The sequence below is a fragment of the Mesorhizobium sp. M1342 genome (assembly GCF_040317955.1).
GTDB lineage: Bacteria > Pseudomonadota > Alphaproteobacteria > Rhizobiales > Rhizobiaceae > Mesorhizobium.
Genome location: NZ_JAMYLI010000007.1, coordinates 1 through 230686, shown reverse-complemented (window position 1 = coordinate 230686; position 230686 = coordinate 1). Strand labels below are relative to the sequence as shown.

The 230686-nt window shown below is 63.1% G+C and carries 205 protein-coding genes and 3 pseudogenes (1 of these 208 cut by a window edge); 109 read left to right on the top strand and 99 right to left on the bottom strand.

Annotated elements, in window-relative coordinates:
* A protein-coding gene (tssL, locus tag NKH06_RS09790) for a type VI secretion system protein TssL, long form (protein WP_023809161.1) crosses the window boundary here: on the bottom strand, window positions 1–1049 show its 5' portion. The gene continues 451 nt to the left of window position 1, outside the view; only the first 1049 of its 1500 coding nucleotides appear in the window; it begins with the start codon at window positions 1047–1049; its stop codon lies off the left edge, out of view.
* 303 nt (window positions 1050–1352) lie between these two features.
* Window positions 1353–2399: a type VI secretion system-associated FHA domain protein TagH gene (tagH, locus tag NKH06_RS09785; protein WP_352440782.1), complete on the bottom strand. Its 1047-nt coding sequence runs from the start codon at window positions 2397–2399 to the stop codon at window positions 1353–1355.
* 240 nt (window positions 2400–2639) lie between these two features.
* Here tagH (NKH06_RS09785) and NKH06_RS09780 point away from each other — a divergent pair, with 240 nt between their 5' ends.
* The 3 genes from NKH06_RS09780 to NKH06_RS09770 are packed head-to-tail and all read left to right on the top strand — an operon-like array spanning window position 2640 to window position 6574.
* Window positions 2640–4967 (top strand): type VI secretion system Vgr family protein, encoded by a 2328-nt coding sequence (locus NKH06_RS09780; protein ID WP_023809159.1) that lies wholly within the window; start codon window positions 2640–2642, stop codon window positions 4965–4967.
* 10 nt (window positions 4968–4977) lie between these two features.
* Window positions 4978–5400: a DUF6484 domain-containing protein gene (locus tag NKH06_RS09775; RefSeq protein ID WP_378978123.1), complete on the top strand. Its 423-nt coding sequence runs from the start codon at window positions 4978–4980 to the stop codon at window positions 5398–5400.
* Window positions 5401–5410: 10 nt separating this feature from the next.
* On the top strand, window positions 5411–6574 hold the full coding sequence (locus tag NKH06_RS09770; RefSeq protein WP_352892862.1) for a hypothetical protein: 1164 nt from the start codon (window positions 5411–5413) through the stop codon (window positions 6572–6574).
* Between the two features lies 1 nt (window position 6575).
* Here NKH06_RS09770 and NKH06_RS09765 read toward each other — a convergent pair whose 3' ends face one another.
* From NKH06_RS09765 to tssA, 18 genes are read right to left on the bottom strand one after another with little or no spacing between them, the layout of a single operon-like run.
* Window positions 6576–7619, bottom strand: coding sequence for a hypothetical protein (locus NKH06_RS09765; protein ID WP_023809156.1), 1044 nt, complete (start codon window positions 7617–7619; stop codon window positions 6576–6578).
* Entirely contained in the window at window positions 7616–8701 is a 1086-nt protein-coding gene (locus NKH06_RS09760; RefSeq protein WP_050592625.1) for a DUF2169 family type VI secretion system accessory protein, read from the bottom strand. Before NKH06_RS09760 ends, NKH06_RS09765 begins: the two co-directional genes overlap by 4 nt.
* 3 nt (window positions 8702–8704) lie before the next feature.
* Window positions 8705–9184, bottom strand: coding sequence for a hypothetical protein (locus tag NKH06_RS09755; RefSeq protein WP_023809154.1), 480 nt, complete (start codon window positions 9182–9184; stop codon window positions 8705–8707).
* A gap of 3 nt (window positions 9185–9187) precedes the next feature.
* Complete coding sequence (locus NKH06_RS09750; RefSeq protein ID WP_023809153.1) at window positions 9188–9613, bottom strand: hypothetical protein; 426 nt, start codon at window positions 9611–9613, stop codon at window positions 9188–9190.
* A gap of 9 nt (window positions 9614–9622) precedes the next feature.
* Window positions 9623–10468, bottom strand: coding sequence for a DUF4150 domain-containing protein (locus NKH06_RS09745; RefSeq protein WP_352892859.1), 846 nt, complete (start codon window positions 10466–10468; stop codon window positions 9623–9625).
* A 19-nt stretch (window positions 10469–10487) separates the two neighbouring features.
* Window positions 10488–11036 carry a type VI secretion system-associated protein TagF gene (tagF, locus tag NKH06_RS09740; RefSeq protein WP_023809151.1) on the bottom strand — a complete coding sequence of 183 codons (549 nt, stop codon included), beginning with the start codon at window positions 11034–11036 and terminating at the stop codon, window positions 10488–10490.
* Window positions 11018–14554, bottom strand: a complete 3537-nt coding sequence (gene tssM, locus NKH06_RS09735; RefSeq protein ID WP_352440780.1) for a type VI secretion system membrane subunit TssM — start codon at window positions 14552–14554, stop codon at window positions 11018–11020. The genes tagF and tssM overlap by 19 nt, the downstream gene beginning before the upstream one ends.
* Before the next feature lies 1 nt (window position 14555).
* Window positions 14556–15878: a type IVB secretion system protein IcmH/DotU gene (gene icmH / locus NKH06_RS09730; protein WP_023809149.1), complete on the bottom strand. Its 1323-nt coding sequence runs from the start codon at window positions 15876–15878 to the stop codon at window positions 14556–14558.
* A 4-nt stretch (window positions 15879–15882) separates the two neighbouring features.
* Window positions 15883–17217, bottom strand: coding sequence for a type VI secretion system baseplate subunit TssK (gene tssK / locus NKH06_RS09725; RefSeq protein ID WP_023809148.1), 1335 nt, complete (start codon window positions 17215–17217; stop codon window positions 15883–15885).
* Window positions 17218–17256: 39 nt separating this feature from the next.
* Window positions 17257–17709, bottom strand: a complete 453-nt coding sequence (gene tssJ / locus NKH06_RS09720; RefSeq protein ID WP_023809147.1) for a type VI secretion system lipoprotein TssJ — start codon at window positions 17707–17709, stop codon at window positions 17257–17259.
* Between the two features lie 3 nt (window positions 17710–17712).
* Window positions 17713–19185, bottom strand: coding sequence for a type VI secretion system-associated FHA domain protein TagH (tagH, locus tag NKH06_RS09715; RefSeq protein ID WP_023809146.1), 1473 nt, complete (start codon window positions 19183–19185; stop codon window positions 17713–17715).
* Window positions 19182–20249 carry a type VI secretion system baseplate subunit TssG gene (tssG, locus tag NKH06_RS09710; RefSeq protein ID WP_023809145.1) on the bottom strand — a complete coding sequence of 356 codons (1068 nt, stop codon included), beginning with the start codon at window positions 20247–20249 and terminating at the stop codon, window positions 19182–19184. Before tssG ends, tagH (NKH06_RS09715) begins: the two co-directional genes overlap by 4 nt.
* Window positions 20213–22087 (bottom strand): type VI secretion system baseplate subunit TssF, encoded by a 1875-nt coding sequence (gene tssF, locus NKH06_RS09705; protein WP_023809144.1) that lies wholly within the window; start codon window positions 22085–22087, stop codon window positions 20213–20215. The genes tssG and tssF overlap by 37 nt, the downstream gene beginning before the upstream one ends.
* A gap of 1 nt (window position 22088) precedes the next feature.
* Window positions 22089–22844 carry a type VI secretion system baseplate subunit TssE gene (tssE, locus tag NKH06_RS09700; protein ID WP_023809143.1) on the bottom strand — a complete coding sequence of 252 codons (756 nt, stop codon included), beginning with the start codon at window positions 22842–22844 and terminating at the stop codon, window positions 22089–22091.
* Window positions 22831–23292 carry an Hcp family type VI secretion system effector gene (locus NKH06_RS09695; RefSeq protein WP_027035516.1) on the bottom strand — a complete coding sequence of 154 codons (462 nt, stop codon included), beginning with the start codon at window positions 23290–23292 and terminating at the stop codon, window positions 22831–22833. The genes tssE and NKH06_RS09695 overlap by 14 nt, the downstream gene beginning before the upstream one ends.
* A gap of 47 nt (window positions 23293–23339) precedes the next feature.
* On the bottom strand, window positions 23340–24845 hold the full coding sequence (gene tssC, locus NKH06_RS09690; RefSeq protein ID WP_023809141.1) for a type VI secretion system contractile sheath large subunit: 1506 nt from the start codon (window positions 24843–24845) through the stop codon (window positions 23340–23342).
* 3 nt (window positions 24846–24848) lie between these two features.
* Window positions 24849–25388, bottom strand: coding sequence for a type VI secretion system contractile sheath small subunit (tssB, locus tag NKH06_RS09685; RefSeq protein WP_352440778.1), 540 nt, complete (start codon window positions 25386–25388; stop codon window positions 24849–24851).
* A gap of 6 nt (window positions 25389–25394) precedes the next feature.
* A complete protein-coding gene (gene tssA, locus NKH06_RS09680; protein ID WP_352440777.1) occupies window positions 25395–26567 on the bottom strand; it encodes a type VI secretion system protein TssA in 1173 nt (390 codons plus the stop codon).
* Window positions 26568–26879: 312 nt separating this feature from the next.
* Here tssA and tssH point away from each other — a divergent pair, with 312 nt between their 5' ends.
* Window positions 26880–29660 (top strand): type VI secretion system ATPase TssH, encoded by a 2781-nt coding sequence (tssH, locus tag NKH06_RS09675; protein WP_352440776.1) that lies wholly within the window; start codon window positions 26880–26882, stop codon window positions 29658–29660.
* 731 nt (window positions 29661–30391) lie between these two features.
* Here tssH and NKH06_RS09670 read toward each other — a convergent pair.
* Window positions 30392–30607 (bottom strand): annotated as a pseudogene (locus tag NKH06_RS09670) (L-2-hydroxyglutarate oxidase); the annotation flags it as partial.
* Window positions 30608–30925: 318 nt separating this feature from the next.
* On the opposite strand from NKH06_RS09670, the gene NKH06_RS09665 reads away from it, so the two are divergent.
* Window positions 30926–32272 (top strand): NAD(P)/FAD-dependent oxidoreductase, encoded by a 1347-nt coding sequence (locus NKH06_RS09665; RefSeq protein WP_352752469.1) that lies wholly within the window; start codon window positions 30926–30928, stop codon window positions 32270–32272.
* 57 nt (window positions 32273–32329) lie between these two features.
* Here NKH06_RS09665 and NKH06_RS09660 read toward each other — a convergent pair whose 3' ends face one another.
* The 6 genes from NKH06_RS09660 to NKH06_RS09635 all read right to left on the bottom strand — a co-directional run bounded on the left by NKH06_RS09660 (window position 32330) and on the right by NKH06_RS09635 (window position 38750).
* Window positions 32330–33598 carry a D-tagatose-bisphosphate aldolase, class II, non-catalytic subunit gene (locus tag NKH06_RS09660; RefSeq protein ID WP_023809135.1) on the bottom strand — a complete coding sequence of 423 codons (1269 nt, stop codon included), beginning with the start codon at window positions 33596–33598 and terminating at the stop codon, window positions 32330–32332.
* Window positions 33598–34584 carry a tagatose kinase gene (locus tag NKH06_RS09655; RefSeq protein WP_128302642.1) on the bottom strand — a complete coding sequence of 329 codons (987 nt, stop codon included), beginning with the start codon at window positions 34582–34584 and terminating at the stop codon, window positions 33598–33600. The genes NKH06_RS09660 and NKH06_RS09655 overlap by 1 nt, the downstream gene beginning before the upstream one ends.
* A 155-nt stretch (window positions 34585–34739) precedes the next feature.
* Window positions 34740–35369 carry an HAD family hydrolase gene (locus tag NKH06_RS09650; RefSeq protein WP_128302641.1) on the bottom strand — a complete coding sequence of 210 codons (630 nt, stop codon included), beginning with the start codon at window positions 35367–35369 and terminating at the stop codon, window positions 34740–34742.
* On the bottom strand, window positions 35369–36889 hold the full coding sequence (locus NKH06_RS09645) for an FGGY-family carbohydrate kinase (protein WP_352774192.1): 1521 nt from the start codon (window positions 36887–36889) through the stop codon (window positions 35369–35371). Before NKH06_RS09645 ends, NKH06_RS09650 begins: the two co-directional genes overlap by 1 nt.
* 160 nt (window positions 36890–37049) lie before the next feature.
* A complete protein-coding gene (locus NKH06_RS09640; RefSeq protein WP_023809131.1) occupies window positions 37050–37850 on the bottom strand; it encodes a BtpA/SgcQ family protein in 801 nt (266 codons plus the stop codon).
* A gap of 39 nt (window positions 37851–37889) precedes the next feature.
* Complete coding sequence (locus NKH06_RS09635) at window positions 37890–38750, bottom strand: DeoR/GlpR family DNA-binding transcription regulator (RefSeq protein WP_352609946.1); 861 nt, start codon at window positions 38748–38750, stop codon at window positions 37890–37892.
* 165 nt (window positions 38751–38915) lie between these two features.
* On the opposite strand from NKH06_RS09635, the gene NKH06_RS09630 reads away from it, so the two are divergent.
* The 6 genes from NKH06_RS09630 to NKH06_RS09605 all read left to right on the top strand — a co-directional run bounded on the left by NKH06_RS09630 (window position 38916) and on the right by NKH06_RS09605 (window position 44900).
* Window positions 38916–39716, top strand: coding sequence for an SDR family NAD(P)-dependent oxidoreductase (locus tag NKH06_RS09630; protein ID WP_352892880.1), 801 nt, complete (start codon window positions 38916–38918; stop codon window positions 39714–39716).
* A gap of 176 nt (window positions 39717–39892) precedes the next feature.
* The gene (locus NKH06_RS09625) at window positions 39893–41068 is read left to right on the top strand and encodes an ABC transporter ATP-binding protein (RefSeq protein ID WP_352892851.1); all 1176 of its coding nucleotides are present in this window, start codon (window positions 39893–39895) and stop codon (window positions 41066–41068) included.
* On the top strand, window positions 41065–41889 hold the full coding sequence (locus NKH06_RS09620) for a carbohydrate ABC transporter permease (protein ID WP_081734746.1): 825 nt from the start codon (window positions 41065–41067) through the stop codon (window positions 41887–41889). Before NKH06_RS09625 ends, NKH06_RS09620 begins: the two co-directional genes overlap by 4 nt.
* A 95-nt stretch (window positions 41890–41984) precedes the next feature.
* A complete protein-coding gene (locus tag NKH06_RS09615) occupies window positions 41985–43280 on the top strand; it encodes an extracellular solute-binding protein (RefSeq protein ID WP_081734745.1) in 1296 nt (431 codons plus the stop codon).
* A 112-nt stretch (window positions 43281–43392) separates the two neighbouring features.
* Window positions 43393–44307, top strand: a complete 915-nt coding sequence (locus NKH06_RS09610; RefSeq protein WP_127395315.1) for a carbohydrate ABC transporter permease — start codon at window positions 43393–43395, stop codon at window positions 44305–44307.
* 59 nt (window positions 44308–44366) lie between these two features.
* Entirely contained in the window at window positions 44367–44900 is a 534-nt protein-coding gene (locus tag NKH06_RS09605) for a hypothetical protein (protein ID WP_352892850.1), read from the top strand.
* A gap of 44 nt (window positions 44901–44944) precedes the next feature.
* On the opposite strand, the gene NKH06_RS09600 is transcribed toward NKH06_RS09605, so the two are convergent.
* The 10 genes from NKH06_RS09600 to NKH06_RS09555 form a co-directional block, all read right to left on the bottom strand.
* Window positions 44945–45514: a hypothetical protein gene (locus tag NKH06_RS09600; protein WP_352892848.1), complete on the bottom strand. Its 570-nt coding sequence runs from the start codon at window positions 45512–45514 to the stop codon at window positions 44945–44947.
* Between the two features lie 20 nt (window positions 45515–45534).
* A complete protein-coding gene (locus NKH06_RS09595; protein WP_352892847.1) occupies window positions 45535–46125 on the bottom strand; it encodes a L,D-transpeptidase in 591 nt (196 codons plus the stop codon).
* Window positions 46109–47272 (bottom strand): CpaE/TadZ family protein, encoded by a 1164-nt coding sequence (locus NKH06_RS09590; protein ID WP_352892844.1) that lies wholly within the window; start codon window positions 47270–47272, stop codon window positions 46109–46111. The genes NKH06_RS09595 and NKH06_RS09590 overlap by 17 nt, the downstream gene beginning before the upstream one ends.
* Window positions 47269–47868 carry a TadE family protein gene (locus NKH06_RS09585; RefSeq protein WP_352892842.1) on the bottom strand — a complete coding sequence of 200 codons (600 nt, stop codon included), beginning with the start codon at window positions 47866–47868 and terminating at the stop codon, window positions 47269–47271. Before NKH06_RS09585 ends, NKH06_RS09590 begins: the two co-directional genes overlap by 4 nt.
* A gap of 46 nt (window positions 47869–47914) precedes the next feature.
* Window positions 47915–48487: a TadE/TadG family type IV pilus assembly protein gene (locus NKH06_RS09580; RefSeq protein ID WP_352892841.1), complete on the bottom strand. Its 573-nt coding sequence runs from the start codon at window positions 48485–48487 to the stop codon at window positions 47915–47917.
* Window positions 48447–49919, bottom strand: coding sequence for a pilus assembly protein TadG-related protein (locus tag NKH06_RS09575; RefSeq protein ID WP_352892839.1), 1473 nt, complete (start codon window positions 49917–49919; stop codon window positions 48447–48449). The genes NKH06_RS09580 and NKH06_RS09575 overlap by 41 nt, the downstream gene beginning before the upstream one ends.
* A 71-nt stretch (window positions 49920–49990) precedes the next feature.
* Window positions 49991–50263, bottom strand: coding sequence for a hypothetical protein (locus tag NKH06_RS09570; protein ID WP_352892837.1), 273 nt, complete (start codon window positions 50261–50263; stop codon window positions 49991–49993).
* 4 nt (window positions 50264–50267) lie between these two features.
* Complete coding sequence (locus NKH06_RS09565) at window positions 50268–51713, bottom strand: type II and III secretion system protein family protein (protein WP_352892836.1); 1446 nt, start codon at window positions 51711–51713, stop codon at window positions 50268–50270.
* Window positions 51714–51768: 55 nt separating this feature from the next.
* Window positions 51769–52803 carry a Flp pilus assembly protein CpaB gene (gene cpaB / locus NKH06_RS09560; RefSeq protein ID WP_352892835.1) on the bottom strand — a complete coding sequence of 345 codons (1035 nt, stop codon included), beginning with the start codon at window positions 52801–52803 and terminating at the stop codon, window positions 51769–51771.
* An 88-nt stretch (window positions 52804–52891) separates the two neighbouring features.
* Window positions 52892–53101: a Flp family type IVb pilin gene (locus tag NKH06_RS09555; RefSeq protein WP_352892834.1), complete on the bottom strand. Its 210-nt coding sequence runs from the start codon at window positions 53099–53101 to the stop codon at window positions 52892–52894.
* A gap of 530 nt (window positions 53102–53631) precedes the next feature.
* Between NKH06_RS09555 and NKH06_RS09550 the strand changes: the two genes are divergently transcribed.
* Genes NKH06_RS09550 through NKH06_RS09530 form a run of 5 tightly spaced genes read left to right on the top strand, consistent with a single transcriptional unit; the run spans window position 53632 to window position 58099 of the window.
* Window positions 53632–55020, top strand: a complete 1389-nt coding sequence (locus tag NKH06_RS09550; protein ID WP_352892832.1) for a TadA family conjugal transfer-associated ATPase — start codon at window positions 53632–53634, stop codon at window positions 55018–55020.
* Window positions 55020–55991, top strand: coding sequence for a type II secretion system F family protein (locus tag NKH06_RS09545; RefSeq protein ID WP_352892829.1), 972 nt, complete (start codon window positions 55020–55022; stop codon window positions 55989–55991). The genes NKH06_RS09550 and NKH06_RS09545 overlap by 1 nt, the downstream gene beginning before the upstream one ends.
* Before the next feature lie 18 nt (window positions 55992–56009).
* Window positions 56010–56963: a type II secretion system F family protein gene (locus NKH06_RS09540; RefSeq protein WP_352892878.1), complete on the top strand. Its 954-nt coding sequence runs from the start codon at window positions 56010–56012 to the stop codon at window positions 56961–56963.
* Between the two features lie 52 nt (window positions 56964–57015).
* Window positions 57016–57558, top strand: a complete 543-nt coding sequence (locus NKH06_RS09535; RefSeq protein WP_352892828.1) for a tetratricopeptide repeat protein — start codon at window positions 57016–57018, stop codon at window positions 57556–57558.
* Window position 57559: 1 nt separating this feature from the next.
* Window positions 57560–58099, top strand: a complete 540-nt coding sequence (locus NKH06_RS09530) for a prepilin peptidase (RefSeq protein WP_352892826.1) — start codon at window positions 57560–57562, stop codon at window positions 58097–58099.
* Window positions 58100–58277: 178 nt separating this feature from the next.
* Here the strand turns inward: NKH06_RS09530 and NKH06_RS09525 are convergent, their stop codons facing one another.
* The 6 genes from NKH06_RS09525 to NKH06_RS09500 form a co-directional block, all read right to left on the bottom strand.
* On the bottom strand, window positions 58278–59213 hold the full coding sequence (locus NKH06_RS09525) for a nucleoside hydrolase (RefSeq protein ID WP_013530291.1): 936 nt from the start codon (window positions 59211–59213) through the stop codon (window positions 58278–58280).
* An 8-nt stretch (window positions 59214–59221) separates the two neighbouring features.
* Window positions 59222–60235, bottom strand: coding sequence for a nucleoside hydrolase (locus NKH06_RS09520; protein ID WP_127292944.1), 1014 nt, complete (start codon window positions 60233–60235; stop codon window positions 59222–59224).
* Window positions 60236–60246: 11 nt separating this feature from the next.
* Complete coding sequence (locus tag NKH06_RS09515; RefSeq protein WP_352892824.1) at window positions 60247–61233, bottom strand: ABC transporter permease; 987 nt, start codon at window positions 61231–61233, stop codon at window positions 60247–60249.
* Complete coding sequence (locus NKH06_RS09510) at window positions 61221–62261, bottom strand: ABC transporter permease (protein ID WP_023809105.1); 1041 nt, start codon at window positions 62259–62261, stop codon at window positions 61221–61223. The genes NKH06_RS09515 and NKH06_RS09510 overlap by 13 nt, the downstream gene beginning before the upstream one ends.
* A complete protein-coding gene (locus tag NKH06_RS09505) occupies window positions 62258–63787 on the bottom strand; it encodes an ABC transporter ATP-binding protein (protein WP_502914441.1) in 1530 nt (509 codons plus the stop codon). Before NKH06_RS09505 ends, NKH06_RS09510 begins: the two co-directional genes overlap by 4 nt.
* A 136-nt stretch (window positions 63788–63923) precedes the next feature.
* Window positions 63924–64928 (bottom strand): BMP family lipoprotein, encoded by a 1005-nt coding sequence (locus NKH06_RS09500; RefSeq protein WP_013530296.1) that lies wholly within the window; start codon window positions 64926–64928, stop codon window positions 63924–63926.
* Between the two features lie 254 nt (window positions 64929–65182).
* Here NKH06_RS09500 and NKH06_RS09495 point away from each other — a divergent pair, with 254 nt between their 5' ends.
* Complete coding sequence (locus NKH06_RS09495; protein WP_352892819.1) at window positions 65183–65767, top strand: amino acid synthesis family protein; 585 nt, start codon at window positions 65183–65185, stop codon at window positions 65765–65767.
* Entirely contained in the window at window positions 65764–66348 is a 585-nt protein-coding gene (locus NKH06_RS09490; protein ID WP_352774173.1) for an amino acid synthesis family protein, read from the top strand. Before NKH06_RS09495 ends, NKH06_RS09490 begins: the two co-directional genes overlap by 4 nt.
* Before the next feature lie 3 nt (window positions 66349–66351).
* On the opposite strand, the gene NKH06_RS09485 is transcribed toward NKH06_RS09490, so the two are convergent.
* The 3 genes from NKH06_RS09485 to NKH06_RS09475 are packed head-to-tail and all read right to left on the bottom strand — an operon-like array spanning window position 66352 to window position 68835.
* Entirely contained in the window at window positions 66352–67545 is a 1194-nt protein-coding gene (locus NKH06_RS09485; protein ID WP_023809101.1) for an amidohydrolase family protein, read from the bottom strand.
* Window positions 67546–67589: 44 nt separating this feature from the next.
* Window positions 67590–68141, bottom strand: coding sequence for a MarR family winged helix-turn-helix transcriptional regulator (locus NKH06_RS09480; RefSeq protein WP_023809100.1), 552 nt, complete (start codon window positions 68139–68141; stop codon window positions 67590–67592).
* Between the two features lie 49 nt (window positions 68142–68190).
* Window positions 68191–68835: a cysteine hydrolase family protein gene (locus NKH06_RS09475; RefSeq protein ID WP_128302615.1), complete on the bottom strand. Its 645-nt coding sequence runs from the start codon at window positions 68833–68835 to the stop codon at window positions 68191–68193.
* A 232-nt stretch (window positions 68836–69067) separates the two neighbouring features.
* Between NKH06_RS09475 and NKH06_RS09470 the strand changes: the two genes are divergently transcribed.
* Together NKH06_RS09470 and NKH06_RS09465 are read left to right on the top strand one after the other, a co-directional pair.
* On the top strand, window positions 69068–69922 hold the full coding sequence (locus NKH06_RS09470; protein WP_023809098.1) for an NAD-dependent epimerase/dehydratase family protein: 855 nt from the start codon (window positions 69068–69070) through the stop codon (window positions 69920–69922).
* Entirely contained in the window at window positions 69919–70725 is an 807-nt protein-coding gene (locus NKH06_RS09465; RefSeq protein WP_023809097.1) for an SDR family NAD(P)-dependent oxidoreductase, read from the top strand. Before NKH06_RS09470 ends, NKH06_RS09465 begins: the two co-directional genes overlap by 4 nt.
* Here NKH06_RS09465 and NKH06_RS09460 read toward each other — a convergent pair.
* From NKH06_RS09460 to NKH06_RS09435, 6 genes are all read right to left on the bottom strand, one after another.
* Window positions 70722–71792 carry a Gfo/Idh/MocA family oxidoreductase gene (locus NKH06_RS09460; protein ID WP_352440742.1) on the bottom strand — a complete coding sequence of 357 codons (1071 nt, stop codon included), beginning with the start codon at window positions 71790–71792 and terminating at the stop codon, window positions 70722–70724. The genes NKH06_RS09465 and NKH06_RS09460 overlap by 4 nt on opposite strands.
* 1 nt (window position 71793) lies before the next feature.
* Window positions 71794–72702: a carbohydrate ABC transporter permease gene (locus tag NKH06_RS09455; protein ID WP_352440741.1), complete on the bottom strand. Its 909-nt coding sequence runs from the start codon at window positions 72700–72702 to the stop codon at window positions 71794–71796.
* Window positions 72702–73637 carry a carbohydrate ABC transporter permease gene (locus tag NKH06_RS09450; RefSeq protein ID WP_352440740.1) on the bottom strand — a complete coding sequence of 312 codons (936 nt, stop codon included), beginning with the start codon at window positions 73635–73637 and terminating at the stop codon, window positions 72702–72704. The genes NKH06_RS09455 and NKH06_RS09450 overlap by 1 nt, the downstream gene beginning before the upstream one ends.
* Window positions 73634–74572: a sugar phosphate isomerase/epimerase family protein gene (locus NKH06_RS09445; protein ID WP_352440739.1), complete on the bottom strand. Its 939-nt coding sequence runs from the start codon at window positions 74570–74572 to the stop codon at window positions 73634–73636. Before NKH06_RS09445 ends, NKH06_RS09450 begins: the two co-directional genes overlap by 4 nt.
* A gap of 110 nt (window positions 74573–74682) precedes the next feature.
* Window positions 74683–76035, bottom strand: coding sequence for an ABC transporter substrate-binding protein (locus tag NKH06_RS09440; protein WP_352440738.1), 1353 nt, complete (start codon window positions 76033–76035; stop codon window positions 74683–74685).
* A gap of 260 nt (window positions 76036–76295) precedes the next feature.
* Entirely contained in the window at window positions 76296–77081 is a 786-nt protein-coding gene (locus NKH06_RS09435) for an SDR family NAD(P)-dependent oxidoreductase (RefSeq protein WP_128302613.1), read from the bottom strand.
* Between the two features lie 98 nt (window positions 77082–77179).
* On the opposite strand from NKH06_RS09435, the gene uxuA reads away from it, so the two are divergent.
* From uxuA to curA, 27 genes and pseudogenes are all read left to right on the top strand, one after another.
* Complete coding sequence (gene uxuA / locus NKH06_RS09430; RefSeq protein WP_128302612.1) at window positions 77180–78364, top strand: mannonate dehydratase; 1185 nt, start codon at window positions 77180–77182, stop codon at window positions 78362–78364.
* Between the two features lie 341 nt (window positions 78365–78705).
* A complete protein-coding gene (locus NKH06_RS09425) occupies window positions 78706–80115 on the top strand; it encodes an LLM class flavin-dependent oxidoreductase (RefSeq protein ID WP_128302611.1) in 1410 nt (469 codons plus the stop codon).
* Window positions 80112–81350 (top strand): acyl-CoA dehydrogenase family protein, encoded by a 1239-nt coding sequence (locus NKH06_RS09420; RefSeq protein WP_352440736.1) that lies wholly within the window; start codon window positions 80112–80114, stop codon window positions 81348–81350. Before NKH06_RS09425 ends, NKH06_RS09420 begins: the two co-directional genes overlap by 4 nt.
* Window positions 81351–81358: 8 nt before the next feature.
* Window positions 81359–82783 (top strand): LLM class flavin-dependent oxidoreductase, encoded by a 1425-nt coding sequence (locus tag NKH06_RS09415; RefSeq protein WP_352440735.1) that lies wholly within the window; start codon window positions 81359–81361, stop codon window positions 82781–82783.
* A complete protein-coding gene (locus tag NKH06_RS09410; RefSeq protein ID WP_352892815.1) occupies window positions 82780–83925 on the top strand; it encodes an LLM class flavin-dependent oxidoreductase in 1146 nt (381 codons plus the stop codon). Before NKH06_RS09415 ends, NKH06_RS09410 begins: the two co-directional genes overlap by 4 nt.
* Window positions 83926–83975: 50 nt before the next feature.
* Window positions 83976–85238, top strand: a complete 1263-nt coding sequence (locus tag NKH06_RS09405) for an acyl-CoA dehydrogenase family protein (RefSeq protein ID WP_206637988.1) — start codon at window positions 83976–83978, stop codon at window positions 85236–85238.
* Window positions 85235–86452: a GNAT family N-acetyltransferase gene (locus NKH06_RS09400; protein ID WP_352440733.1), complete on the top strand. Its 1218-nt coding sequence runs from the start codon at window positions 85235–85237 to the stop codon at window positions 86450–86452. The genes NKH06_RS09405 and NKH06_RS09400 overlap by 4 nt, the downstream gene beginning before the upstream one ends.
* Window positions 86453–86575: 123 nt before the next feature.
* Entirely contained in the window at window positions 86576–88333 is a 1758-nt protein-coding gene (locus tag NKH06_RS09395; RefSeq protein ID WP_352440732.1) for an ABC transporter substrate-binding protein, read from the top strand.
* 29 nt (window positions 88334–88362) lie between these two features.
* Window positions 88363–90009 (top strand): dipeptide ABC transporter ATP-binding protein, encoded by a 1647-nt coding sequence (locus NKH06_RS09390; protein WP_352440731.1) that lies wholly within the window; start codon window positions 88363–88365, stop codon window positions 90007–90009.
* Complete coding sequence (locus NKH06_RS09385; protein WP_352440730.1) at window positions 90002–90967, top strand: ABC transporter permease; 966 nt, start codon at window positions 90002–90004, stop codon at window positions 90965–90967. The genes NKH06_RS09390 and NKH06_RS09385 overlap by 8 nt, the downstream gene beginning before the upstream one ends.
* 4 nt (window positions 90968–90971) lie before the next feature.
* Entirely contained in the window at window positions 90972–91964 is a 993-nt protein-coding gene (locus NKH06_RS09380; protein WP_023809084.1) for an ABC transporter permease, read from the top strand.
* A 238-nt stretch (window positions 91965–92202) separates the two neighbouring features.
* A complete protein-coding gene (locus NKH06_RS09375; protein ID WP_352440729.1) occupies window positions 92203–93780 on the top strand; it encodes an ABC transporter substrate-binding protein in 1578 nt (525 codons plus the stop codon).
* Between the two features lie 18 nt (window positions 93781–93798).
* Window positions 93799–94776, top strand: coding sequence for an ABC transporter permease (locus tag NKH06_RS09370; protein ID WP_023809082.1), 978 nt, complete (start codon window positions 93799–93801; stop codon window positions 94774–94776).
* Between the two features lie 4 nt (window positions 94777–94780).
* Window positions 94781–95623, top strand: coding sequence for an ABC transporter permease (locus NKH06_RS09365; protein WP_023809081.1), 843 nt, complete (start codon window positions 94781–94783; stop codon window positions 95621–95623).
* Window positions 95620–97254: a dipeptide ABC transporter ATP-binding protein gene (locus NKH06_RS09360; RefSeq protein WP_352440728.1), complete on the top strand. Its 1635-nt coding sequence runs from the start codon at window positions 95620–95622 to the stop codon at window positions 97252–97254. Before NKH06_RS09365 ends, NKH06_RS09360 begins: the two co-directional genes overlap by 4 nt.
* 175 nt (window positions 97255–97429) lie before the next feature.
* Window positions 97430–98482 (top strand): isopenicillin N synthase family dioxygenase, encoded by a 1053-nt coding sequence (locus NKH06_RS09355; protein ID WP_023809079.1) that lies wholly within the window; start codon window positions 97430–97432, stop codon window positions 98480–98482.
* 29 nt (window positions 98483–98511) lie between these two features.
* Window positions 98512–99837 carry an O-acetylhomoserine aminocarboxypropyltransferase/cysteine synthase family protein gene (locus tag NKH06_RS09350; protein WP_023809078.1) on the top strand — a complete coding sequence of 442 codons (1326 nt, stop codon included), beginning with the start codon at window positions 98512–98514 and terminating at the stop codon, window positions 99835–99837.
* A gap of 60 nt (window positions 99838–99897) precedes the next feature.
* Window positions 99898–100932 carry an ABC transporter substrate-binding protein gene (locus tag NKH06_RS09345; RefSeq protein WP_023809077.1) on the top strand — a complete coding sequence of 345 codons (1035 nt, stop codon included), beginning with the start codon at window positions 99898–99900 and terminating at the stop codon, window positions 100930–100932.
* Window positions 100933–100943: 11 nt separating this feature from the next.
* The gene (locus NKH06_RS09340) at window positions 100944–101945 is read left to right on the top strand and encodes an ABC transporter permease (RefSeq protein ID WP_128302599.1); all 1002 of its coding nucleotides are present in this window, start codon (window positions 100944–100946) and stop codon (window positions 101943–101945) included.
* Window positions 101939–102730 (top strand): ABC transporter ATP-binding protein, encoded by a 792-nt coding sequence (locus NKH06_RS09335; RefSeq protein WP_023809075.1) that lies wholly within the window; start codon window positions 101939–101941, stop codon window positions 102728–102730. Before NKH06_RS09340 ends, NKH06_RS09335 begins: the two co-directional genes overlap by 7 nt.
* The gene (locus NKH06_RS09330; protein WP_023809074.1) at window positions 102727–103065 is read left to right on the top strand and encodes a hypothetical protein; all 339 of its coding nucleotides are present in this window, start codon (window positions 102727–102729) and stop codon (window positions 103063–103065) included. The genes NKH06_RS09335 and NKH06_RS09330 overlap by 4 nt, the downstream gene beginning before the upstream one ends.
* A 2-nt stretch (window positions 103066–103067) precedes the next feature.
* Window positions 103068–104087 carry an isopenicillin N synthase family dioxygenase gene (locus NKH06_RS09325; protein WP_128302598.1) on the top strand — a complete coding sequence of 340 codons (1020 nt, stop codon included), beginning with the start codon at window positions 103068–103070 and terminating at the stop codon, window positions 104085–104087.
* A gap of 445 nt (window positions 104088–104532) precedes the next feature.
* Complete coding sequence (locus tag NKH06_RS09320; RefSeq protein ID WP_127293017.1) at window positions 104533–105555, top strand: amino acid ABC transporter substrate-binding protein; 1023 nt, start codon at window positions 104533–104535, stop codon at window positions 105553–105555.
* Window positions 105556–105613: 58 nt separating this feature from the next.
* The gene (locus NKH06_RS09315; RefSeq protein WP_352440726.1) at window positions 105614–106762 is read left to right on the top strand and encodes an amino acid ABC transporter permease; all 1149 of its coding nucleotides are present in this window, start codon (window positions 105614–105616) and stop codon (window positions 106760–106762) included.
* Window positions 106759–107841 (top strand): amino acid ABC transporter permease, encoded by a 1083-nt coding sequence (locus tag NKH06_RS09310; protein WP_032908639.1) that lies wholly within the window; start codon window positions 106759–106761, stop codon window positions 107839–107841. Before NKH06_RS09315 ends, NKH06_RS09310 begins: the two co-directional genes overlap by 4 nt.
* Window positions 107842–108007: 166 nt before the next feature.
* A pseudogene (locus NKH06_RS09305) lies at window positions 108008–109329 on the top strand (LLM class flavin-dependent oxidoreductase).
* Window positions 109330–109353: 24 nt separating this feature from the next.
* The gene (gene curA / locus NKH06_RS09300; protein ID WP_352440724.1) at window positions 109354–110373 is read left to right on the top strand and encodes an NADPH-dependent curcumin/dihydrocurcumin reductase; all 1020 of its coding nucleotides are present in this window, start codon (window positions 109354–109356) and stop codon (window positions 110371–110373) included.
* Window positions 110374–110542: 169 nt separating this feature from the next.
* On the opposite strand, the gene NKH06_RS09295 is transcribed toward curA, so the two are convergent.
* Genes NKH06_RS09295 through NKH06_RS09275 form a run of 5 tightly spaced genes read right to left on the bottom strand, consistent with a single transcriptional unit; the run spans window position 110543 to window position 115524 of the window.
* A complete protein-coding gene (locus tag NKH06_RS09295; protein ID WP_352440723.1) occupies window positions 110543–111859 on the bottom strand; it encodes an aspartate aminotransferase family protein in 1317 nt (438 codons plus the stop codon).
* Window positions 111856–112623: an N-formylglutamate amidohydrolase gene (locus NKH06_RS09290; RefSeq protein ID WP_352440722.1), complete on the bottom strand. Its 768-nt coding sequence runs from the start codon at window positions 112621–112623 to the stop codon at window positions 111856–111858. The genes NKH06_RS09295 and NKH06_RS09290 overlap by 4 nt, the downstream gene beginning before the upstream one ends.
* A complete protein-coding gene (locus NKH06_RS09285; protein WP_352440721.1) occupies window positions 112623–113945 on the bottom strand; it encodes a type I glutamate--ammonia ligase in 1323 nt (440 codons plus the stop codon). The genes NKH06_RS09290 and NKH06_RS09285 overlap by 1 nt, the downstream gene beginning before the upstream one ends.
* Window positions 113942–114589, bottom strand: a complete 648-nt coding sequence (locus NKH06_RS09280; protein ID WP_023809063.1) for a cysteine hydrolase family protein — start codon at window positions 114587–114589, stop codon at window positions 113942–113944. The genes NKH06_RS09285 and NKH06_RS09280 overlap by 4 nt, the downstream gene beginning before the upstream one ends.
* Complete coding sequence (locus NKH06_RS09275) at window positions 114586–115524, bottom strand: MurR/RpiR family transcriptional regulator (protein ID WP_023809062.1); 939 nt, start codon at window positions 115522–115524, stop codon at window positions 114586–114588. Before NKH06_RS09275 ends, NKH06_RS09280 begins: the two co-directional genes overlap by 4 nt.
* Window positions 115525–115669: 145 nt before the next feature.
* On the opposite strand from NKH06_RS09275, the gene NKH06_RS09270 reads away from it, so the two are divergent.
* From NKH06_RS09270 to ocd, 7 genes are read left to right on the top strand one after another with little or no spacing between them, the layout of a single operon-like run.
* Complete coding sequence (locus NKH06_RS09270; RefSeq protein ID WP_023809061.1) at window positions 115670–116836, top strand: NAD(P)/FAD-dependent oxidoreductase; 1167 nt, start codon at window positions 115670–115672, stop codon at window positions 116834–116836.
* Between the two features lie 14 nt (window positions 116837–116850).
* Window positions 116851–118692 carry a branched-chain amino acid ABC transporter ATP-binding protein/permease gene (locus NKH06_RS09265; RefSeq protein ID WP_245486042.1) on the top strand — a complete coding sequence of 614 codons (1842 nt, stop codon included), beginning with the start codon at window positions 116851–116853 and terminating at the stop codon, window positions 118690–118692.
* Between the two features lie 44 nt (window positions 118693–118736).
* Complete coding sequence (locus NKH06_RS09260) at window positions 118737–119903, top strand: ABC transporter substrate-binding protein (RefSeq protein WP_023809059.1); 1167 nt, start codon at window positions 118737–118739, stop codon at window positions 119901–119903.
* A 4-nt stretch (window positions 119904–119907) separates the two neighbouring features.
* Window positions 119908–120612 (top strand): ABC transporter ATP-binding protein, encoded by a 705-nt coding sequence (locus NKH06_RS09255; RefSeq protein WP_023809058.1) that lies wholly within the window; start codon window positions 119908–119910, stop codon window positions 120610–120612.
* Between the two features lie 5 nt (window positions 120613–120617).
* Window positions 120618–121499, top strand: coding sequence for a branched-chain amino acid ABC transporter permease (locus NKH06_RS09250; RefSeq protein WP_027035600.1), 882 nt, complete (start codon window positions 120618–120620; stop codon window positions 121497–121499).
* 4 nt (window positions 121500–121503) lie between these two features.
* Window positions 121504–122133 carry an FMN-binding negative transcriptional regulator gene (locus tag NKH06_RS09245; protein WP_352866080.1) on the top strand — a complete coding sequence of 210 codons (630 nt, stop codon included), beginning with the start codon at window positions 121504–121506 and terminating at the stop codon, window positions 122131–122133.
* Between the two features lie 29 nt (window positions 122134–122162).
* Complete coding sequence (ocd, locus tag NKH06_RS09240) at window positions 122163–123209, top strand: ornithine cyclodeaminase (RefSeq protein WP_352795664.1); 1047 nt, start codon at window positions 122163–122165, stop codon at window positions 123207–123209.
* A gap of 12 nt (window positions 123210–123221) precedes the next feature.
* Here the strand turns inward: ocd and NKH06_RS09235 are convergent, their stop codons facing one another.
* The 4 genes from NKH06_RS09235 to NKH06_RS09220 form a co-directional block, all read right to left on the bottom strand.
* Window positions 123222–124325 (bottom strand): alcohol dehydrogenase family protein, encoded by a 1104-nt coding sequence (locus tag NKH06_RS09235; RefSeq protein ID WP_023809054.1) that lies wholly within the window; start codon window positions 124323–124325, stop codon window positions 123222–123224.
* Window positions 124326–124333: 8 nt separating this feature from the next.
* Complete coding sequence (locus NKH06_RS09230) at window positions 124334–125713, bottom strand: aspartate aminotransferase family protein (RefSeq protein ID WP_023809053.1); 1380 nt, start codon at window positions 125711–125713, stop codon at window positions 124334–124336.
* Window positions 125714–125751: 38 nt separating this feature from the next.
* Window positions 125752–127245, bottom strand: a complete 1494-nt coding sequence (locus NKH06_RS09225) for an NAD-dependent succinate-semialdehyde dehydrogenase (protein ID WP_352892806.1) — start codon at window positions 127243–127245, stop codon at window positions 125752–125754.
* A gap of 129 nt (window positions 127246–127374) precedes the next feature.
* On the bottom strand, window positions 127375–127866 hold the full coding sequence (locus NKH06_RS09220; RefSeq protein ID WP_023809051.1) for an Lrp/AsnC family transcriptional regulator: 492 nt from the start codon (window positions 127864–127866) through the stop codon (window positions 127375–127377).
* A gap of 81 nt (window positions 127867–127947) precedes the next feature.
* On the opposite strand from NKH06_RS09220, the gene ehuR reads away from it, so the two are divergent.
* The 11 genes from ehuR to NKH06_RS09165 all read left to right on the top strand — a co-directional run bounded on the left by ehuR (window position 127948) and on the right by NKH06_RS09165 (window position 138952).
* Window positions 127948–129333, top strand: a complete 1386-nt coding sequence (gene ehuR, locus NKH06_RS09215) for a MocR-like ectoine utilization transcription factor EhuR (RefSeq protein ID WP_023809050.1) — start codon at window positions 127948–127950, stop codon at window positions 129331–129333.
* Between the two features lie 125 nt (window positions 129334–129458).
* Window positions 129459–130244 (top strand): ectoine/hydroxyectoine ABC transporter ATP-binding protein EhuA, encoded by a 786-nt coding sequence (gene ehuA / locus NKH06_RS09210; RefSeq protein ID WP_023809049.1) that lies wholly within the window; start codon window positions 129459–129461, stop codon window positions 130242–130244.
* Between the two features lie 87 nt (window positions 130245–130331).
* A complete protein-coding gene (gene ehuB / locus NKH06_RS09205) occupies window positions 130332–131183 on the top strand; it encodes an ectoine/hydroxyectoine ABC transporter substrate-binding protein EhuB (protein ID WP_023809048.1) in 852 nt (283 codons plus the stop codon).
* Window positions 131184–131355: 172 nt separating this feature from the next.
* Window positions 131356–132015, top strand: coding sequence for an ectoine/hydroxyectoine ABC transporter permease subunit EhuC (gene ehuC / locus NKH06_RS09200; RefSeq protein WP_023809047.1), 660 nt, complete (start codon window positions 131356–131358; stop codon window positions 132013–132015).
* Window positions 132016–132049: 34 nt separating this feature from the next.
* Window positions 132050–132709: an ectoine/hydroxyectoine ABC transporter permease subunit EhuD gene (gene ehuD, locus NKH06_RS09195; protein WP_352440712.1), complete on the top strand. Its 660-nt coding sequence runs from the start codon at window positions 132050–132052 to the stop codon at window positions 132707–132709.
* Between the two features lie 3 nt (window positions 132710–132712).
* On the top strand, window positions 132713–133489 hold the full coding sequence (gene eutA, locus NKH06_RS09190; protein WP_352440711.1) for an ectoine utilization protein EutA: 777 nt from the start codon (window positions 132713–132715) through the stop codon (window positions 133487–133489).
* Window positions 133490–133675: 186 nt separating this feature from the next.
* Window positions 133676–134668 (top strand): hydroxyectoine utilization dehydratase EutB, encoded by a 993-nt coding sequence (eutB, locus tag NKH06_RS09185; protein WP_352440710.1) that lies wholly within the window; start codon window positions 133676–133678, stop codon window positions 134666–134668.
* Window positions 134669–134900: 232 nt separating this feature from the next.
* Window positions 134901–135893: an ectoine utilization protein EutC gene (gene eutC, locus NKH06_RS09180; protein ID WP_352440709.1), complete on the top strand. Its 993-nt coding sequence runs from the start codon at window positions 134901–134903 to the stop codon at window positions 135891–135893.
* 151 nt (window positions 135894–136044) lie between these two features.
* Complete coding sequence (doeA, locus tag NKH06_RS09175; RefSeq protein ID WP_023809042.1) at window positions 136045–137223, top strand: ectoine hydrolase DoeA; 1179 nt, start codon at window positions 136045–136047, stop codon at window positions 137221–137223.
* A 5-nt stretch (window positions 137224–137228) separates the two neighbouring features.
* Window positions 137229–138227 carry a N(2)-acetyl-L-2,4-diaminobutanoate deacetylase DoeB gene (doeB, locus tag NKH06_RS09170; protein WP_023809041.1) on the top strand — a complete coding sequence of 333 codons (999 nt, stop codon included), beginning with the start codon at window positions 137229–137231 and terminating at the stop codon, window positions 138225–138227.
* A 404-nt stretch (window positions 138228–138631) separates the two neighbouring features.
* Window positions 138632–138952, top strand: a complete 321-nt coding sequence (locus NKH06_RS09165; protein WP_245273059.1) for a hypothetical protein — start codon at window positions 138632–138634, stop codon at window positions 138950–138952.
* A 53-nt stretch (window positions 138953–139005) separates the two neighbouring features.
* Here NKH06_RS09165 and NKH06_RS09160 read toward each other — a convergent pair whose 3' ends face one another.
* The 3 genes from NKH06_RS09160 to NKH06_RS09150 form a co-directional block, all read right to left on the bottom strand.
* Window positions 139006–140124, bottom strand: coding sequence for a DmpA family aminopeptidase (locus NKH06_RS09160; protein WP_352440708.1), 1119 nt, complete (start codon window positions 140122–140124; stop codon window positions 139006–139008).
* Between the two features lie 4 nt (window positions 140125–140128).
* On the bottom strand, window positions 140129–141760 hold the full coding sequence (gene xseA, locus NKH06_RS09155; RefSeq protein WP_352440707.1) for an exodeoxyribonuclease VII large subunit: 1632 nt from the start codon (window positions 141758–141760) through the stop codon (window positions 140129–140131).
* Window positions 141761–141843: 83 nt separating this feature from the next.
* Window positions 141844–142800: a LysR substrate-binding domain-containing protein gene (locus NKH06_RS09150; protein ID WP_027035580.1), complete on the bottom strand. Its 957-nt coding sequence runs from the start codon at window positions 142798–142800 to the stop codon at window positions 141844–141846.
* 178 nt (window positions 142801–142978) lie between these two features.
* Between NKH06_RS09150 and NKH06_RS09145 the strand changes: the two genes are divergently transcribed.
* The gene (locus tag NKH06_RS09145) at window positions 142979–143269 is read left to right on the top strand and encodes a DUF1127 domain-containing protein (protein ID WP_127254768.1); all 291 of its coding nucleotides are present in this window, start codon (window positions 142979–142981) and stop codon (window positions 143267–143269) included.
* Between the two features lie 157 nt (window positions 143270–143426).
* Here the strand turns inward: NKH06_RS09145 and NKH06_RS09140 are convergent, their stop codons facing one another.
* The 4 genes from NKH06_RS09140 to NKH06_RS09125 form a co-directional block, all read right to left on the bottom strand.
* Complete coding sequence (locus NKH06_RS09140) at window positions 143427–144476, bottom strand: DUF937 domain-containing protein (RefSeq protein ID WP_352892803.1); 1050 nt, start codon at window positions 144474–144476, stop codon at window positions 143427–143429.
* Window positions 144477–144576: 100 nt separating this feature from the next.
* Window positions 144577–145950 carry a glutamate--cysteine ligase gene (locus NKH06_RS09135; protein ID WP_352892802.1) on the bottom strand — a complete coding sequence of 458 codons (1374 nt, stop codon included), beginning with the start codon at window positions 145948–145950 and terminating at the stop codon, window positions 144577–144579.
* Window positions 145951–146194: 244 nt separating this feature from the next.
* Window positions 146195–146929: a 16S rRNA (uracil(1498)-N(3))-methyltransferase gene (locus tag NKH06_RS09130; RefSeq protein WP_352440704.1), complete on the bottom strand. Its 735-nt coding sequence runs from the start codon at window positions 146927–146929 to the stop codon at window positions 146195–146197.
* Window positions 146930–146960: 31 nt separating this feature from the next.
* Window positions 146961–147608 carry a hypothetical protein gene (locus tag NKH06_RS09125; RefSeq protein WP_352610037.1) on the bottom strand — a complete coding sequence of 216 codons (648 nt, stop codon included), beginning with the start codon at window positions 147606–147608 and terminating at the stop codon, window positions 146961–146963.
* 88 nt (window positions 147609–147696) lie between these two features.
* On the opposite strand from NKH06_RS09125, the gene NKH06_RS09120 reads away from it, so the two are divergent.
* Together NKH06_RS09120 and NKH06_RS09115 are read left to right on the top strand one after the other, a co-directional pair.
* Complete coding sequence (locus tag NKH06_RS09120; RefSeq protein WP_127292765.1) at window positions 147697–148395, top strand: type 1 glutamine amidotransferase; 699 nt, start codon at window positions 147697–147699, stop codon at window positions 148393–148395.
* A 292-nt stretch (window positions 148396–148687) separates the two neighbouring features.
* Complete coding sequence (locus NKH06_RS09115) at window positions 148688–148819, top strand: hypothetical protein (RefSeq protein ID WP_013893872.1); 132 nt, start codon at window positions 148688–148690, stop codon at window positions 148817–148819.
* Between the two features lie 39 nt (window positions 148820–148858).
* Here the strand turns inward: NKH06_RS09115 and NKH06_RS09110 are convergent, their stop codons facing one another.
* The 3 genes from NKH06_RS09110 to NKH06_RS09100 are packed head-to-tail and all read right to left on the bottom strand — an operon-like array spanning window position 148859 to window position 151626.
* A complete protein-coding gene (locus tag NKH06_RS09110) occupies window positions 148859–149632 on the bottom strand; it encodes a metallophosphoesterase family protein (RefSeq protein ID WP_352774889.1) in 774 nt (257 codons plus the stop codon).
* Window positions 149633–149667: 35 nt separating this feature from the next.
* Window positions 149668–150804 (bottom strand): alpha-hydroxy acid oxidase, encoded by a 1137-nt coding sequence (locus NKH06_RS09105; RefSeq protein WP_352774887.1) that lies wholly within the window; start codon window positions 150802–150804, stop codon window positions 149668–149670.
* Between the two features lie 18 nt (window positions 150805–150822).
* Window positions 150823–151626 carry a FadR/GntR family transcriptional regulator gene (locus NKH06_RS09100; RefSeq protein WP_352774911.1) on the bottom strand — a complete coding sequence of 268 codons (804 nt, stop codon included), beginning with the start codon at window positions 151624–151626 and terminating at the stop codon, window positions 150823–150825.
* A gap of 203 nt (window positions 151627–151829) precedes the next feature.
* Here NKH06_RS09100 and NKH06_RS09095 point away from each other — a divergent pair, with 203 nt between their 5' ends.
* The 4 genes from NKH06_RS09095 (at window position 151830) to glcF (ending at window position 157704) form a co-directional block, all read left to right on the top strand.
* Window positions 151830–153152 (top strand): DUF3422 family protein, encoded by a 1323-nt coding sequence (locus NKH06_RS09095; RefSeq protein WP_352553600.1) that lies wholly within the window; start codon window positions 151830–151832, stop codon window positions 153150–153152.
* A 278-nt stretch (window positions 153153–153430) separates the two neighbouring features.
* Window positions 153431–154927: an FAD-linked oxidase C-terminal domain-containing protein gene (locus tag NKH06_RS09090; protein WP_352892800.1), complete on the top strand. Its 1497-nt coding sequence runs from the start codon at window positions 153431–153433 to the stop codon at window positions 154925–154927.
* 235 nt (window positions 154928–155162) lie between these two features.
* Complete coding sequence (locus NKH06_RS09085) at window positions 155163–156368, top strand: FAD-binding protein (RefSeq protein WP_352722352.1); 1206 nt, start codon at window positions 155163–155165, stop codon at window positions 156366–156368.
* A 10-nt stretch (window positions 156369–156378) separates the two neighbouring features.
* The gene (gene glcF / locus NKH06_RS09080; RefSeq protein ID WP_023809025.1) at window positions 156379–157704 is read left to right on the top strand and encodes a glycolate oxidase subunit GlcF; all 1326 of its coding nucleotides are present in this window, start codon (window positions 156379–156381) and stop codon (window positions 157702–157704) included.
* Window positions 157705–157880: 176 nt separating this feature from the next.
* Here glcF and NKH06_RS09075 read toward each other — a convergent pair whose 3' ends face one another.
* A complete protein-coding gene (locus NKH06_RS09075) occupies window positions 157881–158801 on the bottom strand; it encodes a bifunctional 5,10-methylenetetrahydrofolate dehydrogenase/5,10-methenyltetrahydrofolate cyclohydrolase (RefSeq protein WP_023809024.1) in 921 nt (306 codons plus the stop codon).
* Between the two features lie 259 nt (window positions 158802–159060).
* Entirely contained in the window at window positions 159061–159798 is a 738-nt protein-coding gene (locus NKH06_RS09070) for a L,D-transpeptidase (protein WP_023809023.1), read from the bottom strand.
* 215 nt (window positions 159799–160013) lie between these two features.
* On the opposite strand from NKH06_RS09070, the gene NKH06_RS09065 reads away from it, so the two are divergent.
* The gene (locus NKH06_RS09065; protein ID WP_352892797.1) at window positions 160014–160652 is read left to right on the top strand and encodes a DNA-3-methyladenine glycosylase I; all 639 of its coding nucleotides are present in this window, start codon (window positions 160014–160016) and stop codon (window positions 160650–160652) included.
* 29 nt (window positions 160653–160681) lie between these two features.
* On the opposite strand, the gene NKH06_RS09060 is transcribed toward NKH06_RS09065, so the two are convergent.
* Complete coding sequence (locus NKH06_RS09060) at window positions 160682–160936, bottom strand: hypothetical protein (protein WP_023809021.1); 255 nt, start codon at window positions 160934–160936, stop codon at window positions 160682–160684.
* A gap of 227 nt (window positions 160937–161163) precedes the next feature.
* Between NKH06_RS09060 and hisS the strand changes: the two genes are divergently transcribed.
* The 5 genes from hisS to NKH06_RS09035 all read left to right on the top strand — a co-directional run bounded on the left by hisS (window position 161164) and on the right by NKH06_RS09035 (window position 167945).
* On the top strand, window positions 161164–162669 hold the full coding sequence (gene hisS, locus NKH06_RS09055) for a histidine--tRNA ligase (RefSeq protein ID WP_352892796.1): 1506 nt from the start codon (window positions 161164–161166) through the stop codon (window positions 162667–162669).
* Window positions 162670–162847: 178 nt separating this feature from the next.
* The gene (locus NKH06_RS09050; protein WP_352628380.1) at window positions 162848–163969 is read left to right on the top strand and encodes an ATP phosphoribosyltransferase regulatory subunit; all 1122 of its coding nucleotides are present in this window, start codon (window positions 162848–162850) and stop codon (window positions 163967–163969) included.
* The gene (hisG, locus tag NKH06_RS09045; RefSeq protein ID WP_352892794.1) at window positions 163966–164664 is read left to right on the top strand and encodes an ATP phosphoribosyltransferase; all 699 of its coding nucleotides are present in this window, start codon (window positions 163966–163968) and stop codon (window positions 164662–164664) included. The genes NKH06_RS09050 and hisG overlap by 4 nt, the downstream gene beginning before the upstream one ends.
* A 335-nt stretch (window positions 164665–164999) precedes the next feature.
* The gene (locus NKH06_RS09040; protein WP_352892793.1) at window positions 165000–166772 is read left to right on the top strand and encodes an AMP-binding protein; all 1773 of its coding nucleotides are present in this window, start codon (window positions 165000–165002) and stop codon (window positions 166770–166772) included.
* Window positions 166773–166841: 69 nt separating this feature from the next.
* Window positions 166842–167945 carry a calcium:cation antiporter gene (locus NKH06_RS09035; RefSeq protein WP_352892791.1) on the top strand — a complete coding sequence of 368 codons (1104 nt, stop codon included), beginning with the start codon at window positions 166842–166844 and terminating at the stop codon, window positions 167943–167945.
* 393 nt (window positions 167946–168338) lie between these two features.
* Here the strand turns inward: NKH06_RS09035 and NKH06_RS09030 are convergent, their stop codons facing one another.
* Window positions 168339–169391 carry a sensor histidine kinase gene (locus tag NKH06_RS09030; protein WP_352892789.1) on the bottom strand — a complete coding sequence of 351 codons (1053 nt, stop codon included), beginning with the start codon at window positions 169389–169391 and terminating at the stop codon, window positions 168339–168341.
* A complete protein-coding gene (locus NKH06_RS09025) occupies window positions 169388–170827 on the bottom strand; it encodes a DUF7125 family protein (RefSeq protein WP_023809013.1) in 1440 nt (479 codons plus the stop codon). Before NKH06_RS09025 ends, NKH06_RS09030 begins: the two co-directional genes overlap by 4 nt.
* 297 nt (window positions 170828–171124) lie before the next feature.
* Between NKH06_RS09025 and NKH06_RS09020 the strand changes: the two genes are divergently transcribed.
* A complete protein-coding gene (locus tag NKH06_RS09020) occupies window positions 171125–173041 on the top strand; it encodes a hybrid sensor histidine kinase/response regulator (RefSeq protein WP_352892788.1) in 1917 nt (638 codons plus the stop codon).
* 336 nt (window positions 173042–173377) lie between these two features.
* Here NKH06_RS09020 and NKH06_RS09015 read toward each other — a convergent pair whose 3' ends face one another.
* Window positions 173378–174055, bottom strand: coding sequence for an MIP family channel protein (locus NKH06_RS09015; RefSeq protein ID WP_023809011.1), 678 nt, complete (start codon window positions 174053–174055; stop codon window positions 173378–173380).
* A gap of 182 nt (window positions 174056–174237) precedes the next feature.
* Between NKH06_RS09015 and NKH06_RS09010 the strand changes: the two genes are divergently transcribed.
* The 4 genes from NKH06_RS09010 (at window position 174238) to guaA (ending at window position 178538) form a co-directional block, all read left to right on the top strand.
* A complete protein-coding gene (locus NKH06_RS09010; RefSeq protein WP_023809010.1) occupies window positions 174238–175527 on the top strand; it encodes an RsmB/NOP family class I SAM-dependent RNA methyltransferase in 1290 nt (429 codons plus the stop codon).
* Between the two features lie 124 nt (window positions 175528–175651).
* Window positions 175652–176110 (top strand): PaaI family thioesterase, encoded by a 459-nt coding sequence (locus NKH06_RS09005; protein WP_013530371.1) that lies wholly within the window; start codon window positions 175652–175654, stop codon window positions 176108–176110.
* Between the two features lie 141 nt (window positions 176111–176251).
* Window positions 176252–176920 carry a 5'-methylthioadenosine/S-adenosylhomocysteine nucleosidase gene (locus NKH06_RS09000; RefSeq protein ID WP_352892786.1) on the top strand — a complete coding sequence of 223 codons (669 nt, stop codon included), beginning with the start codon at window positions 176252–176254 and terminating at the stop codon, window positions 176918–176920.
* A 55-nt stretch (window positions 176921–176975) separates the two neighbouring features.
* Window positions 176976–178538 carry a glutamine-hydrolyzing GMP synthase gene (gene guaA, locus NKH06_RS08995; RefSeq protein ID WP_023809008.1) on the top strand — a complete coding sequence of 521 codons (1563 nt, stop codon included), beginning with the start codon at window positions 176976–176978 and terminating at the stop codon, window positions 178536–178538.
* A gap of 185 nt (window positions 178539–178723) precedes the next feature.
* Here guaA and NKH06_RS08990 read toward each other — a convergent pair whose 3' ends face one another.
* From NKH06_RS08990 to NKH06_RS08955, 8 genes are all read right to left on the bottom strand, one after another.
* The gene (locus NKH06_RS08990) at window positions 178724–179824 is read right to left on the bottom strand and encodes a histone deacetylase-like amidohydrolase (RefSeq protein WP_128302563.1); all 1101 of its coding nucleotides are present in this window, start codon (window positions 179822–179824) and stop codon (window positions 178724–178726) included.
* A gap of 10 nt (window positions 179825–179834) precedes the next feature.
* Entirely contained in the window at window positions 179835–181418 is a 1584-nt protein-coding gene (locus NKH06_RS08985) for a GMC family oxidoreductase (RefSeq protein WP_352722993.1), read from the bottom strand.
* Window positions 181419–181428: 10 nt separating this feature from the next.
* On the bottom strand, window positions 181429–182505 hold the full coding sequence (locus NKH06_RS08980; RefSeq protein ID WP_023809006.1) for a branched-chain amino acid ABC transporter permease: 1077 nt from the start codon (window positions 182503–182505) through the stop codon (window positions 181429–181431).
* Window positions 182506–182531: 26 nt separating this feature from the next.
* Complete coding sequence (locus NKH06_RS08975; RefSeq protein WP_023809005.1) at window positions 182532–183419, bottom strand: branched-chain amino acid ABC transporter permease; 888 nt, start codon at window positions 183417–183419, stop codon at window positions 182532–182534.
* Between the two features lie 4 nt (window positions 183420–183423).
* On the bottom strand, window positions 183424–184152 hold the full coding sequence (locus NKH06_RS08970; RefSeq protein ID WP_023809004.1) for an ABC transporter ATP-binding protein: 729 nt from the start codon (window positions 184150–184152) through the stop codon (window positions 183424–183426).
* Window positions 184149–184973 (bottom strand): ABC transporter ATP-binding protein, encoded by an 825-nt coding sequence (locus tag NKH06_RS08965; RefSeq protein WP_031212363.1) that lies wholly within the window; start codon window positions 184971–184973, stop codon window positions 184149–184151. Before NKH06_RS08965 ends, NKH06_RS08970 begins: the two co-directional genes overlap by 4 nt.
* A gap of 70 nt (window positions 184974–185043) precedes the next feature.
* Complete coding sequence (locus NKH06_RS08960; RefSeq protein ID WP_031212361.1) at window positions 185044–186342, bottom strand: ABC transporter substrate-binding protein; 1299 nt, start codon at window positions 186340–186342, stop codon at window positions 185044–185046.
* A 53-nt stretch (window positions 186343–186395) separates the two neighbouring features.
* Window positions 186396–187829, bottom strand: coding sequence for an amidase (locus NKH06_RS08955; protein WP_352866128.1), 1434 nt, complete (start codon window positions 187827–187829; stop codon window positions 186396–186398).
* A gap of 131 nt (window positions 187830–187960) precedes the next feature.
* Between NKH06_RS08955 and NKH06_RS08950 the strand changes: the two are divergent.
* From NKH06_RS08950 to NKH06_RS08865, 18 genes and pseudogenes are all read left to right on the top strand, one after another.
* Window positions 187961–188095, top strand: a pseudogene (locus NKH06_RS08950) (LysR family transcriptional regulator); the annotation flags it as partial.
* 298 nt (window positions 188096–188393) lie between these two features.
* Entirely contained in the window at window positions 188394–188927 is a 534-nt protein-coding gene (locus tag NKH06_RS08945; protein WP_352892784.1) for a LysR substrate-binding domain-containing protein, read from the top strand.
* 419 nt (window positions 188928–189346) lie between these two features.
* Complete coding sequence (locus NKH06_RS08940; protein WP_352892782.1) at window positions 189347–190321, top strand: cytochrome c oxidase subunit II; 975 nt, start codon at window positions 189347–189349, stop codon at window positions 190319–190321.
* Window positions 190318–192846 (top strand): cytochrome c oxidase subunit I, encoded by a 2529-nt coding sequence (gene ctaD, locus NKH06_RS08935; protein WP_352866133.1) that lies wholly within the window; start codon window positions 190318–190320, stop codon window positions 192844–192846. Before NKH06_RS08940 ends, ctaD begins: the two co-directional genes overlap by 4 nt.
* Before the next feature lie 7 nt (window positions 192847–192853).
* The gene (locus NKH06_RS08930; protein ID WP_352866136.1) at window positions 192854–193228 is read left to right on the top strand and encodes a hypothetical protein; all 375 of its coding nucleotides are present in this window, start codon (window positions 192854–192856) and stop codon (window positions 193226–193228) included.
* Entirely contained in the window at window positions 193225–193845 is a 621-nt protein-coding gene (locus NKH06_RS08925; protein WP_245486037.1) for a cytochrome c oxidase assembly protein, read from the top strand. The genes NKH06_RS08930 and NKH06_RS08925 overlap by 4 nt, the downstream gene beginning before the upstream one ends.
* A 41-nt stretch (window positions 193846–193886) precedes the next feature.
* On the top strand, window positions 193887–194927 hold the full coding sequence (locus NKH06_RS08920; protein ID WP_352866139.1) for a c-type cytochrome: 1041 nt from the start codon (window positions 193887–193889) through the stop codon (window positions 194925–194927).
* 38 nt (window positions 194928–194965) lie between these two features.
* Entirely contained in the window at window positions 194966–196300 is a 1335-nt protein-coding gene (locus tag NKH06_RS08915) for a PQQ-dependent sugar dehydrogenase (RefSeq protein WP_352866142.1), read from the top strand.
* Between the two features lie 99 nt (window positions 196301–196399).
* A complete protein-coding gene (locus NKH06_RS08910; RefSeq protein ID WP_352866145.1) occupies window positions 196400–196585 on the top strand; it encodes a hydroxymethylglutaryl-coenzyme A reductase family protein in 186 nt (61 codons plus the stop codon).
* Window positions 196586–196819: 234 nt separating this feature from the next.
* Complete coding sequence (locus NKH06_RS08905) at window positions 196820–197800, top strand: AraC-like ligand-binding domain-containing protein (RefSeq protein ID WP_023808993.1); 981 nt, start codon at window positions 196820–196822, stop codon at window positions 197798–197800.
* Between the two features lie 104 nt (window positions 197801–197904).
* A complete protein-coding gene (locus NKH06_RS08900) occupies window positions 197905–199932 on the top strand; it encodes a hydantoinase/oxoprolinase family protein (protein ID WP_352610064.1) in 2028 nt (675 codons plus the stop codon).
* Between the two features lie 3 nt (window positions 199933–199935).
* Window positions 199936–201903: a hydantoinase B/oxoprolinase family protein gene (locus NKH06_RS08895; RefSeq protein WP_352610065.1), complete on the top strand. Its 1968-nt coding sequence runs from the start codon at window positions 199936–199938 to the stop codon at window positions 201901–201903.
* A 136-nt stretch (window positions 201904–202039) separates the two neighbouring features.
* On the top strand, window positions 202040–202891 hold the full coding sequence (locus NKH06_RS08890) for an FAD binding domain-containing protein (protein ID WP_352794549.1): 852 nt from the start codon (window positions 202040–202042) through the stop codon (window positions 202889–202891).
* A complete protein-coding gene (locus NKH06_RS08885) occupies window positions 202888–203385 on the top strand; it encodes a (2Fe-2S)-binding protein (RefSeq protein WP_352610068.1) in 498 nt (165 codons plus the stop codon). Before NKH06_RS08890 ends, NKH06_RS08885 begins: the two co-directional genes overlap by 4 nt.
* On the top strand, window positions 203378–205726 hold the full coding sequence (locus tag NKH06_RS08880) for a xanthine dehydrogenase family protein molybdopterin-binding subunit (protein ID WP_352892779.1): 2349 nt from the start codon (window positions 203378–203380) through the stop codon (window positions 205724–205726). Before NKH06_RS08885 ends, NKH06_RS08880 begins: the two co-directional genes overlap by 8 nt.
* 12 nt (window positions 205727–205738) lie before the next feature.
* Entirely contained in the window at window positions 205739–206470 is a 732-nt protein-coding gene (locus tag NKH06_RS08875) for a LamB/YcsF family protein (RefSeq protein WP_352892778.1), read from the top strand.
* A 94-nt stretch (window positions 206471–206564) separates the two neighbouring features.
* Window positions 206565–207947, top strand: a complete 1383-nt coding sequence (locus tag NKH06_RS08870; RefSeq protein WP_352892776.1) for an aspartate aminotransferase family protein — start codon at window positions 206565–206567, stop codon at window positions 207945–207947.
* Complete coding sequence (locus NKH06_RS08865) at window positions 207944–208612, top strand: nuclear transport factor 2 family protein (RefSeq protein WP_352892775.1); 669 nt, start codon at window positions 207944–207946, stop codon at window positions 208610–208612. Before NKH06_RS08870 ends, NKH06_RS08865 begins: the two co-directional genes overlap by 4 nt.
* Before the next feature lie 155 nt (window positions 208613–208767).
* Here NKH06_RS08865 and NKH06_RS08860 read toward each other — a convergent pair whose 3' ends face one another.
* The 10 genes from NKH06_RS08860 to NKH06_RS08815 form a co-directional block, all read right to left on the bottom strand.
* Window positions 208768–209961 carry an ABC transporter substrate-binding protein gene (locus tag NKH06_RS08860; RefSeq protein WP_352892774.1) on the bottom strand — a complete coding sequence of 398 codons (1194 nt, stop codon included), beginning with the start codon at window positions 209959–209961 and terminating at the stop codon, window positions 208768–208770.
* A 43-nt stretch (window positions 209962–210004) separates the two neighbouring features.
* Window positions 210005–211096 carry a branched-chain amino acid ABC transporter permease gene (locus NKH06_RS08855; protein ID WP_352892772.1) on the bottom strand — a complete coding sequence of 364 codons (1092 nt, stop codon included), beginning with the start codon at window positions 211094–211096 and terminating at the stop codon, window positions 210005–210007.
* Between the two features lie 4 nt (window positions 211097–211100).
* On the bottom strand, window positions 211101–212006 hold the full coding sequence (locus NKH06_RS08850; protein ID WP_128302549.1) for a branched-chain amino acid ABC transporter permease: 906 nt from the start codon (window positions 212004–212006) through the stop codon (window positions 211101–211103).
* A gap of 1 nt (window position 212007) precedes the next feature.
* The gene (locus NKH06_RS08845) at window positions 212008–212742 is read right to left on the bottom strand and encodes an ABC transporter ATP-binding protein (RefSeq protein ID WP_023808981.1); all 735 of its coding nucleotides are present in this window, start codon (window positions 212740–212742) and stop codon (window positions 212008–212010) included.
* Entirely contained in the window at window positions 212739–213491 is a 753-nt protein-coding gene (locus NKH06_RS08840) for an ABC transporter ATP-binding protein (RefSeq protein ID WP_023808980.1), read from the bottom strand. Before NKH06_RS08840 ends, NKH06_RS08845 begins: the two co-directional genes overlap by 4 nt.
* Window positions 213492–213739: 248 nt before the next feature.
* Window positions 213740–214711, bottom strand: a complete 972-nt coding sequence (locus NKH06_RS08835; RefSeq protein ID WP_023808979.1) for a 5-oxoprolinase subunit C family protein — start codon at window positions 214709–214711, stop codon at window positions 213740–213742.
* Complete coding sequence (locus NKH06_RS08830) at window positions 214701–215576, bottom strand: 5-oxoprolinase subunit B family protein (protein WP_128302548.1); 876 nt, start codon at window positions 215574–215576, stop codon at window positions 214701–214703. Before NKH06_RS08830 ends, NKH06_RS08835 begins: the two co-directional genes overlap by 11 nt.
* 9 nt (window positions 215577–215585) lie before the next feature.
* Window positions 215586–216950, bottom strand: a complete 1365-nt coding sequence (locus NKH06_RS08825) for an acetyl-CoA carboxylase biotin carboxylase subunit (RefSeq protein ID WP_352892769.1) — start codon at window positions 216948–216950, stop codon at window positions 215586–215588.
* Window positions 216950–217183, bottom strand: a complete 234-nt coding sequence (locus NKH06_RS08820; RefSeq protein ID WP_013533152.1) for an acetyl-CoA carboxylase — start codon at window positions 217181–217183, stop codon at window positions 216950–216952. The genes NKH06_RS08825 and NKH06_RS08820 overlap by 1 nt, the downstream gene beginning before the upstream one ends.
* A 66-nt stretch (window positions 217184–217249) precedes the next feature.
* The gene (locus NKH06_RS08815) at window positions 217250–217972 is read right to left on the bottom strand and encodes a LamB/YcsF family protein (protein ID WP_352808341.1); all 723 of its coding nucleotides are present in this window, start codon (window positions 217970–217972) and stop codon (window positions 217250–217252) included.
* A 135-nt stretch (window positions 217973–218107) separates the two neighbouring features.
* Here NKH06_RS08815 and NKH06_RS08810 point away from each other — a divergent pair, with 135 nt between their 5' ends.
* Entirely contained in the window at window positions 218108–219013 is a 906-nt protein-coding gene (locus NKH06_RS08810) for a LysR family transcriptional regulator (protein ID WP_127294331.1), read from the top strand.
* Here the strand turns inward: NKH06_RS08810 and NKH06_RS08805 are convergent.
* On the bottom strand, window positions 219010–219144 hold the full coding sequence (locus NKH06_RS08805) for a hypothetical protein (protein WP_352892768.1): 135 nt from the start codon (window positions 219142–219144) through the stop codon (window positions 219010–219012). The two genes, NKH06_RS08810 and NKH06_RS08805, sit on opposite strands and share 4 nt — an antisense overlap.
* Before the next feature lie 320 nt (window positions 219145–219464).
* Here NKH06_RS08805 and NKH06_RS08800 point away from each other — a divergent pair, with 320 nt between their 5' ends.
* A complete protein-coding gene (locus tag NKH06_RS08800) occupies window positions 219465–220961 on the top strand; it encodes an aldehyde dehydrogenase family protein (RefSeq protein WP_352892765.1) in 1497 nt (498 codons plus the stop codon).
* Window positions 220962–221364: 403 nt separating this feature from the next.
* On the opposite strand, the gene NKH06_RS08795 is transcribed toward NKH06_RS08800, so the two are convergent.
* The 3 genes from NKH06_RS08795 to NKH06_RS08785 are packed head-to-tail and all read right to left on the bottom strand — an operon-like array spanning window position 221365 to window position 224924.
* A complete protein-coding gene (locus NKH06_RS08795; RefSeq protein ID WP_352676104.1) occupies window positions 221365–222189 on the bottom strand; it encodes an alpha/beta hydrolase in 825 nt (274 codons plus the stop codon).
* A 10-nt stretch (window positions 222190–222199) separates the two neighbouring features.
* Window positions 222200–223681 carry an NAD-dependent succinate-semialdehyde dehydrogenase gene (locus NKH06_RS08790; protein WP_352892763.1) on the bottom strand — a complete coding sequence of 494 codons (1482 nt, stop codon included), beginning with the start codon at window positions 223679–223681 and terminating at the stop codon, window positions 222200–222202.
* Window positions 223682–223697: 16 nt separating this feature from the next.
* Window positions 223698–224924: an iron-containing alcohol dehydrogenase gene (locus NKH06_RS08785; protein ID WP_352553534.1), complete on the bottom strand. Its 1227-nt coding sequence runs from the start codon at window positions 224922–224924 to the stop codon at window positions 223698–223700.
* 177 nt (window positions 224925–225101) lie between these two features.
* Between NKH06_RS08785 and NKH06_RS08780 the strand changes: the two genes are divergently transcribed.
* From NKH06_RS08780 to NKH06_RS08755, 6 genes are all read left to right on the top strand, one after another.
* Window positions 225102–225803 carry a GntR family transcriptional regulator gene (locus NKH06_RS08780; RefSeq protein WP_352553532.1) on the top strand — a complete coding sequence of 234 codons (702 nt, stop codon included), beginning with the start codon at window positions 225102–225104 and terminating at the stop codon, window positions 225801–225803.
* 11 nt (window positions 225804–225814) lie between these two features.
* Entirely contained in the window at window positions 225815–227407 is a 1593-nt protein-coding gene (locus NKH06_RS08775; protein WP_352676080.1) for a sugar ABC transporter ATP-binding protein, read from the top strand.
* Window positions 227404–228393 carry an ABC transporter permease gene (locus tag NKH06_RS08770; RefSeq protein WP_352774907.1) on the top strand — a complete coding sequence of 330 codons (990 nt, stop codon included), beginning with the start codon at window positions 227404–227406 and terminating at the stop codon, window positions 228391–228393. The genes NKH06_RS08775 and NKH06_RS08770 overlap by 4 nt, the downstream gene beginning before the upstream one ends.
* Before the next feature lie 54 nt (window positions 228394–228447).
* Window positions 228448–229398 (top strand): substrate-binding domain-containing protein, encoded by a 951-nt coding sequence (locus tag NKH06_RS08765; protein ID WP_023808960.1) that lies wholly within the window; start codon window positions 228448–228450, stop codon window positions 229396–229398.
* 72 nt (window positions 229399–229470) lie between these two features.
* Entirely contained in the window at window positions 229471–230064 is a 594-nt protein-coding gene (locus NKH06_RS08760) for a DJ-1/PfpI family protein (RefSeq protein WP_013533129.1), read from the top strand.
* A gap of 113 nt (window positions 230065–230177) precedes the next feature.
* Entirely contained in the window at window positions 230178–230384 is a 207-nt protein-coding gene (locus NKH06_RS08755; RefSeq protein WP_352676084.1) for a hypothetical protein, read from the top strand.
* Window positions 230385–230686: the final 302 nt, after the last annotated feature.

Here is a 230686-nt window from a genome sequence, read left to right as displayed (position 1 = left end):
GTGGCGACGGGTGGGACGATTTTCGCCGGCTCCGCCAACGGCGCCACGCTGGCCCGTTCGATGGTAATCGGCGTCGATGGGTTGAGCGCCAGCAATTCACCGGCGGCAGCGTCGCCTTCGTTGGTGATGAAGACCCGCAGTGCGAAGAACGCAGCAGTCAGCAGCGCCGACACGGCTGCCGCGACGACCCAGAGCGGCAGGCGTGTCGACGGCTGCGTCATGGTCGACGCCAAGCCCTGCCAGTGGGGCGAGATGTCCGCGTCCGCGCGTGCCCTGAAATAGCGAAGCGTTTCGTAGACGTCGCGCCGAACGCGTTCGAGATTGCTGTCTTCGCGCGTCAGGCCCCGGTACTGGCCCTCGAACCCCAGCGACAGGCAGACATGCATCAGTTCGAGCAGATCGTAGTGTGCCTCGGGACTGGCCAGGACCTTGTTCAGCGCTTCGAAGAAGCCTGTGCCGCTGGGCTCGACGTGAAAGAACTGCGACAGCATGCTGTGCTGCGCCCAAGTATCTTTCTGTGGCCAAGGCAGGTTGCCGACGAGATCGTCGGCGGTTTCGCAGAGGATGAATTTCGCAATCCGCGCATCCTCTTCGGCAACACCTGATTTCTCGACTGTCCTGTCGAACCTATCGATCGCCTCAGTGACATGTTCGGCCAACGGCTCGGCTTGTCTCTCGACGGGGATAAGCCTGAACTGGCCGAACAGCATCAGCAATGGTGCGGCCGCGGCAAGGATCGGGTTTGCCGCGGAATATCTGACACTGTCCGTGACATTGAGCAGGGTCTCCTGCCGTAGAGCTGCCTCGGAAGCGCCGCTTCCTGCCGAAGCGGAAGGGGCTCCTTGATAAATCACTGTCCCGGATGCCCAGCCCGGCGGTGTATGCCGGCCGATGCCGGGATCGAATACGGTCGAATCCTTGATCTGCGAGGTTTGCCCGTCATCCGCGACGGGCACTTGAGGGACCGGCGCCGGTTTTCGCTCACGCCGTGGAGGGGCGCGAATGACGGTCTTGCCAGCCGGGCCGAAAGGATCGTCCTTCGAACTCATGGACGATCGTCCGTGCAGGCGGTGTGCCCGCGACTGGGTGAGACAGGCGCAAAACGGTTTCTCGTCAGGTGAAGGAAACGCAACCCCTGCCGACCCTGACAGTGTCCGGAGGAAGGTAGGCTATATCTTACTATCCCGCCGAAAGATGACATTTGCCGCAGACCCCCAGGTCGATCAGCCTTAGCCGCTTAGCGAATTGTCGTATGCGATCGTAATCTCACAAACTCTCGATTGGAACCGGATGCCGCGCACCAAAGAGGTTTTCTTCGTCGACTTCAGCCTCGCATCCCCCTTTGGGCCTGTCTATTTCTGCTTGTCGGCCTTGGCATAGGCCTCGCTGAAATAGGCCAGGAATATGTCCAGCATGCCGTTCTCGTGGGCTTCCTCCATGGTTCGCCAGGTCGCGACAAAAGCGTCCCAGGCCTGGCTTTTCTTAGACGAGAACGATGTCGGGGGGAGTTTCTTTCCGATCGCCTCGGGCGACAGATCGTCGAGCAGCCGCGACAGCGCAGCTTGCATGGCGGCATAGGTGGCGAATTCGTGCGTCTTGAGATCGCGGAATGCATCTTTGATGCTGCGCCTGGCATCCAGATAGCCGGCCCTGCGGCGGGCGAACATGATTTCGAGGATGTCGTCGGTTCCCGGGCCGAACTTCAGGGGGTTGTTGTCGGCGGCGCTGATCATCGTCCGTTGTGTGCTCTTGGCCAGTATTTTCGCGGCCGTGCGCGCTTTCAAAAGCATGGTCAGTTCCTCGACCACAGTCCGCAGGACCGTGCCGATTTCGGCGGCAACTTCATGCGGATCGCGCGATTGAAGCAATTCCGGCGAGATGCCGGCCGCGATCGCGATTTCCCGCAGCACTTCGTCTCTGGTCGAGGGGAGAGGCGGTTGCGACGAGAACGCCGGAGCCGGAACCCGCTGCCCGGAATGTTGCTCCGAAGGAGTGAAGAACGGCTCGGCGGCGAATTCGAGCGGCCGGCCTGTCGCGGCCGGCATTTCTCGTTGTGTCGAACTGATATGGCCTGTCGTGGCGGGCTCGTCGTCGATCGATACGAAGATGACATGGCGGCCGATCAGCACCCGGTCGCCATGGCTCAGCCGATGCGGGCCGGTCATGCGCTGGCTCGATCCGTTGATGTAGGTTCCGTTGCGCGAGACATCGTGCAGCCAGAAAGCGCCTGCCTCGTAGCGAACCTCGCAATGCCGGCCGGAGATGAACTTGTCGGGGTCCGGCAAGGTCCAATCACAAGCCTCGCGTCCGATTTCGAAGCCGCGATCACGCGCCGCGTAACTGGTCGAGATGCCCACAGGCAAGGCGTCGACATTGTTGATTTGCAGACTGATATACATCGAGGATCGCCGTCGAACGCTGATCGATACTCCACATTCTAGCAGTTTGCACATCCAGCAGGACAGCGGCGTTTCGAGCCAATGCATCGGCAGGGTAAGGTTTTTCCGCTGTGCATCTCTTTGGTCGGCCGGACAACATGTGGTAGGCTCAACATAGCCTGGTGCGGCGGGCCAAAAAGTTCCTGGATGCGGGAACTTCAAACCCACTGCCGGCGGCCGCGTCCAGGAGGGGCACGACCCATGCCGAACGAACGTGCCACGGTTGTGCAAACACCGGTTGGCGCCGAGCTGTTGACCTTCACGCATCTTGTCGGTCGCGATGAGATCAGCCGTTGTTTGGCCTATACGGTAGGGTTCGTCAGCCCCAGCCCCGATATCGATCCGCTGAAGATGCTGGGGGGTGTCGTTTCGGTGGAAGGCGAATCCGATCCGAAACGTTGGTTCAGCGGTCTTGTGTCCGAGTTTCGCCTGACCCGCATAGAAGACCGGCTGGCCTACTACGAAGCGGTCGTCAGGCCGTGGCTCTGGTTCCTCGGCAACACCACCGATTGCCGTATTTTCCAGAACAAGAGCGTCGTCGACATCGTCAAGGACGTCTTCAAGAAATACAGCACGGCGGAGTTCGATCTGCGTCTGCAGGGTTCCTACCCTCCGCGCGAATACTGCGTACAATATGACGAGACCGATCTGGATTTCGTCCAGCGGCTGCTCGAGCATGAAGGCATCCTGTATTTTTTCGAGCATGACGAGGGCAAACACACGCTTGTCCTGACCGATGCGATGAGCAAGCTGAAGCCGGCGCCGGGCTACGAGAAAGTACCTTATCATTTTGAAGGGCAGGGCTCCCGGCGCGATGTCGAATACATCACCGAATGGATACCGGGCAGTTCGGTGCGTCCGGGCGCCTATGCCCACACCGACTATGATTTCAAGAAGCCGGGCGCCGACCTTATGGCCAAGTCGGCCCAGCCGTTCAGTCACAAGCTGGCCGCCGGCGAAAACTACCGCCAGCCCGGCGCGCATCTCGAAGTCGGCCGGGGCGACAACCTGGCCGCGATCCGACGCGAGGAGATCCAGGCCGTCCACCAGCGTATCGCCGCGGTCGGCACCGTGCGCGGCCTGTTTTCGGGCTGTACGTTCAAGCTCGATGGCTTTCCGCGCGAGGACCAGAACCAGGAGTATCTGGTGGTCAGCGCCGAATACAGGCTGTTCGATCCGGGATACAGAAGCCATGCCGACGTCGACAGCGAGAACTTCAAGGTGATCCTGGGCGTGGCGCCGACCGCCTTGCCCTATCGTCCGCCACGGATCACGCCCCGACCGATCATGCGTGGGCCGCAGACGGCGACCGTGGTCGGTCCGTCAGGCCAGGAAATATTCACCGACAAATACGCCAGGGTGAAGGTGCAGTTCCACTGGGATCGCCTGGGCAAGAAGGACGAGAACAGCTCCTGTTTCGTGCGGGTCTCACAGACCTGGGCCGGCAGCGGCTGGGGCTTCATCCAGATACCGCGCATCGGCCAGGAGGTGATCGTCGACTTTATCGAAGGCGACCCTGACCTGCCGATCATCACCGGCCGGGTCTACAATGCCTCGCAGATGCCGCCCTACGGGCTGCCGGCGAGTGCCACGCAATCCGGCTGGAAGTCGGACTCCTCGCTCGGCGGCGGCGGCTACAACGAGCTGATGTTCGAGGACAAGGCCGGCTCCGAACTGGTCAATTTCCAGGCGCAGAAGGACCACAACCTTCTGATCAAGCATGACCGTACCAAGCTGGTGCAGCACGATCAGTCGGACCGCATCGACCACGACGCCAAGCATTCCGTCGGCCACAACCTCGACGAGGACGTCGGCAACAACAAGACAGTCAAGGTCGGCGTCGACCAGACAACCGACATCGGCAAGAACGATACCGAGACGGTGGGCGTCAACCGCTCGCTTACGGTTGGCTCGAACGAGACGATCGGCATCGGCGCGAACTCGACGGAGACGATCGGGTCCAATCACACGCAGACCGTCGGGTTGATCCAGACGATCACCGTGGGCGCGGCGCGAGTGGATTCAGTGGGCGCAGCGGAAACCCGAAGCGTTGGCGCCGTCCAGACGAATCAGATCGGCGCATCGCGCTCGATGACAGTGGGGGCCGGACAGACTCACACCATCGGAGCGGCGGACAATTGGACAATCGCGGCCGCGCAGAGCGTGAAAATCGGCGCGGACCAGAGTTTCGCCATCGGCGGCGCGCAGTCGTCGCAAATCGGCAAAGGCAGGTCGGCAAAAATCGGCGCTGACGACGCAACCGATGTCGGAGGCGGGCACGCGCTCAAGGTCGGCAAGGGCAGCGGAATCCAGATTGCGGACGACAGCTCGATCAAGGTCGGCAAGAACCTGGTGATCGAGGCGGGTGACTCGATCACACTCAAATGCGGCTCGGCGTCGATCACGATGAAAAAGGACGGCACCATTGTTGCCGACGGCAAGGACATAACGCTCAAGGGCAGCGGCAAGATTACCGTCAAGGCCGACGGCGACGTGATCGTCAAGGGAAGCACCATCAACAACAACTGAGGGCGTCATCATGGAAGTGCTGGATCGTATCGACGGCGTCGTGATCGGCCTGCTGATCGGTTTCGAGGGCGGGGCACCGCTTGTTGTCTTCGTTGGCAATCCGCGCGAGACGGCGATTGCGGCGCGCAGCCTGACTGAACTGGACATTTCGGCGATCGGTTCAGAACTGGCCCTTCTGTTCGAGGAGGGTGATCCAACGCGGCCGTTGGTCGTTGGACGCATCGTCGATCCGGCGCACAAGAACAGGGAGCTGAAAGTCGCTCGCGAAGGCGACCGTGTCGTCATCACCGGAGACGAGCGCATAGAACTGCGCTGCGGCCTGGCGTCGATCATTCTGGAAAAGAATGGCCGCGTGACCATTCGCGGCAGCCAGTTGACGAGCCAGGCCAGCGGGACCAACCGTATTCGCGGTGGGGCCGTGCATCTCAATTGAGGCGTTGCCTATGCACCGCGTCGCGACCATCGCCGCCATCGTGGATCAGCATGCCGAGGACGCGGCTTTCCTGTGGCTGCGCCGTCGTCGGGAGATCGACGGTCCAATCCTCGACGAAACCGATATCGGTCGCATAGACCAGCGTCTCGAAGCCAATCTTGAAGGGCTCATGGCAGCCGGCAAGGCCGGTTGGGAAGCTGCTCAAGCGCGCTTTGCTGACTACGCCGAACCAGGCGAACTTTTCGTGCTCGGCACTCTGGCAATGCGTTGGAGCGATGCCAAACTGGTAACCTCCGCAATCGACGCCGGCGTAAGCGTGGGTGAAGCCGGCTTTTCAAGCTTGTCCGCTGCGATCGCGCGCACGCCGCGCTATAACCTGCGTCCCTTCGTGGCGCAATGGCTGGACACAAGCGATGCGCGACTACGCTGCCTTGGGCTGTCTGCGCTCTGGCATCACCGCGTCGATCCGGGACCGCGCCTGCATGATCTGGCCAGCCATTCCGACGCGAACGTCCGCCGGCGCGCCGTTCGGCTCGCCGGTGGGCTCGGGCGGCGCGACCTGCTTCCGGCAGTCCTGGCTGGCCTTGATGGCGAGACGGCGAGAGAACGTCTTGCGGCCGCCTTCGCCGCTTGCCTGCTTGGTGAGGCGCGGTCCGCGCACCCAGTGATCGACAAGATCGTGCTGACGGAGACGGACCAAGCGGAGGCGGCGATCGAGATACGCCTGCTGACAACGCCGCCCAAGGCCGCGAAAGGTTGGTTGCAGACGCGCCTCGGCCAGCCCCTGCTACGCGTGGCGGCAACGGCGTCGATCGGCCTGTTTGGCGATCCGTCGGTGATGCCCTGGCTGATCGAGAAGATGCGCGAACCGGAACTTGTCTTTGCCGCCGGGCTGGCGATGCGCGATCTGTTCGAGGTGGATTTCAACGACACCGACCTGTTCACGATAGACCCGGCCGATTTGGGGAAGGCGTTTGAATCTCTGAACCACAGCCCGTTGCCTGTCGCCGATCGCGTTGCTGCTTGGTGGGACGAGGGACGGGGCGGGCGCGGTCGCACGCCTTTCCATTCGATGCGCCGGTTGCGGCTCGACGCGTTGCGCGCGGCCATCGCGGCAACCGATACGCCGCTGACCGATTGGCGCAGGACGCGCCGGTTCCCGGCCTGGATGTAATCTATCGGCGGTTCGCCCGCGCCACGACGGCGGCGGCGCGCAATCCGTTCTCGGATGCGACTTCGCACATGGCAATCGATCCCGGCGCATAATTCTGGACAAGACTGTCGGCGGCCAGCATCAGCGCCAGCGCGCCGCTGGCCGCGCCGGTGTCGCCGACCGTCATCGCCGGATAGGCCGTCGCCATCAGGGTGCGGTGCGTGCGATAGAAGCGCGGTCGGGCAATCAGCATCTCCCAGCCATGATAGCGCTCGCCATTGCCGTTCGAGACGACGAAGTCGATGTCGGGTTCCGATGGTCCCGATCCCGAAACGGCGTCGCGCAGCGCGCCGAGCATGGCGCGGCCCTGGCTGTAGCGCTCGGAAAGGATGCTGTCCGTCTCCTGGGCCATGCCGATGCCATGGATAGCGGCCACGACAGGCTCGCGGCCAGGTTCCCGCAGCAGCCGCACGAAGACGGCCGCCTCGCCAGGAACCAGTCCTTGGGCGTTGTCCGCGCCCTGTAAACGTCCGGTCCGGCTGAGCCGGCCGAGGTCGGTGTGGTTGACGAGGCTGTCGACGCCACCGAGCAGCACTTGTGCGGCGCCTTGATCCTCCATCAGTGCAAGCGCCCGTTCTATCAGTCCCACACTTGCCGCCGCGCCGCCGTCGATGACGCACGAGGCGTGGTGGAATCTCAGGCCTGTTGCGTCGACAACCGCGGCCAGGAAATCGCGCGCCGGAATATCAACGAAAGCCGGATGGTTGCGAAAGCTCTCCGGCGTCGTGATGAGCAGCGCGGTGGCCGCCGCGACCCCCGGCTCGCCCGCGCCGAGCGCTTCGTTGATAGCGCGGGCGGCCATGTTGACCAGCCATTCGCCTTCGTTGCGGCGCAGATGCCGGTGAGTGGGTATGCGCGCGACTACCTGTGGCACTCCGAACGGTTCGGCGAGCGTGATTTCCTCGAAGGCCGAAAGGCTCGCCCGAATGGCTGCGATCGTTTGCCGCGCGTTCAGCCCGGCGGGCGTGACGGCGCCGCCGCCGGCGACGTAGAGCGGCCGCTTCATGGCTGCCACACGGCGCGGTCGACTGTGCCGTCGCCGCCACGCGGGCTGAGATAGCTCTTGCGCTTGCGCCGGGCCACGAGAAAGGCGGGCGTGACATGGCCGAAGACGATTTCCCGCAGCGCCGGCGTGTTCCGTTTTGTCACGTGTGAAAAGCGCGCTTTCAGTGTGACGCGCCACAGATCCGGCTCGACAATCACCGTGTCCGCGGCAAACGGACGTTCCTCGACCCGGTCGTCATAGATCAGCCGCACAGGCGCAACGATGCGCGGCAGGCGGAAGTCCCAGCGGCCGTTCGGTGTCATGCCGATGATCGTGACAGTCTCACCGCCATGGATTGCCGGCAGGTGCTGGTCCGCCGGGGCGCACAGATTGTAGCGCGGATCGAAATCCCCGGGAGGCAGTGGCCACTGCGTGTCGATCCAGGCTTGGTCGTAGGTGCCCGCGAGCGGCAGTCTCGGCATCCAACCCCGCCCGAGCGGGCCGAAGCTGGCCGGTCTGGGCCGATCGGAGGGACTGAGATAAGGTTCGGCGGGGTAGGTGACATTCGGGGCTTGTGTTCGCACTGCCGGATCGGCGGACGAGGCATGGTGATAGCCGACGCCGACCGGGTTGCGTCGGTCAAGCCGGCCATCTGGCAGCGTCCCACCATAGGCGCGCTCGTAAACGATCGGCATGGTTCGGAACAGGGCCGGCGCACTGTAGCCGCCGGCATCGTAGATGCGGTCTCCGACAACGTTGAGCACCTTTTGCAAGCCACCGACGCGGAAACCGACCTGCATCTCCGCCACCGGACGGCGGTTCGGCGCGTGCGCCGAACCGTTGACAAGGATTTCGGCGGCCGGCTTATGCGGCGCAATATCGGCTTCGTAGCGATTGGAGGAATTGGCTGGATCGCCGAACGGGATATCCCAGAGCGCGACCGGCATCTGGTCTTCGCAGACGTCCAGTGCCGGTGCGCCGTCGAGCGCATCGAAGCTTGCCGAGAACATGACGACCAGGACTTCCTGGCCGTCGGCGTCGAGTTGCACATGTGTTGCGGTGGCGAACGGCGTGCGATTCTCGATCCCGACCGCGAACGCCATCGCTCAGCACCAATTGCCGTGTTCGTCGAGGCCGATCGGCCAGTAGGGCATCGCGGTCAGCAGCGTCGCATAGTCGTCATGGCCGCCCTGGATCAGCCACTCGAGAAGTAACACTTCGGGAGGCACCGCACTCGACGCGGAACGCCGGTTTTCCTTGTCGCACGCGAGCCAGTACTTGCGCACGAGCCAGACCACCCTCGGGTGGCCGGCGGGGCCGGCAAGCCCCTTGGCCTCGATCGTTCGGAGGATTGCCTCGCCCATCGGCAGGCCGGTCTCCATGCGCTCCTCGACACTCGCGTTCCATGTCTCGGACGCGACAGCGAACACGTCCACGAAATCGAGCAGATAGGCGGCGAACAGGCTGCGATGTCCAGCCGAGCCGGTCCCCGGCGCCGTCCCTTCCGCGCGGCCTCGGACGTCACCGGGCGCGCGCAGCAGCCGGTAGGTCCCGTTCTGGATGTTGTGGTTGACGAGCAGTGCCATCGCTCAGGACTCCTCGAATTCCGGATCTTCCCCGATGGGAATGAAGTCGAACGGCCTCATGAAGTCCGCCAGCTCGGGCTCGGTGTCGCCCAGCCAGGAGAGGAGCAACGTCACGGGTGGGACCGGCCCGTCCCCCTCGCTCCCTTCGGACAACTGCTTGGCCTCGGAGCCCCACATCTCGCTCCTCCCGGGCTCCGGCCCGCCGCCCGAAAGCAAGTCGTTCAGTCGCGTCGTTTCGAAGTAGTACTTCCGAAACAGGGCAATGACCCGAGGGTGACTCGCTGGTCCCGCCGGCCAGCGGGCGTCGACAAGCTCCCTGTTGACTTCCTGCGCACGAAGGTCATGCCACCATTCCAGCAATGGTGGCACGACGATCTTCAACTCGTCTGTCCAACGATCATAGATGTCTTGATACGTTATCGAGATCATTTCATATCTCTATATGCCCAGGCCGCCAATGTGCTTGTTCATCGCATCGTAAAGCTCGCGGCGATCCAGTGCGCGCATATCCTGGGACTGCTCCATGCTGTGAGCATGACAATGCGGCTGGCACGGAAGGTCGCGCATCCGCTGGGCGAAGCTGCCCGGATCGTGGCACGCTCCCATCTCCCACGCGGTCTTCTGCGGCGGCTGGTGATCGGCGATCATCGTGACCTTGCCGTCAGTCTGCCTTTTGATTTTCTTGTCAATGTCCTTCAGCGCCTTGTCCTTGCCTGGGCCTGAAGCCCGACGAAGGATGTTGGCGCGGTCCTTCTTGCACTGCCAGCAGGTCTGCCCCTGCACGGAAGCGCGCTGGGTCTCGGTCGTGGGGGTATAGTCCTCCGAGTACTTGTAGTCGCGCGGGCAGTCTTCCTTCATCGCGTCCTTGCCCAGCACCACCGAGAAGTCGACCATGGCGGACACGTCGACCGTGTTCGGCAGCGGGCTCGCGGTATTCTGCTCCATCGGATCGCCGTGGCGGCAGACTCCCTTGCCCTCGACCTTGACCGTGAACGACCAGAGCTTGAACGAGCCCTTACCCTTGATGCGATGGGTGACCACGCCGGCGCCAAGTCCAGGCGTGGCCGCTTCGTTGCCCGTACTCAGCGCCACTTCGGAAGAGTTCTCCAGCGCCGTCGGTGTTCCCTGCACCTTGACGCTCTTGCTGCCTTTGATGAGATCGCTGGCCGAAAGCATGTTGACATATGGAACCGGCACCGGTCCCGCTGGCGGCGGCGGCGGGCTGAGGCAGACGTCGCCCGGCGCGACGCCCTTGCCGCCGCTTGCCTGGTGGAAGAAGCCCATCTTTTCGGCGTAGACCGTGTTACCCATGGCTCAGGACCCCGCCGTCTCCGGCGATGCCGCGCATCGCGGGCAGGGCATTTTGAGCAAGGTCGTGGATGTCGGCGAAGCCGAACTCCCTGACCTCCCAGTCGTCGCTCCAGAATGCGATCTTGTCGGTCGCGGCGGCGGCGCCCGGAGGTGGCAAAATCTGAAGGCTTTCGGCCAGCCGGGTCTGCGCCCAGTAGTTGTCGACGCAGTTCTGAAGAAGCGAGGCCACTGCATCGTACCACGGGTCGCCCGGCTCCGGCGGGGCCCCAAGCCGGACGATGGCGAACGGATAACGGCGGCCGACGCGATCCTCGCTCATGCGCCAGACGCCGGCACAGGGCTGGTCGCCGAAAATGCCGCCCTTGACGATGAAGCGCCAGACACGCGAATCCAATTCCCCCTCGTCTGGCCTCTCGCGCAGTTCCATCGACATCCACCGGTCCCAGCGGTCGATGAACGCTCGCGGCAAGTTCGCGGCGACAAAATCTCCGGTCGCCGGAATCTTGCCGAAGAAGCCGGTGCTCATATCTGCGGCGGACATGAGAATTTCTTGAACATTTGCAGGTTGTAAGGGTTTTCGACGCTGGCGGCCTTGAGCTCGAAATCGGCGTACATGCCTTTCGTGCCCAGCCGCAGGCTGTAGACATCGGACAGCGAGGTTCCAGTGAATCGGCCGCTGCGCAGCATCCTCAGCCACGCCCAGCTGCCGGTCTCGTTGAGCATGATTTCGGGCGAACCATCGATGGGCTGGAAGGCGAGCGAGATGACCCCGGTGCCGTCCTTGCCGGGCCAGGTCATCGGTTGCGGCCGCGTCGCGTTGTTGAAGTAGACGAGGGTCTGGCCATCGAGATTGAGCGTTACGCGCGTGACGTTCGGAGACAGGTCCTTGGGTTCCAGCGTGAAGCTCATCACCGGTCCTGTACCGCCGGGAAAGAGATCGTCGCGTATCCGCCTGGCCTGCTCGAAAGCCGCCAGCGCCGAAGGGTCGAGGCCGAAATCGGCACGCCATTTCCACGGCTGGCTGGCGGTGTCGACATAGCTGATCAAATGGTCGTTGGTGAACGCGTCGATCAGGCCCGCCGGTCCGAACAGGCGGGCGAAGTCGCGGACATTGACGTCCACCGCGCTTTCGGGACTGAACGGATAGCGGTCGTTGAGCGCCGCCTGGCAGAAGGGCAGGATGTCGGCGCGCCAGATGGCGTTGAGCTCCGAGGTGACCGCCTTTTGCGTCAACCCGCTGGTGTCGCCGGCGACACCGCCGAGCCAGTCGTCGACCGGGTCGGGCAGGATTTGCGCTTGCCTTGCGACCGCCCCCGTCAGTTCGGCGAGGCCGCCTTGCTTCTTGATGGCATCCTGGGGATCGGGATTGGCCGTGACCGTCTGCAAAACGTTGGACAGCGCCGTCAAAGCCACCACCGCGGCGTCGAGTGCTGGCGGCTGGCCGTCGACCTCGGCAATAGCACCTTTGAGCGGCTTGAAGTGTTCGGCCACCAGGTTGCCGGTAAGATCCACCTCGTCAGCTGAGCCCGCGCGTGGAAGCAGCTTTGCCCCCGTTTTGACGATCTTGCCGAGCTTGCCGAGTTTGCCGAGCAGTTTCGAGCCGCCCTTGGCCGCCGCCTTGTCGTCGGCCGGCGCTTCATCGGACCGGGTAAGCTCGGTCTCCTGAACGACCGCCGTGAGCAGGCGTTTCAGCGCTGAATCGGCGCTGGAAAGATCCTTCAGATTCTCACTGGCGACATTGAGGTCGCTCAACGGCGCCAGCCTCATATCGCGCAGGAAGCTGTCCCACTGTGCGATATAGTCGTCGTAGTAGAGCTTCAGGATGTCCTCGGACAGCGCCGACACGGACGTTTCGGAGTTCTCGGAGCAGCCCCCGGCGAAGACCGCCCGATCCAGCGCCGCTTGTGCTGCCACATCCTCGATCCGGTCGAGAACGGCGTCATGGAAGCCTGCATAGGTGAATGCTCCCGAAATGCCGACGCGAAGCGTCTTGCCGGAGCGACGCGCAAAAACCTTGGCGCCGTTGGGACCGGCGAAATTCGCCGGAATCCATTCTTTGAGCCCGGCCACTACCGGATCGGCCAGCAATTGCTTGTAGGCACGCGCCGGCAATGAAATCGTGCATACCGTTTTCAGCGCTTCGGCAACCAGCGCCTGGTCGGGCTCGATATAGCTTTCGTCGACCGTCATCCGGCGGATGGCCGCAAGCTGATGCTCTTCGGCATCGGCGGTTGGAAATGGTGCTGCGGCCGCGAATTCGGGAAGGCTGTTGACCCACCAGTTCTGGGTGTAGTCGGGATCCATCTGCGACAGACCCGTCATCATACGATAGGTCTTGAGAGCGCCGAGCATGAAATCCGGATCGCGGATCTGCCGCCACATGGTGGCCTCGAGAAGGGCCACCATGTGCGGCTCAAGCACGTTGCGCAAGGCGTGATCGTAGGTGTCGGTCTGAGCCCGCACCAGTTCCGCCGAGGCCGATGGCCCTAGCAGATCCTGGACAGCGGCCGGCGGTGCTGTCCGGGCATTTGAGACCGCGTCCATTGCCTCGAGCGCGCCGTCGATGGCAGGCTGCTGCACCGATGCCGGGTTTGCGGCAGCCGAGGTCAACGGCGTCTGCAGCGCTTCGAACTGGCTTGCCTGGGCCGAGATCGCATTGCGGTTGTCGTAGTAGGACCAGGCAAACACCGCACTGGCCAGCAAGCCCGCTGTGGCACAGGCAGCCGCCGCGCCCCGCCAGATCCAGGCGCGGCGGCGTTGCGCCAGCGGGTCGAACGTACCCAGGCCTGCTTCCTTGAAGATGACTTCGGTGAGCAGGTTCTTCAGGAAGAAGCTGCGTTTCTCGACCCTTGGTGCGGGCAGGACCCGCCGTGGCGGAAGACCGAAAGACGACGACAGCGCCGCGGTCAGTCGGTCGATAGGCGCCCCTTCCTGAGTCGCCGACGTCAGGTAGAGGCCGCGCAGCCATGCAGCCTCTTCATACCGGCTTTCGCCGAACATCGCCTCGACCAGCACCTGGATCGGTTCGGACAGGCTTGCGAGTTGGGCAGGAAACCGGAAGATCTCTGCACGGGCGGCGAGTTTTTCCTCATCCTCCAGGCGCGGCACCAGCCGCCGCTCCAGCTCCGTCGCCAGCGTCGAAATTTCGCGTTCGATGGTCTTGGCATCCACGCGCGCATCCAGCGCGAAGGTCGTTCCCCACACCTGCTCGCGCGAGGCGGTGGACAGACCGCCGAAGAAGGCTTCGAAACCCTTGATCAGATCGGCCTTGGTCAGCATCAGATAGACCGGAAGGCGGATTTCGAGCCGGTCGTTGAGCTCGGCCAACCGGCGGCGGATCTTGCGGCCGTGCGCCTTGATGGCTTCGTCGCCCTCCGAAAGCACGTCGATCGAAAGCGCCACGATGACGCCGTTGAGCGCGCGGCGGCCGCGATGCTTCTTCAAAAGGTCGAGGAAGCCCAGCCATTCCGCCGCGTCCACATCGGGCTGGCTCTCCTGCTGCACATAGCGGCCGGCGGTATCGATCAGAACCGCGTTTTCGGAAAAGAACCAGTCGCAGTTGCGGGTGCCGCCGACCCCTTGCAGGTCGTCGGTGAGGTCGATCGGAAAATTCAGTCCGGACTGCCGCAGAGCCGTGGTCTTGCCGGTGGCCGGCGGCCCGACGATCACATACCACGGCATGTCGCGCAGAAACTTGCGGCCGCCCAGCTTGCGGCGCTTCAGTTCGGCCATCACCTCGGCGAACTTGGCACCCACGGCAGCGACGTTCTCTTCGCCGGGGCTCAGCGGCTTTTCCACCGCGGGCGCGGCAATGTCGGCGACGAACAGGCGGTTGGCGCGGATCGCCCGGCGCTGGGCGACGATCAGCCAGATCAGCCAGAAGATGACCAGCAGCGCGATGATGACGATGCGCACATTTTCAGAGGCGAACGGTTCGTAGGCACCGACCCTGACGATCGGACCGAACACCCAGATGACCAGGGAAAGCAGCGTGATGCCGATCAGCGTCCACAGCCAGCGCGATGTCAGAACCGCCCAGAGGAAGCGCAGGATGAACATCTCACAGCCTCTTTTCGACAAGCACCTCGGCGCGGCGGTTCAAGGCTCGCCCCTGGCGCGTGCTGTCGCTGGCCACTGGATCGGTGGCCGCGCGGCCCTCGGAATGGACGCGGTCCCGTGGCACTCCGTTCTGGACCAGCATGTCGGCAATCGTCTGGGCGCGAGCCTCGGACAGCCGCTGGTTGGTCGACAGCGGATTGGTCTTTTGCAGAGGAACGCCGTCCGTATGACCGATCACCGTGATGTTTCCGATCAGCTCCTGATTGGCGAGGATCACCTTGGCGATCGAACCGATCAGAGGCTCGAAGCCTTCGGTCAGTTGTGGCCGCGACGACTGGAACAGTTCGGGGTTGGAGGCCTGGATGATCAGCTTGGCCAGCGAGACGCTCTCGGTGCCGCTGAGGGCGGATCTGAGGTCGGCCGGTGCACCGGCCTGAAATTCCGGCAACAGCGCAAAATCCACTTTCTCCGGCGGCGGGGCCTCGACCTTGGGCGACGTACGGCTGATGTCGCCGCGTGCAGGCGGCGGCAAGGTGCGCACAAGTGCGGAAAGCTCGACCGCCTGGCTGCTCAGTCCCATCGAGAGCCCGATATGGATCGCTGTGGAAACAACCGCCGCACCGAGCGCCATGACCCAGATCGGAACGATGAAGCGCTGCGGCTCGTCGGATGCGATCACGCCCTTCCAGTTTGGCGACAGTGGCGCGCCTTCAGCGTCGGCATCGCGCAGGAAGCGTGCCGCCGCCACGCGAACGGCATTGAGCGAACGGTCGCCTGATCGCCCAGGCACGCGATATTTGCCGCGGAAACCGAGCGCCATGCAATCATACTGCAGTTCCAGCAATTCGCGATCGCGGTTGGGATGGCGTTCCAGTTCGTCGAGACGCGTGAAGAACTGCGTGCCGGCATCGACATCGCCACGCAGCATGACCACAAGCGGCTGCCGAGGCCAGGCGCTGGCCCCACCCCAGGGCGTGTTCAGAGCCAGATCATCGAGCAACGCCGCCACGATCCAGGCTGCCTGGTCGGCCCTCTCCATCGAGGATCCCGTCGACATTGCCATGTCGCGTGCCCGAACCAGTTCTTCGAGCAATCGGGTGCGCAACGTTTCCGGATTCTCCGGCGGCAGCGCACTCTCGAGCTCGGGAGCGAACTCGAGCAAGGGTGCGAATGCGTTGACAAGCGCGTTCGGGTGGGTCCGAGACCGCTTTACCACCGCCCCCGGCAACAGCGGCGCCATCGGTCGCGGCATCGGCGCGCCGGTCAGTCGTATGCGGGTGCGTTCGCGATCATCCGACAGTCCGAACGGATCATCGCGGCTCATGATCTCACCTGTTCACCGAATAGCAGTCCACCTGCGGCTCGCTTGGCAACACGCCCGAAACGCCGATGACAAAGCCGGGAGCATCGAGCAGCGAGGCCCAATGCTCGCTTTTCTGGTCCAGCTCGAGGCACAGCCGATCGCCATCGTAGGGGATCTCGCGCGGCTGGGAATGAAGCGGTTTCAGCGGAATGCCGGGCAATCGCGATTTCCACAGGCCCTCGAACTGGTCGGCCGAGCCGACAGTCGCCTGATTGACGAATATCTTGCGCAGCGCGTCCTCCGACAGCTCCGAACCGACCCGGATGACGATCCGGCTGGCCACCAGCAGCTTCGGGTTGTCGATGCGGATTTTCCAGACATTGGTCGAATGCCGCATGACAGGCAGCGCACGCGATTTAGGCTCGATGTAACGCAGGCTGAGGATGAGCGAGCGCAGCGCATCCGCCAGCGCCGAATAGGCGGGGCCTGGCGCCATGTGATCGTAAGCGGGTAATTCGCCCAGGCGCCGCGCGCTCGATCCGTAGGTCGCCATCGAACCAGCGAGCCCGGCAAGTTCCAGGTAAAGCTCGGCCGGATGGAAGACATCCTGCGCCAGCATGTGGGCGAGCCGCGGACGCGCCGCATTGGCGAGATTGAGCATCAGCAGATCTTCGACGCTGCGCCCAGGCCCGCCCATGACCATCTTGCCATGCGCCTCGGCGATCTGCTCGAGGCCTGTGACAACTTCCAGAAGCAATTGCCGATACCAGGCCACCGCGCCGGTAATCAGTGTCGGCGGCAGGAAGGTCTCGTCCAGAGAGACGCCACCATCGGCTCGAACCCCCTTGAGGTCGGCTATCGGCAAGGCTGTGTAGCCACCGACCGACTTGCCGGGTGCAAGCAGCAGCGCCTGCGGACGGGCGATCTCGATTTCTTCAGGATCTGAACCGCCCTGGACGGCGTCACGCACCGAAACGACCCGCCCGTGATAGCGTGCTCCCGAGGCGGCTGCGTGTGCCGGATCGAAGCCGACACCTCCCGGAGGCTCCAGAGGCAAGGCCACCAGCACCGGCCCGGCGCTCGTGTCCGGGGTGACCGGCAATGGTCGCGGCGCGTCCATCATGTCTGGAATGGAGAAAGGTGTTCCGTCCGGAAAGATGCCCCGTGCGGACAGGATCGAGATCTGGCCGGCCTCCAGCAATGCCTGATCCAGCGTCAGCTGCTGGAAGCCGAACGTATGCAACTGCCCGGCCTGCAACGCGCCGCGCACCGTCGCCTCGAAAAAGCGATCCTGCTGCTGGAAATGCTGGGTCCGGAGAAACAGACCTTCGGACCACAGCACCCTGTTTGCATCGCTCATGCCGCTACTCTCTGCATCGAGCTCCCCTTGCCCTGGCCGTTAGGCGGAAATGCCGCCGCTGCCAAGCGAGACGTTGACCGTAAATTGTGATCCCGCCGACACTGACTTGGTCGTCCGCCAGTTCCGGCCGCCGGGCTCGCGGATCAGTGCAACGAAGCCCAGCGCCGTCGCGTCCGGCTCGACCGTGATGGTCTTGGACGCGGTCTTTCCCGGCCCGACGGCTATCTGGTCGGATCCGATGAGGTCGCCTGCGAGTGCCGAACCGGCATCCCCCTGCAAGGCAAAGTAGTCGGCGGAATTGAATTTGCCGGTGCTGCGCAGCCGCATGACGAGGACCGTCACCGGCCGGTCGCCGCCGCCCGGTCCCGGGTTCATACCGGCCCCGCCGGTCAGTTTGACGGTGATCACCGATGGTTTCGGCGGCCCGCTCTGGCAAGCCGTAAGCAGCCCGGTTGCGCCCAAGGCGACAATGAATTCGCGTCGATCGATCATGTCTCACTCCTCCTCATATGCATCCCGAAAATCAGCGCCGATTTCGCCCAGAAAGCTTTTTTCCGCGCTCTCGGCGATTTCACGGTGGCGTTTCTGGTAAAGCTCCCACAGCTTGGCGCTGCGTCCGCCCGAAAGCAGCGTGCCGATCGCGGAATTCGATTTCAGCTCTTCCTCGATCGCTGTCGGGTCAAAACGGTCAATCATCCGCCGCAAGGCGCCCTGTACGCCGCGCCAGGCGCGCACGTGATGTTGGGCGAGGTCGCGAACCGCGTCGGCGATTGCCGCTTCGCCGGCGAGAAATCCAGGGCTGCGCTCGGCGAGAAGCGTGACGATGGCGTCGTCGACCGTCGGCAGAAACTTGAGCGGATTGACTTCGGAAGCCCCAACCATGGTCTGGGCGACGCGAGCGTTTCCCTTTTCCTCGGCCCGTTTGCGCAGAAGCTGCATCAGGCCTTCCATCATCAACCGATATTCGCGGCCAAACTTCTCCATTTCCGCAATGCTGTCGCGCTCGGGGAAATCGGCTTCCTCGACACCCATGCCATGCAGGAATGCGGAGCGGAGCGCCATGTCCCCCAGTTGCGGCGCTGCCGGCAGGCGGGCGGGTTTGGCAGCAGCACCTGCCCGCGCCGGAGGCGGGACGTCAGCCGCTTGCGCGGGCAAATCCCAGGGATTGGCGGATTGTGGTCGTTGGGCGATGCGCTCGCGCTGCCCGGCCGAGCCGGTGCCGTTTGCCGAACCGGGCGCCGCGGCCGATCCGAAACCAAAATCATCCTTGAAATCGGACGGCTTTCCATGAGCGGGCTCGGCTCCCCGGCTGGGAGACGGCACGGGGTCGAGGCCGAAGGGGTCCGCCTGGTTCGCCGCGCCGCCCGGTTCGCGGTAAGAGGCGGCATTTTTCGACACAGGCGTTGAAACCGGATCGAGGCTGAACGGGTCATCGAAACCAGGCGAACTGCGCTGGCCGGAGGTGGCACGCTCGAACGCGCCTGGAACCGGCCGTTCGAACGGGTCCGGCAAATCCGCCGGACGTGGCCGTCGCGGCTCTTCTTCGACCGTGGCGGAAAAGAAGTCGTCGTGGCCGATGCTCACCGGCGCCCGGGATGCCGGCGGCAGGCGTTCCGGAGCCGGCTGGCCGGCTGTGGGTGCTTGGGCGGTTGGCGTCTGCAGATCGACATAGACGACGTAGTCGCCCAGTCTTAGCCGCATACCGCTTTGAAGACGCGTCGACTTGCCGGCGCCGAGCGGGCTGTCAGAATCGTTTATGAACAATCCGCTGCTTGACGTATCGGTGACGAAATATCCATCTCGCCCGCCCGAGATCCTGCAATGAGCTCGCGAAACGAACATGTCGGGATCGTCGATCTGCCAGCCTGCGTCCGCGCTGCGGCCGATCACCAGGTCGCCTTCGTCCAGCCGGGTGTGCCGTACGGCCTGGGTGCGTGGCCCTTGCTCCAGCGTCAGCAGCAGGCTCATGTCGCGACCCCCGCCATTTCCGGCTGCCATCCGACGATTGTGCGCAGCCGCAGATCGTCAGCATCGCCCCTTTCAACAGGCCGCGCAAGCCAGGCAGTTCGGCCGAGCTGTACCGCTCCGAGACGGGGCGGCGGCACGGCTTCCCGCGCAAGCACGATGCGCAGATCGACGTCGAGCGATTCCCCGACCATGTCGCGAACGGCTTGCTTGAACAGTTTGAACCGCTGGCCACCGGGCAGGAACGCCTTGAAGTCCTCGTACCCCAGCGGGCCGACACGGAGCTCGATTCGGCTTTGGCGGTTGAAAACGCGCGGGCCGATTGTCGCTCCTCGGCCAAGCCCTGCATAGGCTTTTGCAAGACGGGTCTGGAGCCCGGTTGGGATGATTATCCAGGCGGCGATGAACTCCTTAATCTGAACCGGCACCTTGAACGCTTCCGCCAGGAACAGCGTCAGCCGTTCCGGGCCGTCGACCTGGCTGGCGAGCGAAGCCGCCTGGCGAAGCTTCACCGTATCGAGATCGGTGTTCTGGGTGCCCGGAAGTCCTATTCCCGCCATGGCTTCGAGCATGGCGCGAACGCGCCCGCCGACCGCGCGTTCGACCTGTACGGCCGGATGCGCATCCGCCCATGCCCGATAATACAGGGCGATCATGCGGTGCTGAAGAATGTTGACGAAGTCCACGAATGTCGTGTCGCTGGTTTGCTGGGCATCGGCGCCGGTGAACCAGCGCTGCGACAGACGATCGAGCACCCAGCGTGTCAGATGCAGCGGCAGCGGACCTTCGGGTCCCATCAGGCCGAGATTTGCGACGGTGACCCTGGCCGGAGCCTTGTCCTTCGCGTCGTGGAATTCAACCACGTCCCTGGCCGAAAAGCTAAGACGCACATGCTGTCCGAGCCTTGCAGGCTCGCGCTCTGGCGAGCCGGAATAGCCGAACAGCCCGCCCCTCCGTTCGAGTCGGCGCAACAGTTCGAAGAAGTCGAACGTCCCGGACAGCGCCTCGGCATGGTTCGGGTCGACTGTGTCTAGATCAGGTAGCGATTGCCGGGCGTCATCGGCCATGGCACATCCTCCTGCTTCTGCAGCAGCCGCGTACGGGTTCGCACGAAGCCGTTTATCCCGGCATGCCGGGCAAACAGCCGTGCCAGCAGGGCCGAAAGCAGCAATGTGCTTTGCCCTGCCAGGACCAACTGGTCGACATGCAATGTTACTTCCGTGCCACGTCCAAAGCACATCGGGCCGTCGATCTGCAGCCGTTCGATGACCGACCGCGAGTCGATGCGAACGATCGAATGCACGTTGCGGGCAAGGCTCGGATCTCCCCGGTCGGCGTAAAGATCAAGCAGCGCATGCAGCGGATCGACGCCGCGGCCTTCCTTGGCAAGGCTGAGAAAATTGAGCGCCAGTTGCGCCACCAGCCGCCAGGCGAGATTGTCGGCGCGCGATTCGCCCGCCGCGCCCGAAGGCAGCGCCGCGGGGATGGCCGGGCGAGGCGGACGCAACGCGCCGAGAAGCCGCACCGTTTCGACCGGGTCGCCGGCCTCCAGCGTCAAAGTGGGATTGTCATCGAGGATCGGCAGATCGCGGTTGGTGCAAAGCGCCACGATGTCGACACGCTTCAGCGACCGGTTCGCCTGGCTTTCCACCGGGCGTGAAATTGCCAGGAAAACATCGTCCCCTGCGTAGGAGGTGCGGGTCAGCCCGTCGCGCCGCTCGTCTTCCGTCGCGCGACGAGGACGCCGCTCGGTCGAGTAGACCCAGCCACTGCCACGATTCTGACCCAGGCTGAAGAGCTCCGGAATTTCGGCATCGCTGCCCCCGGTGTCGGCGTCCTCCACGCGGATGACCCGATAGATTTCGAAGTCACGCGCCCGCGTTCGGTCGGCATGCAGCACCTGGCGCGTCCTGCGCGGATCAAGCTCGATGACGTTGCACTCACGCTCGAAGAGATTGATGATCGGCGTTGCGAAAAGTTCGAAATCGGCCGGGGTCAAGTCGGCAAGCTCGGGCACTGGACGCCTGAACATGAAGATGATCTCGAGCCCGGCGGCGCATCGGCGCACGACGGGCTGCAGTCCGGAAACCCGCGCATAGTGAAAGCGCTCGGGCATCATGAAATATTCGCGCAGCAGACGGTACCCCTCGAATGTCGGACGGGTCCGAGGCATCAGGGCTTCGTCGTCGCTGATGCCGATCATTTCGGGTTCCGGCAAGGGCGATACGGGGTTGGTCTTGCCTTCCGCGCGTGCGCCAACGGCCGAACAAGCGCCAAAAATCGCGTCGAGAATCAAGGGTGCCTTGGTGCGCCCGGAAAAATAGAGATCAAGCTTGTCGAGCGACAATTCGTCGAGCCTGCCTTTTCCGGTTCGGGCCAGCACGATGCGGAGCGCCGCCTCGCCGGCCACACCGCCGATCGGCCCTATGCCGGCCGCCGCCAGCGCGCTGCGATCTTGAAAATAGCTTACCGAAGTCACCGCTATCGGCCACAGCGTGACGTCCTGGGCGGTGGTGAAGGTGCAGCGCGTCGAAAGGCCGGGCTGCAGGCCGGAAACCAGCCGGGTGTTGCGCTTGACGACATGGCCGGCAACCATCGTCTGGACCTGCTGGCCGGGTTTCAGCACCACCATAGCCGTTGCCGGCGCCGGCGTGACCAGATCGGGATAGAGGACATCCAGCACGCTGCGTGAAAACCGCGAGCGCTCGGCATCGACTTTCAGCCGGGTGCGCGCCGCGAGAAAAGCGACGCCGTCAAGCAACCGCTCGACATACGGATCCGGACACGGCACCGTGTCGAGGGAGAGATTGCGCGCCACCGCCGGATGCAGGTCGGCAAATTCCGCCGCCAGCGCACGGATATGGGTCAGTTCCTCCTCGTAATATTCCACGAAGACCCGATCCATCTCAGGCCTCCCTAAATTCGGTCCGCGCCAAGCCGTTGTCGAGATTGATCGTGGTGCGCAGACGCATGCGTTCCGGCGTCGGCGTCATGATCAGCACCGCGTCAATCTCGATCTTCAAACCCACGCTCTTGTCGCCAAGCGTCACCGTGACCTTCGTCGTACTTTCCTTGAGGCGTGGCTCGAAGGTAGCAAGCACCGAGCGGATCTCGCGGGCGAGCGCCTCGCGATCAAAATCGCGGGAGGAACGGCCCGAAAAGGAGGGCACGCCGTAGTTGATCACGCTTCGGCGCACCTCCGGGAAATCGGCGAGCGACGGCGGGTTGTCCGCTGCCTGCTCGCTTTCGAGATCGGAAAGAAGCGGAACAGCCTCGAAACGCTCGGTGTTGAACAGGGCCTCGATATCGCGCCGCACGGCCTCCCGGAGCACGCGGGCCGACACGACCACGCCGCGGCTTTCCATCTCCACGCGATGCTGGATCTGAAAGGCCAGGCGGTGCAGGCGCCGCTTCTGATCGGCCGTCAGCTCCGCATCGGCATCGATGAGCCGCGCGCTGCCCGCAACCAGACCCTCCAGCCGGTCGGCGCCGAGTTCGTCCTGCAAGGCCTGGCGCAGCCCGTCTATCTCGGAGGTCATGCCCGGCAGGTCGTTTACGAGGCGGTCCCAGAGAGAGGGCTGGACCGCTTCGCGTTTTGCTCGCGAACCAGCGGTGACCTGCAGCTTGTCCGCGTCGGGCCGCCGGCCCTCACTTGCCGACATAGACATCCATTTCGATTTCGTCATTGCCGTCATAGACGAACTTGATCTTCTTGTAGGCGAAGCTGACCTCTTCCTCGATCAGGTCTTCCTCATCCTCCGCCTGCGACAGGTCGTATTCCATGATCGAGGCGTCGGTGAGGGTGACGACCAGGTAATCATTCGTCTCGCCATCGATGGTCCGGCGAGCCGAGAACACCACTTCGTCCAGCGCCTTGTTCTCGAACAGTGCTTTCTTCAGATAGGGCGAGGACTTGTCGTAGTGCTTGGTGAACTTGATCATTCCCAAGGAGACACGGCCGCGGCGCGAGAGCGAATTCGGATCGTATGGCGCGACTATCTTGTAATCGACCCCATGGATTTCGATTTCGTCCTCGTGGCCGTCACGAACGCTTGGGCCTTTGATATCCGGAACTTTTAGAAAGCCATCAATCTTCGTACCTGTGGGCATTGTCTTTCTCCACCGCTTTCAAAAAACCAAGATGGTGTTGCTGCAATTCAAGTCTTCACGGACGGTAGTTCCGAGACCAGTCGGAGCGAGGCATTGATGCCCTCGAGCTGGTAATGCGGACGCAAATAGAAGCGGGCGTTGTAATAGCCCGGCCGCCCCTCAACGCTGTCCACCTGAACCTCGGCCGCGGCAAGCGGGCGCTTGGCGCGCGCCTTGTCGTCGGCGAAGGCCGGGTTGGCCAGCACATATCGGTTGATCCATTCGGTCAGCCAGATCTGCATGTCGGAGCGCTCTTTGAACGAGCCGACCTTGTCGCGCGCAATGGCCTTGAGGTAATGCGCAAAGCGCGAGACCGGGAAGAGATAGGGCAGGTTGGCACTCAGCCGCTCATTGGACTGCGCGTCGGGGTCGACCAGCCGCCCCGCCCGCGTCTCGTCGTCCTGCAGTGAGTGTGCGCCGATGAAGGCCGCGAGATCGGTGTTCTTTCGATGCAGGATCGGCATCAGGCCTAGCTTGGCCAGTTCCGCTTCGCGCCGGTCGTCGATGGCGACTTCGGTCGGACATTTCATCGCGATCGATCCGTCATCGGTCGGGAAGCTGTGCACCGGCAGGTTAAGCACCGTGCCGCCATTCTCGACGCCGCGGATCTGCGTGCCCCAGCCATAGAGCTTGTGGCTGCGGTTTATGTTCACGCCCATAGGGAAGGCGGCGTTCATCCAGACATATTTGTTGTGATCGCCCTGCACCTCTTCCTCGAAGGTGAAGCCCTTCACCGGAACGGTATCCGTGCCGTATGGCAGCCGCGCCAGAACACGCGGCATGGTCAGGCCGATATAGCGAGCGTCCTCGCTCTCGCGCAACGACTGCCACGAGGCATAGGCCGGGTTGGAGACGATCTGCTGGAGATCTTGCGGGTTCGGCAATTCCTGCCAGCTGTCCATGCGGAACAGGCGCGGCGAGGCGGCTGCGATAAACGGCGTGTGTGCTGAAGCACAGATGCCGGAGATGTTACGCAACAAACCGACGTCGCGCGGGTGGTTCGAGAATTCGTAGGCGCCAATCACACAGCCGATCGGCTCGCCGCCAAGCATCGAATACTCGTCCGTATAGACTTTCTTGAAGATCGGGCTCTGATCCCACATCTGGCCTTCATAGTCTTCGAGCGTGTCGGCCAGTTGCTCCTTGGAGATGTTCATCACCCGGATCTTCAGCTTCTGATCCGTCTCGGTGTTGTTGATGAGATACCAGAGGCCGCGCCATGTGCCTTCCATCTCACGCACTTCGGGCGCGTGCAGGATCTCGTTGACCTGTGTCGTCAGCATCTTGTCGATGCCCGCGATCAGCGACTTGATCGACTTGATCGCATTGGAGGAGATGGTGGTGGTCTCGGAACGGGACTGCGCCGCGAGTGCGAGATTGCGCACGAGTTGCTGCAGTTTCTCGCTGTCGTCCTTCTTGACCTTGAAATCCTTCTCGAGAAGCCCGCTGAATTCTCCAAGATCTATGGCTTCCGCCTCGGCGGCGACGGCGGCGGTCTTTTGCTGTTCGGCCATGATTTACTCCCCAACCTTGTCGTCGTCGGCCAGCGCCTGGCTGGCGATCTTGCCAAGAAGTGGTTCGTTGTTCAGAAGTTGCGCGATGCGTTTTTCGGCGTCGACGCGGCCATCCATGAAGCCAAGCAGCTCCTCGAGCTGGCGCCGCATCTTGAGGATCTCGGCCAGTTGCGGAACTTGCTCGGCAATCTTGTCCGGGGCGAAATCGCCCATTCTGGAAAATGTAAGGTCGAGCGCCAGTTCCTCGTCCCGCTCGGCGCCCTCAACCTGAGGCAGCGTATTCTTCACGCGGGCTTTCACTCGTGGTCCGAGCGCCTCCATGAATTTGGGGAAGCGGTTTGCGTCGGTCTCGACAAAGGAACGGTCCAGCACCGACTTTGACGCTTCCTTGGTCTGCGAAGCACCGGAAAGGTCGGCCATCACGCCCATGACAAACGGCAATTCGATCGTCGTCGGGCTACCGTAGGTTTCCACGTCGTAGGCGATCTGCACCCGCGGTGCGCGATTTCGTTCGATAACCTTCGCTTTGCTTTCGGCTGGCATGTGCTGTTACCTTTCATCCTTCTGAGCCGTCTTCTTGACATCGGGAACGCCGGCAAGGAGCCGGAATTCCTTCAGCCCCGACGGCGCGAGATCTTCCATCAGTTCAACGAAATCCATATGCACCATCCGGCGCACGCGCCGCGCTAGGTGCGGAATCGGGCTCGACGGTTCAGTGCGGTCATAAAAGGCGACGACGAGGTCGAGGCATTTCACCACGTCGTCGCGCGAGGAAATCCGGTTGGGAAGCCCCGTGCTCGAGTCCGCGTAGCTTGCCGCACTTGCCATAGTATCGGCTCCATGACCGTTTCGAGCAGGCGTTGCCGGTTCTGCCGGCGTGGGCGGCTTGGCCGCGCCATTCGCCAAGGCGCCGGCTGCCGAATTCCGTTCGAGGGTCGTCAGCAGACGCTGCAGAAACCGCTTCAATTCCGGAACAGGAGCGCCGCCGCCCTCGAGACGGGCGTTGAGAGCGGTCTCGACCGCATCAAGGGCTGCGATCGCTGCCCGGGCGTCGGCGACGAGCAAGACCATTTCTGCGTTGGCTTGATCCATCTGTGCCGCACATCCAGCACGCACCCGGTTCAACAATTGTCCGTGCGCACTGACCAGTGCGGCCTTTTCTGCCGCGTTCAATCCCGAGGCGGCTTCCTGGAGCATGACACGGTCGTCGAGCGCACACCTTTCCAGATCCTTGCCCTGGATCGGGCCGATCGCACGTGGCGCAAAGAACGTCATTTGCCGCAGGTTCGCCAACAACCCCTCCTGACCATTCTGGAGGTCGAGCAGCGCGTTGATACGGCGCAAGGCGGCATCGCGTGGCAAAGCGTTGGGCCGCAGTGCCGGATGCATTGTTTCCCAATGCTGATCGAAGGTCTGCGCAATAAGGGCCAGCCCCTGCGCGAGCCCGGCCAGTCCTTCTTCATTGGCCAGCGCGCGCGTGACGACGACGAGCAGGCGCAGGTCCCGGCCATGCGCACGCAATTCCTCCGCCTTGGCGAGCACCGCGGGCCAGTCGACCGGAATGGTGCTTTGCGAGGCGGGTTTGTTCTGGCCGTCGTGGACGACCTTGATCTCGGGTTCCGTCAGGCGCTCCAGCTCATGAAAAGCCGGGTCGTTGCGCAAATCCTCCCCTGACGGATTTTCACCGTCGAGCGGAGCAAGCCAGAGTGCGACATCAATCACACCAACCCCCAGCGATCGGCCCTCAAACCGTACGTGACCCTACGGTATCACACGGTTGCACTTTACCACAATTCAAGCACTGCTCAAAAAATTAACGAAAGCTGACCAAGCCGCGTCTTGGGTGCTGGAACCCTTGACCAGATTGCTGACCCTGTATGTGAAATGCATTACACCGAGGCGGACAATTGCGTGGTTGTTTGCATCTGATGGCGCGGCACTCTCCACAAGTGGAAGGGGCGCTGTTCATCACGCTTTGTCAAGTGACGGCTTATGTGGCAGGTTATCGACTGGCAGATTGCAGGAGCACGTTCGATGGAACAGCGCCGGTCATCGCAGACCTTCAAACGCAAGGAACTGGTCGGCAAGCTCAATCCTGTCGGTGTGCGCGCCTTCAAGGCTGCGGCCGACACCGCCAAACTGCGCGGCAATCCTTACGTCGAGCTCGTCCACTTCATCGAGCAACTGGTACTTTCCGACCGTTCGGATATGCAAATGATAATCGCCGATGCGGGCCTTGATGCGAGCCGGCTCACGGCCGATATGACCCGCGCCGTCGACAAGCTGCCTTACGGCGCAACGTCGATCGAGGAATTTTCCGACCATATCTTCCATGCCATCCAGGAAGCCTGGAACCTAGCCACGCTGGAGTTCAGCGTCGAGGAAGTCCGCAGCGCCCACATTCTCCTTGCCTGCCTGAAGACGCCGGTCCTGGAAGGCCTGCTGTCGAAGATCAGCGGCGAGTTTGACAAGATCGACGCCGCCGCGGTCATCGCACGGTTCGCCGTTGTCATGGAGGGCTCGCTCGAAGCCGGCGCCTCGACCACGGTCTCCACCGCAGAGGCGCCGCGGCGGCCTCCGGGTGGGGATTCGGCGCTGGCGAAATACGCCACCGACCTGACCCAGCGCGCCCGCGACGGTAAGATAGATCCGGTTGTCGGCCGCGATCCAGAGATCAGGCAGATCGTCGATATCCTGATGCGACGCCGGCAAAACAACCCGATCTTGACCGGTGAGGCCGGGGTCGGCAAGACCGCGGTCGTCGAGGGCTTTGCCTTGCGTATCGCTGCGGACGACGTGCCGCCGACACTGCAAGGGGTCAGTGTGCGCATGCTCGATGTCGGATTGATGCAGGCGGGTGCAAGCGTAAAGGGGGAGTTCGAAAAGCGGCTGAAGGCAGTCATCGATGAGGTGCAGTCTTCCGAAACGCCGGTCATCCTGTTCATCGATGAGGCTCACACCTTGATTGGCGCTGGCGGCGCGGCTGGAACAGGCGACGCGGCCAATCTGCTGAAGCCGGCGCTGGCGCGCGGCGAACTGCGCACGATCGCGGCAACGACCTGGGCCGAGTACAAGCAGCATATCGAGAAGGATCCGGCGCTGACCCGCCGTTTCCAGGTAGTCAAGATCGACGAGCCGTCCGAGGCGGTGGCCGTTCTCATGTTGCGCGGTATCGCCGGCGTTCTTGAACAGCACCACAAGGTGCAGATATTGGATGAGGCGATCGAGGCGGCGGTTGGTCTCTCGCATCGCTATATCCCGGCGCGGCAACTGCCTGACAAGGCGGTGAGCCTTCTCGACACCGCTTGCGCCCGTGTCGCCATATCGCAGCACGCCACGCCGGCGGAGGTCGAGGACATCATGCGCCGACGCCAGGCGCTGGAGGTCGAGCGCGGCATCATCGGTCGCGAGGCCGCGATCGGCATCGAGGTGAGCGACCGGCAGGCACGGGTCGACACCGGGTTAGCCGAAACCGAAGTCATGCTCGCCGCCGCACAGGAGCGTTGGGACGGGGAAAAGGCACTCGTTGCCGAAATACTCGAACTGCGCGCCAGGCTGCGTGGCGAAGGTGTGCCGCTCGATGCGGTGGAGACGCCGGAGACCAATAGGGAAACAGCAGGCACGGACTCGGTTGAGACTCCGCTGCCCAAGGTCGAAACGCCCAAGACCAAAACGGCCAAAATCAATGTGGAGGCACCGGCGGCTGCCAATGCCCCTCCACCCGATCCGGCCGCCGATCTCACCCGGTTGCGCGAACTGATGGTCGAACTGGCCGAGGCGCAAGGCGAGACGCCGCTGATCCTGCCGTCGGTCGACCGCAACGCCGTGGCGGCGGTCGTTCAGGACTGGACCGGCATCCCGACGGGGCGGATGCTGTCGAGCCAGACCGAAAAAGCGCTGCGGCTGGCCAGCACTCTGTCCGAACGCGTGGTCGGCCAGGATCACGCCATGGAGATGATTGCCAAGCGTGTGCAGACCAGCCGCGCCGGGCTCGGCGCGCCGGAGAAGCCGGTGGGCGTGTTCCTGCTCTGCGGCCCCTCGGGCGTTGGCAAGACCGAAACCGCATTGGCCTTGGCCGAGACGCTCTACGGCGGCGAGCAGAACCTGATCTCGATCAACATGTCCGAGTTCCAGGAGGCGCACACGGTCTCTACCTTGAAGGGGGCGCCGCCCGGATATGTCGGCTACGGCAAGGGCGGCATCCTGACCGAGGCGGTCCGCCGCAAACCCTATTCGGTGATCCTGCTCGACGAGGTCGAGAAGGCGCATCCTGACGTGCACGAAATCTTCTTCCAGGTCTTCGACAAGGGGATGATGGACGACAGCGAGGGCCGGCGCATCGATTTCAAGAACACGCTGATCCTGCTCACCTCGAATGTCGGCTCCGAAGTCATCATGGATCGGACCAGGAATGGCACGCTGCGGGCAGGGCTCGACGATCTGGACACCGCGCTGCGCAGCCCGTTGCTGAAGGTCTTCCCTGCGGCCTTTCTTGGCCGGGTGGTGACCATTCCTTACTATCCGCTTTCGGGTTCGATGATCGAAGCGATCACCCGTCACCAGTTTGCCAAGATCGCTCGCCGGCTGCGTGCGACCAACGACGCAGAATTGGTGATCGGCGATGGCGTCATGGACCTAGTCAAGGCCCGCTGCACCGAGATCGAATCCGGCGGGCGGATGATCGATGCCATCCTGACAAACACGCTGCTGCCGGAATTGAGCCGCGGCGTGCTGAACCGCTCGCTCGAGGGCGAAAGGATGACAAGGGTAACCGTCGGCGCCTCCAAGGAGGGCTTCACCTATTCCTTCGAGTAAGGAAAGTTGATGACGGTTTGCTTCGGCTTCTTCGTGCATAGGCAAGCTGAGCCGACTAGCCTGGGAGCGGCCGGTGGCGGTGAATTCGTATGACGCAATCGGTTAGAAGAATGACGGTATTCTTTTACCTGCCACGACACCGGATCTGCGAGTGGCTTTAGTCAAACACGCTGCGGCCGCTGTGGGCGAAGGCATCCAAGGGTCGCGGAGAAGGTGCTACAGATTGTGATACCTATTGTGATACAAATCGGACGTTGGAGCAGAAAAAACATAATAAAAACAATAGCTTGATCCGGGGATAGGTCCCAGCCAAGGGTACCATAAATAGTCAGGTCATTTCAAAGACTTAAAGATTTCTGGCTTAGCCAAGCTGGCTTGAGTGTCAGTGCATTCTGTGAACGTGTACCATAGGGAGCTCGTCGAGCTATGCCTATGACGGTCGAACCTGCGACGTCGGCCGTCGTTTCGCTTGAGATCTTTGCGCAGCCAAAAATGCCGGCGTCCACAGGAGGCTAACGCTTGCGGAAACCGCAGGCCTGAGGCCGAGCGGCTATGGCCGGCAGGCCAAGTACCTTCTCGCCGGGAGCGGAATTGCTGGCCCGGTGGTGAGCGGATCTGGTTCTGACGCAAAAGCTGCGTTGCCCGCGGCCGGTGCCCCAATCCCTTTCTTGGCCAAGACGGATACTCCAGCGTTCAGCGGGCGTTGCGGCTCCATGCATACCGCCTCGTTTTCAGCAGCCCTGCATGAGGCGATCTCGAATCATCTCTGCAATCGGGATCGCCGAGGAGGCGGCGGGTGAAGGGGCGTTACAGACGTGCAGCATGCGGTCCGTTTGTGCGAACAGGAAATCATGGATGAGGGCACTGTCTTTGCGCACGGCTTGCGCGCGGATGCCTGCTTCGTGCGGGAGCAGGTCGGCGAGGCCGAGGCTCGGACAGTATTTCCGGCCAACAGCATCAGGCTGCAGCCGGGATATGTCTCAACCAGCCGCATGGCCGTCGCCAGGCCGACGATGCCGCCGCCGATAACGCAATAGTGGGGCACGCTTGCACAGTCGCCAGCCTTTGGCCGGCAGTTTCAAAACTCATTGTCCAGAGGGGCTTCCAGACCCGCGATCTGTCGCCGTCCTTGTCGGCAAGCAGTAGCTGACGATCAATCTCCTCGCGTGGTATCGACATTTCACGGCGGCCAGATATCGCTGCCCAGATCTCGCTGCCAGCGTGGACCGGATGTCGCCGCAGCATACCAAGAAGGACGGTGCTCTTTGACAATCTTCCCCTTCACCGAAGCCACCCCGATCCAGTTCCAGCAGCCCCTGCCGAAGACTTCGGACGTCGTGATCATCGGCGGCGGGGTCATTGGCGTGAGCACGGCACTGTTCCTGGCGCGACGGAACGTCTCGGTGACGCTGCTGGAAAAGGGCCGCATCGCCGCCGAGCAATCCTCGCGCAATTGGGGCTGGATCCGGCAGCAGGGCCGCGATGCCGACGAACTGCCGATCGTCATCGAAGCGCAGCGCCTCTGGCGGCAACTGGCGCAGGAATGTGGCGAGGACATAGGACTGAAGCAGACGGGCGTTACCTATCTTGCGCGGACAGACAAGGAGATGGCCGGTTTCGCGAAGTTTCTCGAGATTGCCCAGGCTCATGGCGTCGACACGCGTCTCCTCGACCAAGGTGAGTTGGCAAGCCTGATCCCGGCCATGTCGCGACCGTTCAAAGGCGCAATGATCACCCCATCGGACATGCGGGCGGAACCTTGGGTCGCGGTGCCCGCGCTTGCTCGCCTGGCGGCCCGCGAAGGTGTGACGATCATCGAGAATTGCGCGGCACGTATGCTCGACATCTCCGCGGGACGCATCAGTGGCGTCTGGACCGAGAAAGGGCGCATCGCGACCTCGAGCGTCGTCGTCGCCAGCGGCGCGTGGACGTCGCTCTTTCTGCGCGCCCACGGCATCTCGATTCCGCAGCTCAGCGTCAGGGCGACCGTCGCCGCGACAGCACCGATGCCGGAGATCCACGCCGGTGCCGCCGCGGATGAACGCATCGCTTTCCGGCGCAGGCAGGATGGCGGGTATACGCTCGCATCGGGAGGCAGCAGCCAACTCTACATAGGGCCGGACGCATTTCGCCATGCGGGCAAATATTTCAGCGCCCTGATGGCCAATCCCTTCGGCACGCGCTACCTGCCGGCCGCGCCGCGAGGATACCCGGATGGCTGGTCGACGCCGCGCAGATGGAACGCGGATGAAGAAAGCCCTTTCGAACGGATGCGGGTCCTCAATCCCGCTCCCGAGACGTCGGCGCTCCGCGCCATCGACCGCGGGTTCAGGGAGCTTTTCCCTCAGTTCACGACTGTACCGCTCAAGGCGAGCTGGGCGGGCATGATCGATGCGATGCCTGATGTCGTGCCCATCGTCGATCGCGCCGCTGCGATCCCGGGTCTCGTTATAGCGACCGGGATGAGCGGCCACGGCTTCGGCATCGGACCCGGCATCGGCCGTGTGTTGTCCGACCTCGTCCAAGGCAACGAGACTGGGCACAACCTCTATAGGTTCCGTCAATCCCGTTTCAGCGACGGCAGTCCGATCCGATTGGGGCCATCGCTGTAAGCGTTCCTGCCGCCCGCCAGCCCATCCGCTCTGGCCTTGAAGGACCGGACGAGGATCTCAGGTGCCGCATGCCCGGGCGTAGGCCTCGATGCTCCGCCGGACGTGACCGATCGCGATCTCCTCGACGTCGCAGGCGCGGTCAGCCCATGTGACTGCAGAAGGCAGGTGCTGGAGAAACAGCATCACCGGCACCTTGCGGCCGTTCAACGTATCGAAGAGACGGTTGCAGGCGGCACGGGCTTGCGGGATCGCCCAATAATATCGGATGCGATCGGAATAGGAGTAGTGGCGCAGCGTCCGCTTGTCGGCATCGCTTCCATGATAGTGGCTTGCCCAATTCTTGGGGGTGCCTTGCATCAGCTCTTCCATTGCGTGGTAAAGCGGCCGCTCGCCATAGTCAGGCACCAGGTCGGAAGCGATCAGGTCGAGCGAGTACAGCGCCTCGCGCAGCTTGAAGGTCAGCTCGGGTCCGACCTTGAGGACGGCGAAGCCGTCCTCGACGAGTTCACGCAACGGCCTCTCACCCTGATAGTCCGTCGAATGGGCTTCGAAAATGAGCGACGGCAATCTGTCGAGGGTTGCCGCCAGGTCGCGGGCCTTTGCCCGATCGTAGAAAATCACATTCTGGTTGCCGAACTCCACGCCCGGCTGCACCACAAGCCCGATGACGCGGGAAAATGCGCTTTCAAGCCCGGCGGTTTGGAATGCCTGGGCGTGAATGGCATGTGTCTGGCTAGCCGCCTCCGGACTGGTCGGGGTGATCGCATCCAAAGCGTGATCGGCGCCACCGGGCGGCGGCACCTCCGTCCCGATGATGTAGACCGGGCTTGCCCCGCCGCTCTGCGCTGCCGCCTGCTCCGCGACGCCCGCCAGCCTGGCCGCGCGCCCGGCCACCGTGTGGTCGTCTAGCGTCGCCGGTTCACCCGCGCAGCCCATCGAAGCATCGAGGTGGATCTTGCGGAAGCCGGCGCGGACATAGGCATCGACCATCGTCCCGGCCTGCGCCATCGCCTCCTCGGCGGGCCGGTCTTTCCAGGGATTAGGACCGAGATGATCCCCGCCAAGCACGATCAGCTCTTCCGGGCACCGCTCGGCTGCCGCGAGCGCTTCCACCATCGCCGCGAAATCGGCCGGCGTCATGCCCGTATAACCGCCCAGATGATTGACCTGATTGCACGTCGCCTCGATCAGCACGGTGGTGCCGGTTTCCCGGCCGTGGCGCAGTGCGGCTTTAAGCACCAGCGGGTGCGCCGAGCACACCGAGGTTACCCCGATTTTCTTCCCGTCTCTGTGCAGGGCCGGCAAATCTTCGATCGCCACACGCATCAATTTCTTCTCGCCGTTCTTGCCATGAAATCTTCCAGCTCGGCCGGCGTGCCGGCTCCCTCCATGGGACCGTGGCGTGTGACGTTGCGCGCCCCTGCCGCGTTGGCGAATTCGAGCGCCGTCTGCAGCGCCATGCCCAGCCGCCGGCATGCGACATAGGCTCCCCCGAAACAGTCGCCGGCGCCGGTGGGGTCCGTTTCCTCGACGATGAGGCCGGGGCAATCGGCGCGGGCTCCGGTGCTTTGACGGGCTGACGCGCCATGTTCGCCGCGCTTCACAGCGATCTCCTTGACCCCTCGTCTGAACAGCGCCTCGATCGCGCGTTCCTCCCCGTCCGTGCCGGCGGCCAGGAACAATTCATTGCCCGACGGCAGCAGCAGGTCCGCTTCGTCCACCAGACCGGCGAATTTCTCCTCGGTCTGGCCGTGCGCCAGCAATTCCTTGCGCAGGTTCGGATCGAGCGACATCGTGCCGCCGCGTGCCTTGATCAGCGGGATCGCGCGTTCGGTGATCGCCCAGGCTGCGGGACTTGCGAACACCGTTCCCATGACATGGATATGCCCGCAACGCGCGATCAGCGCCTCGACCTGCGGGGTCCATTCCAATCGAGCGGCGGCGGATTTGGCGATGTTGTAGACGAAATCGCGGCTTCCGTCCGTGCGGTAGCGAACAAAGGCGCTGCCCGTCGGATAATCCGGGGAAACAGCGATGGCGGAAGTGTCTACGCCGTCCCGCTTCAGGCGCTCCACGTTGACGACGCCGAAATCGTCGTCGCCGACCACGCCCACCATTGCGGCCGCTCCGCCCATACGTGCGCATTGATCGATGAAGATGGCGGGCGCGCCGCTCGGAAAGGGGCCAATGAGGTCGATAGGTTCCCGGAAGCCGGTGCCTGTCTGCCTCGCGACGATCTCTACCAGGATTTCTCCAATCGTCACGGTTGGCCCGAGCGAGTCCGCTGCAAGTGTTTGGGGGAGGTCGTTCATCAAGCGTCCATCCTGGTGTGGTGTCGTTTGCGGTTTCACGACGCCGAGGCGCAAGGGGGATTCCTACCGGTCGATGTGAATCGATCAGTTGCCATCACGCTACGATCCTGATGCATGGTCAAGCGCACACCTGGAAGGTAACGACGCGCAAACCCTCAGCCTGGAAACAGATCCAGGATCGACGACAGACGGTTGGTGCTGAGATCGACGTCGCCGAGCAGGCCGCCACTGGGGAGATAGCCAACCACGAACAGACCGGCGGCTCGTGCTGCCTTAGTGCCGGTGCGGCTGTCTTCCACGGCCACCACCGACCCTGGAGCTACGGCGAGCTGCCGGCAGGCCTCGCAATAGGGCGTGGGGTCGGGCTTGCCGGCCGACACGTCGTCGAGGCTGATTGTGAGACTCATATGATCGAGCACGCCGAGCGCATCGAGATTGGCATTGACGACTTGCCGGCCGGAATTCGAGACGCAGACCTGCGGGACGCCGCGGTCAGCCAGGGTCCGAATCGTCTCGACCGCCTCGGGGATTGGGACGGCGTTCGCCCGGTTCGCGACGTAGTGGGCATTGATAGCGGCGAGCCACTCCGCCTGGTCGAGCCCGACTGGGAGACGCGGACGCAGCATTGTCCAGACGTCGCCCATATGGATGCCGCGAAAGGCTTGGTCGGGCAGGTCGTCAAGATCGACGTTCCAGTTGCGGCAGCCGGCGAGGAGGGATTGATGATGCAACGGCTCGCTGTCGATCAGCGTTCCGTCGATGTCCCAGGCGACGGCGCGATACATCACGATGACGATCCCGCTCTGGTCGCGCCAGGAGCCGACAGGCGCGCATAAAGATCGCGATAGCGGCGATAGCCGTCGCGGTAGATGTCAGCCTTGCGCGGGTCGGGATCGAGCCGGTCGGCGAAGCTGACGAAACCGGAAACGCCCGACCAGTCGTCGGTTAGGCCGACGCCGATCGCCGCCGTCCAGGCAGCGCCGATGCAAGAGCCGGGGTGCCCGGTCAGGCGTTGGACCGGCTTTTGCAGGACATCCGCGACAATCTGCATCCAGACCTTGCTGCTTGAGCCGCCGTCGGAGGCGAGATAGCGCTCGGTCCGGTGGCCCATGTCGTTGAGCACCTCGACATGATGCGCGATGGCAAAGGCATAGGCCTCGAGCAAAGCGCGCCAGACATGGCCGATATCGTGCGACAGCGTCAGCCCATCGATCACGCCACGGGCCGCTGGATCATGGATCGGCGTCTTCTCGCCGAGGAAATAGGGCAGGATGATGAGGCCATCGGCACCGGCGGGACGCTCTGCCGCCAGCGCATCGAGCCGCTGGTGTACCGAACTACCCTCGGCCTGTGCCGCGACCATCTCGCCGCCGGCGAAATTGCGTACGAACCAGTTGAGGCCCGAGCCGCCGGTCGACATGCAGCCATTGGGCATGAACAGGCCCGGCACCAGATGGTAATCGAGATACATGCGCGGATCTGGCTTGATCTGATCGGTGGCGATCAGGATATCAACCGAGCCGCCGAATTTCAGGAGGACATCGCCTGCTTTGGCAACTCCGGCGCCGAGCGCGGAAGCGATCATGTCGGCCGCACCACCGACGACAGGTGTTCCCGCCATCAGGCCGGTCTCATCCGCGGCCTTTGCCGAGACGGAACCGAGGATCTCATGCGAGGCGATCTTTCGTGGCACGGCCGAGCGCGGTATGTGAGCGAGCGCCACCAGATCGTCGTCGATCCGGTGCGTCGAAACATCGACGAAGCCTGCCTCCAGCGCCCAGTTCTGCTCGACCGCACGTTCGCCGGTGAGGCGCCAGTTGATATAGTCATAGGAGCCGAAAACGGTGGCGATGCGGCTGAACACCTCCGGCTCGTGACGCTCTATCCAGCGCAGCTTTGCGGTGACGAGCTGTTGGTTGATGCCGTTGCCGGCCTTGGCGATGAAAGCCGCCTCATCGCATTCGGTCCGCAGTTCGGCCACTTCGGCGCCACAGCGGCCGTCGCTCTGCTGAATGCTTGGCCGCAGCACTTCGCCCTGGTCGTCCAGGAGAACCACCGCCGGCAGCATGCCGGTGGTGCCGACCGCCACGATCTCCTCGGCCTTGATGCCGCTGGTCCTGAGCAACTCCTGCACGATGTCGCGGACATTGATCCACCATTGCGCGGGATCTTCCTCGGCCCAGCCCGCATGCTCGGAATGCAGCGTGACGGGGCGCGAGGCGAGGCCCAGCACCTGATCGGGAAGCCGGATCAGAATGCCGATCGTCGAGGTGGTGCCGATATCGAGACCGAGAACGAACGCCATGTCGAATCCATTGAAATGCCGGGAAGGGCAGGCGGGCGAACCTGTCTGCCTCGTTGTGTCCCACTGCTCGATACCAGTCGATCATTCCGGACGCCGGCCCGCAACGATCGATATGATCACCGCGAGCCGGCGGTGGCCGGCATCGCCGTGGAAGCCGTCCTCAGCGCAAGGTGGCGACAACGTCCATGAAGCGCTTGACCCGATCGCCGTCGACGGCGTTCCAGGTATTGCCATCGATCTTGAAATGGGTGCCGATCACGACGCCGCTCGCCAGCGAAAGGACATCGCGGACATTGTCGATGTTCACGCCGGTGTTGGCGAAGACCGGCACGTCCTTGATCGTCTCGCAGACGCTGCGCAGGTGGGACTGGTCGGCCGGCTGGCCAGTGATCGGACCGGAAACGAGGATGGCGTCGGCCATCGACGAGAACACCGCGCTCTTGGCGCGCAATTCAATAGGACGCTGGTCGAGCGAGTGTGCGAACTCTGCATTGATGTTGAAGAGAAGCTTCATGTCGTCGCGGCCAAGATTGTGCCGCAGGCGCGAGGCGGCGGCGCAATCGGGCTCCCACAAGCCCATGTCGGAAGCGAACAGGCCGGTGAAGATCTCGCGCACGAAACGGGCTCCGGTGGCAGCCCCGATCGCGACGCTGGCGGTCGGATCCCAGAGATAATTGACGCCAAACGGCACTTTCAGTTCGGGCTTCACCGCCTGGACGATCGCAGTCATGGCGGCAATGCCTTCCGGCGGCGCCTTGAAGACATAGGGGCGGTCGTTCTCGTTGCCGAACATGATGGCATCGACGCCGCCGCTCTGCAGCTTGCGGATGTCGGAGAGTACGCCATCGATCAGCTTGTCGAGGCCGCCATCGGCATCATAGAGGGGCGTTCCCGGCAGGGCACCGATGTGGGCCATCGAGATGACAGCCTTCTTCTTGTCGCCGAAAAATTCAAATACCATCGAGTCGTCTCCTTGGGGATAAAGTGAGAATGTTGCGCCTCAGTCGCGCGTCAGTGGCGGCGCGATGCGCAGGTCGACCTTGGCCGCGGCGAGCGCCGCGGCGATCTTGGCCGGCGGCTCGGCATCGGTGATGAGGATATCGATGTCCGATAGTGGCGCTATCCGCACCAGCGACATGCGCAGGAATTTGGCGGAATCGCAGAGCACGATCTTGGTGCCTGAGCGTCTCAGATAGGCGCGCTTCATATCGGTATCATCGAAGGAATAGTCGAAAAGGCCGTCCGCCGTGATGCCGGAGACGCCGATCACGGCGACGTCGAACCACAGCGCCTCGAACTGGGCGATAGCCGCGGGTCCGCCGGTCGACATCTCGTCGGCTCGTACGCGGCCGCCGGCAACATAGACTTCGGGCATACCGCCGTTCAGCGCCGCCGCGATCCTGAGGCTGTTGGTGAACACCTTGGCGTGCGGAAGGTCCTTGAGGTGCTCGGCCATCAGATAGGTGGTGGTGCCGACATCCAATGCGATCGTGCGGTATCCCGAAACCAAGGCGGCCGCGGCGGCGGCAATCGCGGCCTTCGGGTCACGGCGCTGGCGCAAGCGCGAATCGAAACTCGGCTCCTCACTGTCCATGGCGACCAGCGGCGGGTTATCGGCCTCGATCGCGCCGCCATGGATTCGCACCAGCCTGCCCTCGCGTTCCAGTTCGACGAGATCGCGGCGGATCGTCATGTCGGAAACGGCGAGTTCGGCCGCTGCCGCGGCGACGGTGAGCGACCCCGTCCGGCGCAGGAAAGCGAGGATGCGGGCTTGTCGATCGTGCGCGAGAAGGCGCTGACGATCGGCATCGCGCGGTGCGCCATGCGTGGATGTCTCAGGAGCGGCGGTGTCGTCTGCCATCGATGTATCCGGTGGGTAAGCCGCTGACGAAGCGGTCTGCAGTTTTGACTCTATCGCATGATCAAACATTTTCAAACAAAAATATGTTTGCAGTGTTCGAATTTATTGGTATGCATCTCCATATCAACAGATCGCATTCCGCCACCAAGCAGAGAGAATACGACCATGCCGGCTGTCTCCGTCATTCCTCCAGTGCTTGCCGAACTCGCGGGCAAGCGTGCCTTCGTGACGGGCGGCGGCGCGGGGATCGGTCGCGCGATCGCGACCGCCCTGACGCGGCAGGGTGTCGCCGTGGCGATCGGCGATCTGGATCCCGACGCGGCGCGCAAGGCGGCCGAGGAGATTGGCGGCGGTGCCGTCGCCGTCACGGTCGATGTTCGCCGCCGCGATTCCGTCGAGGCGGCCTTTGCCGCTGTGCTGGAAGCGTTTGGCGGCTGCGACGTCCTGATCGCCAATGCCGGCGTGTCCACCATGCAGCATGCGCTGGATCTGACCGACGAGGAGTGGGACTTCAACTTCTCGGTCAATACGCGCGGGGTGTTCCTCGCAAATCAGATCGCTGGACGGCATTTTGTCAAGCAGGGCACGGGCTGTATCGTCAACACCGCCTCGCTTGCCGCGAAGGTCGGCGCGCCGCTCCTGGCGCATTATTCGGCATCCAAATTCGCCGTGCTCGGCTGGACGCAGGCCTTTGCCCGCGAGCTCGCGCCCAAGGGAATCCGCGTCAATGCCGTCTGTCCGGGGTTCGTCAAGACCGGCATGCAATCGCGCGAAGTCGAATGGGAGGCGCATCTGCGGCAGGTCACGCCCGAACGGGTGGTCGCCGACTATATCGCGCAGACCCCGCTCGGGCGGCTCGAACTGCCGGAGGATGTCGCCGACGTCGTCGTCTTCCTCTGCTCGGATCAAGCCCGCTTCATGACCGGCCAAGGGGTCAACGTGACCGGCGGCGTCTACATGACCTGACGGCTTTCTGGCGGCTGTGGCCGGATACTGATACGGGCACGCGCCATCCAAAAAAAGTGAACACATATGATCAGAAGGCAGGCTTTCAATGTTATATTTTGTTCTCTAAGATGACCGTTCGCTCGACTCCGGCCTTCGGCGTTCAGCCGGGTCAGACGGGTTCATGAGGAAAGTCTATGGCGTCTATCGAGCTCGATCGCGTTTCCAAGCTCTACGGCAATGGCAATTACGGGGTGCATGAGGTCGATCTCACCATTCCTGACGGTGAATTCGTGATCTTTCTCGGCCCGTCGGGATGCGGCAAGTCGACGACGCTGCGGATGATTGCCGGCCTGGAGAGTATCTCTTCCGGCGATCTCCGCATCGGTGGCAAGAGCGTCGCCAATGTCGCGCCGCGCGACCGCAACGTCGCGGTGGTTTTCCAGAGCTACGCGCTCTATCCGCATATGTCGGTGCGGCAGAATATGGCCTTCGGGCTGAAGATGCGCGGCACCGACGCAGCGGTCATCGATGCCAAGATTGCGGACGCCGCTAACCTGCTCGGGCTGCAGAATCTTCTCGGCCGCAAGCCGGCAGCGCTTTCGGGCGGCCAGCGGCAGCGTGTCGCGCTCGGTCGGGCGATCGTTCGCGAACCGGCGGCCTTCCTGCTTGACGAGCCGCTGTCCAACCTCGATGCGCAGCTGCGTGCAGAGATGCGGCTCGAACTCGTCAAGCTGCACCGGCGCCTTGGCCGCACCATCGTCCATGTCACGCATGACCAGGTCGAGGCCATGACCATGGGCGATCGCATATGCATCATGCGCGATGGTCGCCTGGTCCAGGCCGGCCGGCCGCTTGAAGTCTATGCCGACCCGGTCAACACCTTCGTCGCGCGCTTCCTGGCGACGCCGCCGATGAACCTCATTCCGGCCACGCTTCAGCCCGCACCTGGCGAAGGGCTCTCCGTCGTGACCGACAGTGGTGCCGTGCTTACCGTCCCCGCCCGCCACCGCAACGCCTATGGCGAGCGTGTCGGGCGCCGCGTCATTCTGGGCGTTCGAGCCGAAGATTTCCACGAACGCGCCGACAAGCCGGACTGGCAGAAGATTGCCGTACGGGTCGTGGCCGTCGAGGCTCTCGGCGCCGAGAACGTCCTGATCGGCCAGATCTCGGGTCAGGCCACCGGCAAGGATCATGCCCACCCCGCCGGAGACGACAAGCCGTTGGAGATCGCCGCCCGCCTGAGCCGTTATTTCACGGCGCCCGTCGGCTCGATCGTCGAGCTCTACATCGACCCGCTGCCAATGCACCTGTTTGATCCCGAGACCGAACTGGGCATCGCGCGGCCGAGCCTCATGGGGGCCACTCGATGATGGACAGAAACGAACGGCCTGCCTTTCGCCGCCGCTTCGGCCTGCATTTCGGGCTGATTGTCGTTTGCGCCATCGTGCTGCTGCCGCCGCTCTGGGTGCTGCGGACGAGCTTCGTGCCCGAGCAGCTATCCTACAGCAACGAGCTGATGCCGGCCTTTACGACGGACAATTATTCGGCGCTGCTGTCAGGTCGCTTCGGTCAGTCCTACCTCAACAGCCTGATCGTCGCGCTCGGCTCGGTTCTGCTCGCTTTGCCTTTCGCCGCCACCACCGGCTATGCCTTCGCCCGCTTCCGTACGGGCGGTCGTTGGGCGCGCTTTGCCGTTCTGGCGACGCAAATGCTGCCGCCCGTGGCGCTGGTGCTGCCGACCTTCACGCTGTTCCGAAGCCTGGAGCTCAGCAATTCGCTGACCGGGCTGATCATCGTTTATGCCGCGCTCAACCTGCCTTTCCTGACCTGGATCCTGATGGGCTTCTTCGAAGGCATTCCAGTCGATCTGGAGTGGGCGGCGATGACCGACGGCGCGACCGCCTGGGGCGCCTTCTGGCGCATTGTGCTGCCGGTGTCGATGCCCGGTATCGCGGCCGCCGGCGTGCTCGGTTTCATCCTGGCGTGGAATGAGTTTTTGTTTGCCCTGGTTTTGAGCGGGCCGAAGACGGCGACCATACCGGTTGCGCTCGCCGCGTTGCAGACCTCGAACGGCGTCCAGATCGCCAAGGTTTCTGCCGGCGTCGTGCTTGCCATCCTGCCGCTGGTCGTGGCTTCCCGCTTCATCCAGCGTTTCATCGTCCAGGGCTTGACGTTCGGCAGCGTGAAATAGGCCGGCCGCTCCGAGAGCCGACATGGCTCGCTAGCCGGTTAGGAAATCGTGGCGGGATCACCGCCGCGTCCAGAGGGAAAGAGGAGTAGAGAGTTATGACTTGGAACAAGCAGACCTTGATCAAAATGCTGATGACGGCCGTGAGCGGGGCAGCTGTTGTCAGCGCATCGCTTCCGGCCAGGGCGGCTGAGCCCATCACCTTGCACGCCTTGATGGAGGACGTGCCGGAAACCAAGATCATCGAAGCGCTGTTGCCCGAATTCGAGAAGCAGACCGGCATCAAGGTCGAGTTCGAGAAGATCGGCTATCCCGACATGCACGACAAGCTGGTGTCCCAGCTGACCGCGTCGCAGAGCTACTACAATGTGCTCGAGGTCGACTTCCTGTGGGCCGGCGAATTTCCGGCGGCCGGCTGGCTGGCCGACCTGAAACCCTTCGTCGAGAAATCCAAATACGATCTGAGCCCCTTCATTCCCTCGACGCTTGACCTGCTCGGCCGGACCAAGGACCAGCTGTTCCTGGTGCCCATGTACAACTACTCGATGGGCCTCCTCTACCGCACGGACCTGATCGGCGACGAGAAGCTCAAGGCCGCCTACAAGACGGCAACCGGCAAGGAGCTCGCTTTGCCGACGACGCTCGAAGACTATGTGACGATTTCCAAATTCATGAAGGCCAATGCCGGCGTCGCCGGAGCCGCGATGCAGGGCCAGCGCGGCGATCCCAACAGCATGGAATTCTCCAATTACCTGTTCTCCGCCGGCGGCAGCTATCTCAATGCCGACGGCAAGGCGAGCCTCGACACGGCAGAGGCCAAGAAGGCGCTCGATCTCTATGTCGACAACATCCAGCACGGCGCCCAGCAGGGTGCCGTGTCGGCGACGCTCGATGACACCATGCGCCTGATGTGCAGCGGTTCGGCCTTCAGCATGGTCACCTATTGGTGGATGCTGCCGCAGATGGACGATGCCGTGAAGTGTCCGACGGTCGCCGGCAAGGTCGGCCTGTCGGTGATGCCGGGTGGCCACGGCGAAAGCGGCGGTTGGGGCTGGGGCATTCCCAAGAACACGTCGCCGGAAGAGCAGGAAGCCGCCTGGACCTTCATACAGTGGGTGCAGAGCAAGGATGTTTCGGTGAAGCGCGCGCTCGAGGGCCACGCGCCCGTGCGCAGCGATGTTTATGCCGATGCGGCGGTGCTGGCGAAATATCCCTTCTACAAGACCGCCGAGGATGTGGTGGCGACGGGCAAGTCGTTCCCGATCTTCACCTATTCGGCGCAATACGAGGATCTGCTCGGTACCCAGCTCTCGCTGGCGGCTGGCGGCCAGGCGACATCGGACGCGGCGCTGAAGGCGGCTTCCGACGGCCTGCAGGGGCTCCTCGACAAATAGCGGTCCGGCTCGGCAAGGAGATCCGGCGCGGCGGTGTCAGCCGCGCCGGACTTGTCCAGACCCCGGATCTTGACGAGATCAGCAACGCCACCCCGACCAAGGCTCGGCTACGATGCACAATGCGATCAAAAAAGGATGGGCTGCCCGTGGCCGCGAGTGGCGGACCGGCTGGGCCTTTGCCTTGCCCGGCCTGCTGCTGCTGGCGATCGTGATGGGCTTTCCGCTGGCCTATGCCTGCATCCTCTCGATCTCCTCGATGACCTTGATCAAGCCGCAGCTTCTGCCGCTTGTCGGGTTCAAGAATTTCGCCTCGATGATCGGCGATGAGCTGTTCTGGAACGCGCTCTGGCTCACCGTGCGCTATTCGGCGGTGACGGTGGTCGGCGAATTCGTGATCGGGCTCGGCATCGCCCTGATGCTCAACCGGACGGTCCGGATGAAGCCGGTCTATTTCGCGGTTCTGACCATTCCCATGGCGATGTCGCCGATCAGCGTCGCCTTGATCTGGCGCATGCTGCTCCAGCCCAATCTCGGCATCGCCAATCATCTGATGGAAACGTTCGGCCTGCCGCGCCTCGACTGGCTCGGCACGCCAGGCATGGCGCTCTGGACGATGGCGGCGATCGACATCTGGCAGCAAATGTCCTTCGTCGTGCTGATCCTCGCCGCGGGGCTCGCCGCTCTGCCGCGAGATCCCTATGAGGCAGCTGAAGTGGATGGCGCACGCGGCTGGCAGCAATTCTTCTACATCACGCTGCCGATGCTTCGGCCGGTCGCGGCGATCACCATCATCATCCAGCTGATCAACGAGTTCCGGACCTACGATCTGCCCTATGTCCTGACCAAGGGCGGGCCAGGCAATGCGACCGAAGTGCTGAGCTTCTTTGCCTATCGCCGTGCCTTTCTCGGCCTTTCGCTCAACGAAGGCGCGGCGGCCGCGTTCGTGCTGCTGCTGATCGTCCTTCTGCTCACCGTGATCTTCTTCGCCGTCCTCGAACGCTCGCAATCGGGAGAGGGCCGGAAGTAGGCTGTTAAGCCTTGAGCAATCTATACGGCCTATCCTGGCTTGCAGATTGTCGAGGGAACATGAAACGCAAGCCGCTTCTGCTTTTCGCCTTTCCGTTTCTCATTCTGGCGGTCCTGGCAGGGGAGCGCGTGGCGACCTTGTTGCTGGGCACCTATCCAGCCAGCCCCACCGCATGGTGGCTATGGCTTGAACTGCGCCCTCTGTCGACGGTGCTTTGGCAGCAGGTCGATGTCTGGCTGGGTGGTTCCATGGCTGTCGACGCCGTCATTCTTGCCGCGGCAGCGATCGTCTGCTGGGTGGCGTGCCACACCAAAAAGTCGGCATTCTCGTTCCTCGCCAACCACGTCGCCTTGATTTTCGCTGGCCTGATGATCGCCGTCGGCAGCCATTCGGAAACGGCGAGCACGATTGCCGAATTCACGTCGCCCAAGGGTCTTCCGTATTCGCTGGCCGTCGATTTCACCTTGAAGAACAGCCTGGTGCTGCTTTTGGGCATCGTGGCCTGTGCCTACTGCCACATCGCCTTCCTCACTGAGGCGCGGGAGCGGTCCGTCCGGTCCATCCGCATCCTGGCGCTGCAGCGCGATCTCTAGACCGTTCGCTACCTGTACCCTGCACGATCTGGGCTCTATGGCGTCTAGTTGATCCGGCGGTAATAGACCTTGCCGTCGGGCTGCTGGATGCGCTGGTAGTTGGAGCTCGGGGCAGGCGGCGACGCCGACGCGATTCTCCTCCTGGGTGCGGGCGCTTCGATGACGCCGGGCTCGCTCGCGCTCTCGCCGTCGAGGGCTTCGGGTGCTTGCGCCAGCGTGCTGGTGGCGATCTCGGATGGTTCTTCCGTACCCGGCATGGCCTCGCCGCCGGCGACCGGCATAGTCTGCCCCAGCCGGGCAATGCTGGCATCGATCTCGTTGAAGCTGCCTTGCAGCTGGCTGTCCAGTTTCTCGAACCGGCTCTGAAAACCGTTGTTGACCGTGTCGAGCCGGGCCGCGATCCGCTGCTCGAACGCGCCGAGCTGCTCCAGCCGCGCTTCGACGAAACGCAGGTCGCTCATGCCCCGATAGAGATAGACCGCGGCCGCCATGTTGACCGCGGTGATCAGAAGCGCGCCACCGGCGACGATGACGCCGATCGTCTTTGCCTTGCTGGGTTTCTCGGTGGCAGCCGGTTCGCGCTGTTCCTGGTTTCCGATATCGATCGCCGGCATGTCCGGTTCGCTGATCATCGTCATTGGACCACCACCTTTGCGCCGACCGCGACGCGTTTGAAAAGATCGATCACATCCGTGTTGGTGAGACGAAAACAACCCGATGTCCCGTCGAAGCCGACACCCGACGGGTCGTTGGTGCCGTGTATGCGGTAGAGCGTGTCGCGCCCGTCCCGCGACAGGTAGAGCGCCCTTGCGCCGAGCGGATTGTAGGGGCCGGCGGGCACCATTTTCGGCAGCTCCGGCTGGCGGGCCCGCATTTCCTGCGGCGGGCGCCACTCCGGCCATTCGGTCTTCGCCCCGACCTTGACGACGCCCGTCCAGCCGAACCCGTCGCGCCCGACGCTGATCTGGTAGCGCAGCGCCTGGCCCTGGCGGGTCACCAGGTAAAGCGCCTTCTCGTCCTTGCGGATGACGATCGTGCCCGGCTGCTCGGCGGTTCTAAAGGCAACGGCCTTGCGCAGGCTGGGCCCCATCGCCGGCAGCGGGGGCCGCTCCGAAAGCGCTGATCGCGCCTCGGCGAAGTCGTGGACGGACAGCGCCAGCGCCATGCCGAGCACGCAGGCGCCGGCGAGCTTTGGGGCGATCCGGTATCTATCGGGCAGCGTCATCGAGCCGCTCTTTGAACATCCGCTTCAGATCCTTGTTGAAGCGCGCCCGTCCATCCACTTCGGAAGGCGGGATGGCCCTGTTCAGCGCATCGGTCAGAAGCGCGTTGTCGAGCGCGACCGACTTGATGTGCGGCGCCTTGAAGATCTTCTCGAGCTCGCTGCGCGAAAAATGGTTCCCGAACCATTTGCGCTTGTGCTTGTTGGCGACAAGCGTGATCGAGACCGCATTGCCGCGCAGCTCGCGGATCTTCTTGTAGAGCCGCTTGCCTTGCCGCAGCGACGCGACATTGAGTTCGAAGACGATGAAGATCTCGTCGCTCGTCGACAGCACGGAATCGTGCCAGGGCGTTTCGAGATTGGGCAGGTCGATGACGATGTCGTCGAAGCGGTAGGCGACGAGGTCGAGCAGCCGGAAGACGAAATCGCTGCCATGCGGCTCGAACGGCAGTTGCGGCCGCTCGAACGCGTAGAGGGTGAGGCCGGACGGGCGCGACAGCTTGATGACGTCCATCAGCTCGACATCGAGCCGCTCCGGCTGGCCGATGATGCCGGCAAGGTCGAACTGGTTGAACAGATTGAGATAGGCACCGCAATTGGCGCTCTGGAAATCCAGGTCGACGAGGCAGGTGGAAGCCGCGCGCTCAGCCGATTTCGAAGCCAGGAATTCGGCCGCCGACAGCGCCAGCGTCGTGGCGCCCGCGCCGCCGCTGGCGCTGATGAAGGTGATGATCCGGCTCTTCGTTCCCTGGTTGCCGGTGTCGTGGAAGGTCACCGCATTGAGCAGCTCCTTGCCGTCGAGCGGCTTGTGCAGCCAGTCCGAGGCGTTCATGCGAACCAAAACGCGCGTCTGCTCCGACGTCAGCTCGTCGGAAACCGCGATCAGGGGAACGCTGGCCCACAGCGCGCGCGCCTCGACGATGCCCGGCCTGCCGAGCAACTCGCCATTGCCCAGATCGAGGATGACGATGCCCGGGCGCGTGTCCGCCGGCGGCCCCTTGAGAAAGTCGCTCGTCTCGGAAACCCTGACGTCATAGATCGCCAGCGCATCGAGCCGCGTCGCCACATCGCGCTTGAAATTCGGATCCGACGAGAACAGCGACACCTGCTTTCGCTTGGTCGGTGTAACCTTGGTGTTGATGGCATTCATGGCCAGGTACTTTTCATGTCTTCGCCCGTGACCGTGCTTAGCATGGAGGGCATGGTGACGTTTCCGAACCCGAGCAGTCCGCCCAGAAAGAAGAACTGGAAGGTCACATTCTGCAACCTGACCGTGATTGTCGGCACTGATCCGCCCGGGCGGGTTTGGTAGCCCAGCCCAGTGGCCGCGTATCTGACGACTACGTTGGCGGGCTGGAGCAGTGGGAAGAAATGACACATGCCCGGCCGTTGCCCCGCGGCAAGCGCCGGGCAGGTGCCGACGCCGGTCGCGTCGCCGCGAAAAATGCGATTGAAATTGGCGGGAGTGAAAGTTGCGGCCACGCAACCAGCGCCGGCGCAAGTGCATGCGCTCGTGGCGCCATTGCACGTATAATCGTAGTTGCCTAACGGGATCGGATCGCCTGGCGTCGTCGCGGTTCCTGCTGCCGCAATCCCCGGCGCAATCGGGGCTGAAATCGAAGCCATGCGCGCACCGACCTGGACGGCCTTGGTCGCGCCATTCCATTGATACCAAGCGTATCCAAAATCCACGAAGCCGAGAGTCAGCGTCAGAAGCAGGATCATGCAGATGGTGGCTTCCACCATTGCGGCGCCAGCCTCATCATTTCTGAATTGGGCTAACGGGCGCATCTCACCACCCGATGTAGCGTTCTTCGTGGGCTGCGGAAAAGGTGATGGGCCCCAGGCCGAGAACGGAGAGCAGTGAAGCGCCGGTATATGTGAAAGAGGTCTCGAGCCGCACAGCCCGTACTGAGGTTGTCGTGCTGTGGTAGTTCGCCAAGCCAGTATTTGGGTCGACGGTCACAGGAATTACGAGGTGATTGAGATCGACGGTGATCGCCGCCGGCAGCCAACCGGTGACCCGGCTTGCAACATTGCAATCTCCACTACAATTGTACGATCCTGTGGAAGCGATGTTTTGCGCGTAGGTGACGCAGTTGAGCGCCGTGTTGAACGTCTGATTGCAGCGTGCGGCGTAGCGCGCCCCATCATTGAGACCGGCTTCGATCAGGAGCTTCTGATGGAGAAGATTCCCGAACTCGAAGACGCCGGCCGAAAGACTGATCATCAGTGGCGTAATCAATGTCATTTCGACGAGAACCGCGCCTCTCTCCTCGCGACCAAACCTGCGAAAAATCGATCCGAGTCCCATCAACACCACATCACCTGTAAAGCTGCGGTTCGTCGCGCACGAAATTGTCAAGCGTTCCCTGTCCCCCTGCGGCGATATCGACTAGCTCGACCATGACTGAGGCATCGTCCGATGCCGATAAGACGGGCTCAGTCAGGAAGAAGCTGGCAAACGATTCGACGGGGAGGTTCTCGCTATGGCCTGACAGATCATTGCCCAATGCAGAAAGGGCTTGGCAGTTGAGAATTGCACCATAAATCAGGCGGCGATCGACCGTTGTTACCGGGTTCTGACATTGGGAGGGCGGCGTTCCCCTCTCCCCACCAGTAGAGGCTGTCCCAACGAGGCCTGCCGAAATCTCGTAGCGATAGGCCTCATAGCGAGTTGGCTTGGTCGTCGCCCATGCGCTCGGCTTCACTGTCGTCCCGAAGTTGGTACTCCAGTAGGTATCCAGATCCCAGTCCCCGTTGCCTAACCGAGGGGTGACCTGGCCACGGTCTCGCGGCAGGCCCATTGTCCCAGCTAGGTTGAAGGTCAACTGATTGAAGCTGGGGCATTGGTTCGCACTCCCCTGAGTCTTTTTCGCACCCTTTCGCACGTTGGCAGCAGGGCCATATTCGGGTGTGTTGAAGTGACCGCCAGTCGTTTTTATACCAAACCGAACGTTGAAGGCGTCCTGTACTGGCCCCGCGTTTTGACCAGTTTTGGTAGTCACGTTGTTGTTTCCATAGCAACCGATCGGATTTGAAGTCGCAATGGTTTGGGCTAGCGCCTGCGCACCGTTGCCTATGCCTTGGGGGGGCTCTAGGAAACCGAAATTGCCCGGTCCGGCGGCGGCGCCATTCCCAACTTTCCGGAGTTCGATCAGTCGGCGGCGCAGGTTCGGATCGGCTGCTGCCTGCTGCAGGGTTACGCCGCCCGGTGCCAATTCGTATGGGTTGCACATAAATACTGGGGTGAAGTGGCAGACGGCACTCTTGAACCCTGCGACCGAAACGGCACCGATATTGAAGCCGTTAACGGCGCTACCCACAAAACTGGCGGGGAACATTGCCGCGAAGCCAATTGGCGTCACAGTGACCTCAACGAATTTGGCTTCGTCAGCATCGTTTTCCTCGTCGGTGACCACGTTCGCGGCAACGATTGGGCTGCTGTCATCAGCCGGGATTGAGCGGAGATATCGCCTCGTGACGCCTGCCGCCTCCAGTTCTTTGGCCCCAGGCGGATCGCCAGTAGCTGGCTGAGCGAAACGGTAGGTGTTGAAGACAAGCGTAGCAAGGGCGTTGTCGCTGCGGGTGATCGCGTCCGACTTGCCGTCAAGCTCTGCTGCAGCCGCGAGCGCGAAGGAATCGGCGCCCTTCTGAAGGTCATTGTGCAGACTGTTGGCGCGGGACATATCGATGACCAGCAGAGCAAAACCGATGATCACCGGCAGCATGATGGCGACGAGGATCATCGCTACGCCCCGTTGATCGTTCCAGAAGGCACGAACGGTCCCCAACATGACCTTACTCTCTTTCACCTCGCGCCAGGGCACCTCGCATGCCCGGCGCCCTCCGCATCCTTCCGTTCAATTCACTGCGTCACACCCGATCCGCCGACATTGACCGTGATCGCCGGCGGCGGTGGCGGTGGCGGCGGAAATTTGTAGTTACGCGCGACAAGTGCGGCGCGCGTCCCGTCGCCTTCGATATGAGTGTTTCGGGATGCCGGATTGAGCGGGTCGACCGTCTGCAGCAGCGAATTGAATTTCTGCGTGTCGCCGGCGGCCAGGGTCACTGAGTCATAGTGGTTCAGATAGTCCGCGGCGCAGCCCGACAGCGCGCCGGTGCACAGAATGAGGATCAAGGCGCTATTTCTTGACATAGAGCATCTTGTCCTTCGATTTGAAGTCGAGCATGTGGCCATAGGGGCCGGTGACGCCTTCGCCCAGTTCATATTTGCGGACCATGTCCTTGGTCACTTCCAGCTGGCCGAGCACGAAGAATTCCGGATCGTTGGCAGGCCGGGTCTTGTCGAACGGCGTCGCCAGTTGCTCGCCGGGCTTCACCGGCCGCACGATGTGCGGCGTGACGATGACGACCAGTTCGGTCTCTTCCTTCTGGTTGCTCGAACTGCGAAACAGCGTCCCGATCACAGGCACCTGGCCGAGCCAAGGCACCTGGTCCTGCAGCTTGGTCGTCTTGCTCGAAAGAAGCCCCCCGACCGCGAAGCTCTGGCCGTCGCGCAACTCGACGACGGTCGACAGTTTGCGATTGGTGAAGATCGGGTCGCCGGCGGTGGTGAAGCCGGTCAGGTCGCTCACCTCCGGCGCCAGCTTCATATGGATCTTGCCGTCGTCGAGTACGACCGGCGTGAACAGCAGATTGACGCCGAATTGCTTGTACACGATGCTTATCTCGCCATCTTTGTCGAGAGTGCGGATAGGCACTTCCCCGCCGGCGTTGAAGCTGGCCTGTTCGCCGGAAAGCGTGGTGAGGTTGGGGTTCGCGAGCATGCGGACCGCGCCTTTGGACTCGAGCGCCTCGATGATCAGATCCACCTTGATGTTGCTGTCGATGACGCGCGTGATCAGCGCTCCGAAGGGAGCCGAGTTGGACAGGAGGCCGCTGAGCAGACCGCCCGGTCCGAGCACGACACCGTCTTCGTCGACGGCAGCAACACCGGTACCGGTACGGGTCGTGCCATCGCCGTTCCTGCTCTTGATCGACACGCCGAGATCGCGGCCGGTGTTGCGTTTGGCTTCGAGCACGCGCACTTCGAGATTGACCTGCTGGCTGTCGTCGACGATGACGGAATTGATGATGGCGTCAGGACCGTATTGCTGGGCCACCTCCACGATCGCTGCCAGCGTGGCCCCGTCCTTGACATGACCGCCAAGCCTGACCCGGCCATTGACCGAGCCGACTTCGATGCGCGACTTTGGCGCCACCTGGCGGATCGCCTGCGCCATGTCGCTGACATCGACGCCGACCTCGATCTGGAGGGCGCCGAGCGAGCGCTTGTCCGTCGAGAACAGGTTGACCGTGGTGGTGCCGGCGCCCTTGCCGATGACATAGAGCGTGCGGTCGGTCATCGGCTGGGCATCGGCGATCTTCTCGTCGCCGACGACGATATCGCCCAGATTGGCACTCACCTGGATCGTTACCGATTGCGACATCGGCAGGAAGATCCGATGGACGCTGGGGGTCGACACGTCGATGAAACGGTCAGCCGCATCGGCCGCCAGGCTCGACAGCAACAGCGTCGCCATACAGGCCAACACGGCCGCCACCATTCTCACCCAAACCCCCTGCATCCCCGTCTCCCAAACTCGCTGCCCGTGGCAGCCTCGTTTTATTAGCCGCACCTTATCATGGTTGTCGCGGCACGTCATATGTCTCGAGTTTCACGCCCCGAAAGACGCCGATCGTCGCTCGTGCCGGCGGCGCGGGGGTCACATATTTGACCACTTCCTTGACGACCGGCTGCGGTGCCGCCACCACGGCTGGAGCCGGCTTTACCTTGCCCAGTTCGTCGAGGCGGCTTCCCACTTTTTCCACGGCCTGCGTCAAACCGGCTATCTTGTCTGCGGCGCGTTTGCGTTCCTCCGCGGCCGCGGCTTCCGCTGCTGCCTTCTTGTCGAGTTCCGCCTGTCTGGCGGCGACATCGGCCGGTGTTTCGCCGGTCAGGTCGGAAAGCGTCACACGTTCGGTCGTCTCGCCCTTGTTGGCGGCGGCCTGGCGCAACGCCAGCGACAATTGGCCGGCCCCTGCCGCCAGTGTCAGTTTCTGGGCATCCCTGGTGCTGGCCTCGAGTGTCACGGATTTGACCACCGTCGGGCTCTCTTTGCTGACGTCGGCCACCTGGTCGATGGCGAGCACCTTCATGCTCTGCAGCAGTACGTCGACGAAACTCTTGTCCGCGCCATCGTCGCCGCGCACGGTTCGCGTCAGCAGCACATCGACCCGGTCGCCCGGGAAGACGAAACCGGCAACGCCGAGCACATCGTTCACCCTGATGGAAACGGCTTTCATGCCTTCGCCAAGCACCGCGGAAAGCGTGGCACGCTGGCCAGGCCCGGTGATCTTGCTGGCGAGTACAGGCTCGTTGGCGCTAATGGTCTGCAACGCCTGCCTTGTGCCTTCGCCGGCCAAGGCCTCTTTCGTTGTCTTGAAGGCGCCCGTTGGAATCGAGCCTGCCGGCCATGCGACTTCGCGCAATTTGTCTGCGGTGAGCGTGTCGCCGAACTTCAGCGGCATTGCCGCTACCACGACCGTGCTGCCTTGAACGGCGCCCGTCTGCGCCATGGCACTGCGCTGGCTGGCCAGCCAGATATTGGCGAGCACCACCGCCAGAATGCCAAACACGCCGGCAAGCACGATCATGATGGCAGTATTAGCGCGCATGAAGTTCGCCCCGTCCTAGCGTTAACTCTGCTATTTAGTGATTGGCCAAGCCCGACACTTCTTCCCGGACTTGGCCATTTCATCTAGATCAACCTGCGGCCGTCACGGTGCATCCGATCGTTGTGGTGTTCAGATTGTCGCAGAGGGCGGTCCATGCGCCGGTGACGTAGGCGCCAACTGCGATGATCAACGTGATCACGGCCGCAGTGATAATGCCGATGAGGATGGAATATTCGACCATGGCAGCGCCGTTTTCATCGTCGCGGAACTGCCGGGTCATCGTCATGAGCTTCTTCATGTCAATTTCTCCCTTTGGAGGTTGGAACCCGACGAGACAGAGCAAAGGATGAAATCCATACCCAAGCATCCCCCGTCATCTCGATCCTAGGTCCCGAGAAAACGTAGAGTCAAACGAGATTAAGGGTTCCTTAACTTTCCTGTACATGATTCGGCAAGAATATTACACTTCCGATTTTACTCAACAGCTTGATTCTTTTCGTTTTTCAAGCGCCTTAACCATTTGTTCACAATTTGGTCCCGGATGTGGCAGGATTGAGGAAGCATTAGTAATAATGCATATTCCTTTATATCTAAGGGCTTAGCTGCCGATGTCGGGCGGTTTATCCCGGAAAATCGGATGAGCCCGGAAAGGGAAATCGACGCTCCGGCCGCAAGCCGCAGCCATATCAAATAAGCACGTTATTACAGGCTCCTGATCTTAACTATGTGGAAAGTATTGAGGATACGCAGACCGCCTGGGCGCTTGTGCCTTCCGTGGTTAACAGTTAGTTTCCGCTAATGAGGGAACTAAGGGGAGTATAAGCGATTATGCTGGGGCGGTTCATCAAGGGGCCAAGTGAATCGAAGGTTGTGGCAAAAGCCGAGCCGTTCGCAGCGCTGGCTGTTGTTCCCGCACTATCTCCGTCAGCCGAGATCGAAGCGCATGGTGACGATTTCCTGACGATCAAGGTCGAGCTACATCGCCACTTGATCGACCGGTTCAACCTGACCGCTCTTGAAAGCGCTTCCAAAGATGAAATCCTGAACGAGATCCGTCCGATCGTTCGCGAGTTCGTTCGCGCTCGCGCGGTGCCGCTGAATGCGCGCGAACTCGATCAACTCACCAGCGACACCGCCGACGAGATGCTCGGGCTCGGGCCAATCGAACCGCTGCTCAAGGACGATTCCATTACCGACATACTGATCAACACCCACAAGCGCGTTTTCATCGAGCGGCGTGGCATTGTCGAAGAAACGCCCATCCGGTTTCGGGACGAGGCGCATCTGCTGCGCGTCATCAACAGGATCGTTTCGGCGATCGGCAGGCGGGTCGATGAATCGTCGCCCATGGTCGATGCGCGGCTGGAAGACGGCTCGCGCGTCAACATCGCGGTGCGGCCAGTCTCGGTCGACGGTCCCCTGGTGTCGATCCGCAAATTCTCGAAGAACCCTTATTCGCTTGAGCGTTTGATGGCATTCAATTCGATCCGTCCGCCGATGATCGAACTGCTGCGGATCGCCGTGCAGGCGCGCAAATCGATCCTGGTTTCGGGCGGCACAGGCAGCGGCAAGACCACCTTGCTCAATGCTCTGTCGAGCTACATCCCTTCGAAAGAGCGGCTGATCACCATCGAGGACGCGGCCGAACTGCAACTGCAGCAGCCGCATGTCGGCCGGCTGGAGACGCGCCCGCCCAATGTCGAGGGTAAGGGCGAAGTTCGCCAGCGCGAACTGCTCAAGAACGCACTGCGCATGCGGCCGGACCGCATCATCGTCGGCGAAGTTCGCGGCGAGGAAGCTTTCGACATGCTGCAGGCGATGAACACCGGCCATGAAGGCTCGATGACAACAATCCATGCCAACACGCCGCGCGACGCGATCTCGCGGCTCGAACAAATGGTTGGCATGGCCGGCATGCCGATGACGCATGATTCGATCCGGGCGCAGATCGCCTCCGCCATCGACATCATTGTGCAGACACAGCGTCTTTCGGACGGCGGCCGGCGTGTCACCTCCATATCGGAACTGACTGGCATGGAGGGCAATGTCGTGCAGCTCCAGGAGATCTATCATTTCGTCCGCCGTGAGGTGACAGCCGAAGGCAAGGTCATCGGAGATTTTCGCGCCACCGGTGTCCGCCCGCGCTTCGCCCCGGAGGCGGCGACGCTTGGCCATCATTTTGCCAAGGACGCCTTCAACCCGCAGGTTGCCCTCTGATGTTGACTGGTCAGGCTCTGCTCTACTTTATCTATGTGCTCGCGGCGGCATCGGTCATTCTCGCCGGCGAGGCGCTGTATCTTTCCTTTGCTAATCGCCGGTCACGGATGGGCGCGATCAATCATCGGCTGAGGCGGCTGACTGATGACACTCCGGCCGAACGGACCTTGCAAGGATTGTTGCGCGAGCGCGGGCTGTCCGAGTCGGGTGACTTTCTCTTTGGTCTAGTCGGGCTGAACCGGCTCTACACACAATCCGGCATTACTGGAAACCCATTGGCCTTCGCCGCGATTTTCCTCCTCGCCGGGCTGGTACTGGCGTTGCTTATGTCGATGATACTGCGCTTCTCAACCTTGTCGGCACTTATCGTTTTTCTGGTGGTCGGATTTGTGCTGCCATTTCTCGTTCTCCGCCGCGCTCGTAATAGGCGAATCCAGAAGTTCGCGAGGCAATTGCCGGATGCACTAGACATGATTGTTCGTTCACTGCGCGCCGGACATCCGGCTTCTGTGGCGATTGGTCTCGTCGCCCGTGAAATGCCGGATCCGCTCGGCACCGAGTTCGGCATCGTGGCGGACGAAATTACTTTTGGCCTCAGCATGGAGCAGGCCGTACGAAAACTTTCCCAACGTGTTGGCTTCGAAGGCCTTCATCTGCTGTCGGTGTCGCTATCGATTCAGGCTAAGACCGGAGGCAATTTGACCGGGATACTGTCCAATCTTTCGTCGGTACTGCGCGAAAGACAGAAACTCAGGTTGAAGATCAGGGCGCTTTCGGCCGAAGGTCGAGTATCCGCGTGGATCATCTCGCTGTTTCCGCTGGTGATGTTCGGAATCCTTCTCGTTGTATCTCCGAGTTACTACGGTGGGGTTTGGAAGAGCCCACTGATCACGCCTGTATTTTTGACCTTCGGCCTGTGGGCCCTTCTCGGCGACTTTATCATGTATCGCATGGTCAATTTTGATTTCTGAAGGGAGCGAGCCATAAATCTGTTTTCGAACTTCCAAGAAGACCTGGGTCTCCTGGTTTCCAGTGCCGTTTTCGTGGCGGCGGTGGCGCTTTTCTTATTCGGTGCGCTTATCTTATTGCCGGCGCTGCAGACGCGAAAGCTAGTAGCGCAAAACCTGATGGCCGATGAAATTGCCAACCGCCGGTCGCTCGTTGGCCAGGAACAGATTGCCAAGATTGCGGCGCAGCGTCCAGTCGAGGCGTATTTCCGATCAATGGAGAAGGAGCGGAACGAGCCAAGCGCGCTGGAAGCAAAACTCTTTCGCGCCGGATTCTATCAGGCAAGTGCGCCGCTGATCTATACGTTGTCGCGGCTTGGTGCAGTCGGTATCGGGTTTTTAGCTGCCTACGCGCTCCTGTCCAGGGTATTGCCGCCCCAATTGCCCGGTTTCGTGACTTTAGCCGTGTCTGCGTTATTCGGCCTCGGCTGCATCGTGATCCCAAGCATTTTGCTTGATCGCTTTGAGAGCGGGCAAAAAAAGATCTACCGTCGCGGCTTTCCGGATTTCATGGATATGATGATCACTTGCGCCGATGCCGGCATGAGCCTGGAGGCGGCGGTCGAACGTGTCAGTGGCGAACTGGCCGGCACTCACAAATGGCTCGGCATTCAGCTTTCGATCATGACTCTGCAACTGCGCGCCGGTAAGCCGCTGCGAGAAGCACTGCGCGAACTCGCTGACCGCGTCGGACTTGATGAGGCGCGGGCTTTGGCTGTGCTGTTTAGGCAGTCGGAAGAACTTGGCACGAGCCTGACCGACGCTTTGCGCGTTTACAGCGAAGAGATGCGCGGTCAGAGGATTCTGAGTGCAGAGGAACGCGCCAATTCTCTGCCTGTGAAGATGATGATTCCATTGGGGCTGTGTATCTTCCCGGTGGTTATGATGGTTATCATGTTGCCGGTGATCATTCGCATGAGAGGCGTTTTCTTCTAGTTTGATATATCATTTGGTCCTAATGTGAGTCGGGGACCCAGGGGACACATTTATGAAGAGGGTTATCGTGGCCGCGGCCTGTCTGCTCATGGCGGTGCTTGCCGGCTGCCAGACGGCGGACATAACCGACGGGGTCGTCCGCACCAACGAGCCGTCGAAAGGCGACGTGACGTCGTTTGGCGATGCTTTCGACGGGCTGAAGACGGTCAGCGATGTCGAATATTACGCCTCGGACCAGGCCGTTGCCGAAGCCAAAAACCAGTTCCGTGCCGAGAATTACGGCAATGCCGGCGCGCTGTTCTTCAAGGCGACGCAGCTGGCGCCCAATGATGGCAACGCCTGGATGGGGCTGGCCGCCTGCACCGACCGGATCCGCCGCTTCGACCTGTCCGACAAGGCCTATGCCAAGGCCTTCAAGCTGGTCGGCGCGACGCCCGAATATTACAACAATGTCGGCTATTCCTACCTGCTGCGCGGCAAGCTGCAGGATGCGCGCTCGAACTTCCTCAAGGCTTACGAACTGGCGCCCAACGACCCGACCGTCGCCAACAATCTGAAGCTTTTGTCGTCAAGCGTGCAGAACGTCGAGCGCTAGCATGCTGCTCGTCGAGGCGCTGCTGCTGAAGGTGCTCGCCATCCCTCTGCTGGCAAGGATTGGCTGGCTCGACTTCACCACCCAGAAGATTTCCAATCGCGACGTGCTGCTGCTGCTCTGCCTGGGCGCCGGGGGCCTGCTGTTGCTGTCGCTCCAGTCCGGATCGTGGTGGGACATGGGGCTGAGCGCTCTCGCCGGACTTCTGCTGTTCGTCGCGCTCTTCCCCTTCTGGGCCTTGCGCAAGATCGGCGCCGGGGATGTCAAGCTGCTGGCAGTCGTGCCATTCCTGATCAGCGGCGGCGCTCTCGCGGTGTTTTCGGTGCTGCTTCTGGTTTTCGCCCTGGCGACCGCGGCGATCGTGAAAAACCCGTTCATGCTGCCCGCGGGCGCTTTTCGGCTTGTCGTGCAGCATCTGGACCGCAAGGGCGTGGTGCCGTTCGGCGTGCCGATCGCGCTAGCCGCGATCTGTACACTGGCGTTCCTGATCTACAGGAGTTTGATGGTCGCGAGCAGCTCTGGAATCCTCAACCAGCTCAACTGACCCTGACATCTCACGCGGCTGAATTGTCAGGGAGATTTGACGGAGCAAACAAAAACCCGCCTGTGCGGCGGGTCATTGGCGTAAATCTGCACCATAGACAAAAATATACCATAGCTGAGGGCAGGGAGTCAAGAAAAAATTCCTATCGTGAAACGCTGCCTGCGCCGCGGCGCTCCGTTCAGTCCCGCAGCAGATCGAACATCAGCTTGAAGAAGCGGTCCGCATCGACCTCGTGGGCGATGCGGGCATTGTCCTTTTCACCGCGCTCGCCCCAGTAATCGGCGATGGTCGCGCCGAAGGCGTAGGTGCCGGACAGATCGACGCCGATATGGGCAGGGCGCGTGCGCACCAATGTCGGGTCGATGGCCAGCGCCAGCGCCAGCGGATCGTGCATGGCGCCGCCGACGCCCATCGAGTTGCGGTGCAGCTTCTCGTAGAACAGCAGCCAGTCGTTGACGAGCCGGCCGAGCGGCGTGTCGATGGTGGCGAGTTCGGCATATTGCGGCGCCTCGATCAGCACCTGCATGGTGACGTCGAGGCCGACCATCAGGATCGGCACGCCGCTGTCGAGGACGATCTTCAGCGCTTCGGGGTCGCAGAACGCGTTGAACTCGGTCGGCGTGATGATCTCGCTCTTGCGGTAGAACACGCCGCCCATCCAGATCAGCTCCTTGATCTTGGGCAGCACGTCGCGATGCTTGAGGATCATCAGGCCGATATTGCTGAGCGGGCCGGTGGCAACGACCAGGATCGGTTCGGGCGCGGCGCGCAGTCTGTCGGCCAGGAAATCGACGGCATGCTGGTCGACCGGCTTAATCGTCGCCTGCGGCAGGTAGGGCGAGCCCTCGAGCCCGCTCGGGCCATCGGCGGTGCCGAGCACCAGCGGGCGCGCCAGCGGGCGGTGACAGCCCTGCGCGACAGGCACGTCGCCGGCGCCGATATATTCAAGGATGCGCAAGGCATTGGCGGTCGTCTTCTCGACCTCCGCATTGCCGCAGGTCGTGGTGACGCCGATGAGTTCGATGGCCGGCGAGCGATGCGCCATGACCAGCGCAATGGCGTCGTCGTGGCCGGGGTCGCAGTCGAACAGGATAGGAGTTGGCTTGGTCATCATGTCGTCTTTCACGCCGCCCGCTCGTAGCGCGCTATGGTTTTCTTGAAGCCGTCGAGGAAACGCCGGCCGTCGAGGCCGGTGCAGATGCGGGTGGTCTTGGGCCCGCCGCCGGGCAGCAATTGCCGGCCGCGATAAGCGACGGTCTGGCCGCGCGCCAGCCGGCCGTCGAGCACGACGTCGGCGAACAGCGGCTCGGTCATCGTCGCCAGGCCGGGATCGAAAGCCAGCGCCACGGTGATCACGTCGTCCATCGGGAACCCGACGAGGTCGAAGAATTCGCGCCAGATGTCGATGTAGATCGGGAAGCTGTCGGCGATCATCTCAAGGACGGGATTGTCCCTCGCCACGGCCTGCATGTCGGCGATGTCGTCGCGTGTCAGCATCGAATCGGCGACGCGGTTGTCCTCGCAGATGTCGAGCGGGACGAGGATCTTCTCGACATCGGCGTTGAGCACGATGCGCGAAGCCTCCGGATCGGCCCAGATGTTGTACTCCGACAGGGGTGTGATGTTGCCCGGTGTCTGGAAATTACCGCCGAGCACGATCAGCCGCTTCAGTGCACCGGTCAGTCCCGGCTCCTGCAACAGCGCCATCGCCGCGTTGGTCAGCGGGCCGGTCGTCACCAGCGTGATCTCGCCCGGATTGGCCATGACCGTGCCGATGATGAAATCGACCGCATGTCCCGATGTGGCCTGGCGCACCGGCGTCGGCGCCGGCGGGTTGAACTTCTTCAGGCGATCGCCGAAACGGGCAACGAGCCGTTTTTCGAAATGCACCGGCGCCTCCATGTCGGCCTTGGCGTTGCCGACGATCGGCCGCCACGCGCCGGCGTGAACCGGGATGTCGTCACGCCCGGCGAGCGTCAGCGTGTTGAGGACGACGTTGGTGACCTGCTCGATCGGGCCGGCAGCACCGGTCACGGTGGTCACGCCCTCGAGCCGGAGCTTCGGATTGACCGCTGCAAACAGCACGGCGAGAATATCGTCGCCGGCCGAATCCACGTCGAGGATTATGCGTTCCATAAAGGCTTCCTTCACTGGGGATTTTTGCGGCCGGGTTCAGTGTTCTTGTCGACCGACAGCAGCTTACGCATCGATTCCAGCGTCTCGGCGATAACCCTTGGACGCGCCCGGTAGGACAGCGCGAACAATGCGATCAGCGCGACGACATAGGGGACGGTGAGAACCAGGTAGGAGGGATAGCCGAACGTCTGCAGGCGCAGCGAAAAAGCATCGGCGAAGCCGAACAGCAGGCAGCCGGCCAGAACCTTCAGCGGATCGCCGTTGGAAAAGATCAGGATCGCCACCGCCATGAAACCACGGCCCGACGACATGTTTTCGGTGAACATGGTGATGTAGCCGAGTGACAGATGCGCGCCGGCGAGGCCCGCCAGCAATCCGCACAGCAGGGACGCGATGTAGCGGACGCGGGTGATCGATATGCCAAGCGCCTCGGCGGCTTCCGGCTTTTCGCCGACGACGCGGATATAGAGGCCGAGCCGCGTCCGGTTGTAGCAGACGACCAGCAGCGGCACGGCGATGAAAGCGGCATAGACGAGCGGCGTGAAGCCGGAGATCAGCGGCGCCCACGAGCCGAGAAGGTCGCGGGCACCGGGCAGCTGGACTTTCGGCAGGCCGACGATGCCGTGACCGACGATCGAACCGCGCGTGCCGAAGATCGCTTTCATCAGCGAGATCGTCATGCCGCCGGCCAGGATGTTGAGCGCCAGCCCGACGACCACTTCATTGGCCTTGAAGCTCACCACCAGGACAGCAAAAACCAGGGCGAAGACGAGCGCCGCCGCAACGCCGCAGGCGACCCCCGCCAGTGCGGAACCGGTCCAGATCGAACCGAGGACGGCGAAGAAGGCGCCGACCAGCATCTGCCCCTCGAGGCCGATGTTGAAGATGCCGGCCTTGGTGGTGAACGAGCCGCCAAGCGCGACCAGGAGGATGGGCGCGGTGGTGCGAAGCGTCGCCGCGATCAGCGCGACGTTGATGAGCTTGTCTAGAATTTCCATCGCCGCTCCCCTGCCTGGCTGTCGCCGCGCTTTCTCACCAGCACCTGGGCCGACACGCTGAGGATGATCAGCGCCTGGATCACGGTGATGATCTCGCGCGACGCGCTGGTATCGACCTCGAGCAGCAGCGATCCGTTGCGCAGGGCGCCGAAGAACAGTGCGGTGAAGATGGTGGCGACAGGCGAGCCATTGGCAAGCAGGGCGGCGATCAGCCCGTCGAAGCCGAAACCGGGGGCAAATCCTTCCATGAAGCGGTGATGGACGCCGAGCGTCTCGACGCCGCCGGCCAGCCCGCCGACGGCCCCCGAAAGCAGCAGGACCAGGAAACCCTGCCGTTTCACGTTGACGCCGCCATATTCGGCGAATTTCGGCGCCGAACCGACCATCGTGACGCCGTAACCCCATTTGGTGTAGCGGAAGACAAGGGCTGCGCCGACCGCCAGCACCAGGCCAATGACCAGGCCCCAGTTCAACCGCGAAAAGGTGAAGATCTCCGGCAGATAGGAAGTCGCCAGGATCGGCGGCGTCTCCGACCAGCCACCCGGCCGCTTGAACAGGAAGATGGTGAAGTAGGACGTGAGCAGCACCGCCACGTAGTTCGACAGGATCGTCGAGACGACCTCGTTGGTGTTGTAGCGGGCGCGGAAGTAGGCGGGGATGGCGACCCAGGCCGCGCCTGCCACGACCGCGAGCGCCAGCGCGGCCAGCGTGTGAATGCCCGCGGGCAGGGGCATGGCAAAGCCGACCCAGGCGGCAGCGAAGCCGCCGAGGAACAGCTGGCCCTCGATGCCGACGTTGAACATGCCGCCGCGCAGGCCGATGCAGGCGGCGACACCGCAGATCAGGATCGGCGTCGTCTGCAGCAAGGTCCCGGCGATCTTCTCCTGATCGCCGAAGGCGCCGCGCAACAGCGTCATGAACACACGCAACGGGCTTTCGCCGACCATGAGGATGATGATCGCGCCCATCAGCAGCGCCACGCCGATGGCGATGACCTGGCCGGAAACGGCACGCAAATGGTCTTTCATGATGCGATCTCCGCGGCGAATTCCGGCGCGGCCACGCCTGCCATCATCATGCCGATGCGCTCCTCGTCGGCATCGTCGCCGGCGACCTCGCCCATGATCCGCCCGTTGAACATCACCAGGATGCGGTCGGCAAGGGCGGCCAGTTCGTCGAGCTGCACGGAAATCAGCAGGATTGCGCGGCCGGCGGCGCGCTGGCGCATGATCTCGTCATGAATGGCCTCCTGGGCGCCGATGTCGACGCCGCGCGTCGGCTGGTCGATCAGCAGGAAATCGGCGCCATTGGTGAATTCGCGTGCCAGAACGACCTTCTGGATATTTCCACCCGAAAGCCGCTTGACGGCATCGCCCGGTCCCCGCGCGCGAATATCAAAGTCCTTGATCAGCGTTTCGGCGTTTTGATTTATGGCATTCCAGTTGAGCATGCCGCCGCGGCTCCATGGCGCGCGATGCTGGCGGCCCATCAGGGTGTTGGCCGCTATCGAAGCGTTGCGATCGACCCCGCGCACCATGCGGTCGCCTGGAACATGGGCGAGGCCTGCCTGGCGGATCGCGGCGGGGGAGAGAGCGGTGAGATTCTGGCCCTTCAGCCACGCCCCGCCATGGCTTGCCGGTCGCAGGCCCGAAAGCACTTCCGCCAGCTCCGTCTGACCATTGCCGGCCACACCCGCGATCCCCACCACCTCGCCGGAGCGGACGGTGAAACTGGCGTTGCGAAGGGCCGGCAGCAGGCGATCGTCGCGCGCCCACAGATCCTTCACTTCGAGCACCACGTCGCCGTGCAGCGACGCACGCGCCCGGCGGTCGAAGCTGACCTCGCGGCCGACCATCATATGCACCAACTCGTCCTTGCTGAGTTCGGCCGTCGGCCGGGTCGCCACCTTCCTGCCGTTGCGCAGCACCGTCACCGTGTCGGACACTTCCATCACTTCTTCCAAGTGATGCGAAATGAAGATCACCGTCATGCCTTCGGCCACGAAGCTGCGCAGTGTCTGGAACAGTTCACGGCTTTCCTGCGGCGTCAGCACGGCGGTCGGTTCGTCGAGGATGATGGTGCGCGCGCCGCGCACCAGGACCTTCAGGATTTCGATGCGTTGCTCTATGCCGACCGAGAGCAGTCCGACGCGCTCGGTCGGATCGACCTGCAAGCCGAAGCGCTTCGACAGATCACGCGTGCGCGCAACCTGTGCGGCGTGGTCGATCAGCCCATGGCGACGGATTTCCATGCCGAGAAAGACGTTGTCGGCAACCGAGAGCGAGGGAACCAGCTTGAAATGCTGGTGAACCATGCCGAGGCCGGCCTTTATCGCCACGGACGGGTCGGCGATCACGATCTCTTCACCGTTCAGCCGGATCGAGCCTTCGTCCGGCTGCAAGAGGCCGAACAGGATGTTCATCAGCGTCGTCTTGCCGGCGCCGTTCTCGCCGATGATGGCGTGGATCTCGCCGCAGCGGACCGCAAGGTCGATGCCGTCATTGGCGACGAATGCGCCAAAACGCTTGGTGATGCCAGTCAACTCGACGGCCATCGCGGCATTGCTGTGGAGGGTCGGCGACCCCGGCGTGTTCGACAACGTGGCTCTCGCAGATTGGACACTGATCCGCCGCGGCAAGCCGCGGCGGATCAGTGTAGCGCTTTCTTGGGAGGGAGGCGCTGTTGTTGGCTTATTTTGCCTTGGCGATCACGATCTTGCCGTCAACGATGCCCTTTTTGATCTCATCGAGCTTGGCGGTCATCTCTGCCGGGATCTTGGCGGCGATGTCATCGCAGACCTTGACCTCGACACCGCCCGAGGCGAGGTCGAAAGTGCGGGTGCCGGCGGTGATCTTGCGGCCCTCGACCTCGTCCTTGATCAGCGTGTAGACGGCGATGTCGCCGCGCTTCAGCATGCTGGCGAGCACATTTCCGGGAGCCGAGCCGCACATGTCGATGTCGACGCCGATCGAATATTTGTCGACCGCGGCACTTGCCTGCATCACGCCTTCACCCGTCGGGCCGGCGACGTTGTAGACAATGTCGGAGCCTTGGCCGTAAAGCGCCTGGGCAAGTTCGCTTCCCTTGGCCGGGTCGTCGAAGGTTCCGGCGAAGACGGAGTTTACCTTGACGTCGGGCGCGGCATATTTAGCGCCTTGCTCGTAGCCGCCCAGGAAGTTGCGGATCACCGGGATATCTCGGCCGCCGACAAAGCCGATCGCCTTGCCGTCGCCGATCTTGTCGAAGGCGGTGCCCTTGGCTTCGATCATGCCGGCAAGCGCGCCGGCGACGAAGGATCCCTGCTCCTCGGCGAAATTGGCGTAGATCATCTTGGGGTTGTCGAGGACGCCATCGATGAACACGAAGCGCTGGTCAGGATATTCGGCGCTGACCTTTTGCAGCGAGTCCACCAGCTCCCAGCCCATCACGAAGATGAGGTCGTACTGTTTGCCCTTGGCAAGATTCTCGAACTGCTGCTGGTAGTCGAGCGCGCGATTGCCGGTGTCGACCAGCTTGAGGTCGATGCCGAAATCGGTCTTGGCCTTGTTGAGGCCGTTGACGATCGAAACGCCGAAGCCCTGGGCAAAATATCCCGAGATGGCGGCCACGGAAACCTTGGCCTGTGCCGCGGCCGGTCCGAACGAAATGGCAAGCATCGTGCCGGCCAGAAATAAACTCTTGAGCGCCCTTTTCATGTCATTCCCCTTCAGCTTTTTTCAGCTTTTGAAGCCACGCTTTGACCATCCCCACGTGTCCGCCGGGACAACGGCGAGTTCGTTGATGGTCATATGAGTTTAGGAGCGGCTTAACAGGCTGTCAATCGTCATCCGATGCAGTTTTCTTGGCCCTTCGCCCACTTGCTCGACGTCTGCGCTTGACAAATGTCCATGGGCATAATTGTTGATACTCTAATGAGTTTTTATGAACGACGGGATGAAGGAAGCGAACGATGCCGGCTGTGGTGGTCAGGAAATTTCTGGTTCAGGTCGAAGAGATATTCCATGAGGGCGGACCCCACGCGGCACGCCCGCTCAAGCGGGGCGCGGTCGTCGCGGTCATCGCCAACCCTTTTGCCGGACGTTATGTCGAAGAGATCACTGGCTTCATGGAAGACCTGAAGCCGCTCGGTCTCGATATGGCTCGGCGCCTGATCGACGCCATTGGTGAAGGCGGCCAGGCCATCGAAGGCTATGGCAAGGGTGCCATAGTCGGCGCCGCCGGCGAGCTTGAACACGGCGCGCTCTGGCATAATCCGGGCGGCTATGCGATGCGTGAACTGCTCGGCAATGCCAAGGCGATCGTGCCTTCGACCAAGAAGGTCGGCGGCCCCGGAACGCGCATCGATATCCCGATCACGCACATAAACGCCTCCTATGTGCGCAGCCATTTCGATGCGATCGAGATCGGCATTGCCGATGCGCCGCGCGGCGACGAAATGGCCGTCATCCTGGCGATGACCACCGGCGCACGCGTTCATGCACGGGTCGGCGGGCTTTCCGCCGCCGACATCAAGGGCGAGGACGGATTGCGATGAACCCGGAAATCCGCCGTATCATCACCATCGTCGAGGAAACCCGGATCGAAGGCGGGCGGCCCGTCGATCCGCCGACGCGGCGTGCCGCAGCCATCGCGGTGATCCGCAACCCCTATGCGGGTACCTACGTCGAGGACCTGTCGGCACTGAGCGCCATAGGCGAAGCATTGGGAGATATCTTGCCCAAGCGCGCCGTCGCTGCTCTGGGCATTGTCGGCGACCGGGTCGAGAGCTTCGGCAAGGCCGCCGCCGTCGGCGCCGACGGTGAGCTCGAACATGCCGCCGCCATCCTTCATCCAAAGCTCGGTGCCCCGTTCCGCGATGTGCTCGGCAAGGGGGCCGCGCTCATTCCTTCATCGAAGAAGCGCGGCGGCCTCGGCGTGCCGCTCGATATTCCGCTCGGTCACAAGGATGCGGCGCGGGTGCGCAGCCATTTCGACGGCATGGAGGTTCGTGTTCCCGACGCACCGCGGGCCGACGAGATCGTCGTCGCTATCGCCGTCACCGATTCCGGCAGGCCGCACCCGCGCGTCGGCGGGCTGACCAAGGACAAGATTGTCGGGATTGACGGCGTCGGCTGACCGTCAGGCCGCCAGGACTTCCGGCACCCGCATCGCCGGAGGCGTATTTCTGCTCCGGCCGGTCCGCACCACGCCGTCGATGACGACCATTCCAATGCCTGGAAGATTGCCCAGCGCCACGCTGTCGAGCAGCCCGTCGCCGGCACCGCCGATCGCTTGATCCATGAAGATCAGGTCGGCGGCGCGACCGGCCTCGATGATGCCGCGATCATCCAGTCCGCGCACACGCGCCGTGTTGCCGCTGGCAAGACAGAACGCCACTTCCGGCGCGATACCACCCAGCGAAGCCAGCATGGTCAGGGTTCGCAGGATGCCAAGCGGCTGCACGCCGGATCCGGCCGGGCTGTCGGTGCCGAGGATGACGCGCGAAAGTTCGCCGCGCTGCCTTGCCAGGTCGAGCACGAACAGTCCGGTGCGCAAATTGCCGTTATGGACGATTTCAAGCGCCCTCGAGCCCTTCTCGCAGATCTGCCGTATTTCCGCGTCGGGCAGGGCGGTTGGCCCGCCATTGACGTGCGCGACGATGTCGGCGTCGACCTCCAGCACGACATCCGCGCCGATGCGGCCGGAGCCGGGCAGGGATGGACCGCCCGTGTGGGTCATCGAGGTCATGCCGTATTTGCGCGCCCAGGCGATCATCTGCCGGCCGGTCGGCCCGTCCTTGACGCCGCCAAGTCCGACCTCGCCGACAAGCGTCACGCCGGCCTCGGCGAGACTGCGGAAGTCTTCCTCGGTAAGGCCGGGTTCCAGGATCGGTGCCCCGGCCAGGATCTTCATGCCGTTCGGACGGAAGTTGGAGAAGGTGCGTTGGGCAGCGATCGCCAGCGCCTTCAGCCCGACAAGGTCGCGCGGTCGGCCCGGCGTGTGGACTTCACCCGCCGAGATCATGGTGGTGACGCCGCCATGCACAGTCGAATCCATCCAGCCGATCTGGTTCTGCCGAGGCGTCCAGTCGCCGGCCACCGGATGGGCGTGGTTATCGATAAGACCCGGCGAGACCGCACAGCCCATCGCATCGATGATCGTCGCCGCGCTGCCGCCATCAATGTCGCCTGCCTTGCCAATGCTGGTGATGCGTCCATCGCTCACGACGATGGTGTCGGCGTCGATGATCGGTTGTGCGAGATCGCCACTCAGCATGAGACCGATATTGCGGACGACGAGCGTGTTGGCAGACGACTGGGAGTCGGACGACATCGGTTCTCACTTTTGCTGTTATGGAAAAAAGGACTGGACGCGGCTTATTTGCCGCCGTCGCCATTCGATGGGTCGTCGTCGTTGATGCGCTGGAGCAGGCGAAGCAGCGTCGCCTGCTCAGCCGGTGAGAGCGGCGACAGGAACCGCCGCCCGACCTCGACGCTGCGTTCGAGCCGCTCCAGCGTATAGTCGGTCCCTTTGCCGGTCAGCGCGATCATCGTCAGGCGTTGGTCGGTTTCGGAGGCGCTGCGCGTGATCAGCCCGTGTTTGAGCAGTTTGCGCATGACGATGCTGATGGTCGACGGGTCCATCGCCGTCAGCCGGCCGAGATGGTTCTGCGAGACTTCGCCATGCTTGAGGATCGTGGCGAGCGCCGCGAATTGCGTTGGCGAAAGGTCTTCGCCGGCCATCACCTGCTGGAAGCGCAACGTCGCGCGCTGATGCGCCCGGCGGATGACGTGCGCCGGGTGGCGGTCCAATTCATAGCCGGTCTCGGCGTATTGTTGCAGCACTTGCTCGCGGCTCGGGGGTGCATCGCCGCTCGGCGTTTTCGGCGTCGCGCCTTTTTCGGATTGCGGTTTCTTTTCAGTCGTCACACCGGACTCCTATCGCCGCTGTCTTGGATGTCGCCGGTTTGAAAAAAGCTCAAGCCGCGACCTCCGCTGGTTGAAGCGACCTCCCGTCGCGGAGGGCTGCGACGACATCAGCCGAATCGCTGACCACGCCGAAATGGGTCGCTATGTCATAGAGCGAGCTTTCCTGCTCGCGTGGTCCCGTCGCCGCGCAGCAATCGCTTGGCACCACCACCTCATAGCCCTCGAAAAAGGCATCATGGACGGTCGAGCGCACACAGATGTTGGTGACCACGCCGAAGATGATCAACTGATCGGTCTGCATGTCTTTCAGCGTCAGGTCGAGGTCGGTTTGAAAGAAGGCCGAGTAGCGCCGCTTGATCACATGGATCTCGTCATCGCGGGCGCCGAGATCCTCGATGATCTCCGGCCCCCAGCTTCCATCCAGGCAATGCGGTGTGCGCTTCAGCCATTCGCGCTCGCGTCGCATGCCCGGCCGGTGGCTGTCATGGACCCAGATCACCGGCACGCCGGCGGCGCGCGCGGCCTCGATCACGGCCAGTTGCGGCGCGACCAGCGTCTCGTACCCAGGCAGGACCATGGCCCCGCCGGGCTTGCAGAACTCATTGACCATATCGATGACGATAACGGCTGCACGGCGTGGATCGAGGCGCACCGCGTCATCGTGCCGATGTGAGGAAAAACTGTCCACGGACATGGCGAGCTCCTTTGACCGATCGTTGATGCTCATACAAAAAACCCTAGCGGATGCCAAGTCAATCCCGTTCGACGCAAAGCGTGCTGGTCGGCCTTGCGCACCGCGCTCCGACAAGCGTATGCGCTATTTGTCCATCGCGAAATGGCCTTGACAACGCTTGTCAGGCATGTGCTCGATTTGTATGACCATCAACAATATTCAAGCCGCTTAATTGCGGAGCCGAGGCCGAGATATGAAAACCATCGTCACCGGAGCCAGCGGCCTGCTTGGCCGCCATGTGGCCGAGGCTCTGGTTGCGGCCGGCCACGATGTGCTTGGTGTCGATGCCGTGGTGCCGGGTGAGGTCGCATGGCGCCACGCAACCGCCGATTTGACCGATCTGGGATCGACGCTGCAGCTGGTGCGCGATTGCGATGCCGTTGTGCATGTCGCGGCCATTCCGCGGCCGACCGGCCGGGCCGGCGGCGAGGTGTTCAAGACCAACATCACGACCGCCTACAATGTGGTCGAGGCAGCTGCCATGGCCGGCGCCAGGCGCTTCGTCTATGCCTCGTCCTTCAGCGTTTTCGGCTATCCCTTTTTCGAGAAACCTGTGCGGCCGCCCTATCTGCCGGTCGACTTGAACCATCCGGTCGGCGCGCAGGACCCGTACGGCCTGTCGAAATGGCTGGGCGAGGAAATCGTCGACGCGGCGGTGCGCCGGGGGGCCTTCTCGGCGGTCAGTATCCGCATGCCGTGGATCCAGACGCCGGGTTCTTTTTTCGAGGGCGTCGGGCCGCGCCGCGCCACCGCCGACAGTGCCCGCGACCTGTGGGCCTATCTCGATGCGCGCGACGCCGGGCAGGGCTTCCTGCGGGCGCTTGAATGGCAAGGCGATGGCCATCTGCGCGTCCTCCTGAGCGCCGCCGACACATTCATGGAAGAGGAGACCGAAGCGCTCGTGCGCCGGGTCTATCCTGATGTCGCTCTGTCGCGGCCGATCGCCGGCTTCGGCGCCGTGCTCGACACGGTCCATGCGCGCGAAACGATCGGTTTCGAACCAAAGTATTCATGGCGTTCCTATCCAAAGCCGGAGACCGAAGGATGAAACGGTTCGACCAGAAAAAGGTCCTCGTCACCGGCGGCGCCGGCGCGATCGGCAGCGCAGCGGTGCGGCGTTTCCTTGACGAAGGCGCGCGGGTCGCCATTGTCGACCGCAATGGCGCGGCGGCGCGGCAATTGGCCAGCTCCCTCGGCGACGACGCCCTGGCGATCGAGGCTGACGTCACCGATGAAGCGGATGTGCGGCGCGCCGTCGCAACGATCGTCGAGGCGTTCGGCGGCCTCGACGTGGTGTTCAACAATGCCGGAATTTCCGGCGTCGTCGCTCCCGTTCACGACCTGCCGGTCGAAGACTGGGATACGACCATCCGCATCAATCTGCGCGGCATCTTCCTCGTGCTGCAGGCGTCGCTTCGGGCGATGATCGAGGCCGGGACCGAAGGCTCGATCGTCAACATGGGCTCGTCCATGGCCGGTTGGGACATCCTTTCGGGTGGTGCCGGCTATGTCGCTTCCAAACACGGGGTGGTCGGCCTGACGCGGGTCGCAGCGCTCGATGCCGCGCCTTACGGCATACGCGTCAACGCCATCTGCCCCGGCGTGATCGAGACGACGCTTGGCGTGCCGGTTTCCGGCGACGGCGAATTCAAGAGCAGCGTCCAGCATTTCGCCGACCGCATTCCGTTGCGCCGCATCGGCCAGCCGGACGATGTCGCGGCCGCCGTGGCTTTCCTGGCCTCCGACGAGGCGAGGCACGTCACAGGCGTGGATTGGCTGATCGACGGCGGCCAGACCTTGCAGAGCTGGGCCAACGCGCCGGCTGGCGGCGCGTTTCCGAAATTTCGCTAAAGTCTTTTCGGCGGCATTGCCTGGATGATCCGAACGGCAAGATCGAGATCGGCGAGCCCGCCCGAAAGCGGCGTGCGCGGCTTCGCGCCGCCATGGACGCAATCGGCGAAATGCAGCCATTCGCGGCGGAACGACGTATCCGGAACGCCAGGCAGAGCGCGTTCGGATGCAGCTTCGCCTGTGGTTTCGCGCAGCCGGACGGTCGCCGAGGCATTGCGGAAATAGGGGTTCTGGAATTCGATCCGCACCTCGTCGCGCTCACCATGCACGTGGATCCACTCGTCCCACCATTCATACTGGGCAAGTGCCATGTCGAAGAGGCAAGGGACGCCGCCATAATCGAGCACGGCCAGCAGCTGGTTGGGACCGGTCTGCTGTGCATGCACGACGCGGTCCGGCGTGCCGAAAGCGCCGCGCATGACGGCAAGGTCGTGGCTGGCGAGGCTGAGCAGTACAAGATAGAGATCGCGATAGCCGGCATGGTCCACACCGAGCGCCGCCTCGATGCGCCGAGCGACCGTTTCGCGTCCCGCCGCTAACACATCGGCCGGCACGTCGGTGACCCTGGTCTGCGTGTAGAGTTGGCCATAACGGTCGAAGCGGCCCGCGAAATCGTGGACATGGATCGACTTCGGCCGGCCGATGGCGGCGATGCGCTCCAGCCCGATCTCATAGCCGGGATCATAGAATTTCATGTAGCCGACAAGGGCGACGAGGCCGCTCCGCTCGGCCTGCTCGACCAGCGGGCGCGCCTCCTGCGGCGTGAAGGCAAGCGGCTTCTCGACGATCAGGTGCTTGCCGGCTCGGATTGCATCGGCGACCATCTCGCCATGATCGTAGGTGCAGATCACGACCGCATCGACATTCGGGTCGGCAAGCAGCGCGCGATGGTCGGTATATCTGGCAGTGACGCCATAATGTTCCGCCACCTTGTCGACCGTGCCGGGAGAGATGTCGCACAAGGCGGCGATGCGAAACGCCGGCAATTCCATGAGATAAGGCAAGTGCATCAACTGGGCGATCTCGCCGCAGCCGATGACGCCAACGCCAATGACGCGATCCTGCATGTCAACCCTTCACGGCGCCGGCTGTCAGGCCGGCGATGAACTGCCGTTGCATGGCGACAAAGACGACGATCACCGGCAGTGTCGTGATCGTCAACGCGGCGAAATAGAGCGTCCAGAGCGAGTCGTATTGCTGGAAGAAGCTGACCAGTCCAAGCGGAATGGTCTGCACTAAAGGGTCGCGCAACAGCAGGAAGGCCAGGAAGAAATCGTTCCAGATCTCGATGAAGCCGAAGATGAGGATCAGCGCCACGCCCGGCCGCACCAGGGGCAGCATGATGTGGATCAGGATCTCGAGCCGGCTGGCGCCATCGATGCGAGCGGCATCTTCGAGGTCGGCCGGCAATGTGATGAAGAAGCTGCGCAGGATGAAGACCGAAAGCGGCAGCGACGTCGCGGCATAGATGAAGGCAATGCCGAGCCGGCTGTTTATCAGGCCGAGATCGCGCGCCACCAGGAACAGCGGAATGGCCATCACCTGCGGCGGCACCAGCATGGCCGCAACTGCGACTGCGACCACAAGACCGCGTCCGGGGAAACGAAGACGCGCCACCGCATAGGCGCACGGCGTCGCGACGGCCACCAGGATGATCAATGCCGAGCCGGTGACGAAGATGCTGTTGACGATGCGCGATCCCATGCCGGCGATCCGCCAGGCATCGGCATAGTTCTGCAGCACCAGGCTCGATGGCGGACCCCAGACATTGCTGAGCATTTCCTGTTTGGTCTTGAGCGAACCGAACAGCACCCAAAGCAGCGGATAAAGGGTCTCGAAGAGCACGAGAATGAGCGCGGCATAGATGCCGCCAAGTTCGAGGATGCCGCGCATGCCGAGGCGCTGCATGAGCCCGCGACGGCGAGAGCCGGCGGCGCCATCATCCAGGGGAAGCGGAGGGTTGGCGGCTGCTCTCATCAGACGTCGAGCCTTTGCCGCCGCATCAGGGCCAGCAGGCCGACGCTGGCCAGCCCGACGATCATGAACAGCACATAGCCGATCGCCGCGGCGTAGCTCATGGCGCCGTCCTGGAAGGCCTTGCTCATCATGTAGGTGAGCACCACTTCGGTGGCGTGGTTCGGACCACCCTTGGTCAGGACATAGACGATGTCGAAGTTGCGCACGAAGGCGCCGGAAAGGCCGAGGATGGTGTTGATGAAGATGATCGGCATCATCATCGGAACGGTGACGTGCCGGAAGCGCTGCAAGGGGCCGGCGCCGTCCATCTTCGCCGATTCATAAAGCTCCGAGGGGATCGTCTGCAGCCCGGCCAGATAGATGACGGCATGGAAGCCGAGCCATTTCCAGACATCGACGACGATGATCGAGTAGAGCGCGATGTCGGCGTCGCCGAGCCATGATCGTTTCAGCCCGGCGAGGCCAATGAGATCGAGCCCGCTGTTGAGCAGGCCGAAGACGGGATTGTAGATCCAGGACCAGAGCAGGCCGACGGCGACGAAGGACATCGTCACCGGGATGAAGGCGGCGGCGCGAAAGAAGGCGCGGCCGAGCAGCGCCCGGTTCAGAAGCAGCGCCAGCCCGAGGCCGAGCACGTTCTTCAGGACGACGACGGCAACGACGAAAATCAGATTATTGCGCAGCGCACCGAGGAAGATGCGATCATGCGCCAGGCGCATGTAGTTGGAAAAGCCTGCCCAGGTCGGGTCGGAAAACCCGTCCCAATTGTGCAGGCTGAGCCAGAAGCCGTTGACGAACGGCCAGAGGTAGAAAAGACCGAAGAGGATCGCGGCGGGCAGGATCATGACGAAGGCCGTAGCCCCGTCCCCGGCATCGAAACGCCAGGTGCCGGATCGGCTCGAAACAGGAGCCGCCTTTTGCGGTCGCGTGCTCACGCGGCCTTCGCGCCTTGCGGGGTCAGCACCAGCCCGAGCGTGTCCCTGACATAGGCGATGCTCTCGAGCGTGCTTTGCTCTGCCGTTTTCCTGGACGCATCCAGCTCGATGATGGCGAGCCCATCGTAGTTTGCATCCAGCAGGACGTCGACGATGCCGGCGAGATCGACGACCCCGGCGCCGAGCTCGCAAAAGGCGCCATAGCGGTCATAGCCCTTCAGCGCCGGATCGACCCTGGTGTCCTTGAAATGCATGTAGCGCACGGCCGAAATGTAGGTCTTTACCGCGTCGACCGGATCGGAATTGGTATGCGCAAGATGCGCCGGATCGATGCACAGGCCGGCCAGATCGGTATCCAGTTCATCCATCATGCGATCGAGCTGGTCGCGGCGCTCGATGAAGGTGTCGAGGTGCGGGTGATAGACCGTCTCGATGCCAAGGTCCTTTGTCCGCCTGCCGATATCCTCGAGCGCCCGGCAAAAGGCGCGGTAGTCGTCGGCCGTGTGCGCCCCGGCAGCGGCTTCCGATGGACCGCCGCCGAGAACCAGCACCGGTGAGCCGAACCCCTTCAACATCCTGGTCAGCGCGACGAGCACATCCCGTTCATAGGGCCAGGCGACGGGGTTGGTGAAGATCGCATTGACGTAGAAGGAGGAGAGCTTGATGCCATACTCGCTCTGGCCTTCCGACAGCAGCGCATAGCGCCGCAAGATGTCGGTGTCGGTGGTCACCCCCATCGGCGCCTGGTTGCCGAGCTGCATGTATTTGCGGGCGTATTGGTCCGACAGGCTGGTGAAGGCGAGGATCTCGAACCAGCCGAAGCCCTGGTCTGCCAGGAACTTGATGGCTGGCCGTAGCGGAAGGCCGGTCAGGTCCCAGCTGTTCAGATGATAACCGATCGAGAAGCGCTGCCGTTCGGCGCGATGTGTCGTCATGTGTTCTCTCCGATGGGCGAGGCTGCCCGAAGCAGGCAGCCTCTGTTTTTCTTGCCTGGCGCATCAGCCCGACCGGATGTGCGCTCGCTTGCAGGCGCTACTTCAGGGCCTCATTTGGGCGGCCAACTGCCCTGGGCCTTGAGGTCGTCGAAAATGGCCTGGATCGATGCGGCGGCATCTTCGGGCGTGGTCGTGCCACCGACGATGCCGGCGATTGCCGAAGACGTGGCGCTCGCGACCTCCGAGGGCCAGATCCAGTCGAGGAACTTGATCGTGTTCGGGAAGGCTTGCTTGCGCAGTTCGACGGCATAGGCATCGTCGACCTGCGGCACGCCCTTGATCGAGGCCGCGATCGGCTGTTCCGGCGCGAGGTAGAGCGTCGCGACCTCGGGCCTTGTCAAATATTCGATGAACTTGACCGCGGCATCGAGCTTCTCGGGCGGGATCGAGGAGGCGACGCACATGCCGTTGTCGGCACCGCCGCCATGGCCAGGCGCGCCCGGCGTTCCGTCCATTTTCGGAAAGGCGAAGACGCCCCATTTGAAGTCCTTGACGCTCGACTGCAGCGACGGGATTTCCCAGGTGCCGCCATAATACATGGCGCTCTTGCCGGCGGCGAAGGCCGCACGCATGCCGTCCTGGTCGACGGAAAGCGAATCCTTGGAAAGGATGCCATCATCGACCCATTGCTTGATCAGCTTGAACCCCTCGACATCGGGCGCGTCGGTGAATTTCGCCGTGCCCTCGAGGTTCTTCTGCGTCTTGCCGACCGGGTCGCCCGAGGCCTGCGAAAAGGTCTCGAAGTACCACATCGGCCACATCACGGTGTTAGAGCCCTGATGCAGCAGAGGGATCACGCCCGCGGTCTTGAACTTCGGCACGGCTGCCTTCAGGTCGTCATAGGTTGGCGGGACAGGAATGGCGAGCTTCTGAAAGAGATCGACATTGTAGAAGATCGTCGATGTCGACAGCGTCGAGATCGGCACGCCGTAGACTTGGCCGTTGACCGTGAAGGCGCCAAGTGCGGCGGCGTCGATCCTGTCCTGGAACGGCTTGATCTTGTCGGTAATCGGCATCACCAGTTTTCGCCTGACATAGGCGCCATTGGTGTAGAAGGCCGGGCAGGCGATCAGATCCATTTCCTGGTTTGCAAGTTTTGCGGTCATCACGCGCTGGATGGAATCGGTTTGCGGCCCCTGGGCATCCCACTCGACCGCGGCGACGTCGGGGTTGGCCTTGAGGAAGCCGTCGATAACCTGCTGCTGGATTTTCTTCTGCTCGTCCGGCGGTTGGCGCGGCGCGAGTTCGTCGAGCGCCGAGCCGCCGAAGATCTTGAGCGTGATCCCTTCGGCGTGGCCGATGCCGGGCACTGTGATCAGGCCGAGGCCTAGCAGTGCGGTGGCAAGGATGGGAGCGGCGGAACGTTGTTTCGGACGATGGGTCACTCTCTGCTGAAGGGGCATCTGGCTCTCCTTTACGCCAATGCCGAGGGGCAACCTCGGGACCAATATCGTTGATGGTCATATGATCTTGGTCGCCTGTTGATGTTTTTGTCAATCGGCAAGAATGCCTATTATTTCATCGATCGCACCGCCCCCCTTTCGTGTTCGGCGTGGCCCGTGCGGTGTTCGATTTGCCTGGGCAGTGATCTGCAAGAAGATCGGCAAACCAATTGTCGGATGCCGGCTGGTCCCGGTAACGGACAAGCCCCAATCTTCGCGATCTACTTCACGCCGATGCCGGCGGTCAGGCCGCCATCGATCTTGTAGTCCGCGCCAGTGCAGAAGCCGGCCTTCGACGAACACAGGAAAGCGATGAGTTCAGCCACTTCCTCCGGCTCGCCGATGCGCCCGATGGGGTGCGCTTCGCCGAAGCGCTTGTAGGCGGCCTCGACATCGGCATCCGTGCCGTTCTCGCCGCGGGCGGCCTTCTCCAGGATCGGGGTGCGGATCGAGCCCGGGCTGACGGAATTGACGCGGATGCCGGAGCGCGCATGGTCGAGGGCCAGGGCACGCGTCAGCGTGTGGATGGCGCCCTTGGTGGTGGCATAGGCGGCGACGTTTTGCTGGCAGGCAAAGCCCTGCACCGAAGCGACGTTGATGATGGCGCCGCCGCCCCTGCGGACCATTTCCGGGATGCCGAAATGCGCTGTCAGATAGATCGACCCGACATTGACCGACATCGCCCTGTTCCAGGTCTCGAAATCGGTGCTGGTCGCGGTTCCGTACGGATGCACCGCCGCCGAATTGACGATGATATCGAGGCCGCCGAACCGCTCGACGCCAGTCGCGACCGCGTCGCGAACCTGATCGGGCACGGAGACGTCGGCGCCTATGACCAGCGCCCCGGCTGCGGAGCTTTCCAGTTCCCATTTCAGCGCAGCGTTGGCCGCGCGGTCGATGCCGCAGGCGACGATCGCAGCACCCCCTGCAGCGAGGCGTCTGGCGGTTGCGAGGCCAATCCCGGTCGTGCCCGTCACCAAAGCCACCTTGCCGTCGAAATCCTTCATTGGGAAAACTCCTTCATTCGCTGTCCGAAACCGTTCCTAGTTTGACACCCATTGTGGTCCAACAATAGGTTGCCGTTCTCTCGCAGAAGGAAGCGGCAATGGAACAGTGCTGGCGCTGGTATGGACCGAACGATCCGGTAACGCTCGATCATGTCAGGCAGGCCGGTGCGACCGGCGTGGTGAGCGCCTTGCACGATATCTACGACGGTCGCGCCTGGCCGCTCGAGAGCATTCTGGAGCGCAAGCGTGTCATCGAGGCCGCCGGCCTGACATGGTCGGTGGTCGAGAGCATTCCGGTCCACAACTCCTTCAAGATCGGCACGCCGGAACGCGAGCGCTACGCCGGCTACTATCGCGACTCAATCCGCGCGCTCGCCAAGGCCGGCATTGCGACGGTCTGCTACAATTTCATGCCGGTGGTCGACTGGACGCGCACGGATCTCGCCTATCGGCTGCCAACGACAGGTTATGCGCTGCGTTTCGACGCGATCGATTTCGCGGCCTACGATTTGTTTGTGCTGAAGCGCGTCAATGCCGAGGCCGGCTATACCCCCGCCCGCATCGCCGAGGCGGAAGCGCGGCTGAAGGAATTGAGCGGCGAGGCGATCGACAGGATCGAGCGCAATCTGATCGCCGGCCTGCCGGCAACCGAGCGCAGTTATAACAGGGACAGTTTTCGCGAGGCCCTGGCGGAATACGACGCGATCGGGCCAGGGGAGCTGCGCGACAATCTTGCCTGGTTCCTGCGCGAGATCATTCCTGTGGCCGAAGAGGAGGGGGTGCGCATGTGTATCCATCCCGACGACCCGCCCTTCTCGCTCTATGGCCTGCCACGCATCGTTTCGACCGCCGAGGATGCGCGTTTCATCCTCAACGCCGTCGACAGCCCCGCCAACGGCCTGACGTTCTGCACCGGCTCTTATGGCACGCGCGCCGACAACGACATCGTCGCCATGGTCAAGGAATTCGCCGACCGCATCCATTTCGCCCATCTGCGCAACATCACCATCGAGGATGACGGCTCGTTCCACGAGGCCGAGCATCTCGAGGGCGGCACGGACATGGCGAATGTGATTCTCGCTCTGATGCAGGAAGAGGCACGCCGCCGCCGAGAGGGCCGTGCCGACTGGCGTATTCCGATGCGGCCCGACCATGGCCATCTGCTCGCCGACGACATCGGCAAGACCAGGATCAATCCCGGCTATTCGCTGATCGGCCGGCTGAAAGGCCTCGCCGAGCTGCGTGGCATCATGCGCGCCATCGAGCGGTTCGAGCTGGCTTGAGCGGGCCCCTCAGTTCGGCTGGCAGGATCTGAAACTATCGCGCCGGTTTTGCACTTCCGCGGTGCTTATATGCCACATTGCTGAGAAACGCCCTGGGTCGCATCGCGCCAGGGCAGCCATGCGCTGCCGCAGTTCGGCGAAGCTGGGCATGGATTGTCCGCATGGCTTGACGACAACCTTGGTGATGCGGCTCGACACTGGCCGCTTCGACACCATCCAGTAATGGATTGTCACAAACACCGCGATCTTTAGGAAAAATCTCCACGCGCGATGCTTTGAATTACACTAAATCCATAGACAAAGATCGATCCCGTGCTGAGCGCGTTTGTCTGGGTTGTCATATGGCAAAATCTCCTATTATTCTCAATGGCTTCACCATGAATGCCGTCTCCCATGTCGCCTACGGCCTTTGGCGTCATCCGGCCGACCAGGCCTATCGACATGCCGAGCTCGACTACTGGATCGAACTTGCCAAAGCACTGGAGGAGGGCGGCTTCGATTGCTTGTTCATCGCCGACGCGCTGGGCCTTCTCGACGTCTATGGCGGTGGATACGACGCCTCGCTGGCAAAGGGCGTGCAGTCCCCCGTCAACGATCCGCTGTTGCTGGTCTCAGCGCTTGCCGGCGCGACAAGCCGGCTGGGTTTCGGCGTCACCGTTTCGACGACCTACGAAAAGCCATATCTGCTGGCGCGCAAATTCACCACGCTCGATCATCTCACCAAGGGGCGGATCGCCTGGAACGTCGTCACCTCGCAGCTCGACAGCGCGGCGCGCAATCTCGGTCTCGACAGGCAGGTGGCGCATGACGAGCGCTACGAGATCGCCGACGAGTTCATGGATGTCGCCTACAAGCTCTGGCAGGGTTCCTGGGAAGACGGTGCCCTGGTGCGTGATCGCGGCAGCGCCGCCAACCCGGACGGTCTCTATACCGATCCGGAAAAGGTCCATCCGATCGGTCATTCCGGTCGCTACTTCAATGTTCCGGGTCCGCATCTCTCGGAGCCCAGTCCGCAGAGGGTGCCGGTGCTGTTCCAGGCGGGCGGTTCGCCGCGCGGCCAGCGCTTTGCCGCTCGTCACGCGGAGGTGGTCTTTGTCGCCGGTGCCGATGTCGATGGCATCCGCCGCAATGTCGCTGAGGTGAAGCGGCTTGCCCGCGATGAAGGCAGGGCTCCAGGCAGCATCAAGTTCATATCCGCGGTCTCGGTGATCACGGATGAAACCGACGCCGCCGCGGCCGCCAAGCTCGCTGACTACAGGTCGCACTACGATGTCGAAGGCGCGCTGGTGCATTATTCGGCAACGACCGGCATCGATTTTTCCAGGCACGATCTCGACCAGCCTATCCGCTACACCGAAACCGATTCCAACCGCTCCCTGCTGCGCATGTTCGACGACCCGTCGTCGGGCCGCCAGTGGACCTTGCGCCAGGCGTTTTCCCCGGAGGGCGGTTTTGGGCGCGGCAAGTCGTTTGTCGGCGGTCCGAAGACCGTTGCGGACGAGCTCGAGCAATGGCTGGAAGCCACCGATACCGACGGCATCAATTTGACGCATGTGGTCAGCCCCGGCAGCTTCATCGATTTCTCCGCCCATGTCGTTCCCGAGTTGCGGCGGCGCGGGCGCATTCGCGAGGATCTCGGTCCCTCGCTGCGCTCCAGGCTCTTCGGGCGTGACAGCCGCCCGCCCGCCGATCATCCGGCGGCGCAACACGCTTTCTCGCAGGGCCGTCAGCCGGAGGCTTTGGTATCATGACCATCCACGCCACCGTTCAGCATGAACAGCGCAGCGATTTCCAAGGCTGGGCCGAGAAGGCCGAGGAGGTCGTGCGCGAACTCAAGCGAACAGCTGCAGCGCGCGATCTGGCCGGGGCCGCCCCGCATGCCGAGATAGACCTTTTGCGTCTGGCCGGCCTGCTGACGATCTATATTCCCAAGCGATTTGGCGGCGGTGGCGCGACGCCGACCGAAGTGCTCAGGATCGTCCGCATCCTGGCCAGGGGCGATACATCGATAGCCCAGATCGTCATCTACCATCTCTTCGGCACGGCAATCGGATTGGACGGCGACAACAAGTCCCTGATCGAAAGACGGCTTCAAGGCTTTCTCTCCAAGGGCTGGTTTCATGCCGGCATCGCGCAGGCCGCCTATGAGCCGCTTGTCGAGGCGAGGCAGGTGGACGGCGGTTTCGTGCTCAACGGCGCCAAGCCTTTCACCAGTGGTGCGCAGGTGGCCGACACGCTGCAGGTCTGGGTGCGCTTTGCCGGGAGCACGCGGATCGCCGGCACCGATGCCAGCGGTCATATCGGCCAGTTCATCGTCGCCAACCCCACGTCAGGCCTCAGCTTCGGCAATGACTGGGACAATATCGGCCAGAGGCTAACGGTGAGCGGCAGTGCGGCGCTCGAAAATGTCGCCGCATCCGCCGACGATCTGGTCGGGCATTGGCCTGATGATACGGTTCATCCGCCGCATGCCACGCTGCATGTGCCGATCGTTCATGCAGCCTTCGGCGAACTTTATCTCGGCACCGCCCTTGCCGCCCTGGAAGACGCCAGGGATTACGTCACCCAACGCGGCAGGCCATGGCTGTCCTCGCCGGCAAAGAAAGCCTCCGAGGACACGCTGGTTGTCGAGCGCTTCGGCCGGCTTTCGATCGCGCTGGCGTCCGCGCAGGCGCTCGCGGACGCCGCCGGCGAGGCCGTGCAGCGCGCCTTCGAGCGAGGCAGGGATCTCACCGCGGAAGAGCGTGGCCATGCCGCGGCAATCGCCTACCAGTCGAAGGTGCATTCGACCGAGGTCGCCCTGGAGGTGACGTCGCGCATATTCGAACTGACCGGCGCCCGCTCCACGGCGCGCTCGTTCGGCTTCGACCGCTACTGGCGCAACGTCCGCACCCACAGCCTGCATGATCCCGTCCACTACAAGGTGCTGGAAGTCGGTGACTTCGCGCTTAACGGCCGTGTGCCGCCGCCAACCTACTATTCGTGAGCCGAAGCATGGTAAGTTCCACCCATAAGGCGGTCAAGCCTCTCATCCTCAACGGCTTCGGTATGACCGTGGTCGGTCACGTGTCGGCGGGCCTCTGGCGTCATCCGAGCGACCGCGCCAACACCTACACCAGCCTCGAATACTGGACCTCGCTGGCCAAGCTGCTCGACGACGGCGGCTTCGACGCGCTGTTCCTCGCTGACGCGCTTGGCCACCTCGATGTCTTCCGGGGGACACCGGATGCGTCGCTGCGCACCGCAGCCCAGTCGCCGGTCAACGACCCGCTGCTGCTGGTCTCGGCAATGGCCGCCGCCACCAGGCATCTCGGCTTCGGCATCACCGTGTCGACCACTTACGAGCAGCCCTATCTCCTGGCCCGCAAGTTCACCACGTTGGATCATCTGACCAAGGGCCGCATCGCCTGGAACGTCGTCACCTCGGTTCTGGAATCGGCGGCGAAGAATCTCGGTCTGGAACGCCAGATCGACCATGACGAGCGTTACGATCTGGCGCAGGAATTCCTGGATGTCACCTACAAGCTCTGGGAGGGATCCTGGGAGGACGGGGCGGTCGTGCACGATCGCGAGAAGGGGCTCTACACCGACCCTTCCAAAGTCCATCCGATCGGCCATCTCGGCAAATATTTCTCCGTGCCCGGCGCGCATCTCGCGCAGCCCAGTCCGCAGCGCACGCCGCTTCTGTTCCAGGCGGGAACCTCGCCGCGCGGGCGCGAATTCGCTGCTCGCAACGGCGAGGTGGTGTTCCTCGGCGGCACCAGCACGGCCTCCATCCGCCGCTCGGTCGAGGCGATCCGTGCCCGCGCCGTCGAACTCGGACGGGCGCCGGATGCGATAAAGTTTATCACCGCGGTCACCGTCATCACCGGAGCCACGGACGAAGAGGCTGAGGCCAAGCACAAGGACTATCTATCCTACACCAGTGTCGAAGCGGCCCTGGCGCTGTTTTCGGCATGGACCGGCGTCGACTGGTCGCAATACCCACTCGACCACCCGCTCGAATATATCGAGACAAATGCCGGCCGTTCAGCCCTTGCCAATCTGACGCGGATCGATGCCGACCGGCGCTGGACCGTGGCCGGGATCGCCGAGTATATCGGGCTCGGCGGCATCCATCCCAAGCTGGTCGGCTCACCGCAGAGGATCGCCGACGAGCTCGAACGCATCGCCGATGAATCCGGCGTCGACGGCTTCAACCTGGCCTATGTCGTCAGTCCGGGCACGTTCGAGGACTTCATCGAATTCGTCGTCCCGGAGCTGCGGCGGCGGGGTCGCATCCGGGAACGTGGCGCGCCCGGCACCACGATCCGCGAGCGCTTCCAGGGAGCGGGCCAGCGGCTGCTGCGCGACGACCATCCGGGAACAGCCGCACGCGACCGCTCGAACTGGGGTACCATCGTCGAGGCGGCCGAGTGAGCGGCATCCATCTCCACTGGTATCTGCCGACCAACGGCGACAGCCGGGAAATCGTCGGCTCTGGCGATGATTCCCCTCTCGGCAACGGCCCGTCACGATCGCGGTTTCGGGAAGCGAGCCTCGATTATCTCTCGCTGGTCGCCAAGACCGCGGAGACGTTGGGCTTCGAAGCTGTGCTGACGCCGACCGGAACCTGGTGCGAGGATGCCTGGATAGTCACGGCAGCACTGGCGCAGGTCACCACGCGGTTGAAGTTCCTCGTCGCCTTCCGTCCCGGCCTGATCTCGCCGACGCTGGTCGCCCACCAGGCGGCGACCCTTCAGCGCATATCGGGTGGGCGGCTGCTGCTCAACGTCGTCACCGGAGGCGATCCGCTGGAGCAGAAACGCTTCGGCGATCATCTCGGCCACGACCAGCGCTATGAACGCACGGGAGAGTTCCTCGAGATCCTGCGCGGCGTGGTCCTGCCAGCCGGTTCGGGCCGGCGCTTCGATTTCAGGGGAAAGCACTATGACATCGAAGGCGCCCAGATCGATTTCGGCAAATGGCCGCTTCCCGATATCTTCTTCGGTGGCGCAAGTGGTGCTGCGCAAGCGGTCGCCGCGCGCCATGTCGACACCTATCTGGTCTGGGGCGAGAGCCCGGCAACCGAGGCTGCCCGGATAGGCCATGTGCGGGAACTCGCCGCCGCGCAGGGCCGCAAACTAAGCTTCGGCATATGCCTGCATGTCATCAGTCGCGATACCGAGGCGCAGGCCTGGGAGGAGGCCGAGAGGCTGCTGGAGAGACTGACGCCGGAGCGGATCGCGCAGGCGCAGGCAATCCTGGCGCGCACGGAATCGGCCGGCCAGCGCCGGATGAACGCGTTGCATAGCGACAGCGGCACCGCGGCGCTCACCGCGCGCAGCGTGCGCGATCTCGAAATATCGCCGCATCTGTGGGCCGGCTACGGCCTGGTTCGCGGCGGCGCCGGCATCGCGATCGTCGGCAGCCACGAGCAGGTGGCGTCGCTCATCGAGGAGTACCACGCCGTCGGTTTCGACCACTTCATCCTGTCGGGCCAGCCGCATGTCGAGGAAGCCTATCATTTCGCCGAAGGCGCGCTGGCGGTCTTGAAATCGAAGGGGCTGCTCGCAGCCTGAAACATGTGCGGCCTTTGGTGGTCGCGACAATGGAGCATGACGAGAAGACAATGTCGGACATTCAGATCTATCCGGGCCTCAGCGACGCCGAATTCGAGACCTGGGCCGAGAAGGCCCGCGACGTGGCGCGGCAACTCGCGGCAACGGCGCTCGAACGCGACCGGGCAAACAAGGACCCGGTGGAAGAACTGGCGCTGCTGCGCGAAAGCGGCCTGCTCGGCTTGGCTGCGCCACGCGAATTCGGCGGCGCCGGCGCAAACCTCGTCCAGGCGCTCAAGATCAGCCGCATCATCGCGGCCGCCGACGGCTCGATCGGACAACTGATCGCGTATCATTATTCCAACGGTGTCTGGACTTACATTCTCGGCACGCGTCAGCAGTGGGAAAAGACGGCGCGTGGCGTCGGCGCACAAGGCTGGTTCCAGGGCGGCGTCAGCAACCCGCGCGACCAGTGGAACGAGATCGAGCATGTCGGCGACCGCCGCTTCCTGAACGGCAGACGCACCTTCGCAACCGGCGCCTCGGTGGCCCAAGTCATCACCGTCAGCCTCTGGGACAACGGCAAACGCGCTCACTATCAGATCCCGCCGACGCGCAAGGGCATCAGCTTCGGCGGCGACTGGGACAATCTCGGCCAGAGACTGACGGCGAGCGGCAGTGTCACTTTCGACCGTGTCGAAGTCTTCGAGGATGAGCTGCTCAGCGCCCTCGACGATTATGAGGGCGATGTCGAATTGCGCGACGGCCTGCGCGTCCTGTTCAGCCAGCTCATCTTCATCAATTTCTATCTCGGCATCGCCGAGGGCGCTCTTGCCGCCGCCGCCGATCATGTCCGCCGCTTCGGCCGGCCCTGGCCGGAGTCCGGGCTGGAACGGGCGATCGACGATCCCTACCATCTGGTGCTGTTCGGCCGGCTATCCGCCGGCATTGCGGCGGGCATAGCAATCGCCGACAAGGCCGCGGCGCTTTACGAGGCGGCACTGCATGCCGGAGCGTCGGTGACGGCGCAGCAATGGGGCGAACTCGCAACGATCATCGACCAGGGCAAGATCGTCGCCAACGACGTCGTGCTCGACGTGACGGCGCGCATCTTCGAAGCGACGGGCGCGCGCTCGACGGCCAACAAATATGGCCTCGACATCTATTGGCGCAACGCGCGCACCCATACCGTCCACGATCCGGTCTCCTACCGGGCGCGCGAGGTCGGCACATATCTGCTGGCCGAAACGCTGCCGAGACCGCGAACCTATGCGCAGCCGCCGCAGCCGGAAGCGCACAAGCCTGAAGCCGTGCCCACGCGGAAGGCATCATGATATCGGATGTGCGCCTGCTGGCCGGGAAGGCCGAACTCGCGCAGGCCGCACGCACCTTCCGCACGGCCATGGTCGGCCTGCCGCCGCTCGGCCCGATCGACGACGCGCTGATCGACAGACTGTTCGAGCCGGATCGCACCTGGGGCGCCTTCGACGGCGAGACACTCGTTGGCACAACCGACTCCTATTCGGGACGGATCGCGGTTCCCGGCGGCGCCTGGTTGCCGCAGGCCGCGGTCACCCATGTCGGCGTGCTGCCCACCCATACGCGGCGTGGCGCCGCCACGGCGCTGTTCAAGGCGCAGCTGCGCGCCGCGCGCGAACAGGGCGAGGCGGCGGCCACCTTGCGGGCCTCCGACGCGCGCATCTACGGCAACTTTGGCTATGCGATCGCCAATACTTCTGTCAGCCTGGAAGTCGACACCCAGCGCGCGCGCCTGCGGGCAGGGCTGACGTACTCCGACAAGATTCGGCTGATCGACAGCGACGATGCCTGGGCGATACAGGCGCGCATCTACGCGGGTCAGCCTGTTTCGCGCGCGGGCGTCATCACACGCTCGGCCTATTGGTGGGATTTTCAGGCGTTGCGCCAGACGCACAGCGGCACGCCTAACTACGTCGCCGTTCACGGCGACAAGGGTTCGGAAACCGGGTTCGTGCGCTATCACCCTGTCGGCCTCGACAGCTGGTTCACCAGCTCGGAACGCACCATCGTGGTCGATGATATCGTGGCCTACAGTCCGGCCGCCTATGTCGCGCTGGTCGCACATCTGCTGGCGGTCGACCTGCCGCATCGCATCGTCTTCTGGAGCCGTCCCGCGGACGATCTGCTGCCGTGGCTGTTCGAGGATTTTCGAAGCGTTCGCGTTTCGGCGGCGCGCGACGAAACATGGCTGCGGCTCCTGGACGCTGAAAAGGCTCTAACAGCCCGGTCCTATGCCGGGCAGGGCAGCGTCGTGCTGGAAGTCTCCGATGCCATCCTGCCCGAGAACGCGACCAGGCTGCGCCTCTCGCCAGAAGGAGCCGAGCGCACCAATCTGTCCGCCGCCGTGGTGACGGACGTGGCCGCGGTTTCGGCGGCCTATCTCGGCGGCGTGAAGTGGTGGCAGCTCGCGCAGACGGGGCGCCTCGGCGACTTCGACCGGGCTGCGGTCGAAACGCTCGACACGCTGTTCACGGCGCCGGCCTTGCCTCATTCCGGAACAATGTTTTGACAGGCGGAGCTAATATAAAATGTATTTTGAAAGTGTGTTTGAAAAATGGGTAATTTTATCTCAAAATTATTCTTGCTAAATGCAATGGTATTTTGAAGAATTATTTATAATCGGAGAGAAGTAATGACAAAACATGTTGCGCGTAAGTTATTATTGGGAATTGCAGGTGGCATTCTGTCGATTTCTGTTCTTGGTTCATCCGCGCAAGCGGAAGATCTGAAACATGGCGGGGTCCTGCGGATTGCTTCGATCCAGTCCGATCTCGATGCGTTCGATCCGCTCACCGGCTACAGCATCGATTCCTGGGAAATCCTGCGCGCAACAACGCGCCAGTTGGTGACCTATCCCGGCTCGCCAGCCGGCCTCAAGGAGGACACCACGCTCGTGCCGGATCTCGCCAAGTCCTGGGACATCAGCGACGACGGCAAGGTCTACACCTTCCATTTGAAGGACGACGTGTTCTTCTCCGGCAGCATCGAGCGCAAGATCGTCGCCAGTGATTTCGTCTATGGCGTCAAGCGCTTCTGCGATCCCAACAAGCAGGTCGCCGCCATCAACTATTTCAACCTCGTGATCTCCGGCTTCGTCGACTATTGCAAGGAATTCGCGAAAGTGCCGACAGGCGATCTCGCTGCGACCAAGGCTTTCACCGACACGCACGAGATTGCCGGCGTCTCGGCTCCCGACGAGCACACGCTGGTCATCAAGTCGGACACCAAGAACTACGACTTCCTCAACATCCTTTCGATGAATTTCGTGTCCCCGGTGGCGCCCGAGATCGCGTCCAAATATTTCCCGGACTCGCTGGAGTCGCGCAAGAACCTGCCGTCCAGCGGCCCTTACTATGTCGACACCTATGAGCAGGGTCAGAAGCTGGTTCTGAAGAAGGCAAAGAATTTCAAGGCGGAGTCCGACCAGGCGCGCAGGGCCTATGCCGATGAGATCGATATCGATTTCACCGCCAACAGCGAGGACAGCGTCGTCCAGAAGATCATCGCCGGTGAGGCTGATCTGTCGCTCTATCTCGACATCCCGCCCATTCCGACGATCCAGCGCTTCCTGTCGCAGAAGAGCCCCGACATCCATGTGACGAACAGTGGATCGGCGAACTTCATCACCTTCAACCAGCGGCCGGAGGTCAAGAGCGACGGGGCCGAGGCGCTGCGCAAGCTGAAGGTCCGGCAGGCGCTGACCTATGCGGTGAACCGCGAACATCTGGCGCAGACCCAGGCTGGCTCGATCGGCGCGGTGCCGCTCACCCAGATCATCACCTCGACCATTCTCGGCTACGAGAAGTTCGACCCGTATCCGACCGAAAGCTACAGGGGTGATCCGGCCAAGGCAAAGGAACTGCTCGCCGAAGCGGGATATCCGAATGGCATTGCGTTCGACGCGATCTACAGGGGCAACGCGCAGTTCGAAGCGATTGCCGTGACGCTGAAGGAGGATCTGGAAGCAGCGGGTATCACGCTCAACCTGATCCCGATCCCGCCGACGCAGTGGTACGCCTTCATCCAGGATCCGAAGAGCCGCTGGGACGTGTCCCTCGGCGGCACATTCTCCCCGGACTGGCAGGGACCGAGCACGCGCATGCTCCTCGGCGGCTGGCTGAATTCGGACGCGGCACCTTGCGGCACCGGCAACGTCCACGCCATCTGCTACAGCAATCCGGAACTCAACAAGCTCGCGGCGCAGGCCTATCCCTCCGACGATCCGGGACCGATCTGGACGAAGGCCGACAAACTCGTCTCCGCCGATCTGCCATGGATCCCGTTGTTCGAGAAGCGCAAGGTCGTGGTCACTTCCGATCGCCTCGCCAACTGGGTGTGGTCGTCGCTGGCCGTGAATGCCGACATCACCAACATAGCCCTCAAGCAGTAGCAAGGCCGGATTGGCAAAAGGAGGCGCGCGTGCCCATCTTCTCTGTCGCCGATCTGCGCGTCGCATTCGGCGCGGTGGAAGTGGTGCATGGCGTCTCGTTTGGAGTCGAGCCAGGCAAGACACTCGCCATCGTCGGTGAATCGGGCTCGGGCAAGAGCGTGTCGCTGCTCGGCGCCACCGGCCTTCTGCCACCGGCGGCGAGTGTTCGCGGCAGCGTGCTGCACAAGGGCGATGAGATACTGGGCCTCTCCGCCGGCGACCTGCGCCGGCGGAGAGGCGCCGATATCGGCTTCATCTTCCAGGACCCGCTCAGCAACCTTCATCCGCTAAAGACCATCGGCCAGCAGATCGCCGAAGCGATCACCGCCCACCGCAAGGTGGGACGCGGGGAGCTGCGTCAGCGCGTTCTCGATCTTCTGGCCGATGTCGGCATCCCCGATCCTGCGGCCCGCGTGAACGACTATCCCAGGCAGTTCTCCGGCGGCATGCGCCAGCGCGTGATGATCGCAGCGGCGATCGCGCTCAATCCCGGTCTGATCATCGCCGACGAACCGACGACCGCGCTCGACGTGACCGTGCAGGCGTCGATCCTCGATCTGCTGAAACGAATCCAGCAGGACCACGGCACGGCAATGATCTTCGTCAGCCACGATCTGGCCGTCGTTTCGGACATTGCCGACGATGTCCTGGTGATGCGCGCGGGGCACGTCGTGGAGCAGGCGCCGGCCGAGCTGATCTACAGGGCACCGCGCCAAGCCTACACCAGGGAGCTGCTCGGTGCGGCGCGGCTTGGCGGCCTGGTGGCCCGCGCGGCGCGATCATCGCTACTCCCGGCGCTGCCGTCGATGCCCGATTTGCTCTCCGTCTCGGCAATCGCGCGTTCGTTCGCAGGCCGCTCCGCCGCAGGCGGTCTGATCAGGCCGGTGCTCACGAATATCTCGTTCACCGTCCGCGAAAACGAGATCGTCGGCCTCGTCGGCGAATCCGGTTCCGGCAAGTCGACAATCGGCCGGCTGATCGCCGGGCTCGACCGGCCGGACGAGGGCAGCATCTCCCTGCGGGAGCGTATCTATTCGCGTTCGGGTGTCGGCGGCATCGCCATCGACCGGCAATTGCGGTCGGACATACAGGTTATCTTTCAAGACCCCTATGCAAGCCTCAACCCGCGGCGGCGCATCCGGTCCATTCTGGCGGAACCCTTCATCATCGGCACCAGACTGGACGCCGCGGCGATACGCCGGCGCGTGCAGGATCTGGTGCGCGACGTGGAACTTCCCGACGACGTGCTGGATCGTTTCCCGGCCCAGCTTTCAGGTGGCCAGCGGCAGCGTGTCGCCATTGCGCGCGCCATCGCGCTCGAACCCTCGCTGATCGTCGCCGACGAGCCGGTATCGGCACTCGACATCACGACGCAGGCGAAGATCATCAGGCTGCTGCAGACCATTCGCCGGCAGCGAGGCCTGTCGTTGCTCTTCATCTCGCATGATCTCGGCGTCGTGTCGGAACTGTGCGACCGCGTCATCGTGCTGGAGAAGGGCGTCATCGTGGAAGCCGGCGAGACAGGCCGTGTCTTCGGCGCTCCCCGGCATCCCTACACGGTCAGGCTGATAGACGCGATCCCCGGCAAGGTCCTGCGGCGCAACCCGGTTCCCGAGCGGATCGCCGCGCATGCCTGAGATCCGTGCCCTGGCGTCCGTCCAGGACCACGTCCTGCTGGGGCATGGCGAGGTGGTGAATTCCTACAGGTCGCTGCTTGTGCGAGCGCTGCTGCGCGAACGGTCCTTTCGCATCGGCGCGCTGATCATAGGCTTCGTCACCGCCGGTGCGCTGCTGGCGCCAGTGGTCGCGTGGCTGCTGGGGCACGGGGTGACGGAGCAGTTCCGCGATACGGCGTTGACCGAGATGGGACTGCCGACTGGCCCCACGTTCGAATTTCCACTTGGCGCCGACGGCAACGGCCGCGACGTGCTGGTCAGAACGCTCTACGGCGCGCGCGTATCGCTGGCCATCGCCATCCCGGCGACCACGCTTGCCATGATCATCGGCACCGCCATCGGCCTCGTCAGCGGATTTCTTGCCGGTCGCGTCGACCGCGTCATTTCGCAGGCGGTGGACGTCGCTTTGTCGTTCCCGTTCATCGTCACCGCGCTCAGCCTCCTGTCGCTGAACCGGGGCGTCGATGGCAAGCCGTTTGTTGCGCCCTCCCTGGTGGTGGTGCTGATCATAACCCTGTTTTCCTGGACCTACTTTGCCCGGCTGACGCGTGGCCTGGTGTTTGTCCTGCGCCGCAGCCCGCTGGTGGAAGCCGCGCAGACGATCGGCGCCTCGAAGGCCAGGATCATCATGCGCGAGATCCTGCCCAACATCGCGCCGGTCATCCTGGTCTACTGGGCGGTACAACTGCCGACCAACATCATCGCCGAAGCGACGCTCTCCTTCCTCGGCGTCGGCGTGCAGGCGCCGCAGCCGAGCTGGGGCAATATGATCGCCGAGGCGCAGCGCTCATCCCTCTACCAGTTGCAGCCATGGTTCCTGCTCGGACCCGGCATCGCGCTGTTTCTGACTGTGGCCGGCTTCAACACGCTGAGCGCTGGCCTGCGCAACGTCCTCGACCCCCATCGCCGCAGCGGGTGACGCCATGATCCGGCACACAGGCGGGCTGATCTTCCGGGCGCTCTCGACGCTGCTGATCGTGCTGGTGATCGCGTTCTTCATCACCCGCATAGCCTATCGCAATCCGGCCGCGATGCTGGCGCCGCGCAACGCCAGCCAGCAGGCGATCGATGCCATAGCACACGCGCTGCGGCTCAACGAGCCATGGTATCTGCAGTTGTGGTACTATCTCTACCGCGGCCCCGACATCCAGGGCGCGCCGATGGGGATCGCTCACTGGCCGCCGGCGCTGGGCTACTCCTTCCGCAAGCAGACACCGGTGACAGACCTCATCCTGTCCAAGGTGCCGGTGACGCTTTCGCTCGCCCTTGGTGCCGTCGTCATTTGGATGACGCTGTCGATCCTGCTTGGCGTGATTGCCGCGCGCCGGCAGGGCTCCTGGCTGGACAGGCTGATATCGGGCTTCGCCTATGCGAGCCTGTCGGTGCCGACGTTCCTCTCCGGCATCCTGATCTCCTATTTCCTGTTCTTCCAGCTCTCCAACCATGGGGTCTTCTGGTTTCCAAGCAGCGGTTATGTGCCGCTGACGAAAGATCCGTTCGAATGGGCCCGGCATCTGGCCCTGCCGTGGCTGACGCTGGCACTTGCCGAGATCGGCATTTTCCAGCAGCTGATCCGCGCAAGCATGCTTGAGGTTCTGGGCGAGGACTACATAAGGACGGCGCGCGCCAAGGGTGTTCCGGAATGGCGGGTCTATTACGATCATGCGTTGAAGGCCGCGCTCAATCCGGTGATCACGCTGGGTGGCCTGGAGCTTGCCGTCATCATGGGTGGGGCGATCGTCACGGAGACGATCTTCGGATTGGACGGCGTCGGCCGGCTGGCGATCAACTCGGCGCTTGAAGGCGATTTTCCGGTCGTCATCGGGACGACGATCTTCGCCGCGGCATCGTTCGTGTTCTGCACCTTCGCCGTCGACATCACAACCAGATGGCGCGACCCGGCGAGCCTGTCGTGACCGCCCGCCATCAGGCAATTCGCTCTCATTTCAGCACGGATATTGGGAAAAATATTCGCTCTGGCTGACATCGATGAAGCATGTTCCCTTATCATAATCCCCTTTGTCTATAATCTTAGTGCACAAAGTACGCCGCAACTCGCAAGAGGCAGGTCAGCTGCGCCATCCGGCGGAGCCACACTCCCGCGGAGCGACATCTCAGGCTCCGCGATAAATCATTCGACAAGGTGAATTCACGATGATCTCCCGCCTGTTGCGAACCATCATGCTGTCTCTGGCAGCCACGCTTCTGACGCTGACCGGACTTGCGGCAGAGGAGGCGGGCGGGACGCTCAACCTGATCGTCCAGCCCGAGCCGCCGACGGTCAATATCGGCGTCAACCGTCTCGGGCCGACGACCTATGTCGGCAACAAGATCTACGAGAGCCTGTTGACCTATTCGGCCGATCTGAAGCCGCTGCCGCGCCTGGCGCAAAGCTGGTCGATTTCGGATGATGGCCTCGTCTACACCTTCAACCTGCGCCGCGATGTAAAATGGCATGACGGCCAGCCGTTCACGGCCAAGGACGTGGTGTTCAGCTTCCAGAAGTTTCTGCCGGCACTTCAGGCCCGGTCGCGACTCAACCTGGCGGAGGTGAAGGACATCGCCACGCCGGACGACCACACTGTGGTGTTCACGCTCAAGGCACCGTACCCGGCCTTCATCTACGTCCACAACACCGCCGTGCTGCCGGCCCATCTCTATGAAGGGGTGAGCGACTTTCGCACCGCCGAGGCAAACAGCAAGTTCATCGGCACCGGGCCGTTCAAATTCGCCGAGTGGAAGAAGGGGTCCTTCATCCACCTTGTCCGCAACCCTGACTATTGGGATGCCGGCAAGCCCCATCTGAACGACATCTTCTTCCACGTCATCCCTGACGCCAACAGCCGCGCCATCGCTTTCGAAACCGGTCAGGTGGATGTGCTGCGCGCAGGCGACGTCGAGAACTTCGACATTACGCGGTTGGCCGGGCTCGATGGCGTGCAACTGACCGAGGCAGGCTGGGAATTTCTTCAACCGGTCGGCTACATCCACCTCAACAACCGCCACAAGCCGCTCGACGATGCGCGGGTGCGCCGGGCGATCGCGCATGCGATCGACCGCCAGTTCATCATCGACACGATCTTTGGTGGATTCGGCCACGAGACCAACGGCCCGCTGTCGCGCCTGTCGCGGTTCAAGGACACATCGGTCGAAACGAAATATGAATTCGACCTGGCCAAGGCAAACGCCATCCTCGACGAGGCCGGCCTGAAGCCCGACGCCAACGGCGTGCGCTTCGAACTGCAGTTCGTTCCGCTGCCCTATGGCGAGCTGTGGCAGCGCGAGGCGGAATATGTCCGGGAGGCGCTGGCGTCTGTCGGCATCAAGGTCAACATCGTGGCGACCGACGTGCCGGGCTGGTTCAAGCGGCTGACCACCTTCGACTATGATCTTGCCGAAAACTTTGTCTACACCACCCCTGACCCGGCAATCGGCATCAGCTATGCCTACACCACGCTCGAAGGCGACAATGCGGGCACGACCGGCGGCAATGTGCATGGCTATTCCAACCCCGAGGTCGACAGACTGCTGGCCGACGCCGCCCATGAGAACGACTTCGACAAGCGCAAGGCGCTCTATTCGCAAGCCCAGAAGATCATCTCCGCCGACGTGCCGCTCATCTGGACGCACGACATCGTCTTTCCGACGCTCTACCGAACCAAGGTTCACAATCTGATCGCGACCGGTCTCGGCACAGATGAAAACTTCGCCGATGTCTGGCTGGCGAAATAGCTGGCGGGGCTGGGTAGGATGGATCGTCTTGGCTTCCTGACAGGACGGGCCGCCCGCGCGGTTCTCATCCTGTTTGGGGTTATCGTGCTCAACTTCGTGCTGCTGCGCCTCGCACCGGGAGATGCGGCATCCGTCCTGGCCGGAGACCAGGGTGCGGCCGACCCGGCCTTTGTCGCGGAACTGCGCCACGATCTCGGGCTTGATCGCTCCGTGCCCGAGCAATTGTGGATCTACACCAAGTCGCTGGCGCGTCTCGACTTCGGCCAATCCTACCGCGACCAGCGTCCTGTTGTCGATATCATCGCGGAAAGGCTGCCGGCCACACTGCTTCTGACATTGACCGCCTTTTGCTTTGCGTTGGGGACCGGCATTGCGCTCGGGTCTATCGCCGCTCGGCACGCCGGCAGTCTGCTCGACACCGTGCTGACCGGCATTTCGGTGATGTTCTTTGCCATGCCGCTGTTCTGGACCGGCCTGATGGCGATCCTGCTGTTTTCGGTCTGGCTGAACTGGCTGCCGTCCTACGGCATGCAGACGGTGGGCGAGGGCGGGTCGGATCTCTCGCTTGTCGGGGATGTCGCCGTTCATCTCATTCTTCCGGCTCTGACGCTCGGCCTGTTCTACATGGCCATCTACATGCGCGTGACGCGCGCCTCGGTGCTCGACGTGCTCGATCGCGATTTTGTCCGTACCGCCAGGGCCAAGGGCCTGAAACCGGGATTGATCTGGCGCCAGCATGTGCTGAGGAACGCGCTGCTGCCGATCATCACCTTCGCCTCCTTGCAGGCCGGACAACTGATTGGCGGGTCGATCCTGATCGAGACGGTGTTCGCCTGGCCGGGCGTCGGGCGTCTCGCCTTCGATGCCCTCATGCAGCGGGACTACAACCTCTTGCTGGCGATCTTCTTCATCACCTCGACAATCGTCGTCGTCATCAACCTGGCCGCGGATTTTCTCTACGTTGCCGCCGATCCGCGCATCGAAATGGGAGCTTGAGGCGATGGCCTTGCCGCGAACCCCGTTCCTCAGGCATCCGGGCGCCGTCGCCGGCGCGCTGATCCTGATCGCGATCCTCCTGATGGCGATCTTCGCCGGTATCCTCTTTCCGGGCGATCCCTGGCGCATGGTTGCGCGCCCGAACCTGCCGCCCTTCAGCCCGGGTCATCTGTTCGGCACCGACATGCTCGGCCGTGATCTTGCGGCCGGCATCGCCCACGGGGCGCAGGTCACGCTGCTGATCGCTCTGGCGGTGACGCTGCTCGCCGTCGCCTTCGGCACGGCGATAGGTGCTGTCGCCGGCTATTTCGGCGGCTGGGTCGACGACGTCGCCATGCGGTTCACCGAGTTCTTCCAGACCATCCCGAGCTTCCTGCTGACGGTCGTCATCGTTGCGATCGTCGCGCCTTCGCTGGCTTCGATCATCCTGGCCATCGCAATCGTCAGCTGGCCGCAGATCGCCCGGCTGGTCCGGGCCGAGGTGCTGAGCCTCGTCAACCAGGACTTCGTGCGGGCGGCACGGGTTGGCGGGCTGTCGACTGCCCGGATCATCTGGGGGCACATCCTTCCCAACGTGCTGTCGCCCGTGATCGTTGCCGCTTCGTTGATGACGGCGACCGTCATCCTGATCGAATCGGGCATCAGCTTCCTTGGTCTGGGCAATCGCGAGTTCGTCTCCTGGGGCTATCTGCTCGGCACCGGCAGGACCGCCTTTCGCGTCAACTGGTGGCTGTCGACCATTCCGGGCCTGGCGATCTTCCTCACCGTTCTTTCCCTGAACCTCGTCGGCGACGGCCTGAACCATTGGCTCAACCCTCGCAACAGCAATCGCGGTGGGCGCGCATGACGGCTCTGGTCGAGATCGCGGGTCTCTCCATCGCCTTGCCGGAGCACGCCGATCGAGCATTGGCCGTCGAAGACGTGTCGTTGCGTATCGATCGTGGCGAAGTGCTCTGCCTGGTCGGCGAATCCGGGTCCGGCAAATCGGTATTGGCCGCGGCCATTGCCGGCCTGTTGCCTGCCAAGCAGCTCCGGATCGCCGCCGGTGCGATCCGTTTCGATGGCCGCGACATTGCCGGGATCAGCGAGGCTTCGTTCCGCCTGCTGCGCGGCAAGCGCATTGGCTTCATCTTCCAGGAACCGATGAGCGCGCTCAATCCGGTGCTGACCATCGGCCGCCAGATCGAGGAAGCGCTCGCCGCGCATGATGGCGGCGACCGCAAGGCGCGCACCGCTCGCGTGCTGGAACTGGCGCGGGCAACCAGGCTTCCGGATCCCGAGACGATCATTCACCGCTACCCGCACCAGCTCTCGGGCGGACAGCGGCAACGGGTGATGATCGCCATGGCGATCGCCAACGATCCGGACCTGCTGATCGCCGATGAACCCACCACCGCGCTCGACGTCACGACGCAAGCGGAAATCCTGCGGCTGATCCTTGAAATCCGCGAAAGGCTCGGCCTCGCCGTTCTGTTCATCACCCATGATATCGGCGTGGTCGCCGATATCGCCGATCGCGTCATGGTGATGAAGGAGGGCCGGGTGATTGAGAGCGGCAGAGCAGACGACGTCCTCGAAGCGCCATCGCAGCCCTACACACGCCGCCTGATCGAAGCCGTTCCGGTTCTTCATACCAGTGCAATTCAAAGACGGGACGCAGGGGATCCGTTTCTCGTTGTCCAAAGGCTGAGCAAGACCTATCGTGATCGCCGCGCCCCTTGGCGGCAGGCCTCCGCCACCAGGGCGCTGGACGGTGCCAATTTGACGATTGGGCGCGGCGAGACGGTCGCCCTCGTCGGTGAATCCGGTTCGGGCAAGACGACGCTCGGCCAATGCGTCGTCGGACTGGCCGACTGGGATGAAGGCAGCCTGAGCTTCGACGGTGGCGATCTCGCTGGCACGACACGGGAGCGCACTTTACGTCCGCGTATCCAGATGGTGTTTCAGGATCCGTTCGCCTCCCTCAATCCGCGCCATCGCGTCCGCCGCATCCTTACCGAAGCCGCCATAGTCAACGGCCTTTCACGCGAGAGGGCGGAGGAGAGCATGTCCCGCCTCCTTGTCCGCGTCGGACTTGACCCCGGTGCGGCCGATCGTTTCCCGCATGCCTTTTCAGGCGGCCAAAGGCAGCGTATTGGCTTGGCGCGAGCACTCATGCTTGAGCCCGACCTGCTCGTCGCCGACGAACCGGTCTCGGCCCTGGATGTCTCGATACAGGCGCAGATTCTCGACCTTCTGGCGGAAATCAAACGCGATCTTGGCCTGTCGATGCTGTTCATCACGCACGATCTTCGTGTCGCCTCGGCGATCGCCGACCGCATCGTCGTCATGCAGAGCGGCAAGATCGTCGAGGACGGTCCCGCCGAACAGGTTTTGACACGTCCCGGATCCGACTATGCGCGTGCGCTGCTGGCGGCGGTCCCAGGCCTGTCCTGGGAGCGGAGCCGCAGCCAGATCGACCGGGCCGCCGCGGAATAGAGGCGTGATACCGGTCGCAGGGCAAATCTACCAATCTTGTAGAATTAACAAAAACGCGCTGTCCGTCTTGCCCGAGCGATACTGGAATTTCCCCACCTGCCACCGAAAGGGATGGCGTTTTCTTTGTTTCCATCGCCTGCGGTGCGACGCTTCGATCACCAAACAAGAGGTCGAAATGAGCAGTTCTGCTGGTAAACAAACGATTCCGGTGCTGGATTTTTCCCGCTATGAAGCCGATCCGGCATCTCGCAAAGAATTCATCGAGGGACTGCGGCGCGCTGCACGCGATGTTGGCTTTTTTTACCTGACCGGACATGGCATCGCACAATCGCTGATTGACGATGTGCTTGGCACGTCACGACGTTTCTTTGCCTTGCCGGACAAGGACAAGCTCCAGATAGAGATGGTCAACTCGCCGCATTTCCGCGGCTACAACCGGATTGGACAGGAACTGACGAAAGGCCAGAGGGACTGGCGCGAGCAGGTCGACATCGGCTCGGAGGCACCGGCGTTGCCGCGCAATGCCTCGTTGCCGGCCTGGACGCGCCTGCAGGGACCAAACCAATGGCCGACCGCCTTGCCCGAGCTGAAGCCGCTTCTGCTGGAGTGGCAGGATCGCCTCACCGATCTTTCGACGCGCCTGCTGAAAGCCTTTGCCATTGTCCTGGAGCAGGATGAGGGTGCTTTCGAAGCCATCTATGCCGGCACGCCGAACCACCTCATCAAGATCATCCGCTATCCCGGCCGTGACGCGACCGAAAGCGAGCAAGGCGTCGGTGCGCACAAGGACAGCGGCTTCCTGACGCTCCTGCTGCAGGAAAGGCAGAAGGGGCTGCAGGTCGAAAGCGCCGATGGCGATTGGATTGACGCCGAGCCGCGCGCCGGCACCTTTGTCGTCAACATCGGCGAACTGCTGGAAATGGCGACCGATGGCTACCTGAAGGCCACCGTGCACCGGGTCGTAACGCCGCCAGCCGGCACCGACCGGCTGTCGGTCGCCTTCTTCCTCGGCGCTCCGTTCGATGCCGAGATTCCGCTCCTGGATTTGGCGCCGCACCTGAAGGCGCAGGCGAACGGGGTCACCCGCGATCCGCAGAATCCGCTCTACCGCAATTCCGGGCAAAACGCGCTGAAGAGCCGGTTGCGTTCGCATCCCGACGTCGCGCGGCGCCATCACGCCGATCTGCTGGCCGTCCAGGCACGCGCCGAAGCTGTCCCGGTCGCTTGACCGCCACAACCATCAGGAAGGAACGATAAATGACCCTGGAAAATCTTTCTCCCGAGACCCTTGCCCTTCACGGCGGCTCCTGGCGCGCCGATCCCGCCACCGGCGCCGTTGCCGTACCTATTTACCAGACCACGTCTTACCAGTTCCAGGACACCGGCCATGCCGACCGGCTGTTCGCCCTCGATGAGATCGGCCATATCTACACGCGCGTCTCGAACCCGACGCAGGATGCGCTGGAGACCCGCATCGCGGCGCTGGAAGGGGGTGCTGCTGCCCTTCTTGTGTCCTCCGGCCAGGCGGCTTCAGCCTATTCGGTGCTGAATCTTGCCGGCGCCGGCGACAACATCGTCTCCGCCACCGATCTCTATGGCGGCACCTGGGCCCTTTTTGCCGCGACCCTGAAGCACCTGGGGGTGGAAGTACGGTTCGTCGATCCGTCCGACCCTGAGAATTTCCGCCGTGCCACCGATGCGCGGACACGCGCCTACTATGCGGAATCGCTGCCCAATCCGAAGCTGCAAGTCTTCCCGATCAAGGAAGTCGCTGACATCGGCCGGTCGCTCGGCGTGCCGTTGATCGTCGACAACACCGCGGCACCGCTGAGCATCAGGCCGTTCGACCATGGCGCGGCTGTCGTGGTCTATTCGGCGACGAAATACATTGGCGGCCACGGAACCTCGATCGGCGGCATCGTCATCGATGGCGGCAACTTCCCATGGGAAGACCATGCCGAACGCTTCCCGACGCTGAACCAGCCCGATCCAAGCTATCACGGCAAGGTTTGGGTCGAGGCGGCCAAAGCGCTTGGACCGGTGGCGTATGTACTGCGCATCCGCACCGTGCTTCTGCGCGACGTCGGTGCCGCGATCAGCCCGTTCAATGCCTTCCAGCTGCTGCAGGGCCTGGAGACGCTGCCCTTGCGCCTCCGTCAACACAATGAGAACGCCATCAAGGTGGCGGAGTTTCTGCGCGGTCATCCAAAGGTAAGCAACGTCATCTTCCCACGCTACCAAAGCGGCGAGAGCAAGCGCCGGGCCGACGCCTATTTCCGTCAGGGCAGCTACGGCGCGCTGGTCGGGTTCGAACTCAAGGATGGCCGCGAGGCTGGACGTTCCTTCATCAACGGGTTGAAGCTGCTCTATCACGTCGCCAACATCGGCGATGCGCGCTCGCTGGCTATCCATCCATCGACCACGACCCACTCGCAGCTTTCGCCGGAAGAGCAGCTCGCGACCGGCGTGACGCCCGGTTATGTCAGGCTTTCCGTCGGCATCGAGCATCCTGACGACATCATTCGCGATCTTGAACAGGCGCTCGATCAGGCCGTCGGCGATCGCGAATTGAAGGCCGCCTGAGGCATTTCTGCTGGCGAACAAATCGTCGGCTCCACATCGATCCGGTCACAGGAGGGTACAATGACTTCCAGCAGGAAAATCGGGGCAACATCGAAAATCTCGCGGCGCGGCGTGTTGCGCGCCGCCGGCACACTCGGTGTTGGCGCCGCGGCTGTGGCCCTGCTCGCCAGGCCGACCAGCTACGCCATAGCCGGCAATGCGACCAAGGTGCGGTTGTCATGGACCGAGTTCGCGGCCTGCCATTCGCCGATCGCCTTCGCCCTTTCGAAGGGCATCTATGCCAGGCATGATCTCGACATCGAACTCTACTATCAAGGTGCCAGCGGCCAGACGCTGATCCAGTCGATCGCCACCAACAAGACGGATGCCGGCGCCGGCTTGCTCTATGACTGGGTCAAGCCGCTGGAGCAGGGGCTGGACGTCAAGCTGTTCGTCGGCTCACATGGCGGCTGTACAAGGCTGCTGGCGTCCGAGGCCTCCGGCGTCACCACGCTCGAAGGTCTGAAGGGCAAGACCATCGTCTCCTATGACGTCGCCAGCCCGCCAAAGCACTCCTTCCAGGTTGCGCTGGCCAAGGCAGGCCTCGATCCCGAAAATGATGTGAACTGGCTCAACGTGCCGTTCGATCTGGTCGGCGAAACGGTTGGCAAGGGTCAGGCCGATGCGCTGGCGCATCTCGATCCGTGGGCCTATTCCCACAAGAAGAAGTTCGACCTTGTGGAAGTCGCCAACACGCAAACCGGCTCGTTCGAAGGTGCAGTCTGCTGTGTGCTTGGCGTCAATTCGGCTTTCCTGGATGCCAACAAGGATGCCATCCGGCGGTTGGCCGAGGCCGACATCGAGATCCACGAATATGCCGCGGCGCATCCAGATGAGGTGGCAAAGTGGTTCGTCGACAATCTCAACCCGGGTTTCCCCTTTGAAGATATCCGCGACGAGATTGCGTCATGGGTGTTGCACAACCATCCGGTCGGCAAGGATCTGCAGGATCAGGTGAAGCATGCGGCCGCTGATCTGTCGCTGATCAAGGTGCTCGATCCCACCACCGACCCGGCGGAACTCGCGCAGCGGGTGACGGTCGACATTCTGGCCTGACGGTTGCGGTGATGAGCGCAGCGATCGACGAGGACGCAGGCGAAAAGAGTGTTTCTTCCGCTTCTGCCGGGCCGGTGTGGAAGCACGGGCTCTATGCCGCCTCGGCTTGGCTGCTCGCTGCCATTGTCACGATTGCCTTCCCCGATGTCGTTCCGTGGGGTAGCCGCGATGTCTTCGTCGCCCTGCTGGTCGCCGGAGCGATGATCCTGGCCGGTCTTGCATTCAGCGTCGAAAAGCTTGGCGGATTTGGCCGCGGGCTGATGCACTACGGTCCATGGCTGATTGTGCTGGGCCTTTGGTTCGCGGTCTGGGAGTTGATCACCGCCAAGCTCGGCTGGATGCCGAAACCATTCTTCACGCCGCCGCACGGCCTCCTGCATGTCTATATCGTCGACTGGCAACGCATCCTCATCTGCATCGCTTACACCGCGCGGCTGTGGACCATCGGCTTCTTCAGCGGCATCATTGTCGGCTTCATCGGCGGCGTGGCGCTAGGCTGGTCCAAAAACTTCGCCTATTGGGGCATGCCGGTGCTGAAGCTGATCGGCCCCGTGCCGGCGAGCGCCTGGATCCCGGCAACCTTCTTCCTGTTCCCGACGACGTTCCAGGCGAGCCTGTTCCTGGTCGCGCTTGCATCCGGCATACCGGTCGCGATCCTGACCGCGTCGGGCGTCAACTCGGTCAACCGCTCCTTCTACGACGTGGCGCGTACGCTTGGCGCCAGCAGCCGCTATCTGGTTCTTCGCGTGGCGATACCGGCCGCTCTGCCGCATGTCTTCGTCGGCCTGTTCATGGGGCTGTATTATTCCTTTGCCGTGCTGGTGGTCGCCGAAATGCTCGGCGCGAAATACGGTCTGGGCTGGTATCTGCAGTTCCAGACGGCCTATTCGGCCTACGCCAACGTCTACGCGATGCTGATCGTCATGGCATTGCTCTGCTCGGGTCTGGTCAAGCTGCTGTTCGTCGCGCGCGACCGGCTGCTCGGTTGGCAGAAGGGTGTCGTACAATGGTAGCCTTCGGCACCACTCGCGTCGCGGTCGATAACTCTGCCGGTCTTTCCGTCGACTTTCACGGCGTCTCGCATCAGTACGATCTGGATGGGCAACCCTTGCCGGTGCTGCGCCAGATCGACCTGGCCGTGGCGCCAGGCGAGTTCGTGGCGCTGCTCGGTCCATCCGGCTGCGGCAAGTCGACCCTGCTGCGGCTGGCGGCAGGGCTGGAACGGCCAAGCAGCGGTGAGGTGCTGGCAAACGGGACAATCGTCGCCAGACCGGATCCGTCGCGCGTCCTGGTGTTTCAGGACCCGACGCTGTTTCCGTGGCGGACCGTTCGCGACAATGTCGCCATCGGGCCGGAAGCGCGCGGCGTCCTGCCTGGCAGTCAGAAGCGGATCGATGGTGCGCTTCGCCTGGTCAAGCTCGAGGCTTTCGCCTCCGCCTTTCCGCACCAGCTGTCCGGCGGCATGGCGCAACGCGCCGCGCTGGCGCGTGCCCTGATCAACGACCCGCGCCTGCTGTTGCTCGATGAGCCGCTGGGCCGGCTGGACTCACTCACCCGGCTGACCATGCAGGAGGAGCTTTTGGCGCTCTGGCGGCAGGCCGAATACACGGTCATTCTGGTCACCCACGATGTCGAAGAGGCGCTGCTGTTGTCCGGGCGCGTCATCGTGCTGACCGAGCGCCCGGCACGCATCAAGGCCGAGGTCGCGGTCGATCTGCCCTACCCCCGTCGGCGTGACGATCCGCGCATCGTAGCCCAACGCCAGCACATCCTCGAGATTCTCGGGTTCTCGGCATGACCGAAAATACGTCGGCATCGGTCAGAAAACTGTTTTCGCCGCGCTGGCTGGAAGCGGCGGGAATTGTCCTGACGCTCATTGCTCTCGTCTGGTGGGCGATCGTCTACGCACAGGTCATGTCGAACACCGGATTTCCAATCGAGCGCACCCTGCCATGTCTGCTGCAGACGTCTGACCGCTGCTCGCTTGCCATGTCGTTGTGCAAGACTTGGCATTTCCTCGGCATCCGGCGCTATTCGCCCGAACTGTTGTGGGCCGGAGCGATCATTTCCAGCTTCGCGCTTCTGTGGGGGAGCTTCATGCAAAATCCAAAGCAGAAAAAAGAAGGAACCTGACCATGCCCAGAATTGTGCCGGTGCTCGATCTGAGCCGTCTCGAACAAGGTGCCTCCGAATATCGTACCTTTCTCCTGGACCTGCGCACGGCGGCGCGAGACGTTGGCTTCTTCTATCTCAGCGGCCACGGAATTTCCGCCTCGGAGATCGACGACGTGCTGGATGCCTCGCGCCGGTTCTTCGCGCTGCCGGAGGCCGACAAGCTGGCGATCGAAATGGTCAAATCCCAGCAGTTCCGCGGCTACACCCGCGCCGGCGGCGAACTGACCAGGGGCGCGGCCGATTGGCGTGAGCAACTCGATTTAGGCGTCGAGCGCCAGCCCATAGCGCAGGGACCTGGAATTGCACCATGGACAAGGTTGCAGGGACCGAACCAGTGGCCGTCTGCACTGCCGGAACTCAAGCCGGCACTGCTTGCATGGCAGGCCAAGGCGACCGCGGTGGCGATTCGGCTGTTGAAAGCTTTCGCACTATCGCTCGATCAGCCCGAGGACGCCTTCGACGCGATCTACCGGGACTCGCCCAATCATCGCATGAAGATCGTGCGTTATCCCGGCCGTGACGCGACCGAAGGCGACCAGGGCGTCGGCGCGCACAAGGATGGCGGTTTCCTGACACTGCTGCTGCAGGACGACAACAAGGGGCTGCAGGTCGAATATGACGGAAGCTGGGTGAATGTGGATCCGCTGGCGGGAACGCTGGTCGTCAACATCGGCGAACTGCTCGAACTGGCATCGAATGGATATCTGCGGGCCACCGTGCACCGCGTCGTGACGCCGCCTGCCGGCGTCGAGCGGATTTCTGTCCCCTTCTTCTTCAGCGCGCGGCTCGATGCGACCATCCCGCTTCTCGGCCTTTCCGAGGAACTGGCGGCGCAGGCGCGCGGACCGGCAAGCGATCCCGACAACCCGTTGTTCCGCGATGTCGGAACCAACGTGCTCAAAAGCCGGCTGCGTTCACATCCCGACGTGGCACGCCGCCACTACGCTGATCTCCTCCAGACCGGAACCGCGGGCTCGTAACGGCTGCTGAGCACGAATTTTTGCTCATTTGTATATTTTTGGAATTCCATTCGTCGCCAAGTAACCAAAATAGGCTCAAACAGGTAAAATCGTTCGGCGGTTTCCTCCCATTCCGCTGAACGGTGTTCCCCTCTGAAGGTTTAACCTTCTTTTGGCCGGGCCGTATTCGAGCCCGGCCATTTTTTTGTCCCGGGATATTCTTCTTCAGCCGCGCTGGAACGTGTCTTTCGCGAGGGAACACATTCGGGAACGGTGCAGGTTCGCATTCGCCGCCAATGGGCATTTTCGAAGCAATCTGCTTTCCGGACAGGCAGAAAATTGGATTGCCGTTCCTTAGTCTACAAAAATTATAGAGTTAACTTCGGGGCAGTCGAACAGAGCGGGGGACGTTCCGCGATCGGCTGACAACAATGAACCTCAGGAGTTGACTGACATGACGATTGCAATGCGGCTTGGCGCCGGTTGGAGGACGGCACTGGCGACGACGCTGGTGGTGGCGGCGGGATTGTTTTCGACCGCGACCTATGCGGGCCCGACGCTCGACAAGATCAAGGAGCGTGGCTCCATCAAGGTCGGTGTCGGCACGACACCCGGTTTCTTCTCGCCGGACAGCAACGGTCGCTGGCAAGGCTTCTTCGCCGACTATGGACGCGCCCTGGCGATCACTGTCTTTGGCGACCCGGACAAGGTGGAGTTCACCAACTCTTCGCCGCAGCAGCGCCTGCCGGCGCTCCAGGCCGGTGAGTTCGACATTCTGCTGTCGGGCGTGACGGTAACGATCACGCGTGCCTTCCAGCTCGGCTTCCATTTCGGTCCGACGGTTTTCTACGACGGCCAGGGCATCCTTGTGCGCAAGGACCTCGGCGTCACCAAGGCTGCCGACCTGGACGGTGCCACGATCGGCGTTCAGAGCGGTACGACCGGCGAGTTGAACATCGCCGATTTCTTCCGCAAGACCGGCAAGAAGTTCACACCGGTGACGATCGAGGATACCGGCGAATTCATCAACGCACTGGAGACAGGGCGCGTCGACGCCATCACGCAGGACTCGTCCGATCTCGTTGGCAAGCGCACCCAGCTGAAGAAGCCCGATGACTACATTATCCTGCCCGAGCGGCTGTCGAAGGAGCCGCTCGCACCGGCAATCGCCGGTGGCGACGACCGCTGGCTCGAAATCGTCAACTGGACGGTCAACGCAACCATCCAGGCCGAGGAATGGGGCATCACCAGCAAGAATGTCGACGAGTTCCTGAAATCGCCGGATCCGGCCATCCAGCGCTTTCTCGGCGTAGACCCGTCGCTCGCCCAGGCGATCGGCCTCGATCCGAAATGGGCCTATAATATCGTCAAGACCGTCGGCAATTACGGCGAAATCTATGACCGGAACCTGAAACCGCTCGGTTGGGAGCGCGGCTACAACAGCCTGTGGACCAACGGTGGTCTGCTGTACTCACCGCCGTTCCGCTGAGACCCTTCAGCCAATGTCATTGACGGACGAAACCGTGCCGGGTCCAGACGGACCCGGCATGTTACGCAAGTTGTCCAGGTGGTGGGGCGACTGGCCGCTGACCCAGATCGCGGTGATCGCGGCTGTCATCGCCCTGTTCTGGCTGCTCGGCCACAACACCGCCGCGACCATGGCGCGCATCGGCATCACGCCGGGGTTCGACTTCCTCGGCAGGCCGGCGAATTTCGAGATCGGCGAGGCGCCGATCGCCTTCAGGGCGGGCGACCCCTATGCGCGCGCGATCCTGGCCGGTCTTCTGAACACGCTGACGGTGGCAGCGCTTGGATGTCTGCTCGCCACGATCCTCGGCGTTGCTCTCGGTGTTGCCGGCCTCTCAGGCAATCTGTTGCTGGCCGCGCTCGTGCGCTGGTATGTCGAGATCGTCCGCAACACGCCGCTTCTGCTTCAGCTGTTCTTCTGGATTTCGCTGGCAAAATCGTTTCCCTCGCCACGCCAGGCGCTCTCGGTCTTCGGCAGTTTCTTCCTCACCAACCGGGGCGTGTTCGTTCCCGGGCTCGCCTTTCATGGTGTGTCGGCGCCGACGCTCTGGCTGCTTGTCGGCCTCGCCTTGGCCTATATGGCTTTCCTTTGGAGGGCGCGGCGCGAGGGCAGCTTGCCTGCCAGGCGGCTGGGCATCGCAACCGCGGGGCTGCTGGCTGGCGTTGTGCTGACCTTTCCTCTAACCGGAGCCGGTGCGAGTTGGGAGATACCGGCGCTGGCTGGCTTCAACATTCGCAGCGGCTACAATCTGACGCCGGAATTCACGGCACTGTTGACGGGCCTGGTGGTCAAGTTTTCGGCGGCAATCGCCGAGATCGTGCGAGCCGGCATCCAGTCGGTCGACCGTGGCCAATGGGAAGCGTCCCGGGCGCTTGGCCTGCACAGCGGCCAGATCATGCGGCTCGTCGTGCTGCCGCAGGCCTTGCGCGTCATCACGCCGCTGACAACTTCCAGCTACCTGGACCTGACCAAGGATTCCAGCCTTGCGGTTGCCATCGGCTACCCTGATCTCGTCAGCATCATCAACACCACCGCCAACACGACCGGGCAGTCGCTGGAAGCGCTGACACTGCTGATAGGCATCTATCTGGCGATCAACCTGTCCGTATCGGCCGCCATGAACCACTACAACCGGCGTGTCGCTCTCAGAGGAATTGCGAGGACATGAGCATCTCCGACGCTGTTTACCTACGACCGTGGCGATCGTCGGCAACGCTGCGGACGTTGAAGATCGGGCTTTTCGGCACCCCGCTCAATTCAGTCATCACCCTGGTTACGGTGGCGTTGCTGGGCTGGATCGTACCGCCACTGCTGCGCTGGGGCGTATTCGACGCGACATGGACCGGAACCTCAGCCGACTGTGCACTCGCCAACGGCGCATGCTGGGCGTTCGTGGGGGCGAAATTCCGCTTCATCCTGTTCGCCTTCTATCCGCCGGCGCTGCAATGGCGCCCGCTCGTCGTCATGGTGCTGCTGCTGGGGCTCCTCGTCATCACCGCTCAGCCGCGATTTTGGCGCAAGGGATTGCTCGTCGCCTGGCCTGTCGTCGTCGTCGCCAGCTGGATCTTGATGTCCGGCACGCTGGTGCCTCCCGCCGTCCCATCGAACCAGTGGGGCGGGCTGGCCGTGACGCTGTTCGTATGGTCGGTCTGCTTCGGACTGGCGACGCCGCTGGCGATCCTGCTCGCCCTGGCGCGGCGTTCCGGCATGGGCGGCCTGCGCACGCTTGCGATCGCCTTTATCGAACTGATGCGTGGCACGCCGATGGTGGCCATCCTCTATGTGGCGATGCTCATCCTGCCAATGGCCATTCCGAATGGCCAGCTGATCGACAAGAATGTCCGGGCGATGATCATGATCACGCTGTTCTGGTCGGCCTATGTCGCCGAGGTCGTTCGTGCCGGCCTCCAGGCAATACCGGCGGGCCAGCACGAGGCCGCGACCGCGCTTGGCCTCGGCTATTGGCGCACGATGCAGCTCGTTGTCCTGCCGCAGGCGCTGCGTCTGGTCATTCCCGGCATGGTCAATCTGGCGATCGGCTTCCTGCTGGCGACATCGCTGCTTGCCGTCATCGGCATTTTCGACCTGCTCAATGCGGCCCGATCCTCGGCGGCCGATCCGCAGTGGCTCGGCTACTACGACGAGGCTTATCTGTTCGCTGCGCTGATCTATTTCGTGCTGTGCTTCGGCGGCTCACGCTACAGCCTCTGGCTGGAGACATATCTGCGCCGGTCGCAGCGACACTGAGCCCATAAAGCTCGCCGGCGGAGCGCTGTGCCATTTTGCGCTGGCGGCGGGGAAGCGAATGCTGCGGAAGCGCGTGGCGGGGGAACGCAATACCTTCCCCGTGCCTTGATGGAGGTCGATCCTCGTCGAGATTTGTTCAATCTCCAACGTCCGAGATATCCGCCACATGACACGAAAACAATTGCGCCTCGGCGCCTTCATGCGCCCCGTCAGTCTGCACACCGGCGCCTGGCGTTACCCGGGCGCCTATCCCGATGCCAATTTCAATTTCGCGCATCTGAAACGCTTCGCCCAGACGCTGGAGGCGGCGAAATTCGACGCGTTCTTCCTGGCCGACCATCTGGCCGTTCTCAACATGCCGATCGAGGCGCTGCGGCGCAGCCACACTGTCACGTCGTTCGAGCCATTCACGCTGCTGTCGGCGCTCGCCGCCGTCACCGACCATATCGGGCTGGTCGCTACCGCATCGACGACGTTCGACGCGCCCTATCATGTTGCCCGCCGCTTCGCCTCGCTGGACCATATCAGCGGCGGACGCGCCGGCTGGAACATCGTCACCACGTCCAACCCTGACGCGGCGCTGAACTTCGGCCTCGACGAGCATGTCGAGCATGATGAGCGTTATCGGCGGGCACGGGAATTCTACGATGTCGTCACCGGCCTGTGGGACAGCTTCGCCGACGATGCATTCATCCGCGACGCCGAAAGCGGGCTCTATTTCGACCCCGCAAAGCTGCATGTGCTTGACCATAAGGCGAGCATCTTTCGGTGCGCGGTCCGCTCAACATCTCGCGGCCTATCCAAGGCTGGCCGGTCATCGTCCAGGCCGGCGCCTCGGAGGCGGGGCGACAGCTGGCTGCCGAAACGGCGGAAGTCATTTTCGCCGCCCATGCCGATCTCGCCTCGGGGCAGCGTTTCTTCGCCAACGTCAAAGGCCGTGCGGAGAAACTTGGCCGCTCGCGCGACGACATCAAAATCCTGCCCGGTGCCTTTGTCGTGGTCGGCGACAGCGTCGAGGACGCGCAGGCCAAACGGGCTAAGCTCGACAGCCTCGTCTATTACGAGAGCGGCATCGCCTCGCTGTCGATCGCGATCGGACATGATGCGTCCGGTTTTGATCCCGACGCGCCCTTGCCCGAAATCCCCGAGACCAATGCCTCGAAGAGTGGCCGCGAGCGCGTCATCGAACTGGCGCGCGAGGAGAACCTGACCGTTAGGCAGCTTGCGCAAAGGCTGGGCGGCTATTCCGGGCTTGCTTTTGTCGGCACGCCTGAAACAATCGCCGACGAGATGGAGGAATGGCTGGTTGCCGAGGGCTCCGACGGGTTCAACATCATGTTTCCCTACCTGCCGGCAGGGCTCGATGATTTTGCCGAGAAAGTGGTGCCGGAATTGCAACGGCGAGGCATCTTCAGGCGGCAATATGAGGGGTCGACACTGCGCGAGAATCTCGGCCTGAAGCGGCCGCCCAACCGGTTTTTCGAGTAGAACATCCTTCGCGGAGAGGTCTCCATGTCAATCCAGTCCAACACCCGCATCGTGCTCGCGGCGCGACCGCAAGGCCGGCCGAAGCCGGATCATTTCCGCATCGAGACGGTTGACCTTGACCAGCCGGGAGAGGGCGAACTGCTGTTGCAGATCCTTTATCTGTCGCTCGATCCCTATATGCGCGGTCGTATGAACGCCACCAAATCCTATGCCAGGCCGGTCGATGTCGACGGTGTGATGGAGGGCGGCACCGTCGCGCGTGTGATGATCTCTCGCCATCCGGAATTTGCTGAAGGCGACATCGTCCTGTCCCACTCCGGATGGCAGAGTTTTGCATTGTCCGACGGTGTTGGGCTGCGCAAGCTCGATCCCGCGGCGGCGCCCATCACGACCGCACTGGGTGTGCTCGGAATGCCGGGCTTCACCGCCTATGCCGGTCTGCTCACCATCGGACAGCCGAAGCTTGGCGAAACGGTCGTCGTGGCGGCCGCCAGCGGTGCGGTCGGGTCGGCCGTCGGCCAGATCGCGCGCATCAAGGGAGCGCGTGCCGTCGGCATTGCCGGCGGTGCCGAAAAGTGCGCCTTCGTGCGAGACGAGCTGGGCTTTGACGCGGTCGTCGATCACCGGGCCGACGATTTTGCAGAGCAGTTGAAGGCAGCTTGCCCCGGCGGCATCGACATCTATTTCGAGAATGTCGGCGGTCCTGTCTGGGACGCGGTGTTTCCGCTGTTGAACGAGTTTGCGCGTGTGCCGGTCTGCGGGCTGATCGCGCAGTACAACGTCATCGCGGATGCCGGCACCGACCGGTTGCCGACATTGATGCAGCAAGTGCTGCACCGCAGCCTGACGATCAGGGGTTTCATCCAGCGCGAATTTGTCGACCAGCGCCCGGCCTTCTACCGCGAGATGGCCGACTGGATAGCATCCGGCCGGGTTCGATACAGGGAAGATATCGTGGATGGCATCGAAAATGCGCCACAGGCCTTTCTTGGCCTTCTCGAAGGCAGGAATTTCGGCAAGCTGATCGTGCGTATCGCGGAATAGTTGCTGCGCAACAATCAGTCGGGGCTGCCTCGAGCAATTTCAGGAAAAGTGTGAAACGCTTTTCCGTCCGGATTGCGTAAAAACAAGGAGTTAGAGCGGGTCGCCGTTTCCGTGAAACGGTGAACTGCTCTAGGCAATTTCTGCCGCAGCCGTGGCCGCGCCTTTCTGTTCACCACATCATGAAGGAGGCGACGTCCGCGTCCGAGACCTCGCCGGCGTTGACGTCGGCGATCGCCTGGTCGACGATCGCCACGCCCTCCGCCACTTCGTCTTCCGTCAGCGTCAGCGGTGGCATGAACTCCAGCACATTGGCCTTCAACCCGACATAGGTGAAGGCTGCACCCAGCTCATAGCCGCGATAGATGATCTTGGCCGTGGTCGCCGCCGCAACCGGCTCACGTGTCGTGCGGCCCTTGACCAGTTCGACGCCGATGGCAAGGCCGCGCCCGCGCACATCACCGATGATCTCATGCCTGGCGGCAAGGGCTCGCAGCGCGTCGGAAAACAGCATGCCGATCCGCGCCGAGCGCTCGACCAGGCCGTCCGTCTCGATCGTCTTCAGCACCGCGTTGCCGGCCGATGTCGCCACCGGATTGCCGGCGGTTGTCTGCAGCGCGAAGGCCGGCGCATGGTCCATGATCTCCTTAGGGCCGATCACGGCCGACAACGGCAAGCCACCGCCGATGCCTTTGCCGAAGACGACGAGGTCCGGCGTCAGTCCTTCATGCTGGAAGCAGTGCATCATGCCGCTGCGAGCGAGCCCGACCTTGACCTCGTCGACGACAATCTTGATGCCGTGCCTGCGGCAACGCTCCTGCAATGCCTTGAGAAAGCCAGGCGGCGGCACGATCAGCCCGCCATCCGACATCAACGGCTCGATGAACACCGCCGCGACCTGATGCGGCGGGCAGGTGGTCTCGAACTGGTAGTCGAGCAGCGCAAGCACGTCGTCGCTGCTGAAATTCGGTCGGAACGGATCGGGATAAGGCAGCAGAAGCACGCCCGGCCGGGGTAGCGTGTGGGTCATGGCGGTATGGCCGCTGATGCCCATCGAGCCGGAGAGATTTCCGTGATAGGAGCCGATGAACGAGATGAAGCGCGAACGGCCGGTGGCCGCCTGCAGCACGCGCACCGCGCAGTCGTTGGCATCCGACCCGGAATGGCCGAACCAGACGCGCCGTTCGCCTTCTCCGGGCGTAATCGCCAGCAGCCGCTCCGCCAGCGATACGGCGGGCTCGTTCGGGTAGAGCAGCAGGCTGGCGCCGGCCATGTCGCGGATCGACGTCTCGACCGCTTCGACGATGGCCGGATGGCCGTAGCCGAGCACCGCCGGACCGGCCGATCCCGAAAGGTCGAGCAAGGAGCGGCCGTCTTCCTCGATCAGCCGGTTGCCCCGGCCGCCGATGACGCTGAGCGGCGAGAAACGCAGCTTGCCGATCTGGGCGATGGTCGCGGCGTCACGTTCGCGCAAGCTGAGATTGCTCACGACACTTTCTCCGCCTTCTGTGCCGGCAGTGCCGCCGCCAGCCGGTCCGCCCATTCCTCGATGCCGCGCCGTGTCGACAAAAGGTCCTGCCGGATCTCGATGAGGACGGCGGCGATGCCGCGATCATCGCCATGGATGGGCACGGCGTAGTCGGCGTCACGGCTGATCACATAGGGCACGTTGGCCGCGACATTGAGCCCGGCGTCGGTGCGCAGGCCCGAAAGGATCGCTTCGGCGAGATCTCTTGCTTGGTCGTGCAGCACGCCGGCATGCCAGGGTCTGCTGACACCGAGGAAGACCGGCGTGAAGGAATGGATCGTCACGATCCGCGTCCGCCGGCCTGCCTGTGCCCGGCAGTCGAGATGCGCGGTCACCCGGTCATGAAACGGCGAAAAGATGATCTCGGCACGCCGGGTCCGCTCCGTCGCGTCGATGCCGACATTGCCGGGAATGCCGGTATCTTCCGACAGCACCGGAATGCTGCCCTGGGTATTGAGCGGCCGGTTGAGGTCGATCAGCAGCCGGGAGTAGCCGCTGAGGAAAGCTGGTGAATCGAGCTTCGCGGACAGCAGGCGGGTCACCTCGGCGGCGCCGATATCCCAGGCGATGTGGCGCTGCAGATGATTGGCATCGAGGCCGAGCTGTCGATACTCGGCCGGCATGTGGTTGGAGGCATGCTCGCACAACAGCACGATATCGGAACGGCCGTGCTCGTTGAGGACCTCGACGGCCTCCGGCCAATCTTTTTCGGTCCGTGCGGTCATCAATAGAGCGTCCGGTAGAGATCGCAGATGGAGGCCGGATCGAGACCGGCAAGACGCTCGGCTTCATGTCGTTTGAGGCCGACGAAAGTGTCGATGAAGACAGGCGCGAACCATCCCGTCACGGTGCCGTCGGCCAGCAACGCGTCCAGTGCCGCGGGCAGGGTTTCGGGCAGGCGCACTAGACCGAGACTTGCGCGCTCCGCCTCGCTCATCAGCGTCGGGTCGCCGGTGACCAAAGGTGGCGACGGCAGGCCCGCCTTCAGCCCTTCCAGCCCGGCGCGGATAATCGCCGCCAGCGACAGATAGGGATTGCCGGTGGCGTCCGCCGCCCGGTACTCGATATTGTACTGCCGCGCCGGATCGCGCCCCCCCATCGTCACTGTCGGGCAGATGCGCAGCGACGCCTCGCGGTCGCGGTCGGCGAGCCAGGTATAGGACGAACTCCAGCTGTGCGGCTTCAGCCGGTAGAAGGACGACACGCTCGACGCCGTCATCGCGGTCATTCCAGGCAGATGGCGCAGCACGCCGGCACAGAAGGCGCCGGCTTTGGCGGAAAGGCCGCCCGCCAGTGCCGGATCGTATGTCACCGGCTTGCCGGCCTCGTCGACGAAGCTGAAATGGATGTGGACGCCGTTGCCGACGGCAGTTGGCGCGGTTTTGGGCGCGAAGCTCGCACGCCAGCCGGCATTGCGCGCCAGTTCGCGCGTGATTTCGCGGATGGCGACGGCGCGGTCGGCTGCCGTCAGCGCGTCCGCCGGCTCGTGCGTCACCTCGAACTGCTCGTCGCCGAATTCGGCGATGACCACTTCGGGTGCGACGCCGGCCTCCTCCAGCGCCGCCATCAGGTTGGGCGCGAAGGGGTCGGTTCGCCTGAGCGCGGCGAAAGACATCGAATGCGCCGGCGCGAAGCCGCCGTCGGCGACGTTGAATTCATGCTCGAAGGCGGCGATGACCGACAGGCCGGTCGCGGCTTTCAAATCGGCCGACGCCTCTTTGAGCATCGTGCGGGTGCAGCCGAGCCATGGGCTGCCGTCGAGCTCGACGATGTCGCCGGCGACCATGTCGAACGGCGTCGCCGATCCGGTGCGTGTCGTGCGAAAGCGCGCCTTGAGATCGGGGATCAGCCGCAGGTCGCCCGACGAGCCCCAGGGGTTGGGATCGACGATCGAGTTGAACGGCGTCAGCGACAGATTGGCCTGCAGCCAGCCGACCCCGGTCGTGGCGGTCTTCTGCAACTTGCTTTCGGCAACGAAACGGCCCCGCGTGACGGCGGAGAGATCCGTGGTGACGACGGCAACCAGAGGCTCGACGGTCGATGTCATGCCGGTTTTCCTAAAGCGTTGAAGCGGTCGACGACCGTGTCGGTGTCGGCCACCCAGCAGTAGCCGCCGAAGGCCTTGAGCGCGATGTCGTGGCGTTCCTGGGTGATGGTGGCGCAAGCATCCGATACGCAGGTGACGAGATAGCCGCGGTCGGCGCCGTCGCGCACCGCCATGTCGACGCATTGATCGGTCAGCACGCCGACCACGACGAGATAGCGGATGCCGAGGTTCTTGAGGAGATAGTCGACATTGGTCGAATTGAAGATGCCCGACGACGTTTTCGGCAGCATGATCTCGTCGCCAACCGGCGCCAGCGATGCCACCGGCAGTCCCTCGGGGAGGCTGGGTGCAATATGGATCGGCGTCAGCTTGTGGTCGAGCGAGCGGTCGCGGCCGTCTTCGGTCAGGCTCTGGATGATGGTGTGCAGCACCTCGACGCCATTGGCCCGCGCCGCGGCCAGCAGGCGCTCCTGGTTGGGGATCGTCCGCGAGGATGTCTGCCGGTAGAAATAGTGATCGGGGCCACGCTCCGGATGCGACGGATCGGCGCCCGGCTCCAGCCAGATGCGCTGCATGTCGACGAGCAGCAGTGCCGTTTCGCCGGCACGGAAGGCTTCGTCTCGTTTGGGTAGGGCCTGGGTCATGCTTTGTCGTCCTGCTTTGCTGATTTGGGTCCCGGCGTCTTGCGGGGTCCGGGTATCTTGCGCGCGCCGTTCTCTTGCGGGTCGCTGTCGAGCGTCACGGCATTGGCATGTCGCACCCTTTCGAGCCGCTCGATGCGGGCGCGGGCCTCGTCGCCCAGCGTCGAAACGATATGGGCGACCAGCGCCTCCATCTGGGCGATCGCCGGCGCCAGCGTGTCGTAGGGCGAGGCGACTTCGAGCGGGCTGACGATGGTGACTTCGGCGAGATCTGATATCGGCGACAGCCATTGGTCGGTGAACAGGACGATGCGCACATTGAGCGCCGCCGCTTGGCTCGCATAGGCCATCACATCAAGCTGATAGCGGCGATAGTCGAACACGACGAGCACGTCGCGGCGGTCGAGGTCGGCGAGCGTGTCGAAGGTCTGCGGGGAGAGCACACCAAGATCGCGAACCCCGGAGCGAAACTGCACGAGATAGCCGGCCAGCATGCCGGCGATGTGGCGGCTGAACCGGCCGCCAACCAGCACGACCTCGCCCTTGACCTCCATCAGCAGGCGGGCCGCCCGTTCGTATGTCTGGATGGGTGTCGCGGCGGTGGCTTTCTGCAAGGCCGTGGTGACGCTATCGAGATAGGCCAGCACGGCGCTGTCGTTGGAACCGCTCTGCCGCTTGGCCTCCATCATCAGCAGCGGCGAGTGCAGTCTTGCCTCGACTTCGGCCAGAAGCTTCGCCTGGAAATCCGGAAACCCTTCATAGCCGAGTTTTACGACCAGCCTCACCACGGTCGGATCGCTGACGCCAGCGCGCCGCGCAAGCGACGAAGCGGTGCCGAGGCCGGAGGTCGGATAGTCCGTCAACAGCAGCCGGACGATCTTCTCTTCCGACGGCGTCAGCGCAAGATCCCCGCGCATCAGAACATCGCGTATCGCCATGGGCCTCCCCGAAATCCATGTTCTCTTGTTTTGTCGAGTTTATTACAGAGATTTAAATCTTGGTCAACAATGAAGAGATGTTGACATTGTGTGATCGCTGGCCCTACCTTGTCGGAAAGCAGCCAAGAGACTGTGGGGAACAGCCATGCGAAACGGAAGCGACGTCATCGTCGTCGGTGCCGGTATTGTCGGATCGAGCGCCGCCTATCATCTGGCCAAGGCCGGTGTGAAGGTCACGTTGGTCGAGCAGACCCACCCCGCCGGCGGCCCGTCGGGCAAATCGTCGGCGCTGCTGCACGCCTTCTACCTGATGCCGGAACTGTCGCAGCTGTCCATCCGTGGCCGAGAGATCCTGGTGTCGCTGCCGGAAATCGCGGGCGAAGGATCCTTTGTCACCGAAATCGGCATGATGTGGGTCTGCGGCAACGACAACAAGGTGAGTTGGACGGCGGCAGCCGAACGCATCCGCGGCGAGGGCGCGCGCATCGAGACATTGTCGCCGCAGGCCTTTGCCGACGCGGCACCCGGCTTTGTCCTGGACAATGTCGCAATGGCGCTGTGGGAGCCGGAATATGGCTACGCCGATGCCTTCGGCGCCACCAACGCCATCGCCCGTGCCGCCCGCGCCAACGGTGCTGGGATCATGCAGAACACGTTGGTCGAGAGCCTCCAGCGGCAGGGCGACCGCATCACCGGCGTCACCTTGACCGATGGAACGGTGCTGGAAGCCGGTACCGTCGTCCTGGCCGCCGGGCCATGGACGCGCCGGCTGCTGGCGACAGTGGGCCTCGATCTGCCGCTGCATGTCGAGCGCCATCCGATGGCCGTGCTGGACGCTGCCGGCAAGGCAAGGCAGGTCATGCCGTTCGCCTGGTGCGACGACATTTCCTGCAACTATGCACGGCCCGACAATGACGGCGTCATCCTGGCCGGCACCTGGGCCGGCGGCGGCACCGGCCTGCGCCATGAGCATGCAGGCCGTCCGCGCCTTGTCGAAAATCCCGACAACTACATGGAAGGTGTCGAGGAAGCTGAATCGGTCGAGATCCTGGAGACCTTCGCCACCCGCTTGCCGGCCATGGCCGAACTTGGCATCCGCCCCGGCTATGCCGGGCTCTACGACATGAGCCCCGACGATCTGCCTGTCATCGGCGCCATGCCTGGGGTCGAAGGGCTGGTCGTTTCTGCCGGATCCTCCGGCCACGGCTTTAAGACCGGTCCAGCCGTCGGCGAGGCCGTGGCCAGGCTGGTCACCGAGGGAGCACAGCCGATCCTGGCGCCGTTTTCGCCCGATCGCTTCAGGGCCGCGTGATGGCGTCGCCGACGATGAGCGAGAGCAACTCACGCGGCCTCATGCCGGCCGCGTTTCGCAACGCCACCGCCGATGCCCTGTGCATGGTCGCGGTGCTGCTGCTGGTGGCGCTTGCCGCCTTTGTCTTCGGCAGCGCCGCCATGCAACGTGTGGTCACCTATGCAGCGATCATGCTGACGGCGGTGCTTGGCCTGCAGATATTCTCCGGCAACAGCGGCATCGTCTCGTTCGGCCAGGCCGCCTTTGTCGGCCTCGGCGCCTACGCTACGGGCATCCTCACCATGCCGACCGCATTGCAGCGAACGGCGCTGCGCGACCTGCCGCAATTCCTCGCAGGCCATCAACTCTCCTTTGTCGCGGCGCTGGCCGTCGTCCTTGCTCTCGCGGTCATCGTCGGCCTGTTGACCGGCACGCCGCTGCTCAGGCTTTCCGGATCGAGCGCTTCGATCGCAACGCTTGCCATGCTGATCATCGTCTACACGCTGCTGGTCGCCGGACGCGAAATCACCCGCGGCAGCCAGCCATTTTACGGCGTGCCGCGCGAGGTCGGGCTGTGGACGGCTGCCGCTGTCGCTTCGGTGGCGCTGGTGGCGGCGAGGTTGTTTCGCGAAACCTCCTTCGGCCTTGCCACCCGCGCCGCCGCCAATGACGAGCGTGGTGCGGCCGCCGTCGGCGTCGACCAGCGCACGGCGCGTCTGGCCGCCTGGGTGGCGGGCGTCGTCGCCGCCATGGCCGCCGGCGCCATGATGGCGCAATTCCTTGGCGCGTTTTCGCCGCGCGATTTCTATTTCGACCTCGGCTTCACCATGCTCGCCATGCTGATCGTCGGCGGCATGACCTCGTCGCTCGGCGCTTTCGCCGGCGTCATCGTCACCATCGTTTTGGTCGAAGTGGTGCGCCGCTTCGAGGGCGGCGGCGAGGTGCTCGGCCTGCATCTGCCTGTCCTGTTCGGCTTGACCCAGGGCGTGCTGGCCATCGCCATGATCCTGGTCATCTGGCGACGCCCGACCGGTCTGTTCGGCGAGCGTGAGCTCAACCTTTTGCGCCGGCCGGGACGCCAGGCCGTGACGGCTTCGGCGGCACCTCCGCAGCATGTCGAGAGTGACCGGCTCACCGCCGACCATCTGTCGCGCCGCTATGCCGGCGTCGTTGCCGTCGATGACGTCAGTTTGAGCTTCGGGACAGACAGCATCACCGGCATTATCGGTCCCAATGGCGCCGGCAAGACCACGCTGCTCAACATGCTGGCCGGTGATGTCCAGCCAAGCACCGGCACGGTGTCTGTCGGCGGCGCGGTGCGGCAGGCTTCGGCCTTTCGCTTCGCCCGCTCCGGCGTTGCCCGCACCTTCCAGAACATCCGCGTTTTTCCGCACATGACGGTGCTCGAAAATGTCGTTGTCGCAGCACGCCAGGTGGAACCTGATCTCGGCCATGCCGAGGCGGCGGCGATGAGCGAGCTTGCGCGCATGGGGCTGGAGAGATTTGCCGATCAGCCGGCCGCCAGGCTTGCCTATGGCCAGCGCCGCCGGCTCGAAGTGGCACGCGCCCTGGTGTTGAGGCCACGCTTCCTGCTGCTCGACGAGCCGGCCGCCGGCATGAACGCCGTCGAGACCGCCGAACTGGTCTCGATTCTATCGACGGTTCGCGCGGAGCGCCGCATCGGCGTCGTGCTGATCGAACACGACATGCGGCTGGTGATGAATTTGTGCGAGCGCATCGTCGTCATCGATCATGGCCGCGTCATCGCTGACGGCACGCCCGGCGACGTCCAGAAGAACCCCGCCGTGATCGCCGCCTATCTCGGCAGCCGCACGGCGCGTGCCAAGACCGCAACAGCTGAAAACCAGACCGCATGACCTGCAACGACAACCAATCATAAAAATCCAGAAGGAGAACCGACATGCCAAGCCTCTATCGCCTCCATCGCGCCGCCCTGTGCGCTGCCGTGTTCGGCATCGCCGCCATTTCGACGGCCAGCGCCGAGGAGATCATCATCGGTGCCGCGACCGCGCAGACCGGCGGCCTTGCCCCTTACGACCAGCCGGCACTTGCCGGCCTGCGCATGTCGCTCGACGAACTCAACGCCAAGGGCGGGCTCGGCGGCAAATACACCGTCAAGCTTTTGATCAAGGACACGCGCTCCGATACCGCGCAGACCGCCACCGTCGCCCAGGAGCTGATCGACGCCGGCGCCAAGATCATGATCACGCCGTGCGATGCCGATCCCTCGATTTCCGCCGGCCAGCTCACCCAGCCGCTCGGCATTCCGACCCTGACGCTGTGCGGCTCCGCCCCGGTGCTGACCGGCGCGGTCGGCGACGTCATGTTCGGCACCTATCCGGCCGACAATGTGCAGGCGACGGCGGTCGCCGACTTTGCCGTCTCCGAAGGCAAGAAGAAGGTGTTCCTGCTGACCTCGCCGGACTCCACCTACACCGCCAATCTGCCGGAATATTTCGGCAAAGTGTTCGAGAAGAAGGGCGGCGCCATTGTCGGCCGCGGCACCTTCAGCATGGGCCAGCCCGACTTTTCCGCCGAGATCACCAACATCAAGGGCCTGGCCGACAAGCCCGACCTGATCATGACGGCGGCCTACGAGCCGGATTTCCCGGCCTTCATCCAGCAATTGCGCGGCGCCGGCGTCACCATCCCGGTCTATGGCGCCGATGCCATCGGCACGCCGACCATCAAGGCGCTCGGCAAGCTGGTCGACGGCGTCGTCTACACCGCGGCCGGCTATGCCGAGCCGGGCAGCAAGCTAGAGGCCTTCAACGCCGCCTTCACCAAATATGCCGGCCACGCACCGGAATCGACCTATGAGGTCAATGGCTACGAGATCGGCCTGATCCTCGACCAGGCGGTCAAGACGGCCGGCTCCGACGACCCGAAGGCGATCCGCGACGCCATCGCCGGCCTCAAGGATTTCGAAGGCATCACCGGCAAGATCACCTATGCCGGCACCGATCGCATGCCGTTGCGGCCAGTGGCGCTGATGCGCTACGAGGGCGGCGAGGGCAAGCATGTCCAGACACTGATCCCCGACGCTGCCGACGTTCCCGCGCCGTGATGTCATGCTGAGCGTCGAAGCCCTGAAAATCCGGTACGGCGAGGTCGAGGCGGTGCGCCGCGTCGACCTCACCGTCGGCAGCGGCGAGATCATCGCGCTGGTCGGCGCCAACGGCGCCGGCAAGAGCTCGACGCTCGGCGCCGTCGCCGGGCTGGTGCCGGCGGCATCCGGCAAGGTGGTCTTCGACGGTGTCGACATCACCGGCCTGGCGCCGGAGGCGATAGCCCGCAAGGGCGTCGCGCTGGTTCCCGAAGGCCGCCGTATCTTCGCCAGCCTGACGGTGGCCGACAATCTGCGTCTCGGCGGCGCGGTGCATCAGCCGGCGGCCGAGGCAAGGCTGCGCGAGGAGGAGATGCTGGAGTTGTTCCCGATCCTGCGCCGCTACCATCGCGTCAAGGGCGGCAATCTGTCGGGCGGCGAACAGCAGATGCTGGCCATCGCCCGCGCGCTGATGGGCAAGCCGCGCATGATCCTGCTCGACGAGCCCTCGCTCGGCCTTGCCCCGCAACTGATCGACACCGTCTTCGACCTGATCGCCGAACTGCGCCGCAAGGGCCTGACCATCCTTCTGGTCGAACAGAATGTGGCGCTGGCGCTCGAAATCGCCGACCGCGCCGTCGTGCTCGCCAATGGCGAAGTGGTGCTGGCCGGCACGGCAAAAGAACTCGCCTCCTCGGACCTCGTCCGCCAGGCCTATTTGGGAGCTTGAGAAGCATGATCGCGCAGCAGATCATCAATGCGGTGAGCCTCGGCGGCGTCTATGCGCTGCTGGCGCTCGGGCTGGCGATCGTCTTTTCCATCGTCGGCCTCATCAACTTCGCCCATGGCGAGCTGATGACGCTGTCGGGCTACGCGCTTCTGGCCTCGCTGGTGCTCGGCTTTCCCTTCCCGGTAGCCGTGCTTGTCGCCGTCTCCTGCGGCGCGCTCGCCGCTGTCGCCATGGAGCGTATCGCCTTCAGGCCGATGCGCGGCGCCAGCGTCACCAGCCTGCTGTTGACCAGCTTTGCCGTCTCCAGCCTGTTGAAGGTCGTATTCCAGAACGGCATTTCGGCGCGGCCGCAAGCTGTCGCCATGCCCGGTTGGATGACCGGCGCCTTCTCCTTCGGCGATTTCACCATCGGCGTCGGTCCCAGCATCTCCATCGTCGTCTCCGCACTGGCGCTGATTGCGCTGGAAGTCTTCCTTCGCCGCTCGGTGACCGGCACGGCGATGCGCGCCGCGGCGGAAGATTTCGACGTCGTGCGCCTGATGGGCATTCCGGCCAGCCGCATCATCGCCACCGCCTTCCTGCTCTCCGGCCTGCTTGCCGGGCTGGCGGCCATGCTGTGGGTGGCGCAGCGTGCCTCAGTCGATCCGCTGATGGGCTTTACGCCGGTGCTGAAGGCCTTCATCGCCGCCGTCGTCGGCGGGCTCGGCAGCTTGCCCGGTGCTGTCGCCGGCGGTTTTCTGCTCGGCATCATCGAGGTTTTGTTGCAGGCGACGCTTCCGGGAGCGATCGCGCCCTACCGCGATGCCATCGTGCTGTCGGGGGTCATCGCGGTACTGCTGGTTCGCCCGCAAGGCCTGATCCCGGCGGTTCGCGCTCAGCGAAGCTGACCTGATGTATACCAAGCCTGAATTTGCGCCGCTGTCGTCGGACGAGGTGTTCGGCCTGATCGAGGCTGCGGCCTTCGCGACGGTGGTGACAGCGGGACCGCAGGGCCTTGTCGTCTCGCATCTTCCCTTCGTGCTCGATCGCGCGCGTGGTGAAAACGGAACGCTGGTCTCGCATCTCGCCAGGGCCAATCCGCACAGCACCTTGATCAGCGAAGGCTGGGAGACGGTCGCTATCTTCCACGGCCCACATGGCTACATCTCGCCGTCCTGGTATCCGCGCAACCCGGTGCGCGACAGCGCGCCGACCTGGAATTTTGCTGTCGTGCATTGCCATGGGCATCCGGTTCCGCTCGACGATCATGCCACCGCCCGGCATCTCTTGCAGCTTGTCGACGTGCTGGAGAAAGATCGCGAGGATCGCTGGCGCATGCGCGAGCTCGGCCCTGGCGGCATGGAGCGGCGCATACCTGGTGTCATAGGGTTTGACCTGCCGATCGATCGGCTCGAGGCCAAGTTCAAGATGGGTCAGGATGAGCGCCTCTACGACACAGGCGGAGCCATCAGGGCGCTGGAGCAAAATGACCCTGCGCTGGCAACGATGATGAAGACGCACAACGCGCATCGCCAGGACTGACCGGCTGCATGCGGCAAGGACAAGAAAAAATGATTCCCAATCTCAACATCGTCCCCTTCGTCAGCGTCGACCACATGATGAAGCTGGTGCTGAAGATCGGCGTCGAGCGCTTCCTCGTCGAACTCTCAGGCTACATCGAGGACGATTTCCGCCGCTGGGAACTGTTCGACAAGACGCCGCGCGTCGCCTCGCACAGCGCCGAAGGCGTCATCGAGCTGATGCCGACCAGCGACGGCGAGGTCTATGGCTTCAAATATGTCAACGGGCACCCCAAGAACATGCGCGAGGGCCGCCAGACGGTGACCGCCTTCGGAATGCTCGCCGATGTCCACAATGGCTACCCCGTATTGCTGTCGGAAATGACCATCCTGACCGCGCTGCGCACGGCGGCGATGTCGGCCCTGGCCGCCAAGTACCTGGCGCCGACTGGCTCCGACTGCATGGCGCTGATCGGCAACGGCGCTCAGGCCGAATTCCAGGCGGTAGCCTTCAAGGCGCTGCTCGGCGTCGACAGGCTGAGGCTTTACGACATCGATCGCAAGGCCACCGAAAAATGCATCCGCAATCTGGCCGGCCTCGGCTTCGACATGGTCGCCTGCGGCACCGCGCAAGAGGCGGTAGAAGGGGCCGACATCATCACCACCGTCACCGCCGACAAGCAGTGCGCCACCATCCTCACCGACAACATGGTCGGCTCCGGCGTGCACATCAACGCCGTCGGTGGCGACTGTCCCGGCAAGACCGAACTGCACCGCGATATCCTGCTGCGCTCCGACATCTTCGTCGAATATCCGCCGCAGACGCGCATCGAGGGCGAGATCCAGCAGCTTGCACCAGATCACAAGGTGACCGAGCTGTGGCAGGTGATGTCGGGCGCCGTACAAGGCCGGCGCGATGCGACCCAGATCACGCTGTTTGATTCGGTCGGTTTCGCCATCGAGGATTTTTCGGCACTGCGTTACGTCAGGGATCAACTGCGCTCGACCGGCCTCTATCAGGAACTCGACATGCTGGCCGACCCCGACGAGCCGCGCGACCTGTTCGGCATGCTGCTGCGGGCGGCCCAGCAGGGTTGAGACATCGGTCGTTCAGATAGCCGAACCCCACATGGCATCCGGCACCACCACCAGCTTGCCGACGAAATCCTTGGCGATGAAATCCGCTTGCGCATGGTGGAAATCGGAGAGCTTGTAGACGCCGCCGACCAGCGGCCGGATCTTTTTCGCCTCGATGTGCCCGACGATGCGGCGGAAATCCGCGCGCGTGCCCTGGCTTGAGCCATGCAGCTGCAATTGCTTCAGGTACATGGTCCTGAGATCGAGCTGCACGACCGGGCCGGCGATTGCGCCAGCCGTGGTGTAGCGGCCCTCGGGCCTGAGAATACGCAGGAGGTCATTGAAGATGGCACCGCCAACGAGGTCGGCGACAACGTCGATCGGCTGGCCTCCGGTCGCCTCGTTCACGGCATGCGGCAGGTCGGCAACGCCACGGGTGATGACAGCCTCTGCGCCGATGTCGCGCACCGCCTGCTCCTTGCCCTTGCCGACGACGGCATAGGGGATGGCGCCGCGCGCCCGTGCCAATTGCACGATGCCGGAGCCGACGCCGCCCGAGGCGCCGGTGACCAGCACGCGCTCGCCGGCCTTGAGCGCGGCGCGCTCCAGCATCTGTTCACCGGTCAGGTAGGCGCAGCAGAAGGTGGCGAGTTCGATATCGCTCATGTCGGTGTCGATGACATGAGCGTTCTCGGCCGGCACCGCCTGGTATTCGGCGTAACCACCGTCGCGGCCGTGGCCCATATAGTCGATGTCGGCGAGCGAATCGTCGTCGCGATTGTAGATCGAGAAATCGACCATCACCCGTTCGCCGATACGGTCCGGCGACACTCCTTCGCCGACAGCGGCGACGATACCGACGGTGTCCGTGCCCTGGATGCGCGGGAAAACAAGCGTGTTGCCCTGGCGGCGCCATGTCGACACGGCGGCAGCGTCCTCCTCCGTGCCATAGGCGCCCTGGCGCACCCAGACATCGGTGTTGTTCATCCCGCAAGCGCTGACCTTGACCAGCACTTCACCGGGAGCGGGCGAGGGCACTTTCACGTCGCTGCGGTAGACGAGTTTTTCCGGTCCGCCGTGCCCGGTCAGCAGCACGGCGGCCATGGTGGCGGGGAGGGTCCTGGTCATGGCATTCATAGTCACTCTCAGAGATCGGCAAACACGTTTTTCACCGCATCGGCTGTCTTCGACACGACGATGTCGGCTTCCTCGCGGGTCAGGCAGAGCGGCGGCGCAAAGCCCAGAATGTCGCCCTGCGGCATGGCGCGGCCGATGACGCCGCTTGCGGCAAGCGCCGTCGCCACCTGCGGCCCGATCTTGAGCGAAGCGTCGAAGAACACCCGGTCGTCCTTGTCGGAGACGAACTCCACCGCCGCCAGCATGCCGTCGCCGCGGACGTCGCCGACATTCCTGTGGCCGCCGACCGCCTTGGCCAGTTCGGCGCGGAAATAGGCGCCTGTCTCGCGGGCATTGGTCACAAGATCCATCTCGTCGATCAGTTCGAGATTGGCGACGCCGGCGGCAACGCAGATCGGATGCGCGGAATAGGTCCAGCCATGGCCGAGCGAACCGAGTTTGTCGGAGCCTTCAACCAGCACCTGCCACATCTTGTCCGCGACGATGACGCCCGACAGCGGCGCATAGGCCGAGGTCAGGCCCTTGGCGATGGTGATCAGGTCCGGCTTGATGCCGTAGTGGTCGGAGCCGAACATGGTGCCCAGCCGGCCGAAGCCCGTCACCACTTCGTCGGCGACCAGCAGCACATCGTACTTCTTAAGCACCGCCTGGATCTTTTCCCAATAGAAGGCCGGCGGCGGCACGATGCCGCCGGTGCCCAGGATCGGCTCGCCGATGAAGGCAGCGACCGTTTCCGGGCCCTCAGCCAGGATCATCTCCTCGAGCTTGTCGGCGCAATGCTGCGAAAATTGCTCCTCGCTCATCGAGCGGTCGGCGCGGCGGAAATAATAAGGCGCCTCGGTGTGCAGGATCGGCGCGCGCGGCAGGTCGAAGGCGTTGTGGAACAGGTCGAGCCCGGTCAGCGATCCCGTCATCACGCCCGAGCCGTGATAGCCGCGCCAGCGCGAGATGATCTTCTTCTTCTCCGGCCGGCCGAGCACGTTGTTGTAGTACCAGATCAGTTTGATGTTGGTTTCGTTGGCATCCGAGCCTGAGAGGCCGAAATAGACCCTCGACATGCCTTGCGGCGCGCGGTCGATGATCATCTTGGCGAGCGTGATCGAGGCTTCGGTGCCGTGGCCGACATAGGCGTGGTAGTAGGCGAGGTTCTTCGCCTGGGCGGCGATGGCGTCGGCGATCTTCTGGCGGCCGTAGCCGACATTGACGCAATAGAGGCCGGCGAAGGCATCGAGGCTCTTCCTGCCATTGTTGTCCCAGACGGTGACGCCTTCGCCGCCGGCCATGATGCGCGTCGGGCTTTCGCCCCGCGCATGCGTGCCCATATGCGTCGAGGGATGGAAGAAGTGGTCGCGATCCCAGGCGGCGAGTTCGTTGGACTGGTCGAGCATTCTTTTAACTCCTGACAAAAGGGTGATTCCGGTGCAGCTTAAGCTACATCGAGGCAGAGATATTTGAGATCGGTGAAAGCCTCGAGTCCGTGGCGCGAGCCTTCGCGCCCGATGCCCGATTGCTTGACGCCGCCGAACGGGATCGGCGCGCCGGTGATCTTGACGCGGTTGATGGCGACCATGCCGTAGTCGAGCGCGCGGCCCATGCGCTGCTGCCGGCCACCATTCTCCGTTACGACATAGGCGACGAGGCCATACTCGGTGGCGTTGGCGCGGGCAATCACTTCATCCTCGCTGTCGAACGGCGTCACGGCGGCAACCGGGCCAAACGTCTCCTCGCGCATGATCAGCGCCTCGTCGGAAACATCGGCCAGCAGTGTCGGCTGGTAGAACAGGGGGCCAGCCTGATGTCGCTTGCCGCCGGTGAGGCAGCGCGCGCCATGGGTCAGCGCGTCTGCGACCTGCTCTTCCACCTTCTTGATGGCGCGCTTATGCATCAGCGGCCCGATGTCAATGTCATCTGCAAGGCCATTGCCGGTCCGCAGCGTCTCGATGCGCTTGGCGAAGGCGGCGCAGAACCGATCGTAGATCGGACGCTGGACGTAAATGCGGTTGGCGGCGAGGCAGTCCTGGCCCGACGTGGCGAATTTGGCGTCGATGGCGATATCAACCGCTTTGTCCAGATCGGCATCGGCAAAGACGATCAGCGGGGCATGGCCGCCAAGCTCCATCACCAGCCGCTTCATGGTCGCAGCACTCTGCGCGGCGATCAGCCGGCCGATCTCGGTCGAGCCGGTAAAGCTCATGGCGCGAACGCGCGGGTCTTCGCACATCCGCCCGACGATGGTCGAAGCCTTGCCGGTGACGATGTTGAAGGCGCCTGCGGAGAGGCCGGCGCGCTCACCGAGTTCGGCCAGCGCCAGCGCCGACAGCGGTGTTTCCGAGGACGGATGCGCAACGATGGTGCAGCCGGCGGCAAGGGCTGCCGCAGCCTTGCGGGTCAGCATCGCCGACGGAAAGTTCCACGGCGTGACGATGCCGACGACACCGAGCGGCTCGCGCCGCACGATCATTTCGGCGTTCGGCAGATGGCTGGTGACGCTCTCGGCGTTCAGGCGTTTTGCTTCCTCGGCATACCACTCGATGAAAGAGGCGGCGTAGTCGATCTCGCCCAGCGATTCCTGCAGCGGCTTGCCCTGTTCCAGCGTCATCAGCAGAGCCAGATCATCCTTGGCGCCGATGATCAACTCGAACCATTTGCGCAGGATTTTGGAGCGCTCCTGCGGCAACAGCGACCGCCATGCCGGAAAGGAGCGTGCGGCGGCATCGATCGCCTTTGTCGTCTGCCGTGCATCTAGCGCGGCGACGAAAGCGACAGTCGTGCCGGTGGCCGGATCGGTGACCTCGAAGCTTTCAGCGGCTTCGCTTGCCGTCCAGTGGCCATCGACATAGGCGAGTTCACGCAGCAGCCGGCGGTCGGTCAGGCGGTCGAGCGCTTCATGGCGATGCGAGCGGGCGAAATGCGCGGACATGGTCGAGACCTCCCGGTTCGGACTGATGCGGGAAGACTATCCGCCCGATGCAGATAGAGAGGCTGTTTGGATGCCTCGAAGGAGAGAGACTCTCTCTTTTGTCCCGCCCCGACAGATGATCTCTCCGCCTTAAGCCGACGCCGGCAGCAGGTCGGCTATGGGCAGCGCGATCTCGTCCTTCACCGTCTTGGTGACGATGTAGGTGAAGTAGCGGTCGATGCCGATTTCCCGTTCGAGCAAGCCATCGACCAGCCGCTGATAGGCGTCGATGTCGCGCGCCATCACCTTCACCACATAGTCGACGCCGCCGCCGACAGACCAGCAGGCGACGATCTCGGGAACATCGCGGATGACGCGCTCGAAGCGGTCGAAATCGGCCTGGCGGTGGTTTGCCAGCGTCACCTCCATCAGGACGGTGGCAACGGGTGCGACGACGCGCATGGCGATCCTGGCGTGATAGCCCGAGACGATGCCGGCCTTCTCCAGCTTGCGCAGCCGCATCCAGCACGGCGTCGGCGACAGGCCGACCTGCTCGGCCAGCGCCAACTTGGTGATGCGTCCGTCGCGCTGGATGGCGTCGAGGATTTTCAGGTCGATCGGGTCGAGTTTCGCGGATGTCATCAGAGCTCACTTTTCGTCCGAGTACCATGACGGCGCATTATTTCGATTGTCAATTGCACTGATTTCGATCTCTAATAAGTCATGACATTGTGGCAACCCGATCCCGCGCTCATCCGGCGCCCGGCCTATCAATCGCTGGCCGACCAGTTCGCGCGCGCCATCCATGACGGGCGCCTCGCCAATGGCGCGCGGCTGCCGACCCATCGACGTCTGGCCGACGACCTCAAGCTTTCTGTGCAGACGGTGAGCCGCGCCTATGAGGAATTGATCCGCCGCGGGCTGATTTCGGGCGAGATCGGCCGCGGCAGCTTCGTCCAGACGCAGCGCCGCGAGCCGGAACCGCCCTATCTGCCGGAGCGGCTCGGCGAAGTCATCGATCTGTCGATCCTGAAGCCGGTCTGCGAGCCGATGCATCTGGAGCGGCTGAAGCAGGCGCTGGGCTGGCTGGCCGAGAACCTGCCGTCGAGTTCGGCACTGTCGTTTCGGCCCAACATGGTGTTTCCGCGCCACCGCGCGGTGGCGGTCGAATGGCTGAAACTGTGCGGTCTCGACACCTCCGCGCAGAACATCAGCCTGACCAACGGCGCCACCGCCGGCATGACGGTAGCGCTGATGAGTGTCGCCCCGCCGGGCTCGACGGTCGCCACCGAGGCGATCGGCCACCATACGCTGGTGCCGTTGGCACGCTATCTCGGCTTCAACCTGGAAGGCCTGCCGATCGACGACAACGGCCTGATCCCGGAAGCGCTGGACGAAGCCTGCCGGCTTTCCGACATCCGCGCGGTCTTCGTGCAGCCCTCGGTGATCAACCCGACGGCGACGTTGATGGATGCGGCGCGGCGCGAGCAGATCGCGGCGGTTGCGCGCAAGCACGACATCGCTATCATCGAGAACGATGTGCTCGGTCCGCTGGTCGAAGACCGGCCGCCGCCGGTTGCCGCGTTCGCGCCGGAGCGCACGCTCTACGTCACCTCCTTCACCAAGATCACCGTGCCCGGGCTGCGCATCGGCTATCTCGTCGCACCCGACCGCTATGTCGCCGCCGTCGCCAACCGGCATCTGGTTTCGAACTGGATGGCGACGCCGCTGGTGGCCGAGATCGCCACAAAATGGGTGACCGACGGGACGGCGATGGAGCTTGTCCACTGGCAGCGCGCGGCTTTGCGGCGCCGGCAGGATATTGCAGCGCAAGTGCTGGCGGGGGTCGGCTATCGCGCCCGGCGAGACGGGCTGCATGTCTGGCTGCAACTGCCGGCCGACCGCGCCGAGGAAAGCTTTGTCGCCCAGGCCCGCCTGCAGGGTGTGGCGATTGCACCCGGCACGTCCTTCCGTATTTCGGCTGCGCCGTGGCATCCGGCGGTGCGTATCTCGCTGGGTTCGACCACCGAGGGGGAACTGCGCGCCGGCCTCGGCGTTGTCACCAAGCTGCTGCTTGGCGATCCGGAACACCTGCTGCTCGCTATCTAGGCTGGGGTTGCTCGGAAATTGTGCGGAATCAGAAATAATTGTCATGATATTATTTTCTCAATTGACATGATTTGGCGCGTTCCGCATCGTTAAGAGCATAGACCTCTCCAGGACGGGGAACTGCAGTGCCCACGCCCATCATCAAGATCGACGCCATTTCAAAAAGCTTCGGCACTTTCAAAGTGCTGGACGGCCTGTCGATGCAGGTCATGCCTGGCGAAAAGCTGGCACTGATCGGCCCGTCGGGCTCGGGCAAGACGACAATCCTGCGCATCCTGATGACGCTGGAGCGCATCGATGGCGGTCATATCCAGATCGACGGTGAGCAGCTCTATCACATGGAACGCAACGGCCAGTTGCTGCCCGCCGATGAGCGACACCTGACAAGGATGCGCCAGAAGATCGGCATGGTCTTCCAGCTGTTCAACCTGTTTCCGCACAAATGCGTCATGGACAATGTCACGCTGGCGCCGATGCTGACCAAGGGCACGCCGCGTGCGGCCGCCGAAAAGCGGGCGATGGAACTGCTCGAGATGGTCGGCATGGCCGACAAGGCGAAAAGCATGCCGGCACAGCTTTCCGGCGGGCAGAAGCAGCGCGTGGCGATCGCCCGGGCGCTGGCGCTGTCGCCAAAGATCATGCTGTTCGACGAGGTGACGTCGGCGCTCGATCCGGAGCTGGTCGAGGAGGTGATGAACGTCATGCGCAAGCTTGCCGCCGAGACCGACATGACCATGCTGCTGGTCACCCACGAGATGGGCTTTGCCCATGATTTCGCCGACCGGGTGCTGTTCTTCGATCGTGGCAGGATCGTCGAGGAGGGCAAGCCCGACGAGATTTTCCGCAATCCCAAGCAGGAGCGCACGCAAGGCTTCCTGAAGAAGATCATCGCGGCCGGACATCGCGTCTGACCGCAATGCCCAAGGCGACGAAGTCGTCCCGAGGTGGCGAGAGCCGCCTCGTAACAAAGCAAGACAAGAAACAAGGAGTTGGGAACAATGAAAAAACTTGGCATTCTGGCTGGCGTCGCTAGCCTTGCGTTGGCGGCGGTGCTGGCCGCCTCGAACGTGGGTTCGGCCGATGACAGCAAGCTCGAACAGCTCAAGGCGCAAGGTTTCGCCCGCCTCGCCATCGCCAACGAGCCGCCCTATACGGCGGTCGCCGCCGACGGCAAGGTTTCGGGTGCCGCGCCTGATGTGGCCCGCGAGATATTCAAGCGGCTCGGCGTCGCCGACGTCGCCGCTTCGATCTCCGAATATGGCGCCATGATCCCTGGCCTGCAGGCCGGTCGCTTCGATGTCGTCACCGCCGGCCTGTTCATGAAGCCGGAACGCTGCGCCGCCGTCGTCTATTCCGAGCCGGTGCTTTGCGATGCCGAGGCGATGTTGGTGAAGAAGGGCAATCCGAAGGGCTTCAAGAGCTATGAGGATGTCGCCAAGGATACGACTGCGACCATCGGTGCGCCGGGCGGCGGCACTGAGGAGAAGCTCGCCCTCAATGCCGGCGTGCCACGCGATCGCGTCATCGTCGTGCCGGATGGCCAGAGCGGCGTGAAGATGCTTCAGGATGGCCGCATCGACGCTTATTCGCTGCCCGTCCTGTCGATCAATGATCTGGTCAAGAAGGCCAACGATCCGAACCTCGAAGTCATCGCTCCGGTGCAGGGCGCACCGGTCTATTGCGACGGCGCCGCCTTCAAGAAGGGCGACGAGGCACTGCGCGACGCCTTCGACGTAGAACTGGCCAAGATGAAGAAATCAGGCGAGTTCGCCAAGATCATCGAGCCCTACGGCTTCTCGGCGGCGGCCGCGATGTCGACCAGCCGCGACAAGCTCTGCGCGGCGAAGTGAAGTAAGGAAGACCCCTTCATCCGGCCCTTCGGGCCACCTTCTCCCGGCTGGGGAGAAGAGGCTGGCGCCGACGCTGGTGGTCTCCTCTCCCCGCCGGGGAGAGGTCGGCCGAGCGTAGCGGAGGCCGGGTGAGGGGGCTTCGACCAAACGTCCAGGTGGAACAGTACATTAGATGACCCAGTGGTCCGGCTATTTCGGCCTGATATTGCAGGGAGCGCTTGTCACCATCGAGCTGACGCTGATGGGGTCGGTGCTTGCGCTGTTCATGGCCTTTCTTGCCGGAATGGGGCGGCTGTCGCGTTTCTTCGTGCTGCGCGCGCTGGCTACCGCCTACATCGAATTCTTCCGCGGCACCTCGATCTTCGTGCAGTTGTTCTGGGCCTATTTCGTGCTGCCCTTCATCGGCATTTCGCTGACCCCGTTGCAGGCCGGCGTGCTGGCGCTCGGCCTCAATGTCGGCGCCTATGCCGCCGAAGTGGTGCGTGGCGCCATCCAGTCGATCGGCCGCGAACAGTATGAGGCCTGCACAGCGCTCAATCTCGGCCGCTGGCAAGGCATGCGCCACATCATCCTGCCGCAGGCGCTGCTGGTGATGCTGCCGACTTTTGGCAACAATGCCATCGAATTGCTCAAGGCGACCGCCGTGGTGTCGCTGATCTCGCTCACCGACCTGACCTTCCAGGCGCAGGTGGTGCGCGCCCAGACCGGCAACACCCTGGTGCCGTTCACCACCATCCTGATCATCTATTTCGTCCTCGCCCTGCTCATCTCGTGGGGCGTGCGCTCGCTGGAACGACGCATGGCGCGCGGCCTCGATGGGGTGCGTGCCTGATGGCCAATTCCCTTCTGACAAATTGGGCTTGCTGATGGAGTGGGATTGGAACTTCGTCTGGGAAATCATGCCGACGCTGATCCAGGGGGTGAAGATCACCATCCTGGCGACGCTGCTCGGCTCGGTGCTGGCGGCGATCGTCGGGCTTGGCATTGCGCTTGCGCGCCGCTCGCCCAACAAAGCGCTGTCGCGCACGGTCGGCTTCCTCGCAGAGTTCATCCGCGGCACGCCATTGCTGGTGCAGCTCTATTTCATTTTCTACGTGCTGCCCGACATCGGCATCCTGCTGCCGCCGCTGGTCGCCGGTGTCATCGGGCTCGGGCTGCACTACGGCACCTACACGGCGGAAGTTTATCGCGCCGGCATCGACAATGTGCCGCGCGGCCAGTGGGAAGCGGCCAAGGCGTGCAATCTGAGCGCCACGCAGACCTGGACCAACATCATCATTCCGCAGGCTATCCCGCCGATGATACCGGCGCTCGCCAATTACTTCATCGCCATGTTCAAGGAAACGCCGCTGCTGTCGGCAATCACCGTGCTGGAACTGATGAACCAGGCCAAAAGCGTCGCCAACACCTACTATCGCTATATCGAGCCGATCACCCTGGTCGGTGCTTTCTTCCTGGTCATCAGTCTGTTTTCGGTCGTGCTGCTGCGCTGGCTGGAACGCCGCTACGGCAAGATCGAGAGGTAGCCGATGAAACCCTTGCCCGAGATCAAGGTCTACCCGAAACGGTCGGCGCTGGATGCGCGCCCGCTGGAGCGGCGCGTCGGCCTGATTATCCTGGCCACCGACCATACCAGCGAACCGGATTTCCGCCGCATGGTGGCGGGCGAGCGGGTCGGCGTCTATGTCGCGCGCATTCCCTATGCCAACCCGACGACGCCTGAAAACCTGCGCAAGATGCAGCCGGCGCTGACGGCGGGCGCGGCCCTGATCCTGCCGGACGAGAAGCTCGATGCCATCTGCTATTCCTGCACTTCGGCCTCGGTGGTGATCGGCGATGCCGAGATCGAGGCGGCGATCCAGGTCGCAAAGCCCGGCGTGCCGGTGGTCACACCGCCGATGGCGGGCGTGCGCGGGCTGCGTGCTCTGGGCGCAAACAAGATCAGCATTCTCACTCCCTACACGGTCGAGACATCCAGGCCGATGGCCGCCTATTTCGCCGCGCGCGGCTTCGAGATCGTCAGCTTCACCTGCCTCGGCTTCGAGGACGACCGCGAGATGGCACGCATCGCACCGGCAACGCTTGTCGACCTGGCGCGTGAAGCGACCGACGCCAGCGCCGATGCGCTGTTCGTGTCGTGCACGGCGCTGCGTAGCGCCCTCGCGGTCACCGGCATGGAAAATTCTATTGGACGTCCCGTGGTGACCAGCAACCAGGCGACCGCCTGGAACTGCCTGAGATTGTGCGGGGATGAGGCGCCGCATCCTGAGTTCGGGCGGCTGATGACGTTGCCCTTGGTTCAGTAAGATTATGTCCAGTGTGAGCGAGCACCCCCCTCTGGCCTGCCGGCTATCTCCCCCTCAAGGGGGGAGATTGGCAGTTCATGCGTCACCGCTCTTCCTGCAACATCGACAATTGGCGAAGGTGTTGCAGCCGCTAATCTCCCCCCTTGAGGGGGAGATGGCCGGCAGGCCAGAGGGGGGCGTTTCGTGATGCCCGCCGTCATTCTCACCGACATCCGTACCGCCCGTGAGCGTATCGCTGGTAAAGTCGAGCGCACGCCAACCGTCTTGTCCCACAGCCTCTCGGAACAGTTCGGCGTCCCCGTTCACCTCAAGCTCGAGCATCGCCAGACCACCGGCAGCTTCAAGCTGCGTGGCGCCTCGAACGCCGTCGCCTCGTTGAACGCCGAACAGAAGGCGCGGGGCGTGGTCGCGGCCTCGACCGGCAATCACGGCCGCGCGCTGGCGCATGCGACGAAGCTTGAGGGCATGCGCGCCGTAATCTGCATGTCGCGCCTGGTGCCCGGCAACAAGCTCGACGAGATCCGCCGGCTTGGCGCGGAAGTCCGCATCGTCGGCGACAGCCAGGACGATGCCCAGCAGGAGGTCGATCGGCTGGTGGCGCAAGAGGGGCTGGTTATGCTGCCGCCCTTCGACCATCCCGACATTATCGCCGGGCAAGGCACGCTCGGGCTTGAGATGATCGAGCAGGTCCCGGATGCCGCCCTCGTTCTGGCCCAGATCTCCGGCGGTGGGCTCGCATCAGGGGTTGCTACAGCCATCAAAGGCGTCAGCCCCCGGACAAAAGTCGTCGGTGTCTCGATGGCGCGTGGCGCGGCGATGAAGGCCAGCCTCGATGCGGGCCAGCCGGTGCTGGTGGAAGAATTGCCGACGCTGGCGGATTCGCTCGGTGGTGGCATCGGCCTCGACAACCGGCTGACCTTCGCCATGTGCCGCGACCTGCTCGACGATGTCGTCCTGCTCAGCGAAGACGAGATCGCCGCCGGCATCCGCCACGCCTATGCGCAGGAGCGCGAGATCGTCGAGGGCGCCGGCGCGGTCGGCATCGCCGCACTGCTCGCCGGCAAGATTACGGCGAACGGGCCGGTGGTTGTGCTTCTTTCTGGCCGAAACATTGATATGGAGCTGCATCGGAAAATCGTCTGCGGTGACACTTCGATAAATGCGGGTCGCGCCGGATGAAACGTCTTTCACGCCGAGTTTCTTCACACCCCCCTCTGTCCTGCCGGACATCTCCCCCGCAAGGGGGGAGATCGGCAGCTTCGATGCTGCCGCTTTTCTTGCGGCGTCTGAGATTGGCGAAGGCAAAGATGAAGTCCAATCTCCCCCCTTGCGGGGGAGATGTCCGGCAGGACAGAGGGGGGTGTGACAGAACGCTGTCCTTTGCAGAGCTTGCCACTCCGGAGCGCGCCGCATGAGCCGGATGACCATCCTTACCGAGAAAGAGTTGCGGGCGATCGTGACACTCGATCTCGATGCCGTCGCCTGCATTGAAAACGCTTTCCGCGCGCTCGCTACCCTGCCGGTGGCGATGCCGCCGATCCTGCGGCTCGACATTCCCGAGTACCACGGCGAGGTCGACGTGAAGACAGCCTATGTGCCGGGCATTGACGGCTTCGCCATCAAGATCAGCCCCGGCTTCTTCGACAATCCGAAGCTCGGCCTGCCCAGCGTCAACGGCATGATGGTGCTGCTTTCGGCCAAGACCGGCCTAGTCGAGGCGCTGTTGCTCGACAATGGCTATCTCACCGACGTCCGCACGGCTGCCGCCGGCGCCGTCGCCGCCAAACATCTGTCGCGGCAGGACTCGTCCGTTGCCGCGATCTTCGGCGCCGGCGTCCAGGCCGGATTGCAATTGGAATCCCTCATGCTGGTGCGGCCGATTGCCGAGGCGCGCATCTGGGCGCGCGATGCGGCAAAGGCCGAGGCGACCGCCGGAGCCCTGCGCGAAAAGATCGGCATCGTCGTGCGCGCTGAATCCGACGCGGCAAACGCGGTCGCCGGCGCCGACATCATCGTCACCACCACGCCTTCGACCGAGCCGCTGATCAAGGCGGGATTCGTTTCCGCCGGCCAGCACATCACCGCGATGGGTTCCGACGCCGAGCATAAGAACGAGATCGCGCCGGCAATCCTGCGCATGGCCGATCTCTATGTCGCCGACAGTGCCCGCCAGACAAGGCGGTTGGGTGAGCTGCACCATGCCATCGCGGCGGGCGTGATGGCCGCCGAGGAAGAGGTGACCGAACTCGGCCAGATCATCGCCGGCGAAAAACATGGCCGGCGCTCGGCCAGCGACATCACCATCGCCGACCTCACCGGCACTGGCGTCCAGGACACGGCGATCGCCACGCTCGCTCGAGATCGCGCGAGGGTGGCCAACTCCGGAACGATTTTCGAAAGCTGATGCTGGCCAAAGCGTGATCCGGAAAAGTGGGAACAGGTTTTCTCGGACAAACAGTTTCCGTTTTGTCCAGAGATCACTCTCAAACAAGAACGACGAGTTGGATTCAAAGCTGATACCGGCCGCAAGGCCCAACAAACGAGGACCAAGAACAATGCAACCGAACCTGAAGTTCTCGCGCGGCGAATTTGCGGATCGTCTCGCCAAAACGCGCAAAGCCATGGAGGTGAAGGGCGTCGATCTTCTTGTTATCAGCGATCCTTCCAATATGGCCTGGTTGACCGGCTATGATGGCTGGTCGTTCTATGTGCACCAGGCGGTTATCGTGCCGCCTTCGGGCGAGCCGGTCTGGTACGGCCGCGGCCAGGACGCCAACGGCGCCAAGCGCACCGCCTATCTCGCGCACGACAACATCGTCGGCTATGCCGACCACTATGTGCAGTCGACCGAGCGCCACCCGATGGATTTTTTGGCGAGCGTGCTTGCGGATCGCGGCTGGGGCAAGCTGACAGTCGGCGTCGAAATGGACAATTACTGGTTCTCGGCGGCCGCCTTCGCGTCGCTGCAGAAGCATTTGCCCAATGCCCGCTTTGTCGATGCCACCGCGCTGGTCAACTGGCAGCGTGCGGTGAAGAGCCCGACCGAGATCGACTATATGCGCAAGGCGGCCCGCATCGTCGAAGCGATGCACCAGCGCATCTTCGACAAGATCGAGGTCGGCATGCGCAAATGCGATCTCGTTGCCGAAATCTATGATGCCGGCACGCGCGGCGTCGACGGTATCGGCGGTGATTATCCGGCGATCGTGCCGCTGCTGCCGTCGGGTGCCGATGCCTCGGCGCCGCATCTGACCTGGGATGACAGACCGATGAAGCGGGGCGAGGGCACCTTCTTCGAGATTGCCGGCTGCTACAATCGCTATCACTGCCCGCTGTCGCGCACCGTCTTCCTCGGCAAGCCGACGCAGGAATTCCTCGATGCCGAGAAGGCGACGCTGGAAGGCATGGAAGCGGGGCTGGCCGCGGCGAAACCCGGCAACGCCTGCGAGGACATTGCCAACGCCTTCTTCGGTGTCCTCAAGCGATACGGCATCATCAAGGACAACCGCACCGGCTATTCGATCGGACTGTCCTATCCGCCGGACTGGGGCGAGCGCACGATGAGCCTGCGTCCCGGCGACCGCACCGAACTCAAGCCCGGCATGACCTTCCATTTCATGACCGGCCTGTGGCTGGAAACGATGGGACTGGAAATCACCGAGTCCATCCTGATCACCGAAACCGGTGTAGAGTGCCTGGCCAATGTGCCGCGTAAGCTGGCGGTGAAGGATTGAGCCCGATGTCCAGCACCCGCCCGTCGCCGATCGCGCCGACCGTCGATTTCGACCGCGACGGCATCCAGCACGGTTTCCTGCGCTTGCCCTACAGCCGCGACGATTCCGCGTGGGGCTCGGTGATGATCCCGATCTGCGTCATCCGCAACGGCAACGGGCCGGCAGCGCTGCTGACCGGGGGCAACCATGGCGATGAGTATGAGGGACCGCTGGCCCTTTACGATCTCGCCCGCACGCTCGACCCGAAAGATGTCAGCGGCACGGTGATCATCGTGCCGGCAATGAACTATCCGGCCTTCCGTGCCGGCAAGCGCACCTCGCCGATCGACAAGGGCAACATGAACCGCAGCTTTCCCGGCCGGCCGGACGGAACGGTGACCGAAAAGATCGCCGACTATTTCCAGCGTGAGCTGCTCCCCCGCGCCGACATCGTGTTCGACTTCCATTCCGGCGGCAAGACGCTGGACTTCGTGCCGTTCTGCGCCGCGCACACCTTGCCCGACAAGGCGCTGGAACAGAAAGCCTTCGACGCGGTCGCAGCCTTCGCCGCCCCGTTCTCGATGCGCATGATCGAAATCGACGCCATCGGCATGTATGACACGGCAGCCGAGGAGATGGGCAAGGTCTTCGTCAGCACCGAGCTTGGCGGCGGCGGCACGTCGCGCGCGCAAACCGTGCGGATCGCGCGGCACGGCATTCTCAACGTGCTGCGCCACGCCGGCATTGTCGCCGGTGCGGTGGAGAAGACCTCAACCCAGTGGTTGGATATGCCATCGGGCGATTGTTTCTCCTTCGCCGAAGATGACGGCATGATCGAAACCATGGTCGATCTCGGTGAACCCGTCGAAAAGGGCGCGGTGCTGGCGCGCATCCATTCCACCGGCCGCACCGGCATCGCCCCGCAGGAGATCCAGGCAAAAATGTCGGGCATGCTGGCGGCGCGGCATTTCCCCGGGCTGGTCAAGGCCGGCGACTGCGCGGCGGTGGTGGCTGTGCCCGTCTGAGCGATTCCGCCGAGGCTTGCTCCACCCCGTTCGCGTCCATCGTCACTTGCTCTTGGTCCGTTGCGGAGCCTTCGGCGCGGCGGAAAGAAGCAGCATGGCGAGCGGAGTCGACATTGCAGGAGGATGTCACTATATAGCGGCGGCTTCGACCCGCGCGCTCGAGGGCCACACCTCGAAGCAACTGTGAATGTGTAGTATGTTGCGCCATCTATTGTGACGGAAATCGGCTCGGAAACCGGAAAAAAGCAAATAGAAACAGTGGCGCAGCGCTGGGCGTGACCTAGCCAACGGTACCGACTCCTCCAGAATCAGAAAATGCTCTTGACCCCTCGATTTCCTATGGCTCTGTGGACCTTGGACGGCATTGGCTTGCCGGCCGACCGCGACTCGGCTGGAATGGGGACATGCATCCTTTGCGGGATGTCGACGTTTATGATTACCAACCGGCTTTGCCGCCAGGGAACAGCAGTATGAGTGAACACGCCATCGAATTCTTGCGGGGATGGATCGGCGAAAAGGTCCATTGCCAGTCCTCCCAGGCAAGGATCGACAAGCAGGCCGAAACCCTGGCCAAGGAGTGCGCCGCCGAGGCGGCCGAGGTCGGCATCCCGCTGGAGGACATCCAGGAAGAAGTCGGCGATATCCAGGAACTTATCGCATCCCGGCTTGAGGAAGCCGCCGAGGCCGAGGAAAGCCAGCAGCCCCCCGGAAAAGCCGCGGAATGATCGCATAGCGGCGACGTTGTTCCAGCGCGGGCTTCTGGCCCGCGTTTTTGTCTTCAGCCAAACTTCTCCTTCAGCCACGCCTTCGGCAGCGCCGGCACGAAATTTCCGTCGCGTCCGGTCATATCGTCGTTGGCAACCACCGCGTTGAGGATTGCTTCCTCCACGGTCTGGATCACCGCATCGAAAAACGGATCGATATCGGTGTCCGGAATAAAATTGGCGCTGGCGATGCGGCCGGAGGGCGCCAGCGCTGCGCTCGCATTGGCGGTTGAGAAGGCGATAAAAATGTCGCCTGAGCTGTGATAGCCGAAGCCGCCGGTCATGGCGACGCCGAGCGGCACCCGGCGGGCCAGCCGCTTCATCTGATGCGGCAGGAACGGTGCGTCGGTGGCGACGACGGCAATGATCGAGCCCTTTTCAGCACGCGGTGTGCCTTCGCGGACCGCCGGCTCGACGAGTTCCGGCCCGACGCGCAGGCCGCGAATGGTGATATTGCGCCGTTTTCCAAAATTAGACTGCACGAAGGCGCCGACGGTGTAGGCACGGCCGTGCCATTCGACGATGCGCGATGCGGTGCCGGAGCCGGCCTTGAAGCCGAAAGTGATCATGCCGGTACCGCCGCCGACGCTGCCTTCCTCGATCGGTCCGCCGGCGGCGCCGTCGAGGGCCTGCGCAACATGCGCTGACGTCAAATGGTGACCGTTGATGTCGTTGAGGAAGCCGTCATAGGTCTCCGCCGCCACCGGCAGCCCCCAGCCGCTGTCGAGCGCTGCCGGCAGCACGCTTTGCATCCAGCGCAGCGTGCCGTCGCGTGAAACACCGCAGGAATGCGTGTTGGTGATGGTGATCGGGAAGTTGAAAGCCCCGGTTTCCTCGACGATGTGCGAGCCGGTCAGTTCGCCGTTTCCGTTCTGGCTGAAGATGCCGGCGAAGACCGGCGTGGCGAGGTCGGCGAGCGGCCTGGGCAGGATCGCGGTCACGCCGGTGCGCACTGGTCCCCCGCCGACGACAAGCGCGCCATCGCCCGAGATCAGCGTCGCATAGCCGACAGCCACGCCGGGCACGTCGGTGATCGCATTGAACGGTCCGGGCCGCCCGTCGAAGCCGATGCCGAAATTCCGCGCGCGCGGTTTGCCTGAGGGCGTTGTCAGATGATGCGGATTGTCGGTCATGGTGTCAGAACAGGGATCCCTGATTGCCAGGCTCTTTGGCCTTGGCCGCCGGCTTGGCCACGGCTTTCGGTTTTGCCGTGCCGCTGATCGCCACCGCATCGGCGGTGCCGTCGGCGAACTCGAGCGAAAGCGCCATTCCCGACGCCACATCGGCAGCCTGCTTGATCACCGCGCCATCCGCATCCCTCACCAGCGCAAAGCCGCGCGCCAGGACGGCCTTGTGCGACAGTGTTGCCATCAGCCTGTCGGCCTGGACGACGCGGCCGCGCAGGCGCTCCAGCCTGAGCACCACTGCTTGCGTGCCACGTCTTGTCAAAGCTGTCAGCAAATCCCTCTGCACGCGTTGCCGCCGTGCCGTCGGCTCGATCGTGATGCGGCCTTGCAGCATGGTCAATTGCTGCTTGTGCCGCTGCAGCGATGCCCTGGCACATTTTGGCAATTGATCCGCCGCTCGGTTAAGCTCCGCACGCCGGGCTCTTGCCAACGTTCGCAATGCCCCTTGTGCTCGCAAAAGATTGCGTTCGTTGGTGCGCCGCGCCTCGGCAATGCGCTGCGACAGCATTGCCGGTGTCAGCTTTACGGCAAAAAACCTTGCACGCTTACGTTCGGTGGAGACCAACAGGCCCCGGCCGAGCCTGGATGTCGCCTCATCGAGGCGTCGGCGCGGCAGCGCCAGCAATTGGTCGGGCGAAGGCAGTGCGCGGGCCGCCGCACGAGCAGCCTGCCGTTTGCGCTCGAAATTGCGCAGGACCGCCGCTTTCAGCCGCGCACCGAGGCTGGCAAGCGTTGCTTCAAGGTCCGCCTTCACCGGCACAGCGATTTCGGCCGCACCCGTCGGCGTCGGCGCCCGCACATCGGCAACGAGGTCGATCAGCGTCCAGTCGGTCTCGTGGCCGACAGCCGAGATCACCGGAATGCCGGAAGCGGCAACCGCGCGGGCGAGCGCCTCGTCGTTGAAGCCCCAGAGGTCTTCGAGGCTGCCGCCGCCACGCGCCACGATCAACAGATCGGGACGCTGGATGGCGCCATCCCATGCCAGCGCGTTGAAGCCGTTGACCGCAGCAGTCACTTCCGCGCCTGACATCTCGCCCTGAACACGCACCGGCCAGACCAGGATGTGCAGCGGAAAGCGGTCCTTGATGCGGTGGATGATGTCTCGGATGACGGATCCTGTCGGCGAGGTGACGACGCCGATGATGCGCGGCATGAATGGCAGCAACCGCTTGCGGCCGGCATCGAACAGCCCCTCGGCCTGTAGCCGCCGCTTGCGCTCCTCCAGCAGCGCCATCAGCGCGCCGGCGCCGGCAGGCTCCAGATTGTCGATGACGATCTGGTAGTTGGACTTGCCGGGATAGGTGGTGAGCTTACCGGTGGCGATCACCTCCATGCCCTCTTCGGGACGGAATTTCAGCCGGCTCATCGTGCCTTTCCACACCACGGCGTCGAGCCGGGCGCGGTCGTCCTTCAGCGCGAAATAGGCATGACCTGAGGAATGCGGCCCGCGATAGCCTGATATTTCGCCACGCACCCGCACATTGCCGAAAACGTCCTCGACCGTGCGCTTCAGCGCGCCGGAAATCTCGCTCACCGTATATTCGGCGGCGTTGGTGCGTGATTCGGATGCTGCTTCGCTCATCGGCCGATTGGGGAACGGTTGGGCGCCCGCGTCAAGGCGGTTGCGTCGGGCCAGCCGTTCATAACCCGCATACCTGACCCTGCCTACCAGCCGGGCAGAATCTGGTTCGGCTTGGTTCGCCGCAGCTTGGTGAAGGCGAGTGCTGCGAAATCGAATGTCCCGGGGTCTTCGCCGACCGGGACGGAGATATTGTCCAGGCTTTCCGAAATATGGCGGGCGAGCGCATCGACGATCTCCGGCCGCGACGTCTGGCCGCGCATGATACCGATGCGGCAATCGGGCAGGGCGCCGAAGCCGTCGGCTTCGCTCAGCACCCGCATGCCGGGCCGCAGCGCGCATTCCGGCAGCACCGAGATCGCCAGCCCGGAAAGCACCGCGGCGGTGATGACGGTGGCCGAGAAACTGGTGAACAGGATGCGATAGTCGCGGTTCTGCTGGTCGAGCACATCGACGGCGGCGCGCCGCCAGATGCAGTTCGGCCGGCCAAAGGCCATCGGCAGCGTTTCCTGCTCATGCGTCGCATGGTTGGCCGAGGTGACCCACAGCAGCGGTTCGCGCCGCACCACCTCCGACTGGCCGCGTACGTCGTTGTGAGTCACCAGCGCGAGGTCGAGATTGCCGCGCTTGATATGCTCGACCAGCCCCGGCGTCGGCTCGCAGATGACGGTCAGTTCGACGCGCGGATTGGAGCGCGTGAACCGCGCCATGATCTCGGGCAGGAAACGATCGGCATAGTCGTCGGGCGTGCCGATGCGGATCGTGCCTTCGAGCCGCCGGTCATCGAAGGCAGCCAGCGTCTCACGGTTGAGATAGAGCAGCCGCCGCGCATAGGAGAGCAGCTTGTCGCCTTCCTCGGTCAGCCTGTTGGTGCGCCCGTCCTTTTCGAACAGCGGCTTGCCGAGCCGCTCCTCCAGACGGCGCATCTGCATCGAAACCGCCGACTGGGTCCGGTGCACCTCTTCGGCCGCCCTGGTGAAGCTGCCGGTATCGGCGATCGAGATGAAGGTCTGCAATTGATCGAGATCGAGCGGCGATTTCATCGACATGATCCATCACTAGTGTTGATGGTAAAGATTAGAAACATTCGTTGGATTAATCAATCACTCGATGGCAAATTGGTATTGTCCACATGAAGGCATGTGAATCGAAGCCGGAACGGCCGCTGTCGCCAGCGCCGATTGCAAGGCTTTGCCCGTTCGAGTCTGAAGGAGACCGACAATGACCACGTTCGATTTCGCCACCGAGACCTCGCGCATCACCTCGCGTCCGGCCGTTGCGACTCGCGTGGCCAACACCGTCTCCAACATCTATCGCGCCTGGAAAAACCGCCGCGCCTTTTATCGCCTTGGCGAGATGTCGGACGCCGAACTCGCCGATATCGGCCTGACGCGCGCCGACCTGCACGTCGCCATCGACGTGCCGTTTGGCCGCGACCCGACGGCGATGCTGCGCGAAATCGCCAGCGATCGCGTCGAAACGATCGAGGACATCGCCCGCAAGGTGGCCTGATCTGTTGCTTGTTGTTTAGGTCGTGAACCTTTTCGGGGTTCGACGCGACTGACGAGTATGCAGGCTCCCACTCCCTGCCGGATCCCCCCGGCCCGCCTGCACTCTGCCCGGTCCTCCCAGGACCGGGCTTTTCTCTTTCTACCTCAGCGAAGACCGCCTACCGCCGATCCATATCCCGCTTGAACTGGTCGAAGATCGTCTCCACGCCCTTCTGGTAGTCGTCACGCTGCTGGGCGCCGGTCTCGAACATCTTGCCGAACAGGTCGTCGAACGGATTCGTTGGCCTGCCGCTCGGATTGGCCTGTGGCTGCGGTGCCTGACGCTGCTGTGGGGGCGCTTGAGGCTGTTGCGGCGCCGGCTGTCCGCCAGGGATGCCGCCTAAGCCACCGCCACCTTGCCGCAGCATCTCCTCGAAGATTTTCCCCAGCGGATTGTCTCCGTAGGGGCTCTGTGTCTGCTGAGGCTGCGGCTGCGTCCGCCCTTGCGGCTGCGGCTGAGGCGCGCCACCGCCGAACATGTCCTGCAGTACCTTGCCGAGTGGATTTTCGCCGTAGGGATTGGGCTGCGGCTGCGGCAGGCTTTGCGGCTGTGGCTGAGGCGCACCGCCGCCGAACATGTCCTGCAACACCTTGCCGAGCGGATTGTCGATTGGATTCTGGGGCTGCGGCGCCTGGCGCGGCTGCGGCGCCGGGGCCTGCATGGCGCCGCCTTGGCGCATCATCTGCTCGATGATCTCGCCGAGCGGATTGTTGCCGCCGCCGCCAAAACCGCCGGCGGCCTGCATCTGATTTGTCGTCTGCTTGAACAGCCCGCCCATGACCATCGAGGCGATCGCCGGCAGCATCTGCTGCAGGATCTGCTGATTGACGCCGCTGGCTTGCGCCGCCTGGCTGGCCACGGCGCGAGACAGGTCTTTCGAGCCGAACAGGTGCCCGAGAATGCCGTTGCCCTCATCCACGCCTTGCGGCGAGAAGGCCCGGGTTGCGTCCTCGAAATACTTGGCGTGCTGGCCGCTGGCCATCGCCGTCATGAAGGCGCCGAGCCCGTAAGGGTCGGCGGTGTTGCGCTGCAGCCCTTGCGAAAAGGCCGGCAGCAACGCGGCGACCGCCGCTTGCGTCTGCTGCATCGAGAGCCCGTATTGCTGGGCAAGGGCCTGCATGCCGTTGCCGTTCTGGGCCTGCGTCAGCATGTCGAACAAGGAAGGCATTGGTCTCTCCTCCGGAAATCCTCGCCGAAGAAGCCTAGTTTGTTTCCACTTCCGATTGAAGCGACTTTTGCCGGCCGGTCAGCTTTGCCAAATCCGAGGGTTAATAGGCGTATTCCATGAAAACCGGCTCGATCGAGCCGCCCCAGCGCGTGTGGTAGGCCGATAGCATCTCCTCGGCGCTGGTGGTGCCGCGCGCCACGACTTCGTCCAACGTGTTGAGGAAGGAGGTCTCGTCGTAGCCGTCGCGGTTCTTCTTGCCACGGTTCTTCAGGCCCATGCGGGAAATGACCATCACGTCACGCGCGATCTCGCGCAGCGTGGTGTTGCGGAACGGTGCGGAAATGCCTTGTTCCGGCACGGCGTTGCGCATCGCCAGCGTTTCTTCATACGTCCAGCTCGAGGTCAGCGCCACGGCGGCATCGAGTGCGGCCTCATCATAAAGCAATCCGACCCAGAAGGCCGGCAGCGCGCAGATGCGCCGCCATGGCCCGCCATCGGCGCCGCGCATCTCGAGGAAGCGCTTCAGCCGCACGTCCGGGAACAGCGTTGACAGATGGTTCGCCCAGTCGCCCATTGTCGGCAGCCCGTCCGGCACTGCATTGCGCGCGGCCCCGGCCATGAACTGGCGGAAGGTGATGTGGGTCATGTCGTGATAGCGGTCGTCCCGGATGACGAAATACATCGGCACGTCGAGCGCCCATTCGACATAGTCGGCAAAGCCGAAATCGGGCGAGAAGCAGAATTCGAGCAGGCCCGAGCGCTGGTTGTCGGTGTCGCGCCAGATGTCGCCGCGCCAGCTCTGCAAGCCGTTCGGGTGGCTTTCGGTGAAAGGCGAATTGGCGAACAATGCCGTCGACAGCGGCTGCAGCTTCAACGACACTTGCATCTTGCGGCGCATGTCGGCCTCGCTCTCGAAGTCGAGATTCACCTGGATCGTGCAGGTGCGGTACATCATGTCGAGGCCCTTGGTACCAACCTTGGGCATGTAGCGCGTCATGATCTCGTAGCGCGATTTCGGCATTTTCGGCGTCTCGGCCAGCGACCATTTCGGACTGCCGCCGAGGCCGAGGAAGCGGATGCCCATCGGCTCGGCGATCTCGCGCACCTGCGCCAGATGGGCGTTGCCCTCCCGGCAGGTCTGGTGGATCGTCTCCAGCGGTGCGCCGGAAAGCTCGAACTGGCCGCCGGGTTCCAGCGAAATCGCACCCTGACCGGTCGGTTCGACCAGGCCAATGATGCGGCCGTCATCGACGATCGGATCCCAGCCGAGCTTTGACTGCATGCCTTCGAGAATGGCGCGGATGCCGCGCTCGCCGCCATAGGGGACCGGTGCATTGCCGTCGACATAGAAGGGGAATTTCTCGTGCTCGGTGCCGATGCGCCATTTGTCGCGCGGCTTGTTGCCTTCGGCCAGATGCTCGACGAGTTCGTCGACACCTTCGATCGGGCGGAAATCGGTCGTATCGCGCGCCATTATGAACCCTCTGCACATGACCCCGAAAATCGGCTTTCGACTTTCGCTGGGGATCATGTGCCCCAATGGAATGCTACAGTGTCCTTTGCACGTCCGAAAGGCGGCGGGCGCTGTAGGACGATCGGACGATCGCCGGCGCTAAATGGACGAAATGTCAGCAGACGATCAAGCGAAAAATCCTGAGCCACAGGTCAACAGGAATTGAACGTGGCAGCGCTGCCCATTCCTTGCAAGAGGCGAGGTCTTACCAGTCTCCGACTGTCGCCTGCATCACCGCGAGCGCGGCCACCGCCGCCGTATCGGCGCGCAGGATACGCGGGCCGAGCGGAATGGCGGTGACGAAGGGCAGGGCGCGCAGCATCTTGCGCTCGTCGTCGGAAAAGCCACCCTCCGGCCCGACCAGCAGCCCAAGCTTCTTTTCCTTGACCGCCTGCAGCGCGGCCAGCGGATTGTTGGTCGAAGCATCCTCATCGCAGAAGATCAGCCGTCGCCCTGTGTCCCAGCCGATCAGCAGGCGGTCGAATTTTTCGGCTTCGTGCACCTGAGGTACCGCCAAGATGCCGCATTGTTCGGCGGCTTCGACGACATTGGCGCGCAGGCGATCGATCGACGGCTTGGCCACTTGCGTGTGCTGGGTGATGACCGGCTGCAGGATGCCGGCGCCCATCTCGACCGCCTTCTGCACGAGATAGTCGAGCCGGCCCTGCTTCAGTGGCGCAAAGCAGTAGACGAGATCGGGCAGCGGCGGCTGCGGCCGCTGCAGCGCCGACACCTTCAGCCGCACCGCCCTTTTCGTCTTCGCCGCGATGGCCGCCGACCACTCGCCGTCGCGGCCATTGAACACCAGGATTTCGGCGCCTTCGCCAAGCCGCAGCACATGCCGGAGATAGTGGCTCTGCTGTTGGCCGGCGTCGAACTCTACATCCGGCGCGAGATCGTCGGGCACGAACAGACGTTGCATCTTGTAATTGGCGCGCATCGCCGAGGAATGAGCGAGCCGGCTGCCGGCGTCAAGCCTCGGCGGTCGGATGCCACACCGGCCGAAAGCCATGCCCCAGCACGGCGAGCGTTGTGGCCGGCGTCAGCAGCGAGAGTGTCTTGCCGTTGAGCAAGCCGAAATCGCCGGGATGCCCATATCCGGCAAACGACCAGCGCAGCGTTTTGCCCCGACGCAAAGCATAAACCGTGGCGCCATCCGCGACCATGGCGCCGTCCGGCAGGCCGGCAAGGTCTTCAACCGCAACCACTGGCGGCCTGCCGCCCGAGGCCAGCCGCTCCTTGTGCAGCCGCCTGTCGACCATCGGCGCACGCGGTTCGGCAATGCCGAAGGCGTCGCCGAAGCGGCTGACGAAATCCCTGGCCCGTTCGCGCTGGCAAAAGAAGCAGGGGCGATGCCCGCCAGCCAATGCAGTCACCTCGTCGAGGAAGAACAGCTCGGTCCAGCCCACTTTGCCGCCCTTCCGGTTGCGGCCCATCGGTTCGCGCCGCACATTGCGGAATTGGCGGACGCAGATGATCCAGGCCGGAAGCGCCCAGCGCTTCTTCTTGAGCGTCTTCGTCTCGGGATCGTGGATGATGCCGCGATTGCCGGTGAACAGGCCGCGATCAGGCACGGCGTGGATGGTACCGAACGGATCGACCCGGTTCTGCAGTGGCATAGTTTTCTCTCCGGACACGCATCTTGGCTGCAATGCGAGCGGCATGATATCGCTCGTCGCATCTTTTTCATGTCAGTAGGGTTTTGTGATGCGGGTGCTGGTGGTCCAGAACTACGACAATACCGGCCTTGGCCAGGTCGGCGCAGCACTTGCGGAAGCGGGTGCCGATCTCGACCTGCGTCTCCCTTACAGGGGCGATCCCCTGCCGGATGACGCCGCCGGGCATGATGCCATGGTGGTGCTCGGCGGGGGCCAGAATGCGCTGGCCGACGATGAGTACCCCTATTTCCCGGCACTGCTCGAACTGACCCGCGACTTTGCCGACAAGGATCGCGCCGTGCTCGGCATCTGCCTCGGCAGCCAGCTCGTCGCCCGTGCCTTCGGCGGCGAAAACCGCATCGGCGGCGCCAATGAGTTCGGTTGGCGCGGCGTATCGCTGACGGCGGACGCCAAGGCCGATCCGGTGCTGGGCGCGCTGCCGGAGAAATTCCCGATCTTCCAGTGGCATGACGACACCTTCGTGCTGCCCGAGGCCGCCGTGCGGCTCGCCGGCAACGATGTCGCCGAGAACCAGGCGTTTCGCGTCGGCCGCGCCGTCTATGGCTTCCAGTTCCATTTCGAGGCCGACCGGCCGATGGTCAAGGACTGGAGCACATCCTTTGCCCCGACCATCGCCGCCCGCCATCCCGACTGGGCCGGCAAGCTCGATGGCGAAATGGCCCGCAACGGACCCGATGCGGATGCCGCGGGTCTGGCCATTGCCCGCGCCTGGGTAGCGACCATCTGAGCGTTGGTCTCTCTGCACCCTCCAGCGTGACATAATTGGCACGCGGCGGTGAAACCGCCTGGGGAAAACCGTTTCATTCTTGGCTTGTGTCCGCCCGCCATCCTAGAAGGCGCGCGCTCTGCATCTTCTGTGCAACGGCTATGAACCTTTGTGTGACCCGCGCGACACACCGTTGATACAGAACATGCCTAGAAGCGCAAAATCGTCGAAACTTTGAAGCGAATTCTCCGTTTCAACGCATTGGTAACCGCCTGGTGCACAGATGCAGAAAGCTCAACAAGAGATGACCTCCGTGAAAGCAGCGCTTCTGTCCTTTGCCATGTTGTCCGCCATCGTGCTGTGCGGTCTCGGCATCTATGCCGCCGACGCAGCCAACAACCACAACGCCGTAGACGGTTACGGCGTCACCGCCTCGCTGCGCTAAAGGCGGGAAGCGTCTTTCGCGTCTTCCGACGCGCGACGCTCAAGCTTCCTTGATCGTCATTGTCAGGATGCGTTTGTCCGCGCCGTCGACGACGAGCGCGCTCAGCATGCCTGACTGCCAGGCAAGCGTGTCGATATTGACGCGGTTGGCCATCACTTCCGCCTCCGGCACCGGGGTGTGGCCGTGCACCACGATCTTCGGATAAAGGTCGGTGTGGTTGTGGAAGACGTCGCGGATCCAGATCAGGTCCTGTGGGTTTTGCTTCTCCAGAGGATTACCCGGCCTGATGCCGGCATGACAGAAGAAGAAGTCCCCGAAAATCGCGGAGAACGGCAGTGATCGCAGGAAGTCGATGTGGCTTTGCGGCACGGCCTCGACCAGGGCCTGATGTCCTTTGCGCACGGCCGATTCGGCCTTGCCGAACCATACGCTGGTGCCTTCACTGATCGCCACGCCGTAAGACTGTGCCGTCTGGATGCCGCCGAACCGGATGAAAAGCCCTTCCGGGTCAGGGGTCTTGAGAAAATCGAGAAAACCGATGTCGTGGTTGCCGGCCAGCATCAGGTGACGAGGGTCGCGCTCTTGCGCTTCGATCAGGAAATCGATGACGCCCTTCGAGTCCGGCCCGCGGTCGACATAGTCGCCAAGATGGATGATGCGCCAGTCGGCAGGCGCCTCCTGCTCGATCTCGGCCCTGATGCGCAGATGCATGGCGGCCAGCAGGTCGAGCCGGCCGTGGACGTCGCCGATCGCGTAAAGACGCACACCTTCCGGCCCATGCGCGTCGAGAAAATGGATGCCGGGTTCTGCCAATTTTTCGGTGTCTCCGTGGTCACGCGGTCACGGGCTTAGCGCCGGAGCTGGTCCTTGCCCATGTCGGTGACAAGACGCTTTCCGCACAGCGCCAGCGTGATGTCCATCTCCTTGCGGATGATTTCCAACGCCTTGGTAACCCCTTCCTTGCCAAGTGCACCCAGGCCGTAAAGAAATGGCCGGCCGATATAGGTTCCCTTGGCACCGAGGCAAAGCGCCTTCAGCACATCCTGGCCGGAGCGGATGCCGCCATCCATATGCACTTCGATCGTGTCGCCGACCGCGTCGGCAATCTCTTCCAGCACGCCGATCGACGACGACGCACCATCGAGCTGGCGCCCGCCATGGTTGGAAACGATGATCGCGTCGGCGCCGGTCTTGGCCGCCATCAGCGCGTCCTCCTTGTCGAGAATGCCCTTGAGAATCAGCTTGCCGCCCCAGCGCTCCTTGATCCAGGCGACGTCCTTCCACGACAGATGCGGGTCGAACTGCTCCGTCGTCCACGATGCCAGCGAGGCCATGTTGCCGACGCCCTTGGCGTGGCCGACAATGTTGCGGAAGGTTCGCCGCTTCGTGCCGGCCATGGCGGCGCACCAGTGCGGGCGGATGGCCATGTCGACGATGTTCGTCAGCGTCAGCTTGGGTGGCGCCGAAAGCCCGTTGCGGATGTCCTTGTGGCGCTGACCGAGAATCTGCAGGTCGAGCGTCAGCACGAGCGCCGAGCATTTCGCCGCCTTTGCCCTGTCGATCAGGTTGAGCACGAAATCCTTGTCACGCAGCACATAGAGCTGAAACCAGAACGGCTTCATGGTTACTGAGGCGACATCCTCGATCGAGCAGATGCTCATCGTCGACAAGGTAAACGGCACGCCGAATTCCTCCGCCGCCTGAGCCGCCAGCATCTCGCCATTGGCGTGCTGCATGCCGGTCATGCCGGTTGGCGCCAATGCCACCGGCATCGACACTTTTTCGCCGATCATCGTCGACGCCAGCGAACGGTTGTCCATGTCGACGAGCACGCGCTGGCGGAATTTGATCTTCTGGAAATCCTCTTCGTTGGCCCGATACGTGCCTTCGGTCCACGAACCGGAATCGGCATAGTCGAAGAACATCTTCGGCACGCGCCGGCGGGCGAGGTCCTTGAGGTCGGCGATGGTCAGGATCTGGCTCATGGGTTCCCGTCTCGATAGCTAGGAGCGTTTGGGTGCTGGTTCTGTATCGGTGGCGTCGACGCGCTGTTTCAACCTCAGTCGCGAGACGCGCTGCCAGTCGCCGCTGCGCTCGGCCTCAGCCATCGACCGTTCGACATAGGTGATGTGGTCCATCGCCGCTTGCCGGGCAGCATCCGGGTCGCCGGCCTTCACCGCCGCATGGATCGCGCGGTGCTGCGCGAGCAGGGCGTCGCGCGCGCCGGGCACGCTGAACACCAGCAGCCGGTTCTGGAACACGCCCTCCGACAACAGCCGGTAACAGGAGCGCAGCGTGTGCAAAAGGATGATGTTGTGCGCGCATTCGCAGATCGCGTGGTGGAACTCGACATCGATCTCGGCTTCGTCGTCGAAGTCGCCGGTCCGGTGCGCATCGTCCATGCGTGCCATGATCTTGTCGAGCAGCGCCATGTCGTCCGCAGTGGCGCGCCGTGCCGCGTATTCAGCCGCGACCCCTTCGATCTCGCGGCGGTATTCCAGATAATCGGTCACTGCCTTGCGGTGCATCGAGATCAGGTCCGTCACCGGTTTGGTGAAGAGCTGGCCGATGACATCGGCGACATGCGTGCCGCCGCCGGGCCTTGTCGTCAAAAGGCCGCGTCCTTCCAGTGACTTCAGCGCATCACGCAGGATCGGCCGGGATACGTCGAACTGGCGTGCAAGCTCGCGCTCGCCCGGCAGCCGGTCGCCGGTGCGCAGCACGCCTTCGAGGATGAGGCTCTCGATCTGCTGCACCACCTCGTCGGCGGTGCGCGAATGCTCGATCCTGGAAAAAATGTCGCTCAACAGAATGCCTGGAAGGTGAACCGGTGTCGCAGAATAGAGCCAGCCTCGCCAACTGGTCAAATTATTTATCCAATTGACAAAAGCGTGCCGATTTTTCGCCCTGATGCCATCATCTTCGGCTAACTTTGCTGTTTGCGTCATAAGGCCATTGGCACTAGAGGGACGCACGTGCAAGAGGGTTCAAGGAACCCAGGGAACAAGCCGTGTCAGACGACCCGTCCGATCTCGAATTCCAGCCGCGCGCCAAGGGCAGCGTCATGGGCTTTCCCGCGCATGAGGGGCGGCCCGGCGCACTCGGCGAGGTTCATGCCCGGCCGCATCCGCTGATCGAAAAGCCACGCGTCCTGATGCAACTCGCCTTCATGACGGAGGGTGGCTCCGGCGTCGACCACGCGGTGCTTTCCGAACTGTCGCGGCGCCTCGGCATCGCCGCGCCCGACCGCCAGGCCCGCCACCATGCCATGAAATGGGGCAAGGGCTCGCTGCGCTGGGAGCGGCACACCGAATTCTCGACCTATTTGTGGGAAGGGCCGCTTTCCGAAAGCGGCAGGACGCCGGAGGACTCCCCGTTCGGCAACGGGTTCTCGCCGCCGGGAACCTGCATCTCCGGCATCAGGCTCGAAATCCGCAAATGGACGCAAGCGAGCGAGCAGCTGATAGCCGGTTTCGATCCGACCAGCCTGTGCTACTCGCTGGTCGAGCGCGGAAACGCCGCCATCGTCACCGATTTTCGCCAGGATGGCGATGGCCTGACCCGCATGCTGCTGCTCGATCGCGGCTTGACCCCGGCGCGCACCGGCGCGTTGTCGCAGCGGCTTATCGATATCGAAACCTATCGGACGCTGGCCATGCTCGGCCTGCCGCTGGCGTTGACCTTGTCCGGCCGCGCCCGCCGCATCGAAGACCGGCTGGCGCAGACCACGCTGGAGATGAAGGTCGCCGGGACACGCGACAGCCAGACCTTGCTGGCCGATCTGACCGAACTTGCGGCGGAGCTGGAGGCGGACGCGGCATCGAGCCTTTATCGTTTCGGCGCCAGCCGCGCCTATGACGGCATCGTCGGCGAACGGCTGGAGGCGCTCGAGGAAGAGGCTGTGCCCGGTTATGACACATGGCGCGGGTTCCTGCAGCGCCGTGTGGCACCCGCAATGCGCACCTGCCGCTCGGTCGAGGAGCGGCAGGAAAATCTGTCGCGAAAACTGACCCGCGCCACGACGCTGCTGCGCACCTGGGTCGATGTCGAGGTCGAGAAGCAGAACCGCGACCTGCTTGCCTCGATGAACAACCGCGCCCGCCTGCAACTGCGCCTGCAGCAGACCGTCGAGGGGCTCTCGGTCGCCGCCGTTTCCTATTATGTGGTCGGCCTTGTCGGCTATGTCGCCAAGGGCGCCTCGATCTTCGGCCATGCCTTCGCGCCGGAGATCGTTACCGCGGCTTCGGTGCCTGTCGCCATCCTGCTGGTCTGGTGGGGCGTACGCCGCGTGCGCAAGATGCATTCCGAGCCCGGCAAGCCGCCCGGCGAATAGATCTGCTCACCCTCCCCTTGTGGGGAGGGTCGGCTCATGATCGCAGCGAAGCGAAGATCGTGAGACGGGGTGGTGGTCCCTCGTAGAGCGCCGCGCGGACCCCCACCCCGCTCGCTTCGTTCGCGACCCTCCCCACAAGGGGAGGGTGAGGGAGCGGCAGATTGCCGCTGAGGAAGCTTGCCTCAGCCTTGAAGCGGATTCCCCGCCGCCACAGGATTTGCACCCAACGCGCTTCACTGGTAAAAGATTTTGACCAGTCAAGCGAAATGAGGCTGCTGATGTCCGGCTTGGCCATGCCGAAACCAGACGACGCCACGATGCGCCGGCGCGACGAGATCGTCGCCGACATGCGCATCATCGTGCCGGGTGAGGGCGTCGTCGACGCCGCCAATTCCATGCGCGCCTTCGAGAGCGACGGCCTGACCGCCTATCGGCAGCTGCCGCTGGTTGTCGTGCTGCCGCAAACCGTGGCGCAGGTTTCGCGCGTGCTGAAATACTGCAACGACCGCAACATCCGCATCGTGCCGCGCGGCTCCGGCACCTCGCTGTCGGGCGGCGCACTGCCGCTCGAGGACGCGGTGCTTTTGGTCATGAGCCGCTTCAACCGCATCCTCGGGATCGATTTCCCCAATCGCGTCGTCGTTGCCCAGCCGGGCGTCACCAATCTCGGCATCACCGCCGCCGTCGAGCAGGAGGGCTTTTACTACGCCCCTGATCCATCCTCCCAGATCGCCTGCTCAATCGGCGGCAATGTCGCGGAGAATTCCGGCGGTGTGCACTGCCTGAAATACGGCCTAACCGCCAACAATGTGCTCGGCATCGAGATGGTGCTGATGAATGGCGAAGTGGTGCGGCTGGGCGGCAGTCATCTCGATGCGGAAGGCTACGACCTGCTCGGCGTCATGACCGGCTCCGAAGGGCTGCTCGGCGTCATCACCGAGGTTACCGTGCGCATCCTGAAGAAGCCGGAGACGGCACGTGCACTGCTGATCGGCTTCCCGACCAGCGAGCAGGGCGGCCAGTGCGTCGCCGACATCATCGGCGCCGGCATCATCCCGGGCGGCATGGAGATGATGGACCGGCCGGCGATCCATGCGGCGGAAGATTTCGTTCATGCCGGCTATCCCCTCGATGTCGAGGCGCTGCTGATCGTCGAGCTCGACGGCCCCGGCGTCGAGGTCGATCATCTGATCGGGCTGGTCGAGGCGATCGCCTACAAGAACGGCTCGACCACCTGCCGCATTTCGCAGTCGGAACAGGAACGGCTGAGCTTCTGGGCCGGCCGCAAGGCGGCGTTTCCGGCCGTTGGCCGCATCTCGCCCGACTACTACTGCATGGACGGCACCATCCCGCGCAAGGAGCTGCCGCGCGTGCTCGCCGGCATGCGCGAGCTGTCGGAAAAATACGGTCTCGGCGTCGCCAATGTCTTTCATGCCGGCGACGGCAATCTGCATCCGCTGATCCTCTACGATGCCAACGTACCGGGCGAACTCGACAAGGCCGAAAGCTTCGGCGCCGACATATTGCGGCTCTGCGTCAAGGTCGGCGGCGTCTTGACCGGCGAACACGGTGTGGGCGTGGAAAAACGCGACTTGATGCCGGAAATGTTCACCCAGATCGATCTCGACCAGCAGATGCGGGTCAAATGTGCCTTCGATCCCAACCATCTGCTCAACCCGGGAAAAGTGTTCCCGCAGCTGCGGCGATGCGCCGAGCTTGGGCGGATGCACATTTCCGGCGGCAAACTGCCGTTCCCAGACATTCCGAGGTTTTGAGGGATATGTCGGCGCTTGAACACCCCCCTCTGTCCTGCCGGACATCTCCCCCGCTAGGGGGGAGATTGGATGTCGTTTTGGCTTTCGCCAATCACCAAGGTTTGAAAGGCGCGGTCGTGCGAGCTGCCAATCTCCCCCCTTGCGGGGGAGATGTCCGGCAGGACAGAGGGGGGTGTGAAGAAACGCGGCCGATGTGGCCTTCCCCGCTTCGCTGGGCGAGGAACAGGGGTCGCCCATGACCACCTTCACCCCGACCACCTCATCCGAAGTCCCCTCCACCGTCGCCTGGGCAGCGGCGGAAGGCTCGCCGCTGGAAATCCTCGGCCACGGCTCCAAGCGTGGCATCGGCCGGCCGCTGCAAACCGAACACACGCTCGACTTGTCGAAACTCTCTGGCGTCACGCTCTATGAACCGGCTGAACTGGTGCTGTCGGCAAAAGCCGGCACACCGCTGGCCGAGATCGAAAAGCTGCTGGCGGAAAACGGCCAGCAGCTTGCCTTCGAGCCGATGGACTACGGCCCACTGCTCGGCGGCGAAGCTGGCAAAGGCACAATCGGCGGCGTGCTCGCCGCGAACCTCTCCGGTCCGCGCCGGCTGAAGGCGGGCGCGGCGCGCGATCATATCCTGGGCATCAATGTGGTGTCCGGGCGCGGCGAGGCCTTCAAGTCGGGCGGTCGCGTGGTCAAGAACGTCACCGGCTATGACATGTCCAAGCTGATGGCCAACAGCTGGGGCACGCTGGCCGCCTTCACCGACGTCACCTTCAAGGTGCTGCCGGCAGCCGAGACCGAAGTCACGCTCGCCATCCGTGGCTTGCTCGACGATGCCGCTGCCGCCGCCATGGCCCTGGCGCTTGGCTCGAGTGCTGAAGTGTCGAGTGCCGCCCATCTGCCGGAGCGGATCGCCGCGCGCGTCGCCGGCGGCAGTCTCGGCAGCGAGGCCGCCACGCTGCTGCGTGTCGAGGGTTTCGGCCCGTCGGTTGCCTACCGTATTGCCGCGCTGAAAACGCTGCTCGGCAAGGCCGGGCCGCTGCAGGAGATTGCCGGTGAAACCTCACGGCTGATCTGGCGCGATGTGCGCGATTGCAGGCCCTTCGCCGACAACGGCGAGAAACCGGTCTGGCGTGTCTCGATGACGCCGGGACAGTGCCACCAGATGGTCCTGACACTGCGCATGCAGGCCGCCGTCAGCGCCTTCTATGACTGGCAGGGCGGGCTGGTGTGGCTGCGCATGGAACAAGGCGACCCGGAAGCCGCCCTGCTGCGCGGGCTGTTGAGGAAACATGGCGGCGGCCATGCGACGCTGGTGCGTGCCGCACCTTCGCATCGCGCCGCTCTGCCGGTGTTCGAGCCGCAGCCGCCGGCGCTTGCCGCACTAGCGGTGCGCCTGAAACAGGAATTCGACCCGAAGAATATCCTCAATCCCGGCCGAATGGCCTAGGACATCAGCGATGCAGACCAATTTTTCGCTTGCCCAGCTTGCCGATCCGCATGTCGCGGAATCGGAAAAGATCCTGCGCAAATGCGTGCATTGCGGCTTCTGCACCGCCACCTGCCCGACCTATGTGACGCTTGGCAACGAGCTCGATTCACCGCGCGGGCGCATCTACCTGATCAAGGACATGCTGGAAAACGGCCGTCCGGCCGACAAGGAGATCGTCACCCATATCGATCGCTGCCTGTCCTGCCTTGCCTGCATGACCACCTGCCCGTCGGGCGTCAACTACATGCATCTGGTCGACCATGCCCGCGCCCATATCCAGGAGACCTACAAGCGGCCGCTGCTCGACCGCCTGACCCGCGCCATGCTGGCCTTCGTGCTGCCCTATCCCCAGCGTTTTCGCGCCGCGCTCAAGCTGGCGAAGCTGGGCAAGCCGTTTATGGGCTTGTTCGACAAGGTTCCGGCGCTGAAGCCGCTGAGTGCGATGCTCAAGCTCGCGCCGGCCTCGATCCCGACAGCATCGTCGATAGCTTCACCTGGCATCCATGCCGGGCAGGGGAGCAAAAGAGGCCGCGTCGCCATCCTCACCGGCTGCGCGCAATCGGTGCTCGATCCCGCCATCAACGACACCACGATTTCGCTGCTGACGCGGCTCGGTGTCGAGGTCGTGGTGCCACCGGGCGAGGGCTGCTGCGGGGCGCTGGTTCATCATATGGGGCGCGAGCAGGCCGCGCTTGCCTCTGCGAGGCAGAATGTCGATGCCTGGACGCGCGCCATCGAACAAGGCGGGCTCGATGCCATCGTCATCACTGCCTCCGGCTGCGGCACGACGATCAAGGACTACGGCTTCATGCTGCGGCTCGACCCGGCCTATGCCGACAAGGCGGCGCGCGTTTCGGCGCTGGCCAAGGACATTACCGAATATCTCTCGACCTTCGACCTGCCTGAACCGGCGCGCAAGCCGGGCACGGTCGTCGCCTATCACTCGGCCTGTTCGATGCAGCACGGCCAGAAGATCACCCGCCAGCCGAAGGAACTGCTCGCCAAGGCCGGCTTCATCGTGCGCGAGCCGCGCGAAGGGCATTTGTGCTGCGGTTCGGCCGGCACCTACAACATCCTGCAGTCCGAAATCTCGGCCAAACTGCGCGACCGCAAGGTGACAAACATCGAGGCGACGGGGGCTTCGATCGTCGCCACCGGCAACATCGGCTGCATCACCCAGATCGCTTCCGCCGCCAAGCTGCCGGTGGTGCACACGATAAAACTGCTCGACTGGGCCTATGGCGGACCGATGCCGGAAGGGGTCCCCGAGGAAAGGCTGGTTGCGGCTGAGTAGCGTGGCGTTGCCGCTGTCAGAGTTAACGGCAAGTCTCCCTCATCCGGCCGCTTCGCGGCCACCTTCTCCCCGAGGGGAGAAGAGGTTTGCGCCGGCGGTGACAATCTCCTCTCCCTCGGGGAGAGGTCAGCCGAGCGAAGCGGAGGCTGGGTGAGGGGGCTGGCGCCGCTCTGTGCTTACTCCGCCGCGAGCCTGTCCGCCGTGCCGTAGGTCGCCTCATAGAGCGCGCGCTGGCGGCTGAGCGCGACCATGGTGTTGCGCAGCAGGATGGCGACCGTGATCGGGCCGACGCCGCCCGGCACCGGGGTGATCCAGGAGGCGACCTCGCGGACGCTCTCGGTGTCGACGTCGCCGACGATGCGGCTTGAGCCGTCGGGGCCGATTTCGGAATTGATGCCGATGTCGATGACGGCCGCACCCGGCTTGACCATGTCGGCCTTGATCAGCCGCGGCTTGCCGACGGCGACGAACAGCGCATCGGCACGTCGCGCATGGGCGGCGACCGACCGCGTCATGTGGTGGCACACGGTCACCGTCGCGCCTTCGCTCATCAACAGGAAGGCGATCGGCTTGCCGACGATTTCCGAATGGCCGACGATGACGACTTCCAGCCCCTTGAGGTCGGGGCCGGTTTCCTTGAGCAGTTCGACCGAGGCCGCCGCCGTGCAAGGCGCGAGATCGAGCTGGTTGTAGACGATGTTGCCGATCGAGGCCGGATGCATGCCTTCGACATCCTTGAGCGGATGCACCGCCGCCTGCAGCGTCCTGATCGGGATATGCACTGGGACCGGCCGCTGAATGATGATGCCGGTGACGCGCGGATCGGCATTCAGGCCGTGAATGGCCGCTTCCAACTCGCCTGCCGTGATGGTGGCGGGAAAGCGCCGTTCCTCGAAATCGATGCCGGCGAGCTCAGCCTTGGCGCGCTGGTTGCGTACATAAACATCCACCGCATCGGTGTCGCCGACGGTGATCGAGATCAGCTTGGGCGGAAAACCCTCGGCTTTGGCGATCGCGGCGTCCTCGCGAACGGCGGCGATGATGCGCTGGGCGACCGGGCCGCCCTTGAGATAACGGCTGTCTTCGGACAGGAGCATGGGTGAACTCTTTTGTGGAACTAGCCACCGAGATAGCAAAAGAATGCGGTAAAGGGCAGCATGAAAGCGAACCGCTATGCCCGTTGCGCGACGCGTGGGTGACCTTTGCCCTCGATTTCTGCTCAAAAACGGAAAGGGCAGCGCGGTTTCCCGTGCTGCCCTTCCTGACCGGCCGCATCCCCATACGGCCCGTCCCCCGTTGTCCCTAACCGGCTCGAAAAGCGGACTGCTTTGCCGGCCAAGTGATTCGCAAGACCTACTATATCACCTCGACCGTGGTTCCGACATTGACCCGTTCATAGAGGTCGACGACGTCCTCGTTGCGCATGCGGATGCAGCCCGATGACACCGCACCGCCGATCGTCCACGGCTGGTTGGTGCCGTGGATGCGGTACTCGGTCGTGCCGAGGTAGAGCGCGCGGGCGCCAAGCGGGTTCTCCGTGCCGCCGGCAAGATAGGTCGGCAAATAGCGGCCCTTGGCGGCTTCACGCTTGATCATCTGCGCCGGCGGGCGCCAGTCCGGCCATTCGCGCTTGTTGGTGATCTTGTGCGTACCCGACCATTCGAAGCCCGGCTTGCCGGTGCCGACGCCATAGCGCCTTGCCTTGCCGTTCTTCTCGACCAGGAAGAGGAAATTCTGCGTGGTGTCGATGACGATCGTGCCCGGCTTCTGGCCTCCGTCATAGTCGACTTCCTGCGGCAGGTAGATCGGGTTGATCTGAGGACGCGCGACCATGCGCTTGGCCGGCGGCTGCACCGCCGCCGTCTGCACCCGGTCGGGCTGCGCCGGGCGCAGGCGCCGCTGTTGCTGGACGACCTGGCGGTTCTGGCGCACGATGCCGGGTGCCTGGCCAAGCTGCAGCACCCAGGGTGCGGAAAGGTCGGGGCTCACCATCACCGGCGGCCTGTCGGCATAGCGGTCGCCGGCGGTTGAGGGTGTGACGCCGGCGGCAAACACAGCCACGGCGCCGAGCACGGGAAACAGAACTGTCTTCATCGTAACGCACCTTGATCGTCTGATACAAAACGGGTGGAAACGTCCTCCCGGTTCGGCGATCATTGGCGCGCAAGCAGCAACCGAAACATGAATCGGAATGCGTAAAATGCGGAACTGTCGGTAAACCTTTTGGTGTGGTTACCGCCGGGTTCAGGAATCTGGTAAAGCCGCAGTAAATGCCGCGCAAAAGCGCGTTAACGAACGGATTTTGGCTTATGGACAAGGAAAACACCGGACTGCTCGCCGGTCCCGATGGTGTCGCGCGCTGCTTCTGGCACGGCAATCTGCCCGACTATCTGCACTACCACGATCATGAATGGGGCCGGCCTGTGGCCGACGACCGCAGGCTGTTCGAAAAGATCTGCCTCGAAGGCTTTCAGTCTGGCCTGTCGTGGCTGACCATTCTGCGCAAGCGGGAGAATTTTCGCGAAGCCTTCGCCAATTTCGAATTCGACAAGGTCGCCGCCTTCACCGACAAGGATGTCGAGCGCCTGCTCGGCAATGCCGGCATCATCCGCCATCGCGGCAAGATCGTCTCGACCATCAACAACGCCAAGCGCGCCCGCGAAATGGCCGACGAGTTCGGCTCGCTGGCCGCCTGGTTCTGGAAGTTCGAACCCGGCAAGGATGAGCGGCCCGTGATCGTCGATCTCGCGCATCTGCGCGCCAACCCGACCACGGCCGTCTCGGTGCGGATTTCGAAGGAGCTGAAGAAGCGCGGCTGGAGCTTCGTCGGCCCGACCACGGTCTACGCCTTCATGCAGGCCATGGGCCTGGTCAACGACCATCTCGAGGGCTGCATCTGCCGCAAAGAGGTCGAGAAGCAGCGGAAGGCGTTCAAAAGGCCGAAGTAGCCCCTCTACTTCCGGTAAAGCGAGTAATTTCAGGTGCCGTTGGCGCTGGCCAGCACCAGGCCGGCGACGATCGCCACCACCGTGGCCACGGTCGGATAGATCACCAGCAGGCCGGTCATCAACGCGTCGCGCATGGATGGGCCTTTGCCGGTGTCGGCCGGCACTTCGAACGGGCCGGCAGCCTGGCTGACCATTTTCGGAGCGTGGATGTCGGCCGGGCGCAAGCGCGCGGGCAATTCGCCGGCTTCGCCATCAATAGCGTAAAATCTTGCTGTGCTGACCATGGCCCCGAGCCCTCATTTACCCCGCCTTATCGGCGACGATTGTGTCGGCACGATGCCGCACCCGTGTCGGGATTGTTTCATTTTCGATGCGGTTTTGTTTCACGGAGGTTCGAGCGTGGTGCTGGGTGCCGACCCTTGCCGCTCCCGGCTGCATCAGTTAGGAAACGCGCGCTGCCGAATAGGAAATTTCCTATCCCGCAACGCCACGAAACACCGGATGCTCACTCATGGCCGACAAATCGGAAAAGACGAAAGCGCGACTGCCGCGCGGTTTTGCCGACCGCAGCGCCGAGGACATCCGCGCCGTCGAGAAGATGATGGCGACGATCCGCTCGGTCTATGAGCTTTATGGCTTCGAACCGGCAGACCAGCCGCTGATCGAATACACCGACGCGCTGGGAAAATTCCTGCCCGACCAGGACCGGCCGAACGAAGGCGTGTTCTCCTTCCAGGATGACGACGACCAGTGGCTGTCGCTGCGCTACGACCTGACCGCGCCGACGGCCCGTTTCGTCGCCGAGAATTACGAGCGCCTGCCCAAGCCTTACCGCAGCTATCGCTCCGGCTGGGTGTTCCGCAACGAGAAGCCAGGCCCCGGCCGCTTCCGCCAGTTCATGCAGTTCGACGCCGACACGATCGGTACGCCGGGCGTGGCCGCCGACGCCGAAATGGCGATGATGATGGCCGACGTCATGGAAGCGCTCGGCATCAAGCGCGGCGACTACGTCATCCGCGTCAACAACCGCAAGGTGCTGGACGGTGTGCTGGAGGCGATCGGGCTTGGCGGCGAGGAGAATGCCGGCCGCCGGCTGACGGTGCTGCGGGCGATCGACAAGCTGGACAAGCTCGGGCCGGAAGGCGTGAAGCTTTTGCTTGGCCCGGGCCGCTGGGACGGCGGCAGGGAGGGCGAAGGCGACTTCGCCAAGGGCGCCGGATTGAACAACGGGCAAGCCGAGGCGGTTCTTCTCGCGACTGCGAGGACTATACAGGCCGGCCAGGATTCCATGGTCAGTTCGAACACCATCTACCAGGAAGGCGTCGGCGAACTCGCCACGATTGAAGCGCTGGTCAGGGCGGCAGGATATGGCGAGGACCGTATCGCCATGGACCGCTCGGTCGTGCGCGGCCTCGAATACTACACCGGCCCGGTTTTCGAAGCCGAGCTTCTGGCCGAAATCCCCAACGAAGACGGCCAGATCGTGCGCTTCGGCTCGGTCGGTGGCGGCGGCCGCTATGATGGCCTCGTCTCGCGTTTTCGCGGCGAGCCTGTGCCGGCGACCGGCTTTTCCATCGGCGTCTCCAGGTTGATGACCGCGCTGAAGAACCTCGGCAAGCTCGACGCCTCGGATGTGATCGCACCTGTCGTCGTGCTGGTGATGGACAAGGACACCGACAGCCTCGGCCGCTACCAGAAGATGGTTTCGGAGCTGCGTGCCGCCGGCATCCGCTCCGAAATGTATCTCGGCGGCGCCGGCATGAAGGCGCAGCTCAAATATGCCGACCGCCGCGGCTGCCCGGTCGCAATCATCCAGGGTGGCGACGAGCGCGCCAAGGGCGAGCTGCAGATCAAAGACCTGATCGAAGGCGCGCGCATGTCGGCCGAAATCACCGACAACGCCGAATGGCGCGCCGCGCGCCCGGCGCAGGTGACGGTGGCGGAAAGCGAGCTGGTTGGTGAGGTGAAGAAGATATTGGCGGCGCAGGCCGCTGATCGCGCGAAAGGTGGCGCTTGAATACCCCCCTCTGGCCTGCCGGCCATCTCCCCCGCAAGGGGGGAGATTGGATGCCGCCGAGGCTTTCGCCAATCTCCGGTGTTGAAGATGGCGCGCCAAGCTCGAAGCTGCCAATCTCCCCCCTTGCGGGGGAGATGGCCGGCAGGCCAGAGGGGGGTGCCTCGCGCCCATCCGATCGATGACCTCCCGCTACCCCGCAATATCAACCGACATCACCAACCTCTTCGCCACCCGCAACACGCATGCGGTCGAAGTCGCCATATTGCAGCCGGCCGACCCGTTCCTCGACATGGCCGGCGAGGATCTACGCCGCCGTATCTTCCTGACCGAAAGCGAAACCGGGCAGACATTGTGCCTGCGGCCGGAATTCACCATTCCGGTCTGCCTCGACCACATAAGCTCGCAGGCCGGCACGCCGCGCCGTTATTCCTATCTGGGCGAGGTGTTTCGCCAGCGCCGCGAAGGCGGCAACGAGTTCTTCCAGGCCGGCATAGAGGATCTTGGCGACCGCGATACCGCTGGGGCCGATGCCCGCTCGGTGGCGGACGCGCATGCGCTGCTGTCGCTGGTGCTGCCTGGTCAGGCGCTGGCCATCACGCTCGGCGACCAGACCATTTTCGAGGCGGTTCTGGCTGCCCTTGGCCTGCCGCGCGGCTGGCGCATGCGCCTTGCCCGTGCGTTCGGCTCGGCGCCGATGCTTGAGGCGGCACTCGCCGATCTCGCCAACCCGCCGCGCAACGGCCAACTCTCCGGTCCGGTCGCCGCTCTCGTCCTCGACGGTGATCTGGACGGTCTTTCCGCTCACATCGCCAGCGGCATGGAAGAGGCGGGCCTGTCGGCGTCCGCCGGACGCGCGCCGTCCGACATTGCCCGGCGGCTGATCGAGAAAGCCGAATTGCGCAGCGTTCGGTTGTCGAGCGAGGCCTTTTCCGCGCTGAAGGATTTTCTGGCGATCGACGTTCCGCTTGATGGCGCAACCCAGGCGCTGGAGTCCTTCGCCACCGGCGCCGGTCTGTCGCTCGATGTCGCGCTGGAAAAGTTCGCTGCCCGCGCCAAGGCGATCGAAACGCATGGCTTGCCGGCCGATAAAGTCCGCTACGACGCCGCCTTCGGCCGCCCGCTCGATTACTACACCGGCCTGGTTTTCGAAATCGCGGCCGACAATGGCGACCGGCCGCTGGTCGGCGGCGGCCGCTATGACCGGCTGCTGACCTTGCTTGGCGCGAAGACGCCTATCCCCGGCGTCGGCTTTTCGGTCTGGCTCGACCGCATCGAGGCATTGCGGGAGACGGCGCCATGATCACGCTGGCGGTCCCATCCAAAGGGCGCCTGAAAGAACAGGCGCTGGACGTGCTGGCCAAAGCCGGCCTCGCCGTCAGCCTGCCCGGCGACGAGCGCAAGTACCACGCCCGCGTCGAGGGCCTGGACGATGTCGAAGTGGTGTTCCTGTCGGCTTCCGAGATATCAGGCGAGATCGGCCAGGGCGCCGTCGATCTCGGCATCACCGGCGAGGATTTGGTGCGTGAAAACCTCGCCGACTGGGAGACCCGCGCCGAATTTGTCGCCCGTCTCGGCTTCGGCAATGCCGATGTGGTGGTTGCCGTGCCCGACATCTGGCTCGATGTCGACACCATGGCCGATCTCGACGACGTCGCCGCCGATTTTCGCCAGCGCCATGGCCGGCGGCTGCGCATCGCCACCAAATACTGGCGGCTGACCCAGCAATTCTTCTCGCAGAAGCACGGCATCCAGGTTTATCGCATCGTCGAGAGCCTAGGGGCAACCGAAGGCGCGCCGGCGGCCGGTCTGGCCGATGTCATCGTCGACATCACAACCACCGGCTCGACGCTGCGCGCCAATCATCTCAAGGTGCTGGGCGATGGCCTCGTCCTGCGCTCACAGGCCTGTCTGGTAGCGTCGAAGAGGACACGGGCAGCGGCGGATGAGGCACTCTTGCGCGACATCGCGGCGAAGATGGCGTCAGCGGTCGGATAGCGGCGGGCCTTCGCCCGCTGCCCTCAGGGCTCCAAACCCAGCTTCAAAACCCTTACGGCGGTCCGTCCTGCGGTGTCGGTAACTTTGCGCCAGGGTTTTTCCTGTATAGGAATTATTTCCTTGACCGGTGCAGTCAGCTATGGTACATTTTTGCCTATGGTGCTGATTTGCGCCAGTGACCCGCCGCCCAGGCGGGTTTTTGCGTTTTGATGTTCGTCAACCAACGAAGGCCCCGAAGCGTCGTGGACCGTATCGTTGCCCGGCCCCGACCATCGGCGGGATTTTCACCACCCCCTCGGGCTGATAGGCTCGGCCAGTCCCGGGAGGAGAGAGCGATGCCGGTCAATCTCGACGAGCTGAAGAATGCCAGCAATCTGCGCGGACGCGGCGCGCGTGCTGGCGGTGTCTTCGTCGCACCCGTCGACAACAGGGCGCATGTCTCTGGCGAACGCAGCGTGCCGCTGCTCGACAAGACCATCCCCGCGCTGTTTTCCGACACCGTCAGCAAATACGGCACGCTCGACGCCGCCGTTTTCGTCGATCAGGACAAGCGCTTCACCTGGAGCGAACTTTCGGACACGGTGGACGCGCTGGCCGCCGGCTTCCTGGCACTGGGGTTGGCAAAGGGCGATCGCGTCGGCATCTGGTCGCCCAACCGCTGGGAATGGCTGGTGACGCAGTTCGCCACCGCCCGCATCGGCCTGATCCTGGTCAACATCAACCCCGCCTATCGGTTGACCGAGCTCGACTATGCGCTGAACAAGGTCGGCTGCAAGGCGCTGGTCACCGCTGCCAGGTTCAAGACGTCAGACTATCTCGGCATGATCGAGACGCTGGCACCCGAGATCGCCAAGGCCACGTCGGGCAAGCTCAAGGCACAGAAACTGCCGGCGCTGAAGATCGTCATCCGCATGGGCGACGAGAATTCGCCCGGCATGTTCAATTTCGGCGACGTGCTGGCCATGGCCGGGCGTGACGAGCATGACAGCCTCGACCGCATCTCGGAGAAGCTGAAGCCGGGCGAGGCCATCAACATCCAGTTCACCTCAGGCACCACGGGAGCCCCCAAGGGCGCGACCCTGACCCACAGCAACATCGTCAACAACGGCAATTTCGTCACTTCGGCGATCAAGCTGACCGCCGACGACCGGCTGTGCATTCCGGTGCCGCTCTATCACTGCTTCGGCATGTCGATGGGCACGATGGGTTGCGTCTCGAAAGGCGCGACCATGGTTTTCCCGGGAGAAGGGTTCGACGCCGGCGCCACACTGAAGGCGGTGGCTCAGGAACGCTGCACCGGGCTTTATGGCGTGCCGACCATGTTCGTCGCCCTGCTGGATCATCCGGATTTTTCCGCCTTCGATCTCTCCAGCCTGCGCACCGGCATCATGGCCGGCTCGCCATGCCCGATCGAGGTGATGAAGAAGGTGGTGTCGCTGATGCATATGGAACAGGTGACTATCGCCTACGGCATGACCGAGACCAGCCCGGTCTCGTTCCAGAGCGGCGTCGACGACCCCTTGGAAAAGCGCGTCTCGACCGTCGGGCGCATCCACCCCCATGTCGAGGTCAAGGCGGTCGATGCCGGTGGCGCCACCGTTGCGGTCGGCGTACCGGGCGAGCTTTGCACGCGCGGCTATTCGGTGATGAAGGGTTATTGGGACGACGAGGAGAAGACCCGCGAGGCGATCGACAGCGACGGCTGGATGCACACCGGCGACCTCGCCACCATCGATGCCGAGGGTTATTGCAACATCGTCGGCCGGGTCAAGGATATGGTCATCCGCGGTGGCGAGAATGTCTATCCCAGGGAGGTCGAGGAATTCCTCTACCGCCATCCAAAGGTCAAGGAGGTGCAGGTGTTCGGCATTCCCGACGCCAAATATGGCGAGGAGCTGTGCGCCTGGATCGTGCTCAAGCCCGGCCAGATCGCCACGGAGCAGGAGGTCAGGAACTTCTGCGCCGGCCAGATCGCCCATTACAAGATCCCCCGCCACATACGCTTCCGCACCGAATTGCCGATGACGGTGACCGGCAAGCCGCAGAAGTTCTTGATGCGCGAGGCGATGGTGGAGGAACTGGGGCTGGTGGCGCAGAAGACGGCGTGAACGGGTGAACGCTTCGATCTGTCGGTGCGCGAATGCAGCCACGGTTCGCAGCAGCGCGCAGGGGCTTGCATGGGCGGTTTCAAACGATCGGTGGTTTCTTATGCGATGCCCTTGGCCGCCTTGGTGATGGCTGTTGCAGTCAGGGCAGGCGGGCTGTCGGCGGACGAAGGTTCGCTGAGCGCCAGGATACTCGTCGGAGCGCTTTCGAGTGCGATCATGTTCACCACCATTTTCGTGGTGCTCGACCACGCCGAGTCGGTGGCTCGGCGTGTAGGAGAGCCCTACGGCACATTGGTGCTGACTTTTGCCGTGACGGCAATCGAGGTGTCGATCATCGTTTCCATGATGCTGCATGGAGAGAACAACCCGACGCTTGCACGTGAGTCCGTCTTTTCAACGGTGATGATTGCATCCACCGGCGTCGTCGGCACGTGTCTTGCGCTTGGCGGCTGGCGTCATCGCAAGCAGGCAATTGTTCGACAAGGGACCAGCGCATATTTGGCGGTTCTGATCGCACTGACCATCATGACGCTTATTTTGCCGACCTACACACAAGCTACGGGGCCGGGCACATTTTCGGCAGCTCAACTTGGCTTTGTGAGCGTGCTTTCGGTGCTGCTTTATGCGAGTTTTGTGTTCGCGCAGACTGTCCGCCACCGAGAAGACTTTGTCGAAGGGCAGGCCCACGGCGTTGCGCTGCGGACTGCCCCTGACGAAAGCGTCTTTGCCGGCACATTGCTGCTCTTGATCGGGCTGATCGGCATTGTCATGCTCGCCGAGCAGGTCGCCGCAAGTGTTGAAAACACGCTCGTTGCCTATCAGGTGACACAGGCTGACAGCATTGTGGGGGCATTGATCGCCGGGCTGGTTTTGATGCCAGAGGCCATTTCGGCGGTTCGCGCTTCACTCAACAATGAACTGCAACGCGGCTTGAATGTCGCGATGGGTTCCGCTTGCGCCACAATTGGTTTGACAATACCGGCGGTCGCAGCCGCCAGCCTGCTGACGGGAAGAGGGTTAACCCTGGGGCTGCCGGCGACTGACACAGTGCTTTTGATTTTAGCGCTGTTCATATGCAACGTAAGTTTTAGTACTGAAAGAACAACATTCTTGACGGGTGCGGTCCATATCGTGGTATTTCTTACATATATATTTCTTATATTTGTACCATGAACTCTGGCTCAGTTGGCAATTAGATGCGGCACGAGACAGCCGCCAACGGACTGCTTGGGTTCATCAGCCTGGAAGCCGATAGCGAACTGCAGACGACCGCTCTTTGCCTGAGATGGCGCTTCCGCGCCGAATTGCCGAGGACGTGACCGGCAAGCCGCAGAAGTTCTTGATGCGCAAGGCATGGTCGAGGAATTGGGGCTGCTGGCGCAGAAGACGGCTTGAGGGCTGGCTCGCGCTGCGGCTGGGCAACGGCCGGCGTCGACTGTGAACCCCGATTGGCATCCAACACCGGTGGGCCGTCCACGTCGACATTTGAGCCAGCTTCAATTGATAGCAATCTCGATGTTTCTCGAGATGCCGTGCTTTTGGGTGAGCAGCCAAGGTGCCGCTACACTACTCGGTTGATTGCGGGCTAAGGCGGGAGAGTAGTCCGTGAATCGAGAAACGCAGGCCATCCGATGCGAAGACGAGATCAGGAGGCTCTCCAAACAGGCTGGTCAGTGCGGCGCGCATATAGCGTGTGCCGTATCCTACTCGCGAGGGCTGAACGACCGGCGGTCCTCCCGATTCTGTCCATCTCAGCGCCAGAACTGGTTCCGAACTCGAAGCGATCTTCCATTCCAAATCTATCCTTCCTTCGGGATAGGACAATCCGCCATATTTGATCGCATTCGTTGCAAGCTCGTGGAGCGAGAGAGCGAGCGTCGTGCCGGCCTCGCGCGAAAGCAACACCTCGGGCCCCTCAATCGTAATGCCGTGTTGTCCGCTGGAAATGTACGGCGCGAGGACCGAATTCACGACATCTGTCAAAGGTACGGCCTCGCCGCCGGCCGCAAATACAGCGGAATGAACATCCGCCAAGGCTCTCAAGCGGCCCTTGAAGTCTTCGGACAGGCTGGCTGCCGAGGTTGCGGCGCGCCGTGTCATGTCAAAGATTGATACGACTGTTGCGAGGATGTTTTTTACCCGATGATTGAGTTCGAGGCGCAGCTCGGTTTCCCGCTCAAGGTAATCGCGTACGTCGCGCTGGCGGGCTCTGGTGAGGAGTGCCGACTGTATCCCGCTGATCAGTTCCAACGCGGCCACGGGACGTTGGTAAAAAATCTGGCGTGAACGTGGCCAGGCAGCGTTCAGGGCGGCCTGGACGCGCACTTGGGGCGCCGCGCGGTCGAGTAGGATCACGATGGGTATTTCCGACCAGTTCGGCTGATGCTGAAGGAAACTGGCAACAGTTGCGATGGCCGTGGGGTCCAAGGCTTCATGCGTAACGACCAGCACCCCGGGAGATAACGCAAGCAGGTTGTTCAAATCCGCGGGGTCGGCCGCTTGAGCCCGAACACCGCGCTCCTGCAGCAGGGAGGTCGTGTAAGCAGCGTCCTTACGGTAGGGCGCCAAAATGAGCACCCAATCGAGCGTTCCCAGACCGTTGGAATCGGTGCCGCTCACGTCTCAGGCAGAGGATTGTAGGCAACGACCGAAACCCCGGAGCTTGCAATGAAGAGTTCCCGGACATCGAGGTCGTGCGGACCGTGGCGCTTTTTGACGACTGTAATGTTGCGCCTCAACCGGCCCTCGTGCTCGGCCATACGAAGTAGAAGCACGGTATCCCCGAGAAAGCTGACATCGACGTCAATCCCGACATTCTGCCCGAGCAATCCATGCTGCGCGACGATGAGCATTGTCAGCACGTCCGCACGCGCGAGATGTTTCAGGAGAGATTGGATGTCGAGCACCGCCTTTTCGCGGTGGGGAAGTGAATTCAGATAGCCCGTGAAGCTGTCAATCACCACCACACGTGTATTGTTGCGGCTGACGACTTGCTGCACGATCTGGCCGAACTCGCCTGGCGAGATTTCGTTCGGGCTAAAATCGTAGATGACCAGTTGGCCATCCTTGTGGAACTGCCGCAGGTCCATCCCGAGCCCTTCGGAGCGGCGAAAGAAGGTCTCCAACCGCTCCTCGAACAGGAAGAGGGCAACGCTCTCGCCTCGCTTGAGAGAAGCCGTCGCGTAAAGAGACGACATAGTTGACTTGCCGGTTCCGGACTGACCGATAACCAGTGTTATTGTTCCTGACTCCTGACCGCCGCCAAACATCTCGTCGAGAGCCTCGACTCCCGATTTGATCAGTTGCGGCTTGGTCACCTCGGGAGGCGAGCCCGGCACAATCCTTGGAAACACAACGACGCCTTCACCCTCGCGAATGGCCATGTCATGATAACCGTCGGCATAAGGCACGCCACGCATCTTGCTGACTTCGATCCGCCGGCGCACCGCACCATAGTCCTCGAGCGACTTATCAAGGCGGATGACGCCGTGGGCGATGCCCTCGATTTCCTCGCCATTGTGATCGCCGCCACTGGTTTGGGTATCGAGCAAAACAGCCACAATGCCCCGCCTGGCCAGGAAGGCTTTGAAGCCGATCAGTTCCCGCCTAAACCTTGGCGTATCGCCGGTGATCAGCCGGATTTCGAGCAAGGAGTCGTACACCAGTCTGTGTGGTTTATATTCTTCGATCGCGCGTTCGATCGCCTTGCGCGTCTCATCCAAGCGAAGGTCGGCGGTCTGGAAAATCGTCTGATCGGCTGCGCCACTCACGGCTTCGGAGGCCGAAAGCTCTTCGACGCGAATTCCATCGAGCGTCCAGCCGTGTGAAGAGGCAATCGCCTGCAGTTCGGAAGCGGTTTGCGAAAGGCTGACGTAGATGCAGCGTTCACCGGCCGCCACGCCGGCACGCAGAAACTGCAAGGCTGCCGTGGTTTTGCCTGCGCCGGGATCGCCCTGCACGATATAAAAGTTCGAAGCGGGCAGACCACCACGAAGAATTTCGTCCAAGCCGGCGATACCGGAACTTACAACGGGCTGCTTTTTTCGCTCGGCCATTCCGCCCCTAGTCTCCACCAGAAACTGTCAGCCCGTCATTGGGCATCAATAATGTAGAACGGTTGCACCGCTTGGCCACCTGGCCCAGGGAAACATCGATTTCCTGGAGCTAATTCTAGTAATCGGCGCGCTGCTGGGAGGCAAGTAAATCTCCTTGAAATGGGGGACGAAGTTGGGATGCACACTGGTGCGAGGTCCACCCCATGCCCGTCGGCACCAGTTCATTTGATTTAGCGTGGAACCATAAGGGGCCGGCGGCGGTTTTCTCCCGTTGCAGCGAAGTAAATGGATGGGGGAATGATTCAAGGGACCGTCAATCCAGCCGATGAGGATCGCTACCGCGTTCTCGTCCAGGCCGTTACCAATTACGCGATCTACATGCTGGATCCTTCCGGGATCGTGACGAGCTGGAACGCGGGCGCCGAGCGATTCAAAGGCTATGCTTCCCGCGAGATCATTGGCCAGCATTTTTCCCGGTTTTACACACCGGAGGATCGGGACTCCGGCCTGCCCGCGCGTGATCTGGAGACAGCAGCCCGTGAGGGCAAGTTCGAGAGCGAAGGCTGGCAGGTCCGAAGCGACGGGAATCGTTTCTGGGCTCACATTGTGATCGATCCCATCCGCGATCCAGGCGGCAACCTGGCCGGCTTTGCCAAAGTCAGCCGTGATCTGACCGAACAAAAGAAAGCGGAGGAGGAACTCCGCAAAAGCCAGGAGCAGTTCCAACGTCTGGTCCAAGGCGTCACGGACTACGCGATCTATATGCTCGATCCACAAGGGATAATTACGAGCTGGAACTCAGGCGCCGAGCGTATCAAAGGCTATTCGGCGAACGAAATCATCGGGAAGCATTTTTCCCAATTCTATACGCCCGAGGATCGCGAGCGAGGCGGTCCGCAAAGCGCGCTGGAGACCGCCGCGCGTGAGGGTCGAGTTGAGCGGGAAGGTTGGCGCATCCGCAAGGATGGCACCGCGTTCTGGTCCCACGTGGTCATCGACTCGATACGGCACGACAATGGCGAGCTTCTGGGTTTTGCGAAGATTACCCGCGACATCACAGAGCGAAAGAAGGCGCAGGAGTCACTGGATCAGGCACGTGAGGCCCTTTTTCATTCACAGAAAATGGATGCGATCGGCAAGCTGACGGGCGGCGTGGCTCACGACTTCAACAATCTGCTGATGGCGGTTTTGGGCAGTCTTGAACTCCTTCGCAAACGGCTGCCCGACGATCCACAGCTGTTGCGTCTCCTCGACAATGCCGTGCTCGGTGCGCAACGGGGTGCCTCGTTGACGCAGCGCATGCTGGCTTTTGCGCGGCGACAGCAACTCGATCCGAGACCCGTTGACATAATTAGCTTGATACAGGGAATGAAGGAGTTGCTAGAGCGATCGCTAGGCTCAAGGGCGAGTATACAGACAAAATTTCCCCTTTCCCTCAATCAGGTCATGATTGATGAGAGCCAAATCGAACTCGCATTGCTGAATCTATGCGTTAACGCCAGGGATGCCATGCCTGACGGGGGAACGATCTTGATTTCCGCCCGGCAGGAACGGATTGGTGAAAGGCATGGCGCTGGCTTAACGCCAGGCGAATATGTCTGCCTTTCAATAATGGACAGTGGCGAAGGAATGGACGAGGAAACGCTTGCCCGCGCGACAGAACCGTTCTTCACCACAAAAGGAGTTGGCAAAGGGACGGGACTGGGTCTGTCGATGGTGCACGGGATGACGGAACAGATGGGCGGGCGCCTGGTTCTCATCAGCCACAAGGGAGCAGGCACGACTGCGGAAATGTGGCTGCCAGTGGCTGCCGCGACATCAGACCGCGCGCGGGAGCAGGAGGCCCTCGGCCCGAAAACCGCCGAGGCTGCCTCTCTCCGGATTCTGGCAGTGGATGACGACGTTCTAGTGCTGTTGAACACCGCTGCGATGCTTGAGGATCTTGGGCATGCCGTTACCGAGGCGCATTCGGCCGCAGCAGCCCTTGACCTGCTGGAGGAGCAGCCGTTCGACCTCGTCATAACGGACCATGCGATGCCAAAGATGACAGGCCTGCAGCTATCGGACGCAATGAAAACCAAGTGGCCGAAAATCCCCGTCATTATAGCGACGGGCTATGCCGAACTACCGGGCGCTCGCGAGATGAACGTTCTCAGCAAGCCGTTCACGGAAAAAGAACTGGCGTGCTCGATAGCTTCTGTTAGTCGTATTTAGGTCGCCCGCCCACCGAACCTCAGCGAGCCTCGACCTTCCTTCGCGACAGTCATTTGTCGCGTTGACAACAATGCGCTTGGCGTTCGTCCCGCCCTTTTTTAGCAGTGTCACGTTGAGAGCACCGTTCTTACGCGCGCACGCACCTGCAGCCTACTGTCTGCGGTGTCGGCTCTCAGGCATTTGGCAACACTAACCTCAACGACCGAGATGGGGCGCAAAGCTCCCATCTAAGGCCGCGCCTATCCAAGCCGTGATTGGGGAGGCCTGGCGGGTCTATCGTGCCAATCACTCAGGCGCGGGCCCTGGCCCGCGCCTTCGTATTCAACCCTCCAAAGCTCAATCCTTCTCAAACACCCGCGCCTTCGCAACCACGCCGGCGATGGCGCCGCCGATCAGCGGTGCAACGATGAACAGCCAGAGCTGGCCGATCGCGGCAGTTCCCGAAAACAGCGCCGGGCCGATCGAGCGGGCCGGGTTGAGCGACGTTCCGGTCACCGGGATGATGGCGAAGTGCAATCCTGCCAGCGTCAGGCCGATGACCAGTCCGGCGAACGCCGTCGAGTGCTTTTCAGCCGTGACGCCAAGGATCACGGTGACGAAGGTGAAGGTGCCGATCACTTCCCACAGAAATGCCGAGCTGACGCCCCATTTCGTCACGTCCCAGCCATTGGCGCCGAAGCCGGTCGTGTGTCCGCCAACCTGGCCGGAAACGATGATCCACAACGCCAGCGAAGCAAGGACGCCGCCGATGACCTGCGCGATCCAGTAGGGGATGACGTCTTTGGCCGGCAGCCGGCCGGCAAGGAAGACGCCGAGCGTCACCGCCGGATTGAGATGCGCGCCCGAAATCGGGCCGATCGCATAGGCCGCCGCGATGAGGCCGATGCCGAACGCCAGACCGATGCCTTCCTGGCCGAGCGGCAGCGCGCCACCGAAGCCGCCCGTCACCACAGAAGCCGTACCGATGAACACCAATAGAAATGTGCCTAGAACTTCCGCCAGATAAGTCTTCATTGCCCTCTCCTCGTGTCGATCCGCCCGTCTGCCTTTTGCGCTCCGCGAATCACAACCGGAAGAGTATTCGCAACCAGAAAAGTTGGAAAGCAGAGCGGTTGTGCAGGCCGAACTGCTTGTGCGCGCCGGTTGCGCGCTCTAGAGCAGGGCCGGAATAATTTTCTGCGTGACGGAACAAGACCATGCGATTGGGCGGACGGCTGGCTGCGGCCATCGAAGTGCTGGAAGACATCGGCCGGCGCCACCGGCCGGTGGCGGACGCGCTGAAGGATTGGGGCCTGTCGCATCGCTTCGCCGGCGGCGGCGACCGTGCGGCGATCGGCAACATCGTCTATGACGCCTTGCGCCACAAGCGTTCCGCCGGCTGGCTGCTGGGGCAGGACACGCCGCGCGCCATCGGCTTCGGCGCGCTGCTGCTCGAATGGGGCCAGACGGCACAATCGCTCAACGAGGCGCTTGATGGCGACAAGTTCGCACCGCCGCTGCTGACCGCCGCCGAGCTTCAGGCCATCGCCGACCATCGGCTCGGCGACGCGCCGGACGCGGTGCGGGCGGATGTTCCGGACTGGTGCGCGCCGCTTTTCGAGCGAGCCTTTGGGCCCACCTGGGCCGACGAGGGCGCGGCGCTGGCGACGCGCCCGCCGCTCGACCTTAGGGTCAACACCTTGCAGGCCAATCGCGACAAGGTGCTGGCCGAACTGACGGGAACCGGCGCGAAACCCTCGGCAATCGCGCCACACGGCATCCGCATCCCGCCGATCGACGGCGACGGCCGGCACCCAAACGTGCAGGCCGAGCCGGCTTTCCAGAAGGGCTGGTTCGAGGTCCAGGACGAAGGCTCGCAGATCGCGGCCGCCCTTGCCGGGGCCGAAGCCGGCATGCAGGTGCTGGATTTCTGCGCCGGCGCCGGCGGCAAGACGCTGGCACTGTCGGCTTCGATGGAAAATCGTGGCCAGATCTTTGCCCACGATGCCGAGAAGGCGCGGCTGGCGCCGATCTTCGACCGCATCCGTCGTTCGGAAAACCGCAATGTGCAGGTGGTCACCAAGCCCACGGAACTCGCGCCGCTCGGCAATCACATGGACATCGTGCTGGTCGACGCCCCCTGCACCGGCAGCGGCACCTGGCGCCGCCGTCCCGATGCCAAATGGCGGCTGACGCAAAGACAGCTCGATGCCCGCAAGGGCGAGCAGTCGGCGATCCTCGATGCGGCCAAAGCCTATGTCAAACCGGGCGGCCTGCTGGTCTACATCACCTGCTCGGTGTTTGATGAGGAAAACGGTGAGCAGATCGCGGCCTTTCGGGACCGTAACAGCGGTTATGTTCCCGTCGACCACCGCAAGCTCTGGGACAGCCGTTTTCCCGGCCATGAGGCAGCCGCACGCATCGGCGCCAAAGGCGACATCTCGCTGTCGCCGGCGCTCAGCGGCACCGATGGGTTTTATCTCTGTGCGTTACGCAGATCGGCCTGAATCCAATTCCTGACGGATGCGCGGCGCCGGCCGGCATGCCAGGTCGATTGTGCAGTGCAGCAAAAGCATTTGCCTGCCGTCCATGCCTCTGCAATAAGCTATCCGCGTAAAGGAAGCAGCGGCAATGGCAGCAAAGATCGTACCCGCCCCGGACTATGAGGATCGCGTCAGGACATCCTTCGCGCGCCAGAAGGCGATGGCCACGATCGGCGCCGAACTGACGCTGGTGACCCCCGGCATCATCGAGATCGAGATGCCCTATTCGGCGGCACTCACCCAGCAGCATGGCTTCCTCCATGCCGGCGTCATTTCGACGGCGCTGGACTCGGCCTGCGGCTATGCCGCCTTTTCGCTGATGCCGGAAAATTCCGGCGTGCTGACCATCGAGTTCAAGGTCAACCTCCTGGCGCCGGGCAGGGGCGAGCGCTTCCTGTTCCGCGGCTCGGTGACCAAGCCGGGCCGCACCATCATCGTCGCCGACGGCCAGGCCTACGCCTTTGCCGCCGACGGCGAGGCCAAGCTGATCGCCACCATGACCGGCACCATGATGACCGTGGTCGGGCGTGATGGCATAGAAGGGTGAGTGGCCGGTTCGCCGCAGGCGAATCCATCGTGCCGGTGGCACGATGGAAGGCCACGAACGCCGGGAGCTGCCGGAGGCAGCGGGTCCCGGCGAGCGGCGGTGCAGATAAGCAGATGATCCGGCGGAGAGGAGCAAATCATCATGACCGGTAAAGTGTCGCGCCTGTCGGGCAAGGACGTCCTCTTCGTCATGGCGGCGCAGGCCGAATACGGCCCGCACCTCAAGCAACTGTTCACGCCATTGATAACCGGTGTCGGTCCCGTCGAGGCCGGCGTCAGGCTGGGTGCGGAACTCTCCTGGCTGAAATCGCAAAAGGCACTGCCGGATCTCGTTGTTTCGCTCGGCTCAGCCGGCAGTCGGACGCTGGAGCAGACGGAGATCTACCAGGCGGTTTCGGTCAGCTACCGTGACATCGACGCTTCGCCGCTCGGTTTCGAAAAGGGTGCGACACCCTTCCTCGACCTGCCGGTAACCGTGCCATTGCCCTTCAAGATACCGGAGATCAGGCAGGCGACCCTGTCGACCGGCGCAGCGATCATCACTGGCGCGGCCTATGATGCTGTTAGCGCCGACATGGTCGACATGGAGACCTTCGCCTGCCTGCGCGCCTGCCAACTGTTCGACATTCCGCTGATCGGTCTGCGCGGCATCTCCGACGGGGCGGCGGATCTCAGGCATGTCGGCGACTGGACCGAATATCTTGAAGTCATCGACGAGAAGCTGGCGGACGCCGTCAGGCGGCTCGAACGGGCGATCGGCGACGGCGCCCTTCGGACGGAACCATCCCATGAAGATGCCAGACCAGCCTGAAAGTCGGGCTACGCAACCCATTGCGCCGACTCGTTTCTTTCTCTAAACGCTCGCCATGAAAACAGCCAATCATCCCGACACCGTCCTGATTGTCGATTTCGGCAGCCAGTTCACCCAGCTCATCGCCCGCCGCATCCGCGAGGCCGGCGTGTTTTCCGAGATCGTGCCATTCCAGTCGGCCGAAGCGGCATTCAAGCGCATCAATCCGAAGGCCGTCATTCTGTCCGGCGGTCCGGCTTCGACCGGCGATATCGGCAGCCCGCGCGCGCCGCAGATCGTCTTCGATTCCGGCGTGCCGGTGCTTGGCATCTGCTACGGCCAGATGGCCATGTGCGTGCAGATGGGCGGCGTTGCCGAAAGCTCCGACCATCGCGAGTTCGGCCGCGCCTTCGTCGAGATCCAAAAGGATAGCCCGCTGTTCGAGGGCCTGTGGGCACCTGGCCAGCGCCACCAGGTGTGGATGAGCCATGGCGACCGCGTCATCTCCTTGCCCAAGGGCTTCGAAGTGTTCGGCAAGTCGGAAGGCTCGCCCTTCGCCATCTTCGGCAACATCGAGCGCAAGATGTACGGCATCATGTTCCATCCCGAGGTGGTGCATACGCCCGACGGCGCCCGGCTGCTGCGCAACTTCGTCCACAACATCGCCGGCATCGAGGGCGACTGGACCATGCGCGCCTACCGCGAGCACGCGGTCGAGACGATCCGCAAGCAGGTCGGCAAGGGCAAGGTCATCTGCGCGCTGTCGGGCGGCGTCGATTCCTCCGTTGCGGCGCTGTTGATCCACGAAGCGGTCGGCGACCAGCTGACCTGCATCCTTGTCGACCACGGCCTGATGCGCAAGGACGAGGCCGCGGGCGTGGTGGCGATGTTCCGCGAACACTACAATTTACCGCTCATTCTGGTGAACGCGTCGGACCGTTTCATCGACGCCCTCGAGGGCGAGTCGGACCCGGAGAAAAAACGCAAGACCATCGGCCGGCTGTTCATCGAGGTGTTCGAGGAAGAGGCCAAGAAACTCGGCGGCGCCGAATTCCTGGCGCAGGGCACGCTCTATCCCGACGTCATTGAAAGTGTCTCCTTCACCGGCGGCCCGTCGGTGACGATCAAGTCGCACCACAATGTCGGCGGCCTGCCCGCGCGCATGAACATGCAGCTTGTCGAGCCGCTGCGCGAGCTGTTCAAGGACGAGGTCAGGGCGCTAGGCAAGGAGCTTGGCCTGCCCGAAAGCTTCATCGGCCGGCACCCGTTCCCAGGCCCGGGTCTTGCCATCCGTTGCCCCGGCGGCATCACCCGCGAAAAGCTGGAGATCCTGCGCGAGGCCGACGCCATCTATCTCGACGAGATCCGCAAGGCCGGCCTCTACGACGCCATCTGGCAGGCCTTCGCCGTGCTGTTGCCGGTGCAGACGGTCGGCGTGATGGGCGATGGCCGCACCTACGAGTTCGTCTGCGCGCTGCGTGCCGTCACCTCGGTCGACGGCATGACGGCGGATTTCTACCACTACGACATGGCCTTCCTCGGCGCCGCCGCCACCCGCATCATCAACGAAGTCCGCGGCATCAACCGCGTCGTCTACGACGTGACGTCGAAGCCGCCGGGAACAATCGAGTGGGAGTAGGAGTTAGCGTAGTCTGGAATGCTCCGGCGTAGTTTTTCGCAGAAAAAGCAACGATTTGCGGTTTATCTCATTCACTATCGACGCTGCATCAGCCGCACGTCCTACCGTCAGCGCAAGCCCGCATTTGTGAGATTGGGCGCCGGTGTGTCTTGAGATCGCCTCATTGGCTGACCGCAATCAGAATTCTAGGCGATGCCGCCCAAAAGTTCCTCCGCCCTGGAAACAGCGGCCGCCTGATGTGGCTGCAAGGGTTGGCCGGCATAGCTTTCGAAGACAGGCAGGAACGGGTCGTCGATATGCGTCCTGATGCCGGACAGCTGCTCCATCACCGCCAGGCCGCAATAAGGAACGTAGGAGGCCGAATAGCCGCCCTCATGCGACATCATCAGGCGCCCGCCGCAGAGGTCGTCCGCCGCCTGCATCAACATCCGCGTCATGTCGCGGTAGCTGCCGCTATGCAGCATCATGCGCCCCAGCGGATCGGCCGCCGAGGCGTCGAAGCCCGACGGCACGACGATGAGATCAGGCTTGTAGCGATTGAGCGCCGGTAGCACGACGCGTTCGAAGACGGACATGTAAGCGCCGTGGCCGCAGCCGGCCGGCAGCGGTACATTGATGTTGTAGCCTTCTCCCTTGCCCTCGCCGCGTTCCTTGTGAAGACCGCTGTCATCCGGATAAAGCCCGTCCTGATGGATCGAGATGGTCAGCACCGACGGGTCCGAATAGAAGGCGGACTGGGTGCCGTTGCCGTGATGAACATCCCAGTCGACGCTGGCGACCCGCTCGAAGCCATGTTTGGCCCGGTTCTTCAGGATAGCGACCGGAACGTTGCCGAACAGGCAAAAGCCCATGCCTTGCCCGCGCTCGGCATGATGGCCGGGCGGTCGTACCAGCGCATAGCCATTGTCGACATCGCCGCTCAACACCGCATCCATCACCGCTGCCGTGCCGCCGGCGGCCAGACAGGCGATTTCGTAGCTGCCATGGCCGAAGGGGGTGAGATAGCTCGCATCGCCGCCGCGCCCGTCACTGAGCAGCTTGATACGGCTGATGTAGTCGCGGTCGTGAAACAGGGCGAGGTCATCCTCGCTCACCGCGACGGAGGCGATCTTGGACAATTTTTCGGTCAGGCCCGAAACCTCCATCAGATTGCGGAATCTGCGTTTCGTGTCGGCATTCTCCGCATGCTCGCCGGGCTCGATGGTCAGGCTCGGCTGAAAGAACTGCGCGGCATTGCCGGTCTCGTGCCAGAGATAGAGTTCGTGGAAATTCCAGCCTGTCGTCATGTTTTGTTTCCTAGCCCGCCAGGATCATTGACGCGGCGCGTTCGGCGATCATGATCGTCGGCGCGTTGGTGTTGCCCGACACCATTTTCGGAAAGACCGAGGCATCGGCGATGCAAAGCCCGTCCAGCCCATGAACCTTCATCGACGTGGGATCGACGACGGCCATCGCATCTGAACCCATGCGGCAGGTGCTGGTCGGGTGATAGAGCGTCGTGCAGTGGCCGCGTATATAGTCGGCGATCTCGGCGTCGCTCTCGCATTCGGCGCTCGGCGTGATTTCGCCGACGAGCATTTCGGCAAGCGGCGACTGCGCCGCGATGCGCCGGCTGATGCGGATGCCTTCGACCAGCGTGGCGATGTCCGAGCCATCCTCGTCGCTGATGAAGTAACGTGGGTCGATCGCCGGATATTCGATTGGATTGGCCGAGCGCAGGCGAATCTCGCCGCGGCTGTCTGGCCGCTGCAGCGTGGTGTGCAGCGTGATGCCGGGTCTGGACGAAAGGAACCGAACATAGTCGCGATGCGGGCTGATGGCGCCGTAAAGCTGCAGGTCCGGCTCGATATCGGGCCGGCTCTTGACGAAGCCGCCCGCCGCCACCCAGGGTGAGGAACGCGGACCGCTGCGCGATGTCTGCCATTCCGCGAAGTCGCGCTGCAGCGTCTCGTCGGTCCAGGCGCCGACGCCGATCTTGTCCTTGGTATAGAAGGTGATCGGAATGTTGATGTGGTCCTGCAGATCCTTGCCCACGCCCGGGAGGTCGTGCACGGGAGCAACGCCGACCTGGGCGAGTTCGTCGGCCGGCCCGATGCCCGAAAGCAGCATCAGCTGGCAACTGCCGATCGAGCCCGAGGACAGCACCACCTCGCTGTCGGCGAAAGCGGTCTCAGGTTCGCCATTGACGAGATAGCGGATGCCCTTGACCCGGCCCTTCTCGACGATCAGGCCCGTCGCCAGCACACCGGTTTTCACGGTCAGGTTGGGTCGTTCCCGCGCCGGGCGCAGATAGGCCTTGCCGGTGCCCCAGCGTTCGCCATTCTTGATGGTGAACTGGAACAGGCCGACGCCTTCCTGCTCGACGCCGTTGAAATCGCGGTTCTGCTTGTAGCCTGCGGCCTTGCAGGCCTCGATCCAGGCAAGCTCGTTGGGATCGACATGTCCGACATTGCCGATATGGAGCGGCCCGTCGGCGCCGTGCAGCGGGTCGTTGCCGAGTTCGGCATTGCTTTCACTGGCCTTGAACACCGGCAGCACGTCAGCCCACGCCCAGCCGGGGCAGCCCATCGCCGCCCAGCCATCATAGTCGGACGGCAGGCCGCGAATATAGATCATGGCGTTCAGCGCGCCGGAGCCGCCGATCATCTTGCCGCGCGGCCAGAACACCCGCCTGCCGCGGCAGCCGGCCTGCGGCTCGGTGTAGTAGCTCCAGTCGACTTGCGTGTTGAACATGGTCGGCCAGTCCGACGGCACGTCCGAGGCGAGCGGCGCCTCGCGCCCGGCCTCGAGCAGCAGCACCTTGCGGGCAGGATCGGCGCTGAGCCGGTTTGCCAGCACGCAGCCGGCCGAGCCGGCGCCCACTATGATCGTATCGAACATCGTCAGTCTCTCACTTTCCGGCCGGGGTCGGGCTTTGCACAATGCTGCTTGCTGCCGGCTTGCTGTCGGGGCTGTCGGGGCTGGCGCGACGGCGCCCGAGCCAGTCGATGAGATCACCAAAACGGCCGACCAGCCCCTTGGGCATCAACACCACCGACAGGGCGATGATCAGGCCGAGCCCGAGCGTGCGGAACTCGCCGCTCTCTCGCATCAATTCGTCAGCCAGCACCAGCACCACCGTCCCGACCAGCGGTCCCCAGAACGTGCCGACGCCGCCGACCACGACGATGGCGATGATGAACATAAGTTGCGACATCGACAGCACACCGGGGCCGATCGCCTGGAAATGCGCGGCATAGAAACCGCCGGCCAGCCCGGTGAAGAAGGCGGAGATGCCGAACACCAGAAGCTGCGCCTGGAAGCGGTTGACGCCGCGGGCCACCGCATAGCCCGGATTGTCCTTCAGCGCCCGGAAGGCAAGGCCGATAGGGCTTTTGACGATCGCGTAGGTGAAGACCATGGTGAGCGCGAACAGCACCGCGATGATGGCGTAATTGCCGACCAGCCACTGCGCCCGGAGCAAGGCCCTGGTGCCGAGGTCGCCGAAGCGGGCAAAGCCGACGGCGCCGCCGGTGAACTGGCGGCAGACGGAGCCGACCATGACGAAACATTCGGTGTCGGTGACGATCAGCAGATACATCGTCTGGGCGATCGCCAGCGTCAGCAGCGCCACATAGACGCCGGTCAGGCGAAGGCAGGCGAGGCCGACGACCAGCGAGAACAGCACGGAGCCCAGCGCGCCCGGCACAAGTGCTGCCCAGACGTTCCAGCCGAAATAGAAGCAGAGCATCGCCGTCGCATAGCCGCCGAACGCAAAGATCGCCATTTGCGCCAGCGAGAAGATGCCCGAGAAGCCGAACAGGAGGTTCCACTGCGAGGCGATCGTCGCATAGAACAGCGCCAGCACGATCTGGCCAAGGATGTAGCGGCTGTCGACCAGGAACGGCAGCGCGATCGCCGCCGCGATCAGCATCAGGCTGATGGCAAGATCAGTCCTGGCCGAGCGAGACATGGAGGAACGGGACATGGGGCGTGTCTCTGTCATGATGCCCCTCACATGCGCCGGATTTCGGCGTGGCCGAAAAGGCCGGACGGCCGCCAGATCAGCACGGCAATGACGACGAACAGCAGCGATGGAAAGCCCCACCTGGCGCCCAAGGCGTACTGAACGAAGGATTCGAGCAACGCCAGCCCAAGTGCTGCTGCGATGGCGCCCGGCAGATTGCCGAGACCGGCGACCACGCACATGATGAAGGCCTTCAGCATCGGGTCGTTGCCGAGTGGCGGCGACAATTGCGTCATCGACGAGACCATGACGCCGCAGATGCCGGCGAGCGCGCCCGACAGCATCAGCACCTGCAGGTAGACGCGGTTGACGGCGACGCCCATGAGCTGCGCCGCGTCGCGGTTCTGCGCCGTCGCCCGGATCGCACGGCCCATCCGCGTGCGGCCGAGCGCCGCCGAGACGACCACCATCATCACGACCACCACCGCGATGATCAGAAGGTTCTGCCAGGGCAGCGTCAGCGGTCCCAGGCGTAAGGCACCGGCGATCGAAACCGGCTGCTTCAGCGGCTGCCCGCCATAGGTCAGGAGGATGGCATTCTCGAGGGCGATGCCGATGCCGACCGTGGCGATCATGACGTTGGCTTCGAATGTCGATTTGTCATTCTGCAGGAGATTGCGAACGATCGCGAAATAGAGGATGGCGCCGGCCAAAGCACCCGCGACGATGGCACCGGCGAAACCGATCGCGACCGGCAGGCCGAGCGAGGTGATCACCGTGAAGGCGACGTAGCCGCCAAGCGTCAGCATCGCCGCATGGGCCATGTTGAGCATGCCCATCGAACCCCAGACCAGCGACAGCCCGACCGTCGCCAGCGCATAGAGCGCGCCCGAGGTGAAGCCGGCGACGAGAATGGCCATGAGAACGTCGGTCATGGCGTCAGCCTCCGAGGTAGGTTGCGAGGAGTTCGTCGCGCGCCATCAGTTCGGCGGGCTTGCCTGACCAGACGATGGCGCCGTCGTCGAGCAGATGCAGGCGGTCGGCGAGGTCCTCGACCCGGGCCGGGTTCTCCTCCACCAGCAGGATCGTGCGCCCAGCCTTGCTCAGTTGCGAAATGACGTCGTAGACCTGATCGATGATCAGTGGCGCGAGGCCAAGCGACGGCTCGTCGATCAAAAGGATGCGCCCGCCCATCATCAGGCCGCGGCCTATGCCGACCATGCGCCGTTCGCCGCCCGACAGGCTCGAGGCGATCTGGTTGCGACGGTCGGCAAGCTTCGGCAGAAGCGCGTAGACCTCGTCCAGCCGACGCGTGATCTCGGCCTTGTCCGGCGCGAGATAGCCGCCCATCAAAAGGTTTTCGAGCACGCTCATCTGCGCGAACAGCATATCGCCCTGCGGCACGTGGGCGACGCCCAGCATCGCCGTCTCATGCGGCTTGCCGGACAGGCGCCGGCCGTCGATGCTGATCTGACCGCCGCGCAGCGGCACCAGGCCGGAAATGGTCTTGAGCAATGTCGACTTGCCATGGCCGTTCGGGCCGACGACGGTGATGAATTCACCGGCGTGAACGGTCAGCGAAATGCCCTTGAGCACGTCGAGTCCGTCATAGCCGCAGACGATGCCGTCGAGTTGCAGGACAGGTGGTTTTGCGGCTGCGCCCGTCATGGCGTTCCCCCCACCGCCGGATTCGTCATGGCGGCTTGCTCATCGAAGAATTTCTTCAGCCGTTTCTGCGTGCCCTGGCCGAGATAGGTTTCGACAACGGTCTGGTCCTCGGCGACCTTGTCCGGCCGGCCTTCGAATATCACCTTGCCATGGTGCATGATGATCACGCGGCTGGAGAGCGCCAGGAGAAAGCGCATGACGTGCTCGATCAGGACGATCGTCAGTCCCTGGTCGCGCAGTTTCAGCACCATCGCCATGATCTGGTCGATCTCGGCGACGTTGAGCCCGCCCACCGGCTCGTCGAGGAAGAGCATTTTCGGCCGGGTGGCGATGGCGCCGGCAATCATCAGCAGCTTGCGGTCGAGCACCGGCAGCCGCGCCACGGTCTCGTCGGCCTTGGCCGCAAGCCCGACGAAGTCCAGCGCTTCGATCGTTGCCTGCCGGACATCCTCGCCGAGGCGGAAGCCGGCCAGCCTTCGCCGCTGCCGGCCGAAATAGGCGGCGATCTCGATGTTTTCGCGAACGGTCAAGCTGTCGAAGGCGGCATTGAGCTGGAAAGTGCGGGCGATGCCGAGTTGGCAGATGCGGTCGGCCGGAAGCGCCGAAATGTCGGTGTCGCCGAAATGCACCCGGCCGCCACTGGCCGGCGTGATCCCTGTCACCACGTCGAAGAAGGTCGTCTTGCCGGCGCCGTTCGGCCCACCAATGCCAACGATCTCGCCCGCATTGACCACCATCGACACGCCGTCGACGGCGGCCAGCGAGCCGAACCGTTTGACCACACTGTCACAAACCAGCATCGGACCGGCGGCCTCAGTCATATTTCTCACCCAATGGAGCCGGTCGGGCAAAGGGCCCGGCCGGTGTCGTTGGTTTCATTTCCGCGTCCGGTCACTTGATCCATGGCGGCAGGATGAAGCTGTCCGTGGCATAGAGCGCCGGCGCGATCAGCTTCGGATCGGTTTTGTAATCCTGATGCTGCAGGAACTGGTGCGGCATGCCAAGCGACGGATCGGCCACCTGCGTCGGATAGCAGAAGGCCGATTGGCCGGCCGGATCGGCCCGGTAGGTGCCGTTGACCCCGCGATAGACCAGGCGCTTCATCGCATTGGCCACCTTGGTGGTCTGCGCCTTGTCCATCGGTTCGCCTGGACCACCGGCGATTGCCGCGGCAAGCGCCCACATCCACAGGCCGTCATAGGTCTGCGATCCCGTGATGTAGGCCGAGTTCGGACCGAATTTGGCCCGGTAGCTCTCGCGGAACGGCTTGGAGAAGTCGTCCGGCAGGCAGCCGATCACCGTCGAATAGACGACGCCGTTGACCGCCTCGCCGCCGATCTCGCGGAAAGCCGGCAGCGATGGTCCGTACTGCATGTAGATCAGGCTGTTGATCGGCTCGGCGAGGAATTGGACCATGAACTGCGCCAGGTCCTGCGGCAGGAAGTGCGTGACCAGGATCGCCGCCGGCGGGTCCTGGCGGAGTTTCGCCAGCGTCGGTCCCCACTGGTTGGTCGGGAACGGAACGGTCTCGAACAGACTAACCTCGAAGCCGTATTCGGCGGCCTTGTCGCGGATCGCGTTGGCGATGACGATCGAATATTCGTTGGCAGACGGGATGATGGCGATCTTCTTGTTGGGCGCCTTCCATTTGCCGTCCGCGGCAAGCGTCTTGAGGAAGTTCAGGCAGCCCGGTCCATACCAGAACTCCGGCGGATCGCCCTGGAAGGAGCTGTAATAGCGGGCAGGGTCGGTCTTGAACTTCTCATTGTGCGAAATCAGCGTGTTGTAGTGCATCATGATGACGTCGTTGTCGGCGGCGACGTCCATCTCGATCATGTTGGTGCCGAGATTGTAGCCATTGATGATGACCGGCGCCTCGAAGCGGTCGATCAGGCGCTGCATCGACTGGCTGACGAGGTCGGCGCCCATTTCCTTGGTGTCTTCGATGTGGATCTCGACAGGCCGGCCGAGAATGCCGCCCGCCGCATTGATCTCCTCGGCGGCAAGTTCGAGACCGTTCTTGAACTCGATGCCGTCGGCGGCGGCGATGCCGGACATCGGCAGGGCCGAGCCGACCGGAATGGGCTTGGTGTCCTGGGCGATCGCCGCAGTGTTCATATCGGCAAGAAGCGCGGCACCGGCCGCACCCGCGCCGACCACGCCCTGCAGCATTGCACGTCTGTTCATCATGGCAAAGTTCCCCTTTTGGCGTTGGTTAGAGTCTTTTCTTCATGCGAAATCTTTCACACCAGATCTTTCTGGCGAAACGCGTGGGTCATGGGCACGAAAGCGGCTTCCAGGTCGACTGCCGCCGAAAGCACGCGGGCATCGTCGCCGCGCGCGCCGATGATCTGGAAGCCGACGGGCAGGCCCGCCTCGGTCATGCCGCAAGGGATGACGCAGGCCGGTTGCTGGCTGAGATTGATCGGGTAGCTGAACGCCGCCCATTCGATCCATCGCGAGAGGCCGCTGCCCAGAGGCACTTCAAGGCCAACGTCGAAGGCTGGAATCGATGTCCCCGGCGAAACGATGAAATCATAGTCGTCTAGCAGCCGGTCCATGGCGGCGCCGAATTCGGCGCGCTCCAACTGTGCGGCGACGAGCGTATGGACGTCGAACGCTGCCCCAGCCTGTGCGATCTCCAGGAAGCCCGGATCGATGCCCGCCCGTTCGCTCGGCGGAACCAGCGCCAGTCGCGCCGCGGCGCCGGTGAACCAGTGATGCTGGAACAGATCGAGGAGATCGCCACCGGGAAGATCAATCGGCTCGACCGTCGCGCCGAAGGCGTCGAAACACGTCAAGGCGTGGGAGACGACGGCGGCGATCCCGGAATCCAGCGCTCCTGAAGGCGGCTTCGACCAGTAGCCGATCCGGGCGCCCCGCAAAACTTCTTCGATCCGGCCAAGCGGCGCCAGCGTTCCCACGCCTTGCTGCCAGTCGCTGATATCGCGGCCGGACATGGCGCCGGCCATGACGGAAAGATCGAGTGCTGTCCGCGCCATCGGTCCGATATGGGCGACGGTTCCGAACGCGCTGGACGGATAGGCGGGCACGCGGCCGAAGGTCGGCTTCAATCCGGCGATGCCGGTGAACGAGGCCGGAATGCGGATCGAGCCGCCGCCATCGGTGCCGAGATGGAAGACGCCGGCGCCGGTGGCGGCGGCCACCGCCGCTCCGCCGGAGGAACCGCCGGGAGTCTTTTGCGCATTCCAGGGATTGCGCGTGATGCCGCAGAGGCCGCTGTCGGTAATCGCCTTCCAGCCGAATTCGGGCGTCGTCGTCTGCCCGATGAAGACCGCACCCGCTCTGCGCAGCAGGGCAACGGCGGGGGCATCCTTGTCATAGGCGGCGGAAGTCGTCGTCCTGCTGCCGTAACGCACGCTCCAGCCCTCGACCCAGACGATGTCCTTCAGCGTCGTCGGTATGCCGTCGGCCGCCGACAGCGGCTCGCCTGCCCGCCAGCGTTTCTCGGAAGCACCTGCGGCCTCGATCGCACCCTTGCGGTCGATCATGGTGAAAGCGTTGAAAAGCGGATTGATCGCTTCGGCGCGATCCAGCGCCGCCAGCGTCACCTCGACGGGCGACAGCGATCCAGCGCGGTAGGCGGCGCTAAGCTCCGAAGCAGCCAGGCGGCACAGAACATCGGCGTCGGCAATGGGAGACAGCCCATTCGGCATGCAGTTCGAACCCCTCACTTCATGGCCGCTCTTACGGCAGCCTTGTCAGCCCGGGCAATCTGGCGGTTTTTTTCATCACCATAAAATGTATTGTTGTGGGGAATATTCGCTATTTAATGTAACAAAGAGCCATGAATCTGACCATTCGGCAGTTGCGCTATGTCTGCGAAGTCGCCCGCCTTGGCAGCGTGCTGGCGGCCTCCAGATCGCTCTACATCTCGCAATCCTCCATCCTCGCGGCGATCACTCTGGCCGAGGCCGGGATGGGGGCGCGCATTTTCGACAGGCGGCCGGCGCGCGGCGTCTCCATCACGCCGGCCGGCCAACGCTTCGTCGCCGCCGCCCGCATCATGCTGGCGGCGGAAACGGAGTTCAACCGGTCGATCGGAGACCTCAACGGGCGCGTGCCGAAGGTCCTGCGCATCGGCTGCTTCGAGCCGTTCGGCGCGCTGTTCATGCCGGAGATGCTGCGCAGCTACCTCGACAACGTCGGCGATGTCGAGATCGACCTTGTCGAGGCCGACCAGGTCCAGTTGCAGGAACGGCTTGTCGCCGGCCAGATCGATGGCCATTCTCTACGACATCGGTCCAATCGGTATCGACAGCGTCACCCGCATCTGCAAGGTACCGGCGCATGCCGTGCTCAATGCGGACGATCCCCTTGCCGCGCGCGACGGCATCTGGCTGGCGGAACTGGCGGCACGGCCGCTGGTGCTGCTCGACCTGCCGCACACGGCGACCTATCTCCTGACCCTGTTCGACGTGCTGGCGAAACGGCCGGAGGTGCGCTTTCGCACGCGCTCTTATGAAACGGTGCGCTCGGCCGTCGCATCCGGCTTCGGCATGGCCGTCCTCAACATGCGGCCGATCGGTCGCGCCACCGCCGATGGCGAGGAGATCGTTCGAAGACCAATCCTCGATGAACTGCCGCCACCGACGCTGATCGTCGCCGACATGTACGGTTCGGCAAAGCCACTCTTCGTGCGTGTCTTCATCGACATGTTCCATCGCTTTTTCAGCGCGGTGGGCCCTTCGGGCTTTTCGGTGACGACGCCGGAGCGCGAACCTTTTCTACTGGTCGCCAGGGAGGATGGCTGAGCCGCCCCCTTGGCGTTGCGGACATTTACAGGACTGGCGTTGCAACCGCGCCGGAGGTGCGGGTTCCTGATCGAGGTGTTCGAGATCGACGGGCGGCCCGGCGACAACTCTTCGGTGCGCGCCCACGTTTTCACCCGCACCAATGCTCAGTCGCCTGCTCGCAGGTTGGAGCGGAGACGGCACTTTTCGAGACGGCTTGGGCACGCCGTCGAACGCCGCAAAGTGCAAGAAATCGCCTACCAGCGCGACAAATGACGAAACCGGCGCGTAGATTGCATGAGCACTGGCCATTGCCGCTAAACTGAAGTTTTGGCGCAACCACTCGGTTGCGGGCGCGTTTGTGAGCAAGGGCATCGATTGGAGGGATAGATTCGTCAACAGTTCCAAGCACAAGCGCCCGGATTACGAAACTCGCTGCGGTGCGCTGGCTCGCGCTGTGGTTATGCTTGGGAACCTGTTCCAGCTGCTCGGGAGCCCAGTCGGCGCTTGATCCGGCCGGAGAGGAAGCGCGCCAGATCGCTGACCTTTTCTGGCTCATGGCCATTGCTGGCGGTTTTATCTGGCTGACGGTCATCGGTCTTCTGGTCCACGCGACACGTCATGAGCGCACTCCCATAGACGAGCGTATTGCAAGCCGGCTGATTTTCTGGGGCGGGGCAGCCATTCCTTCGCTACTCCTCTTTCTCTTGCTAGGCTATGCGCTTTGGTTGATGCCTGGACTGAGACCTTTCGCACGAGCCGGCGAAGCCAATGGTCTCAGGATCGAAGTGACTGGTGAGCAATTCTGGTGGCGGGTCGCCTACCACCTGGCTGACGGCGGAGTTCCTATTCTTTCCGCCAACGAGATCAGGCTGCCGGTTGGCGAGCGCGTCGAGTTCTTGCTGAAAAGCACCGATGTCATCCATTCCTTCTGGATTCCCGCGCTCGGTGGCAAGATGGACATGATCCCGGGTCGCGTGAATCGGCTCTCGTTGGCGACCAAACCTGGCACCTACCGCGGCCCTTGCGCGGAATATTGCGGGACCTCGCACGCGCTGATGACCTTCACGGCCGTCGCCATGCAGCCCGCTGCCTTCCGGGAATGGCTGTCTGTGCGGGCGAACCCTTCGCCCGGCGCATCCTTGCCCGGACGCGACATATTCCTTCGCAACGGCTGCGGCGCGTGCCACCGCGTTGCGGGCACACAAGCTGAGGGTGGTGTCGGCCCGGATCTCTCGCATATGGGTTCGCGGGGAACGATTGGTGCCGGCGTTTTGCCCACCGACGATGAGGCCGTTCGTAGCTTCATCGCCCATCCGCATTTGATCAAGCCGGGTTCGAAGATGCCCGACTTCAACATGTTGCCCCAACAGGACATCGCCGAAATCGCCTCCTGGCTGAAGGGACTCGAATGACAACCCTCAAAGCCCGCATCAAGCGAAACGCCTTGCCCTCCGCAGAGAAGATCGAGGAAGAACAGCTGCGCCTCGTCTGGAAGACGCCGATCGGCTGGCGTTACTGGACTTCGGTCAACAATACGCAGGTTGGCCTCTGGTACGGGGGTGCGGCCTTTGCCTTCATGCTGTTTGGCGGCGTTCTGGCGCTTCTTGTGCGCACGCAGCTCGCGGTTCCGGGAAACAATTTCCTCTCTGCCGACTTCTATAACCAGGCCTTTACGCTGCACGGCACCGTGATGATGTTCCTGTTTGCCGTGCCCATCTTCGAGGCTGTCGCGATCTTTCTGCTGCCGCCGATGCTCGGTGCGCGTGAACTGCCATTTCCCCGTCTCGGAGCCTTCGGCTTCTGGAGCTTTCTGATCGGCGGTGTCTTCGTTTGCGGTTCGATCTTCTTCGACGCCGCTCCCTCTTCAGGCTGGTTCATGTATCCGCCTCTTGCCACTGACAAGGCATATTCCGGCATTGGTGCCGACATCTGGCTGCTGGGCCTCTCCTTTATCGAAGTCGCCTCCATTGCTGCGGCGGTCGAACTGATCGTCGGCATCATGAAGTGCCGCGCGCCGGGCATGCGCATCAACCTAATGCCACTGTTCGCCTGGTACCTGCTGATCGTCGCGGGCATGATCCTATTCGCTTTTCCGCCGCTGATCGCCGGCGACATCCTGTTTGAGATGCAGCGCATGTTCGACTGGCCGTTCTTCGACCCGACGCGGGGCGGCGACCCACTGCTGTGGCAACACCTGTTCTGGATCTTCGGGCACCCCGAGGTCTACATCATCTTCTTGCCCGCCATCGCGCTGATGGCGATGATCGTGCCAACCTTTTCGCAACGTCCGATCGTCGGCTATTCCTGGATCGTGCTTGCCGCTGTCGGCACCGGCTTCCTATCGTTCGGCCTCTGGGTCCACCACATGTTCGCGACCGGCCTGCCGCAGATTTCGCTGGCATTCTTCTCGGCCGCCTCGGAAGCGGTCGCGATTCCAACCGGCGTGCAGATCTTCGTCTTCATCGCCACCATGCTGGCCGGACGTGTCATCTTCTCGGTGCCGATGCTGTTTGGCGCCGGCGGGCTCGCTATCTTCGTCATCGGCGGGCTGACCGGCGTGATGGTCGCGCTCGTGCCGTTCGACTGGCAGGCGCACGATACCTATTTTATCGTCGCACATCTGCATTACGTGCTGATCGGTGGAATGCTGTTCCCGCTGGTCGCCGGCGTTTACTATTACTATCCGCTGATCAATGCGCGGATGCTCTCGTCCCGTCTCGGGCGCACCGCCTTCTGGCTGATGTTTGCCGGCTTCAACGTCGCCTTCTTTCCGATGCATCTCAGCGGCCTGCGCGGGATGCCGCGCCGCGTCTTCACCTACCCCGAGGGGATCGGTTGGGACTGGCTGAATCTCATCTCCACGATCGGCGCCTATGTTTTCGCGGCAGGGGTGCTGGTGGTTGTCTTCGATGTTGTACGGCCGAAGCATCGCGAACCCCGCAGCGAGCAGAATCCGTGGAAGGCGGGCACGCTCGAATGGCTGAACGAGCCCGAGGAGAACTGGGGCGTTCGATCCATTCCGATCATCGAGAGCCGGTATCCGCTTTGGGACCAGGCGGATCTGATGCAAAAGGTCAATGAGGGCGCCTATTATCTTCGCAGTGCCAAGGAGAATCGCCGCGAGACGCTCATCACCTCGGTGCTCGACGCCCATCCGCTGCAGTGCCAGCGCGTGGCGACATCAACCACGATCACAATAATCTCGGCCGCATTGCTCGGCGGCGTTTTCGTCGCGCTCACCTTCGAACTCTGGATCCTCGCCCTATTGTCGGGCATCGGCACGCTCTCTGCCATTTTGTGGTGGCTCTGGACCGGCACCGGCGAAACCCCGGAAAAGAAGACCAAGGATGTCGGCCTTGGACTGCGCTTGCCGCTCTATGCCTCCGGTCCGGATTCTGTTGGCTGGTGGGCGATGTTCATTACAATGGTTGGCGACGGAACTGCCTTCGCCAGCCTCATCTTCGGCTATTTCTTCTACTGGACCATCCATCCCGACTTCACTCTAGGGCAGCCGGGTCCCGGTATGCGGTGGCCGATGATCGCGCTGTCTCTCTTCGTCGCCGCATGGGTCGCGATGCTTGGTGCGCGCCGACTGAACGCAAGCGGGTGGATCGACGGCGCACGCGTTGCGCTTGTTGCCGCGTTTCTGCTGACGCTTGCTGCCTCTGCAGCCGGTTTTGCCGGACCCTGGCAGCATGACATGCAGCCGACCGCGCATGTCTATCCGGCGATCGTCTGGATTCTCGTCATCTGGGCGCTTGCTCATGCCGCGGTTGGATCCGTCATGCAGCTCTATTGCCTTGCGCGCAGCCTCGCCGGTCGTCTGACGCGGGAGCACGACATGGAACTGCACAACGTCGCGCTCTACTGGCATTTTATGGCGATCACCGCTGTCATCACCTTCGCCGTCATCGGTCTTTTCCCGGAAGCGATGTGAGACGGTGATGCGCATCATTCCCAAAGAGGTCGAAACGCTCTGGACGCTCTTCACCGCGCCCGTGATCTGGGCCGGACATTTCCTCGCCTGTTACGCACTGGCCGCAATCTGGTGTGCAAAGCGCGGTGACCTCGGTTTCGCTGTCGTCCAGGCTGGCATAGTGGCTATGACGCTGGCGGCACTCGTGATGATCGTCTTGTCCGGGTGGCTCGCCTGGAGGCAGTGGGGCTTCGGCACGAACGATCCGCCGCACGACGATCCCACAGCGACGGACCGCAACCTCTTCCAGGGGTTTGCCACGCTACTGCTTTGCGGCCTGAGCTTCGTCGCCGTGCTCTACGTGGCGCTGCCGCTGCTCTTCATCGACGGATGCTCTTCATGAGGACGGCAAGCCTGTTGCTGGGCTTCGTCACCCTCGCGCTGGTCTGGGCGGGACCGCTGCTCGATGCGTGGCGTGGCTCGTTCGCGGCCCACATGCTTGCCCACATGGGCGTCGTCGCGATCGCGGCGCCGCTGATCGCAATCGGTATTGCCAGGACGATACGCTCCGTGGCCACCGCCGCTCCCCTTATCGCCTCTCTCGTCGAACTGATTGTCGTCTGGGGCTGGCATGCGCCGGCTGCGCGCCAGTGGGCCGAGACATCGACCATCGCCACCATGATCGAGCAGGTGTCCTTCCTTGGCGCCGGGCTGTTCCTGTGGCTGACGTGCGTGGCGCCGCGCAATTCCGATGCGCCGGCTAGGGACGCTGCCGGCGCCTTCGCGTTGCTCCTGACCTCCATCCACATGACGTTGCTTGGCGCGCTGCTCTCGCTCGCCTCGCGACCGCTCTATGGCCTCGGCGATGTGACGTGCTTCGGCCTCGTGCTCGGGGCGGGACAGGACCAGGCGCTCGGCGGCATCATCATGTTGATGATCGGCGCTGCCGCTTACCTCGCTGGAGGTGTCTTCCTCCTTGCCAGGCTCCTAGGCGGCAAAACCGAGAGGCTGGCCGGCTGATGCACGTCAACTGGAAACACTTGGCGATAGGCTTGGCGATTTTGCCGGCCGCCGTGCTTTTCGCGACCTGGATCGGATTCTTCAACGTTGGCGCCTCGACCGGCCACTGGAAGGTGACCGAGTGGTTCCTGCACTTCGCCATGCGCTCGGCCGTACGGACATACGCACTCACGGTCAAGGTGCCGGACGAGCTGCCGCGCTATGCTATTCAGCCGGCTGCCGGCCATTTCGCCCGCGGCTGCGCCATCTGCCACGGCGCGCCCGGTGAACCGCGCTCGCCCGCCGTCCTTGCGATGCTGCCGCAGCCGCCGGACCTTGTCGGTAAGGTCGGCGAATGGACGGACGCCGAACTCTTCCGCATCGTCCAGCACGGCGTGCGCTTCACCGGCATGCCGGCCTGGCCGACGCAGCAGCGCGACGATGAAGTCTGGGCGATGGTCGCCTTCCTGCGCGAACTGCCGATGATGGACGAGGCGCGGTGGCGCGACCTTGCTTATGGCAGTAGCGAACCGTCGACTGGCCAAACACAAGGCCTCGAGCGCGCACTCGCCGATTGTACCCGCTGCCACGGCACGGATGGGCTCGGCCGGAGCCCCGCAACGCCCGTCTTGGCCTCTCAGCGCGAAACCTATCTTCTTGAAAGTTTGAGAGCCTACGCTGCCGGCCACCGCCAGAGCGGTGTCATGGGAATTTCTGTCACCGCTGTCGACCCTGCACTCCTCGCCGATCTCGCGCGGCATTTTTCCGCGCTGCCTGCGCCTGCAACGTCGACGCAACCGGACCGTGCCCGGATCGCGCGTGCCGATGAGATCGCGCGACGCGGCATCCCGGAGCGCGACGTTCCGGCATGCCTGGGTTGCCACGGTCGTCCGGACCGCAACCCCATCTATCCGGAACTGTCCGGACAGCCCGCCAAATACATTGCGACCCAGCTCGAGCTTTTCCGCGAGGAAAAGCGCGGCGGCACGCGCTTCGCCCATCTGATGCGCAACGCTGCTAAAAACCTCTCGGACGAAGATATTGCCGCACTGGCCGCCTATTTCGCGCAAATGTCGCGTGCCGCCGCAACCGGAACGCCCTGATGGCGTTACGTCACTGTCCCAATCTTCGGGAATATCTGATGCGAAAAATTCTCGGCGTTTTACTCGTCATTGTCGCCTTCGTCGTAATCGCGGGGGCGAGCTTGTTCTTCTTCTCGCGCGAACAGGCCACCGTTCCGATCGAGCAGACCTACGGTCCAAACCCGACGCTCGCCGAACCCAATCCGACCTGGATACCCACGGTCCACGTTGCCGAGGCGACCCCTTGGCCCCAAGGCAAGATGCCGGTCGCCGCCCAAGGCTTCGCCGTCAACGAATTCGCTGGCGGCCTCGACCATCCGCGCTGGCTGCACGTGCTGCCCAATGGCAACGTGCTGGTCGCCGAAAGCAACGCGCCGCCAAAACCTGACGAAGGTTTTTCCATACGTGGCTGGTTCATGAACCTGTTCCAGAGCCGGGCTGGCGCCGAGGTGCGGAGCGCCAACCGTATCTCGCTGTTACGCGACGAGAACGGCGATGGCGTGGCTGAGACCAGGACAGCCCTCCTCAGCAGCCTCTTCTCGCCCTTCGGCATGACGCTGCTCGACGGCAAGCTCTATGTCGCCAATGCCGACGCGGTCGTCGCTTTCCCCTATCGCGATGGCACCACCGAGATCACTGCTCCGTCCGAGAAGATCGTCGACCTTCCGGCCGGCCGCAATCACCATTGGACCAAGGACGTCATTGCCAGTCCGGACGGGATGAAGCTCTATGCCACCGTGGGCTCCAACTCCAATGTCGGCGAAAACGGCATGGAGGAGGAAGAAGGCCGCGCCGCCGTGCACGAAATCGACCTCGCGACGCGGCAGGCGCGGCTCTTTGCGTCGGGTCTGCGCAACCCGAACGGCCTCTCCTGGAACCCTGAAAGCGGCGAACTCTGGGCGGTCGTCAACGAGCGGGACGAGATCGGCAGCGACCTCGTTCCCGACTACATGACATCGGTCAGGGATGGCGCCTTCTTCGGCTGGCCCCACAGCTATTTCGGCCAACACATCGATGTCAGGGCGCAGCCACCGCGTCCGGACCTCGTCGGCAAGGCGATCGTGCCCGACTACGCACTCGGGGCGCACACCGGGTCGCTTGGGCTCACCTTCAACACCGCCGACCTGTTCGGCCCGCACATGAAGAATGGCGCCTTTGTCGGCCAGCATGGTTCATGGAATCGCATGCCGCGAAGCGGCTACAAGGTGATCTTCGTGCCGTTTGCCGACGGCAAGCCGTCGGGGCCGCCACAGGACGTGCTCACCGGATTTCTGAGCAACGATGACAAGGCATTCGGCCGTCCGGTCGGCGTCGCCATCGACCGAACTGGAGCATTGCTGATCGCGGATGATGTGGGCAACAAGATTTGGCGGATTATCCCGGCGGCCGACTAGGCCGGAGCATTGCTTCGGCGCGTGGAAGGGTTGGGCCCATGGGCCAAAACGACCGAGGAGCCGAGCGGATCGTCACCATTTTTGGCGAAACAGGGTTTCTTGGGGGACGATCGAGATGCCGATGGCGCTCGGTCTGGTTGGCGGCGCCACCGGACGCGTCCGCTGGCCCACATCGCGCTCAAGATCCTCGGGGTGAAGGGTGCGCAGGAACTGGCCGAGGCGGCGGTGACCGTCGGCCTGGCACAGAACATGGCGGCGATCCCGGCGCTGGCCAACTTATCCTGAATGAGTGTGCGAGAAGAATGCATGGCTCCAAGTTGGCTTGCGGTTTGCGCGCCCAAGGCTGGTTTGATCAACTGCACACCAGGACCGTGACGATAATTGAAACCGTCGCGAGCTCCGGCCCTTGGGCCAAACGGCCACATAAGTTTATTCGTTTTTGACCAATACGCGCCGGCGGATTCCTGTAATCTTCAGAAAAACACCGGGCTAACCGGGGCCAACCAGAAAGGTCGGGGAATGAAATACGTCGTCGATACGATCGGCGGTCCCACAGGCGGTGATGCCTGGCAAGCCGCTGTTACCGAAGCCTATTTTCCGCTCGACACCGAGTATCGGAACCGTCGTGAATTTTCAGGCACGCTGGAAACCTTCTCGCTTGGGCTCGTCAGCGTGTCTAAAATGCGCTGCGATGCCGTAAGCTATCGCCGCCATCGCCGCCACTTCCTCAACGAACGTGACGCCAGCCTGCTCATCACCATCCCGGAGATGTCGGAGGTGAATTTCTCGCAAGGGTCGAGGACCGTCAATTGCGGTCCGGGGGGCTTCCTCGTTGAGAGGGGAGATGCGCCTTACGAATTCTGGCACGGTAAGCCAAACGCGCTGTGGGTCCTGAAGGTGCCGTCGTCGAGCGTTCGGGCGCGGATCGGGTCTGCCGAACGGCTCAGTGCGCTCAGTTTCGACGCAACCCAAGGCGTCGCCGCGCTCTTCCTTGACACGGTGCGAACCACGATCGGCCATGTCGATGAGATCACTGAAGTCGCTCGTGAGATGATGGGCAGGCACATCCTGGAAATGCTGTGCCTGTCGATCGTGAGCGACGATCGCGTGCTGGACAGCAGCATCTCGTCGATCCGGGCCGGCCATTTGCATCGTGCCGAGCAGTATATTCGCGACAATCTGAAGAATTCCGGCCTCGGCCCGCAGGCGGTGGCCGATGCCTGCGGGATTTCCCTGCGTTACCTGCAGGTTCTTTTTCAGGACAGCAACCAGTCGATCAACGGCTTCATCCGCGACGCCCGGCTTGAACTTTGCTCCGAGGAACTGATGTCGGTGACCAACATCAGCAGCGTTGCCGAGATTGCTTACCGCTGGGGCTTTGCCGACCAGTCTCAATTCTGCAAGCACTACCGGACGCGGTTCGGTTGCGCACCGACTGATACCCGTCGCGAAGCAGCGAACCGGGCAGGCCGCGCTTCGACCTCAAGAGAGCGGCACTAGACCCGGCGAAATCCGGGCCAATTCCCATAATCTATTGCGACGCCGCCCCGGCAAGGGCGGCGAAAGCCGGGCCTTGCCCGCAAATATCCCGCGAAGGAACTGTCATGAGCAGAATAAGAGTTGCCGTCGATGTCGGAGGGACTTTCACCGACATTTGCATCATGGACGAAGATAGCGGCGCGATCCGCATCGAGAAGACCGCCTCCACGCCTGACGATCCCATGCAGGCGATCATGAATGGCGTGGAGCAGGGCCGCATCGATCTTTCGGAGGTGACGCTGTTCTCTCATGGTACGACGGTCGCCACCAATGCGCTGATCACCCGCCGCCTGCCACGCACCGCAATGGTCTGCACCGAGGGTTTCCGTGATGTTGTCGAGATCCGCCGCGCCAACAAGGAAGACCTCTGGGACACCTACAAGGATGTCGCCAAGCCCTATATCCCGCGCCGCGACCGGCTGACGGTCCGGGAACGGGTCAGTGCCGAGGGCACGATCCTGGAAGCACTGGACGAAGAGGCCGCTCACCGCGTCGCGGAAATTCTCGTGAAACGGCAGGTCAAGTCCATCGCCGTCTGCTTCATGAACTCCTATGTCAACGGCGCCAATGAGCGCCGCATGCGTGAGATTCTGAAGGAGGCCATGCCGGATCTGCCGGTTTCGATCTCCTCGGAGGTGATGCCGGAAATCTTCGAGCACGAGCGTTTTTCCACCACCATGGCCAACGCCGTCTGCGCCCCGGTCGTCGTCGACTACGTGTCGCGTCTCGGAGAAAAGCTTGCCGCGGCCGGATACAAGCGAGATCTCCTGTTGCTGCACAGCGGTGGCGGGGTCATGACACCCGCAAGCGTCAGGGATTTCTCAGCCCGGCTCGCAGGATCGGGCATCGCCGCCGGTGCGATCGCAAGCCGCTTCATCGGAAATCTCTGTGGCTTCCAGAACTCGATCGGCTTCGACATGGGCGGCACCAGCACCGACGTCTCGCTCGCATGGAACGGGGAGTCGCGCATCACAAAAGACTGGTACATCGAATTCGGATATCCGATCCGCTTCCCCTCCATCGAGGTGCTGACCATCGGCGCGGGCGGCGGTTCGTTGGCATGGCAGGACGAGGGCGGCAGCTTGCGCAACGGACCGCAGTCCGCCGGCGCGTTTCCGGGCCCTGCCTGTTACAAGAATGGCAACCGCACCGCCACCAACACCGACGCCAATGTCGTGCTCGGTCGTCTCGGCACCAGCCTTGCGGGCGGCAAGATCACGCTCGACCCCGCTCTGGCCGCCCAGGCGGTGCAGGAGACTGTGGCGACACCCTTCAGCATGGAACTCCACCAAGCGGCCGAGGCGATCATCGCTGTCGCCAACGCCAATATGGGCAATGCCGTCCGGCTTCTCTCCATCAGCCGGGGCTATGACCCACGAGACTTTGCGCTCGTCGCATTCGGCGGTGCAGGCGCTTTGCACGGAGCGGCCGTGGCGAAGGAGCTTTCGATTCCAACCGTGATCGTGCCGCCCAATCCTGGCGTCACCTCCGCGCTCGGTTGCCTTCTCGTCGACGTGCAGCATGATTTCTCCGAAAGCTTCATGGCCGATGCTTCGACGGTCTCGCCCGCCGAGATGCAGACGGCCTTTGTTCTGATGGAAGAACAGGCGGTTGAGCGTCTGACCCATGAGGGCGTGGCGCGCGAAGACATGGCGCTGCAGCGTACGGTCGAGATGATGTACCAGGGCCAGTGGCGCTCGCTCGCGGTGTCAGCCCCGGCGCGGATCGAGAGCATCTGCTCGCTGATAGAGGCATTCCACAACGAGCACGAACGCGAGTTCAACTACCGCCGCGAAGAGGCGCCGGTGTCGATCTTCCGCATCGCGGTCAAGGCGATCGGCATCGTACCGAAAGCCGAGATGCCGCGGCATGAAGTCTTGCCGCACAAGCCACAGCCGGTCGGCCGCCGCGGCGTCTGGTTCGACGGCGTATCTCATGATGCGGCTGTCTATGAACGCGACCAACTCAGCGCCGGCGCTGCCTTTGCGGGACCCGCCATCGTCGAACAGTTCGATTCCACCACCGTGGTTCCGCCGGGAATGAGCGCCACCGTCGACGACTTCCTGAACATTCTCATCGTGACGAAAGGCTGAGACATGACAAAGCTGATTGAAACGAGCCCTGGCCTCGATCCGGTAACGTTCGAGGTGCTGAAAAACTCCTTCATCACCACCGTCGACCAGATGGCCGAACAGATGCTTCGCACCTGCTATTCCTTCGTCATCTACAACCGAGACTTTTCGAACGCCCTGCACGACGCCGATGGCAACTCCGTTGCCCAGGGCAACTACGACATCGCGGTCCATGTCGGCACACTGCACAACACATGCAAGGAGGTGATCCGGGTCTTCGAAGGCGATATGGCACCCGGTGACGTCTACGCAATCAACGATCCCTATGCCGGCGGTACGCATTTCAGCGATGTTCGGCTCGTCCGACCGATCTTCGATGAAGACAAACTGATCGGCTTCTCCCAGTCGAACGGACACTGGTCGGATCTCGGCGGCTCGGTGCCGGGTTCCTTCGACGTCACCGCCCGCGACATGTTTCGCGAAGGCCTGCGGATCACGCCGTTGCGCCTTTTCCAGCGCGGCCGCTTCTGCTCCGACGTCGCCAACATGATCGCGGCCAACACGCGCGATCCCGCGTCGATCATTGGCGACATCCATTCCCAGGCGCAGGCGACGCAGGCCGCCGAGCGCGAACTGTTGCGGCTGGTCAAGAAGTACGGACGCGGCCAGGTCATGCGCGGGATGGAGGAGGTTCAGGACTACGTCGAACGTGCCGTGCGAAAGCGTCTCGCGGAACTGCCCGACGGCACTTGGGAGACGGTCGACTACATCGACCGGGATCTCGGTGCCGGCGAAGGCATGATCCCGATCCGCATCAAGATGACGATCAAGGGCGACACGATCCACTACGACTTTACGGGAAGCCATTCGACCATTGCCTCGATGTACAATTCCGCCCCGGGCGCGACCTTCTCGGCCGTGGTCGCCGGCATGAAAACCTTCTTTCCGGACCTCCCGCTCAACAGCGGATTTTACCGGATGATCGAGGTGACTGCGCCAAAGAACAGCATCGTCAGTGCGGAATGGCCGGTGGCGGTGACCGGGTTCCTGATGCCGTTCGAAAAGATCATGAACGCGATCTTCGAGATGTGGTCGAAGATCATGCCCGAACGCGCTATCGCCTGCGCCTTCAACCTCGAATATCTGCTGGCCGGGGGACGGGACGCGCGCAAACCCGAAAAGCCGATCTTCATGTTCTACGAATGGCTGCCGGGCGGTTGGGGCGGGCGCAACGGCAAGGATGGTGCCGATGTCACCACCGCCTGCTTCGGAACCGGGTTGATGTCGCAACCGAACGAAGGCAACGAACGGGTGAATCCGACTCGGACGGTCGAGTTCCAGATCAAGCAGGATTCAGCCGGGCCCGGCAAATGGCGGGGCGGCGTCGGCGTGCAGAAGACCTCGTTGCTGCTTGAGGCTGAAAATGCCGTCATGTCCTATATTTGCGACCGCGAGCGCGCTGTCGTCTGGGGTGTCGAAGGAGGCCTGCCGTCGATGCCCCACGGCTTGACCATGAAGCGCGCCGGAGAAGAGACCGAGATCTGGCTCGGCTCCGTATTCTCCGATTACTCCGTCCACACAGGCGACCAGTTCGCTCGTCCGACGGCCGGCGGCGGCGGTTTCGGCGATCCACTGCAGCGCGAGCCCCGCAAGGTGATGGAGGACGTGATCGACGACTACGTTTCCCTGGAGCGCGCCAAGACTGACTACGGCGTGGTGATCCGCGAAATCGACCGCGACCTGTGCCAGTACGAAATCGACGGGACGGCAACCGAAGCCTGCCGTGCCGACATCCGGGCGAAACGGAAGGACTGGGCACGCATGGATCCTGAGGAGGTCGCGCGCAAATATCGCTCCGGCGAGATCGATACGCTCGATGCGGTTCGGCACTATGCCGTGATCCTCGACTGGGAGACTGGCGAACTCCTCCCCAGAACCACCGCCCAGTTCCGTGAGAGCTTTGAGAAACGCACGGTCGCTCACTGGGCCTGAGCGCCAAAGAGCACGCCGCAGAGTTATCTGTTTTTTCGATACGATACTCAAAGAATTACTATTTCACAGGAGCCTAAAGCTGGAGCAACAATGCTGCAGCGCCGCGAAAGTTGGCTGCTTCCGAGGGGTATGACAGATGGCACCAAGCGTGGAACGATCGTTCACCGCAGCCAGCACGATTGAAGAGGCAATGGCCGCACGCCGGCAAGGCGCGGCGGTGCTTGCCGGCGGCACCTGGATGATGCGTGATCCACGGCGCGGGGTCGACCTTCCCGAGGCGGTGGTCGCACTCCACCGAATACCCGCCTTGTCCAAGGTCGAAATCGAACCGGACCATGTCGTGATCGGCGCAGCCGTTACCCATGCAGTCCTTGGCCGCGCGTTGCACGGGGCAGTGGGCTTCGAAGGTCTGGTTGCCGCGGCGGAGAATGCGGCCAATCCCGGCATCCGAAGGGTCGCCACCGTGGGCGGCAACCTTTGTGCCCTCGACTTTGCCGCCGCCGATCTCGCCCCTGCGCTTCTCGTCTGTGAGGCGGCGGTGGAACTGGAGACGTTCGAAGGCCCAAAACTTCTCGGTATTTCAGATTTCCTCAAAGACAGGCATACGCTGCTGGCCGAAGCGATTGTGACGAGAATTCATCTGCGCCGCGACCTTGTCGCAAGTGCTCATATCCGCCTGCCGCTTCGGAAAGCCGGCGACTATCCGGTCGCCGTCGTCTCGCTTGCGGTAGACAAAGACAAACGATGTCGCATCGCCGTCGGCTCGGTGGAGCCGGTAGCGCGGCGCTGGACGGCGCTCGAACAGGCCATGAGGGCAGGCCCGGCCTATGCGCTCGATCCGGAACGCACCGCCGAGCTTGCACTGGAGCACAATGATTTTCAGGGCCGCGACGGTAAGGAGGCGGAGGGTTGGTACCGCCGCCAGGTTCTTCCGCCGCTGGTCAAACGCGGTGTTGCCGCACTTCTCAAGACTGGGGGCCTGGCATGACCGTGACATTCCAGCTGAATGGCGAGGACTGCCGCTTTGATGGCGATCCGATGACGCCGCTCGTCGACATCTTGCGGCAGGAACGATTCCTGACGGGGACCAAAGCCGTGTGCCGCGAAGGCTTTTGCGGCGCGTGCACGGTGCATGTCGACGACGAAGCGGTGCCGTCCTGCCTGAAGCCGATTGGCCTCGTCCAGGGATGCGCGGTGACGACCATCGAGGGATTGAGTTTCGGAAGCCAGGCGCTGCACCCGCTCCAGGCCAATTTCGAGGCGGTCGATGCCGTGCAATGCGGCATGTGTTTTCCAGGAATGGTCATGAGCCTTTCGGCGTTCGTGCGTGACAATCCGCATGCGAGCCGTCCCGAAATCAAGGCCGCGATGGCCGGCAACATCTGCCGCTGCACGGGATATGAGCGGATCGTCGACGCCGTGGCCGACTGCCTTGACCAAGCGCGGAAGGCTGGCCAGTTGGCGGGAGGCATACATGTCTGAGCTGTCCGCCACCGTGATGAATCTTCCCCGCCGCGATGCGCAGGACAAGCTGCGCGGGCGGACGAAATACACCAACGACCGGGTTCGCCCCGACATGTTGCATGCCGTGCTGCTGCGGTCGACCGTTCCCGCGGGGCGTATCCGCAAGCTCGACGTTTCGGCGGCACTTCGCTGTCCTGGCGTGCGCGCGGTGGCGACCGGCGCCGACGCGCCAGGGCTCTACGGCATCGGCATTGCCGACCATCCGCTCCTGGCCATCGACACGATCCGCTATCACGGTGAACCAATCGCCGTCGTCGCCGCCGAGACGGAGAAGCAGGCGCGGGCGGCACTTGCCGCCATCATGCTCGAGGTCGAGCCGCTGGCACCGGTGCTCACCATGGCCGACGCGCTCCAGCCCGGCGCCCGTCTCGTCCACGAGGGCTGGCGCGGCTACGAGGTGATCACCGAGGGCGGTGCACGTGCCGGCAACATCGCATGGGAGGCAAAATCCAGCCGCGGTGACGTCGATGCGGCCTTCGCCCGTCCCGACATACGCATTGTCGAGAGCAGCTTTACCGTCGGCCGGCAGAGCCATGTGCCCTTCGAACCGCGCGTTGCCATCGGCTCCTGGGAGGACGGCCGTGCTCACATACAGACCTCGACGCAGGTGCCTTGGACCGTGCGCAACGTCACCGGAAGGGTCATGCAGCTTCCGCCCGGGCGTGTGCGGGTCACTGTACCCCCTGTCGGCGGCGGGTTCGGCCTGAAATTCGATGCATCCATCGAGCCTATCACTGCAGTTCTGGCGCGGATGACCGGGCGCACGGTGGTCCTGGAAAATACCCGGCAGGAAGAGATGGCAACCTGCCTCTGCCGCGAGAATGCGGAAATCCGCATCCGGTCCGCTGTCACTGCCGAAGGATACATCGCCGGGCGCGAGGCGGTCGTGCTGATGGACTGCGGTGCGTATGGAGGCGAACAGGTTTTTCTGACGACGATGACGGCGCACACGCTGGGCGGCAATTACAGGGTTGGCGCAACGCGGCTCGTCAGCCGCGCCGTATACACCAACACACCACCCAACGGTGCTTTCCGGGCTTGCAACGGCGTCTACAACACATTCGCTTTGGAGCGACACACCGACGAAATCTGTGATGCGCTAGGCTTCGACCCGATGGAGTTCCGGAAGAAAAATGTCCTGGGAGATGGTGATCTCGGTGCCACGGGCCAGGTTTTCGAGGCCGACGTGCTGGGTCCGATGCTCGATCGCATGGAGACACTGCGCGCCAGTACCGGTACATCAGAGGCCGAGGCCGACGGCAGGCTCTATGGTATTGCAACCACGGTCGGCACATGGTTCGTTTTCGTCGGGCCTTCGGCGGCGACGGTGAATTTGAACGCCGACGGCAGTGCAACACTGGTCACGTCGGGTGTGGAGATTGGTTCCGGCACGATGGTGCAATCCCTGCCGCAGATCGTGGCCGGGCAACTCGGCCTCGCTCCCGACCAGGTGATCGTGCGCGAAGCCGACACCGATGCCGCCGGTCTCGATGTCGGCGTTGGCGGCGGACGAACCACCGTGTCCATCGGCGCGGCAAGTGTGGCTGCCTGCGCGGAAGTGCGGGAGAAGCTGCTGCGGACCGCCGGCGAGATGCTCCAGACCCGACCGGAAGACTTGGTGCTGCGGGATGGTCGTGTCGAGATCGCGGGACGTCCCGGCTCCGGCATGTCGATCCCCGCTGTCGTCGCCCATGCGCAGGCAACCACCGGCCCGATCACCGGAAGCGGAGCCTTTACCGCCAGGAACACTCCGGCAATGTCCGGCTGCGCGATGGGGCACTTCATCGATGCGCTCGACATCCCCGTCTTCGTCGTTCACGAGGCCGAGGTGGCGGTTGATCCGGACACCGGTCATGTCGAGGTGCTGGCCTATCGCGTGGTGCAGGATGTCGGCCGCGCACTCAACCCGCGCGCGGTCATGGGCCAGATACAGGGTGGTGTCGTGCAGGGTCTCGGCTACGCCCTGCATGAGGAGGTGACGATCACCGCTGACGGACGCATCGCGCAGGACGATTTCGAGACCTATCGCCTGCCGCTGGCGCAGGACGTGGTTCCGGTCGCCGCCGACCTCTACGAGGGCGCTCCGTCGATGGGGCCTCTAGGCACCAAGGGCGCGGGCGAGGTCCCGATCCTGGCCGTGGGCGCGGCGATCGGCTGCGCTGTGGCACGCGCTATCGGCAAGCCGGTGCGGCAGCTGCCACTGACGCCGCCGCGCGTGCTTCGACTGCTGCACGAGCGCGAACCGCCGCCGGAATTCCCCCACATCGCCCACGGCTGGGCGTCGAACACTCTGGGCTGAGGCAAGCAAACCATGGTCACCCTGAACTGCGACATGGGGGAAAGTTACGGCAACTGGCGTTTCGGCGACGATGCCGGCATCATGCCTCACATCGATTGCGCCAACATCGCGTGCGGCTTCCACGCCTCCGATCCATGGACGATGCTGAAGACCGTGCGGCTCGCGCTTTCGCACGGAAAGCAGGTTGGCGCGCATCCGTCCCTTCCCGATCGCGAGGGGTTCGGCCGGCGCGAGATGAAACTTCAGCCCGAGGAACTGACAGCCGCCTTCCTCTACCAAATCGGTGCGCTGACAGGAATGCTGGCCGCCGAGGGCGGGCAGCTCAGCCATGTCAAGCCGCATGGCATCATCTACGGCATGGCCGCGCACGACGTGGACACTGCCCGGGCGATTGCCGCGGCGGTCAAGCCGTTCGGCGTCCCTCTCTTCGGCCTGGCGGGAACCTGTCACGAGACGGCGGCAGCCGAACTCGGCGTCGCCTTCGTGGGCGAGTTCTTTCCCGATCTTGCCTACGCTCCCGGCGGCAGCCTGATCATTCCGCGCGTCCAGTCGGCCATCGACCTGACGCTTGCCGAGCACCGCATGGTGGGGGCGCTTACCCGACGCGAACTCGTCACGACAGACGGTACGATCCGCCCGGTCGACTTCGACACCGTCTGCATCCACTCCGATCCTCCGAATGCGCGCGACGTCGCCGCGCTGATGCGGCGGATCATCGAAACCCATTCCAACAGCCTGCCATGATTCATTTCCCGAATCGTGAAAGCTACACGCATGGGATCGAGGACTATCTTGCACTCACCGCCCGAACCATTTCCCCAAGCCGCTGAGGACTTCCATGGATGCGCTTTCCAACTCTCTCGCCGCCGCCGACATCGCCACCTCCATGCACCCCTACACAAACCTGCGTCAGCACGAGGAAACCGGGCCGCTGATCATCAGCCGCGGTGACGGCATCCGTGTGTATGACGAACGCGGCAAGGAATACATCGAAGGGCTCGCCGGGCTGTGGTCGGTGGGCGTCGGCTTTTCGGAAAAGCGGTTGGCCGACGCTGCCTACCAGCAAATGCTGAAGCTGCCCTACTACCACACCTTCTCCTCCAAGGCGCATGAGCCATCCATCCGGCTCGCTGAGAAACTCGTGGAGATGACGCCGGAAAACCTGACGCGTGTCTTCTTCACGTCGTCGGGCTCGGAAGCCAACGACACCATCGTCAAGATGATGTGGTTCATGAACAACGCGCTGGGCCGGTCAAAAAAGAAGAAATTCCTGGCACGGACCAAGGGCTATCACGGCATCACCGTCGCCTCCGGCAGCCTGACGGGCCTGCCGGTCAACCATCGCGACTTCGATCTGCCGGCGATTCCCGTTCGCCATTTGACCTGCCCGCACTTCTATCGCTTCGGCATGGAAGGCGAAGACGAAGCCGCCTTCACGGCGCGTCTGCTCGCCGAGCTGGAAGCGGCGATCGCGGAAGAAGGGGCTGACACCATTGCAGCCTTTATAGGAGAGCCGCTCATGGCAGCCGGCGGCGTTCTGCCGCCGCCGGTCGGGTACTGGGAAGGCGTGGAGAAAATCTGCCGGGCAAATGATATCATCCTGATAGCAGACGAGGTGATCTGTGGTTTCGGGCGGCTTGGTACGCCTTTCGGCGCTCAGAAATACGGCTTCACGCCTGATATCATGACGGTCTCCAAGCAAATCACGTCGTCTTATATGCCGCTTGCCGCCCTCATTTTCTCCGATGCGATCTATCAGGCGATCGCCGACAACACCGCAACGATCGGCAATTTCGGCCACGGCTTCACGGCGTCGGGTCATCCGGTCGCGACGGCGGTGGGTCTCGAAAACCTCGCCATCTTCGAGGAGCGGGACCTGATCGGAAACGCGGCCCGCCTTGAGACGTCGTTCCAGGCCGGCATCCGCTCGTTCGCCGATCACCCGCTTGTCGGTGAAGCGCGGGGCACCGGTCTTATCGGCGCCGTAGAACTGGTGGCGGACAAGGCGACGAAACGCCCCTTCGCCAAGGTTGGGCGCGCAGGGAGTATCGCAGCGGGGATCGGCCACGAGGAAGGCCTCATCTTCCGCGCCATCGGCGACCAGCTCGCGCTCTGTCCGCCGATGATCTCGACAGAAGACGATGTGAAGGAAATCATGACGCGCATGGGCCGGACGCTTGAGCGCCTGACCGGTGCGGTTGCCAAGGAGGGACTTGAATGACCCGCATGAAAGCCGAACCGGTCGTCCATATCGACGACGAACGCTTTCGGGTCACCGAATGGCGCTTTGCCACCGGGGCCGAGACCGGCTGGCACATCCATGGCCATGACTACGTCATCGTGCCGCTTACGGACGGCAAGCTCGGTCTCGAAGGCCCGGACGGCGCGCAGTCGCAAGCCGCTCTCACCCAAGGGGTGCCCTATTCGCGGCGGACGGGCGTGGCCCACAACGTCATCAATGCCGGCGATGCGCCGCTCGCCTTTCTCGAGGTCGAGGTCGTTGAGGCTGGCGATCTCGCAGCCAGGCGGCTCGCCGTGCTCGACCGGTTCCTCGCGGCCTGGAACGCTCGCGATGTGGGCGCGCTGATGGACTGCATGGCTGAGAATTGCGCTTTCCACGGCTCAGCTGGACCCGATGCCGAAGGGCGCAAGCATATGGGACGTGACGCCGTGCGCGCCGCCTATGCAGCGCTGTTCGATGCTTTCCCGAAAGCCGCGTGGACCAGGGGACGGCACGTCGTGACGGGCGACACCGGGCTTTCATCATGGCGCTTCGTCGGCACCACGGCAGTGGGGCAGCAAATCGAAGTCGACGGCTGCGATATCTTCGCTTTCTCGGGGGAGCTCATAGCGCTCAAGGATTCTTACCGCAAAGCGCAAGGGTAGCGAAAATCTGAATTCATCGGGCGACAAGGGCGGTCCAAACGGGCCGCCCTTGTTTTTTGTTCAAAGGCAATATCCTCAAAAGACGAAAGGCCCGGTCGTCCCAAAGGAACAGGGCCTTCCGCATATGAAGGGCCGGACTTATCCGGCCATCTTTCCTACTTGAGCAAGGCTTCCATCGGTACCGGCTCGGAAATCGTCCAGTTGCCTACAACACCCGGCTTGCCGGCCTTGGTCTCGACGATCAGGTACCGCGTCTGGTTCTGGTGATGCAGTTCCGGCGTGAAGGTACGAGGCCCGAACAGTGTCGGCTCATTCTTCATCTTTTCCAGTTCCGCGACGACCGCGTCGGCATCGGCCGTGCCTGCACGCTCCACCGCCTTGGCCCAGACGTCGACCATGACGTAACCCGGAAAGACATACTGGCTCGAGGGATCGGCGCCTGTCTTCTGCTTGTAGGTGGCATTGAACTTCAGCACGGCCGGATTGGGATCGTCGCCATAGATCGATCCCTGAACGGGGACGTAGAAGTTCGTCAGATCGGGCACAGCCGAGAGCCAATAGCTACCGTCGACGCCCGATCCATTCAGGATCATGGAATTGATACCCGCGGCGCGAAGCTGCTTGATGGCCGAGACGGCGCCCGGCATCATCGTGCAAAGCATGATCGCATCCGGCTCCTTCGGCAGAGACTTGATGCGGGTGATCTGCGCGGCGATGGAGGCATCCTCGTTCTTGAAGGTGTCTTCACCGACAAGCTTCGCGCCCTGGGCTTCGAGCTTCGGCATCATCCAGTCGAAGCCGTCGCAGATGCCCTTGTTGTAGGCCGTCCAGGTATCGAGCAGACGGTAGAAGTCCTTTGCGCCCTTTTCCTTGAATGCCCATTCGGCCATGGTCGCTCCCTGCACGGCCGCCAGCACCGACGCGGAGAAGCTGTGCGGGCCGACACCCTGGATGCCGGCCTTGACCGATTCCGCGCACAGGAAGAAGGAGATACGGCCTGCGTCCTCGGCCGCGAGCGCAGCCGGCGATCCGAAGTCGTAGTCGCAGGACACGACCACGAGATCCGCACCCTGGTCGAGCACGGAGAGGCCAGCCTTGGCGCCTTCGGCCCGGTCGGACTTGGTGTCGGCCTTGACGACCTTGATCTGCTTTCCAAGCAGACCGCCAGCCGCATTGATCTCGTCGATGCGGATCAAAGCCGCCTCCTGGGCAGGCTTGTCATAGGCTTCCATGAAGCCCGACTCCGCAGTGGCAAAGCCGATGACGATAGTCTTGTCATCGGCCAGGGCCGGGTATGCGATGGACATCGAGGCCAGAGCGGTTGCGACAATTCTCATTTTGTATGTCATGCACGTCTCCTTTTTTGTTTTCCGGTCGGGCTTGTGCCGCCGGTCACTTGTTGCGACTGCTGCGGGGTAAGGTGAGCTCGCGGTTGCCCATGAGTCCGGATGGGCGAAGCGCGAGGATCACGATCATGATGACGCCGAGGGCTATTTCCTGAACCCCTTTCGGGAGGGCGAAAGTGGACTCGCCGAGCGATACGCCTGCCTCCAGCCAGCGCAGCGCCTGGATAAGGGCGGACAGCAGGACGACACCCACCACACCCCCCGACAGGCTGCCCATGCCGCCGACGACGAGCATGGAAAGGGTGATGAAGGTGAGGCCGAGATAGAAGGTGTCGGGTGTGACCACGCCGATGGAATGAGCCATGAGCGCACCGCCCAGCCCCATCACCGCGCCTGACACGACGAACGCCACCAGTCTTTCCCTGGGAATGTCGACTCCGGAAGCCGCGGCGGCGGTGGGCTCGTCGCGCGCAGCACGAAGGGCCAGGCCGGACCGGGAGATCGCGTGCGCCCAGGCGATGAAGATTGCGACCACGGCGCCGATGAGATACGGCCAGATCACGCGCACGATCGGAATGCCGACGACCGATGAGGTCGCTCCGGTCACGCTCTCCCAGTTGGAATAAATTGTGTTGATCATGGCGAGCATCGCGAAGGTCGCGATCGACGCAGCGATGCCCGATAGCCGCATCAGCACCCGCCCGAAGATGAGAGCGGCGAGGGCGGCGAACAATGCCGCCAGCACAGCCGATTGCCAGTACGGCAATCGGGTCGCCAGCAGCCATTCGGGCAATCCCGGCAGCGAACCGCGTTTCATCATCGGATTGATGGTGAGCCACGCGGCCGCGTAGGCGCCAAGGCAGGTGAAGCCGATGTGCCCGAAGCTGAGAACGCCCGAGTTTCCGATAAAGATGTATAGGCCCACGACGAGGATGACGCGGACGAACACGTCGATCACCGTCTGGTTGAAGGGCCGCGATCCGGTCATCACCGTGATCAGCGCGATGGCCAGCAGCAGCAGCGAAAGCAGGACCGGAGTCAGGACGGTACGGCGGGCAAGCGCGAAGCGTGCGGGCTTTCGCTCGGTAGCCGCGGCACCGGGAGCGGTAGAGTTGGCTAGGGAGGCGGCGACAGCCATGAAATCAGACCCTTTCCTTGGTGCCGCGCGCGGCAATAAGCCCTTGCGGGCGGAAGAGGAGAACGAGGATGACCGCTCCATAGACAAAGGCATCGCGGAATGGCCGGGCGTCGATGGGCAGCATGACCTGCATGATCACCGAGGCGGCACCCAGCAGGAAGCCGGCGAGCACGGCTCCCCCGAGGCTGCCGAGGCCGCCAATGACGGTGGCGATGAAGGCCATCAACATGATTGAGGCGCCCATCTGGATGTCCAGCGTGCCTGTCTGGGCGCCAAAGATCAGCGCAATGGCGGCGGCCAACGCGCCGGAGAGGGCGAACGCACCCATGATGACCCGGTTCGCACGCACACCCAGCATGCGGGCCATCGAGAAGTTCTCGGCCGCCGCCCGCATCTCCAGGCCGAAGCGAGTTTGACGCAGGAACAATGTCAGGCCGATCAGGATGACCATCGTAGTCACGATCGTTATGAGTTGGAGGAGGGGAAGCCGGGCACCGAAGATCTCCACCGGCTGGGACAGTTCGGGCAGCAGCGAAATCGATTTCGGCCGACTGGAGAACAGCATGAGCAGGAAGTAGCGAATTACGAAACCGAGCGCGAAGGAGGCGATCATCATGGTTGCCGGATTTGCCTGGCGGAACCGCCTGAAGACGACGATTTCGCACAGCACCGACAGCCCGGCCCCGCAGAGGAGGACGAAGGGCACCAGAAGGTACCACGGCAATTGGCCGGCGAAGACGATGGCCATTGCGTCCGTAGACGGCCATAGCAGCGCGAAGACGCAGAAGGCGATGACGTCGCCATGCGCGAAGTTCACCAGCCGCATGACGCCGAAGATGAGGGCGATGCCGAGCGCTCCGAGCGCGTACAGCGAGCCAAGCGAGAGTGCGTCGAACAGGATCTGAAGCATCTCAATTGTCCTCGTAGCCGAAATAGGCAGCCTGGATCGCCTCGCCGTTGCCGAGCGTCCGCGCGTCGCCATCGAGCACGATCTGTCCGCCACGCATCAGGATCATCCTCCCGCCCACCATCATCGCTCGGGCCGAGCTCTGCTCAACGATCAGGAGCGTGAGCTGGCGCTGCGCACGCAGCGCGATCAGCCGCTCGTAGACCTGGTCGTTGATGTTGGGGGCGAGGCCCAGCGAAGGCTCGTCAATGGCTACAAGCCGCGGATTGGTCATCAGCGCGCGTCCGATGACCAGCATTTGCTGCTGCCCGCCGGACAGCAATCCCGCCTGCCCGTGCCGCCTCTCTTTCAGCATCGGGAAGGTTGCGTAGACGGCTTCGAGTTCGTCGGCCGCTCGGCTGCGCCAGCCGCGTTCGCGGGCGTGCATGCCGGTTCCGACCAGGAGGTTCTCTTCGGTCGTCAGCGAGCCGAAGACATCGCGCCCCTCCGGCACCATGGAGAATCCGAGCCGGGCGATGTTTTCCGGCGCCTGGCCGGTGATCTCATGACCTGCAAGGTCGATCCGGCCGCCCGCCACCGGCGTAACACCGGCGATCGCGCGCAGCAGCGAAGACTTCCCGGCTCCGTTCGGGCCGGTGATGAACAGGATTTCTCCCTCGGCCATGGAGAAGGAGACATTTCGGACCGCCGTGAGACGGCTATAGCGAATAGTGATATCGGAAAGGGCGAGCAGGCTCATTCCATCGCCTCCAGCACAGGCAGGTCGGTGTTCGCGGCAGTGCCCATATAAGCGTGGCGCACCTTCTCGCTGTCGCGGATCGCGGCAGGCGGGCCTTCCTCGATGATCGCTCCGGAATCGAGCACGACGATATGCTGGCAGAGGCCGAGCACCAGCCCGACATTGTGCTCGATGAGCAGGACACCACAGCCGAGATCGGCGGCGATGTGTCTTATCAGGGCCGAAAGCTCCCGCGCCTCCAGTGCGCTCATGCCAGCCGCGGGCTCGTCGAGCAGGATGTATGCGGGCCGTCCCATCAGGGCGCGGCCAATGGCGACGCGGCGCTCGTCCGTATATGGCAACGTTCCGGCGATGCGGGTGCTCAGCGCACCGATGCCTATCCAGTCGAGCATCGCTTCCGCTTCGGCGATGGCAGCGCGCCGGCTCATTCCCAGGCCAACGCCGGTTACCTCCAAATTGTCCAGCACAGGCAAGTCGCGGAAGAGCCGCCCACCCTGGAAGGTGCGGGCGATGCCGCGCCGCCGGACCTGATGCGGCTTGAGACCCGTGAGTGCTGCGCCGTCGAGCTTGATGGTGCCTTCCGTCGGTGCCTGGAAGCCGGTCAGCACGTTGACGAGCGTGGTCTTGCCAGCGCCATTCGGGCCGATGAGGCCACTAATGCGGCCGGGCGTAATTTGGAGGTCTACCGATGACAGGGCCTTCAGCCCCGCAAACGATACCGAGACGTTCTCCGCGCTCAGATGACTCATGACCCTTTCCTTCTTTCTACCGACGGAAAGGCGCGAAGCATCCGGCCTTGCGGCCAGTCACGTTGCAAATGTCTTCCCCTGTCGGTTCCGGCGGTCTCTAGCGGACTGCTCGGATGCCAAATTCACGCCGTTGCCCGGCGTCGTCTTGTCGTTTCGCGCACCGGATTTGTCTTCCGCCACGCACGGTCGGTTTTGGCCGGCCGATCTCCTCGCCACCGGCTCCTCCGCCGGCATTTTTCCGGCTGACGTCAGCCGGCCAGATGTCCTTCAGCACGCGCCAGCGCGGCGCGCTGTTCGGTTCGCGCGGCAAGCGCGTCTTCCAGCGTCACCGGAACGAAGCGCGCCGGGGTGTGCGGCTGGAGTTGGGCGATAAGGTCCATGTCGGCCGATATCACCACGCCCAGCATCATGTACCCGCCACCCGAAACCGCGTCCCGGTGAAGAACGATCGGCTCCGTGCCACTCGGCACCTGGACGGATCCGTAGGGATAGCAGGCATCGACGATGTTCGAGGGGTCGGAGCCCGCACCGAAAGGCTGCTCGCGCTCGACGAACTCCAGTGGCGTCCCGCCCCGGAAGCGATAGCCGATGCGGTCGGCTTCGGGCGCGACCTTCCAGGTTTCCTCAAAGAACCGATTGCCGGCAGCCTCGGTGATCCGATGCCAGTACATGCCGGGAAGCATTCTGAGTTCCGCCGGACTATTGCCCGCGCGGCGCAGATTTGCAGGCAGTGAAAGACCGGCTTTGCCGGAACCTTCGCCGAGGGGAAGCTCATCACCCGCCTTCAGCGTGCGGCCCTGATGGCCGCCGAGTGCGCCCAGAATGTAAGTCGAGCGCGAACCGAGAACCACGGGTACGTCGATGCCGCCGGAGACGGCCAGATAAGCGCGCGCGCCGCCCTTGAGGAAGCCGAAGGAAAGCCGGTCACCGGCCTTCACCGGAAAACTTTCCCAAGTAGGCCGTTCCTCGCCATTGAGTTTGGGTGGGAGCTCTCCACCCGTGACGGCGACGACCGCGGATTGGGTGAATTCGAGTTCGGGGCCCATGAAGGTGGCTTCGAGCACCGCGGCACCCGGATTGTTGCCGACAAGCAGGTTTGCGATGCGTGTGGCAAAGCGGTCCATGCCGCCGCCTTCGGGAATGCCGACATGATAGTGGCCTGGTCGACCAAGGTCCTGCACGGAAGTGGAGAGGCCGGGAGAGATTACCTTAACGGCCATTGATAAGCTCCATCAGCTTTGCATTGGTGCCGTAAATATCGCTGTTGAAGTCCTTCAGGCTGAAGGTGCACTCGCGAACCGTCGGCTGCCACCGATTGGCTTCAATTTCCTCCAGCGTAGCGTCGTAGTCATCGCGGCCAATGGCCTTGAACTTGACGATGTCGCCTGGCTTGAACAGGCACATGTCATCGGAGAGGTAGCGCACCTTCCTGGTCGGGTCGTAGATCGGGGCCGGGGTTATGCCATACATCTGGTAGCCGCCAGCGCCGCGTACTGAATAGATCGCTGCGAAGCAGCCGCCATGGCCAATGGTGAGCTTGGGAGTGTCGGTGCGTGGACGCAAGTATTTCGGCGCCTGAATCTGTTTCTTGCGCTCAACCATCTGGTACAGGAAGGGCAGTCCGGCGACGAAGCCGACCATCGATACGAACCAGGGCTGGCCGGAATAGGCCTCGATAAACTCTTCCACCGTGGCGTAGCCGTTGATGCGGGCCGAATATTCAAGATCGGTGGAGGAGGGGTCCTGATGGCGCTCGCGGAAGCGCAAGCAGGTTTCACGCGTCCATGGATCCTGGAAATAAACCGGCAGTTCGATGATCCGGGTCTTCAGCACCGGGTCCGCCTTCGAGGCCGCCTCTTCCATCGACTTCAGTTCGCTGAGCAAATCCTGCGGCTTGACGATGTCGGGGTTGAAGCGAATCTGGAAGCTGGCGTTGGCAGGGCAGATCTCGGTGACACCTCGGATGCCTGCCGTACGCACCGCGTTCGTCATCGAAAGGCCGGTAAAGAAGGAGGTGAGCGACATTTCCTCGGACACCTCGCCGAAGATATGTTCGTCACCGCCGAAGTTGAATCGTATCGACATCGGTCCTCCTTAACCCGCCAAAGCTGCGGCGTTTTCGATGAGCCAGCCTTCCAGCCAGCGGGTATGCACGTCTCCCGCCCGCACCGCCGGATCGGCGGCCAGCGCAAGAAACAGCGGCTTGGTGGTCTTGAGCCCGCCGATCTTCAACTCGTTGAGCGCGCGGATCAGGCGCACTATCGCCGCCTCGCGCGTCTCTGCATGCACGATCAGCTTGGCAAGCAGCGAGTCATAAAAGGGCGGCACCTGATAGCCTTGGTAAAGCATCGAATCGAAGCGTACGCCCGGACCGCCGGGAATGCGAAGCTCGGCCACTTGCCCCGGGAATGGAGCGAACTCCTTCGCCGGGTCTTCGGCATTGAGCCGGACTTCGATCGCATGCCCCTTGACGGAGACATCGCCTTGCCTGATCCGCAGCTTCTCGCCGCCGGCGATGCGAAGCATCTCCGCAACGAGGTCGATGCCGGTGATCGCTTCGGTGACCGGGTGCTCGACCTGGATACGGGTGTTCATCTCGATGAAGTAAAAGCGATCTGCTTCATCGTCATAAAGATACTCTACCGTGCCGGCACCAGAGTATTTGACCGCCTTGGCCAAAGCGACCGCCGAAGCGCAGAGCTCCTCGCGCAGCCTGTCTGAAAGTGCGCGCGACGGCGCCTCCTCCCAAACCTTCTGGCGTCGCCGCTGCAGTGAGCACTCCCGCTCGTAGCAGTGGATGGCATCGCTTCCGTCTGCCAGCACCTGCACCTCGATATGGCGGGCCTTGCCGATCACCTTTTCCATGTAGAGGCCACCGTCGCCAAAGGCGGCGAGGGCTTCTGCTTCGGCTTGAGGAAAGGCTTGTTCGAACTCGGCGAGCGAGTTGGCGATGCGGATGCCCCGCCCGCCGCCGCCTGCCGCCGCCTTGATCATCACCGGAAAACCGGTTGCGGTCAGCACCTCGTGGCCAGCCTTGAGGCCCTCGACCCGGCCAGCCGAGCCAGGCACCACAGGGACACCTGCAGCGGCGGCGGCGGATCGCGCCGAGACCTTGTCTCCCATCATCCGGATCGCATCTCCCGACGGGCCGACGAAGACCAATCCAGCGCCTGTGACCGCGTCGGAAAACGCGGCATTCTCGGCAAGGAACCCATAGCCTGGATGAACGCTGTCGCAACCGGTGTCGCGGACAGCCTTCAGAATTGCTTCGACATTGAGATAGGACTTCTTTGCTGCTGGTGGGCCGATGTTGACCGCTTCGTCCGCAAGCTGGACGTGGAGCGACTCGGCGTCTGCGGCCGAATACACCGCCACGGTGGCGATCCCTAAATCTTGCGCGGCCCGGATGATCCTGACCGCTATCTCGCCCCGGTTGGCAACCAGAAGCTTTTTCAGCATCAGTCGAGATCCGCAATAGGTGCGCCGGCCATGATGGGGTCTTCATTGTCGGCAATGAAGCGGATGTTCGTACCGGCCGTCTCGGCCCTCACTTCGTGGAACGACTTCATCACTTCGATGAGACCGATTACGTCTCCGGCGGAAACCGCGTCCCCATCCGCCTTGTAGGGCGGCTGGTCTGGCGAAGCGCTCCGATAAAAAGTGCCGGGAAGAGGCGAAAGAATCTGGGCCATAAAAAGCTCCGGAAAACTGCGGACAGACTAATTTGGAACCGCCCGCGCGGGCGGGTTCGGTCGAGTTCAGTGCCAGGGGGCGATTGCGGTGCGCACGGCTCTGGCTATTTCGATGGCGTTCGGCGTATCGGAATGCACGCAGATGGTTTCGCAGCGTACGGGGAAGAAACTGCCGTCCTCTGCCGTGCCCTCGCCCTCCGTGATGGCGCGTACGCACCGCTCGGCCATCTCTGCGGGATCCTTGGCGTCATGAACGCGTGTCAAGATCAGCTTGCCGGAGGCATCGTAGTCGAGATCGGCATAGAACTCGGCGACGAATGGGATACCGCGCTCTTGATAAATCTTCTCATGCAGGGTGCCCGTCATGCCGAAGAGGGGTACGCCGAAAACCTCTGCGGCGTCACACACGCCATGGGCGATTGCCTCCTGCTGCATGGCCATGAAGTAAAGGCTGCCATGCGGCTTGATGTGGTGGAGTTCCACACCTTCGGCCTTGAGGAAGCCGGCAAGCGCTCCCACCTGGTAAATGATGGTGTTCCTGACTTCTTCGCGGGTCATCCGCATCTCGCGCCGGCCGAAACCCTGAATGTCGGGCAAGCCTGGATGGGCGCCGATCTTGACGCCACTCGCCTTGGCGCTGCGGACGGCGGCGTGCATGTGATCCGGATCAGAAGCGTGGAAACCACAGGCGACATTGGCAACGTCGATGATGGGCATCATGCCCATATCATCGCCAACCTTGTAGAGGCCAAAGCTTTCGCCCATGTCGCAGTTTAGCGTCACCGCCATCGCATTGTTACCCCTCGAAGCTGCCGTCTTTGCGGCGTTGCAGCATTTTTTGCGCATGCGAAGGCGTTTGTGAAATAGTAGTTTATTGATTGTCATATCAAAAAAACAGATAATGGTTCTGGGCCGGAGCGCACCATGACCATCACCTTGAAACAGCTTGATTATTTTATCGCGACCGCCGAGAGCGGACAGGTCAGTCATGCTGCAGTGGAACTCAACATCTCGCAATCGGCGGTCACTGCGGCGATAAAAACGCTTGAGGCTGACCTGGGCGTACGGCTTTTGGAGCGTAACCACGCTGGCGTAAGATTGACGATGGAGGGCGCGCGGTTTCTTGAACATGCGCGGGTTATCACCGGGGCCGTCGCTGCCGCCGTCCGAAGCCCGTTGCGCGATAGGAAAGGTCTGGCGGGCAAGCTGCGGCTGGGCATGACCTACACGGTCGTCGGCTACTACATGTCGCGCCACTACGCCCGGTTTCGAAAGACCTATCCCGAGATCGAGGTCGAGGTGCTGGAACTGCCCCGAGACGCTCTCGAAAGCGGGTTGATGTGCGGGGACATCGACATGGCCGTGATGCTGGTGTCGAACCTGGAGCACACCAAGGAGTTGGCGCAGGAGGTCTTGATGCGGTCGAACCGCCGGCTCTGGCTTTCGGCTGATCATCACCTGCTCGCGCGACAGGAAATCAGCCTCACCGATGTGGCGGCGGAAGATTATGTCATGCTGACGGTTGACGAGGCACGCACGACCGCCGCCCGTTACTGGGATGCCGCGGGGCTTTCGCTCCGCGCCGTCCTTACCACCAGTTCGGTCGAGGCCGTGCGGTCGCTCGTGGCTGCCGGCATGGGGGTCACTGTCCTGTCCGACATGGTTTACCGCCCCTGGTCCTTGGAGGGGCAGCGCATCGAAGTGCGCGGGCTTGTCGAGCCCATCCCCACTATGGATGTCGGCCTGGCCTGGTCGCGTGACAGATCAATCGAACCGGCAGCGGCGGCCTTCCGGGCCTTCATGTCCGTGACGATGGGCGGCGGCGGCTAACCGCCTGCCGTCAGGCGGGCGCTATGGCTCAGGCTCGGAATGGTGGCGACGACGCGGATGCCGAACGGTGCGAGTTCCACGGCCATGGCCCGGGTGGCGGCAATCGCCCAGCCCTTGAAGCATTGCACCAAGTCAAATTCGGGCGAGGCGAGACGCCGCCGTTGGCGATCCGGTCGAACATCTCTTCGTCCATCGTCTCGAGCGCCAGGGGCGGCTGGGCCACGCCGGCATTGTTGACCAGTATGTCGAGACCGCCAAAGGCCGAGCGGGCCAGGTCTGCCGCCGATGGCGACCTTGCCAGCAAGTCTCATATCTGTTCCTCCATTGCCGGCACCATCGGGGAAGTCGCGTACATTGCACAGTCCGATTATCTGAACGCCCTTTTAGCTTTCTTGTTTGAGGTCGACCGGCGTGGGAGGCATAGTCGCCACGGAATTGTGAGGAGGAAGGGATGACGCTGAATTTCGACCCGCGGGCGAAGGCCACGGCGCTCTACCACGGCGAATTCCGGCCGATGTTCGTCGGCGGCAAGTGGGTTCCGGCACGGTCCGGCCAGGAGATGCAGGCGCTCAACCCGGCGACTGGCGAAGTGCTGGCCACCGTGCCGCGTGGCTCGGCGGCCGACGTCGATGCGGCGGTGGCCGCTGCGCGCACGGCTTTCGAAGGGCCATGGTCAAAATTTTCGCCCTATGAGCGGCAGTGCGTGCTTCTGCGCATCGCCGATCTCTTCGAGACCCATTGGGAAGAGCTCAGCGTTTCGGACACTCTCGACATGGGACTGCCGATCACGCGCACGCTCGCCAACCGGCGGCGCGTCATCGGCATGCTGCGCTTCTATGCGGGCATGGCGACCGCGCTGCATGGCGAATCCATAGACAATTCGATCCCTGGCGAGATCGTCAGCTTCACAAGGCGCGAGCCGGTGGGCGTTGTCGGCGCGATCATCCCCTGGAACGCTCCGACCGCCGCTTCGATCTGGAAGATCGCGCCGGCGCTCGCCACCGGCTGCACCATCGTGCTGAAGCCCTCGGAGGATGCCTCGTTGACGCCGTTGCTGATCGCCAGGCTGATGCAGGAAGCCGGCGTTCCCGACGGCGTCGTCAACGTCGTCACCGGCACCGGGGCGGAGGCCGGTGCGTGGCTCGCTAAACATCCCGACGTCAACAAGATCGTCTTCACCGGCTCGACGCTGACCGGCCAGGCCATCGCGCGGGCGGGCGTGATCAACCTCAAGCGCGTTTCCCTGGAACTCGGCGGCAAATCGCCGATCATCGTCTGCCGTGATGCCGACATCGACAAGGCGGTTCCTGTCGCCGCGATGGCGGTGTTCGTGCATTCGGGCCAGATCTGCATCGCCGGATCGCGGCTGTTCGTGGCGCGCGAGATCCATGACGAATTCGTGCGCCGGGTAGCCGAGTTTGCCGGCAGGCTTCGCATCGGCCATGGCATCGAGGCGGAAACCGAAATCGGCCCGCTCATCAATGCCAGGCAGGCCGGCAAGGTGGTGGGCTATATCAAGGCCGGCCGCGACGAAGGCGCGGAACTGATAGCGGGCGGCTCGCGACTGACCGGCGAGATCTACGACGGCGGCAATTTCATCGCGCCGACTGTCTTCGGCGCGGTGTCGGACAAGATGACCATCGCGCGTGAAGAAATCTTCGGTCCGGTGATTTCGGCGATGCCGTTCGACACGCTCGACGAAGCCGTTGCGCGGGCCAATGCGACGCCCTACGGCCTGGCCGCCGGCATTTTCACCAGTCATCTGGGCACCGCCCACAAGCTCGCCCGCCGCATCAAGGCCGGCTCGGTGTGGGTCAACATGTACCACGCCATCGACCCGGCGGTGCCGTTCGGCGGCATGAAGATGTCCGGCTACGGCCGCGAGGGCGGCATCGAACATCTGAATGAATATCTGGAGACCAAGTCGATCTGGATCCAGACCGACTGAGCGTGCGCTGATATTCAGGTGAGGCCGGCCTGCGAATGACGGCGTCCCGCACCATTCTCGGCGCTCGTGCAAGGTGCCTGTCCGAAGGCGCGATGCTCAGTTTGCCAGTTCGCAAATTGGTGCGGATGAGGTTCATCAGCTGTTCGGAGAAGGACTGGTGCACATAGCCCCGCGGTGATGATGCCGACGGAGCGGTGGGCGTCGCGATGGTCGATCGGCACCACTCGCATGCAGTGTGGAGAAAGACGATGAGGAATCGTCGGTTGTGTCCTCTGCCGGATTTCACCTGCCGCAAAGCTCAGCCCGATGCCGGTAGCTGCCGCGATCCCGTGACGGTACTTTCTTGAGTGACGGGAGTGTCTGGCCCGGCAGTCAAGCGGCTCTACTTTCCCCAGCTTCCGTCCTATAGGCCGTTTCCCTCGATCATCGCCATCAGGCAATCGCCAGATTGTGTGCCGCTGATGCCCAGATCACGCACGCTGTTCATGTGGTTTCGGTCATTCAGGCGGAGGTCGCAGACAAGTTGCCCCTGCGCGCGTAAGCGCTTTCCGAAGTCGGCGGCCTGCTGGTGAAAAGGTGACGTTTCCTGATCTCCGACGAGAATGGTCGCTGCCGTCTCCGGGTCATGCCACCGCGTCATCGGGGTGAAGGCAGTTGCCTCCTCATCGGTGATTCCGATTAGCGGCTGGAGGAAGGACGTCTGAAGGGGCTTGAGGTCGTAAAGGCCGCCTAGCAGCAGCGCCGCACGTATGCGCGATGGCATTGGCGTCTTTTCGAACAGGAATGTGGCCAGGTGCGCGCCCGCCGAATGACCACTTACGCTTAGCCGGGCAGGGTCACCGCCATGGGCGGCTATATTGTCCAGCACCCATTGTTTGGCACGCCGGATCTGGTCGACGATTGCCGCCATCCTGACTTCAGGCATCAGCGCATAGTCGACGATGACCGCGATCGCCCCAGCTTTGGTGACTGTGTTCGCTACATAAGAATAGTCGCTTCTGGAGAACATGCGCCAGTAGCCACCATGGATGAAGATGTGCACGGGAAGATCCCTGCGCTCGCCGGGCGGAAAGAACAGGTCCAACCTTTCGGCCTCGCCCTCGCCATAGGCGATATCAGCCGACATCGGCAGGTTCGCCCGGGTTTCCGCGCTGCGAGTCACTATGTCGGCCACGATATAGTCAAAATCGGCCACATGGTCGCGGGTGCGGAAAGGGTCTTTTGACATGACTGCCGGTTCAGAAGGTGACGGCAATATATTTAGCCTCCATGAACTCGGCGATGCCGTGGTGCTGGCCGCCTTCGCGGCCAAGGCCACTCTGCTTGACGCCTCCGAATGGTGCGGCCGGATCCGACATCAGTCCCCGGTTGAGACCGATCATGCCGGCCTCGATCTCCGACGCCACCCGCATGCCGCGTCCAATATCGCGTGTGTATATATAAGCGGCCAGACCATATTCCGTGTTGTTAGCATGTGCGATCGCCTCGGCCTCGGTGTCGAAGCGTGTGATGGGTGCCACCGGGCCGAAAATCTCCTCGTGCGCCATCTCCGCATCGGGCGGCACATCGGACAGCACTGTGGGCGGATAGAAGAATCCTTCTTCCTCCGAAATCGCCCCGCCGCAAAGCACCTTGGCTCCCCGGCCCACGGCGTCCTTGACCAAGCGGTCGATCTTGTCGACAGCCTTTCTGGTGATCATCGGCCCGCATTCTGTGTCTGCATTCGGGCCTGCTCCCACCTTAAGTGCCGCCATGCGCTTGCGGAGCCCGTCGGCAAAAGCATCATAGATTCCCGATTGCACATAGAGGCGATTGGCGGCGGTGCAGGCCTCGCCGGCGTTGCGCATCTTGGCGATCATCGCGCCGTCGAGGGCGGCGTCGAGATCGGCATCGTCGAAGACGACAAACGGGGCATTGCCGCCGAGTTCCATCGAACAGGAAATGACATGCTTTGAAGCCTCGCCGAGCAAGGTTCGGCCGACACCCGTCGACCCCGTGAAGGACAGTTTCCTGACGCGTGGATCGGCGAGCATGGCGGAAGTCAGCGGCCCGGGACTGGTCGTGGTCAGCACGTTGACGACGCCGGCAGGCACGCCGGCTTCGCTGTAGAGTGCCGCCAGCGCATAGGCCGTCAGCGGTGTTTCACTGGCCGGCTTCAGGACGACAGTGCAGCCTGCCGCCAGCGCCGGCGCGATCTTGCGGGTCGCCATCGCGGCCGGAAAATTCCACGGTGTGATCAGCACGCAGATTCCGATCGGCTCATAATCGACCACGATCCGGTTGGTGCCGGATGGCGCAGTGCCGAATTCACCGGTAATCCGGACCGCCTCTTCGGCATTCCAGCGGAAGAACTCGGCGGCGTACGCCACTTCGCCGCGCGCGTCGCGCAACGCCTTGCCATTCTCCAGCGAGATCAGCATGGCGAGCGTTTCGGAGCGTTCGACCATGAGCTCAAAACAGCGCCGAAGGATTTCCGAGCGTTTGCGCGGCGCCGTCTCCCGCCATCCCTTAGCTGCTTTGGCCGCGGCCTCGACGGCGGCGGTGGCGTCCTCGACTGTCGCATCGGGAACCGCCGCGATCACCGCCCCGGAGGAGGGATCGACGACATCGATGAGCCGACCGTCGGAGGACGGTCGCCAAGTGCCGTCGATGTAGAGTCCGTGCGAAAAACCGCGCACGTCATAGCCATCCTGGTCGAGCTGCTGAGCGTTCAAATTCATCGCTTTGTTCCGTTCTTCACATAACGCAGGCGGCGATGTCGCCGTCATGGGCAGCCTGGACGAGGCGTCGCATCGTGCCGAGATCGAAGGCACGCGGATTGTTCTTGATCAGGCGGTCGATGCCGAGCGCTTGCTCAGCGGTCCAGTCAAGCTTGTCGGCGGGGAGGCCTAGATCCGCCAGTGTTGGCGTAATGCCGATCGCCGCGAACAATCGCCTGATCTCCTCGATTGTGGCGGCTGCCATCTGGGCGGTGGTTCTCGCCTTCGTTTCCAAGCCAAGTGCCGCGCCGATCTCTGCCATCTCGTCAGCGGCGACGCGGCTGTTATAGGTCATTACGTAAGGCATCATTGTCGCCACGCCCAAACCATGGGCGGTGTGGGTGAGGGCGCCTGCCGGATATTGCACGGCATGCGCCGCCGCCGTTCCGGCGGTGCCGAATGCGCAGCCCGCTGCCAGAGCGCCCATCATGACATCGGCACGCGCGTCGACATCGGTGCCGTCGCTGCAGGCTTTCTCCAGACTCCGGCCAAGCAGTTTTATCGCGAGCAACGCGAAATGGTCGGTCAGGGCAGTCTTGCCGATGAAGACATGCTGTTGCGGCAGATTGGGGTCTTCACCGCGCCGCATGGCGGTGAAGGCCTCGATCGCATGGGTCAAAGCGTCAGCGCCAGCGATCGCGGTCAGGCCAGGGGGGCAGGTCATTGTCAGTTCGGGGTCGCACAGGGCGACTGCAGCGATAAGGTGAGGGCTCGATATGCCGACCTTGAGCGTCCGGTCCGGGTCGGAAATCACCGCGACCGGCGTCACCTCGGAGCCGGTGCCGGCCGTGGTGGGTACGGCGATCAGCGGCAGTGTCGGACCCGGCACCTTGAACTCCCCGTAATAGTCCTGGAGCTTGCCGCCATGGCTGAGAAGCAGCGTGGCGCATTTGGCGAAATCGAGACAGCTGCCGCCGCCGATGCCGATCACCATGTCCGGCCTGAACCCCTTGGCTTCCTCGACACAGATGCCGACCGTGTCGCGTGGCACGTCGGGCAGAACGCGGTCATGCACAAGGACTTCGATCGAGGCTGATTGAAGGGACTTGATGATGTCGACGAATACCGTTGTGCCCGCGAAACGCTCATCGGTGCAGACCAGCGCACGTTGGCCGAACCGGGCGGCGACCGTCGGCAGCACATGGCGCTGCCCTTTCCCGAACAGGATTTCACGCGGCAACCGCAGGGCGGCGAAGAGGGTCATGATCGGTCCTTTGACGGCGGCTGACTGGAAACGGAGGCATTGAACTGGGCTTGGGATCGGACGGTCTAAGCGCGTGTCTCTCGCCCCTAAAACATATCCACTTTAAAATCGTATAGGATATAGGATTGCATCGACGGAACCATCGTGTTAGCAGTCCTGACTGTCAAGAGGCAAAATATGCACACCGCAAACTTAGCCGACCCAAGCGACGCCACCATTGGAGTTGGTCGCATCCAGCGCGCCAACAGTCTCGTCGAAGATGTCTATGAAGCCATCTTCGCGCAGTTGATGGCGCTGAAAATCCCGCCAGGCTCACGTATTACAGTCGATAGCCTGGTCAAGGAATTCAACGTCTCGCACACGCCGATCCGCGAAGCCCTTGGCCGGCTCGAAGGCGAAGGCCTCGTCCTCAAGACGCATTTGATCGGTTATCGTGCTGCACCCCAGATCACCCGGCGCCGTTTCGACGAATTGTACGAAATGCGTCTGCTGCTCGAACCGCATGGCGCCGCAAAGGCCGCCGTAATGATGGACGAGGCCAAGTTCAATGTGTTGCTCGAAGCCGCCGGCGTGATGTCACGCCGCGACGGCAAGGATGATCGCGTACGCTATTCGAACTTCGCCAGGCAGGATGCGATCTTCCACGACAAGATCTTGGAGTTTTCTCAAAACGAACTCATCCGAGAGACGTTGGGCCACCAGCACACGCACTTCCACATCTTCCGCCTGATGTTTCATGCACGTGTGACCGAGGAGGCACTTGACGAACATGAGGCGATTCTTGCCGCGTTCGGCTCTGCCGATCCCGATGCCGCCGCAAAGGCGATGCGCATCCATATAGAGCACTCGCGCGATCGCCTGCTCCCGGCATTCGATTGAGGTCGGAACGGATGTCCATTGCCGCTAATATCGCCGGGGAGGGCGGGAGCACGTTGTCCAGCAATGCGCATGGTTCGCTCGAACCGGTGCTGCGCGCCCAGCAATTGTCCAAGCAATACGGCCCGGTGACGGTGTTGTCGGACGTCACTTTGGACATCCTGCCCGGTGAGGTCCACGCCATCATTGGCGAGAACGGTGCCGGCAAGTCGACGTTGATGCGGCTGCTGTCCGGCTATGTCGAGCCAAGCCATGGCACATTGTCGATGAACGGACACGCGGTGAAATTTGCCAAGCCCAGCCAGGCACAGGATGCCGGTATCGCCTTGGTCCATCAGGAGATCCTGCTCGCCGAGGGGCTCACGGTCACCGATAATCTGTTTCTCGGGCGAGAGCTTTCGCGCGGCCATGTCGTGGATGACCGCACCATGCGCCGGCTGGCGGCCGACAAACTGGCGCAGATCGGCTGCGCGGTCTCGCCAAGGGCACTGGTGCGAGACGTCTCGCTGGCAGACCGGCAGATGGTGCAGATCGCTCGTGCTCTGCTTGGCGACTATAAATTGGTTATCTTCGACGAGCCGACCGCCGTTCTGACCGGTGGCGAGGTCGAGCGCCTTCTGGAGATCGTCCTGCGACTGAAGGCTCACGGCACCGCCGTGCTGTATATCAGCCACCGGTTGGACGAGGTGCAACGGGTCGCCGACAAAGTGACCGTTCTGCGCGACGGCAAGATGGTCGGCACCTATCCCGGCAAGACGCTGAGCCAGATGGATATGGCGCGGATGATGGTCGGTCGCGAACTGGCCGCACTCTATCCTGAAAGGACCTCAGCGCCTTCGGATGTACCGATGCTGAGCGTGAGGAACGCCTCCGTTCCCGGCTATGCGGAGGACGTGTCGTTCACGGTCCACAAAGGCGAGATCCTCGGGTTCGCCGGCATGGTCGGCGCAGGTCGAACCGAACTCTTCGAGGGCATTATCGGCCTGCGCCCGGCGGCCGCCAAGGTCGAACTTGAGGGCAAGTCGATCCATTTCCAATCGCCGCGCGCGGCGATCGACGCCGGCGTCGGTTACCTGACCGAGGATCGCAAGGGCAAGGGACTGCTGCTGCAGGAGCGCCTGGCGCCTAACCTGACGCTGTCGGCGCTCGGTGTGTTCCATCGGGGCCTCTCGATGGGTCGGCGCCGCGAAGCGGAGGCCTTGGAACAGGCCGTGGAGGCATATGACATCAGGCTGAAGAGTCTCGGCGCCAAAGCGGGCCAGCTTTCCGGGGGCAATCAGCAGAAGCTGCTGCTGGCGAAGGTGCTGCTGACCGATCCTTCGGTGGTCATTATCGACGAGCCCACGCGTGGCATCGACATCGCCAACAAGGCGCAGATCTATGCCTTCATCCAGGAGCTTGTGGCCAAGGGCAAGGCCTGCATCGTCATCTCTTCGGAGATGCAGGAACTGATCGGCATCTGCGACCGCATCCTGGTGATGCGCGAAGGCCGCATCACCGGCGAGGTCAGCGGCGCCGAAATGACCGAAAGCAACGTGGCGGTACTGGCGACCAGTGGCCCCAAGCCAGGGCCAAAAGCCAAGGGAGGCACAGAATGGCTGTCATGACCGAATCCGCACCCAGGCGTCGCCCCCTGGATCTCAATGTCAGTTGGACCGACATCGGACCCTTCCTTGCGCTGGCGGCCCTCCTGATCGTGGGTTACCTCATCAACCCCGATTTCCTGTCCGCGACCAATCTCGCCAACGTCATCACCCGCAGCGCCTTCATCGCCATTATCGCGGTCGGCGCGACATTTGTGATCTCGTCCGGCGGGCTCGATCTTTCCGTCGGCTCGATGGCCGCCTTCATCACCGGCATCACCATCATGTTCATGAACACGGTGGCGCCGCATGCCGGTATCTGGGCTATTCCCGCCGGCATGGCGGTGGCGATCCTGGTCGGCCTGCTGTGCGGGCTTGCCAACGGCCTCATCGTCACGGTCGGCAGGATCGAACCATTTATCGCCACGCTGGGCACGATGGGGATTTTCCGGGCGCTGATAACCTATCTGACCGACGGCGGCACGATACCGATCGACCGGTCGCTGCGCGAGGCCTACCGGCCTGTCTATTTCGGCACGGTTGCCGGCATCCCGGTTCCAATCCTCATATCCGTCGCCGTCGCCGCGGTCGCATCCTTCATCCTGTACAAAATGAAATACGGCCGTAAATGCGCGGCGGTCGGCGCCAATGAGGATGTCGCCCGCTATTCCGGCATCTCGGTGATCAGGACACGGACCGTCGCCTATATCGTCCAGGGTGTCTGCGTGGCCATTGCCGCGATCTGCTACGTGCCGCGCCTGGGCGCCGCGACGCCGACGACCGGACAGCTTTGGGAACTGCAGGTCATCACAGCCGTGGTGATTGGCGGCACCGCGCTGCGCGGCGGCAAGGGCCATGTGTGGGGGACGGTCGCCGGAGCCGTCATCCTGGAGCTCATCGCCAACCTCATGGTGCTGTCGGACTTCGTCTCCGAATACCTCGTTGCCGCTGTTCAGGGCGTCATCATCATCATCGCCATGCTCATCCAGCGGTTTTCGAATTCGAAATAGCGCCGCGTCCGGACCACGCGGATCAACGTTCTTATAGGTCCAAGGGAGAAGACAATGTTCAGTAGAAAATGGATTGCGGCGGCGACACTTGGCGCGCTGCTGCTGGCCGGCCAGGCCATGGCGCAAGACAAGAAGGTCATCGCGGTGTCGATACCGGCAGCCGACCACGGTTGGACGGCGGGCATCGTCTATCACGCACAAGCAGCGGCCAAGGAAATCAACGCCGCGTTCCCGAACGTCGAAGTGGTCGTGAAGACGTCGCCGTCCGCGGCGGAGCAGGTCAGCGCGCTTGAGGACCTGTCGGCCAGCCGCAAGCTGGATGCTTTGGTGATCCTGCCTTACAGCTCGGAAGAGCTGACTCAGCCGGTCAAGGCTATCAAGGACATGGGCACGTTCATCACCGTCGTCGATCGCGGTCTGACTGACGCCTCCGTCCAGGATCTTTACCTCGCCGGCGACAATATCGCGGTTGGCACCAACACAGCCAAGTTCATGATCGATAAGCTCGGCGGCAAGGGCGACGTCGTTGTGCTGCGCGGCATTCCGACCGTCATCGACGACGAGCGCATCAAGGGCTTCCAGGACACGATCAAGGGTACGAACCTGAAAGTTCTCGACATCCAGTACGCGCATTGGAACAGCGACGAGGCCTTCAAGCTGATGCAGGACTATTTGGCCAAGTACCCGCATATCGATGCGGTCTGGGCCAATGACGACGACATGCTGCTTGGCGTGCTCGAAGCGGTCAAGCAATCGGGCCGGACCGATATCAAGCTGGCGCTCGGTGGCAACGGCATGAAGGACATCGTCAAGAAGGTGATCGACGGCGACGCCATGACGCCGGTCGAGACGCCATATCCACCGTCGATGATCAAGACCGCGATCTACATGACCGTCGCCAACCTGATCGGCCAGGCACCCGTCCGTGGCACCGTCAAGCTCGACGCGCCGTTGATCACCCAAGCCAACGCCAAGGAATACTATTTCCCCGACTCGCCATTCTAACCCTATCCGATTTCACCGAAAGGCAGGGCGCGGTCCGCGCACTGCCTAGCTCAAACACTGAGAGGAAGAGCCATGCCAGGCAAGAAGATACTGATGCTGACCGGTGAGTTCACCGAAGAATACGAAATCTTTGTCTATCAGCAAGCCATGGAAGCCGTCGGTCACACCATCCACGTGGTATGCCCGGACAAGAACGCCGGAGATCTGATCAAGACCTCGCTGCACGACTTCGAGGGCGACCAGACCTACACCGAAAAGCTCGGCCACTATGCTCTGATCAACAAGACTTTCTCGGAAGCCGAGAGGCAGCTCGATCAATATCATGCCGTCTACTGCGCGGGCGGCCGCGGCCCGGAATACATCCGCACCGACAAGCGCGTGCAGGCGATCGTGCGCCATTTCCACGAGGCCAAGAAGCCGATCTTCACCATCTGCCACGGTGTGCAGATCCTGATCGCTGTTGACGGCGTGGTGCGTGGCAAGAAGGTCGCAGCACTCGGCGCCTGCGAGCCTGAGGTGACACTGGCGGGTGGCACCTATATCGACCTGTCGCCGACCGAGGCCTATGTGGACGGGACAATGGTTTCTGCCAAAGGCTGGACGGCGCTTGCTGCGTTCATCCGCGAATGTTTGAAGGTGCTGGGGACGGAAATCCGCCACGCATAAGCTTCTGGAACCGACGCATTTCGCCAAGGGATGCGTCGGTTGCTTTCAACAGCGCCTCCATATCCATAAATTCGGTCGGGATCGCGGCTCCCGAGCACAACGATATAGGCGAGATGCTCAAGGATCGCCGCCTGGTTACGCCGCTTTTCATCCTTCTTGTTTCACTGATCGCGGCAGTGCTGTTCGACATGCTGGCGCGCGGCGTTGTTTCAGCGTCCGGATTAGAGGTCGTGTCGTCGACCGTGCGGCCCGTCGTCGCCCCGAGGCCATCACGCTCGGTACGAGGACGCGATGAACAAGTTCTCGTAAAACCTTTCTGACGGTCGTTCGATCGGCGCCCACGCAGTGAGGCGCTCCGGGCTTGCTCGTTCAGATTTCAAGTTGCTGGCCCAAGTCAACAGCTGCAACGGCGCGACGCCGCCAATAAATCGGGGTGCGCTTGAGTTTAGGCCGCGCCAGTGAATCTGGGCATCGCGGATAACCCAATAATCTCCTGGCGTCCGGGTTGGTCATCGGCCTGACGAAAAGAACGGCGTCTAGAGCGATTCCTATTTTGAGAGAATCGTAGGATTCCCAAAGCCGGATGTTTGTGATTCAAGATGCTGGCTGGATTGGAGGCCAG

What these genes read in the sequence shown, in the direction of transcription:
- NKH06_RS09470 (WP_023809098.1), top strand. Translation starts at nt 69,068, where the DNA reads ATGAAAACCATCGTCACCGGAGCCAGCGGCCTGCTTGGCCGCCATGTG.
- NKH06_RS09365 (WP_023809081.1), top strand. Translation starts at nt 94,781, where the DNA reads ATGGCCTTGCCGCGAACCCCGTTCCTCAGGCATCCGGGCGCCGTCGCC.
- NKH06_RS08835 (WP_023808979.1), bottom strand. Translation starts at nt 214,711, where the DNA reads ATGGCCGTTAAGGTAATCTCTCCCGGCCTCTCCACTTCCGTGCAGGAC.
- NKH06_RS09020 (WP_352892788.1), top strand. Translation starts at nt 171,125, where the DNA reads ATGATTCAAGGGACCGTCAATCCAGCCGATGAGGATCGCTACCGCGTT.
- NKH06_RS09165 (WP_245273059.1), top strand. Translation starts at nt 138,632, where the DNA reads ATGCATCCTTTGCGGGATGTCGACGTTTATGATTACCAACCGGCTTTG.
- NKH06_RS08925 (WP_245486037.1), top strand. Translation starts at nt 193,225, where the DNA reads ATGAGGACGGCAAGCCTGTTGCTGGGCTTCGTCACCCTCGCGCTGGTC.
- NKH06_RS09745 (WP_352892859.1), bottom strand. Translation starts at nt 10,468, where the DNA reads ATGGGCTTCTTCCACCAGGCAAGCGGCGGCAAGGGCGTCGCGCCGGGC.
- NKH06_RS09275 (WP_023809062.1), bottom strand. Translation starts at nt 115,524, where the DNA reads ATGGCGATACGCGATGTTCTGATGCGCGGGGATCTTGCGCTGACGCCG.
- tssJ (WP_023809147.1), bottom strand. Translation starts at nt 17,709, where the DNA reads ATGATCGATCGACGCGAATTCATTGTCGCCTTGGGCGCAACCGGGCTG.
- tagH (WP_023809146.1), bottom strand. Translation starts at nt 19,185, where the DNA reads ATGAGCCTGCTGCTGACGCTGGAGCAAGGGCCACGCACCCAGGCCGTA.
- NKH06_RS09130 (WP_352440704.1), bottom strand. Translation starts at nt 146,929, where the DNA reads ATGCGCGCCAATTACAAGATGCAACGTCTGTTCGTGCCCGACGATCTC.
- glcF (WP_023809025.1), top strand. Translation starts at nt 156,379, where the DNA reads ATGCAGACCAATTTTTCGCTTGCCCAGCTTGCCGATCCGCATGTCGCG.
- NKH06_RS09050 (WP_352628380.1), top strand. Translation starts at nt 162,848, where the DNA reads ATGACCTCCCGCTACCCCGCAATATCAACCGACATCACCAACCTCTTC.
- NKH06_RS09655 (WP_128302642.1), bottom strand. Translation starts at nt 34,584, where the DNA reads ATGAACGACCTCCCCCAAACACTTGCAGCGGACTCGCTCGGGCCAACC.
- tssK (WP_023809148.1), bottom strand. Translation starts at nt 17,217, where the DNA reads ATGAGCGATGCAAACAGGGTGCTGTGGTCCGAAGGTCTGTTTCTCCGG.
- NKH06_RS09330 (WP_023809074.1), top strand. Translation starts at nt 102,727, where the DNA reads ATGACCGAAAATACGTCGGCATCGGTCAGAAAACTGTTTTCGCCGCGC.
- NKH06_RS09125 (WP_352610037.1), bottom strand. Translation starts at nt 147,608, where the DNA reads ATGCCACTGCAGAACCGGGTCGATCCGTTCGGTACCATCCACGCCGTG.
- eutA (WP_352440711.1), top strand. Translation starts at nt 132,713, where the DNA reads ATGAAACCCTTGCCCGAGATCAAGGTCTACCCGAAACGGTCGGCGCTG.
- NKH06_RS09265 (WP_245486042.1), top strand. Translation starts at nt 116,851, where the DNA reads ATGAGCGAGAGCAACTCACGCGGCCTCATGCCGGCCGCGTTTCGCAAC.
- NKH06_RS09495 (WP_352892819.1), top strand. Translation starts at nt 65,183, where the DNA reads ATGCCGGCTGTGGTGGTCAGGAAATTTCTGGTTCAGGTCGAAGAGATA.
- NKH06_RS08785 (WP_352553534.1), bottom strand. Translation starts at nt 224,924, where the DNA reads ATGACCCTCTTCGCCGCCCTGCGGTTGCCGCGTGAAATCCTGTTCGGG.
- tagF (WP_023809151.1), bottom strand. Translation starts at nt 11,036, where the DNA reads ATGTCCGCCGCAGATATGAGCACCGGCTTCTTCGGCAAGATTCCGGCG.
- NKH06_RS09250 (WP_027035600.1), top strand. Translation starts at nt 120,618, where the DNA reads ATGATCGCGCAGCAGATCATCAATGCGGTGAGCCTCGGCGGCGTCTAT.
- NKH06_RS09255 (WP_023809058.1), top strand. Translation starts at nt 119,908, where the DNA reads ATGCTGAGCGTCGAAGCCCTGAAAATCCGGTACGGCGAGGTCGAGGCG.
- NKH06_RS09435 (WP_128302613.1), bottom strand. Translation starts at nt 77,081, where the DNA reads ATGAAGGATTTCGACGGCAAGGTGGCTTTGGTGACGGGCACGACCGGG.
- NKH06_RS08855 (WP_352892772.1), bottom strand. Translation starts at nt 211,096, where the DNA reads ATGGCTGTCGCCGCCTCCCTAGCCAACTCTACCGCTCCCGGTGCCGCG.
- tssC (WP_023809141.1), bottom strand. Translation starts at nt 24,845, where the DNA reads ATGGCCGAACAGCAAAAGACCGCCGCCGTCGCCGCCGAGGCGGAAGCC.
- tssM (WP_352440780.1), bottom strand. Translation starts at nt 14,554, where the DNA reads ATGTTCATCCTGCGCTTCCTCTGGGCGGTTCTGACATCGCGCTGGCTG.
- NKH06_RS09625 (WP_352892851.1), top strand. Translation starts at nt 39,893, where the DNA reads ATGGCGTCTATCGAGCTCGATCGCGTTTCCAAGCTCTACGGCAATGGC.
- NKH06_RS09750 (WP_023809153.1), bottom strand. Translation starts at nt 9,613, where the DNA reads ATGATCTCGATAACGTATCAAGACATCTATGATCGTTGGACAGACGAG.
- NKH06_RS09010 (WP_023809010.1), top strand. Translation starts at nt 174,238, where the DNA reads ATGCGATTGGGCGGACGGCTGGCTGCGGCCATCGAAGTGCTGGAAGAC.
- NKH06_RS08990 (WP_128302563.1), bottom strand. Translation starts at nt 179,824, where the DNA reads ATGACGACAGGCTGGAATTTCCACGAACTCTATCTCTGGCACGAGACC.
- NKH06_RS09345 (WP_023809077.1), top strand. Translation starts at nt 99,898, where the DNA reads ATGACTTCCAGCAGGAAAATCGGGGCAACATCGAAAATCTCGCGGCGC.
- NKH06_RS09550 (WP_352892832.1), top strand. Translation starts at nt 53,632, where the DNA reads ATGCTGGGGCGGTTCATCAAGGGGCCAAGTGAATCGAAGGTTGTGGCA.
- uxuA (WP_128302612.1), top strand. Translation starts at nt 77,180, where the DNA reads ATGGAACAGTGCTGGCGCTGGTATGGACCGAACGATCCGGTAACGCTC.
- NKH06_RS09575 (WP_352892839.1), bottom strand. Translation starts at nt 49,919, where the DNA reads ATGTTGGGGACCGTTCGTGCCTTCTGGAACGATCAACGGGGCGTAGCG.
- NKH06_RS08850 (WP_128302549.1), bottom strand. Translation starts at nt 212,006, where the DNA reads ATGCTTCAGATCCTGTTCGACGCACTCTCGCTTGGCTCGCTGTACGCG.
- NKH06_RS09315 (WP_352440726.1), top strand. Translation starts at nt 105,614, where the DNA reads ATGTTACGCAAGTTGTCCAGGTGGTGGGGCGACTGGCCGCTGACCCAG.
- NKH06_RS09520 (WP_127292944.1), bottom strand. Translation starts at nt 60,235, where the DNA reads ATGGAACGCATAATCCTCGACGTGGATTCGGCCGGCGACGATATTCTC.
- guaA (WP_023809008.1), top strand. Translation starts at nt 176,976, where the DNA reads ATGAAAACAGCCAATCATCCCGACACCGTCCTGATTGTCGATTTCGGC.
- ehuD (WP_352440712.1), top strand. Translation starts at nt 132,050, where the DNA reads ATGGAGTGGGATTGGAACTTCGTCTGGGAAATCATGCCGACGCTGATC.
- NKH06_RS09405 (WP_206637988.1), top strand. Translation starts at nt 83,976, where the DNA reads ATGTCGGACATTCAGATCTATCCGGGCCTCAGCGACGCCGAATTCGAG.
- NKH06_RS08865 (WP_352892775.1), top strand. Translation starts at nt 207,944, where the DNA reads ATGACCCGCATGAAAGCCGAACCGGTCGTCCATATCGACGACGAACGC.
- NKH06_RS09515 (WP_352892824.1), bottom strand. Translation starts at nt 61,233, where the DNA reads ATGGAAATTCTAGACAAGCTCATCAACGTCGCGCTGATCGCGGCGACG.
- NKH06_RS08980 (WP_023809006.1), bottom strand. Translation starts at nt 182,505, where the DNA reads ATGTCCCGTTCCTCCATGTCTCGCTCGGCCAGGACTGATCTTGCCATC.
- NKH06_RS08780 (WP_352553532.1), top strand. Translation starts at nt 225,102, where the DNA reads ATGCACACCGCAAACTTAGCCGACCCAAGCGACGCCACCATTGGAGTT.
- NKH06_RS09350 (WP_023809078.1), top strand. Translation starts at nt 98,512, where the DNA reads ATGACCCTGGAAAATCTTTCTCCCGAGACCCTTGCCCTTCACGGCGGC.
- hisS (WP_352892796.1), top strand. Translation starts at nt 161,164, where the DNA reads ATGGCCGACAAATCGGAAAAGACGAAAGCGCGACTGCCGCGCGGTTTT.
- NKH06_RS09320 (WP_127293017.1), top strand. Translation starts at nt 104,533, where the DNA reads ATGCGGCTTGGCGCCGGTTGGAGGACGGCACTGGCGACGACGCTGGTG.
- NKH06_RS09230 (WP_023809053.1), bottom strand. Translation starts at nt 125,713, where the DNA reads ATGCTCGACCAGTCCAACGAACTCGCCGCCTGGGATCGCGACCACTTC.
- ctaD (WP_352866133.1), top strand. Translation starts at nt 190,318, where the DNA reads ATGACAACCCTCAAAGCCCGCATCAAGCGAAACGCCTTGCCCTCCGCA.
- NKH06_RS08830 (WP_128302548.1), bottom strand. Translation starts at nt 215,576, where the DNA reads ATGTCGATACGATTCAACTTCGGCGGTGACGAACATATCTTCGGCGAG.
- NKH06_RS08815 (WP_352808341.1), bottom strand. Translation starts at nt 217,972, where the DNA reads ATGGCGGTGACGCTAAACTGCGACATGGGCGAAAGCTTTGGCCTCTAC.
- hisG (WP_352892794.1), top strand. Translation starts at nt 163,966, where the DNA reads ATGATCACGCTGGCGGTCCCATCCAAAGGGCGCCTGAAAGAACAGGCG.
- NKH06_RS08810 (WP_127294331.1), top strand. Translation starts at nt 218,108, where the DNA reads ATGACCATCACCTTGAAACAGCTTGATTATTTTATCGCGACCGCCGAG.
- NKH06_RS09040 (WP_352892793.1), top strand. Translation starts at nt 165,000, where the DNA reads ATGCCGGTCAATCTCGACGAGCTGAAGAATGCCAGCAATCTGCGCGGA.
- NKH06_RS08945 (WP_352892784.1), top strand. Translation starts at nt 188,394, where the DNA reads ATGGCCATTCTCTACGACATCGGTCCAATCGGTATCGACAGCGTCACC.
- NKH06_RS08795 (WP_352676104.1), bottom strand. Translation starts at nt 222,189, where the DNA reads ATGTCAAAAGACCCTTTCCGCACCCGCGACCATGTGGCCGATTTTGAC.
- NKH06_RS09775 (WP_378978123.1), top strand. Translation starts at nt 4,978, where the DNA reads ATGGAAGTGCTGGATCGTATCGACGGCGTCGTGATCGGCCTGCTGATC.
- NKH06_RS09460 (WP_352440742.1), bottom strand. Translation starts at nt 71,792, where the DNA reads ATGCAGGATCGCGTCATTGGCGTTGGCGTCATCGGCTGCGGCGAGATC.
- NKH06_RS08760 (WP_013533129.1), top strand. Translation starts at nt 229,471, where the DNA reads ATGCCAGGCAAGAAGATACTGATGCTGACCGGTGAGTTCACCGAAGAA.
- NKH06_RS08840 (WP_023808980.1), bottom strand. Translation starts at nt 213,491, where the DNA reads ATGAGTCATCTGAGCGCGGAGAACGTCTCGGTATCGTTTGCGGGGCTG.
- NKH06_RS09765 (WP_023809156.1), bottom strand. Translation starts at nt 7,619, where the DNA reads ATGAAGCGGCCGCTCTACGTCGCCGGCGGCGGCGCCGTCACGCCCGCC.
- NKH06_RS09565 (WP_352892836.1), bottom strand. Translation starts at nt 51,713, where the DNA reads ATGCAGGGGGTTTGGGTGAGAATGGTGGCGGCCGTGTTGGCCTGTATG.
- NKH06_RS08825 (WP_352892769.1), bottom strand. Translation starts at nt 216,950, where the DNA reads ATGCTGAAAAAGCTTCTGGTTGCCAACCGGGGCGAGATAGCGGTCAGG.
- NKH06_RS09425 (WP_128302611.1), top strand. Translation starts at nt 78,706, where the DNA reads ATGGCAAAATCTCCTATTATTCTCAATGGCTTCACCATGAATGCCGTC.
- ehuR (WP_023809050.1), top strand. Translation starts at nt 127,948, where the DNA reads ATGACATTGTGGCAACCCGATCCCGCGCTCATCCGGCGCCCGGCCTAT.
- NKH06_RS08845 (WP_023808981.1), bottom strand. Translation starts at nt 212,742, where the DNA reads ATGAGCCTGCTCGCCCTTTCCGATATCACTATTCGCTATAGCCGTCTC.
- doeB (WP_023809041.1), top strand. Translation starts at nt 137,229, where the DNA reads ATGTCCAGCACCCGCCCGTCGCCGATCGCGCCGACCGTCGATTTCGAC.
- NKH06_RS09770 (WP_352892862.1), top strand. Translation starts at nt 5,411, where the DNA reads ATGCACCGCGTCGCGACCATCGCCGCCATCGTGGATCAGCATGCCGAG.
- ehuC (WP_023809047.1), top strand. Translation starts at nt 131,356, where the DNA reads ATGACCCAGTGGTCCGGCTATTTCGGCCTGATATTGCAGGGAGCGCTT.
- xseA (WP_352440707.1), bottom strand. Translation starts at nt 141,760, where the DNA reads ATGAGCGAAGCAGCATCCGAATCACGCACCAACGCCGCCGAATATACG.
- NKH06_RS09400 (WP_352440733.1), top strand. Translation starts at nt 85,235, where the DNA reads ATGATATCGGATGTGCGCCTGCTGGCCGGGAAGGCCGAACTCGCGCAG.
- NKH06_RS09375 (WP_352440729.1), top strand. Translation starts at nt 92,203, where the DNA reads ATGATCTCCCGCCTGTTGCGAACCATCATGCTGTCTCTGGCAGCCACG.
- NKH06_RS09635 (WP_352609946.1), bottom strand. Translation starts at nt 38,750, where the DNA reads ATGGCAGACGACACCGCCGCTCCTGAGACATCCACGCATGGCGCACCG.
- NKH06_RS08880 (WP_352892779.1), top strand. Translation starts at nt 203,378, where the DNA reads ATGTCTGAGCTGTCCGCCACCGTGATGAATCTTCCCCGCCGCGATGCG.
- NKH06_RS08915 (WP_352866142.1), top strand. Translation starts at nt 194,966, where the DNA reads ATGCGAAAAATTCTCGGCGTTTTACTCGTCATTGTCGCCTTCGTCGTA.
- NKH06_RS09590 (WP_352892844.1), bottom strand. Translation starts at nt 47,272, where the DNA reads ATGAATGCCATCAACACCAAGGTTACACCGACCAAGCGAAAGCAGGTG.
- NKH06_RS09780 (WP_023809159.1), top strand. Translation starts at nt 2,640, where the DNA reads ATGCCGAACGAACGTGCCACGGTTGTGCAAACACCGGTTGGCGCCGAG.
- NKH06_RS09755 (WP_023809154.1), bottom strand. Translation starts at nt 9,184, where the DNA reads ATGGCACTGCTCGTCAACCACAACATCCAGAACGGGACCTACCGGCTG.
- NKH06_RS09225 (WP_352892806.1), bottom strand. Translation starts at nt 127,245, where the DNA reads ATGTCCGCGCATTTCGCCCGCTCGCATCGCCATGAAGCGCTCGACCGC.
- NKH06_RS09270 (WP_023809061.1), top strand. Translation starts at nt 115,670, where the DNA reads ATGCGAAACGGAAGCGACGTCATCGTCGTCGGTGCCGGTATTGTCGGA.
- NKH06_RS08875 (WP_352892778.1), top strand. Translation starts at nt 205,739, where the DNA reads ATGGTCACCCTGAACTGCGACATGGGGGAAAGTTACGGCAACTGGCGT.
- NKH06_RS09090 (WP_352892800.1), top strand. Translation starts at nt 153,431, where the DNA reads ATGTCCGGCTTGGCCATGCCGAAACCAGACGACGCCACGATGCGCCGG.
- NKH06_RS09385 (WP_352440730.1), top strand. Translation starts at nt 90,002, where the DNA reads ATGCCTGAGATCCGTGCCCTGGCGTCCGTCCAGGACCACGTCCTGCTG.
- NKH06_RS08985 (WP_352722993.1), bottom strand. Translation starts at nt 181,418, where the DNA reads ATGTTCGATACGATCATAGTGGGCGCCGGCTCGGCCGGCTGCGTGCTG.
- cpaB (WP_352892835.1), bottom strand. Translation starts at nt 52,803, where the DNA reads ATGCGCGCTAATACTGCCATCATGATCGTGCTTGCCGGCGTGTTTGGC.
- NKH06_RS09535 (WP_352892828.1), top strand. Translation starts at nt 57,016, where the DNA reads ATGAAGAGGGTTATCGTGGCCGCGGCCTGTCTGCTCATGGCGGTGCTT.
- NKH06_RS09615 (WP_081734745.1), top strand. Translation starts at nt 41,985, where the DNA reads ATGACTTGGAACAAGCAGACCTTGATCAAAATGCTGATGACGGCCGTG.
- NKH06_RS09335 (WP_023809075.1), top strand. Translation starts at nt 101,939, where the DNA reads ATGGTAGCCTTCGGCACCACTCGCGTCGCGGTCGATAACTCTGCCGGT.
- ehuB (WP_023809048.1), top strand. Translation starts at nt 130,332, where the DNA reads ATGAAAAAACTTGGCATTCTGGCTGGCGTCGCTAGCCTTGCGTTGGCG.
- NKH06_RS09440 (WP_352440738.1), bottom strand. Translation starts at nt 76,035, where the DNA reads ATGCCCCTTCAGCAGAGAGTGACCCATCGTCCGAAACAACGTTCCGCC.
- NKH06_RS09160 (WP_352440708.1), bottom strand. Translation starts at nt 140,124, where the DNA reads ATGACCGACAATCCGCATCATCTGACAACGCCCTCAGGCAAACCGCGC.
- NKH06_RS09545 (WP_352892829.1), top strand. Translation starts at nt 55,020, where the DNA reads ATGTTGACTGGTCAGGCTCTGCTCTACTTTATCTATGTGCTCGCGGCG.
- NKH06_RS08820 (WP_013533152.1), bottom strand. Translation starts at nt 217,183, where the DNA reads ATGGCCCAGATTCTTTCGCCTCTTCCCGGCACTTTTTATCGGAGCGCT.
- NKH06_RS09145 (WP_127254768.1), top strand. Translation starts at nt 142,979, where the DNA reads ATGACCACGTTCGATTTCGCCACCGAGACCTCGCGCATCACCTCGCGT.
- NKH06_RS08765 (WP_023808960.1), top strand. Translation starts at nt 228,448, where the DNA reads ATGTTCAGTAGAAAATGGATTGCGGCGGCGACACTTGGCGCGCTGCTG.
- NKH06_RS09360 (WP_352440728.1), top strand. Translation starts at nt 95,620, where the DNA reads ATGACGGCTCTGGTCGAGATCGCGGGTCTCTCCATCGCCTTGCCGGAG.
- NKH06_RS09620 (WP_081734746.1), top strand. Translation starts at nt 41,065, where the DNA reads ATGATGGACAGAAACGAACGGCCTGCCTTTCGCCGCCGCTTCGGCCTG.
- NKH06_RS09555 (WP_352892834.1), bottom strand. Translation starts at nt 53,101, where the DNA reads ATGAAGAAGCTCATGACGATGACCCGGCAGTTCCGCGACGATGAAAAC.
- NKH06_RS09415 (WP_352440735.1), top strand. Translation starts at nt 81,359, where the DNA reads ATGGTAAGTTCCACCCATAAGGCGGTCAAGCCTCTCATCCTCAACGGC.
- NKH06_RS09150 (WP_027035580.1), bottom strand. Translation starts at nt 142,800, where the DNA reads ATGAAATCGCCGCTCGATCTCGATCAATTGCAGACCTTCATCTCGATC.
- NKH06_RS09475 (WP_128302615.1), bottom strand. Translation starts at nt 68,835, where the DNA reads ATGTCCGTGGACAGTTTTTCCTCACATCGGCACGATGACGCGGTGCGC.
- tssE (WP_023809143.1), bottom strand. Translation starts at nt 22,844, where the DNA reads ATGTCGGCAAGTGAGGGCCGGCGGCCCGACGCGGACAAGCTGCAGGTC.
- NKH06_RS09455 (WP_352440741.1), bottom strand. Translation starts at nt 72,702, where the DNA reads ATGAGAGCAGCCGCCAACCCTCCGCTTCCCCTGGATGATGGCGCCGCC.
- NKH06_RS09505 (WP_502914441.1), bottom strand. Translation starts at nt 63,787, where the DNA reads ATGGCCGTCGAGTTGACTGGCATCACCAAGCGTTTTGGCGCATTCGTC.
- NKH06_RS08870 (WP_352892776.1), top strand. Translation starts at nt 206,565, where the DNA reads ATGGATGCGCTTTCCAACTCTCTCGCCGCCGCCGACATCGCCACCTCC.
- NKH06_RS09135 (WP_352892802.1), bottom strand. Translation starts at nt 145,950, where the DNA reads ATGGCGCGCGATACGACCGATTTCCGCCCGATCGAAGGTGTCGACGAA.
- doeA (WP_023809042.1), top strand. Translation starts at nt 136,045, where the DNA reads ATGCAACCGAACCTGAAGTTCTCGCGCGGCGAATTTGCGGATCGTCTC.
- tssH (WP_352440776.1), top strand. Translation starts at nt 26,880, where the DNA reads ATGGAACAGCGCCGGTCATCGCAGACCTTCAAACGCAAGGAACTGGTC.
- NKH06_RS09105 (WP_352774887.1), bottom strand. Translation starts at nt 150,804, where the DNA reads ATGAGCCAGATCCTGACCATCGCCGACCTCAAGGACCTCGCCCGCCGG.
- NKH06_RS09065 (WP_352892797.1), top strand. Translation starts at nt 160,014, where the DNA reads ATGGACAAGGAAAACACCGGACTGCTCGCCGGTCCCGATGGTGTCGCG.
- NKH06_RS09510 (WP_023809105.1), bottom strand. Translation starts at nt 62,261, where the DNA reads ATGAAAGACCATTTGCGTGCCGTTTCCGGCCAGGTCATCGCCATCGGC.
- NKH06_RS08965 (WP_031212363.1), bottom strand. Translation starts at nt 184,973, where the DNA reads ATGACTGAGGCCGCCGGTCCGATGCTGGTTTGTGACAGTGTGGTCAAA.
- NKH06_RS08800 (WP_352892765.1), top strand. Translation starts at nt 219,465, where the DNA reads ATGACGCTGAATTTCGACCCGCGGGCGAAGGCCACGGCGCTCTACCAC.
- NKH06_RS09420 (WP_352440736.1), top strand. Translation starts at nt 80,112, where the DNA reads ATGACCATCCACGCCACCGTTCAGCATGAACAGCGCAGCGATTTCCAA.
- NKH06_RS09485 (WP_023809101.1), bottom strand. Translation starts at nt 67,545, where the DNA reads ATGTCGTCCGACTCCCAGTCGTCTGCCAACACGCTCGTCGTCCGCAAT.
- NKH06_RS09120 (WP_127292765.1), top strand. Translation starts at nt 147,697, where the DNA reads ATGCGGGTGCTGGTGGTCCAGAACTACGACAATACCGGCCTTGGCCAG.
- NKH06_RS08895 (WP_352610065.1), top strand. Translation starts at nt 199,936, where the DNA reads ATGACAAAGCTGATTGAAACGAGCCCTGGCCTCGATCCGGTAACGTTC.
- NKH06_RS09630 (WP_352892880.1), top strand. Translation starts at nt 38,916, where the DNA reads ATGCCGGCTGTCTCCGTCATTCCTCCAGTGCTTGCCGAACTCGCGGGC.
- NKH06_RS09000 (WP_352892786.1), top strand. Translation starts at nt 176,252, where the DNA reads ATGACCGGTAAAGTGTCGCGCCTGTCGGGCAAGGACGTCCTCTTCGTC.
- NKH06_RS08790 (WP_352892763.1), bottom strand. Translation starts at nt 223,681, where the DNA reads ATGAATTTGAACGCTCAGCAGCTCGACCAGGATGGCTATGACGTGCGC.
- NKH06_RS08975 (WP_023809005.1), bottom strand. Translation starts at nt 183,419, where the DNA reads ATGACCGACGTTCTCATGGCCATTCTCGTCGCCGGCTTCACCTCGGGC.
- NKH06_RS09760 (WP_050592625.1), bottom strand. Translation starts at nt 8,701, where the DNA reads ATGGCGTTCGCGGTCGGGATCGAGAATCGCACGCCGTTCGCCACCGCA.
- eutB (WP_352440710.1), top strand. Translation starts at nt 133,676, where the DNA reads ATGCCCGCCGTCATTCTCACCGACATCCGTACCGCCCGTGAGCGTATC.
- NKH06_RS09025 (WP_023809013.1), bottom strand. Translation starts at nt 170,827, where the DNA reads ATGGCCGAGCGAAAAAAGCAGCCCGTTGTAAGTTCCGGTATCGCCGGC.
- NKH06_RS09070 (WP_023809023.1), bottom strand. Translation starts at nt 159,798, where the DNA reads ATGAAGACAGTTCTGTTTCCCGTGCTCGGCGCCGTGGCTGTGTTTGCC.
- NKH06_RS08775 (WP_352676080.1), top strand. Translation starts at nt 225,815, where the DNA reads ATGTCCATTGCCGCTAATATCGCCGGGGAGGGCGGGAGCACGTTGTCC.
- curA (WP_352440724.1), top strand. Translation starts at nt 109,354, where the DNA reads ATGTCAATCCAGTCCAACACCCGCATCGTGCTCGCGGCGCGACCGCAA.
- NKH06_RS09035 (WP_352892791.1), top strand. Translation starts at nt 166,842, where the DNA reads ATGGGCGGTTTCAAACGATCGGTGGTTTCTTATGCGATGCCCTTGGCC.
- NKH06_RS08755 (WP_352676084.1), top strand. Translation starts at nt 230,178, where the DNA reads ATGCTCAAGGATCGCCGCCTGGTTACGCCGCTTTTCATCCTTCTTGTT.
- NKH06_RS09600 (WP_352892848.1), bottom strand. Translation starts at nt 45,514, where the DNA reads ATGCCGGCGATCGATATCGGAAACCAGGAACAGCGCGAACCGGCTGCC.
- NKH06_RS09285 (WP_352440721.1), bottom strand. Translation starts at nt 113,945, where the DNA reads ATGACATCGACCGTCGAGCCTCTGGTTGCCGTCGTCACCACGGATCTC.
- NKH06_RS09235 (WP_023809054.1), bottom strand. Translation starts at nt 124,325, where the DNA reads ATGAATGCCATGACCAGGACCCTCCCCGCCACCATGGCCGCCGTGCTG.
- NKH06_RS09595 (WP_352892847.1), bottom strand. Translation starts at nt 46,125, where the DNA reads ATGACGCTGCCCGATAGATACCGGATCGCCCCAAAGCTCGCCGGCGCC.
- NKH06_RS09290 (WP_352440722.1), bottom strand. Translation starts at nt 112,623, where the DNA reads ATGACCGCACGGACCGAAAAAGATTGGCCGGAGGCCGTCGAGGTCCTC.
- NKH06_RS09660 (WP_023809135.1), bottom strand. Translation starts at nt 33,598, where the DNA reads ATGCGTGTGGCGATCGAAGATTTGCCGGCCCTGCACAGAGACGGGAAG.
- tssB (WP_352440778.1), bottom strand. Translation starts at nt 25,388, where the DNA reads ATGCCAGCCGAAAGCAAAGCGAAGGTTATCGAACGAAATCGCGCACCG.
- NKH06_RS09140 (WP_352892803.1), bottom strand. Translation starts at nt 144,476, where the DNA reads ATGCCTTCCTTGTTCGACATGCTGACGCAGGCCCAGAACGGCAACGGC.
- eutC (WP_352440709.1), top strand. Translation starts at nt 134,901, where the DNA reads ATGAGCCGGATGACCATCCTTACCGAGAAAGAGTTGCGGGCGATCGTG.
- NKH06_RS08930 (WP_352866136.1), top strand. Translation starts at nt 192,854, where the DNA reads ATGCGCATCATTCCCAAAGAGGTCGAAACGCTCTGGACGCTCTTCACC.
- NKH06_RS09605 (WP_352892850.1), top strand. Translation starts at nt 44,367, where the DNA reads ATGAAACGCAAGCCGCTTCTGCTTTTCGCCTTTCCGTTTCTCATTCTG.
- NKH06_RS09610 (WP_127395315.1), top strand. Translation starts at nt 43,393, where the DNA reads ATGCACAATGCGATCAAAAAAGGATGGGCTGCCCGTGGCCGCGAGTGG.
- NKH06_RS09280 (WP_023809063.1), bottom strand. Translation starts at nt 114,589, where the DNA reads ATGACCCAGGCCCTACCCAAACGAGACGAAGCCTTCCGTGCCGGCGAA.
- NKH06_RS09380 (WP_023809084.1), top strand. Translation starts at nt 90,972, where the DNA reads ATGATCCGGCACACAGGCGGGCTGATCTTCCGGGCGCTCTCGACGCTG.
- NKH06_RS09640 (WP_023809131.1), bottom strand. Translation starts at nt 37,850, where the DNA reads ATGGTATTTGAATTTTTCGGCGACAAGAAGAAGGCTGTCATCTCGATG.
- NKH06_RS09355 (WP_023809079.1), top strand. Translation starts at nt 97,430, where the DNA reads ATGAGCAGTTCTGCTGGTAAACAAACGATTCCGGTGCTGGATTTTTCC.
- NKH06_RS09220 (WP_023809051.1), bottom strand. Translation starts at nt 127,866, where the DNA reads ATGACATCCGCGAAACTCGACCCGATCGACCTGAAAATCCTCGACGCC.
- NKH06_RS09325 (WP_128302598.1), top strand. Translation starts at nt 103,068, where the DNA reads ATGCCCAGAATTGTGCCGGTGCTCGATCTGAGCCGTCTCGAACAAGGT.
- NKH06_RS08900 (WP_352610064.1), top strand. Translation starts at nt 197,905, where the DNA reads ATGAGCAGAATAAGAGTTGCCGTCGATGTCGGAGGGACTTTCACCGAC.
- NKH06_RS09650 (WP_128302641.1), bottom strand. Translation starts at nt 35,369, where the DNA reads ATGTATCGCGCCGTCGCCTGGGACATCGACGGAACGCTGATCGACAGC.
- NKH06_RS08885 (WP_352610068.1), top strand. Translation starts at nt 202,888, where the DNA reads ATGACCGTGACATTCCAGCTGAATGGCGAGGACTGCCGCTTTGATGGC.
- NKH06_RS09310 (WP_032908639.1), top strand. Translation starts at nt 106,759, where the DNA reads ATGAGCATCTCCGACGCTGTTTACCTACGACCGTGGCGATCGTCGGCA.
- ocd (WP_352795664.1), top strand. Translation starts at nt 122,163, where the DNA reads ATGATTCCCAATCTCAACATCGTCCCCTTCGTCAGCGTCGACCACATG.
- NKH06_RS09395 (WP_352440732.1), top strand. Translation starts at nt 86,576, where the DNA reads ATGACAAAACATGTTGCGCGTAAGTTATTATTGGGAATTGCAGGTGGC.
- NKH06_RS08770 (WP_352774907.1), top strand. Translation starts at nt 227,404, where the DNA reads ATGACCGAATCCGCACCCAGGCGTCGCCCCCTGGATCTCAATGTCAGT.
- NKH06_RS09465 (WP_023809097.1), top strand. Translation starts at nt 69,919, where the DNA reads ATGAAACGGTTCGACCAGAAAAAGGTCCTCGTCACCGGCGGCGCCGGC.
- NKH06_RS09490 (WP_352774173.1), top strand. Translation starts at nt 65,764, where the DNA reads ATGAACCCGGAAATCCGCCGTATCATCACCATCGTCGAGGAAACCCGG.
- NKH06_RS09530 (WP_352892826.1), top strand. Translation starts at nt 57,560, where the DNA reads ATGCTGCTCGTCGAGGCGCTGCTGCTGAAGGTGCTCGCCATCCCTCTG.
- icmH (WP_023809149.1), bottom strand. Translation starts at nt 15,878, where the DNA reads ATGAGCCGCGATGATCCGTTCGGACTGTCGGATGATCGCGAACGCACC.
- tagH (WP_352440782.1), bottom strand. Translation starts at nt 2,399, where the DNA reads ATGTATATCAGTCTGCAAATCAACAATGTCGACGCCTTGCCTGTGGGC.
- tssG (WP_023809145.1), bottom strand. Translation starts at nt 20,249, where the DNA reads ATGGCCGATGACGCCCGGCAATCGCTACCTGATCTAGACACAGTCGAC.
- NKH06_RS09695 (WP_027035516.1), bottom strand. Translation starts at nt 23,292, where the DNA reads ATGCCCACAGGTACGAAGATTGATGGCTTTCTAAAAGTTCCGGATATC.
- NKH06_RS09245 (WP_352866080.1), top strand. Translation starts at nt 121,504, where the DNA reads ATGTATACCAAGCCTGAATTTGCGCCGCTGTCGTCGGACGAGGTGTTC.
- tssF (WP_023809144.1), bottom strand. Translation starts at nt 22,087, where the DNA reads ATGGATCGGGTCTTCGTGGAATATTACGAGGAGGAACTGACCCATATC.
- NKH06_RS08970 (WP_023809004.1), bottom strand. Translation starts at nt 184,152, where the DNA reads ATGACGGGCGCAGCCGCAAAACCACCTGTCCTGCAACTCGACGGCATC.
- NKH06_RS08905 (WP_023808993.1), top strand. Translation starts at nt 196,820, where the DNA reads ATGAAATACGTCGTCGATACGATCGGCGGTCCCACAGGCGGTGATGCC.
- NKH06_RS09075 (WP_023809024.1), bottom strand. Translation starts at nt 158,801, where the DNA reads ATGCTCCTGTCCGAAGACAGCCGTTATCTCAAGGGCGGCCCGGTCGCC.
- NKH06_RS09445 (WP_352440739.1), bottom strand. Translation starts at nt 74,572, where the DNA reads ATGACGACACATCGCGCCGAACGGCAGCGCTTCTCGATCGGTTATCAT.
- NKH06_RS08890 (WP_352794549.1), top strand. Translation starts at nt 202,040, where the DNA reads ATGGCACCAAGCGTGGAACGATCGTTCACCGCAGCCAGCACGATTGAA.
- NKH06_RS08960 (WP_031212361.1), bottom strand. Translation starts at nt 186,342, where the DNA reads ATGATGAACAGACGTGCAATGCTGCAGGGCGTGGTCGGCGCGGGTGCG.
- NKH06_RS09060 (WP_023809021.1), bottom strand. Translation starts at nt 160,936, where the DNA reads ATGGTCAGCACAGCAAGATTTTACGCTATTGATGGCGAAGCCGGCGAA.
- NKH06_RS09525 (WP_013530291.1), bottom strand. Translation starts at nt 59,213, where the DNA reads ATGATGACCAAGCCAACTCCTATCCTGTTCGACTGCGACCCCGGCCAC.
- NKH06_RS08955 (WP_352866128.1), bottom strand. Translation starts at nt 187,829, where the DNA reads ATGCCGAATGGGCTGTCTCCCATTGCCGACGCCGATGTTCTGTGCCGC.
- NKH06_RS09585 (WP_352892842.1), bottom strand. Translation starts at nt 47,868, where the DNA reads ATGGTGGAAGCCACCATCTGCATGATCCTGCTTCTGACGCTGACTCTC.
- NKH06_RS09085 (WP_352722352.1), top strand. Translation starts at nt 155,163, where the DNA reads ATGACCACCTTCACCCCGACCACCTCATCCGAAGTCCCCTCCACCGTC.
- NKH06_RS09370 (WP_023809082.1), top strand. Translation starts at nt 93,799, where the DNA reads ATGGATCGTCTTGGCTTCCTGACAGGACGGGCCGCCCGCGCGGTTCTC.
- NKH06_RS09015 (WP_023809011.1), bottom strand. Translation starts at nt 174,055, where the DNA reads ATGAAGACTTATCTGGCGGAAGTTCTAGGCACATTTCTATTGGTGTTC.
- NKH06_RS09500 (WP_013530296.1), bottom strand. Translation starts at nt 64,928, where the DNA reads ATGAAAAGGGCGCTCAAGAGTTTATTTCTGGCCGGCACGATGCTTGCC.
- NKH06_RS08860 (WP_352892774.1), bottom strand. Translation starts at nt 209,961, where the DNA reads ATGACATACAAAATGAGAATTGTCGCAACCGCTCTGGCCTCGATGTCC.
- NKH06_RS09340 (WP_128302599.1), top strand. Translation starts at nt 100,944, where the DNA reads ATGAGCGCAGCGATCGACGAGGACGCAGGCGAAAAGAGTGTTTCTTCC.
- NKH06_RS09260 (WP_023809059.1), top strand. Translation starts at nt 118,737, where the DNA reads ATGCCAAGCCTCTATCGCCTCCATCGCGCCGCCCTGTGCGCTGCCGTG.
- NKH06_RS09005 (WP_013530371.1), top strand. Translation starts at nt 175,652, where the DNA reads ATGGCAGCAAAGATCGTACCCGCCCCGGACTATGAGGATCGCGTCAGG.
- NKH06_RS09645 (WP_352774192.1), bottom strand. Translation starts at nt 36,889, where the DNA reads ATGGCGTTCGTTCTCGGTCTCGATATCGGCACCACCTCGACGATCGGC.